Annotated in this window: 188 protein-coding genes, 1 tRNA gene, 2 rRNA genes, 3 pseudogenes and 1 riboswitch (1 of these 195 cut by a window edge); of the genes and pseudogenes, 127 read left to right on the top strand and 67 right to left on the bottom strand. The window is 71.6% G+C overall.

The window, feature by feature from the left end; genetic code table 11:
- The 4 genes from ACIHAA_RS00005 to ACIHAA_RS00020 all read left to right on the top strand — a co-directional run.
- A 23S ribosomal RNA gene (locus tag ACIHAA_RS00005) occupies window positions 1-73 on the top strand; the annotation flags it as partial.
- Between the two features lie 86 nt (window positions 74-159).
- Window positions 160-276: ribosomal RNA gene (gene rrf / locus ACIHAA_RS00010) — 5S ribosomal RNA — on the top strand.
- 112 nt (window positions 277-388) lie between these two features.
- Window positions 389-1,051, top strand: a complete 663-nt coding sequence (locus ACIHAA_RS00015) for a DegT/DnrJ/EryC1/StrS family aminotransferase (protein ID WP_399813656.1) — start codon at window positions 389-391, stop codon at window positions 1,049-1,051.
- A gap of 86 nt (window positions 1,052-1,137) precedes the next feature.
- Window positions 1,138-1,210, top strand: a tRNA-Thr gene (locus tag ACIHAA_RS00020).
- A gap of 103 nt (window positions 1,211-1,313) precedes the next feature.
- On the opposite strand, the gene ACIHAA_RS00025 is transcribed toward ACIHAA_RS00020, so the two are convergent.
- Complete coding sequence (locus tag ACIHAA_RS00025; protein ID WP_399810820.1) at window positions 1,314-4,061, bottom strand: SpoIIE family protein phosphatase; 2,748 nt, start codon at window positions 4,059-4,061, stop codon at window positions 1,314-1,316.
- A gap of 376 nt (window positions 4,062-4,437) precedes the next feature.
- Here ACIHAA_RS00025 and ACIHAA_RS00030 point away from each other — a divergent pair, with 376 nt between their 5' ends.
- The 9 genes from ACIHAA_RS00030 to ACIHAA_RS00070 all read left to right on the top strand — a co-directional run bounded on the left by ACIHAA_RS00030 (window position 4,438) and on the right by ACIHAA_RS00070 (window position 19,195).
- Window positions 4,438-9,906 (top strand): HAMP domain-containing protein, encoded by a 5,469-nt coding sequence (locus tag ACIHAA_RS00030; RefSeq protein ID WP_399810823.1) that lies wholly within the window; start codon window positions 4,438-4,440, stop codon window positions 9,904-9,906.
- Window positions 9,907-10,215: 309 nt separating this feature from the next.
- Window positions 10,216-10,899 carry a two-component system response regulator gene (locus ACIHAA_RS00035; protein WP_399810826.1) on the top strand — a complete coding sequence of 228 codons (684 nt, stop codon included), beginning with the start codon at window positions 10,216-10,218 and terminating at the stop codon, window positions 10,897-10,899.
- 203 nt (window positions 10,900-11,102) lie between these two features.
- Window positions 11,103-13,841, top strand: coding sequence for a DNA translocase FtsK (locus ACIHAA_RS00040; RefSeq protein WP_399810829.1), 2,739 nt, complete (start codon window positions 11,103-11,105; stop codon window positions 13,839-13,841).
- A gap of 288 nt (window positions 13,842-14,129) precedes the next feature.
- Window positions 14,130-14,999 (top strand): helix-turn-helix domain-containing protein, encoded by an 870-nt coding sequence (locus ACIHAA_RS00045; RefSeq protein WP_399810833.1) that lies wholly within the window; start codon window positions 14,130-14,132, stop codon window positions 14,997-14,999.
- A gap of 137 nt (window positions 15,000-15,136) precedes the next feature.
- Window positions 15,137-16,609: a 30S ribosomal protein S12 methylthiotransferase RimO gene (rimO, locus tag ACIHAA_RS00050; protein ID WP_399810836.1), complete on the top strand. Its 1,473-nt coding sequence runs from the start codon at window positions 15,137-15,139 to the stop codon at window positions 16,607-16,609.
- Window positions 16,606-17,430 carry a CDP-diacylglycerol--glycerol-3-phosphate 3-phosphatidyltransferase gene (pgsA, locus tag ACIHAA_RS00055; protein WP_399810838.1) on the top strand — a complete coding sequence of 275 codons (825 nt, stop codon included), beginning with the start codon at window positions 16,606-16,608 and terminating at the stop codon, window positions 17,428-17,430. Before rimO ends, pgsA begins: the two co-directional genes overlap by 4 nt.
- A complete protein-coding gene (locus tag ACIHAA_RS00060; protein WP_399810842.1) occupies window positions 17,427-17,972 on the top strand; it encodes a CinA family protein in 546 nt (181 codons plus the stop codon). Before pgsA ends, ACIHAA_RS00060 begins: the two co-directional genes overlap by 4 nt.
- A gap of 109 nt (window positions 17,973-18,081) precedes the next feature.
- Window positions 18,082-18,459: a helix-turn-helix transcriptional regulator gene (locus ACIHAA_RS00065; protein WP_311691687.1), complete on the top strand. Its 378-nt coding sequence runs from the start codon at window positions 18,082-18,084 to the stop codon at window positions 18,457-18,459.
- Between the two features lie 265 nt (window positions 18,460-18,724).
- Window positions 18,725-19,195, top strand: a complete 471-nt coding sequence (locus ACIHAA_RS00070; protein ID WP_399810845.1) for a Dps family protein — start codon at window positions 18,725-18,727, stop codon at window positions 19,193-19,195.
- Window positions 19,196-19,818: 623 nt separating this feature from the next.
- Here ACIHAA_RS00070 and ACIHAA_RS00075 read toward each other — a convergent pair.
- Complete coding sequence (locus ACIHAA_RS00075; RefSeq protein ID WP_399810848.1) at window positions 19,819-20,655, bottom strand: Fpg/Nei family DNA glycosylase; 837 nt, start codon at window positions 20,653-20,655, stop codon at window positions 19,819-19,821.
- Window positions 20,656-20,716: 61 nt separating this feature from the next.
- Window positions 20,717-25,783 (bottom strand): ATP-dependent helicase, encoded by a 5,067-nt coding sequence (locus tag ACIHAA_RS00080; protein ID WP_399810851.1) that lies wholly within the window; start codon window positions 25,781-25,783, stop codon window positions 20,717-20,719.
- 101 nt (window positions 25,784-25,884) lie between these two features.
- Here ACIHAA_RS00080 and ACIHAA_RS00085 point away from each other — a divergent pair, with 101 nt between their 5' ends.
- From ACIHAA_RS00085 to ACIHAA_RS00095, 3 genes are read left to right on the top strand one after another with little or no spacing between them, the layout of a single operon-like run.
- Complete coding sequence (locus tag ACIHAA_RS00085; RefSeq protein ID WP_399810853.1) at window positions 25,885-26,811, top strand: AraC family transcriptional regulator; 927 nt, start codon at window positions 25,885-25,887, stop codon at window positions 26,809-26,811.
- A 20-nt stretch (window positions 26,812-26,831) separates the two neighbouring features.
- Window positions 26,832-27,689, top strand: a complete 858-nt coding sequence (locus tag ACIHAA_RS00090; protein WP_399810856.1) for an AzlC family ABC transporter permease — start codon at window positions 26,832-26,834, stop codon at window positions 27,687-27,689.
- Window positions 27,686-27,994: an AzlD domain-containing protein gene (locus ACIHAA_RS00095; protein WP_399810859.1), complete on the top strand. Its 309-nt coding sequence runs from the start codon at window positions 27,686-27,688 to the stop codon at window positions 27,992-27,994. Before ACIHAA_RS00090 ends, ACIHAA_RS00095 begins: the two co-directional genes overlap by 4 nt.
- A 26-nt stretch (window positions 27,995-28,020) precedes the next feature.
- Here the strand turns inward: ACIHAA_RS00095 and ACIHAA_RS00100 are convergent, their stop codons facing one another.
- A complete protein-coding gene (locus ACIHAA_RS00100) occupies window positions 28,021-28,965 on the bottom strand; it encodes a hypothetical protein (protein WP_399810862.1) in 945 nt (314 codons plus the stop codon).
- 202 nt (window positions 28,966-29,167) lie between these two features.
- Here ACIHAA_RS00100 and ACIHAA_RS00105 point away from each other — a divergent pair, with 202 nt between their 5' ends.
- Entirely contained in the window at window positions 29,168-30,034 is an 867-nt protein-coding gene (locus tag ACIHAA_RS00105; RefSeq protein WP_399810864.1) for a hypothetical protein, read from the top strand.
- 36 nt (window positions 30,035-30,070) lie between these two features.
- On the opposite strand, the gene ACIHAA_RS00110 is transcribed toward ACIHAA_RS00105, so the two are convergent.
- The 4 genes from ACIHAA_RS00110 to ACIHAA_RS00125 all read right to left on the bottom strand — a co-directional run bounded on the left by ACIHAA_RS00110 (window position 30,071) and on the right by ACIHAA_RS00125 (window position 33,233).
- Window positions 30,071-31,285, bottom strand: a complete 1,215-nt coding sequence (locus ACIHAA_RS00110) for an AI-2E family transporter (RefSeq protein WP_399810867.1) — start codon at window positions 31,283-31,285, stop codon at window positions 30,071-30,073.
- A 70-nt stretch (window positions 31,286-31,355) separates the two neighbouring features.
- Window positions 31,356-31,550 carry a DUF3046 domain-containing protein gene (locus tag ACIHAA_RS00115; protein WP_399810870.1) on the bottom strand — a complete coding sequence of 65 codons (195 nt, stop codon included), beginning with the start codon at window positions 31,548-31,550 and terminating at the stop codon, window positions 31,356-31,358.
- A gap of 113 nt (window positions 31,551-31,663) precedes the next feature.
- The gene (locus ACIHAA_RS00120; RefSeq protein ID WP_399810873.1) at window positions 31,664-32,242 is read right to left on the bottom strand and encodes a TetR/AcrR family transcriptional regulator; all 579 of its coding nucleotides are present in this window, start codon (window positions 32,240-32,242) and stop codon (window positions 31,664-31,666) included.
- Between the two features lie 94 nt (window positions 32,243-32,336).
- The gene (locus ACIHAA_RS00125) at window positions 32,337-33,233 is read right to left on the bottom strand and encodes an SDR family NAD(P)-dependent oxidoreductase (protein ID WP_399810876.1); all 897 of its coding nucleotides are present in this window, start codon (window positions 33,231-33,233) and stop codon (window positions 32,337-32,339) included.
- Window positions 33,234-33,489: 256 nt separating this feature from the next.
- Between ACIHAA_RS00125 and ACIHAA_RS00130 the strand changes: the two genes are divergently transcribed.
- A complete protein-coding gene (locus ACIHAA_RS00130; RefSeq protein ID WP_399810879.1) occupies window positions 33,490-33,834 on the top strand; it encodes an SCO0607 family lipoprotein in 345 nt (114 codons plus the stop codon).
- Window positions 33,835-33,849: 15 nt separating this feature from the next.
- On the opposite strand, the gene map is transcribed toward ACIHAA_RS00130, so the two are convergent.
- Window positions 33,850-34,617: a type I methionyl aminopeptidase gene (gene map / locus ACIHAA_RS00135; RefSeq protein WP_399810883.1), complete on the bottom strand. Its 768-nt coding sequence runs from the start codon at window positions 34,615-34,617 to the stop codon at window positions 33,850-33,852.
- Between the two features lie 57 nt (window positions 34,618-34,674).
- Between map and ACIHAA_RS00140 the strand changes: the two genes are divergently transcribed.
- The 3 genes from ACIHAA_RS00140 (at window position 34,675) to recX (ending at window position 37,121) form a co-directional block, all read left to right on the top strand.
- Window positions 34,675-34,965: a helix-turn-helix domain-containing protein gene (locus tag ACIHAA_RS00140; protein ID WP_399810886.1), complete on the top strand. Its 291-nt coding sequence runs from the start codon at window positions 34,675-34,677 to the stop codon at window positions 34,963-34,965.
- Between the two features lie 245 nt (window positions 34,966-35,210).
- Complete coding sequence (gene recA, locus ACIHAA_RS00145; protein ID WP_399810889.1) at window positions 35,211-36,338, top strand: recombinase RecA; 1,128 nt, start codon at window positions 35,211-35,213, stop codon at window positions 36,336-36,338.
- A gap of 3 nt (window positions 36,339-36,341) precedes the next feature.
- On the top strand, window positions 36,342-37,121 hold the full coding sequence (gene recX / locus ACIHAA_RS00150) for a recombination regulator RecX (protein WP_399810892.1): 780 nt from the start codon (window positions 36,342-36,344) through the stop codon (window positions 37,119-37,121).
- A 60-nt stretch (window positions 37,122-37,181) separates the two neighbouring features.
- On the opposite strand, the gene ACIHAA_RS00155 is transcribed toward recX, so the two are convergent.
- From ACIHAA_RS00155 to ACIHAA_RS00190, 8 genes are all read right to left on the bottom strand, one after another.
- Window positions 37,182-37,559, bottom strand: a complete 378-nt coding sequence (locus ACIHAA_RS00155) for a rhodanese-like domain-containing protein (RefSeq protein WP_399813658.1) — start codon at window positions 37,557-37,559, stop codon at window positions 37,182-37,184.
- Window positions 37,560-37,669: 110 nt separating this feature from the next.
- On the bottom strand, window positions 37,670-38,239 hold the full coding sequence (locus ACIHAA_RS00160) for a cysteine dioxygenase (protein WP_399810893.1): 570 nt from the start codon (window positions 38,237-38,239) through the stop codon (window positions 37,670-37,672).
- Between the two features lie 72 nt (window positions 38,240-38,311).
- Window positions 38,312-38,398 carry a putative leader peptide gene (locus ACIHAA_RS00165; RefSeq protein WP_313960178.1) on the bottom strand — a complete coding sequence of 29 codons (87 nt, stop codon included), beginning with the start codon at window positions 38,396-38,398 and terminating at the stop codon, window positions 38,312-38,314.
- Between the two features lie 126 nt (window positions 38,399-38,524).
- A complete protein-coding gene (locus ACIHAA_RS00170; RefSeq protein WP_399810895.1) occupies window positions 38,525-40,186 on the bottom strand; it encodes an FAD-dependent monooxygenase in 1,662 nt (553 codons plus the stop codon).
- Between the two features lie 482 nt (window positions 40,187-40,668).
- On the bottom strand, window positions 40,669-41,553 hold the full coding sequence (locus tag ACIHAA_RS00175) for an amino acid ABC transporter permease (protein WP_399810897.1): 885 nt from the start codon (window positions 41,551-41,553) through the stop codon (window positions 40,669-40,671).
- Window positions 41,550-42,215, bottom strand: a complete 666-nt coding sequence (locus tag ACIHAA_RS00180; protein ID WP_399810900.1) for an amino acid ABC transporter permease — start codon at window positions 42,213-42,215, stop codon at window positions 41,550-41,552. Before ACIHAA_RS00180 ends, ACIHAA_RS00175 begins: the two co-directional genes overlap by 4 nt.
- Window positions 42,216-42,293: 78 nt before the next feature.
- Window positions 42,294-43,121, bottom strand: a complete 828-nt coding sequence (locus ACIHAA_RS00185; protein ID WP_399810903.1) for a glutamate ABC transporter substrate-binding protein — start codon at window positions 43,119-43,121, stop codon at window positions 42,294-42,296.
- Window positions 43,122-43,310: 189 nt separating this feature from the next.
- On the bottom strand, window positions 43,311-44,087 hold the full coding sequence (locus ACIHAA_RS00190; protein WP_399810906.1) for an amino acid ABC transporter ATP-binding protein: 777 nt from the start codon (window positions 44,085-44,087) through the stop codon (window positions 43,311-43,313).
- Between the two features lie 364 nt (window positions 44,088-44,451).
- On the opposite strand from ACIHAA_RS00190, the gene ACIHAA_RS00195 reads away from it, so the two are divergent.
- Together ACIHAA_RS00195 and ACIHAA_RS00200 are read left to right on the top strand one after the other, a co-directional pair.
- Window positions 44,452-45,138, top strand: coding sequence for a response regulator transcription factor (locus ACIHAA_RS00195; protein WP_399810909.1), 687 nt, complete (start codon window positions 44,452-44,454; stop codon window positions 45,136-45,138).
- Between the two features lie 9 nt (window positions 45,139-45,147).
- Window positions 45,148-46,572, top strand: coding sequence for a sensor histidine kinase (locus tag ACIHAA_RS00200; RefSeq protein WP_399810911.1), 1,425 nt, complete (start codon window positions 45,148-45,150; stop codon window positions 46,570-46,572).
- A 51-nt stretch (window positions 46,573-46,623) separates the two neighbouring features.
- Here the strand turns inward: ACIHAA_RS00200 and ACIHAA_RS00205 are convergent, their stop codons facing one another.
- On the bottom strand, window positions 46,624-47,622 hold the full coding sequence (locus ACIHAA_RS00205) for a TAXI family TRAP transporter solute-binding subunit (protein ID WP_399810914.1): 999 nt from the start codon (window positions 47,620-47,622) through the stop codon (window positions 46,624-46,626).
- 188 nt (window positions 47,623-47,810) lie between these two features.
- On the opposite strand from ACIHAA_RS00205, the gene ACIHAA_RS00210 reads away from it, so the two are divergent.
- Window positions 47,811-48,215: a MazG nucleotide pyrophosphohydrolase domain-containing protein gene (locus tag ACIHAA_RS00210; RefSeq protein ID WP_399810917.1), complete on the top strand. Its 405-nt coding sequence runs from the start codon at window positions 47,811-47,813 to the stop codon at window positions 48,213-48,215.
- Here the strand turns inward: ACIHAA_RS00210 and ACIHAA_RS00215 are convergent.
- Window positions 48,204-48,770, bottom strand: coding sequence for a TetR family transcriptional regulator (locus ACIHAA_RS00215; RefSeq protein WP_399810919.1), 567 nt, complete (start codon window positions 48,768-48,770; stop codon window positions 48,204-48,206). The genes ACIHAA_RS00210 and ACIHAA_RS00215 overlap by 12 nt on opposite strands.
- 131 nt (window positions 48,771-48,901) lie before the next feature.
- Between ACIHAA_RS00215 and ACIHAA_RS00220 the strand changes: the two genes are divergently transcribed.
- The 4 genes from ACIHAA_RS00220 (at window position 48,902) to tatA (ending at window position 53,537) form a co-directional block, all read left to right on the top strand.
- The gene (locus ACIHAA_RS00220; RefSeq protein WP_399810922.1) at window positions 48,902-49,891 is read left to right on the top strand and encodes an alpha/beta hydrolase; all 990 of its coding nucleotides are present in this window, start codon (window positions 48,902-48,904) and stop codon (window positions 49,889-49,891) included.
- 233 nt (window positions 49,892-50,124) lie between these two features.
- The gene (locus tag ACIHAA_RS00225; protein WP_399810925.1) at window positions 50,125-50,484 is read left to right on the top strand and encodes an ArsR/SmtB family transcription factor; all 360 of its coding nucleotides are present in this window, start codon (window positions 50,125-50,127) and stop codon (window positions 50,482-50,484) included.
- A complete protein-coding gene (gene mgtA / locus ACIHAA_RS00230; protein WP_399810927.1) occupies window positions 50,474-53,050 on the top strand; it encodes a magnesium-translocating P-type ATPase in 2,577 nt (858 codons plus the stop codon). The genes ACIHAA_RS00225 and mgtA overlap by 11 nt, the downstream gene beginning before the upstream one ends.
- A 133-nt stretch (window positions 53,051-53,183) precedes the next feature.
- Window positions 53,184-53,537 (top strand): Sec-independent protein translocase subunit TatA, encoded by a 354-nt coding sequence (gene tatA, locus ACIHAA_RS00235; RefSeq protein WP_399810930.1) that lies wholly within the window; start codon window positions 53,184-53,186, stop codon window positions 53,535-53,537.
- 36 nt (window positions 53,538-53,573) lie between these two features.
- Here tatA and ACIHAA_RS00240 read toward each other — a convergent pair whose 3' ends face one another.
- The 3 genes from ACIHAA_RS00240 to ACIHAA_RS00250 form a co-directional block, all read right to left on the bottom strand.
- The gene (locus ACIHAA_RS00240) at window positions 53,574-53,804 is read right to left on the bottom strand and encodes a hypothetical protein (protein WP_399810933.1); all 231 of its coding nucleotides are present in this window, start codon (window positions 53,802-53,804) and stop codon (window positions 53,574-53,576) included.
- 89 nt (window positions 53,805-53,893) lie between these two features.
- Entirely contained in the window at window positions 53,894-55,297 is a 1,404-nt protein-coding gene (locus ACIHAA_RS00245; protein ID WP_399810936.1) for an ATP-binding protein, read from the bottom strand.
- Window positions 55,294-56,010 (bottom strand): response regulator transcription factor, encoded by a 717-nt coding sequence (locus ACIHAA_RS00250; protein ID WP_399810939.1) that lies wholly within the window; start codon window positions 56,008-56,010, stop codon window positions 55,294-55,296. The genes ACIHAA_RS00245 and ACIHAA_RS00250 overlap by 4 nt, the downstream gene beginning before the upstream one ends.
- A 63-nt stretch (window positions 56,011-56,073) precedes the next feature.
- Here ACIHAA_RS00250 and ACIHAA_RS00255 point away from each other — a divergent pair, with 63 nt between their 5' ends.
- The 3 genes and pseudogenes from ACIHAA_RS00255 to ACIHAA_RS00265 form a co-directional block, all read left to right on the top strand.
- Window positions 56,074-57,249 carry a UDP-N-acetylglucosamine--N-acetylmuramyl-(pentapeptide) pyrophosphoryl-undecaprenol N-acetylglucosamine transferase gene (locus tag ACIHAA_RS00255; RefSeq protein WP_399810942.1) on the top strand — a complete coding sequence of 392 codons (1,176 nt, stop codon included), beginning with the start codon at window positions 56,074-56,076 and terminating at the stop codon, window positions 57,247-57,249.
- 14 nt (window positions 57,250-57,263) lie between these two features.
- Window positions 57,264-58,262, top strand: coding sequence for an SDR family NAD(P)-dependent oxidoreductase (locus ACIHAA_RS00260; protein WP_399810945.1), 999 nt, complete (start codon window positions 57,264-57,266; stop codon window positions 58,260-58,262).
- A 23-nt stretch (window positions 58,263-58,285) separates the two neighbouring features.
- Window positions 58,286-59,407 (top strand): annotated as a pseudogene (locus ACIHAA_RS00265) (LCP family protein); the annotation flags it as partial.
- 41 nt (window positions 59,408-59,448) lie between these two features.
- Here the strand turns inward: ACIHAA_RS00265 and ACIHAA_RS00270 are convergent.
- Window positions 59,449-60,408: a hypothetical protein gene (locus tag ACIHAA_RS00270; protein WP_399810947.1), complete on the bottom strand. Its 960-nt coding sequence runs from the start codon at window positions 60,406-60,408 to the stop codon at window positions 59,449-59,451.
- A 204-nt stretch (window positions 60,409-60,612) separates the two neighbouring features.
- Between ACIHAA_RS00270 and ACIHAA_RS00275 the strand changes: the two genes are divergently transcribed.
- The 3 genes from ACIHAA_RS00275 (at window position 60,613) to ACIHAA_RS00285 (ending at window position 63,943) form a co-directional block, all read left to right on the top strand.
- Window positions 60,613-61,530, top strand: coding sequence for a helix-turn-helix domain-containing protein (locus ACIHAA_RS00275; protein ID WP_399810950.1), 918 nt, complete (start codon window positions 60,613-60,615; stop codon window positions 61,528-61,530).
- Window positions 61,531-61,621: 91 nt separating this feature from the next.
- Entirely contained in the window at window positions 61,622-63,151 is a 1,530-nt protein-coding gene (gene miaB, locus ACIHAA_RS00280) for a tRNA (N6-isopentenyl adenosine(37)-C2)-methylthiotransferase MiaB (RefSeq protein ID WP_399810952.1), read from the top strand.
- A 72-nt stretch (window positions 63,152-63,223) separates the two neighbouring features.
- The gene (locus ACIHAA_RS00285) at window positions 63,224-63,943 is read left to right on the top strand and encodes a class III extradiol dioxygenase subunit B-like domain-containing protein (RefSeq protein ID WP_399810955.1); all 720 of its coding nucleotides are present in this window, start codon (window positions 63,224-63,226) and stop codon (window positions 63,941-63,943) included.
- Between the two features lie 181 nt (window positions 63,944-64,124).
- Here ACIHAA_RS00285 and ACIHAA_RS00290 read toward each other — a convergent pair whose 3' ends face one another.
- Window positions 64,125-64,352 carry an antitoxin gene (locus ACIHAA_RS00290; protein WP_399810958.1) on the bottom strand — a complete coding sequence of 76 codons (228 nt, stop codon included), beginning with the start codon at window positions 64,350-64,352 and terminating at the stop codon, window positions 64,125-64,127.
- A gap of 25 nt (window positions 64,353-64,377) precedes the next feature.
- Window positions 64,378-64,638: a hypothetical protein gene (locus tag ACIHAA_RS00295; protein WP_399810960.1), complete on the bottom strand. Its 261-nt coding sequence runs from the start codon at window positions 64,636-64,638 to the stop codon at window positions 64,378-64,380.
- Between the two features lie 180 nt (window positions 64,639-64,818).
- On the opposite strand from ACIHAA_RS00295, the gene miaA reads away from it, so the two are divergent.
- The 6 genes from miaA to hflX all read left to right on the top strand — a co-directional run bounded on the left by miaA (window position 64,819) and on the right by hflX (window position 73,292).
- Window positions 64,819-65,757 carry a tRNA (adenosine(37)-N6)-dimethylallyltransferase MiaA gene (miaA, locus tag ACIHAA_RS00300; RefSeq protein ID WP_399810963.1) on the top strand — a complete coding sequence of 313 codons (939 nt, stop codon included), beginning with the start codon at window positions 64,819-64,821 and terminating at the stop codon, window positions 65,755-65,757.
- A 108-nt stretch (window positions 65,758-65,865) separates the two neighbouring features.
- Entirely contained in the window at window positions 65,866-66,357 is a 492-nt protein-coding gene (locus ACIHAA_RS00305; RefSeq protein WP_399813659.1) for a hypothetical protein, read from the top strand.
- A gap of 135 nt (window positions 66,358-66,492) precedes the next feature.
- A complete protein-coding gene (gene dapF / locus ACIHAA_RS00310; protein WP_399810966.1) occupies window positions 66,493-67,362 on the top strand; it encodes a diaminopimelate epimerase in 870 nt (289 codons plus the stop codon).
- Between the two features lie 446 nt (window positions 67,363-67,808).
- Complete coding sequence (locus ACIHAA_RS00315) at window positions 67,809-70,028, top strand: RelA/SpoT family protein (protein WP_399810970.1); 2,220 nt, start codon at window positions 67,809-67,811, stop codon at window positions 70,026-70,028.
- A 101-nt stretch (window positions 70,029-70,129) separates the two neighbouring features.
- On the top strand, window positions 70,130-71,620 hold the full coding sequence (locus tag ACIHAA_RS00320) for a M1 family metallopeptidase (RefSeq protein ID WP_399810973.1): 1,491 nt from the start codon (window positions 70,130-70,132) through the stop codon (window positions 71,618-71,620).
- A gap of 178 nt (window positions 71,621-71,798) precedes the next feature.
- Window positions 71,799-73,292, top strand: a complete 1,494-nt coding sequence (gene hflX / locus ACIHAA_RS00325; RefSeq protein ID WP_399810976.1) for a GTPase HflX — start codon at window positions 71,799-71,801, stop codon at window positions 73,290-73,292.
- Window positions 73,293-73,445: 153 nt separating this feature from the next.
- On the opposite strand, the gene ACIHAA_RS00330 is transcribed toward hflX, so the two are convergent.
- Complete coding sequence (locus tag ACIHAA_RS00330; RefSeq protein ID WP_399810978.1) at window positions 73,446-74,669, bottom strand: trypsin-like serine peptidase; 1,224 nt, start codon at window positions 74,667-74,669, stop codon at window positions 73,446-73,448.
- A 92-nt stretch (window positions 74,670-74,761) separates the two neighbouring features.
- Window positions 74,762-75,247 (bottom strand): FUSC family protein, encoded by a 486-nt coding sequence (locus ACIHAA_RS00335; RefSeq protein WP_399813661.1) that lies wholly within the window; start codon window positions 75,245-75,247, stop codon window positions 74,762-74,764.
- Between ACIHAA_RS00335 and ACIHAA_RS00340 the strand changes: the two genes are divergently transcribed.
- The gene (locus tag ACIHAA_RS00340) at window positions 75,161-75,481 is read left to right on the top strand and encodes a hypothetical protein (RefSeq protein ID WP_399813747.1); all 321 of its coding nucleotides are present in this window, start codon (window positions 75,161-75,163) and stop codon (window positions 75,479-75,481) included. The genes ACIHAA_RS00335 and ACIHAA_RS00340 overlap by 87 nt on opposite strands.
- A gap of 115 nt (window positions 75,482-75,596) precedes the next feature.
- Here the strand turns inward: ACIHAA_RS00340 and ACIHAA_RS00345 are convergent, their stop codons facing one another.
- Together ACIHAA_RS00345 and ACIHAA_RS00350 are read right to left on the bottom strand one after the other, a co-directional pair.
- Window positions 75,597-76,169, bottom strand: a complete 573-nt coding sequence (locus ACIHAA_RS00345) for a hypothetical protein (protein WP_399810980.1) — start codon at window positions 76,167-76,169, stop codon at window positions 75,597-75,599.
- Window positions 76,151-76,303: a hypothetical protein gene (locus tag ACIHAA_RS00350; protein ID WP_399813748.1), complete on the bottom strand. Its 153-nt coding sequence runs from the start codon at window positions 76,301-76,303 to the stop codon at window positions 76,151-76,153. The genes ACIHAA_RS00345 and ACIHAA_RS00350 overlap by 19 nt, the downstream gene beginning before the upstream one ends.
- 44 nt (window positions 76,304-76,347) lie before the next feature.
- On the opposite strand from ACIHAA_RS00350, the pseudogene ACIHAA_RS00355 reads away from it, so the two are divergent.
- Window positions 76,348-77,124 (top strand): annotated as a pseudogene (locus ACIHAA_RS00355) (molybdopterin dinucleotide binding domain-containing protein); the annotation flags it as partial.
- A gap of 43 nt (window positions 77,125-77,167) precedes the next feature.
- Here the strand turns inward: ACIHAA_RS00355 and ACIHAA_RS00360 are convergent.
- A complete protein-coding gene (locus ACIHAA_RS00360) occupies window positions 77,168-77,836 on the bottom strand; it encodes a hypothetical protein (RefSeq protein WP_399810982.1) in 669 nt (222 codons plus the stop codon).
- Between the two features lie 454 nt (window positions 77,837-78,290).
- Between ACIHAA_RS00360 and ACIHAA_RS00365 the strand changes: the two genes are divergently transcribed.
- The 4 genes from ACIHAA_RS00365 (at window position 78,291) to ACIHAA_RS00380 (ending at window position 84,938) form a co-directional block, all read left to right on the top strand.
- Window positions 78,291-79,736: a diaminobutyrate--2-oxoglutarate transaminase family protein gene (locus ACIHAA_RS00365; protein ID WP_399813663.1), complete on the top strand. Its 1,446-nt coding sequence runs from the start codon at window positions 78,291-78,293 to the stop codon at window positions 79,734-79,736.
- Window positions 79,733-81,844: an IucA/IucC family protein gene (locus tag ACIHAA_RS00370; protein ID WP_399810984.1), complete on the top strand. Its 2,112-nt coding sequence runs from the start codon at window positions 79,733-79,735 to the stop codon at window positions 81,842-81,844. Before ACIHAA_RS00365 ends, ACIHAA_RS00370 begins: the two co-directional genes overlap by 4 nt.
- A gap of 39 nt (window positions 81,845-81,883) precedes the next feature.
- Window positions 81,884-82,744 (top strand): GNAT family N-acetyltransferase, encoded by an 861-nt coding sequence (locus ACIHAA_RS00375; protein WP_399810987.1) that lies wholly within the window; start codon window positions 81,884-81,886, stop codon window positions 82,742-82,744.
- Between the two features lie 220 nt (window positions 82,745-82,964).
- Window positions 82,965-84,938 (top strand): ATP-dependent DNA helicase, encoded by a 1,974-nt coding sequence (locus tag ACIHAA_RS00380; protein WP_399810990.1) that lies wholly within the window; start codon window positions 82,965-82,967, stop codon window positions 84,936-84,938.
- Window positions 84,939-85,114: 176 nt separating this feature from the next.
- Here ACIHAA_RS00380 and lexA read toward each other — a convergent pair whose 3' ends face one another.
- Complete coding sequence (lexA, locus tag ACIHAA_RS00385) at window positions 85,115-85,894, bottom strand: transcriptional repressor LexA (RefSeq protein WP_399810991.1); 780 nt, start codon at window positions 85,892-85,894, stop codon at window positions 85,115-85,117.
- Between the two features lie 610 nt (window positions 85,895-86,504).
- Between lexA and nrdR the strand changes: the two genes are divergently transcribed.
- Both nrdR and ACIHAA_RS00395 read left to right on the top strand, forming a co-directional pair.
- Window positions 86,505-87,065 (top strand): transcriptional regulator NrdR, encoded by a 561-nt coding sequence (gene nrdR, locus ACIHAA_RS00390; protein WP_399810993.1) that lies wholly within the window; start codon window positions 86,505-86,507, stop codon window positions 87,063-87,065.
- Between the two features lie 177 nt (window positions 87,066-87,242).
- Window positions 87,243-90,131, top strand: a complete 2,889-nt coding sequence (locus tag ACIHAA_RS00395; RefSeq protein ID WP_399810995.1) for a vitamin B12-dependent ribonucleotide reductase — start codon at window positions 87,243-87,245, stop codon at window positions 90,129-90,131.
- Between the two features lie 82 nt (window positions 90,132-90,213).
- Here the strand turns inward: ACIHAA_RS00395 and ACIHAA_RS00400 are convergent, their stop codons facing one another.
- On the bottom strand, window positions 90,214-90,747 hold the full coding sequence (locus ACIHAA_RS00400; protein ID WP_399810997.1) for a TerD family protein: 534 nt from the start codon (window positions 90,745-90,747) through the stop codon (window positions 90,214-90,216).
- A 149-nt stretch (window positions 90,748-90,896) separates the two neighbouring features.
- On the opposite strand from ACIHAA_RS00400, the gene ACIHAA_RS00405 reads away from it, so the two are divergent.
- From ACIHAA_RS00405 to ACIHAA_RS00415, 3 genes are all read left to right on the top strand, one after another.
- A complete protein-coding gene (locus tag ACIHAA_RS00405) occupies window positions 90,897-91,502 on the top strand; it encodes a YdbC family protein (RefSeq protein WP_399810999.1) in 606 nt (201 codons plus the stop codon).
- 199 nt (window positions 91,503-91,701) lie between these two features.
- On the top strand, window positions 91,702-92,361 hold the full coding sequence (locus ACIHAA_RS00410; protein WP_399811001.1) for a histidine phosphatase family protein: 660 nt from the start codon (window positions 91,702-91,704) through the stop codon (window positions 92,359-92,361).
- A 12-nt stretch (window positions 92,362-92,373) separates the two neighbouring features.
- Window positions 92,374-93,276 carry an ADP-ribosylglycohydrolase family protein gene (locus ACIHAA_RS00415; protein WP_399811003.1) on the top strand — a complete coding sequence of 301 codons (903 nt, stop codon included), beginning with the start codon at window positions 92,374-92,376 and terminating at the stop codon, window positions 93,274-93,276.
- A 49-nt stretch (window positions 93,277-93,325) separates the two neighbouring features.
- On the opposite strand, the gene ACIHAA_RS00420 is transcribed toward ACIHAA_RS00415, so the two are convergent.
- Window positions 93,326-94,615, bottom strand: a complete 1,290-nt coding sequence (locus ACIHAA_RS00420; protein ID WP_399811006.1) for an acetyl-CoA carboxylase biotin carboxylase subunit family protein — start codon at window positions 94,613-94,615, stop codon at window positions 93,326-93,328.
- A gap of 483 nt (window positions 94,616-95,098) precedes the next feature.
- On the opposite strand from ACIHAA_RS00420, the gene ACIHAA_RS00425 reads away from it, so the two are divergent.
- Window positions 95,099-95,800 (top strand): ribonuclease HII, encoded by a 702-nt coding sequence (locus tag ACIHAA_RS00425; protein ID WP_399811008.1) that lies wholly within the window; start codon window positions 95,099-95,101, stop codon window positions 95,798-95,800.
- Between the two features lie 69 nt (window positions 95,801-95,869).
- Window positions 95,870-96,481 (top strand): hypothetical protein, encoded by a 612-nt coding sequence (locus ACIHAA_RS00430; protein ID WP_399811010.1) that lies wholly within the window; start codon window positions 95,870-95,872, stop codon window positions 96,479-96,481.
- Window positions 96,482-97,056: 575 nt separating this feature from the next.
- Here ACIHAA_RS00430 and ACIHAA_RS00435 read toward each other — a convergent pair.
- Together ACIHAA_RS00435 and ACIHAA_RS00440 are read right to left on the bottom strand one after the other, a co-directional pair.
- Window positions 97,057-97,692: a hypothetical protein gene (locus tag ACIHAA_RS00435; RefSeq protein ID WP_399811012.1), complete on the bottom strand. Its 636-nt coding sequence runs from the start codon at window positions 97,690-97,692 to the stop codon at window positions 97,057-97,059.
- A 234-nt stretch (window positions 97,693-97,926) separates the two neighbouring features.
- A complete protein-coding gene (locus ACIHAA_RS00440) occupies window positions 97,927-100,182 on the bottom strand; it encodes a RecQ family ATP-dependent DNA helicase (RefSeq protein ID WP_399811014.1) in 2,256 nt (751 codons plus the stop codon).
- 134 nt (window positions 100,183-100,316) lie between these two features.
- Here ACIHAA_RS00440 and ACIHAA_RS00445 point away from each other — a divergent pair, with 134 nt between their 5' ends.
- The 6 genes from ACIHAA_RS00445 (at window position 100,317) to ACIHAA_RS00470 (ending at window position 108,932) form a co-directional block, all read left to right on the top strand.
- Window positions 100,317-102,011, top strand: a complete 1,695-nt coding sequence (locus ACIHAA_RS00445; RefSeq protein ID WP_399811016.1) for a DUF4192 family protein — start codon at window positions 100,317-100,319, stop codon at window positions 102,009-102,011.
- A 189-nt stretch (window positions 102,012-102,200) separates the two neighbouring features.
- On the top strand, window positions 102,201-102,959 hold the full coding sequence (locus ACIHAA_RS00450) for an NUDIX domain-containing protein (RefSeq protein ID WP_399811018.1): 759 nt from the start codon (window positions 102,201-102,203) through the stop codon (window positions 102,957-102,959).
- A gap of 106 nt (window positions 102,960-103,065) precedes the next feature.
- The gene (locus tag ACIHAA_RS00455) at window positions 103,066-104,808 is read left to right on the top strand and encodes an ATP-binding cassette domain-containing protein (protein ID WP_399811021.1); all 1,743 of its coding nucleotides are present in this window, start codon (window positions 103,066-103,068) and stop codon (window positions 104,806-104,808) included.
- A gap of 164 nt (window positions 104,809-104,972) precedes the next feature.
- A complete protein-coding gene (locus tag ACIHAA_RS00460) occupies window positions 104,973-105,860 on the top strand; it encodes a FadR/GntR family transcriptional regulator (RefSeq protein ID WP_399811024.1) in 888 nt (295 codons plus the stop codon).
- 610 nt (window positions 105,861-106,470) lie between these two features.
- Window positions 106,471-107,994, top strand: a complete 1,524-nt coding sequence (locus ACIHAA_RS00465; protein WP_399811026.1) for an RNA polymerase sigma factor — start codon at window positions 106,471-106,473, stop codon at window positions 107,992-107,994.
- A gap of 119 nt (window positions 107,995-108,113) precedes the next feature.
- Window positions 108,114-108,932 (top strand): serine protease, encoded by an 819-nt coding sequence (locus ACIHAA_RS00470; protein ID WP_399811028.1) that lies wholly within the window; start codon window positions 108,114-108,116, stop codon window positions 108,930-108,932.
- Between the two features lie 108 nt (window positions 108,933-109,040).
- Here the strand turns inward: ACIHAA_RS00470 and ACIHAA_RS00475 are convergent, their stop codons facing one another.
- Window positions 109,041-109,271 (bottom strand): hypothetical protein, encoded by a 231-nt coding sequence (locus tag ACIHAA_RS00475; protein WP_057611313.1) that lies wholly within the window; start codon window positions 109,269-109,271, stop codon window positions 109,041-109,043.
- A gap of 444 nt (window positions 109,272-109,715) precedes the next feature.
- On the opposite strand from ACIHAA_RS00475, the gene ACIHAA_RS00480 reads away from it, so the two are divergent.
- From ACIHAA_RS00480 to ACIHAA_RS00505, 6 genes are all read left to right on the top strand, one after another.
- Window positions 109,716-111,839, top strand: a complete 2,124-nt coding sequence (locus tag ACIHAA_RS00480) for a type IIA DNA topoisomerase subunit B (protein WP_399811031.1) — start codon at window positions 109,716-109,718, stop codon at window positions 111,837-111,839.
- Between the two features lie 263 nt (window positions 111,840-112,102).
- Entirely contained in the window at window positions 112,103-112,627 is a 525-nt protein-coding gene (locus ACIHAA_RS00485; protein WP_399811034.1) for a DUF1453 domain-containing protein, read from the top strand.
- The gene (locus tag ACIHAA_RS00490; RefSeq protein WP_399811035.1) at window positions 112,624-113,775 is read left to right on the top strand and encodes a sensor histidine kinase; all 1,152 of its coding nucleotides are present in this window, start codon (window positions 112,624-112,626) and stop codon (window positions 113,773-113,775) included. The genes ACIHAA_RS00485 and ACIHAA_RS00490 overlap by 4 nt, the downstream gene beginning before the upstream one ends.
- On the top strand, window positions 113,772-114,455 hold the full coding sequence (locus tag ACIHAA_RS00495) for a response regulator (RefSeq protein WP_399811038.1): 684 nt from the start codon (window positions 113,772-113,774) through the stop codon (window positions 114,453-114,455). The genes ACIHAA_RS00490 and ACIHAA_RS00495 overlap by 4 nt, the downstream gene beginning before the upstream one ends.
- A gap of 69 nt (window positions 114,456-114,524) precedes the next feature.
- On the top strand, window positions 114,525-115,088 hold the full coding sequence (locus ACIHAA_RS00500) for a DUF485 domain-containing protein (RefSeq protein ID WP_399811040.1): 564 nt from the start codon (window positions 114,525-114,527) through the stop codon (window positions 115,086-115,088).
- Window positions 115,085-116,677, top strand: coding sequence for a cation acetate symporter (locus ACIHAA_RS00505; protein ID WP_399811042.1), 1,593 nt, complete (start codon window positions 115,085-115,087; stop codon window positions 116,675-116,677). The genes ACIHAA_RS00500 and ACIHAA_RS00505 overlap by 4 nt, the downstream gene beginning before the upstream one ends.
- A gap of 113 nt (window positions 116,678-116,790) precedes the next feature.
- Here the strand turns inward: ACIHAA_RS00505 and ACIHAA_RS00510 are convergent, their stop codons facing one another.
- Window positions 116,791-117,483 (bottom strand): response regulator, encoded by a 693-nt coding sequence (locus ACIHAA_RS00510; protein ID WP_399811045.1) that lies wholly within the window; start codon window positions 117,481-117,483, stop codon window positions 116,791-116,793.
- Between the two features lie 162 nt (window positions 117,484-117,645).
- Between ACIHAA_RS00510 and ACIHAA_RS00515 the strand changes: the two genes are divergently transcribed.
- The 3 genes from ACIHAA_RS00515 to ACIHAA_RS00525 all read left to right on the top strand — a co-directional run bounded on the left by ACIHAA_RS00515 (window position 117,646) and on the right by ACIHAA_RS00525 (window position 120,489).
- A complete protein-coding gene (locus tag ACIHAA_RS00515) occupies window positions 117,646-118,461 on the top strand; it encodes an ABC transporter ATP-binding protein (protein ID WP_399811048.1) in 816 nt (271 codons plus the stop codon).
- Window positions 118,451-119,314 (top strand): ABC transporter permease, encoded by an 864-nt coding sequence (locus ACIHAA_RS00520; protein ID WP_399811050.1) that lies wholly within the window; start codon window positions 118,451-118,453, stop codon window positions 119,312-119,314. The genes ACIHAA_RS00515 and ACIHAA_RS00520 overlap by 11 nt, the downstream gene beginning before the upstream one ends.
- A gap of 116 nt (window positions 119,315-119,430) precedes the next feature.
- Window positions 119,431-120,489, top strand: a complete 1,059-nt coding sequence (locus ACIHAA_RS00525) for an ABC transporter substrate-binding protein (RefSeq protein WP_399811053.1) — start codon at window positions 119,431-119,433, stop codon at window positions 120,487-120,489.
- Between the two features lie 16 nt (window positions 120,490-120,505).
- On the opposite strand, the gene ACIHAA_RS00530 is transcribed toward ACIHAA_RS00525, so the two are convergent.
- Window positions 120,506-122,203 carry an ATP-binding protein gene (locus ACIHAA_RS00530; RefSeq protein ID WP_399811055.1) on the bottom strand — a complete coding sequence of 566 codons (1,698 nt, stop codon included), beginning with the start codon at window positions 122,201-122,203 and terminating at the stop codon, window positions 120,506-120,508.
- Between the two features lie 293 nt (window positions 122,204-122,496).
- On the bottom strand, window positions 122,497-123,447 hold the full coding sequence (locus ACIHAA_RS00535) for a sucrase ferredoxin (protein ID WP_399811057.1): 951 nt from the start codon (window positions 123,445-123,447) through the stop codon (window positions 122,497-122,499).
- A gap of 519 nt (window positions 123,448-123,966) precedes the next feature.
- Here ACIHAA_RS00535 and ACIHAA_RS00540 point away from each other — a divergent pair.
- Window positions 123,967-125,103, top strand: coding sequence for a CobW family GTP-binding protein (locus ACIHAA_RS00540; protein ID WP_399811059.1), 1,137 nt, complete (start codon window positions 123,967-123,969; stop codon window positions 125,101-125,103).
- Window positions 125,104-125,109: 6 nt separating this feature from the next.
- Here ACIHAA_RS00540 and ACIHAA_RS00545 read toward each other — a convergent pair whose 3' ends face one another.
- Window positions 125,110-127,566, bottom strand: coding sequence for a DNA topoisomerase (ATP-hydrolyzing) subunit A (locus ACIHAA_RS00545; protein WP_399811061.1), 2,457 nt, complete (start codon window positions 127,564-127,566; stop codon window positions 125,110-125,112).
- 286 nt (window positions 127,567-127,852) lie between these two features.
- Here ACIHAA_RS00545 and ACIHAA_RS00550 point away from each other — a divergent pair, with 286 nt between their 5' ends.
- The 4 genes from ACIHAA_RS00550 to ACIHAA_RS00565 all read left to right on the top strand — a co-directional run bounded on the left by ACIHAA_RS00550 (window position 127,853) and on the right by ACIHAA_RS00565 (window position 132,632).
- Window positions 127,853-129,229: a M16 family metallopeptidase gene (locus tag ACIHAA_RS00550; RefSeq protein ID WP_399811063.1), complete on the top strand. Its 1,377-nt coding sequence runs from the start codon at window positions 127,853-127,855 to the stop codon at window positions 129,227-129,229.
- On the top strand, window positions 129,226-130,614 hold the full coding sequence (locus tag ACIHAA_RS00555) for a M16 family metallopeptidase (RefSeq protein WP_399811065.1): 1,389 nt from the start codon (window positions 129,226-129,228) through the stop codon (window positions 130,612-130,614). The genes ACIHAA_RS00550 and ACIHAA_RS00555 overlap by 4 nt, the downstream gene beginning before the upstream one ends.
- Before the next feature lie 224 nt (window positions 130,615-130,838).
- Window positions 130,839-130,989: riboswitch (cyclic di-AMP (ydaO/yuaA leader) on the top strand.
- 12 nt (window positions 130,990-131,001) lie between these two features.
- Window positions 131,002-131,742 (top strand): M23 family metallopeptidase, encoded by a 741-nt coding sequence (locus tag ACIHAA_RS00560; RefSeq protein WP_399811068.1) that lies wholly within the window; start codon window positions 131,002-131,004, stop codon window positions 131,740-131,742.
- A gap of 200 nt (window positions 131,743-131,942) precedes the next feature.
- Complete coding sequence (locus ACIHAA_RS00565) at window positions 131,943-132,632, top strand: GntR family transcriptional regulator (RefSeq protein WP_399811071.1); 690 nt, start codon at window positions 131,943-131,945, stop codon at window positions 132,630-132,632.
- Window positions 132,633-132,834: 202 nt separating this feature from the next.
- On the opposite strand, the gene ACIHAA_RS00570 is transcribed toward ACIHAA_RS00565, so the two are convergent.
- Entirely contained in the window at window positions 132,835-133,116 is a 282-nt protein-coding gene (locus ACIHAA_RS00570; RefSeq protein WP_399811073.1) for an HPr family phosphocarrier protein, read from the bottom strand.
- Between the two features lie 174 nt (window positions 133,117-133,290).
- On the opposite strand from ACIHAA_RS00570, the gene ACIHAA_RS00575 reads away from it, so the two are divergent.
- The 27 genes from ACIHAA_RS00575 to ACIHAA_RS00705 all read left to right on the top strand — a co-directional run bounded on the left by ACIHAA_RS00575 (window position 133,291) and on the right by ACIHAA_RS00705 (window position 177,048).
- Window positions 133,291-136,203: a GNAT family N-acetyltransferase gene (locus ACIHAA_RS00575; protein WP_399811076.1), complete on the top strand. Its 2,913-nt coding sequence runs from the start codon at window positions 133,291-133,293 to the stop codon at window positions 136,201-136,203.
- 51 nt (window positions 136,204-136,254) lie between these two features.
- Window positions 136,255-136,842 carry a DUF5998 family protein gene (locus tag ACIHAA_RS00580; protein ID WP_399811079.1) on the top strand — a complete coding sequence of 196 codons (588 nt, stop codon included), beginning with the start codon at window positions 136,255-136,257 and terminating at the stop codon, window positions 136,840-136,842.
- Window positions 136,842-138,032 (top strand): alkaline phosphatase family protein, encoded by a 1,191-nt coding sequence (locus ACIHAA_RS00585; protein WP_399811082.1) that lies wholly within the window; start codon window positions 136,842-136,844, stop codon window positions 138,030-138,032. Before ACIHAA_RS00580 ends, ACIHAA_RS00585 begins: the two co-directional genes overlap by 1 nt.
- A 71-nt stretch (window positions 138,033-138,103) precedes the next feature.
- Window positions 138,104-138,754: a thymidine kinase gene (locus ACIHAA_RS00590; RefSeq protein WP_399811085.1), complete on the top strand. Its 651-nt coding sequence runs from the start codon at window positions 138,104-138,106 to the stop codon at window positions 138,752-138,754.
- 404 nt (window positions 138,755-139,158) lie between these two features.
- A complete protein-coding gene (locus tag ACIHAA_RS00595; protein WP_399811088.1) occupies window positions 139,159-142,452 on the top strand; it encodes an amino acid adenylation domain-containing protein in 3,294 nt (1,097 codons plus the stop codon).
- Window positions 142,453-142,460: 8 nt separating this feature from the next.
- Window positions 142,461-143,996, top strand: coding sequence for an argininosuccinate lyase (locus ACIHAA_RS00600; RefSeq protein ID WP_399811091.1), 1,536 nt, complete (start codon window positions 142,461-142,463; stop codon window positions 143,994-143,996).
- Window positions 143,996-144,928: a kinase gene (locus ACIHAA_RS00605; protein ID WP_399811094.1), complete on the top strand. Its 933-nt coding sequence runs from the start codon at window positions 143,996-143,998 to the stop codon at window positions 144,926-144,928. The genes ACIHAA_RS00600 and ACIHAA_RS00605 overlap by 1 nt, the downstream gene beginning before the upstream one ends.
- 47 nt (window positions 144,929-144,975) lie before the next feature.
- The gene (locus tag ACIHAA_RS00610) at window positions 144,976-147,231 is read left to right on the top strand and encodes a pyridoxal-phosphate dependent enzyme (protein ID WP_399811097.1); all 2,256 of its coding nucleotides are present in this window, start codon (window positions 144,976-144,978) and stop codon (window positions 147,229-147,231) included.
- Window positions 147,232-147,600: 369 nt separating this feature from the next.
- On the top strand, window positions 147,601-149,826 hold the full coding sequence (locus tag ACIHAA_RS00615) for an MMPL family transporter (RefSeq protein ID WP_399811099.1): 2,226 nt from the start codon (window positions 147,601-147,603) through the stop codon (window positions 149,824-149,826).
- Between the two features lie 309 nt (window positions 149,827-150,135).
- Window positions 150,136-150,852: a BTAD domain-containing putative transcriptional regulator gene (locus ACIHAA_RS00620; RefSeq protein ID WP_399811102.1), complete on the top strand. Its 717-nt coding sequence runs from the start codon at window positions 150,136-150,138 to the stop codon at window positions 150,850-150,852.
- 152 nt (window positions 150,853-151,004) lie between these two features.
- Window positions 151,005-151,994: a LysR family transcriptional regulator gene (locus ACIHAA_RS00625; RefSeq protein WP_399811105.1), complete on the top strand. Its 990-nt coding sequence runs from the start codon at window positions 151,005-151,007 to the stop codon at window positions 151,992-151,994.
- 79 nt (window positions 151,995-152,073) lie between these two features.
- The gene (locus tag ACIHAA_RS00630) at window positions 152,074-152,334 is read left to right on the top strand and encodes an acyl carrier protein (protein ID WP_399811108.1); all 261 of its coding nucleotides are present in this window, start codon (window positions 152,074-152,076) and stop codon (window positions 152,332-152,334) included.
- 55 nt (window positions 152,335-152,389) lie between these two features.
- Entirely contained in the window at window positions 152,390-153,622 is a 1,233-nt protein-coding gene (locus tag ACIHAA_RS00635; protein WP_399811111.1) for a beta-ketoacyl-[acyl-carrier-protein] synthase family protein, read from the top strand.
- Window positions 153,622-154,722 carry a beta-ketoacyl synthase N-terminal-like domain-containing protein gene (locus tag ACIHAA_RS00640; RefSeq protein WP_399811114.1) on the top strand — a complete coding sequence of 367 codons (1,101 nt, stop codon included), beginning with the start codon at window positions 153,622-153,624 and terminating at the stop codon, window positions 154,720-154,722. Before ACIHAA_RS00635 ends, ACIHAA_RS00640 begins: the two co-directional genes overlap by 1 nt.
- Window positions 154,723-155,469, top strand: coding sequence for a 3-oxoacyl-ACP reductase FabG (fabG, locus tag ACIHAA_RS00645; protein ID WP_399811117.1), 747 nt, complete (start codon window positions 154,723-154,725; stop codon window positions 155,467-155,469). It begins immediately after the preceding gene.
- 17 nt (window positions 155,470-155,486) lie between these two features.
- Complete coding sequence (locus tag ACIHAA_RS00650; RefSeq protein ID WP_399811120.1) at window positions 155,487-156,194, top strand: 2-hydroxychromene-2-carboxylate isomerase; 708 nt, start codon at window positions 155,487-155,489, stop codon at window positions 156,192-156,194.
- A gap of 201 nt (window positions 156,195-156,395) precedes the next feature.
- On the top strand, window positions 156,396-168,188 hold the full coding sequence (locus ACIHAA_RS00655; RefSeq protein WP_399811122.1) for an amino acid adenylation domain-containing protein: 11,793 nt from the start codon (window positions 156,396-156,398) through the stop codon (window positions 168,186-168,188).
- Window positions 168,185-168,997: an ABC transporter permease gene (locus ACIHAA_RS00660; protein WP_399811124.1), complete on the top strand. Its 813-nt coding sequence runs from the start codon at window positions 168,185-168,187 to the stop codon at window positions 168,995-168,997. Before ACIHAA_RS00655 ends, ACIHAA_RS00660 begins: the two co-directional genes overlap by 4 nt.
- An 18-nt stretch (window positions 168,998-169,015) precedes the next feature.
- A complete protein-coding gene (locus ACIHAA_RS00665) occupies window positions 169,016-170,266 on the top strand; it encodes a cytochrome P450 (RefSeq protein WP_399811126.1) in 1,251 nt (416 codons plus the stop codon).
- The gene (locus ACIHAA_RS00670; RefSeq protein WP_399811128.1) at window positions 170,263-171,237 is read left to right on the top strand and encodes a 3-oxoacyl-[acyl-carrier-protein] synthase III C-terminal domain-containing protein; all 975 of its coding nucleotides are present in this window, start codon (window positions 170,263-170,265) and stop codon (window positions 171,235-171,237) included. Before ACIHAA_RS00665 ends, ACIHAA_RS00670 begins: the two co-directional genes overlap by 4 nt.
- 46 nt (window positions 171,238-171,283) lie before the next feature.
- Window positions 171,284-172,444, top strand: coding sequence for an acyl-CoA dehydrogenase family protein (locus tag ACIHAA_RS00675; RefSeq protein ID WP_399811130.1), 1,161 nt, complete (start codon window positions 171,284-171,286; stop codon window positions 172,442-172,444).
- Window positions 172,445-172,459: 15 nt separating this feature from the next.
- Window positions 172,460-173,677 (top strand): hypothetical protein, encoded by a 1,218-nt coding sequence (locus tag ACIHAA_RS00680; protein ID WP_399811132.1) that lies wholly within the window; start codon window positions 172,460-172,462, stop codon window positions 173,675-173,677.
- Window positions 173,674-174,570, top strand: coding sequence for a 3-hydroxyacyl-CoA dehydrogenase family protein (locus ACIHAA_RS00685; RefSeq protein WP_399811134.1), 897 nt, complete (start codon window positions 173,674-173,676; stop codon window positions 174,568-174,570). Before ACIHAA_RS00680 ends, ACIHAA_RS00685 begins: the two co-directional genes overlap by 4 nt.
- Window positions 174,570-174,818 (top strand): acyl carrier protein, encoded by a 249-nt coding sequence (locus ACIHAA_RS00690; RefSeq protein ID WP_399811137.1) that lies wholly within the window; start codon window positions 174,570-174,572, stop codon window positions 174,816-174,818. Before ACIHAA_RS00685 ends, ACIHAA_RS00690 begins: the two co-directional genes overlap by 1 nt.
- 110 nt (window positions 174,819-174,928) lie before the next feature.
- Entirely contained in the window at window positions 174,929-175,147 is a 219-nt protein-coding gene (locus ACIHAA_RS00695) for an MbtH family protein (RefSeq protein ID WP_399811140.1), read from the top strand.
- 22 nt (window positions 175,148-175,169) lie between these two features.
- Window positions 175,170-176,108 carry an ATP-binding cassette domain-containing protein gene (locus ACIHAA_RS00700; RefSeq protein ID WP_399811143.1) on the top strand — a complete coding sequence of 313 codons (939 nt, stop codon included), beginning with the start codon at window positions 175,170-175,172 and terminating at the stop codon, window positions 176,106-176,108.
- Window positions 176,109-176,445: 337 nt separating this feature from the next.
- Window positions 176,446-177,048 carry an ArsR/SmtB family transcription factor gene (locus tag ACIHAA_RS00705; protein WP_399811146.1) on the top strand — a complete coding sequence of 201 codons (603 nt, stop codon included), beginning with the start codon at window positions 176,446-176,448 and terminating at the stop codon, window positions 177,046-177,048.
- Window positions 177,049-177,186: 138 nt separating this feature from the next.
- On the opposite strand, the gene ACIHAA_RS00710 is transcribed toward ACIHAA_RS00705, so the two are convergent.
- The 11 genes from ACIHAA_RS00710 to ACIHAA_RS00760 form a co-directional block, all read right to left on the bottom strand.
- Entirely contained in the window at window positions 177,187-177,756 is a 570-nt protein-coding gene (locus ACIHAA_RS00710; RefSeq protein ID WP_399811149.1) for a flavin reductase family protein, read from the bottom strand.
- Window positions 177,757-177,827: 71 nt separating this feature from the next.
- Window positions 177,828-179,381 carry a tryptophan halogenase family protein gene (locus ACIHAA_RS00715; RefSeq protein WP_399811152.1) on the bottom strand — a complete coding sequence of 518 codons (1,554 nt, stop codon included), beginning with the start codon at window positions 179,379-179,381 and terminating at the stop codon, window positions 177,828-177,830.
- Between the two features lie 149 nt (window positions 179,382-179,530).
- Complete coding sequence (locus ACIHAA_RS00720; protein ID WP_399811155.1) at window positions 179,531-182,074, bottom strand: FtsX-like permease family protein; 2,544 nt, start codon at window positions 182,072-182,074, stop codon at window positions 179,531-179,533.
- A complete protein-coding gene (locus ACIHAA_RS00725) occupies window positions 182,071-182,868 on the bottom strand; it encodes an ABC transporter ATP-binding protein (RefSeq protein WP_399811157.1) in 798 nt (265 codons plus the stop codon). The genes ACIHAA_RS00720 and ACIHAA_RS00725 overlap by 4 nt, the downstream gene beginning before the upstream one ends.
- Window positions 182,840-183,625 (bottom strand): sensor domain-containing protein, encoded by a 786-nt coding sequence (locus ACIHAA_RS00730; RefSeq protein WP_399811160.1) that lies wholly within the window; start codon window positions 183,623-183,625, stop codon window positions 182,840-182,842. The genes ACIHAA_RS00725 and ACIHAA_RS00730 overlap by 29 nt, the downstream gene beginning before the upstream one ends.
- Complete coding sequence (locus tag ACIHAA_RS00735) at window positions 183,622-183,855, bottom strand: hypothetical protein (protein ID WP_399811163.1); 234 nt, start codon at window positions 183,853-183,855, stop codon at window positions 183,622-183,624. Before ACIHAA_RS00735 ends, ACIHAA_RS00730 begins: the two co-directional genes overlap by 4 nt.
- Window positions 183,856-183,878: 23 nt before the next feature.
- Window positions 183,879-184,214, bottom strand: coding sequence for an ArsR/SmtB family transcription factor (locus ACIHAA_RS00740; protein WP_399811166.1), 336 nt, complete (start codon window positions 184,212-184,214; stop codon window positions 183,879-183,881).
- A gap of 65 nt (window positions 184,215-184,279) precedes the next feature.
- Window positions 184,280-184,939 carry a 4'-phosphopantetheinyl transferase gene (locus tag ACIHAA_RS00745; RefSeq protein WP_399811169.1) on the bottom strand — a complete coding sequence of 220 codons (660 nt, stop codon included), beginning with the start codon at window positions 184,937-184,939 and terminating at the stop codon, window positions 184,280-184,282.
- Window positions 184,940-184,962: 23 nt separating this feature from the next.
- Complete coding sequence (locus ACIHAA_RS00750) at window positions 184,963-186,381, bottom strand: cation:proton antiporter (RefSeq protein WP_399811173.1); 1,419 nt, start codon at window positions 186,379-186,381, stop codon at window positions 184,963-184,965.
- A gap of 109 nt (window positions 186,382-186,490) precedes the next feature.
- Window positions 186,491-187,231: a thioesterase II family protein gene (locus ACIHAA_RS00755; RefSeq protein WP_399811176.1), complete on the bottom strand. Its 741-nt coding sequence runs from the start codon at window positions 187,229-187,231 to the stop codon at window positions 186,491-186,493.
- Between the two features lie 362 nt (window positions 187,232-187,593).
- A complete protein-coding gene (locus ACIHAA_RS00760) occupies window positions 187,594-188,409 on the bottom strand; it encodes a VOC family protein (RefSeq protein ID WP_399811179.1) in 816 nt (271 codons plus the stop codon).
- A 320-nt stretch (window positions 188,410-188,729) separates the two neighbouring features.
- Between ACIHAA_RS00760 and ACIHAA_RS00765 the strand changes: the two genes are divergently transcribed.
- A complete protein-coding gene (locus ACIHAA_RS00765; protein ID WP_399811181.1) occupies window positions 188,730-189,569 on the top strand; it encodes a sulfurtransferase in 840 nt (279 codons plus the stop codon).
- Window positions 189,570-189,767: 198 nt separating this feature from the next.
- Here the strand turns inward: ACIHAA_RS00765 and sepH are convergent, their stop codons facing one another.
- The 3 genes from sepH to ACIHAA_RS00780 all read right to left on the bottom strand — a co-directional run bounded on the left by sepH (window position 189,768) and on the right by ACIHAA_RS00780 (window position 193,833).
- Window positions 189,768-190,808 (bottom strand): septation protein SepH, encoded by a 1,041-nt coding sequence (gene sepH / locus ACIHAA_RS00770; protein WP_399811183.1) that lies wholly within the window; start codon window positions 190,806-190,808, stop codon window positions 189,768-189,770.
- Window positions 190,809-191,315: 507 nt separating this feature from the next.
- Window positions 191,316-192,635 (bottom strand): D-arabinono-1,4-lactone oxidase, encoded by a 1,320-nt coding sequence (locus tag ACIHAA_RS00775; protein WP_399811186.1) that lies wholly within the window; start codon window positions 192,633-192,635, stop codon window positions 191,316-191,318.
- Window positions 192,595-193,833: an MFS transporter gene (locus tag ACIHAA_RS00780; RefSeq protein WP_399811189.1), complete on the bottom strand. Its 1,239-nt coding sequence runs from the start codon at window positions 193,831-193,833 to the stop codon at window positions 192,595-192,597. Before ACIHAA_RS00780 ends, ACIHAA_RS00775 begins: the two co-directional genes overlap by 41 nt.
- A gap of 217 nt (window positions 193,834-194,050) precedes the next feature.
- Here ACIHAA_RS00780 and ACIHAA_RS00785 point away from each other — a divergent pair, with 217 nt between their 5' ends.
- Together ACIHAA_RS00785 and ACIHAA_RS00790 are read left to right on the top strand one after the other, a co-directional pair.
- Complete coding sequence (locus ACIHAA_RS00785) at window positions 194,051-195,178, top strand: ferrochelatase (protein WP_399811192.1); 1,128 nt, start codon at window positions 194,051-194,053, stop codon at window positions 195,176-195,178.
- 8 nt (window positions 195,179-195,186) lie between these two features.
- A complete protein-coding gene (locus ACIHAA_RS00790) occupies window positions 195,187-196,005 on the top strand; it encodes an inositol monophosphatase family protein (RefSeq protein WP_399811194.1) in 819 nt (272 codons plus the stop codon).
- A gap of 108 nt (window positions 196,006-196,113) precedes the next feature.
- Here ACIHAA_RS00790 and ACIHAA_RS00795 read toward each other — a convergent pair whose 3' ends face one another.
- Window positions 196,114-196,287 carry a hypothetical protein gene (locus ACIHAA_RS00795; RefSeq protein WP_399811196.1) on the bottom strand — a complete coding sequence of 58 codons (174 nt, stop codon included), beginning with the start codon at window positions 196,285-196,287 and terminating at the stop codon, window positions 196,114-196,116.
- 419 nt (window positions 196,288-196,706) lie between these two features.
- On the opposite strand from ACIHAA_RS00795, the gene ACIHAA_RS00800 reads away from it, so the two are divergent.
- The 4 genes from ACIHAA_RS00800 to ACIHAA_RS00815 all read left to right on the top strand — a co-directional run bounded on the left by ACIHAA_RS00800 (window position 196,707) and on the right by ACIHAA_RS00815 (window position 200,230).
- On the top strand, window positions 196,707-197,360 hold the full coding sequence (locus ACIHAA_RS00800) for a response regulator transcription factor (RefSeq protein WP_399811199.1): 654 nt from the start codon (window positions 196,707-196,709) through the stop codon (window positions 197,358-197,360).
- Between the two features lie 5 nt (window positions 197,361-197,365).
- Window positions 197,366-198,598 (top strand): sensor histidine kinase, encoded by a 1,233-nt coding sequence (locus ACIHAA_RS00805; RefSeq protein WP_399811202.1) that lies wholly within the window; start codon window positions 197,366-197,368, stop codon window positions 198,596-198,598.
- Between the two features lie 395 nt (window positions 198,599-198,993).
- Window positions 198,994-199,290, top strand: coding sequence for a DUF4193 domain-containing protein (locus ACIHAA_RS00810; protein ID WP_003993510.1), 297 nt, complete (start codon window positions 198,994-198,996; stop codon window positions 199,288-199,290).
- Window positions 199,291-199,303: 13 nt separating this feature from the next.
- A complete protein-coding gene (locus ACIHAA_RS00815; RefSeq protein ID WP_399811206.1) occupies window positions 199,304-200,230 on the top strand; it encodes a hypothetical protein in 927 nt (308 codons plus the stop codon).
- A gap of 43 nt (window positions 200,231-200,273) precedes the next feature.
- Here ACIHAA_RS00815 and ACIHAA_RS00820 read toward each other — a convergent pair whose 3' ends face one another.
- Entirely contained in the window at window positions 200,274-200,735 is a 462-nt protein-coding gene (locus ACIHAA_RS00820; RefSeq protein WP_399811208.1) for a DUF3093 domain-containing protein, read from the bottom strand.
- Between the two features lie 58 nt (window positions 200,736-200,793).
- On the opposite strand from ACIHAA_RS00820, the gene ACIHAA_RS00825 reads away from it, so the two are divergent.
- The 7 genes from ACIHAA_RS00825 (at window position 200,794) to ACIHAA_RS00855 (ending at window position 207,320) form a co-directional block, all read left to right on the top strand.
- On the top strand, window positions 200,794-201,378 hold the full coding sequence (locus ACIHAA_RS00825; protein ID WP_399811211.1) for a PaaI family thioesterase: 585 nt from the start codon (window positions 200,794-200,796) through the stop codon (window positions 201,376-201,378).
- A gap of 17 nt (window positions 201,379-201,395) precedes the next feature.
- Window positions 201,396-201,890, top strand: coding sequence for a dUTP diphosphatase (gene dut / locus ACIHAA_RS00830; protein ID WP_399813664.1), 495 nt, complete (start codon window positions 201,396-201,398; stop codon window positions 201,888-201,890).
- A 1-nt stretch (window position 201,891) separates the two neighbouring features.
- Window positions 201,892-202,653, top strand: a complete 762-nt coding sequence (locus ACIHAA_RS00835; protein ID WP_399811213.1) for a DUF3710 domain-containing protein — start codon at window positions 201,892-201,894, stop codon at window positions 202,651-202,653.
- Window positions 202,654-202,857: 204 nt separating this feature from the next.
- Window positions 202,858-205,401 carry an ATP-binding protein gene (locus ACIHAA_RS00840; protein ID WP_399811216.1) on the top strand — a complete coding sequence of 848 codons (2,544 nt, stop codon included), beginning with the start codon at window positions 202,858-202,860 and terminating at the stop codon, window positions 205,399-205,401.
- Window positions 205,398-206,081 carry a response regulator gene (locus ACIHAA_RS00845; RefSeq protein ID WP_399811219.1) on the top strand — a complete coding sequence of 228 codons (684 nt, stop codon included), beginning with the start codon at window positions 205,398-205,400 and terminating at the stop codon, window positions 206,079-206,081. Before ACIHAA_RS00840 ends, ACIHAA_RS00845 begins: the two co-directional genes overlap by 4 nt.
- 63 nt (window positions 206,082-206,144) lie before the next feature.
- Window positions 206,145-206,543 carry an OB-fold nucleic acid binding domain-containing protein gene (locus tag ACIHAA_RS00850; RefSeq protein ID WP_399811222.1) on the top strand — a complete coding sequence of 133 codons (399 nt, stop codon included), beginning with the start codon at window positions 206,145-206,147 and terminating at the stop codon, window positions 206,541-206,543.
- A gap of 3 nt (window positions 206,544-206,546) precedes the next feature.
- Complete coding sequence (locus ACIHAA_RS00855) at window positions 206,547-207,320, top strand: DUF3159 domain-containing protein (RefSeq protein WP_399811224.1); 774 nt, start codon at window positions 206,547-206,549, stop codon at window positions 207,318-207,320.
- A 139-nt stretch (window positions 207,321-207,459) separates the two neighbouring features.
- Here the strand turns inward: ACIHAA_RS00855 and ACIHAA_RS00860 are convergent, their stop codons facing one another.
- Both ACIHAA_RS00860 and ACIHAA_RS00865 read right to left on the bottom strand, forming a co-directional pair.
- Window positions 207,460-208,137 carry a potassium channel family protein gene (locus tag ACIHAA_RS00860; RefSeq protein WP_399811226.1) on the bottom strand — a complete coding sequence of 226 codons (678 nt, stop codon included), beginning with the start codon at window positions 208,135-208,137 and terminating at the stop codon, window positions 207,460-207,462.
- Entirely contained in the window at window positions 208,137-208,808 is a 672-nt protein-coding gene (locus ACIHAA_RS00865) for a potassium channel family protein (RefSeq protein WP_399811229.1), read from the bottom strand. Before ACIHAA_RS00865 ends, ACIHAA_RS00860 begins: the two co-directional genes overlap by 1 nt.
- 407 nt (window positions 208,809-209,215) lie before the next feature.
- On the opposite strand from ACIHAA_RS00865, the gene ACIHAA_RS00870 reads away from it, so the two are divergent.
- Both ACIHAA_RS00870 and ACIHAA_RS00875 read left to right on the top strand, forming a co-directional pair.
- Complete coding sequence (locus ACIHAA_RS00870; protein ID WP_399811232.1) at window positions 209,216-211,267, top strand: APC family permease; 2,052 nt, start codon at window positions 209,216-209,218, stop codon at window positions 211,265-211,267.
- 114 nt (window positions 211,268-211,381) lie between these two features.
- The gene (locus ACIHAA_RS00875; RefSeq protein ID WP_399811234.1) at window positions 211,382-212,710 is read left to right on the top strand and encodes a class I SAM-dependent RNA methyltransferase; all 1,329 of its coding nucleotides are present in this window, start codon (window positions 211,382-211,384) and stop codon (window positions 212,708-212,710) included.
- Between the two features lie 73 nt (window positions 212,711-212,783).
- On the opposite strand, the gene ACIHAA_RS00880 is transcribed toward ACIHAA_RS00875, so the two are convergent.
- The 4 genes and pseudogenes from ACIHAA_RS00880 to ACIHAA_RS00895 all read right to left on the bottom strand — a co-directional run bounded on the left by ACIHAA_RS00880 (window position 212,784) and on the right by ACIHAA_RS00895 (window position 215,972).
- Window positions 212,784-213,263, bottom strand: a complete 480-nt coding sequence (locus ACIHAA_RS00880) for a zinc-binding dehydrogenase (protein ID WP_399811236.1) — start codon at window positions 213,261-213,263, stop codon at window positions 212,784-212,786.
- 112 nt (window positions 213,264-213,375) lie between these two features.
- A pseudogene (locus ACIHAA_RS00885) lies at window positions 213,376-213,639 on the bottom strand (hypothetical protein); the annotation flags it as partial.
- Complete coding sequence (locus tag ACIHAA_RS00890) at window positions 213,636-214,502, bottom strand: helix-turn-helix transcriptional regulator (RefSeq protein ID WP_399811238.1); 867 nt, start codon at window positions 214,500-214,502, stop codon at window positions 213,636-213,638. The gene ACIHAA_RS00890 and the pseudogene ACIHAA_RS00885, both read right to left, overlap by 4 nt.
- 240 nt (window positions 214,503-214,742) lie before the next feature.
- A complete protein-coding gene (locus ACIHAA_RS00895; RefSeq protein ID WP_399811240.1) occupies window positions 214,743-215,972 on the bottom strand; it encodes an alpha/beta fold hydrolase in 1,230 nt (409 codons plus the stop codon).
- 141 nt (window positions 215,973-216,113) lie between these two features.
- On the opposite strand from ACIHAA_RS00895, the gene ACIHAA_RS00900 reads away from it, so the two are divergent.
- The 9 genes from ACIHAA_RS00900 to ACIHAA_RS00940 all read left to right on the top strand — a co-directional run bounded on the left by ACIHAA_RS00900 (window position 216,114) and on the right by ACIHAA_RS00940 (window position 225,009).
- On the top strand, window positions 216,114-216,707 hold the full coding sequence (locus ACIHAA_RS00900) for a TetR/AcrR family transcriptional regulator (protein ID WP_399811242.1): 594 nt from the start codon (window positions 216,114-216,116) through the stop codon (window positions 216,705-216,707).
- A 366-nt stretch (window positions 216,708-217,073) separates the two neighbouring features.
- Window positions 217,074-217,556 carry a VanZ family protein gene (locus ACIHAA_RS00905; RefSeq protein WP_399811244.1) on the top strand — a complete coding sequence of 161 codons (483 nt, stop codon included), beginning with the start codon at window positions 217,074-217,076 and terminating at the stop codon, window positions 217,554-217,556.
- 265 nt (window positions 217,557-217,821) lie between these two features.
- Complete coding sequence (locus tag ACIHAA_RS00910) at window positions 217,822-218,565, top strand: SGNH hydrolase domain-containing protein (protein WP_399811247.1); 744 nt, start codon at window positions 217,822-217,824, stop codon at window positions 218,563-218,565.
- Window positions 218,566-218,581: 16 nt separating this feature from the next.
- Entirely contained in the window at window positions 218,582-219,757 is a 1,176-nt protein-coding gene (locus tag ACIHAA_RS00915) for an acyltransferase family protein (protein ID WP_399811249.1), read from the top strand.
- Window positions 219,758-219,851: 94 nt separating this feature from the next.
- The gene (locus ACIHAA_RS00920; protein ID WP_399811252.1) at window positions 219,852-220,550 is read left to right on the top strand and encodes a response regulator; all 699 of its coding nucleotides are present in this window, start codon (window positions 219,852-219,854) and stop codon (window positions 220,548-220,550) included.
- A complete protein-coding gene (locus ACIHAA_RS00925; RefSeq protein ID WP_399811255.1) occupies window positions 220,547-221,998 on the top strand; it encodes a sensor histidine kinase in 1,452 nt (483 codons plus the stop codon). The genes ACIHAA_RS00920 and ACIHAA_RS00925 overlap by 4 nt, the downstream gene beginning before the upstream one ends.
- On the top strand, window positions 221,995-222,525 hold the full coding sequence (locus ACIHAA_RS00930) for a hypothetical protein (protein WP_399811258.1): 531 nt from the start codon (window positions 221,995-221,997) through the stop codon (window positions 222,523-222,525). Before ACIHAA_RS00925 ends, ACIHAA_RS00930 begins: the two co-directional genes overlap by 4 nt.
- 282 nt (window positions 222,526-222,807) lie before the next feature.
- Window positions 222,808-223,650 carry a hypothetical protein gene (locus ACIHAA_RS00935; RefSeq protein WP_399811261.1) on the top strand — a complete coding sequence of 281 codons (843 nt, stop codon included), beginning with the start codon at window positions 222,808-222,810 and terminating at the stop codon, window positions 223,648-223,650.
- A gap of 210 nt (window positions 223,651-223,860) precedes the next feature.
- Window positions 223,861-225,009: a PP2C family protein-serine/threonine phosphatase gene (locus tag ACIHAA_RS00940; protein ID WP_399811264.1), complete on the top strand. Its 1,149-nt coding sequence runs from the start codon at window positions 223,861-223,863 to the stop codon at window positions 225,007-225,009.
- Between the two features lie 78 nt (window positions 225,010-225,087).
- Here ACIHAA_RS00940 and ACIHAA_RS00945 read toward each other — a convergent pair whose 3' ends face one another.
- Together ACIHAA_RS00945 and ACIHAA_RS00950 are read right to left on the bottom strand one after the other, a co-directional pair.
- Window positions 225,088-225,912, bottom strand: a complete 825-nt coding sequence (locus tag ACIHAA_RS00945) for an alpha/beta fold hydrolase (protein ID WP_399811266.1) — start codon at window positions 225,910-225,912, stop codon at window positions 225,088-225,090.
- Between the two features lie 19 nt (window positions 225,913-225,931).
- Entirely contained in the window at window positions 225,932-226,441 is a 510-nt protein-coding gene (locus tag ACIHAA_RS00950; RefSeq protein WP_399811269.1) for a cupin domain-containing protein, read from the bottom strand.
- A gap of 136 nt (window positions 226,442-226,577) precedes the next feature.
- On the opposite strand from ACIHAA_RS00950, the gene ACIHAA_RS00955 reads away from it, so the two are divergent.
- A complete protein-coding gene (locus ACIHAA_RS00955; protein WP_399811272.1) occupies window positions 226,578-227,192 on the top strand; it encodes a TetR/AcrR family transcriptional regulator in 615 nt (204 codons plus the stop codon).
- A gap of 101 nt (window positions 227,193-227,293) precedes the next feature.
- Window positions 227,294-228,304 (top strand): hypothetical protein, encoded by a 1,011-nt coding sequence (locus ACIHAA_RS00960; protein WP_399811275.1) that lies wholly within the window; start codon window positions 227,294-227,296, stop codon window positions 228,302-228,304.
- Window positions 228,305-228,387: 83 nt separating this feature from the next.
- On the opposite strand, the gene ACIHAA_RS00965 is transcribed toward ACIHAA_RS00960, so the two are convergent.
- A complete protein-coding gene (locus ACIHAA_RS00965; protein WP_399811278.1) occupies window positions 228,388-229,134 on the bottom strand; it encodes a GAF and ANTAR domain-containing protein in 747 nt (248 codons plus the stop codon).
- 229 nt (window positions 229,135-229,363) lie between these two features.
- A protein-coding gene (locus ACIHAA_RS00970) for an ATP-binding cassette domain-containing protein (RefSeq protein ID WP_399813666.1) crosses the window boundary here: on the bottom strand, window positions 229,364-230,686 show its 3' portion. The gene runs 606 nt beyond the window's last position; the window shows 1,323 of its 1,929 coding nt (coding positions 607-1,929); its start codon lies off the right edge, out of view; it ends in the stop codon at window positions 229,364-229,366.

The raw sequence follows: 230,686 nt of genomic DNA on the forward strand, positions 1-230,686 counted from the left end.
GTTGATAGGCCGGATCTGGAAGCACGGTAACGTGTGGAGGTGACCGGTACTAATAGGCCGAGGGCTTGTCCTCAGTTGCTCGCGTCCACTGTGTTGGTTCTGAAACCACGAACAACCCCGCCCCTCTGAGGGTGGTGCTGGTTGTCTGTTTCATAGTGTTTCGGTGGTCATAGCGTGAGGGAAACGCCCGGTTACATTCCGAACCCGGAAGCTAAGCCTTACAGCGCCGATGGTACTGCAGGGGGGACCCTGTGGGAGAGTAGGACGCCGCCGAACAATTCTTCAGAGCTGGTCCCCGAACTTCGGTTCGGGGACCAGCTCTTTTGTGTTGCCCGTCACTTTGCGTTCACTTTGCCGCACGAGCATCCGGGGCATGGGTACTGCTGGAATGCTCAGGGCCGCGGGCGTGGGCCACGGTGACGAGGTCATCGTGCCGGCCTTCGGGAACATCGAGGTTGCCGAGGCCGTGACCCTGGCGGGCGCGACCCCGGTGTTCGCCGACATAGACCCGGCCACCTACTGCCTGGACCCGCTCGCCGCGGAAGCCGCGGTGACCCCGGACACCGCCGCGATCGTCGTCGTGCACCGCTTCGGCCGGACCGCCGACCTGGGGCGACTGCACGAACTCGGCCAGCGGCACGGGCTCCTGGTGCTGGAGCAGGGAGAGTCCGAGACGCCGTACGCCGAGGTGGCGCAGCGGCGTGAGCGGGCCGCCTATCTGGACCGGCGGCTGCGCGGGGTGCGGACCCCGGACGGCAGCGGCGGCCACACCTATCAGCAGTACGTCGTGCGGGTGCCCGGCAACGGGCGGCCGGACCGCGACGCCTTCGCCCAGGCCGTACGGGCCAGGGGAGTTGAGTGTCGCGTCCCCGTGAAGACCCCCGTCCACCGCATGCCGGGGTTCCACCGGGACGTGCAGCTGCCCGAGACCGAGCGCGCCGCCGACGAGACCCTCGCGCTGCCCGTGGACGCCTCACTGACAAAGCGTGAGATGAACAGGATCGTCTCCGCCTGCAACGCCCTGGGCGGACTTCTCCAGCCCGCGTTCTGAGCCGACGTCCTTCGGTTTGGGACCACACCCCAGTTCGGGGTAGGATCTATTCCGTTGCCGCGGGGGAAACCTCGAAAAGGCAACAGGCCCCCATAGCTCAGTCGGCAGAGCGTCTCCATGGTAAGGAGAAGGTCAACGGTTCGATTCCGTTTGGGGGCTCAGAGAAAAGGCCTCGCCCAACTGGGCGGGGCCTTTTGTGTGTTCTGGTGCCGGTGCCCCGGTCGTGCCGACCGGGGCACCGGGCCCGGGAGTTGCCCGGGCCTCAGTCCTTCAGCAGTCCGGGCACCCGCATCGCCAGGATCGCCATGTCGTCCGACGGTGCGTCCGACGCGAAGCGTTCGACCGCGCGCATGATGCGGGCCGCCACCGCGCCCGCGGTCAGCCCCGTACAGGTGGTGAGGACCTCGGCGAGGCCGTCGTCGCCGAGCATGCGGGTGCCCTCCCGGCGCTCGGTCACCCCGTCCGTCACACAGAGCAGGACATCCCCGGCGTCGAGCGTCACCGTCTGCTCGTACAGCTCCAGGTCCTCCATCACACCCAGGAGCGGCTGCGGTTCGGCGGCCGGCTCCACCGTGCCGTCCTGGCGCAGACGCAGCGGGAGCGGGTGACCGGCGCACACCACCTTCAGCACGGCGCTGCCGTCCTCCTGGGGCCACAGCTCGCCGTAGAGCAGTGTGAGGAAGCGGCTGCGGGCGCCCTCGTCGAGGATCGCGGAGTTCAGGCGCTCCAGCACCGCCGGGCCGCCGAAGCCCTCCCGGGCGAGCAGCCGCAGGGCATGCCGGGCGAGCCCGGTGACCGCGGCCGCCTCCGGACCCGTACCGCAGACATCGCCGATGGCGAAGCCGTAGGCACCGTCGCGGATCGGGAACAGGTCGTAGAAGTCGCCGCCGACCTCATTGCCCTCGCCCGCCGCGCGGTAGATGACCTCGACCTCCACCCCGTCGACGGCCGGCAGCTCCGGTGGGAGCAGGCTGCGCTGGAGGGACTGGCTGATGGCCGTGCGCTCCGAGTACAGCCGGGCGTTGTCCAGGGCGAGGGCGGCCCGGCGGCTGAGGTCCTCGGCCAGTTCCAGGATCTCCTGGCGGAAGTGCTCGTCGGTCGGCTTGCCGAGGGTCAGCATGCCGATGACGCGGTTGCGGGCCACCAGGGGCAGGACGACCGTCTCGCCGCCGACCGCCGAGGCCGTTCCCAGGGTGGTGCCGATGCCCGAGCTGACCGTGGGCGGTTCGCCCAGGCCCAGGCTCCGCATGGAGGTGCGCAGCGCCGCCCGGTGGGCCGCCTCCGCGGGGGCCGTCCAGACCCGGGCGCCGGGTGTGGGGATGGGTTCCGGCGGGGCGATCTTCGACAGGAGGGCCTTGAGGCCGTCGATGTGCTCCTCGTCCTCGTGCAGCACATAGGACAGATAGGGGTCCGAGGCCTGGTCGGCGATCGTGTACACCGCGCACCAGGTGGCCAGGGTGGGGATCGTCATCTGGGCCATCAGCGCCAGCGTCTGGTCCCGGTCCAGGGTGCCCGCGAGGAGGTCGGAGGCCTCGACCAGGAAGCTCAGGGAGCCGCGGCGCAGCCGCTCCAGCTCGCCGAGGCGGGCCGACTCGACGGCCAGGGCGATCCGGTCGGCGGCGAACTGGAGGCGCAGGGCCTCCTCGTTGGAGTAGCGGGACGGCGACTCGGCCGCGACGCCGAGGGAGCCGGTCAGCCGGCCCTCCACCTTCAGCGGGACCGTCACCACGGAGCGCATGCCCGTGCCGTTCAGCAGGGGCACCGCGCCCGGTACGGCGGCCAGGTCGTCGTGGACGGCGGGCATCCGGGCGGAGCCGTAGCGTCCGGGGCCCGCCTCGACCGGGACGCGGGCGAAGCGCTGGCGGGCGGAGGGCAGGCCGGTCGAGGCGCGCACCTCCAGTTCCGTCTCGTCGTCGGTGGCCAGCAGCAGGAAGGCGGCGTCGCCGTCGAGCATGTCGCGGGCGCGCTCCACCGTGCGCTGGAGTAGGCCGTCGAGGTCATCGGGGGCGGGGGAGCCGATGAAGACCTCGAAGGGGTCCGGGGCCTGGCCGTCCTGGGCGGTCGCCGTGTCGGAGGAGGCCCCGCGCAGGGGTGTCTGGAGGACGGCGCGCTCATGGTCCCGCACCAGCAGGCAGACCGTGGAGGGCTCGCCCGCGGTGTCGCGTACGCGCAGATGGGAGGCGTAGACGGGGATCACCCGGCCGTCGGCGCCGCGGATGCCGTAGCTGCCCTCCCAGCGGGAGAGGCGGAGGGCCTCGGCGATTCCGGTGCCGGTGCCGGGGGTGTGCGGCCAGGCGGCGAGGTCGGTGAGGGGTTTGCCGACGACCTGGTCCGCCGGGTAGCCGAAGATGTCCTCCGCGTCCTCGTTCCAGGCGGTGATGGTGCCCGCGCGGTCGATCTGGACGACCGCCACGCGGACCCGGCCGTCGGCCAGCGGCAGCAGCTCCGCGGGGAGTGAGGGGCCCGCGGTGCGGGTGCCCACCGGGCGTTCGGGGAGGTCGAGTTGGAACCAGACCTGTTTGTGGGTGGGCGTGTACTCGACACCCCAGCGCTGGGCGAGCGCGGCGCAGAGCTGGAGGCCGCGGCCGCCCTCCCGGTCGGGGCTGCCCATGGTCACGGCGCCGGACTGGAGCGGGATCTCGCGTTCCGGGTAGCGGTCGGCGACCTCGATGCGTACGCCGTCGTCGCTGCGCAGGCACAGGACGTCCGCGGCGGTGCCCGCGTGCACCACGGCGTTGGTGACCAGCTCGCTGGTCAGCACCACGGCATCGTCGACGATGTCCCCGAAGCCCCAGCCCTGGAGGGTGTCGCGGACGAAGGAACGGGCGGTCGCCACCGATCGTCCCACGGGCTCGAAGCTGGCGGCCGCGCGCGCGGTGATCACAGATCTCCCTGTCCCGTTCTCGACGTGCGGGGCGTCCGGGGCGGCCCCTTCCTGCCGCAGCGGTGGGTGGTTCCCCCTCTGCCGGGGATCCTGGGGGTGTCCCCCGGGACGCAGTCCGGTGGTCATGGTGCGGTGCCCCTCCGATGCCTGCCCGCTCGTGCTCGTGCCACACCGCCCAGGCCGGTCGGACCGGTGTGGCTGGACAGCCGCATGCAAGGTTACTTACCTTCGCGGTCCATGCGGATGCCGGTCGCCGGTGTTTACGTCCAGAGGGTGTGCGGAGCGTGTGCGAAGCTGCCGAACTGTTATGGCCTGGTTCGGGCATGGTGAAACACTGGGCAAGCTTCCTCATGGAGGTCCGGGCAGGCCGAGTGTCTTTTGCCGAGGTGGGCAGGAGCACCCGATGTGTCCGGCGACGGGCACGCCTGCGTACGGGCAGCCGGTACGTCGAGCAGTACCCCTGAGCACAGCAGTGATGGTCGACCCCTGCGGGAGGGACACAGTGGAGTCTGGCGCAGCGACGCGGGGCACTAAGGCGCGCGCGAAAGGCGGACAGTCCCTGACTAAGCGCTCGGCGCGCAATGGCACCACCGCGGTGGACACGGCAGCCCTGAACCGCCTGCTGGCGGCCCTGGCGTCGATGAGGGACGGCAACTTCCGCAAGCGGCTGACGGTCTCCGGCGACGGGGTGATGGCCGAGATCGCCGCCGTCTTCAACGAGGTGGCCGACCGGAATCTGCATCTGACCGGTGAGCTGGCGCGGGTGCGGCGGGTCGTCGGGCGCGAGGGGAAGCTCACCGAGCGGCTGGAGACGGGGGCCTGCGAGGGCTCCTGGGCGGCCGCGATCGACGGCTCCAACGCGCTCGTCGACGACCTCGTACGGCCGGTGTCCGAGGTGAGCCGGGTGCTGTCGGCGGTCGCCGAGGGCGATCTGTCGCCGCGCATGGAGCTGCGGACGGCGGGCGCGGAGGGCACCGGGCATCCGCTGCGCGGTGAGTTCCTGAAGGTGGGCCGCACGGTCAACAACCTGGTCGACCAGCTGTCCACGTTCACCGACGAGGTCACCCGGGTGGCCATCGAGGTGGGCACCGAGGGCAAGCTCGGCGGTCAGGCCCGGGTGCGGGGCATGTCCGGTTCGTGGAAGGACCTCACGGACTCCGTCAACACGATGGCGTACCGGCTGACGGCGCAGGTGCGGGACATCGCGCTGGTGACGACGGCGGTCGCGAAGGGCGACCTCTCGCGGAAGGTCACCGTGCATGTGGCCGGCGAGATGCTGGAGCTGAAGGAAACCGTCAACACGATGGTGGACCAGCTCGCGTCCTTCTCCTCGGAGGTCACCCGGGTCGCCCGGGAGGTCGGTACCGAGGGCGAGCTGGGCGGTCAGGCCCAGGTGCCGGGTGTGTCGGGCGTGTGGAAGGACCTCACCGATTCGGTGAACCTGATGGCGGGGAACCTGACCGCCCAGGTGCGGGGGATCGCGCAGGTGACGACGGCGGTCGCCAACGGTGATCTGTCGCAGAAGGTGACCGTGTCGGCGCGCGGCGAGATCGCCCAGCTCGCGGAGACCATCAACCAGATGACCGAGACGCTGCGCACCTTCGCGGACGAGGTCACCCGGGTGGCCAACGAGGTGGGTGCCGAGGGGCGGCTCGGCGGTCAGGCGAACGTGCCGGGTGCGGCGGGCACCTGGAAGGACCTCACCGACTCGGTGAACACGGTCTTCCGGAATCTGACCACCCAGGTGCGGGACATCGCCGCGGTGACCACGGCGGTGGCGAGCGGGGACCTGTCGCAGAAGGTCACCGTGGACGTCGCGGGCGAGATGCTGGAGCTGAAGAACACCGTCAACGGCATGGTGGACCAGCTCTCCGCCTTCGGTGCCGAGGTCACCCGGGTGGCGCGGGAGATCGGCGTCGAGGGCGAGCTGGGCGGCCAGGCGCAGGTGACGGGGGCGGCCGGGGCGTGGAAGGACCTCACGGACTCCGTGAACACGGCGTTCCGTAACCTGACCGGGCAGGTCCGCAACATCGCGCAGGTGACGACGGCGGTCGCCAACGGTGATCTGTCGCAGAAGGTCACGGTGGACGTCTCCGGTGAGATGCTCCAGCTGAAGAACACCGTGAACACGATGGTGGACCAGCTGTCCGCGTTCGCCGACCAGGTCACCCGGATGGCCCGGGACGTGGGTACGGAGGGGCGCCTCGGCGGCCAGGCGGTGGTGCCGGGGGTGTCCGGCACCTGGAAAGAACTCACCGACTCCGTCAACTTCATGGCCGGCAACCTCACCTCGCAGGTGCGGCAGATCGCCCAGGTGACGACGGCGGTGGCGCGGGGTGATCTGTCGCAGAAGATCGACGTGGACGCGCGCGGCGAGATCCTGGAGCTGAAGAACACCATCAACAACCTGGTGGACCAGCTGTCCGCGTTTGCCGAGCAGGTGACCCGGGTGGCCCGCGAGGTGGGCACCGAGGGGCGGCTCGGCGGGCAGGCGCAGGTGCCGGGCGTGGCCGGGGTGTGGCGGGACCTGACCGACTCCGTGAACGGCATGGCCGGCAATCTCACCACCCAGGTGCGCAATATCGCGCAGGTCGCGACGGCGGTGGCGCGGGGTGATCTGTCGCAGAAGATCGACGTGGACGCGCGCGGCGAGATCCTGGAGCTGAAGAACACCATCAACACGATGGTCGACCAGCTCTCCAACTTCGCCGAGCAGGTGACGCGGGTGGCCCGCGAGGTGGGCACCGAGGGCATCCTCGGCGGGCAGGCGGAGGTCCAGGGTGTCTCCGGCACCTGGAAGGACCTCACGCAGTCCGTGAACTTCATGGCGAACAACCTGACCATCCAGGTCCGCAACATCGCCGAGGTCACCACGGCGGTCGCCAAGGGCGACCTGTCCAAGAAGATCACCGTCGACGCCAAGGGCGAGATCCTCGAACTGGTCACCACCGTCAACACGATGGTCGACCAGCTGTCGTCCTTCGCGGAGCAGGTGACGCGGGTGGCGCGCGAGGTGGGCACCGAGGGCATCCTCGGCGGCCAGGCGCATGTCCCGGGTGTCACGGGCATCTGGAAGGACCTCAGCGACAACGTCAACCTGATGGCCAACAACCTGACCATGCAGGTGCGCAACATCTCCCAGGTCGCGGCGGCGGTCGCCAACGGCGATCTGACGCGGACGGTGACGATCGAGGCGCGCGGCGAGGTCGCGCAGCTCGCCGACACCTTCAACACCATGGTGAAGACGCTGAGTTCGTTCGCCGACCAGGTCACCAAGGTGGCGCGCGAGGTGGGCACCGACGGGATCCTGGGCGGTCAGGCGCATGTGCCGGGTGTGGCCGGCACCTGGAAGGACCTCACCGAGTCCGTGAACCAGATGGCGTCCAACCTGACCGGTCAGGTGCGCAACATCGCCATGGTGACCACGGCCATCGCCAAGGGCGACCTGACCAAGAAGATCGACATCGATGCCCGGGGCGAGATCCTGGAGCTGAAGACGACCATCAACACGATGGTGGACCAGCTGTCCTCCTTCGCCGAGGAGGTGACCCGGGTGGCCCGTGAGGTGGGCACGGAGGGCCAGCTCGGCGGCCAGGCACGGGTCCGGGACGTCGACGGCACCTGGCGCGACCTGACCGAGTCGGTGAACGAGATGGCCGGGAACCTGACCCGGCAGGTGCGCGCGATCGCGCGGGTGGCGACCGCGGTGACCCGCGGCGACCTCAATCTGAAGATCGATGTGGATGCCTCGGGCGAGATCCAGGAGCTCCAGGACTACATCAACAAGATGATCGCCAATCTGCGCGACACCACGATCGCCAACAAGGAGCAGGACTGGCTCAAGGGCAACCTGGCCCGTATCTCCGCGCTGATGCAGGGCCGCCGCGACCTGGCGGACGTGGCTTCGCTGATCATGAGCGAGCTGACGCCGGTGGTCTCCGCGCAGCACGGGGCGTTCTTCCTGGCGATGCAGCTGGTGGACGGGCAGGACCTGGGCACCGATGTGGACGACCAGTACGAGCTGCGGATGCTGGGGTCGTACGGCTACTCCATGGGCTCCATGCCGACGTCGTTCCGGCCGGGTGAGGCGCTCATCGGCACGGCCGCCAAGGAGAAGCGCACGATCCTGGTGGAGAACGCGCCCAGCGGCTATCTGAAGATCTCCTCCGGGCTCGGGGACGCGCCGCCAGCACAGGTCATCGTGCTTCCGGTGCTCTTCGAGGGGAAGGTGCTCGGCGTCATCGAGCTGGCGTCCTTCACCCCCTTCACACAGATCCAGCGGGACTTCCTCAACCAGATCGCCGAGATGATCGCGACGAGCGTCAACACCATCTCGGTCAACACCAAGACCGAGGTGCTGCTGCGGCAGTCGCAGGAGCTGACCGAGCAGCTCAGGCTGCGGTCGGAGGAGTTGGAGCAGCGGCAGAAGGCCCTCCAGGCGTCCAACGCCGAACTGGAGGAGAAGGCCGAACTGCTGGCCCAGCAGAACCGGGACATCGAGGTCAAGAACACCGAGATCGAGGAGGCGCGCCAGGTCCTGGAGGAACGCGCCGAGCAACTGGCCGTCTCCATGCGGTACAAGAGCGAGTTCCTGGCGAACATGTCGCACGAGCTGCGGACCCCGCTGAACTCCCTGCTGATCCTGGCCAAGCTGCTCGCGGACAACGCCGAGGGCAATCTGTCGCCGAAGCAGGTGGAGTTCGCGGAGACCATCCACGGTGCCGGGTCCGACCTGTTGCAGCTCATCAACGACATCCTGGACCTGTCGAAGGTCGAGGCGGGCAAGATGGACGTCTCGCCGACGCGGATCGCGCTGGTGCAGCTCGTCGACTATGTGGAGGCCACCTTCCGGCCGTTGACCGCGGAGAAGGGGCTCGACTTCTCGGTGCGGGTCTCGCCGGAGCTGCCCGCCACGCTGCACACCGACGAACAGCGCCTGTTGCAGGTGCTGCGCAATCTGCTGTCCAACGCGGTGAAGTTCACCGACACGGGCGCCGTGGAGCTGGTCATCCGCCCGGCGGGCGGCGATGTGCCGGTCGCCATCCGGGAGCAGCTGCTGGAGGCCGGGTCGCTGCGGGACCCGGACGCGGAGGTGATCGCGTTCTCGGTGGCCGACACCGGTATCGGTATCGCCGCGAGCAAGATGCGGGTGATCTTCGAGGCGTTCAAGCAGGCCGACGGCACGACGAGCCGGAAGTACGGCGGTACGGGCCTCGGGCTGTCCATCTCGCGGGAGATCGCGCGGCTGCTCGGCGGTGAGATCCACGCCCAGAGCGAGCCCGGCCGGGGCTCGACCTTCACCCTGTATCTGCCGCTGCACCCGAGTGAACTGCCGCCGCAGGGCTACGCGCAGCTGGCGCCGCCGCTGGAGGCGGAGGAACTGCTGGCGTCCGAGGCGGAACTCGGGGCGCCGGACATCGAGACCCCGGCCGAGGTGAAGTCGTACCAGGAGACCCAGAACGGGCCCGCGGCGCTCTTCCGCCGCCGCCGCAGGGCCGTCACCGGGGGCCCCTCCCCGCGTGCCGCCGGAGGGGAACTGGAGCAGTGGCAGGGGGAGCAGCAGGAGGCGCCCCCGTCGCGGCAGGATGTGCGCTTCGACAGCGAGAAGGTGCTGATCGTCGACGACGACATCCGCAATGTCTTCGCGCTCACCAGCGTGCTGGAGCAGCACGGTCTGTCGGTGCTGTACGCGGAGAACGGCCGGGAGGGCATCGAGGTGCTGGAGCAGCACGACGATGTCGCGGTCGTCCTGATGGACATCATGATGCCCGAGATGGATGGATACGCCACGACCACGGCGATCCGGCGGATGCCGCAGTTCGCGGGGCTTCCGATCATCGCGTTGACGGCGAAGGCCATGAAGGGCGACCGTGAGAAGGCCATTGAGTCGGGTGCCTCGGACTATGTGACCAAGCCCGTGGACCCGGACCATCTGCTGTCCGTGATGGAGCAGTGGATGCGGGCGCGGTGAGGTGCGCGGCGCGGTGCGTGCACCAGCAAAGGAGGGGACGGCGGATGTTCACGCGGAGTTGTCGGTCTGCTGCGGCCGGGGCGGTGTGGAAGAGTGGCGCGCGGGGAACGTTCTGGTCCACTGCCACGTTTCCGTTCCGTGCACAGTGACATCGCAGTGACAGGGTGTGGCGACGGGCGGGGTACGGCTACGATGACCGGCACAAGGACGGACGGCGCAAGGGAGTCGTCCCCTGGGGCGGCGCCGGACGGCGTCACCCCGAGTCCTGAGGACAGGGGAGGCCCCACGCCGGGGCGAGGAGGGCGGGCCATGGTGCAGAAGGCCAAGATCCTCCTGGTCGATGACCGGCCGGAGAATCTGCTGGCGCTGGAGGCCATCCTCTCCGCGCTCGATCAGACGCTGGTCAGGGCATCGTCCGGGGAGGAAGCACTCAAGGCACTGCTGACGGACGACTTCGCGGTCATTCTGCTGGACGTTCAGATGCCGGGCATGGACGGATTCGAGACCGCCGCGCACATCAAGCGGCGGGAACGGACGCGTGACATCCCGATCATCTTCCTGACCGCCATCAACCACGGCCCCCACCACACCTTCCGGGGGTACGCGGCGGGTGCGGTGGACTACATCTCCAAGCCGTTCGACCCGTGGGTGCTGCGCGCCAAGGTGTCGGTCTTCGTCGAGCTGTACATGAAGAACTGTCAGCTGCGCGAGCAGGCGGCGCTGCTGAGGCTGCAACTGGAGGGCGGCGGCAAGTCCGCGTCCGGGGACAGCAAGGAGCCGGCCGGGCTGCTGGCCGAACTGTCGGCGCGGCTCGCGGCGGTGGAGGAGCAGGCCGAGGCGCTGTCCAAGCAGCTCGACGACGAGTCGGCGGATGCGGCGGCGGTGGCGACCGCGGCCCATCTCGAACGCAAACTGACGGGGCTGCGGCGCGCCCTGGACGCTTTGGAGCCGGGCACGGGCAGCGGCACACCGCCGGTGCCGTCCCAGAGCTGACGCCGGGCCCCGGCCGGGGTGGCGGAGGGCGGGAGTCCGCCCCTGCTCGCCGGTCGGGGACGAGGCGTTGGGGGGCCGGTCGCGTGGCCCGCCCTCTCCGCAGGAGCGCGTCAGCCCGCTTGAGTCCGCGTCAGCCCGCTTGAGTCCGCGTCAGTTTCGCGCCTCACCGCATGCGACACGAAAGAGTGAAGCTGTGGCCACGCGTGTCCCCTGTCGTCTCCACCGGTAACCTCACACACATGGCCTCACGTCCCGCAGCCAAGAAGGCGCCCGCGAAGAAGGCGGCCGCTCCGAGGCAGACTCCGGCGAAGAAGGCCCCCGCGAAGAAAGCCGCCGCCAAGAAGGCTCCCGCCAGAAAGGCCCCGGCGAGGCGGCCCGTTCCCGCACCGGCGCCCAGCCCCACCGGGGGCGTGTACCGACTCGTACGCGCCCTGTGGCTCGGTCTCGCGCACGCCGTGGGTGCGATGTTCCGCAGCTTCGGGCGCGGCGCGAAGGGGCTCGACCCGGCACACCGCAAGGACGGCCTCGCACTGCTGCTGCTCGGTCTGTCGCTGATCGTCGCCGGGGGCACCTGGGCCAATCTGCGGGGCCCGGTGGGCGACCTCGTCGAGATGCTGGTCACCGGTGCCTTCGGCCGGCTGGACCTGCTGGTGCCGATACTGCTCGGCGCGATCGCCGTGCGGCTGATCCTGCACCCGGAGCGGCCGGAGGCCAACGGCCGTATCGCCATCGGTCTTTCCGCCCTCGTCGCCGGGGTGCTCGGCCAGGTGCACATCGCCTGCGGCGATCCCGCGCGCAGCGACGGCATGCAGGCGATAAGGGACGCCGGGGGCCTGATCGGCTGGGCCGCGGCGACCCCGCTGACCTACACGGTGGGCGACGCCCTCGCGGTGGCGCTGCTCGTCCTGCTCACCTTCTTCGGACTGCTCGTCGTCACCGCCACGCCCGTCACCGCCATTCCGCAGCGGCTGCGGCTGGCCGGGGTGAAGCTGGGCCTGGTGCACGCCCCCGAGGGCGGCTTCCGGGGCGAGGACGACGAGCGGTACGAGGACCAGTGGCGCGAGGCGCTGCCCCGCTCCCGCCGCCGGGGAGCCCCCGAGGAGCCCTACGACCCGGAGGGCGACGAGCAGGAGGCGATCGCCCGGCGGCGCGGCCGCGGCCGCCGCCCCGCCGTGCAGCAGCCCGCCCTGGGCCGGGAGATGGACGCCGTGGATGTCGCGGCGGCCGCCGCCGCGGCCCTGGACGGGGCCGTGCTGCACGGTATGCCGCCGTCCCCGGTCGTCGCCGACCTCACCCACGGGGTCAGCGCCGGGGACCGCGAGCCGACGACGCCGACCCCCCTGCCGACCGCCCGGCCCCAGCAGGACAGGTCCCGGGCGGACGGGGTGGTGCCCGACCTCACCAAGGCCTCCCCGCAGCAGCCCCGCGACCTCCCGCCGCGCGCCGAGCAGCTCCAGCTCTCCGGCGACATCACCTACTCCCTGCCCTCCCTCGACCTGCTGGAGCGCGGCGGTCCCGGCAAGGCGCGCAGCGCCGCCAACGACGCGGTGGTCGCCTCGCTCACCACCGTCTTCACCGAGTTCAAGGTCGACGCGGCCGTCACGGGCTTCACCCGCGGCCCGACGGTCACCCGCTACGAGGTGGAGCTGGGCCCCGCGGTGAAGGTCGAGCGGATCACCGCGCTCACCAAGAACATCGCCTACGCGGTGGCCAGTCCCGACGTCCGGATCATCAGCCCGATCCCCGGCAAGTCCGCGGTCGGCATCGAGATCCCCAACACCGACCGGGAGATGGTCAACCTCGGGGACGTGCTGCGCCTCGCGGCGGCCGCGGAGGACGACCACCCCATGCTGGTCGCGCTCGGCAAGGACGTCGAGGGCGGCTATGTGATGGCGAACATGGCCAAGATGCCGCACATCCTGGTCGCCGGTGCCACCGGCTCCGGCAAGTCGTCCTGCATCAACTGCCTGATCACCTCGATCATGATGCGCGCGACCCCGGAGGACGTGCGCATGGTCCTGGTCGACCCCAAGCGCGTGGAGCTGACCGCGTACGAGGGCATCCCGCACCTGATCACGCCGATCATCACCAACCCCAAGCGGGCCGCCGAGGCGCTCCAGTGGGTCGTACGGGAGATGGACCTGCGCTACGACGACCTCGCGGCGTACGGCTTCCGGCACATCGACGACTTCAACGAGGCGATCCGCAACGGCAAGGTCAAGCCGCCGGAGGGCAGCGAGCGGGAGCTTCAGCCGTACCCGTATCTGCTGGTGATCGTCGACGAGCTGGCCGACCTGATGATGGTCGCGCCCCGCGACGTCGAGGACGCGATCGTGCGGATCACCCAGCTCGCCCGGGCGGCGGGCATCCATCTGGTGCTGGCCACCCAGCGGCCGTCGGTGGACGTGGTCACCGGTCTGATCAAGGCGAACGTGCCCTCCCGGCTCGCCTTCGCCACGTCCTCCCTGGCCGACTCGCGGGTCATCCTCGACCAGCCGGGCGCCGAGAAGCTGATCGGCAAGGGCGACGGGCTCTTCCTGCCGATGGGCGCGAACAAGCCGACCCGTATGCAGGGCGCCTTTGTGACCGAGGACGAGGTCGCGGCGGTCGTCCGGCACTGCAAGGACCAGATGGCGCCCGTCTTCCGGGAGGACGTCACGGTCGGCGGGAAGCAGAAGAAGGAGATCGACGAGGACATCGGCGACGATCTCGACCTGCTGTGCCAGGCGGCCGAACTGGTCGTCTCCACCCAGTTCGGATCGACCTCGATGCTCCAGCGGAAGCTGCGCGTCGGCTTCGCCAAGGCCGGCCGTCTGATGGACCTGATGGAGTCGCGGAACATCGTCGGCCCCAGCGAGGGGTCCAAGGCCCGCGACGTCATGGTGAAACCGGACGAACTGGACGGAGTGCTCGCCCTGATTCGCGGGGAGTCTCAACCGTAGGGATCCGGACGCCCCCGGATCACCGGACGGGCGGGCCGCCCGGGCGTCACCGGCGCCCCGGGCGACACGCCCGGCCCCGACCGTGACCCACTCGTAAGTGTTTCGTGAGCAACCCTTCCCCGGCCCCGCACGTCAAGGTGAGCAGGACGACAGAAATATGTCCCACCATCAGGATGACCGGCCATTCTGATGGCCTACAAAGTCATACCGCCCGGTTGCCCCACCCTTTCGTACCCCCCCTAGACTGAACTTCCAGCACAGGTGGCTACACGCTCGAAAGGCGCCCCCGTGTCCATCGGCAACTCCCCAGACGGAATCTCCCCTGAGGACGCACACCCCTTCGACGACGCCCGCAAGGACGCTCCCGCGCCGGACCGCCCCTCGATCGGCCGGGTTCTCCAGCAGGCACGCATCGCGGCCGGTCTGACCGTCGACGACGTCAGCAATGCCACCCGGGTCCGCATCACGATCGTGCACGCGATCGAGCAGGACAATTTCGCGCCGTGCGGCGGCGACGTCTACGCCCGTGGCCACATTCGTACGCTGGCGCGGGCCGTGCAGCTGGACCCCGGCCCCCTGCTCGACCAGTACGCCGACGAGCACGGCGGACGGCCGGCCCCGACCCCGGCGGCCCCGCTCTTCGAGGCGGAACGTATCCGCCCCGAGCGCCGCGGGCCCAACTGGACCGCCGCCATGGTCGCCGCCATCGTCGTGGTGATCGGCTTCGTCGGCTTCACCCTGGTCAAGGGCGGAGACGGCGGCAGCACCAGCAAGACGCCGGTCGCCAAGGGCCCCGAGGCGAGCACCGGCAAGCACGCCTCCGCCGCACCCAAGGGCGGCAAGCCCGCCGAGCCGAAGTCCGCGCCCTCCGAGAGCGCCATCGCCGCAGCGCCCCGGGACGCGGTCACCGTCCAGGTCAGCGCCGCCGACGGCCGCAGCTGGATCTCGGCCAAGGACCACAACGGGCGCACCCTCTTCGACGGGCTGCTCAAGCAGGGCGACTCCCAGACCTTCCAGGACAAGGAGAAGATCGACCTGGTCCTCGGTGACGCGGGCGCCATCCAGCTCTACGTCAACGGCAAGAAGATCCAGGACGACTTCCAGTCCGGCCAGGTGGAGCGCCTCACTTACACCAAGGGCGACCCCGTCACCGGATGACCGGGGACGGCCGCGGCGGCGTGCGGTGACCGAGCGGTACACAAGCGGTACACAGGGGATGCGGACACACGGGGTTGGCCAGGACCGGCCAACCCCGTCGACGTGGGCCGTCAGCGGGACGAAGTAGTCTTGAGCCCATGTCTGAACGCCGTACCGTCGCACTCGTCACTCTTGGCTGCGCCCGCAACGAGGTGGACTCGGAGGAGCTCGCAGGCCGCTTGGAGGCGGACGGCTGGCAGCTCGTGGAGGACGCCGAGCACGCGGATGTCGCCGTCGTGAACACGTGCGGCTTCGTGGAGGCCGCGAAGAAGGACTCCGTGGACGCCCTCCTGGAGGCCAACGACCTCAAGGGTCATGGCAGAACCCAGGCCGTGGTGGCGGTGGGCTGCATGGCCGAGCGGTACGGCAAGGACCTGGCCGAGGCGCTGCCCGAGGCCGACGGCGTCCTCGGCTTCGACGACTACGCGAACATCTCGGACCGCCTCCAGACCATTCTGAACGGCGGCATCCACGCCTCCCACACCCCGCGCGACCGGCGCAAACTGCTGCCGATCACCCCGGCCCAGCGGCAGGAGTCCGCCGCCGAGGTCGCGCTCCCGGGCCACGGCCCCGCCGACCTCCCCGACGGACTCGCCCCGGCCTCCGGCCCGCGCGCCCCGCTGCGCCGACGCCTGGACGGCTCCCCGGTCGCCTCCGTGAAGCTGGCCTCCGGCTGCGACCGCCGCTGCTCGTTCTGCGCCATCCCCTCCTTCCGCGGCGCCTTCATCTCCCGCCGCCCCAGCGATGTGCTGAACGAGACACGCTGGCTGGCCGAGCAGGGCGTGAAGGAGATCATGCTGGTCTCCGAGAACAACACCTCCTACGGCAAGGACCTCGGCGACATCCGCCTTCTGGAGTCCCTGCTGCCGGAGCTGGCCGAGGTCGACGGCATCGAGCGGATCCGGGTCAGCTACCTCCAGCCGGCCGAGATGCGCCCCGGCCTGATCGACGTCCTCACCTCGACCCCCAAGATCGCGCCCTACTTCGATCTGTCCTTCCAGCACTCCGCGCCGTCCGTGCTGCGCTCGATGCGCCGCTTCGGCGACACCGACCGCTTCCTGGAACTGCTGGACACCCTCAGAAGCAAGGCCCCGACCGCCGGTGTCCGGTCCAACTTCATCGTGGGCTTCCCCGGCGAGAGCGAGTCCGACCTCGCCGAACTGGAGCGCTTCCTGAACGGCGCCCGGCTGGACGCCATCGGTGTCTTCGGCTACTCCGACGAGGAGGGCACGGAGGCCGCGACCTACGGCAACAAGCTCGACGAGGACCTCGTCGCCGAACGGCTGGCCCGGGTGTCCCGGCTCGCCGAGGAGCTGGTGTCCCAGCGCGCGGAGGAGCGCGTCGGCGAGACCCTGCACGTCCTCGTGGAGTCGGTGGACGACGAGGAGGGCGCCGTGGGCCGCGCCGCGCACCAGGCTCCCGAGACCGACGGACAGGTCCTGTTCACGGGGGGCGAAGGCCTGAGCGTGGGCCGTATGGTCGAGGCGAAGGTGGTCGGCACCGAGGGCGTCGACCTGGTGGCCGAGCCGCTCACGGGCTCGCTCGGCTGTCCTGAGGAGGCGGGCAGATGACGGGAATCCCCGCAGCCGCGGCGGGCGGCTCCTCCCGCGCGCGGGCGGCGGCCTCCGCGCCGGGCGCCCCCGGCACCGCCGCCATGTCCGGCCCCCGGCCCGACAGGACAGGAGCCACCGGCACTCCCGCCGCCCGGATCCCCGACGATGCACCGGACTCCCCGGACAACCCGGACTCCCCGGACGACGGCCGTCCGCCCCGGGGCGGCAAGCTGACCGCCGCCGCGGTCAACCAGGCCAGCCTGTGGAACGTCGCCAATCAGCTGACGATGCTGCGCCTGGTCCTCGTGCCGGGCTTCGTGGCCCTGATGCTGGCGGGCGGCGGCTACGACCCGGCCTGGCGCTCCCTGGCCTGGGCGGCCTTCGCCGTCGCCATGATCACCGACCTGTTCGACGGCCACCTCGCGCGGACCTACAACCTGGTCACCGACTTCGGGAAGATCGCCGACCCCATCGCCGACAAGGCGATCATGGGAGCGGCGCTGATCTGCCTGTCCTGGCTGGGCGACCTGCCCTGGTGGGTGACGGGTGTCATCCTCGGCCGCGAGCTGGGCGTCACCCTGCTGCGCTTCCTGGTCATCCGGTACGGCGTGATACCGGCCAGCCGGGGCGGCAAGCTGAAGACCCTCACCCAGGGCGTCGCCGTCGGGATGTATGTCCTGGCGCTCACCGGCTGGCTGGCCACCCTGCGGTTCTGGGTGATGGCCGCGGCCCTCGTGCTGACCGTCGTCACGGGCCTGGACTATGTGCGGCAGGCCGTGCTGCTGCGCCGCCGCGGTATCGCCGAGCGCCGTGCGGCCGCCGTGGAGGCGGAGCGTTGACCCCACTGGCCGCCGAGGTGCTGCGACTACTGAACGTGAGGGGTGAGACGCTCGCCGTCGCCGAGTCGCTCACCGGCGGTCTGGTGGCCGCGGAGATCACCGCGGTGCCCGGGGCCTCCCGGGCCTTCCGTGGTTCGGTGACCGCGTACGCCACCGATCTCAAGCGGGACCTCCTGGGCGTGGACGGCACCCTGCTGGCCGAGCGCGGGGCGGTGGATCCGCAGGTCGCGGCGCAGATGGCGGCGGGGGTGCGGGGGGCGCTCGGCGCGGACTGGGGGCTGGCGACGACCGGAGTGGCCGGGCCCGACCCACAGGACGGGCAGCCCGTCGGCACGGTCTTCGTGGCCGTGCACGGGCCCCTCGAAAGCGCTTGCGACGAACTCGGTGGCGGGAAAGTGGCCGCGCTGCGGTTGAACGGCGGCCGTGCGGAAATCCGTATGGAGAGTGTACGCAGCGTACTCGCACTGCTTCGCGGGCAGCTCGCGGGCGAACAGACCGGGAATGAGCGGGCACAGGATACGGAACAGAACGGGGGGACTTGATGTTTGCAGCCCTGAGTGAACACAACAGCGCTCCCCGCACGGCCGCGGCGCAAGGCGGTACGGTGGGGCGTGAAGGATGCGGCTACGCGGTCCGAGGAGGGAGCCACCGATGATTCTGCTCCGTCGCCTGCTGGGTGACGTGCTGCGTCGGCAGCGCCAGCGCCAGGGCCGTACTCTGCGCGAAGTCTCCTCGTCCGCCCGAGTCTCGCTCGGCTATCTCTCCGAGGTGGAGCGGGGGCAGAAGGAGGCGTCCTCCGAGCTGCTCTCCGCGATCTGCGACGCGCTGGACGTACGGATGTCCGAGCTCATGCGGGAAGTGAGCGATGAGCTCGCACTCGCCGAGCTGGCACAGTCGGCCGCGGCCACCGAGCCGGTGCCCGCGCCGGTGCGTCGCCCGATGCTCAATTCCGTGTCCGTCACCGGCGTTCCGCCGGAACGGGTCACGATCAAGGCGCCCAGCGAAGCAGTGGACGTGGTCGCCGCCTGACACCCTTCGCGGGGTCGGACAGGCGCCGATGTGCACACACAGGCCCCGGCCGGGGCCCTCCGGGAGACCGGAGCGGCACGGCCGGGGCCTTCCGCATGCCTGTCTGGGGCCTTTCGCATGCCCCCTGGGGGCACTGCCGGGAGCGGTGGGCGGCCGCCGGATGCGGGGCCCAGGGCGCTGGGTCCCGTTTGCCGGGTCCGTGGGGTGCGGTCATCGTGGAAGCGCGGGGGCTCGGGACCGGCCGAACGCTTGCGGAGGATGACCGATGTACGTCGTGAAGAGCCCGCTGTCCGACGCGGACCTCAAAACCGTCTCCGAAGCCCTCCAGGGGGCCCTGGTCGACCTGGTGGACCTCGCCCTGGTGGCGAAACAGGTCCACTGGAACGTGATCGGGCCACGCTTCCGCTCCATCCATCTCCAGCTCGACGAGGTCGTCACCAGTGCGCGCACGCACTCCGACACGGTCGCGGAACGGGCCTCGGCCCTCGGTGTCCCGCCGGACGGACGCGCGGCCACCGTCGCCGGAGGCAGCGGCATCGGGGCGGTGCCGCAGGGCTGGATCAAGGACACCGACGCCGTCGGAACCCTGGTCGCCGCGCTCGGTGCCGTGATCACCCGGATGCGGGAGCGGGTGCGGACGACCGAGCAGCCGGACCCGGTGAGCCAGGACATCTTCATCACGATCACCGCCGACCTCGAGAAGCACCACTGGATGTTCCAGGCGGAGAACGGGTGAGACCGACGGCCGGACCGAGACCGACGGCCGGACCGAACCGGTCAGGCGGGCGCCGGGCACCCCCCGCACCCCGGGGTGCGGGGGGTGGTGTGCGCGGTGTGCGCCGGGCGCGACAGGTGCCGGGGGCATGCGCGGGGTGCGGTGCGCCCGTGTGCCGCTGATGCGCCCTCCCCGCTGCTGGGGCGGCGGTCTAGGGTCTGGTTCCTCGGGTTGGAGGTGACGGCCATGGCGGGGCGCGCGGCGCGCTGGGGGGCGACGCTGGCGCTGGGTGCGCTGTGGTGGTGGGGGGTGCTCCGACTCGTGCTGGCGCCCGATGCGGGGGTGCTGGAAGGTGCGGTCGTGACCGGAGGGTGGGGACTGAGCCTGCTGCCGGTGCACTGTGTGCCGAAGACCCGTGCCGTGGGGGCGGACGGGTCGGACCAGCGGTCGGGGTCCTGGCGCCGGTGGTGGACCGCAAGGGGGCGCGGGAGGGGCGCGCAACCCGGGTAGAGGGCGGGTCGGCCGGAGCCGTTCTCCGGGGGCGTTCAGGGGGCTCCTGGATACGGTGTGCGGCCGGCCCGGCCGCCGGGCCAGCGGGCCGTCTCGTGCTGCGGTCCGACCCCTGTGCGTAAGGCGACGGGCCGTCAACTGGCCCTGCGGGGAAGGCCGCTGCCGAGGGTTTCCGGGCTCGGGGCCGGGCCCCACTGGCAGCCCGGGCACCAGTAGGTGGGGCGCTCGCGGGAACCGTCCCCCTGGTCGGCCGCCCGGACCGGCGTGCCGCAGTGCAGGCAGGGCCGGGGTGCGCGGCCGTAGACGAAGAGGTTCTGCTCGCGCCGTCCCGTGGTGTTGCGGGTCGCGCGGTCGCGGTTGGCTTCCAGGAGCCGCCGGGCGAGGACGGGAAGCTGCCCGAGGTGCTCGGCAGGAAGTTCCCCGATGGGTAGCCAGGGGGTCACCCGCAGCAGAAAGCACAGCTCGCTCTTGTAGACATTGCCGATGCCGGCCAGATTGCGCTGGTCCAGGAGCGCTTCGCCGAGCGGGCGGGCGGGATCGCCGAGCAGGTTCTCCCGCGCCAGGCCGGGATCCCAGTCCGGGCCCAGGAGGTCGGGGCCGAGGTGGCCCACGGCCCGGTGCTCGTCGGCGGTGCGGAGCAGTTCCAGGACGGGCAGGCGGTAGCCGACGGCCGTGCGGTCGGCGACGCCGAGGATCACCCGGATCTGGTGGGCGGGACCGCCGTTCCAGCGCTGGCCCGCCGCGAACACCTTCCAGGCGCCGTCCATCCTGAGATGGGAGTGCAGGGTGAGCCCGCCCTCGACCCGGGTCAGCAGATGCTTGCCGCGGGCGGTGACGTCGAGGACGGTGCGTCCGGTGAGGTCGGCCGTGGCGTACCGGGGCACCCGGAGGTCGGAGCGGGTCAGCACCTTTCCCGCGAGCGCGCCGTGCAGACGCTTCGCGGCCCGGTACACGGTGTCGCCTTCGGGCATGGGTCAAGGGTGTCACGCCGGGGGCCCGGAGCGGTGGGCCGCCGCCGGGGGAGCGGACGGCTCACGCGCGGATGCGGAGTCCCCGCGGGGTCGCGAGGAAACCCGCTCCTTCCAGGAGGACGCCGAAGGGGGAGGACAGGGCGGAGGCGCCGTTGACCCGCTCCACCGTGACCGTGGTGCCCAGGGAGCCCGCACGCGCCGCCGTCCCGAGTGCCTCGGCGGCCGACCGCAGGCGGGCGTCCTCCGTCGGCCCGGCCTCCGGGTCGCCGGGCCAGGCCAGCAGGGTCTTGCCGCCCCGCTCCAGATAGAGCGCCAGCTCTCCGTCGACCAGGACCACCAGCGAGCCCGCCTTGCGGCCCGGCTTGTGCCCCGCGCCCGTCGGCGGCTCGGGCCAGGGCAGCGCGGCACCGTAGGCATTGGCCGGATCGGCCGCCGCGAGGACCACCGCCCGGGTGGCGGCGGGGGAGGCCGTGCGGTGGGGCAGGAGCCGGGGCCCGCGGCGGCCCTGCGGTGAGGACTCGTACGGGGCCGGGCTGTCGTAGGGGGAAGGGGGTCCGTACGGGGAAGAGGGGCCGTAGGGGGAAGAGGATCCAGGGGACCCGTAGGGCGAGGGGGACCCGGGCTCTCCGGGGGAGCCGGACCCTGAGCGCGGGCCTCCGAAGCCGGGGGAGGAGAGCGGGTCGGGGAGTGATGGGCCCGGGCCGAAGGGGTCGTCGAAGCCCTGGGCGGCCGGGCCGTGGGGGCCGGGGGTGGCCGGGTCGTCGAAGGGGTCGGCTCCGGGAGCCGTTACGGGGTGCGCCGGGCCTGTGGCAGAGGGCTGTGCGGGCCCGTCCGGGGAGCCGTCGGGGTATACGGGGCCGGGGCCGGGGCTCGGCAGGGGGGTGCCGCGGTCGCGGGCGTTTGCGACTGCCCGCAGCCGGTCCACGGCGCCGTCCATCGCGAACTGTGCCGCGCCCAGCCCCTCGACCACATAGCCGCGCCGGGCCTGCCCGCTCTCCTCGAAGGCGGACAGCACGCGGTAGACCGCGGAGAAGCCGCCCTCCACGCCCTCGGCCGCCACCGCTCCCCGGGTCACCACACCGTGCCGGTCCAGCAGCGTCCGGGCGAGGGCATGGGCGCGCACGGTGGGGTCCGGCTCGCGGGTGGGGAGCAGCGACCAGCGGCCCGCGACGGTCGGCGGTCCCGTACGGGACTGGGGGCGGGCGGCGGCCGTGAGGGAGCCGTAGCGTCCGCGCGGGACGGCCCGTCTGGCGCGGTGGGCGGTGGAGCCCGCGGTGCGGCCGGAGCCGAGCAGCGACCGCAGCGGCGCCAGTGTGTCGTTGGTGAGCCGGCCCGACCAGGCCAGGTCCCAGAGGGCGTCGGCCAGTTGGGGGTCGGTGACCTCCGGGTGGGTCGTGGCGCGCACCTGGTCCCCGATCTGCCGGAAGAACAGGCCGTAGCCTCCCGAGAGGGCGTCCAGGACGGACTGGTGGAGCGGGGTCGGCTCCAGGGGGTGCGGGTCGGGCAGCAGCAGGGGGGCCGCGTCCGCGAGGTAGAGGGAGATCCAGCCGTCCTTGCCGGGCAGTGCGCCCGCGCCCGCCCACACCACCTCGCCCGAGGCGGTCAGCTCGTCCAGCATCGCGGGCGTGTAGGAGGCGACACGGGACGGCAGGACGAGCTTCTCCAGGGCGGACGCGGGAACGGACGCACCCTGGAGCTGTTCGACCGCGCGCACCAGACCGTCCACGCCCCGCAGGCCGTGACCGCTGCCGATGTGCTGCCACTGCGGCAGGAACTGCGCCAGCGCGGCCGGGGGCACCGGCTCCAGCTCGTGCCGCAGCGCGGCGAGGGAGCGCCGCCGCAGTCTGCGCAGCACGGTCGCATCGCACCACTCCTGGCCGATCCCCGCCGGATGGAACTCCCCCTGGACGATCCGGCCCGATGCCGCGAGGCGCTGGAGCGCACCGTCGGTGACGGCGGCTCCGAGACCGAACCGGGCTGCCGCGGTGGCCGAGGTGAAGGGGCCGTGGGTGCGCGCATACCGGGCGAGCAGGTCGCCGAGGGGATCCCGGACCGGCTCGGTGAAGGCCTCCGGGACGCCCACCGGCAGCGCTGTGCCCAGGGCGTCCCGCAGCCGTCCGGCGTCCTCGATCGCCGCCCAGTGGTCGGTGCCCGCGACACGGACCCGGATCGCGCGCCGTGCCGCGGCCAGTTCGGGTGCCCAGTGCGGCTCGGCTCCCCGCCGGGCCAGCTCGTCGTCGGTGAGCGGGCCCAGCAGCCGCAGTACGTCCGCGACGCCCTCGGTGTCCTTGATCCGCCGGTCCTCGGTGAGCCACTGGAGCTCCTGCTCCAGCTCGGCCAGCACCTCGGCGTCGAGCAGCTCCCGCAGCTCCGCCTGGCCCAGCAGCTCGGCCAGCAGCCGGGAGTCCAGCGACAGCGCCGCGGCCCGCCGCTCGGCGAGCGGTGAGTCCCCCTCGTAGAGGAACTGGGCCACGTAACCGAAGAGCAGGGAACGGGCGAAGGGGGAGGGCTCCGGGGTGGTGACCTCGACGAGCCGCACCCGCCGCGACGCGATGTCCCCCATCAGCTCGGTGAGCCCCGGCACGTCGAAGACGTCCTGGAGGCATTCGCGGACCGCTTCGAGGACGATGGGGAACGAGCCGAACTCGCTGGCCACCTGGAGCAGTTGGGCGGCCCGCTGGCGCTGCTGCCACAGCGGGGTGCGGCGGCCGGGGCTGCGCCGCGGCAGCAGCAGGGCGCGGGCCGCGCACTCCCGGAACCGGGACGCGAACAGCGCCGAGCCGCCGACCTGGTCGGTGACGATCCGGTCGACCTCGCCCTTGTCGAAGGCGACATCCGCGGCGCCGACCGGCGCCTGCTCCGCGTCGTACTCCGCGCCCGGCTTCACCGGATCCTGGTCCAGCAGGTCAAGGCCCATCAGATCGGCGTCGGGCAGGCGCAGCACGATGCCGTCGTCGGCGTGCATCACCTGGGCGTCCATGCCGTACCGCTCGGCCAGCCGGGCGCCCAGCGCCAGCGCCCATGGGGCGTGGACCTGGGCGCCGAACGGGGAGTGCACCACGACCCGCCAGTCGCCCAGCTCGTCACGGAAGCGCTCCACGACGATGGTGCGGTCGTCCGGGATGTGGCCGCAGGCCTCCCGCTGCTCCGCGAGATACGACAGCACATTGTCCGCGGCCCAGGCGTCGAGGCCCGCCGCCAGCAGTCTCAGCCGGGCGTCCTCCTCGCGCAGCGAGCCCACCTCGCGCAGGAACGCGCCCACCGCGCGGCCCAGTTCGAGCGGGCGGCCCAGCTGGTCGCCCTTCCAGAACGGCAGCCTTCCGGGCACACCGGGTGCGGGGGAGACCAGCACCCGGTCGCGGGTGATGTCCTCGATCCGCCAGGAGCTGGTGCCCAGGGTGAAGACGTCCCCGACCCGGGACTCGTACACCATCTCCTCGTCCAGCTCGCCGACCCGGCCGCCGCCCTTCTTCGGGTCGGCCCCGGCCAGAAAGACCCCGAAGAGCCCGCGGTCCGGGATCGTGCCCCCGGAGGTGACGGCGAGCCGCTGGGCGCCCGGACGGCCCGTGACGGTGCCCGCCACCCGGTCCCACACCACACGTGGCCGCAACTCCGCGAAGGCGTCGGAGGGATAGCGGCCCGCCAGCATGTCCAGCACCGCGGTGAACGCCGACTCGGGCAGCGAGGCGAAGGGGGCGGCCCGGCGGACCGTAGCGAGGAGGTCGTCGAACTGCCAGGTGTCCAGCGCCGTCATGGCGACCAGCTGCTGGGCGAGCACGTCCAGCGGGTTGGCCGGGACCCTCAGCGACTCGATGGAGCCGGAACGCATCCGCTCGGTGACCACCGCCGCCTGGACCAGGTCGCCCCGGTACTTGGGGAAGACCACACCGGTGGAGACCGCCCCGACCTGGTGTCCCGCACGGCCCACGCGCTGGAGCCCGGAGGCCACGGACGGCGGCGACTCGACCTGGACCACCAGGTCCACGGCGCCCATGTCGATGCCCAGCTCAAGACTGGAGGTGGCGACCACCGCGGGCAGCCGTCCCGCCTTCAGGTCCTCCTCGACCAGGGCGCGCTGCTCCTTGGAGACCGAGCCGTGATGGGCGCGCGCGAGGACCGGGGGCGCCCCCTGTGCGGCGCCCGAGCCGCCCATCAGCTCGGCGGGGGAGTGGTGTTCGTCCAGCGGCTCGCCGGTGGCCCGCTCGTGGGCGATCTCGTTGAGCCTGTTGCACAGGCGCTCGGCGAGGCGACGCGAGTTGGCGAACACGATGGTGGAGCGGTGCGCCTGGACCAGATCGGCGATCCGCTCCTCGACATGCGGCCAGATCGAGGGGCGCTCCCCGGCCTCGGAGCCCTCGGCGACCGGGGAGCCGCCCAGCTCGCCGAGGTCCTCGACGGGGACCACGACCGACAGGTCGAACTCCTTGCCGGACTCCGGCTGGACGATCTCCACCCTGCGGCGCGGGGACAGGAAACGCGCGACCTCGTCCACCGGGCGGACCGTGGCCGACAGGCCGATGCGGCGCGCGGGCTTCGGGAGCAGCTCGTCGAGCCGCTCCAGGGTCAGTGCGAGATGCGCGCCCCGCTTGGTGCCCGCCACCGCGTGCACCTCGTCCAGGATCACCGTCTCCACGCCAGTCAGCGCGTCGCGCGTGGCGGACGTCAGCATCAGGAACAGCGACTCCGGTGTGGTGATCAGGATGTCCGGCGGGCGCGTGGCCAGGGCGCGGCGCTCGGCGGCCGGGGTGTCGCCCGAGCGGATGCCGACCCTGACCTCCGGCTCGGGCAGGCCGAGCCGGACCGACTCCTGGCGGATGCCCGTCAGCGGACTGCGCAGATTCCGCTCGACGTCCACCGCGAGGGCCTTCAGCGGGGACACGTACAGCACCCGGCAGCGTTTCTTGGGGTCGGCGGGCGGCGGGGCGGAAGCCAGCTGGTCGAGGGCGGCGAGGAACGCGGCCAGGGTCTTCCCGGAACCGGTCGGGGCGACCACGAGCACGTCCGAGCCCTCGGCGATGGCACGCCAGGCCCCGGCCTGGGCCGCGGTGGGCGCGGAGAACGCCCCCGTGAACCAGCCGCGGGTCGCGGGCGAGAAGCCGTCGAGGGCTCGGTGTGCTGGATTGGACATGCGTCCATCCTGCACCCGCCCACTGACAATCGAGCTGACCTGCGCGAACACCCGGGGAGGGCGCTCAGGTCGCGGCCGGGGCCGTGGCGCAGAATGGTGGCATGGCAGGTTCCGGGGAGCGGGCGCGGCACTGGCGGTACGAGGAACTGCCGGATGTCGACCTGCTGCGGGCCCGCTACATCCGCAAGACCTTTGTGCGCCACACCCATGAGCACTTCGTGATCGCGGCCGTCGTCGACGGTGTCGAGATCTTCCACCACGGCGGTGCCGACCGGTACGCGGGCCCCGGAGCCCTGGCCCTCGTCAATCCGGACACCCCGCACACGGGCCGGGCGGGAGTGCCGGAGGGCTGGCAGTACGGAGCCGTCTACCCGTCGCCCGAACTGGTGGCCGAGATCGCCGCCGAGACCACGGCCCTGGACGGCACCCCCAGCTTCACCACCCCGGTGCTGGACGACCCCTACGCCGTCCGCCTGGTCCACCAGGTGCTCCGGGCCGCGGACGAGGGCAACGCGCTCGCCGCCGACACCCTGCTGAGAGTCGCCGTGACCCGGCTGCTGCGGCGGTGCGGCGGGCCGATGCCGCAACGGTCCGTGCACACCGCGGGCGCCCGCGCCGCCGCCCGCGCCCGGGCCGTACTGGAGGAACGGATGGCGCGCCCGCCGAGCCTGGAACGGCTCGCGGCCGACCTCGGCACCAGCCCGTTCTCGCTGCTGCGCGCCTTCCGCACCGCCTACGGGATGCCGCCGCACACCTGGCTGACCGACGCCCGGGTCCGCCGCGCCCGGCGCCTGCTCGACGCCGGAACCGCACCCGCCCAGGTGGCGGTCGCGGTCGGCTTCACCGACCAGCCCCACCTCAACCGCCACTTCACCCGGATCGTGGGGGTGCCCCCGGGCGCGTACCAGCGCGAGCGCCGGGGCGACGGCTCCTCCGCGGGTGCGAACTGCTCCCCCGCGGGCGCGGACGGCCCGCGGCCCGGCGTGCGTCCCGGTGTGCGCAAGAACGTACAAGACTCGGACGGCTGAGCGACCGTACCTTCCGGGGCGTGACAGAACAGCGCGCTCTTGCCGACCCGGCCAGGGAAGACAGGGACCCGGCCGGGGAGGACAGGGAGAAACCGGATGGTGCCGTCGTCCGGGACGCCCTCGGAGTCGGGGTCGCCGTCGGCCTCTCCGGCTTCGCCTTCGGGGTGACCTCGGCCGGCAGCGGCCTCTCCCTGCTCCAGACCTGTGCGCTCAGCCTCCTGGTGTTCACCGGCGCCTCGCAGTTCGCGCTGGTGGGCGCCCTCGCGGCGGGCGGCAACCCGTTCACCGCGGCCGCGGGCGCCTTCTTCCTGGGCATCCGGAACGCCTTCTACGGGCTGCGGCTGTCGCAACTGCTGGCCCTGCCGCGGGCGGTACGGCCGTTCGCCGCGCAGTGGGTCATCGACGAGACCACCGCCGTGGCACTGGCCCAGCCGACCCGGCGCAGCGTCCGTATCGGCTTCACCGTGACCGGCCTGTGCCTGTACGTGCTGTGGAACCTGACCACGCTGCTGGGGGCCATGGGCGCGCAGGCCCTCGGTGACACCAGGGCGTGGGGGCTGGACGCCGCCGGGCCCGCGGTCTTCCTGGCGCTGCTCGCCCCCATGCTGCGCACGGCCACCGAGCGAGCCGTGGCCGGAGCGGCCATGGTGCTGGGGCTCGGGCTGCTGCCCGTCCTGCCCGCGGGCGTACCGGTCCTCGCGGCCGCGCTCGCGGCCCCGGCCGTCCTCTTCCTGGAGGGCCGCCGGACCCGCCGGACCCGCCGGACCCGCCGGACCCGCCGGACCGGCCGGGGCGGATCGGACGCAAGGACCGGCCAGGGTGTGCAGGACGTGCGGACTGGCCCGGGCTCCGGGAACACCCGAGGGGGAGAGCGTTGAACGTCTGGATCGCCATCGGTGTCACCGCTGTCGGCTGCTACGCCGCCAAGCTCCTGGGCCTGCTGGTACCGGCCGGTTTCCTGGAACGGCCGCTCGTCCGGCGGCTCGCGGCCCTGCTGCCCGTGGCGCTGCTCGCCGCGCTCACCGCCCAGCAGACCTTCGCCGACGGGCGCGTCCCCGTGCTGGACGCCCGCGCGGCAGGGCTCGCCGCGGCCGCCGTAGCCCTGCTGCTGCGCGCCCCCTTCCTGGTCGTGGTCGGCGCCGCGGTCGTGGTGACGGCGGGACTGCGCGCGCTGACGGGCTGACCGGCCGGTCCGGTCGCCCGGGGGCGTCAACCGATGTCCCGGCCGTACGCGCGCAGGGTGAGCAGCGCCTCGATGGTCACCATGGGGCGGGCCTCCAGGGCCGTGCCCGGCGCCCACTGCCGCCACCGGACCGGCCAGCCGCCGTCCTCCTGCTGCTCGTCCGCGAGATGGTCCAGGGCGCGGGCCATCTCCTCCCCGGTGAACCAGGAGCGCGCGAGGGAGTCCGGAACCGGTGCGAAGTCGTACGGGAAGTGGTGCTCGCCCGGCGCGTACCCCGGCGCGACCGGATACTCCTCGGGGCGGCCGGGATCCAGACACACCAGCCGTTCTTCCCGCACCAGACGGCCCAGACGGTCGGCCAGGGCCTCCGCGCGCGGCCGGTCGGGCGCCGCGTCCAGGAATGCGACCGCCGCCCGGACCTCGTAGGGATGCGTGTTCCGCAGGGACTCCACCGCCTGCCAGCAGAAGTCGGTGGCCCGGAACAGCCAGGCATGCCACACCTCGTTGCGGTGCAGCAGACCCACCACCGGACCGGTGGCCAGAAGATCGCTCGGCGGGTCGTCGACGACCGGCACGAACGGCGCCGCAGGGTAGCCGCGTTGGCTGGGAAGGACCGCCGGAAGAGCGCCGTCCGGTGCCGACACCGCGGTCAGATAGCGGCAGACGCGCTCCGCCCGCTGCCCCCCGCACCGCCCGATCGAATCCAGCACGCGCAGTGCGTGCGCGGTGTGCAGGGGCTGGCTGACCGGACCCCGCAGATCGGGTTCGAGGGCATGACCGTACCCCCCGTCCTCGGTGCGATAGGCGGTCAGCGCGTTGTCCACCGGGTCGGCGCCGCCGCCCAGGAAGTGGTAAGCGAAGCGGTGCTGCTCCAGCACCCGCGCGGTGAGCCAGACGAACTGCCCGGCGCGGGAGAGCGGGGTGTGCGCCGGGGGCGCGGCAGGGAGTGAGGGTGCTCCGGATTCGGCCATGGCTCAGACCGTAGGGCGGAAAGCGCTCCTGGCAAGGGGTCCCGGGCAGGGCCCACTCTCAGGGGCTGGATCCGGTGTCATGCGGTTGACGCGGCTTGCCCCGGCACTTGCCGGCCAGGGCCCGCATCACCTCCCCACGGAGTAGGAGAGAAGACTTCCGCCGTACGACGCCCGGCGCCCCTGCTGCCCCGACGCTGTCCCCATGAACCCGCACGGCAATCCCGTCACCGTTCCCGTCCCCGTCCCCACCCAGGCTCGGCCGACCGGGGCCCCCGGCCCTCGCCCCGGTTCCGACCCCGATCTCCTCGGCCGGGCGCACGCCGTGTGGCGCGTCGCCCGTCCCGGCGAGCGCGTCTGCCTCGTGACCGGTGGCGTCCTCATACTGTCGGGGCTCGCACATCTGCTGGTGTTCGCCGTGGCGGGTGGCCCCTGGGACGGCCCCGTCTCCTGGCGCAAGCCCGTCACCTTCGGACTCTCGTTCGGGCTGACGCTGATCGCGGTCGCCTGGGTGACCTCGTATCTGCGCATCGGGGCGAGGCGGCGCACCGCGCTGCTCACCGTCCTCGCCGTGGACAGTGTCGTGGAGGTCGCCGGGATCACGCTCCAGGCATGGCGTCATGTGCCCTCGCACCTCAACACCGGCACCCCCTTCGACACCGGGGTGGCGATGACGCTCGCGGTGGGCGGCGGCGTCCTGGTCGTGGTGCTCCAGGTGTTCGCGGCGGCCGCCTTCCGGCACCGGCCCGGGGGCCCCGCGGGCATGCCGCTGGCGCTCCGCTCCGGCTTCGCGTTCCTCATCGTGGGGCTGCTGTCGGGAGCGGTCATGATCGCGCGCGGGGTCGCGCTGTCGCGTACCGGGCACCAACAGGCGGCGTACGCGTCGACGGCACCCCTCAAGCCCCTGCACGGCGTCGGTCTGAACGCGGTGCTGGTACTGCCCGCGCTGGCCTGGCTGCTGTCCCGGACGGCCTGGAGCGCCGCCCTGCGGCGGCGCGTCCTGCGGGCGGCGGTGGCCGGCTACACCGCCGTCGTGCTCGGCGCGGCCGTCTGGGCGGCACTCACCTGGTGAGCCCGGGCCCGCTTCTCGTCGTCGATGCCGTGGTGCTCAGCGGGCGAGGAGCCGCCGCAGGCGCACGGCGAGGCTCGCGGTGTCCCGCGTGCGGTGCCCGTGGACCCGGGGGTCGTCCGTGACGGCGTACCGCTTCACATACGCCCCGAGGAACGCCTGAAGTGTCGCGACCGCGGGGATGGCGATCAGCGCGCCGACCGCGCCGAGCAGGGCGGTGCCCGCGATGACCGAGCCGAAGGCGACCGCGGGGTGGATGTCCACGGACCGCGCGGTCAGCTTGGGCTGGAGCATGTAGTTCTCGAACTGCTGGTAGATCACGACGAAGACGAGCACCCACACCGCGTACCAGGGGTTCACGGTGAAGGCGATCAGCATCGGCAGGGCGCCCGCGAGATAGGTGCCGATGGTGGGTATGAACTGCGAGACCAGGCCGACCCAGACGGCGAGCACGGGCGCGTACGGAATGCCGAGCGCCTCCAGCAGGATGTAGTGCGCTATGCCCGAGATCAGCGCCATCAGGCCGCGCGAGTAGAGGTAGCCGCCTGTCTTGTCGACCGCGATCTCCCAGGCGCGCAGCACCTCGGCCTGCCGGGCCGGGGGCAGCACCGAGCACAGCGCCCGGCGCAGCCGGGGTCCGTCGGCGGCGAAGTAGAAGGAGAACAGGCCGACCGTCAGCAGTCTGAAGAGGCCGCCCAGCACCTGCGCGGAGACGTCCAGCACACCGGTGGCGCTGTTCTGCACGTACTTCCGCAGCCAGTCGGAGTGGACCAGGCTGTCCTGCACGTCCACGCGTCTGAGCTTGGTGTGGAACGTGGAGTTGGTCCAGTTGATCAGGGAGTCGAGGTAGTCCGGGAAACCCTCGACCATCTTGATGATCTGGCCCGCGAGCATGGAGCCGAGCAGTGTGATGAACCCGGCCACGGCAATGGCCAGGCCGAGGAAGACCAGGAAGGTCGCCAGTCCCCGGCGCATCCCGCGCGAGGCCATCCAGCTCACGGCGGGCTCGATGGCGAGCGCCAGGAAGAACGCGATGAGGACGTTGATCAGCAGGCCGATGAGCTGGTGGAACGCCCAGCTGCCGAGCTGGAACACGGCGATGAGGGCGAGCGCCAGGACCATGGCGCGCGGCAGCCAGCGCGGCATGCGGGCGCTCGGCACGGCGCCGTCGTCGGCCGGGGGCCGGGCGGGCGGGGGCGTGCCGAACGTCGGTTCCTGCTGGGCGACCTGTGCGGTCTCGTCTGTCGGGGCCACGGGGCAAGTCTCCACGACACCACCGACAATCGGGGAATGCCGGGGGTACTCCGGGGTTCTCCGGGTGCTTTCAGTGCTTCTCGCGCGGAATGTTCATGGTGGCGCACACCACACGCCACACCTCCTTGGCCTCCCAGCCGGAGTCCAGCGCCTGGTGCACCGTACGACCGCCCAGCTCCGACATCACATGGTCGCGCGCGAAGGTTTCGGCGTACGCCTCACCGAAGTGATCCGCCATCCGCTGCCAGAAGACCGTCAACCGCATGAATCCCGCTCCACACCCGCTATGACCTGCACTTTTAACACCCTTCACGCCCCCGCGTGACCGTCAGGGGGTTTCCAGGGGGTTCACCTCCCCCACGAACCAAGCATCCATGATCAGCCCTGGTCCCCGCGGATGCGGACTCCTTCCAGTAGCGCGGTCAGATAGCGGTGGGCGGTCTCGACGCGGGCGGCCGGGGCGCTGTGGACGCTCGCGGCGTAGGCGACCCCGCACATGAGCGGGACCAGGTCCTCGGAGGTCAGATCGGGGCGTACGACCCCGGCGGCACGGGCCCGCACCAGCAGTTCTCCGCCGACCGAGCGCAGAGTCCGCTTCAGTTCGGTGGTGCGCGGCAGGGCGTCCGTGGGCGCGGCCGTGACCGGGGACAGTGAGGCGTCGGTGACCTGGGCCTCGATGGTGCGGGTCAGAAATCCGGCGAGGGCGCGCCCCGGCTCGTCGTCGGCCAGCGCCTGTTCGCCATGGGCGGCGAGCCGCTCCAGGCAGGGGGTGGCGACGGTCTCAAGGAGCGCTTCGGCGGTGGGGAAGTGGCGGTAGACCGTGCCGACACCCAGCCCGGCGCGGCGGGCCACATCGTTGAGCTGGAGCGGTGTGCCCTCGTCCACGAGGGCGCGGGCCACGGCGACGATCCGCTCCCAGTTGCGGGCGGCGTCCTTGCGCAGGGGGGCGGTCGTCATGGGAGGAACCTATCTGGATAGTTCATCCGTATAACTGTAGCGGCCGCCTCCGTCGGGACAGTTCACGTCGGCCGGTGCCGACAGGTCCGATTCGTCAACGGGGCGTGAGGGGCGCGTGGCGCTCGCTGAGGCGGCGGACCGCCTCGGCCGTACGGGGATCCGCGGCCGAACGGATGGGGGCGACCGGCTGGGCCCGGGGCCCGATGACAATGCCGGTCCTGCCGGTCAGCGAGTCGTCGGTCGCGGCGAAGACCGACGGCCTGGCCGCCACGGACGCCGGGCCCGAGGTCGACCGTTCGAACTTCCGTCGGACCAGCGGCCACAGCAGCCGAAGCCCCGGCGAGACGATCTTCGGGTCGCGCATCGTGCCGTTGGTCATATCGGTCGCGGCGCCCCCGGGGTCCGCCGCGAAGACCGAGACGCCCGTGCCGTCGAGCCGCCCGGCCAGGTCCAGGGTGTACGCGAGGTTGGCGAGCTTGGCGCGACCGTACCAGTGGAAGCCGTAGTAGCCGCCGGGCGGCTCGACGGAGTCGAAGACGCGCTTGGCGACGCCGACCGCGCCCGAGGTGACGTTCACGATCCGGCTCGGCGCACCGGCTCTCAGGGCGGGCAGCAGCAGTTCGGTCAGCAGATACGGCGAGAGGTGGTTGACCGCGAAGGAGGCCTCGATCCCGTCGACCGAGTCCTGCCGGTCGGGGAACATCGCCCCGACATTGTTGACCAGAACGCTCGGCGGCCCCTCGGTGAGGATCCGCTCGGCGAGGGCGCGGACCGCGTCGAGCGAGGAGAGATCGGCGGCCAGGAACCGGCTGGAGCGCAGTGGCGCCCGGGAGTTGATCCGCTCCACCGCCCGTTCGCCGCGTCCGGTGTCGCGCCCGACCACGGTGACCGCGAAGCCCGCCTCGGCCAGCCCCAGGGCGGTCTCCAGTCCGATTCCCGCCGTTCCCGCTGTGACCACGGCTGTCTGCGCCGCCGGTGCTGTCTGCTTCATCGCACGACCCGTTTCGTATGTGGATAGATTATCCGGTTGGTTTCACCGTAGCAGATGTGGATGGCCTATCCGTTTAGGGTTCGGTGGAGTGAGGGGGGTGACCGCATGGCGGCGTCGTGGGATCGCATATCGGGCTACGGCCTTGCGGGCGGGGTGTGTTGAGCATGCGCGCGTGCGTTCTTTGAGTACGCGTGCTCAGGGCGCGGCGGCTGTCACTGGCGACAGTGGAGGCACGGACCAACGACTGGAGGCAATCGTGTCCAACTCCCGCAGGATCAGCCGACCCGCCGTCGCCTTCCGTCCCCGCGGGGTCCGGGGTGCCACCGCCGCGCTCCTCGGCGCGGCCGCCCTCGCGGTGCTCCCCGGGTGCTCCTCCCTGGAGTACCGGGAGGGCATCTGCCGAGGCAGCGAATACCCCGTACTCACGGTCAACGGCACCGGTTCGGCGTGCGTCACGAACGGTGAGAAGCCCCCCGCGGGATATGTGCGCTACCCGGAGGGCAAGGTGCCGCAGCATGTCGACGACAAGTGGGACGTCTACTGGCGCACCCACACCGTCGACGAGCACGGCACCATCGTCAACGCGCCCGACGCGGGCTGAGGGGTCGTCGCGTCGTCAGGGCAGGGTCAGGACGCGGGGGCCCTGGTCGGTGATGGCGACCGTGTGCTCGATATGGGCGGCCCGGCTGCCGTCGGTGGTGCGCAGGGTCCAGCCGTCGGCATCGGTGCGATAGGTGTTCTGGCCGCCGGCCATGAGCATGGGCTCGATGGCCAGGACCAGGCCGTGACGGAGAGGGAAGCCGCGCCCGGGACGGCCCCGGTTGGGGACATGCGGGTCTTCGTGCATCTGGCGGCCGATGCCGTGTCCGCCGAAGTCGGCGGGCATGCCGCAGCCCGCCTTGCGGGCGACGGTGTCGATGGCGTGGGAAATGTCGCCGATGCGGCCTCCCGTCCGGGCGGCGGCGATTCCGGCGTCCAGGGCCTGCTGGGTGGCGTCGATCAGATCGAGGTCGCCGGGGCGTGGCGTGCCGACGGTGAAGGTGGTGGCCGCGTCGCCCGTCCAGCCGTCGAGCCGGGCGCCGCAGTCGACGCTCACCAGATCCCCGTCGCGCAGCCGGTAGCCGGTGGGGATGCCGTGTGACACCGCGTCGTTGACGGAGGTGCAGATCACGGCCGGGAACGGCACCGGGGCGAAGGACGGCCGGTATCCGAGGAACGGGGATTCGGCCCCTGCCTCGGTCAGAACCGCCCGGGCCGCCTCGTCGAGTTCCCGCAGGGTCACCCCCACACCGGCCGCTTCGCGTGCCGCGGCCAGGGCGTGGGCCACCACGCGTCCGGCTTCCCGCATCGCGTCCAATGCGGCATCGGTCTTGATCTCCACCATGTGCGACTCCCCGCGGCGCGTCGACCCAATACTTATACCGGTATTAGTATCACGGTCATGGTGAGAACTCCTCTGACGCCGTGGGAACGGGAACGCGGCGAGCGGTTCGGCGCGCTGCTGCGCCGGGCGCGCGGCAGTCGCAGCATGGCGGAGGTGGCGGCCGCGGCGGGGGTCTCCGCGGAGACGCTGCGCAAGATCGAGACCGGCCGGGCCCCGACCCCCGCCTTCTTCACCGTCGCGGCCTTGGCCGCCGCGCTGCACGTATCCCTGGACGAGTTGGCGGCCGCGTGTGCGCAGGACCCGGAATGGCAGGAGTCGGGCTGGCGGGAGTCGGCGCTCTCGGCCTGACCGCGCGGGTACGTGTGCCGTTGGAGGCCCGGCCCGGTGGTGCCGGGTGGTGTGCTTGACAGGAAAATCGAACATCCATTCTTATGGAGTCTCCGGCCCGGCTCTCCATGGGCACTTTCCGTAGGTTTACGAGGGGAAGTGCCCGAGTTATCCACAGGCCGGACGAGCGTCGAGGCGCATTGTCAGTGGCAGGCGCTAGCGTCTTTGACGTGAAGCGATCGACTCAAGCAAACCGGGTGGAACCCATGGCAGCTAGCGACCGCGAGAAGGCGCTCGACGCCGCGCTCGCGCAGATTGAACGGCAATTCGGCAAGGGCGCTGTCATGCGCATGGGCGAGCGGTCCAGGGAGCCCATCGAGGTCATCCCGACCGGGTCGACCGCGCTCGACGTCGCCCTCGGCGTCGGCGGCCTCCCCCGCGGCCGAGTCGTGGAGATCTACGGACCGGAGTCCTCCGGCAAGACGACCCTGACCCTGCACGCCGTCGCCAACGCCCAGAAGGCGGGCGGCCAGGTCGCCTTCGTGGACGCCGAACACGCCCTCGACCCCGAATACGCGCGCAAGCTCGGCGTCGACATCGACAACCTGATCCTCTCCCAGCCCGACAACGGCGAACAGGCCCTGGAGATCGTGGACATGCTGGTCCGTTCCGGCGCCCTCGACCTCATCGTCATCGACTCCGTCGCCGCGCTCGTCCCGCGCGCCGAGATCGAGGGCGAGATGGGCGACAGCCACGTCGGTCTCCAGGCCCGGCTGATGAGCCAGGCCCTGCGGAAGATCACCAGCGCGCTGAACCAGTCCAAGACCACCGCGATCTTCATCAACCAGCTCCGCGAGAAGATCGGCGTGATGTTCGGCTCCCCGGAGACCACGACCGGTGGCCGGGCGCTGAAGTTCTACGCCTCGGTGCGCATCGACATCCGCCGCATCGAGACCCTGAAGGACGGCACCGAAGCGGTCGGCAACCGCACCCGCTGCAAGGTCGTCAAGAACAAGGTCGCCCCGCCCTTCAAGCAGGCCGAGTTCGACATCCTCTACGGGCAGGGCATCAGCCGCGAGGGCGGACTGATCGACATGGGTGTCGAGCACGGCTTCGTCCGCAAGGCCGGCGCCTGGTACACCTACGAGGGCGACCAACTCGGCCAGGGCAAGGAGAACGCGCGCAACTTCCTCAAGGACAACCCCGACCTGGCCAACGAGATCGAGAAGAAGATCAAGGAGAAGCTGGGCGTCGGCGTGCGTCCCGAGGAGCCCGCCACCGAGCCGGGCGCGGACGCGGCGAGCGGCACACCCGCGGCCGAGGACCCCGCCAAGACCGTGCCCGCCGCCACGGCCAAGTCGGCAAAGGCCAAGACCCCGGCGGCCAAGAGCTAGCCCATGACACGGCGAACCGACTGGGCCGAGTACTCCATGCCGGTGTCCCCGCAGGAGCGCGGGAGTCGGGGCGACGGGAGACCGGTCGGAGGCGGCGACGGGCCGTACGACGGCATACGGGGCGACACGGAAGCCCCGGGCGCGGTCACCTCGCGGGATGGTGACGACCGTGCCCGTGGGGGACGCGGACGCGGGCGGCGGCGCGGTTTCGGGGAACCGGCCGACGGCCCCCAGGACGGAGGATCCGCCTTCTCGTCGAGGGCCGAGGAGGGGGACCCCCCGGCGGACCCGGTGGAGCGGGCGCGGGCGATCTGTCTGCGCCTGCTCACCGGGAGCCCCCGCACACGGAAGCAACTCGCGGACGCCCTGCGCAAGCGGGAGATCCCCGACGAGGCGGCGGAGGAGGTGCTGACGAGGTTCGAGGAGGCCGGACTCATCGACGACGGCGCCTTCGCGGACGCCTGGGTGGAGTCCCGGCACCACGGCCGGGGCCTGGCCCGCCGCGCTCTCGCCCGGGAGCTGCGCACCAAGGGCGTGGACTCCGCGGTGATCGACGAAGCAGTGGGACAGCTCGACAGCGAGCAGGAGGAGGCGACCGCACGCGACCTGGTCGACCGCAAACTGCGCGCGACCCGGGGCCTCGACCGAGACAAACGCCTGCGCCGCCTTGCAGGCATGCTCGCCCGCAAGGGCTACCCCGAGGGAATGGCCCTCCGGGTGGTCCGGCAGGCCCTGGAGGACGAGGGGGAGGACACGGAGGGGCTGGGGGACGGGGAGTTCTGAGGTGGGGGGGAGGGTGGGGGAGGGGGCCCCACCCCCACCCGGGCAGCGCGTCGCGAGAGCCTACGGAACCACCGGCAGCCCCGCCGCCCGCCAAGCCTGGAACCCCCCGACCAGGTCCGTGGCGCGGCGCAGGCCCAGTTGGTGCAGGGAGGCCGCGGCGAGGCTCGACGCGTAGCCCTCGTTGCAGATGATCACCACGCGCAGGTCGTGGCTCGTTGCCTCGGGGACGCGGTGGCTGCCCCGGGGGTCCAGGCGCCATTCGAGTTCATTGCGTTCGATGACCAGGGCGCCCGGGATGAGCCCGTCGCGGTCGCGCAGGGCCGCGTACCGGATGTCCACGAGCAGGACGCCCCCGGTGCGGGCGGCCTCGTGGGCCTCCGTCGCCTCCACCCGGTCGAGGCCCTCGCGGACCCGCTCCAGCCACTCGTCGATGCCTATGGGGTCTTCGGATCCTGTGACTTCTTCGGGTCCCGTGGGTTCTTCGGGGCCTGTGGGTTCTTCGAGGTCTGCGAGTTCGGCGGGTGCTGTGGGTTCTTCGGGCTGGGATGTCACTGCCAGTCCTCCGGGCGCTCGACCTGCTCCAGATGGAGTACCTGCCCCGTGCGACTGTAGCGGCGGATCCGTGGCAGGGGCGGGTAGTAGGCGTGGACGGAGACCGCGTGCCGGTCGGGGGACTCGTTGAGCACCTCGTGCACATGGTGTTGGCCGAAGGACCGGCCCGTGCCGGAGGGCAGCCGCCGTTCGCGGTCCACTCCCTCGGTGAGTTCCAGGGACTTCCAGCCGTCGGAGGGCAGCCGGGCCGCGAGGGAGTTCTCCCTGAGTTCGCCCGAGGCGGTGACGAAGGCGCCCACCGAGTCGGCGTGGTCGTGCCAGCCGGTGCCCGTGCCGGGCGGCCAGCCGATCAGCCAGGCCTCGCTGCCGCCGGGGCCCTCCAGCCGTACCCAGGTACGGCCCTCGGGGTCGAGTGGGAGCGTGGACACAAGTTCGGTGTCCGCGGCGGCCCGGTGTACGAAGTCGAGCAACTCGGCCTGGGTGGGCGCCGGAAGGGGACCGGGGGCCGACGACGCGGGAGGAGGGGGGACAGGGGGGACCGATGAGACAGAAGGGTGCGCAGACAACGGGACCGTCCTGGGGTTCGCGTGAGGCGCGCGGCGGTACGGGACGGCGCGCGCGGGTGTGGGGAAGCGAGATCAGCAGGACGGACGACACACGCAGCCCGCATAGCGGACGAGGTCCATATGGACCCTCCGCCACAGGCGCACACAGGTGTCGGTCACGATCCGGAGTAGACCATGGCGGTGCAGACCGGTCAACTCACTGTCACTATGTGGACGTCGTGGTGCCTCGACCCTCCGCCCCGGCCCCCGTCCTGTCCCACTACGCCCTCCGCCACACCCGGCCTCTCAGCCCGCGTTCGCTGCGGCCTGTTCCTTTGCCGGGACGCCCAGTGCCGTTTCCGCTGCCTGGTAGAGGTCCGCCGGGCGCACTCCGCTCTGTGCCGTCACCAGGTGGCCGTCCGGGCGGATGAGCAGCACGGTGTGTGCGGCCGCGCCCGGGTAGTTCTCGGCGACCAGCAGTTCCGCGGTGTGCGGCAGGGCCGTCACCGCCGCGGCCAGCCGGGGCATGACCCCGGCCGACAGCCAGTGCCTGCGCTCCCACACCCCGGTGCCCGGCGCCACCAGCACCACCAGCAGCGATCCGCGCCCCAGCCGGTCTCGCAGCCGTACGGAGGAACCGTCCTCGGCCGTCACCCGCACATCCGCGACCGCCGCCCCCGGCCCGGTGGCCACCGGCGTCTCGGACTCGCCCGGGGCGGGCTGGAGCGGCGAATCCGCGTAGCTGCCCGGCGCGCCCATCGCGCCGTGCCCCAGATGGCCGTCCGCGAGCAGTGCCTCCCGGCCGCGCGCGGCCCCGGGGACGACCGACCGCAGCCCTCCGCCGCCGCGCAGCAGCGGCAGTGCCTGGTCGGCGGCGCGCAGCCGGGCCGCGACCACGGCGCGGCGCTCGGTCTGATAGCTGTCGAGCAGTGCCTCGTGCGGGCCGTGGTGCCAGGACAGGGCCAGTTTCCAGGCGAGGTTGTCCACATCGCGGAGTCCCTCGTCCAGGCCGTGGGTGCCGAGTGCGCCGAGGAGATGGGCGGCGTCCCCGGCGAGGAAGACGCGGTCGGCGCGCCAACGGCGGGCGAGCCGGTGGTGGACGGTGTGGACTCCGGTGTCCAGCAGGTCGTAGGCGGGGGTGGTGCCGCCGTTCCAGCCCGCCAGTGTCTCCCGGACGAGGGTCACCAGGAGGTCGGGGGTGGCCAGGTCCTTGCCCGGTGGCAGCAGCCAGTCCAGGCGCCATACGCCGTCGGGCAGCGGGCGTGCGCTGATCTCGCCGCCCGAGGGGGCCGAGGTGCGCCAGGGCGGTGACCGGTGCAGCAGGGCCTCGCCGGGCCGGGGCAGTTCGGCCCGCAGTGCCGCGACGGCGTGACGTTCCACCGCGGTCCGGCCGGGGAAGCGGATGTCCAGCAGTTTGCGCACGGTCGAGCGGGGTCCGTCGCAGCCGACGAGATGACTGCCGCGCCACCAGGTGGACCGGGGGCCGCGGGTGTGGGCCGTGACTCCGGAGGGTTCCTGGTCGACGGAGTCGAGACGGCTCTCGGTGGCCACCTCGATGAGTTTTTCGCGGGCGGCGGCCGCGCGCAGGGCACCGGTGAGGACATGCTGGGCGATGTGCAGCGGGGCCGGGGTGTCGGCGGTGCCGGGCTCGTCGGGGGTGCCGTAGGCGTCCGTCCGGTCTCCGTTGCTCACGGGCCCGGGCGGTGCGAACGTGACGTCCCGGGTGACCTGTCGGCGCCGCATCGAACGCCAGCCGGTCCAGTGCAGTCCGGCGCCGGTGAGCTGTGGTCCGGCCAATCGTTCCAGCAGCGCGGCGGTGTCCTCGCGCAGGACGACGGTGCGCGCCGCCCGCTGCTCGTCCGTGCCGGGGCCTTCGTCGAGGACGACGGAGGGCACCTCCTGGCGCGCCAGCGCGAGTGCGAGCGCGAGCCCCACGGGCCCGGCTCCCGCGATGATCACCGGGTCCACGGCGCGATGCCCCCTGCGCTGAGTGGTGTCCTGAGGGACCTGAGGGAACAGGCAGTTGGGGCAGGGTGCACGATCACAGAACGTATGCAACCCACTGCCGCTGCGCCCGTCAAGCGAGCAGGGCTGTGGCGTGACGTCACTGCCCTGGGCAGCCGGGGGGTTCGCGGAGTTCACGGCTCCGGCTGAAGCACCGGCCGGGGCGTCGGCGCATACCCCGGCTCACGACCCGGCGCACGCCCGGCTTACGACCCGGCGCCCGCCTGCCTCATGCCCGGCTTACGACCCGCCTCACGGCCGGTGGAGAACGCCGGTGGAGGGCGGGCCAGGACGTGTGCGGGCCGGGCGTTGAGCGCCCGGGGCGGGCGCTCAACGGCCGCGGGTACGTGGTGCGCGCGGGCGGCGATCGCGGCGCCCGTACGGCCAGCCGCCCGTACGGCCAGCCGCCCGTACGGCCAGCCGCCCGTACGGCCGGGCGGTCCCCGTCAGCTGTTGATGCCCGTCGCCTCCGCGCCGCCGACGGCCGCCGGGGCGAGGACCGCTCCGGTCGACTTCTTGGCCCGTCGCAGCCGCCGCTCCAGCCAGCCCGCGAAGGTGGACAGCGCGAAGTTGACGATGAGGAAGAGCAGGGCCACGATCGTGAAGCAGGCGATGGTGTTGGCGCCGTAGAAGGAGCTCATCGGGGAGACCGCGGCCAGCAGGTCGGGGAAGGTGAGGACCGCGCCGCCCAGGGCGGTGTCCTTCACGGTCACCACCAGCTGGCTGACGATGGCCGGCAGCATCGTGGTGACCGCCTGCGGCAGCAGGATCAGCCGCATGACCTGGTTCTTGCGCAGGCCGATCGCGAGCGCGGCCTCGGACTGGCCCTTGGGCAGGGCCAGGATGCCCGCGCGGACGATCTCCGCGAGCACCGAGGCGTTGTAGAGGACGAGTCCGGTGACCACGGCGTAGAGCGGGCGGTCGTCCGAGGCGACATTGGTGTACTGGGCGAACAGGGCGTTGCCGAAGATCATCAGGACGAGGACCGGGATGGCCCGGAAGAACTCGACCACTATGGAGACGGGCACCCTGATCCAGGCGTGGTCGGAGAGCCGGGCGATGCCCAGGACCGCGCCCAGCGGCAGCGCGATGAGCATGGCCAGGGCGGCCGCCTCAAGCGTCTGCCGCAGGCCCGGCAGCAGATACGTGGTCCAGGCGTCCGGCCCGTCGAAGAACGGCTTCCACTTCTCCCAGTCGAGCTGGCCCTTGTCGTCGAGGCTGCTGTACACCCACCACGCCACGGCGGCCAGGGCGGCGAGGAACACCACGGTCCAGACGGCGTTGCGCCGTTTGGCGCGGGGCCCCGGGACGTCGTAGAGGACGGAACTCATCGCTTCACCGCCACCTTCTTGCCCACCCAGCCGAGGATCAGACCGGCCGGCAGTACGAGACACACGAACCCGAAGCCGATCACCGCTGAGATCAGCAGCAGTTGGGCCTCGTTCTCGATCATCTTCTTCATCAGCAGGGCGGCTTCGGCGACACCGATCGCGGCCGCCACCGTGGTGTTCTTGGTCAGTGCGATCAGTACGTTCGTCAGCGGACCCATCACCGAGCGGAACGCCTGGGGCAGCACCACCAGGGTGAGGACCTGGGTGAAGTTCAGCCCCAGCGCGCGGGCCGCCTCGGCCTGGCCGACGGGCACGGTGTTGATGCCGGAGCGGAGCGCCTCGCACACGAACGCCGCGGTGTAGGCGGTGAGTCCGAGGACCGCCAGCCGGAAGTTGATGGTGTCGAAGTCGCTGGCGCCGAGGCTGACGCCCAGGGTCTGGTTGAGGCCCAGGGAGGTGAACAGGATGATCACGGTCAGCGGGATGTTCCGCACGATGTTCACATAGGCGGTCCCGAAGCCGCGCATCACCGGCACCGGCCCGACTCGCATCGCGGCCAGTACGGTGCCCCAGATCAGGGAGCCGATCGCGGACAGGACGGCGAGCTGCACCGTCGTCCAGAACGCGCCCAGCACGTCGTAGTGATCAAGAAAGTCGAACATGAGGTCCCGCGCTTCCGCGTGTCGGGCAGGCCGGGTGCGCCGCCCCCCGGGGGGCGGCGCACGGTCGTCGGGCGCTGCTTACTTGACGATGTTGCCGATCTTCGGCGCGGGCTCGTTCTTGTAGCCGGCGGGGCCGAAGTTCTTGTCCACGGCGCTCTTCCAGGAACCGTCGGAGACCATCTTCTCCAGGGCGGCGTTGATCTTCGCCTTGAGGTCGCTGCCCTTCTTGACGCCGATGCCGTAGTTCTCGTTGGTCATCTTGAAGCCGCCGAGCTTGAACTTGCCCTTGAAGGCGGCCTGCGAGGCGTAGCCGGCGAGGATGGAGTCGTCGGTGGTCAGCGCGTCGATGGCGCCGTTCTCCAGGCCCGTCAGGCAGGCCGAGTAGGTCGGGTACTGCTGGAGCTTGGCCTTCGGGGCGAGCTTGTCGTGGACGTTCTGCGCCGAGGTCGAGCCGGTGACCGAGCACAGCTTCTTCGAGTTGAGGTCCGACGGGGACTTGATGTCCTTGTCGTCGGCGCGGAGCAGCACGTCCTGGTGGGCGAGCAGATAGGGGCCCGCGAAGTCGACCTTGTCCTGGCGCGCCGGGGTGATCGAGTAGGAGGCGGCGATGAAGTCGACGTCACCGCGCTGGAGCATGGTCTCGCGGTCGGCGCTCTTCGACTCCTTCCACTCGATCTGGTCGGCGGTGTAGCCGAGCTGCTTGGCGATGTACGTGGCGACGTCCACGTCGAAGCCGGAGTAGCCCTGCGGCGTCTTCTGGCCGATGCCGGGCTGGTCGAACTTGATGCCGATCTTGATGTTCTTGCCGGAGCCGCTGTCCTTCTTGTCGCCGGAGCCGCAGGCGGTGGCGGCGGTGGCGAGGGCGAGCACGGCGGCCGTGGCGGCGGTGGCCTTGCGGAGCTTCATGGTGAACATCCTTTGGGTGGTGAAGAAAAGACACGTCGTGGCGGGCCGGTGTCGGGGACCGCAGGTGTCACGGGGTCCGTCGGTACCACGGGGGCCGTGCGGGAACCGTCGTCGGTGGTGCGGGGCCGCGCGGAGACCGGCGTAGGCGGTGCGCGGCCCGCGCGGGGAGGTCAGTGGTCGCGGGGGAGGTCAGTGGTGCAGGATCTTGGAGAGGAAGTCCTTGGCGCGGTCGCTGCGCGGATTGCTGAAGAACTGGTCCGGCGCCGCCTCTTCCACGATGCGGCCGTCCGCCATGAACACCACCCGGTTGGCGGCCGAACGGGCGAAGCCCATCTCATGGGTGACCACGACCATGGTCATGCCGTCCCGGGCGAGCTGCTGCATGACCTCCAGGACCTCGTTGATCATCTCGGGGTCCAGGGCCGAGGTCGGCTCGTCGAAGAGGATGACCTTGGGGTCCATGGCCAGGGCGCGGGCGATCGCGACACGCTGCTGCTGGCCGCCGGAGAGCTGCGCGGGGTACTTGTCGGCCTGGGTGGCGACGCCGACCCGGTCGAGCAGGGCGCGCGCCCGCTCCTGGGCCTTGGCCTTGTCCGTCCTGCGGACCTTGATCTGGCCCAGCATCACGTTCTCGAGGACGGTCTTGTGGGCGAAGAGGTTGAACGACTGGAAGACCATGCCGACATCGGCGCGCAGCCGGGCCAGCTCCCTGCCCTCCTGCGGCAGCGGCCTGCCGTCGATCCGGATCTCGCCCTCGTCGATGGTCTCCAGGCGGTTGATGGTGCGGCACAGCGTGGACTTTCCGGAACCCGAGGGTCCGATGACCACGACGACCTCGCCACGGGTGATGGTCAGGTCGATGTCCCGGAGCACGTGCAACGCGCCGAAGTGCTTGTTCACGCCCCTCAGAACGACCAGTTCGTCGGTTGTGGCCGCCGAGTCGTCGGCCACCGATGCTGCGGTCATGACTGGTTTGGCTCCGTCCTCACTCGGTTTCGGAGGACAGTAATGACGGCGCCCGACCAGCGTCATTACATCTGAGGGAGATCTGAGCATCACGATCGGGTAGCGGTCGTGCACATGTGGTAGCCGCGGCCGGATTTCCGCGTACCGGCTGAATAACGGTAGGCGTACGCAACCGGAAGCCTCTTGACGCCGTCCTTGTTCATCGGCGTGACTGCCTTGGTGCACGCGTCCGCGTGCCCACGTTCGCGTGGACGACGTTTCCGCCCTCGGGCGGGTGACTCCTTCCGACCAGGGGGCGTGCCCGTTTCGGCGGGCCGGCATCGGCACGGGACCGTCACGACCACTGCATCCGGAGGGGGCCGGTATGAGACTGCTTCTCGTCGAGGACGACAACCATGTCGCGGCCGCCCTGTCCGCGGTGCTGGCCCGGCACGGCTTCGACGTCACACACGCCCGCAACGGTGAGGAGGCCCTGCGGGCGCTGGTCCCGGAGGGCGCCGGTTTCGGTGTGGTGCTGCTCGACCTGGGCCTGCCCGACCAGGACGGCTACGAGGTGTGCGGCAAGATCCGCAAGCGCACCAGCATCCCGGTGATCATGGTGACCGCGCGGTCCGATGTGCGCTCCCGGATCCACGGCCTGAACCTGGGCGCCGACGACTACGTGGTCAAGCCCTACGACACCGGGGAACTGCTCGCGCGGATCCATGCCGTCGCCCGGCGCACCCCGCATCTGGACGACACGGGGGCCACCGAGACGGTGCTGCGGCTGGGGCCGGTCCATGTCGAACTGCCCACCCGGCGGGTGAGTGTGGCGGGTGCGGTGGTCCAGCTGACCCGCAAGGAGTTCGACCTGCTGGCGCTGCTGGCCCAGCGGCCCGGCGTGGTGTTCCGCCGGGAGCAGATCATCAGCGAGGTGTGGCAGACCAGTTGGGAGGGGACCGGACGCACCCTGGAGGTGCATGTCGCCTCGCTCAGGTCCAAGCTGCGGATGCCCGCGCTGATCGAGACCGTACGCGGCGTCGGGTACCGGCTCGTCGCCCCGGCCGTCTAGCGGGGCCGGGTGCGCGCACGTCTGCTTCCGCTGCTCATCGTGCTGCTGGCGGCCGTACTGCTGGCGCTCGGGGTGCCGCTCGCGGTGAGCCTCGCGGCCGCCCAGCAGCAGCGGGTGGTCGTCGACCGGATCGACGACACGGCACGCTTCGCGGCCCTCGCGCAGTTCGTCACCGACCGCCCCTCCACCGGCTCCCCGGCGGTGGGCGAGGACGAGCGCGGGGAGACCCTGCGCAAGGAACTCGCGATGTACTACGGCGTCTACGGCATCCGCGCCGGGGTCTTCTACCGCGACGACGTACCCATGGCACATGCGCCGGAGGACTGGTACCTGCCGCAGGAGGGCGAGGGCCGGGACGCCTTCAACGAGGCGCTCCTCGGGCGCCGCAGCCATGATCCGGAGCAGGTGTGGCCCTGGCAGCGGAACCGGCTGGTGGTCGCCTCCCCGGTGATCCGCGACGGCGATGTCGTCGCCGTGGTCGTCACCGACTCGCCGACCGGGCAGATGCGGTCCGAGATCCTGCACGGCTGGCTGCTCATCGGCGCCGGGGAGATCGCCGCGATGCTGCTGGCGGTGGGTGCGGCGCTGCGACTGACGGGCTGGGTGCTCAGGCCCGTACGGGTGCTGGACGCGACGACCCACGACATCGCGACCGGGCGCCTGAAGTCGCGGGTCGCGGCCGCCGGGGGACCGCCGGAACTGCGGCGCCTGGCACGCTCGTTCAACGAGATGGCGGACCATGTGGAGGAGGTCCTGGAGCAGCAGCGCGCCTTTGTCGCCGACGCCTCCCACCAGTTGCGCAATCCGCTCTCCGCGCTGCTGCTGCGGATCGAGCTGCTCGCTCTCGAACTGCCCGAGGGCAATGCGGAGATCGCCTCGGTGCGCACCGAGGGCAAGCGGCTGGCGCGGGTCCTCGACGATCTGCTGGACCTGGCACTCGCCGAGCACGCCGAGGCCGATCTGCTGGTCACCGACGTCGGAGCGCTGGCCGCCGAGCGGGTGGCCGCCTGGAGCCCGGCCGCCGAGGCCAAGGGCGTACGGCTGAGCGGGAGTTGTCCGGCCACCACGGCCTGGGCCGACCCGGTCACCCTCTCCAGCGCGCTGGACGCGGTGATCGACAACGCGGTGAAGTTCACCCCGGAGGGGGAGCGGGTGGAGGTCGCGGTGGCGGTGGACGGGGCATGGGCCACGGTGGTGGTCACCGACGGCGGTCCCGGCCTCGGCGACGAGGAACTGGCCCGGGTCGGGGACCGTTTCTGGCGCAGCGCGGCCCATCAGAACATCAAGGGCTCGGGACTCGGACTGTCGATCACCCGGACACTGCTGGCCGCGGGCGGCGGTTCCATCGCCTACGCCCGCCATGAGCCGCGCGGGCTGAGAGTGACGGTCACGGTGCCGCGCTCGGTTCCGGGGGGCGGGGCGCGGGAAGCGTGAGCCGTACCCGGGGCCCTCGAGGGGGCCCCGGGTGCGCCGAGCGCGAGGGGGCTACGGCTTGACCGAGCGGTAGTAGCGGCGTGCTCCCTCGTGCAGTTCCAGGGGGTCCGTGTAGATCGCCGACCGCAGGTCCACCAGCTGGGCCGCGTGCACCTGGGCGCCGATCCGGTCCCGGCTGTCGATGACCGTGCGGGTGAGCTTCTCGGTCAGGTCCGCGTCCGTGTCCTCCCGGGTGACCAGGAGATTGGCGACGGCCACGGTCGGCACGGAGGCGCCCTGCTGGGACTCCGGATAGGCGTCGGCGGGCATCACCGCGGCCCGGTAGTAGCCCGAGGCGCCGCCCTGGGCGTGCAGCTTCGCCACCAGGTCGCTGCCGATGGGCACCAGGCGGATCGGGAAATTGTTCGACAGCTGGGTGATCGCGCTGGTGGGCAGGCCGCCCGACCAGAAGAACGCGTCGATCCGGTTCTGCTTCAGCAGCCCGGGCATGGTCCCTATGCCGTCGGACAGGGTGGTGATGTCCTTCTCGGGGTCCAGCCCGGCCGCGGCGAGCACATGGTCCGCCACCAGCCGCACCCCCGAGCCGCCCGGCCCGACGGCCACGGTCCGCCCCTTCAGGTCGGCCACCGACCGGACGGGGGAGGAACGCGGCACCACCAGATGCACATAGTCGTCGTAGAGCCGTGCGCAGCCGCGCAGCCGGTCGGCGCCGGGTCCGTTCGCCAGCCGGTAGGCCTCCACCGCGTCGGCGGCGGCGATGGTGAAGTCCGCCTGGCCGGTGGCCACCCGCCGTACGTTCTCCTGCGAGCCGTCGCTGTTCAGCAGCCGGACGTCCAGCCCGGGCAGGTCCTTGGCGATCGCGTGCCGCAGCAGCGTGCCGTACTTCTGGTAGACGCCGGTCGGGGTGCCGGTGCTGAAGGTGACCGTGCCGCTCGGGGACTCCTTGCCGAGCGGCAGCAGCCACCACAGCAGCAGCCCGAGGACCGCGAAGGCGGCCGTCGAGCCCAGCAGCGCGCGGCGCCGGCTCATCCGGGGGAGTGCCTGGAGCATGCGGGCGATCCTGCCAGGCCGCACACCCTCCTGACCAGGGCGGGGCGCGCCGGAGAGCCGGGTGGGACGCGGTGGGCGGCTGGTGGGGAGTGCCGCGCAGGGCCGGGTGGGGAGCGCGGCGCAGGGCCGGGTGCGGGGGCGGCGCGAGGCCGGGCGGGGTGCGGGGGGCGGGCCGGTAGGGTCGCCGGATGCATCCTTCACCCGCCTCCCTCGTCCGAGAGTTCCATCTCGCCTTCGGCCTCGACGCCCGTACCGTGCCGACCGAGGTCTCCCCGGAGCTGGCCGCGCACCGCGGTGAGCTGCTCGCCGAAGAGGCCGCGGAGGTCGCGGAGGTGGCCGTCACGGGTCCGCTGGACAAGCTGGCCCATGAGCTGGCCGACCTGGTCTACGTGGCCTACGGCACCGCTCTGGTGCACGGGATCGACCTGGATGCCGTGATCGCCGAGATCCACCGCGCCAATATGACCAAGATCGGCCCGGACGGCACGGTCGCCCGGCGCCAGGACGGCAAGGTCCTCAAGGGCGACCACTACCGGGCCCCGGACGTCTCGGCCGTGCTGCGCGGCCAGGGCTGGGCGCCCTCACCGGTGTAGAAACCGCTCCACGGCCGCGAACCCCTCGTGGACCAGGTCGAACAGCGACTCGTCCACGGGGGGTTCGGCGGTCCAGCGCTCGAAGGCGACGCGGAAGACCGTCGTCGCGGTCTCGGCGGCGTACTGCGCCTCGGCCGCCCCGAGGCCCCGCTCCCGCAGGGTCCCCGCCAGCGCGGCCGCCCAGGACGCCAGCTTCACCAGCTCGCGTTCGCGCAGGTCCGGGGAGTGCCGGATGATCCGGGTCCGCAGCACCAGCCGTTCCCGGCGCGGTTGCAGAGTGCCGGTGAGCGCCTTCAGCCCGGCGAGGGTCGCCTCCAGGGGGGAGGCGCCGTCCGGTACGGCGGCCGCCGCCGCGGTGAAGACGTCCCGCAGCGCCTCCTCGTCGCCGAACAGGATCTCCTTCTTGTCGGGGAAGTGCCGGAAGAACGTCCGTTCGGTGAGCCCGGCCCGCTCGGCCACGGCCGCCGCCGTCACCTCGGCGAACCCCCGCTCCGCGTACAACTCCAGCGCGGCGTCCTGTAGTCGGCGCCGTCCGTCCGGCTTCCATCGGCTCATGGGGGCATCGTACCCGTGGTGATGTCAGGGCCTGACATCACGACGATTCGGCGCTACGATCACCATCGATGGCAGTCACTGACATCGCTGCCGTCCGTCATGTCTCCCCTCACCCTTGGGACCGCCACGCCATGACCACGATGCGATCCGACGTACGCGCACTCCTCGACCAGCTGGCCGCCGCGGGCGGACCGGGGATCGAGGAGCAGACTCCGCAGGCCGCCCGCGACGGTATGCGCGCGATGCTGCCCGTCGTCGACCTCCCGATGCCCGAACTCGCCACCGTGCGGGAGCTGTCCGTGCCCGCGGAGCACGGAACGGTCCCGGCCCTGCTGCTCGACCCCCGCGCACACCGCGACCCGGGCCCGCTCGTCGTCTGGTACCACGGCGGGGGCTTCGTCACCGGGGGCCTCGACAGCCATCGCAGCTTCGCCGCCGACCTCGCCCGCCGACTCGACCTGCCGGTGCTGCTGGTCGCCTACCGGCTCGCGCCGGAGGCGCCCTACCCCGCGGCGCCCGACGACGCGGAGACCGTCGCGCGCTGGGCGGCCGCGAACCCGGCCGAGCTGGGCCGCGCCGTGGACGCGCTGGTCCTCGGCGGTGACAGCGCGGGCGCCACACTCGCCATCGCCACGGCCATGGCGCTGCGCGACACGCCCGCACCGCTCCCGGTCCTGGCCCATCTCGTGCTCTACCCGGCGACGGACCACACCCGGCCCTACCCCTCCCACCGGGAGTTCGCCGAGGGGCATCTGCTCACCGAGGCGAGCCGCCGCTGGTACTACGCCCACTACCGGCCCACCGTCACCGACGTCCGCGCCTCGCCGCTCCTCGGCGAGGCAGCCGGGCTGCCGCCCGCCGTGGTGGTCACCGCCGGACTCGACCCGCTCCGCGACGAGGGCCGCGCCTACGCCGCGGCGCTCGTCACGGCGGGCGTCCCGACCACCTTCCTGGAGGCGGAGGGCACCATCCACGCCTTCGCCGTGCTGCGCCGCGCCCTCCCCTCCTCGCAGCGCGACATCGCCGCGGCGACGGCGGCGCTGCGCGCGATGCTGGAGGGGGCGGGGAGGCCGGTGAGCCACCCGGTCGGCGTCGACCGGGCGGCCACGGCCGCTTCCTGACGGCCGCCGTCGAACCGGCGGACCCCTCCGCTTTCCCGCGGTGACAGCCGACCCGACGCCGGCCGCTGCCGACCGGACGGCCACCATCAACCCTGACGGCCACCCCCCGGCGGCCCACCGCCCATCCGGTGGCCCACCGCCGACCCGGCGGCGGCCGCCGCCCGCCCCGTCGGTCGCCCCCTAGACTGGGGCCGCTCTCGGGGTACGGCCGGGGCGGGAAGGGGACGACGGCGGTGGCGGCAGGTGGCGGTGGTTTCGCGGAGGATCCGTCCGCCGAGGTGTGGGCGGAGGCGGCCGCCGCGTTCGGGCTGCTGGCCTCGCCCGCGCGACTGCACATCGTGTGGGCGCTCGCCCAGGGCGAGAGCGATGTGACCGGACTCGCCGCACGCGTCGGCGGGGCACTGCCCGCCGTCAGCCAGCACCTGACCAAGCTGAAACTCGCCGGACTGGTGCGCTCCCGCAGGGAGGGCCGCCGACAGGTGTACTTCGTCGACGACCCCGACATCGTGACCGTGGTGCGCCTGGTGGTGGACCAGCTCGGCGCCCGCGACACCCTGACCCGCGTCCCGGCGGCCCGGCTCCGTGGCCTCTGAGACCGCAGCACCGTCGCCGTCCCCGGCCACGGGCGCCGGTCCGGCCCCCGCCGAGCCGACCGCGCTCCAGGAGCTGCGCCGCCTGCGCACCGGCCCCCGGGGGCTCACCGACCCGGAGGCGGAGGCCCGGCTCGCGGAACTCGGCGAGAACACGCTCCCCGACACCCGTACCCCCTCCTGGTCCCGCCGTTTCGTCCGCGGTCTGCGCGATCCCTTCACCACGGTCCTGCTCTGCCTCGGCCTGGTCTCCGCCACTGTCAGCGCCTGGGGCACCGCCTGTGTGATCCTCTCCCTCGTCGGCGTCAGCTGCCTGCTGCGCGCCACCGGCGAGCACCGGGCCGACCGCTCGACGGCCGCGCTGCGCGAACTGGTCCCCACCACCGCGACCGTGCTGCGCCGACCGGACCGGGACCGGCCGCCCGAGGAACGCGAGACACCCGCGGCCGAACTGGTGCCCGGCGACATCGTCCGCCTCGCCCCCGGCGACCTGGTCCCGGCCGATGTGCGGCTGCTGCGCGCCCACGGGCTGACCGTGCACCAGGCGGCGCTGACCGGCGAGTCGGCACCGGTGGCCAAGGACGCCGCCGAGGCTCCCGCGACCCCCGCGGGCGGCGGCCCCTTCGACCACCCCCGGTTGTGCTTCCAGGGCAGCAGCGTCGTCACCGGCAGTGCCACCGCGCTGGTCCTGGAGACCGGCCCCCGGACCCGGTTCGCCCGGGCCCATCGTGCCCCCGCCCGGCGCGAGGCGAGCGCCTTCGAACGGTCCGTTCACGGCATCTCCTGGGTGCTGATCCGGTTCATGCTGCTCACCCCGCCGCTGGTGCTGATGACCAACGCCACCCTGCGCGACCGGGGTCTGGAGACGCTGCCCTTCGCGGTCGCGGTCGCCGTCGGCCTCACGCCCGAGATGCTCCCGGTCATCGTCACCAGCTGCCTGGCCCGCGGCGCCCGGCAGCTCGCCCGTACCCACGGCGTGATCGTCAAACGGTTGCCCGCCCTGCACGACCTGGGCGCGGTCGACGTCCTGTGCGTCGACAAGACCGGCACCCTCACCGAGGACCGGCCCGTCGTCCGGCGCGCCCTGGACGGCACCGGCCGGGACGCCCCCGAGGTGCTGAACCGGGCCGCCGCGGCCGCCTGGTGGACCCTTCAGCTCGCCGACCTGCCCGCCCCGGACGTCCTCGACGAAGCGCTCCTGGACGCGGCCGACGGAAGCTGGGAGGCGTACGAGGGCGTCGCCGCCGTGCCCTTCGACCCGGTCCGACGACTGGCCACCGCCGTGGTCCGCGGCGGCCTCGGCTCCCACACCCTCCTCGTCAAGGGCGCCCCCGAAGCCGTACTGGAGCGCTGCGCGCTGGAGCCCGCCGAGCGGGAGCGGCTGCTCGCGCTCGCCGCCCGCGAGGCCGCGGACGGACTGCGGGTGATCGCCCTGGCCACCGCCGACCGTCCCGCCCGGACCCGCCCCTACACGCCCGCCGACGAACGGGGCCTGGACTTCAGCGGGTTCGTCACCTTCCGGGACGCCCTCGCCCCGACCGCCGCCCGCGCCCTGCGGGACCTCGCCGCCCGCGGTGTCACGGTACGGATCCTCACCGGCGACCACCCCGGCACCGCTGCCCGCGCCTGCCGCGACCTCGGGCTCGACCCCGGCGAGGTACGGACCGCGGGCGCCCCGGACGACCACACCGCGCGCGTCGTCGCCCGGTGCACCCCCGAGGACAAGGCGCGGATCGTCACCGAGCTGCGCCGGTCCGGGCACACCGTCGGCTTCTTCGGCGACGGCGTCAACGACGTGCCCGCGCTGGGCGCCGCCGACGTCGGGATCGCCCCGCGCGACGCCGTCGAGGTGGCCCGCCGCAGCGCGGACACCGTCCTCGCCTTCAAGGACCTCGGCGCGATCGACCACGCCGTCGCCGCAGGCCGCCACAGCAGCGGCAACATCGCCGCGTATCTGCGCGTCACCCTCTCCTCCAACCTCGGCAACGTCGTCGCGATGCTCGCCGCGGGCCTCCTCCTGCCCTTTCTGCCGATGCTCCCCGCCCAGGTCCTCGCGCAGAACCTGTGCTTCGACGCGGCCCAGCTCGCCTTCGCCCGCGACCGCCCCGCCGCCGATGCGCTCGCCCGCCCCACCGTGCTGCGCCCGCGCGACTTCCTCCGCTTCATCACCGGCTTCGGCCTGCTCAACGCCGTCGCCGACCTCGCCACCTTCGCCGTCCTCGCACTCTCGCTCGACGGGCCCGACGCGCTGGACGACCGGGCGGTCTTCCACTCGGCCTGGTTCACCGAGAACCTGCTCACCCAGGCCCTGGTGATGGTGCTGCTGCGCTCCGGCCGACGTGCCGCCGAGGGGCGCGGTCCTGGCCCGGTCGGCCGGGCCGCGATCGTGCTCGCCGCGGTCGCCCTCCTGCTGCCCTTCACCCCGCTCGGCGCCGCACTCGGCCTGACCGCGCTGCCGGTGGGCCACTACCTGCTGCTCGCCGCCGTCCTGGCGCTGTACGCGGCGGCCCTGTGGGCGGTCCGGGCGTTCTACGAACGGCGCTCCGCGGCGCTTGGCGGCCATCCGTAGGTCACGTTTCGGCCCTGGTGCGCTCTCTCCCCTTCCGGTCCACCCCATCACTTGTACAGTTGCGCAAAGTGGCAACCATGGCGGGCGGGCGGCAGAAGGCTCTCGCCCGCGGCGCGGAAGGGCGGTGCGGTCAATGCTCCGCAACGGACTGGAACCCTGGCACCTGCTGATCGTGGCCCTGGTCGTGATCGTGGTGTTCGGCTCGAAGAGGCTGCCGGACACCGCCCGTGCGCTCGGCAAGTCGATGCGCATCCTCAAGAGCGAGGCCAGGGCGATGCGGGACGAGGGCGCACCGTCGGCCGCCACCCCCGAATCCGCCCCCGCCCCTGCCCCCGGGCTCGCCCCGGTCGCGCCCGCACCGGCCCGGACCTCCGCCGAAGCCACGACCGCTCCCGCACCGGCCTTTCCCGCCGCGGCCGGACCTGCTACGGCCGTTCCCGCCGCGGCCGAACACCCCACGGCTGAACCCCCGGCCACCGCCTCCTGATCCGAAGCCTTCGCGCCTGATCAGGCCGGTTCCGGCTCAGGGGCTGGCGCTGTCGTAGCCGTAGGCCAGCGGCTCGGAGCGGGAGCCCGGCCTGCGCCGGTACACGTACAGCGCCGCCACCTGGACCCCGTCCGCCGGGTCCTCGACCCGGCAGGGATACGTCACCTGGAGCACCGAGGGCCGGTCCGCGACCCGCATGCGCAGGCCGTTGGCCGGTCCGCCCGAGAGGACCGCTGTTTCCCACTTCGTCGTGACATGAACGTCCATGTCTGAACTGTAGAGTTGCGCACTCGTCCCAGGGTTGTGACCTGCGCCACCCGGTGGCCGCCCCCGGACACCTCTCGGGTCACTCCCACTCAGCCGGTCGGCCGCGGGTCCACCGGCAGGTCCAGCCGGAACAGCGCCCCGCCGCCCGGCGCCTGATGAGCCGTCAGTTCCGCGTGGTGGGTCCCGGCGATCTGGCGGGCCATGGCCAGGCCCAGACCGGAGCCGGGCAGGGCGCGGGCGGTGCGGGACCGGTAGAAGCGGTCGAAGACATGCGGCAGGTCGGCCGCGTCGATGCCGGGGCCGTGGTCCCGCACAGTGATCTCCAGCGCCGTGCCGTCCGGAGCGAGCCGCGCGGCCACCTCCACCCGGCCGCCGGGCGGGGAGAACTTCGCCGCGTTGTCCAGGAGGTTGGAGAAGAGCCGGGCCAGACGGCTCGGCACGGCTGCCGTGAGCGCCGCCGCGGCCGCGGGACCGGCGTCGAAGGAGAAGACGACATGCGGCCAGTGGTCGTGGGCCGCGGCCACGGTGTGCTCCAGGACCGACACCGGCCGCACCGGCTCCAGCGCCTGGTGCGGCTCCTCGTCGCGGGCCAGGTCGATCAGGTCGTTGACGAGGGTGGTCACCTCCCGCAGCTGACGTGTCAGGGCACCCGTGGCGCGGTCCCGCTGCCGCGGGGTCAACTCATCCACCCGCAGCAGGATTTCCGCGTTGGACCGCAGCGCCGTCAGCGGGGTGCGCAGTTCGTGGGAGGCGTCGGCGACCAGCCGCCGCTGCGCGCTGACGGACTCCTCCAGGGCGTCGAGCATGGTGTTGATGGTGACCGCGAGCCGGGTGATCTCGTCCTCGCGGCCCCGCGGCCCGGTCGGCAGCTCGATCCGCAGCCCGGCGTCCCGGGTCGCCGTGATCCGCTCCGCGGTCGAGGTCAGCCGGGTCACCGGCGCCAGTCCGGAACGGGACACCCAGTAGCCCAGCAGCGCCGCCACCGGCACGCCCGCCCCGCCGATCACCGCCAGCAGACCGGCCGCCTGGCGCTCGGCCCGCTGCACCCCGTCCGAGCGCAGCGCCACCTGCATCGCCATCCCCTTGCGGGCCTGTGTGGTCAGCACCCGCACGGCCAGGCCGTCCACCGTGGCGGTGCTGAAGTAGGGCGCCCGCCGCCCGGCCGCGACCTCGCGCGCCGCCGGTCCCACGGGCAGCAGATACGGCTTGTGCGGATCGTCGGCCGCCTGCTCGGGGACCAGCTGGGCGCAGGCGGGCGCGGCCAGGAAGCGGCACTCGCCCGCCTGGACACCGGGCCCCTCCGCCTTGTACTGCTGCACGGCGAGCGTGGCGGACTGGGTGAGCTGAAGGTCGAACTGGCGGTGCAGGGTGTAGGAGGTGACCGCGTAGGCGCCCGCGCACACGGCCAGCGCCACGCCCGCCACCGCCGCGGAGGCGGTCAGGGCCAGCCGGCGGCGCAGCGGGGGCCGCCGGTGGCGGCTCGGCCGGGTCACCGCTCGTCCAGCCGGTAGCCGACGCCGTGCACCGTGTGCACCAGCCGCGGGGCGCCGTCGGCCTCCAGCTTGCGGCGCAGATAACCGACGTAGACGGCCAGTGAGTTGGAGTCCGGACCGAGGTCCCGGCCCCACACCCAGCGCATGATCGTCTCGCGTTCCAGGACCTGCCCCGGGTGGCGCAGCAGCAGTTCCAGCAGCGCCCACTCGGTGCGGGTGAACTCCAGCCGCCGCCCGGACCGCAGCGCGGTGCGGGTCTCCGGATCGGCGATCAGGTCCGAGAAGCGCAGCTGGGTCGCCGACGGCGGCTCACCGGGCCCGGTGCGGCGCAGCAGGGCCCGCAGCCGCGCGGACAGCTCGTCCAGCGCGAACGGCTTGACCAGATAGTCGTCCGCCCCCGCGTCCAGGCCGTCCACCCGGTCGCTGACCGCGTCGAGCGCGGTGAGCACCAGGATCGGCGTGCGGTCGCCCAGGGCCCGCAGATGGCGGCACACCGCGAGCCCGTCCACCACCGGCATCATCACGTCCAGCACCAGGGCGTCCGGCTCCCAGTCCGCCACGGCCGCCAGCGCGGCGAGCCCGTCCGCCGCCCCCCGCACCACAAAGCCCTCCAGGGCGAGGCCGTCCTCCAGGGCGGCCCGCACCTCGGGGTCGTCATCCACGACGAGCACCTGCGCGGCGGCACGGGGAACGTCCTGAGCTGCGTCATTCATGGCACCAGCCTGCCAAAGGGTGCTCTTAGAAGCCTCTTAGGGCGGACCGGGAGCGTGCCGGGCATGGATACTCCGCTCTCCGTCGTGATCGGTGCCGGGGGCACCGGTGGCCATATCTATCCCGGGCTGGCCCTCGCGGACGCGCTGCGCCGCCGGGTGCCCGACGCGGTGATCTCGTTCGTGGGCACCGAGCGCGGTCTGGAAGGCCGCCTCATACCCGGCGCGGGCCACCGCCTCCACACGGTCGACATGATCCCGTACGACCGCTCCCTGGGCGCCAAGCGCTTCACGCTGCCCGCCGCGCTGCTCAGGTCGGCCGGGCAGTGCCGCACCATCCTGCGCGAGCAGCGCGCGCAGGTCGCCGTGGGGATGGGCGGCTATCCGAGCGCGCCCGTCATCCTCGGCGCCCGGATGTCCGGCCTGCCCAGCCTCATCCACGAGTCGAACGCGGTGCCCGGCCGGGCCAACGCCTTCGCGGCCCGGCTCACCCCGCATGTCGCACTCGCCTTCGCGGCCGGCGGCGCCCGGCTGCCCGCCTCCAGCAGGCCCGAGGTCGTCGGCATGCCACTGTCCGGCCCGCTGGCCGCCCTGGACCGGGCGGCCGAACGGGACGGCGCCCGCCGGGAGCTGGGCATCTCCCCGGACGAGCAACTGGTGCTCGTCAACGGGGGCAGCCTGGGCGCGGCCCGCCTCACCGAGGCGGCCATCGGCCTGGCCACGCGCCGCCGGGACCGCCCCGGCCTGCGGCTGCTGATCAAGACCGGACCGGCCGCCCTGGACGAGACCCGCGCCCGGCTGCGCGCCACGGGGGCGGACCGGGTCGCCGAGGCGGTGGCCTATCTGGACCGCATCGACCGCACCTACGCCGCCGCCGACCTGGTGGTGTGCCGCGCGGGCTCGGCGACCGTCGCCGAACTGGCCACCATCGGGCTGCCCGCGGTCTTCGTGCCGTACCCGCATGCCCCGGGCGACCACCAGACGCACAACGCCCGCACCCTCACCGACATCGGCGCGGGCGTCCTGCTGCCGGACGCGGACACCACCGCCGACTCCCTCGACTCCCTCGTCGGCTCCCTGCTCGACGACCCCGGCCAGCTGCACGCCATGGCCGGGGCCGCCGCCCGGGCCGGTGTCGGCACCCAGCACCGCGACGCCGCGGACCGGCTGGCGCAGCGGGTCCTGCGGCTCGCCGGACACCCCCTGACCCCGTCCATCACCTCCGTCTCCACCGCACAGTGAGGAAACGCACCGCCATGCACGCACCCGACTTCTTCCAGGGCCGCACGGTCCTCGTCACCGGCGCCGAGGGTTTCATCGGCTCCACCCTCGTCGACCTCCTCCTCGGCCAGGGCGCGAAGGTCCGCGCCCTGGTCCACTACAAGCCGTACGCGGAGCACGGCAACCTCGCCCACCTCCAGGACGATCCGCGGATCGAGCTGATCGCGGGCGATGTGCGCGACCCGGGCCGGGTGATGGACGCCGTCGCGGGCTGCGACACCGTCTTCCACCTCGCCGCCCTGATCGGCATCCCCTACAGCTACGACTCCCCGGGCGCCTATGTCGCCGTCAACGTCACCGGCACCGAGAACATCGCCGAGGCCTGCCGCCGCCACCAGGTGCGCCGCCTGGTGCACACCTCCACCAGCGAGGTCTACGGCACCGCCCTGACCGTTCCGATCGGCGAGGACCACCCGCTCCAGCCCCAGTCGCCCTACTCCGCCTCGAAGATCGGCGCCGACATGATGGCGCTCTCCCACCACCACGCCTTCGAGCTGCCGGTGACGGTGGTGCGCCCCTTCAACACCTACGGCCCCCGCCAGTCCGCGCGTGCCGTGATCCCCACGATCCTCGCCCAACTGCACTCCGGCGCCCGCGAGATACGCCTCGGCTCGCTCACCCCCACCCGCGACTTCACCTATGTCACCGACACCGCCCGCGGTTTCCTCGCGGTGGCCCAGTGCGACCGGGCGCTCGGCGAGGTCGTCAACCTCGGCACCGGCGAGGAGATCGCCATCGGCGACCTGGCGCGCAAGCTGATCGCCGCCTCCGGACGGGACGCCGACATCGTCGTCGACGACGCCCGGCTGCGGCCCACCGGCAGTGAGGTCCACCGGCTGCTGTCGGACAACTCCCGCGCCCGCACCTGGGCCTCCTGGAAGCCCGAGGTCTCCCTCGACGAGGGCCTGCGCCGCACCTCCGACTGGGTCCGGGACAACGTCCACCTCTTCGCCCCCGGCCGGTACGCGGTCTGACGTCCCCGGAGGAGGGAGCGGTCATGAGCCGTCATTCCAAACGGTCCCGGCGCGGGCGCCCGCGCGGCCGCCGGGTCCGCCGGGCGGTGCTGGTCCTCACCGGGCTGGTGCTGCTCGGCGTGGCAGGGCTGGGCTGGGCGGTGCTGCGGCTGGACCGCAGCATCTCCGCCTTCGACGGGGCGGGCCTCGCCAAGGACCGCCCCTCGGCGGGTTCGTCCCGCGGCGAGAACGTCCTGGTCATCGGGTCCGATGCGCGCACGGGCGGCAACAGCGCCCTCGGCGGCGGCGACAGCGACGACGTGGGCCGGTCGGACACCACCTTCCTGCTGCATGTCTTCGCCGACCGGCGGCATGCGACCGCCGTGTCGATCCCGCGCGACACCCTGGTGACCCTTCCGCCCTGCCGCCTGCCGGACGGCAGGTGGACCAGGTCCCGGCCGAACACCCCGTTCAACGAGGCGTATTCCACGGGCGAGAGCGCCGCCGGGAACCCCGCCTGCACCCAGAACACGGTGGAGCGGCTGACCGGGCTCCGGGTGGACCACACGGTCGTGGTCGACTTCAAGGGCTTCGCCGCCCTGACCGAAGCGGTCGGCGGCGTCACGGTGTGCATGCCGCGGGACATCTACGAGAAGGATCTCGACCCCAACCGGGCCACCCGCGGCTCCCTGCTGTTCAGGAGGGGACAGCAGAGGGTCGCCGGCCAGCGGGCGCTGGACTACGTCCGCATCCGGCACGGCATCGGCGACGGCTCGGACATCGGCCGGATCCGCCGCCAGCAGGCCTTCCTGGGCGCCCTGATCAAGAAGATCAAGACGGACGGGCTCACCCCCACCAGGCTGCTCCCGCTCGCGGACGCCGCGACCAAGTCCCTCACCGTCGATCCGGGCCTGGCCTCGGCGGGCAAGCTGGTCTCCTTCGCCCTCTCGCTGAAGAACGTCGACCTCCGCGACACCGCCTTCGTGACCGTCCCCTGGCGCTACGACGGCAACCGCGTCGCCCTCGTCGAACCGGACGCCTCCCGGCTGTGGGCCGCCCTCAAGGCGGACCGCCCCGCCCCGGCCCACGGCGGCGGCCCCACCGGTTCGGCCAAGGCGCCCTCGCCCGGCAACACCCGCACGGCCGACGAGGACCCCTGCTCCGGGCTGACCTACGGCACCGGGGGCTGACCTGGGCGTGTGTGCCGCTACCGGCGATGCAGCAGCCGCGCCGAGAGCAGCTTGGGGTCGGTGCCCGAGACATAGGCCGCGTCGGTGACGTAGACCGTGTTGCCGCGGCGGGCGACGGAGGTGGGGTTGCGCAGTCCGTCGGCGGCGGTCAGGACCACGGTGTGCGAGCCGTCGGCACGGACCAACTCCACGTCCGCGCCCTGGTTGTCGGCGGCCAGCACGCTGTCGCCCTCGCCGGTGAAGGCGAAGTCGTCCACCGACCCCAGACCGTCGGCGACGGTGTGCACGGCCCCGGCCTCGCCATGGCGGCCGATCGGGATGCGCACCAGCGTGCCCCGGTCCATGTTGGTCACCCAGAGCGCATGGTGACGGACCTTCAGCCCGTTGGCGCCGAAGCCGTCCGCGGTACGTGCCTCCAGCTCGGGCCCCGCCTTCCAGACCGCGGCCGCCCCGCCGCCCCGCGGAATGCGCCAGACGGCGCCCCGCGCGGAGTCGGTGGCGTAGAAGGAATCCCCGTACAGGACAAGCCCGTTGGGCACGCTGCCGCCCGGCAGGGCGGCGATCCGGCTCGGGGCGGAGCCCGGCCGCAGCCGCCACAGCCCGGTCAGCGCGTCGGTGCCCGCCGAGTAGAGCACATACAGGGTGCCGTCCGGGGCCCGGACGATCCCGCCCGCGAAGGCCCGGCCCGTCAGGGGTGCGCGGGTCCCGTCCGGCGGGGCCGGCAGGGTGCCGAGGACATGCAGTGCCCCGTCCGGGGTGAGCCGGTCGACCTGGTGGGAGAAGGCCATGGTCAGCACGGTGGAACCGTCCGCCTCCACCGTCAGGTTCTCCGGCTGCTGGCCCGCCGCCGGATCCAGATGCCGTACGACATGGGCGGGCCCGAGCGGAGGGGCCGCCGCGGACGCCCCCGCGGCGAAGACGGCGAGGGAGGCGGCCGCGGCCGTCGCGGCGCAGGCTGTCCTGGTGAGCCACTGCATGACTGAACTCCTGGTTGCTGGTGCTGTTGATTCCCCGGACAGAGACGATGTCTGACGGATCGTCAGGAGTGCTGTGTCCGGCGGTGCTTCCGGGAGTGACGCTAGAAGGGCCGCGGCAGGCGAAGAAGGGTGTGCCGCACCCCCCTCCGGACAGGGTGTGACACACCCCGGCTCGCCGTGCGGCGGGCCGCTACGGTGGGGCGCATGACGAGGGGAAACGAGCTGGGTGACTTCCTGCGCGCGCGCCGCGACCTGCTGTCGCCCGCGGACGCGGGCCTGGTGTCGCACACCGCGCGCCGGGTGAAGGGGCTGCGCCGGGAGGAGGTCGCCCTGCTCGCCGGGGTGAGCACCGACTACTACACCCGGCTCGAACAGGGTCGCGAACGGCATCCCTCCACGCAGGTCCTCGACGCGGTGGCCCGTGCCCTGCGCCTGGACCGGGACGCCGCCGGGTATCTGTTCCGGCTGGCCGAGCCCGCGCCCGGGACCGTGGCCGCGGCGGCCTCACCTGCCGTCGCCCCCGAACTGCGGCGGCTGATGGACCACTTCATCGGTGTACCGGCCTGTGTCGTCGGACCCGCCCTCGACGTCCTCGCCGCCAACGCCGTGGCACGGCAGCTCTACGGCGGTTTCGCCCGCTTCGACAATCTGCTGCGGATGCTGTTCCTCGACCCCTTCGCCCGCCGCTTCTACCTGGACTGGGACCGGGCGGCCCGCGGAGCCGTCAGCTCCCTGCGGGCCCTCGCCGCACCCTTCCCCGACGACCCGCGCGTCACGGAGACCGTGGGCAGCCTCGCCCTGCACAGCCCGGCCTTCGCGGCACTGTGGGCCCGCCACGAGGTGCGGCCGCGGACCAGCGACTCCAAGGACCTCTGGCATCCGCAGCTCGGCGAGATGCATCTGCACTACCAGGCGTTCACGGTCACCGGCGCACCCGGCCAGCATCTGTTCGTCTACTCCGCGGAACCCGGCAGCCCGAGCGCCGACGCCCTGGCCCTGCTGCGGGCCCTCGCCGCGGACGGCGAGGCCGGGCTCCCGCAGGGCCCGGCGCCCGGGGACCCCGCCCCGGCCACCGGCGCCGGGCCGTGCGAACCGGACGGCCACGGCCGCCGGGGCGCCTGACCGCGCCCGCGCCGACCTGCGCGGACGGCGGCGGTCCGGGGCCGCGACAGCGCCGGGGCGGCGTTCTCCGGGGAGCGCCTACCCTTGACCCATGACCAGCAGCAGCGACCGGAGCCGTGCAGTGGACGTTCAGAGCACCATGACGTATGAGATCCGAACGTACGGATGTCAGATGAACGTCCACGATTCCGAGCGGCTGTCCGGGCTGCTCGAGGAGGCCGGATACGTCCGCGCCCCCGAGGGCTCGGACGGCGACGCGGACGTGGTCGTCTTCAACACCTGCGCCGTGCGGGAGAACGCCGACAACCGCCTCTACGGCAACCTCGGCCGCCTCGCGCCCCGCAAGGCCGAACGCCCCGGTATGCAGATCGCCGTCGGCGGCTGCCTCGCGCAGAAGGACCGCGACACCATCGTGAAGAAGGCGCCCTGGGTGGACGTCGTCTTCGGCACGCACAACATCGGCAAGCTGCCCGTCCTGCTGGAGCGCGCCCGGGTGCAGGAAGAGGCCCAGGTCGAGATCGCCGAGTCGCTGGAGGCGTTCCCCTCCACCCTGCCCACCAGGCGCGAGAGCGCCTACGCGGCCTGGGTGTCGATCTCCGTGGGCTGCAACAACACCTGCACCTTCTGTATCGTCCCGGCGCTCCGCGGCAAGGAGAAGGACCGCCGTCCCGGCGACATCCTCGCCGAGGTGGAGGCCCTGGTCGCCGAGGGCGTCTCCGAGATCACCCTGCTGGGACAGAACGTCAACGCCTACGGCTCCGACATCGGCGACCGCGAGGCGTTCAGCAAGCTGCTGCGCGCCTGCGGGAACGTCGAGGGCCTGGAGCGGGTCCGCTTCACCTCCCCGCACCCGCGCGACTTCACCGACGATGTGATCGCCGCCATGGCCGAGACGCCGAACGTGATGCCGCAGCTGCACATGCCGATGCAGTCCGGCTCGGACACCGTCCTGAAGGCGATGCGCCGCTCCTACCGCCAGGAGCGGTACCTGGGCATCATCGAGAAGGTCCGTGAGGCCATCCCGGACGCCGCGATCACCACCGACATCATCGTGGGCTTCCCCGGCGAGACCGAGGAGGACTTCGAGCAGACGATGCACGCCGTGCGCCAGGCCCGCTTCTCCGCCGCCTTCACCTTCCAGTACTCCAAGCGCCCCGGCACCCCCGCCGCGACCATGGAGGACCAGATCCCGAAGGAGGTCGTGCAGGCCCGCTACGAGCGTCTCGTCGCCCTCCAGGAGGAGATCTCCTGGGAGGAGAACAAGAAGCAGGTCGGCCGCACCCTGGAGCTGATGGTGGCCGAGGGCGAGGGCCGCAAGGACGGCGCCACCCACCGGTTGTCCGGACGCGCCCCCGACAACCGCCTTGTCCACTTCACCAAGCCGGACGAGGAGGTCCGCCCGGGCGATGTGGTGACCGTCGAGATCACTTACGCCGCCCCGCACCACCTTCTCGCGGAGGGCCCCGTCCTGGCCGTCCGCCGCACCTCCGCGGGCGACGCCTGGGCGAAGCGCAACGCCGCGGAGTCCGCCAAGCCCGTCGGCGTCATGCTGGGCCTCCCCAAGATCGGCATCCCGGAGCCCCTCCCCGCCGCCGCACCGACCGCCTGCGGCTGCGACTGACGGGAACGGCGCCCGCGGGGGCGAGCGCACGGAGGGGCGCGGGAGCAGTCGCCCGGGGTTACGCTGCGGATCATGCTTGTCGCCGCCGCCGTCTGCCCCTGTCCGCCCCTGCTCGTGCCCCAGGTCGCCGAGGGTGCCGCGCAGGAGCTGGACGGCGCCCGCGCCGCATGCGCGGACGCCCTCGGGGTGCTCGCCGCGGCGCGCCCCGACCGGCTGGTGGCCGTCGGCTCCGCCCCGCAGGGTGGAGGCGGGGCGTATCCGGCGGGGGCCCGGGGGTCGTTCCGCGGGTTCGGGGTGGATGTCGGCGTACGGCTGGGCGGCGCGGGGACCGGCCCGGCCACGTCCGAGCGGGAACTCCCGCTGTCCCTCGCCGTCGCCGCCTGGCTGCTGGAGCGCGTGGGCTGGGAGGACGCGCCGGTCGAAGGTCTCGCGGTGCCCGAGGACCTGGCTCCCCGGCGGTGCGCCGAGACCGGGGCGGCTCTCGCCGGACGGGACGCTCGGGTGGCACTGCTGGTCATGGGTGATGCGAGCGCCTGCCGCTCGGTCAAGGCGCCGGGCTACCTGGACGAGCGGGCGGCCGGTTTCGACACCGCCGCGGCCCGGGCGCTCTCCACGGCCGACCTGGCGGCGCTGCGGGCGCTGGACCCCGGCCTGGCCCGGGAGCTGAAGGCCGCGGGGCGGGCCCCCTGGCAGGTCCTCGCGGGCGCGGCCGAGGGCACGGACCTCACCGGCGCACTGCTCTACGAGGACGCCCCCTACGGGGTCGGCTACCTGGTGGCGGCCTGGTCGTAGCGCATCCGGCCACCCGCCTACCTACGGCGCAGGGCCACTCGCGCTCATACGACCGGCACGTGGCACGGTGGGCCACCCGCGTTCCTACGACGGCACGGAGGCCGCGGAGGGCATCGGGGACGGCCGGGAGGTCTTGCCTCGCGGCCGTCCGCCGATGTGCCGTGCTGTGCGCCGTGCCGTGTCAGGATGCCGGGGGCGGTGGGCCGCCCGCCGGGCCGGTGTCCCGGTGCGCGATGCGTTCCATCGCGTGCTTCGCCTTGCCCGTGCCTGTGTCGATCTTTCCGCTGTACTTGCCCTTGGTCTTCTCGTCGATCATCTTCGCGGCTTTGTCGAGGCCACGATCGACCTTCTCTTCGTGCTGGTGCGCGAAGTTCGAGACCTTGGCCATCAGGTTGTCCACGAGACCCATGGTCCACCTTCCCTGCGAAGCGCGGTTATGTGCGGGCGCCCTCCTCGGCCGCGACCTCGGCAGCCTCCGCGGGGGACTGCTGCCTGGGGATCCCGACACCCTCCTCGACGGCCGGAGCGGTTTCCTCCGCCACCGTCTCCGGCGCGGAGTCGGACCCGGTCTTCCCCTCGGCGGTCTCCCTCGCCTCCGCCGTGTCGTCGGCCGTCGTCTGCGCGGCCTCCGCCGCGGCGGACTGCGCCTCCTCCGTCCTCGCGGGCCGCCGGAAAAGCCGTGCAAAAACGCCCATACCTACTCCATACGTTACTCGTGCGGGCGAAATACCGCGTCGTGCGGTGAGCCCGTTTGCCATGGCCGGCCTTCTGTTCCCGAACCGGTGGCCGTGGCCTCGCATCAGGCAACGACCCCGCATACGGCCCGTAACGTCGCTCGTTCGAGGTGGGGTCCGGAGGTTTGCGAGACTGTTGCGGTGAGTAGCGCAGCTCCCGCACCGCGGGTCATCGCCGTCGTCGGACCGACCGCGGCCGGAAAGTCCGATCTGGGCGTATTTCTCGCCCAGCAGCTCGGCGGCGAGGTCGTCAACGCCGACTCGATGCAGCTCTACCGGGGGATGGACATCGGCACCGCCAAGCTGACGCCCGAGGAGCGCGGCGGCATCCCGCACCATCTGCTGGACATCTGGGACGTGACGGTCGCGGCGTCCGTCGCCGAGTACCAGCGGCTCGCCCGCGCCCGAATCGACGCGCTGCTGGCCGAGGGGCGCTGGCCGGTCCTGGTGGGCGGCTCCGGCCTGTATGTGCGCGGCGCGGTCGACCACCTCGAATTCCCCGGCACCGACCCCGAGGTCCGGGCCCGGCTGGAGGAGGAGCTGACCCTGCGCGGCCCGGGAGCGCTGCACGCGCGCCTGGCCGCCGCCGACCCGGACGCGGCACGGGCGATCCTGCCCGGCAACGGCCGCCGTATCGTCCGGGCGCTGGAGGTCATCGAGATCACCGGCAAGCCCTTCACCGCCAACCTCCCCGGCCATGACTCGGTCTACGACACCGTCCAGATCGGGGTCGACGTGGCGCGCCCCGAACTGGACGACCGCATCGCACGCCGGGTCGACCGGATGTGGGAGGCCGGACTGGTGGACGAGGTGCGCGACCTGGAGGCGCAGGGCCTGCGGGAGGGGCGCACATCGTCGCGCGCGCTCGGGTATCAGCAGGTGCTCACGGCGCTCGCGGGGGAGTGCACGCTGGAAGAGGCGCGCGCGGAGACCGTACGCGCTACCAAGCGCTTCGCGCGCCGTCAGGACTCCTGGTTCCGCCGCGATCCGCGGGTGCACTGGCTCAGCGGCGCGGCGGCGGACCTGCGGGAACTCCCGCAGCAGGCGCTGTCGTTGGTCCAGCGACCGGTTACAGCCTGATCACGTGATGGCATCGGGACGCCCCGCCCGTCATCCGGGCCTCCGGCGGCATGCCATCATCAAGCTTCGATCGACCAAGTGGAGTCCGAGTTGGGAGGGCGCGTGGCGATGGAGGCCGGCCCTCGCGACACCGCAGAGAGCGCGGAGCACGACACGGCGGAGGCCGGAGGCCGACGGCTCAGTTCCGACGGCCCCGAGGAACAGGTCCCGGGCGGTGTGACGGACGACGGTCCGACCGCGGAGGAACAACTGTCCACCGGACCCGAGGTCGAGGTGGAACTGCGCCCCCAGCGCCGACTGCGGATCTGGCAGCTCGCCCCCATCGTGGCGCTGGCGGCGCTGGGCTCCCTGATGTTCGCGTTCCCGCTCGCGTTCGAGTTCGGGGACGGCGGCGCCGTGGTCGCCATGCTCGGCCTGCTGATCTTCTCCTGCGCCGCGGGCTGGGGCATGATGGCCGCCCGCCGGGTCGGCCACACCTGGCCCGGACTGCCGCAGCGCGGCTCCGGCCGCCGCCCCGACTGGCGTGTCGTCCTCACCTACGTCGTCGTGGTCGCTCTCGTGGTCGTCCTGGCCGTATGGCGCGTCGCCCGCCTGCGCTGACCCCGGGAGCCCTTGGCCTCTCCGCCCCGCGTGTGCTGGAGGCCCCCCGCCCCATGCGCCACCCCCGGTCCCGGCCCGGCTCCCACCCCTCGGACCGCTCGCCCGGGACGCGTCGCAACCCCGTACGATCGAGGAATGAGCACGCGGATTGCCTTCCTCAAGGGGCACGGCACCGAGAACGACTTCGTGATCGTCCCGGACCTCGAGAACGCCGTCGACCTTTCCCCGGCCGCCGTCGCCGCCCTGTGCGACCGCCGCGCCGGCATCGGCGGTGACGGTCTGCTGCACGTGGTGCGGTCCGCCGCGCACCCCGAGGCGGAGGCGATGGCCGCCGAGGCGGAGTGGTTCATGGACTACCGCAACGCGGACGGCTCCATCGCCGAGATGTGCGGCAACGGCGTGCGGGTGTTCGCGCGCTACCTCCAGCATGCGGGCCACACGGCCGAGGGCGACCTCGCGATCGCCACCCGCGCGGGCGTGAAGTCCGTGCACATCGCCAAGAACGGCGATGTCACCGTCGGCATGGGCCGGGCGCTCCTGCCCGAGGGCCAGGTCACCGTCACCGTCGGCGAGCACAGCTGGCCCGCCCGCAACGTCAACATGGGCAACCCGCACGCGGTCGCCTTCGTCGACGACCTCGCCGACGCGGGCACCCTGTACACCGCGCCCCCCTTCGCCCCGGCGGCCGTCTATCCGGACGGCGTGAACGTCGAGTTCGTGGTCGACCGCGCTCCCCGCCATGTCGCGATGCGCGTCCATGAGCGCGGCTCCGGCGAGACCCGTTCGTGCGGCACGGGCGCCTGCGCGGTCGCCGTCGCCGCCGCCCGCCGCGACGGCGCCGATCCGGCCGTCACGGGCACCCCGGTGACGTACACCGTGGACCTTCCCGGCGGCACTCTGGTGATCACCGAACACCCGGACGGCCAGGTCGAGATGACCGGCCCGGCGGTGATCGTCGCCGAGGGCGGGATCGACGCCGACTGGCTGCGCACCGCGACCCGCTGAACCGACGCTCCGTCAACCGGGGCCGACCCCAACCGGCCTGAACCGACCAGGGCCTCTCGGGGGCGAACAGGCGGCGCGCCGAAGCACGGGGGAGCACACCGGGCGTGACACTCGGCACAGTGGATGGCCGGAAATCGCCCTCGGGCGGTCTCTTGGTACGGCTCCGGATCACAGACCGCCCGGCTCGCGCCATTCCGATCCGCAGCCCGGAGCCGCCGGGGGTGTTCGAATCCATGGGTGGCGTTCCAGCCGCTGGCCGAAAGTCATAAACACCGGGATTGTCGCTCGAATGGGTGATCCGTTTCACGCTCGGCGAGAGCCGGTCAGGCGGGCGTGATGGGCTCGATAGCATCAAGCACCGGCCCGGACGGGGGACCGACGCCATCCCCTGCGCCGCGTATGCCCAGGGGCACTCCGTCCGCCGGTCGACGAGCCGGAGGTGCCCCATGAGTGCGGAGGCCACAAACCCTGCCACCCCTGCCCCCGCCACGCCGGGGACGCACCGCAGAAAGAGCCGCCCCCGGATCGACCTGCGCCGCCTGGGGCGTGCCGCCCTGCTCGGCCCCGCCGTCCGCGACCGGCTGCCCGACGCCATCGGCCATGTGGCCGAGGCGCACCGCGCCCACCACCCCGACGCCGACCTCGAACCCCTGCGCAGGGCCTATCTGTTGGCCGAGTCCTCGCACCGCGGGCAGATGCGCAAGAGCGGTGAGCCCTACATCACGCACCCCCTCGCCGTGACCCTGATCCTCGCCGAACTCGGCGCCGAGACCACCACCTTGACCGCCTCGCTGCTCCACGACACCGTCGAGGACACGGAGGTGACCCTCGACCAGGTGCGCGAGCAGTTCGGCGAGGAGGTGCGCTATCTCGTCGACGGCGTCACCAAGCTGGAGAAGGTCGACTACGGCGCGGCCGCCGAACCCGAGACCTTCCGCAAGATGCTCGTCGCCACCGGCAGCGACGTCCGCGTGATGTCGATCAAACTCGCCGACCGCCTGCACAACATGCGCACCCTCGGCGTGATGCGCCCGGAGAAGCAGGAACGGATCGCCGGGGTCACCCGGGACGTGCTCATCCCGCTCGCCGAACGCCTCGGCGTCCAGGCGCTCAAGACCGAGCTGGAGGACCTCGTCTTCGCGATCCTCCACCCCGAGGAGTACGAGCACACCCGCGAACTCATCACCGAGAACGCGGCGCACGGCGACGACCCGCTCGCCGCCATGGCCGAGCAGGTGCGCACGGTCCTGCGCGAGGCCGACATCCCGGCCGAAGTCCTCATCAGACCACGGCACTTCGTCTCGGTGCACCGCATCTCCCGAAAACGCGGGCGGCTGCGCGGCGCCGACTTCGGACGGCTGCTGGTCCTGGTCAACGAGGACGCCGACTGCTACGGGGTCCTCGGCGAACTCCACACCTGCATGACCCCGGTGGTCTCGGAGTTCAAGGACTTCATCGCCGTCCCCAAGTTCAACCTGTACCAGTCGCTGCACACGGCGGTCGCCCGCGAGGACGGCGAGATCGCCGAAGTCCTCATCCGCACCCACCAGATGCACAAGGTCGCCGAGGCGGGCGTGGTCGCGCTCGGCAACCCGTACGCTCCCGCGGCCGACGGGCCCCCGTCCGACGCCCCGGCCGCCGACGGCGAGCGCGTCGACCCCACCCGCCCCGGCTGGCTCTCCCGGCTCCTCGCCTGGCAGGAGGCCGCCCCGGACACCGACACCTTCTGGTCGACCCTGCGCCAGGACCTCGCCCAGGACCGGGAGATCACCGTCTTCCGCCCCGACGGGGGCACCCTGGGGCTCCCCGAGGGCGCGAGCTGTGTGGACGCGGCTTACGCGCAGTACGGGGAGGACGCGCACGCGTGCATGGGCGCCCGGGTCAACGGGCGCCTCGCCACGCTGGGCACGGTCCTCAGGGACGGCGACACCGTGCAGCTCCTCATGGGCCAGGACCCCGCCTCCGAGCCCTCCAGGGAATGGCTGGACCATGCGCGCACCCCCGCCGCGCGGATCGCCATCCAGCGCAGACTGGCGGCACCCCCCGCGCCGGGGGAGCCCTCCGCCGCCGCACCGGCGCCCGGCGCGTTCCGGCACGGCACCGGAGCCGGGGCGGACCCCACCGGCGTACACCCCGGCGCGCCCGCCGCCGGGCGCCCGCCCGCGCCGCCCGTACGGCCCGTGCACCCCGCGGACACTCCCGGCGCACGCGCCGCCAGCGCGGTCGTCGACCTGCCCGGCGCCTCCGTACGCCTGGCGGGCTGCTGTACACCGGTACCGCCCGACGAGGTCACCGCCTTCGCCGTCCGCGGGGGCACGGTGACCGTGCACCGTGTCGAATGCGCCGGAGTGACGCGCATGAAGGGCTCCGGGCGCGCCGAGATCGGCGTGCGCTGGGGCGACACCGCGGACTGCCGGGTCACCCTCGTCGCCGAGTCCTTCGGCCGCCCGCATCTGCTCGCCGACCTCACCGAGGCCATCGCCCTGGAAGGGGTGGCCATCGTCTCCGCCACCGTCGAGCCGCCCAGCCAGCAGCGCGTGCGCCACACCTACACGCTGCAACTCCCGGACGCGGCCCATCTGCCGTCCCTGATGCGCGCGATGCGGAACGTGCCCGGGGTGTTCGACGTCAGCCGGGCCCAGCACGCCGCGGCCGCCGCCCGCTGACCGCCGCAAGGGCCGATCCGCCGGGGTCCGGCTGAATCCGTTCGGGTGGGCCCGGCGCGCGCCGTCACCGCGCGATGGGCGTCCGCTGGTAGCCGTGGTCCATGCCGCACACCCCCCGATCCGCGATCCCCCGTGCCCGGCGCGCCCGGGCGGCCCTGCTCGCGTGCGCCGTCACCGGCTGTCTGATCGCCGCGAGCGCGCCCCGGCCCGCCGAACCCCTGGGCATCGGCGACCCGCTCTACCCGACGCTCGGCAACCCCGGCTACGACGTGCTGTCGTACGACCTCTCCTTCACCTACCCCGGCGCCAACAGCACGCCGCTCACCGCCGTCACCCGGATCCGGGCCCGCGCCACCGAGCGCCTGGAGAGCCTCAATCTGGACTTCACCCACGGCACGGTCTCGTCCGTCGACGTCAATGGAGCGCCCGCGGACTTCACGACCGCGGGGGAGGACCTGGTGATCACCCCGGCCGCCCCGCTGCCCAGGGGCGGCGCGCTGACCGTCACCGTGCGGCACACCAGCGACCCCACCCCGGAGAGCGGCCGGGAGGGCGGCTGGGTGCAGACCGACGACGGACTGGTGATGGCCGACCAGGCCGACGCCGCCCATGTGGTCTTCCCCTGCAACGACCATCCCTCCGACAAGGCGCTGTTCACCTTCCATGTGACCGTGCCCGACGGCTACACGGCGGTGGCCAACGGCCTCCCGCTGGGCACCCGGCGCACCGGCACCGCCACCACCTGGAGCTACCGCACCCGCCACCCGATGGCCACGGAACTCGCCCAGGTGTCCATCGGCCGCAGCGCCGTGCTGCATCGCAGCGGCCCGCACGGGCTGCCCCTGCGCGACGTCGTCCCCGCGAGCGACGCGGCGGCGCTGGAACCCTGGCTGGCGAAGACACCCGCCCAGATCGCCTGGATGGAGAAGAAGGTCGGCCCGTACCCCTTCGAGACCTACGGACTGCTGATCGCCGGGGCGCGCACCGGCTTCGAACTCGAGACCCAGACGCTCTCCCTCTTCGAGAAGGACGTGTTCACCAACAAGGCGTACCCCCCGTGGTACGTCGATTCGATCATGGTGCACGAGCTGTCCCACCAGTGGTTCGGCGACAGCGTCAGCCCGCGCACCTGGTCCGACCTGTGGCTCAACGAGGGGCATGCCACCTGGTACGAGTCCCTCTACGCGGAGGAGACCGCGCACCGGCCGATGGAGGCGCGGATGAAGGCCGCGTACGGCCTCTCCGACCGCTGGCGCGCCACCGGCGGGCCGCCCGCGGCCCCCGAGGCGCCCCGGCCCGGCCAGAAGATCGCGCTCTTCCGGCCGAGCGTCTACGACGGTGCCGCGCTGGTGCTCTACGCGCTCCGCCAGGAGATCGGGCAGCCCGCCTTCGAGCGTTTGGAGCGGTCCTGGACCGCGCTGCACCGCGACTCCACCGCGACCACGGCCGACTTCGAGCGGCTCGCCGCCCAGGAGGCGGGACGGGACCTGAGCGGCTTCTTCCGGGACTGGCTGTACGGCCGGAGGACTCCGCCCATGCCCGGCCACCCGGACTGGAAGAGCGACCCCGTCCAGAGCCCCGCGACGGGGTGACAAATCGGATGACGGGACCGGCCGTGCCGTGCGACCATCGACAGGTCGGCGACGCGGCCCCCGGCCCGGGCGCCGGGAATCTCCCGGCCGGCCCGAGCGTTGTGACCTGTGCCCGGGGTGTGCGCCACGACGGCCCGCACCACCGCCGCAATCGGAATCCCAACGACGTAAGGACCCAATGACCTCCTCTTCTTCCCCTTCCCAGGACACCAAGCGCCCCGAGCGCACCCACCCCGAGGGTCTTCGGGCCGATGCCCTGATGGAAGAGGACGTCGCCTGGAGCCACGAGATCGACGGAGAGCGGGACGGCGACCAGTTCGACCGCTCCGAGCGCGCGGCCCTGCGCCGCGTCGCGGGCCTGTCCACCGAGCTCGAGGACGTCACCGAGGTCGAGTACCGGCAGCTCCGCCTGGAGCGCGTGGTGCTCGTCGGGGTATGGACCTCCGGGACCGCGCAGGACGCGGAGAACTCGCTGGCCGAGCTGGCCGCCCTCGCGGAGACCGCGGGTGCGCTCGTGCTCGACGGCGTCATCCAGCGCCGCGACAAGCCCGACGCGGCCACCTACATCGGCTCCGGCAAGGCCGCGGAGCTGCGGGACGTCGTGGTGGACACGGGCGCGGACACCGTCATCTGCGACGGTGAGCTGAGCCCCGGCCAGCTGATCCACCTCGAGGACGTCGTCAAGGTCAAGGTCATCGACCGCACGGCGCTGATCCTGGACATCTTCGCCCAGCACGCCAAGTCCCGGGAGGGCAAGGCGCAGGTCGCGCTGGCCCAGATGCAGTACATGCTGCCCAGGCTGCGCGGCTGGGGCCAGTCGATGTCCCGGCAGATGGGCGGCGGCAGCGGCGGCGGCCTGGCGACCCGAGGCCCCGGTGAGACCAAGATCGAGACGGACCGCCGTCGGATCCGCGAGAAGATGGCGCGGATGCGCCGGGAGATCGCGGAGATGAAGACCGGCCGCGAGATCAAGCGCAAGGAGCGCCGGCGCAACAAGGTGCCCTCGGTCGCGATCGCGGGCTACACCAACGCCGGAAAGTCCTCCCTGCTCAACCGCCTCACGGGCGCGGGCGTCCTGGTGGAGAACGCGCTGTTCGCCACCCTCGACCCGACCGTGCGCCGCGCGGAGACCCCGAGCGGGCGGCTGTACACCCTGGCCGACACGGTCGGCTTCGTCCGGCATCTGCCGCACGACCTGGTCGAGGCGTTCCGCTCGACCATGGAGGAGGTCGGCGACTCGGATCTGATCCTGCACGTGGTGGACGGCTCCCATCCGAATCCGGAGGAGCAGCTGGCCACCGTGCGCGAGGTGATCCGCGAGGTCGGCGCCACGGACGTGCCCGAGATCGTCGTGATCAACAAGGCGGACGCGGCCGACCCGCTGGTGCTCCAGCGGCTGCTGCGGATCGAGAAGCGCGCCCTCGCGGTCTCGGCCCGCACCGGCCGGGGCATGGGGGAGCTGCGCGCCCTGATCGACAACGAGCTGCCCAGGCCGTCCGTCGAGGTCGAGGCGCTCGTGCCCTACACCGAGGGCCGTCTGGTCGCGCGTGCCCACTCCGAGGGCGAGGTGATCTCCGAGGAGCACACCCCGGAGGGCACGCTGGTCAAGGTCCGGGTGCACGAGGAACTGGCGGCGGAGCTGGCACCGTACGTCCCGGCCCCGGCGCTCTGACCCGCCCGCGGAAGGCCCGCCCCCGGCCCGGGAGCGCCCGGCCCTGAAGGCCCGCCCCCGGTCCGGCGCCTTCCAGCGACCGCCGAAAGGCCCGCCCCCTGGACTCACCGTCCGGGGAGCGGGCCTTTGGTCACTGACCGTGGTGGCGGGCGGTCACCGGTTCGCGAACTTGCCGCTGACCGACTCGTAGACGCCCTTGGCCTCCTTGCCCAGCCGGGGCCCGGCCAGCCAGCCTGCCTTCACCGGACCGATGGAGGTGTTGGAGACCAGGGACGGCACCCCGTGCGCGTCCCGCTCCACCCAGCCGCCGCCGGACGCCCCGCCGGTCATGGTGCAGCCGATGCGGTACATCGTCGGGTCCGTCCGCAGCAGGGAGAGCCGCCCCGGCCTGTCCTGGCACTGGTACAGCTTCTGCCCGTCGAACGGCGCCGCAGCCGGGTAGCCGCTCGCCGTGATGCGGGGGGCCTTCGGCACGGCCGGAGCGTCGAAGTCCACCGGGAGCGCCGAACCGACCGTCTCCTCCAGCGACTTACCCCCGGGCCCGCTCTCCGGGGTCACATGGATCACCGCGAAGTCGTACGGCGCCCCCTGCCCGCCGGTCTCGTCGCCCTGTGCGATCCACTGGGGCGAGGTCTGCGCCCAGTCGCCCCACCAGACGCCGTACGGGGCGACCTCCTGACGCGGGGCGTCCTTCAACCGGTCCGTGGTGAGGCCCGAGTTGTTGTACGCCGGTACGAACACGATGTTGCGGTACCAGCCGCCGTCCTTGCCCGCGTGCACACAATGGCCCGCCGTCCACACCAGGTTGGACTTGCCGGGGTGCGCCGGGTCCTTCACCACGGTCGCCGAGCAGACCATCGTGCCCTTGGGGGAGTCGAAGAACACCTTGCCCGCGGTGGGCGCGTGGTCGTGGTACGCGGGCGCAACGGCCCGTGCCGTCACCGGGGTGGGGACCGGGTCGGTGACCCCCTGGTCGCCCGCGAGGTCGCCCGCGCCCACCACCTTGTCGGGGTCGTTCGCCCCGCGCATCCGGGACGGGTTCCACAAGCCCTTGATGACGGGGTTGATGAAGTCGTCGGCCTCACGCAGCCAGTCGGCCCTGGTCCACTTCTTCCAGGCGCCGTTCTGCCACTTTCCGACGTCGATCCCGTGCTCCCGGAGCCTGCGCCTGATGTCGTCCGGGATCCTGTTCTTCCCGTCGGCGGCGGACGCCGACGAGCCCGCCCCGCCGGCCGCCCGTGAACCGTCCCCGGAGTCGCACGCGGTCGCGGTCAGCGCCAGCGCCGCGGCGAGGCCGACCGCCGTCAGCACGGGCCGGGTCCGGCCGCGCGGGGTCCCTCTCCCGGAGACGGCGAAGAGCGGGCGTATGCGTCGCATGGTGTGAACTCCCCCTGGCACGGACCTGTTTGAACGGCCCCCACCCTAGGCGCCCGCGGTGAGCGCCCTTCCCCCGGACGGCAACGGTTCCGCTACAAGCCGCCCGCCGCGTCGTCGGCCTCCCGCAGTTCCACGACTGCCGTCACCAGATGCACCTGAACGAAGGCGGGCGGCACCCCGGTGAGCCGGTCCAGTGCCCGTCCGGCCCGCTCCGCGGCCTCCTCGCAGGAGGCCAGCGCCCGTTCCACCCGGATCGCGGCCCGGTCGTGGACCACCAGCAGCGCGCACAGCAGCGCCACGGCGATGCCCAGGATGCTGCCCAGGACCCGGTCGGGGATCGGCTGCCCGGCCGGGGCGGGCGCGGCCAGATCGCTCAGCAGCAGCGCCATCGGCGTGAGGAAGGCGACGCCCAGGCCGTAGTTGAAGGCCACCCCGTACTCCAGCAGGAATTCCAGGAGCACGACCAGCGCCGTGAGCGCCACGGGCCCGGGATGCGCGGCCAGGGCCCCGATCGCCAGCAGCAGCCCGCCGACCGTGCCCAGGGTCCGCTGGACGGCGCGCTGGGCCGTGGTGCGCAGGTTGACGCCAGTCCGGCCGGGACGGCGTTTTTGCTGCGGCGGCAGGCCCGGCTGCTGACCGGGCGGCGGCGCCGGGCTCCCGTCGTGCTGGACGAGCTGTCCGCCCTGACCGGGGTGGCGCCCACGGCCTCCGGCAGCCGTACGGTCTGCGGCAGCCGTACGGCGGGGCGGGCTCCCGGGCCGCTGCGCGGACCCCCGGCGGTCCCGCCGCCCGGCGCGCCGGCGAACTTCTGACCGGGCGGCGCCGGGGCACCGGCCGTCTCGCCGTCCTGACCGTCCCCGCCGTACGGATGGCCCTGGGCACCGGAGCGGCGGGCGGGGCCGCCGCCCTGCTGGGCCTGGAGCGCGGCTACTGGGCGGCGATCTCGGCCGCCGCCGTGCTGCACTCGGGCCGCGGGCCAAGCGGTCGGCTCGGCGGCCGGGGCGGGGTGGTCGGCTCCGCCGAACCGGCAGCCGGGCGCGGAGCGGTCGACTCAGCCGGGTCGGCGGCCGAGTGGGGGCCCGAATGCCCGGCGGAGCCGGCCAGCAGAGCCCAGCACAGATCGGTCAGCCGGACGAAGACGGTGTCCCGGCCGGACCCCGGCCGCCCGGCGTCCGCCGACGGCGCCACGCCGAGGCACCGATCGGCATGCAGGACCGCCACAGTCGTACGGTGCCGCGTCCCCCGCGGGTCCTCCCCGGCCCCGGACGCCTCCAGCAGTTCGGCAAGACCCCGCAGTGCCGTGGCCACCGCCAGCCGCTGCGGCCGGTCCGGATGGAACAGCGCACCCGACATCCCCAGCAGCCACGCGACCGCCGCTCCCGCCGCGGCAAGGGCGCTGTACGGGAGCACATCACCCCACCCGGCCAAGCCATTGGCGGCCACCGCGAACGAGAACAGCAGCAGCATCGCGCCCAGTCCGCTCAGCCCGGTGCGTCGCATACGAACTTCGTCGCCCCCGCGACCAGCGCCGTCGCCACGACCACCGCGGCGACCCCGGCCCCGCCGCTCCCCGGCCGCGCCCAGGCGGCGAGGACCGCACCGCAGCCCACCAGCGCCGTCATCGCGGCGGCCACCAGGGCCAGTACCCGGGCGCGGCGCGGATAGGGCAGATTGCGGCCATCTGGTGCACGGCCGGAGGGCGCTCATCCTGCCCTGCCTGGGCCGCACCGAGAAGGACCACCAGCGCCACGGCATCCAGCGGACCTCGGTCGAGGACTCCATGAGCATGGTCCACCTCTCCCTCGGCATGAAGCGGCCCGCCTCGGAACACCTGCTGTCCGAGCCCGCCATCATCGCCCGCCTGGCCCGGGCGGCCCTGCCGGACAGCCCCACCCCCTGGGAGTGGTACATCGAGGACTACGACCGCATCCGCGACACCATGGCCCAAGTCCTGGACGGCTTCGAGGACTTCAACCGCAGGGTGCGCCTGCCGCTCGGCTTCCGCATCAAGCAGCCCGCCCGCGAACTGGTCTTCCTCACCCCCTCGGGCCGCGCCGAGTTCTCCACCGCGCCGCTGCCCGACGTGGTCCCCGCCCCCGGCCGCCTGGCCCTGGGCACCATGCGTTCCCACGACCAGTGGAACACCACCATCTACTCCGACAACGACCGCTATCGCGGGGTCAGAAACCTGCGCACCCTCGTCTTCATGAACCAGGACGACATGCGCGACCGCGGTATCGGCGAGTTCGACCCCGTCGACATCACCAGCACCGCCAAGGACGGCAGCCGACGCCATCTCGACGGCTATCTCGCCATCCCCTACGACATCCCCCGCGGCTGCGCGGCCGGTCACATGCCGGAGATGAACGTACTGCTCGCGCACTGCGACTACAGCATCCAGAGCGAACAGCCGCTCATGAAGCACGTCAACGTCACCATCGACCGGGCCGCGTGAGGGACGGTGACGCCTGAAGGGACGAGGGCCCGCTGAACGGCCCTTATGCCGGGTGGAGTTCGGCGGCGGCGTCCTGGAGATCCTGGTGGCTGTGGTCCATCAGCTCGCCCAGGTCGTGCAGCCCGGGATCGATCTCCTGGGCACGCGGTGCGGCCCGCCGGAGCCAGTCCGCCATGGCGAGGGCCAGGTCGACCGCCTTGTCCGTCTCCCCGTCACTGAGGTGCTCCTCGATCCTGAAGGAGATCCCGGCGACCGTCTCGTCGTCGGTCTCCGGGACCAGATAGCCCCGGAGACCCGGAGGGTAGGGCGTCCGCTCCCGGTCCTCGCGCAGCGCGGTGACCACGGCGGAGTTCTCGCTGAGCCGGTCCAGGAGCCCCATGAACACATACAACCGGGCTGCCAGCCGGGGAAAGCCGGGAAACCGGTCGAGCCAGACCGCCAGCTCGCGCTGACCGCCGAGAGAGTCGGTGACCTGGGACATCGCCTCGGCGGAGGAATTTGACTGCGCCCAGTGGTAGGGCAGCAGGCGCGCCACCTGCCCGGCGAGTTCCCTCTCCTGCTGCGGGGTGAGCGTGCCGTCGGTCAAGCCGCTGACCAGGGCGCCGTCGATACCGAAGCCGACCGGCCCCGAACGGTCCCGCGCACTGCGCTCCACATCGTGGCGCAGCCGCAGCAACTCGTCCTCGATCCTGCTCAGCAGCTTCTCCCGCATGAAACCTCCCGGCCGAAGGGACCCGCACCCCTCACCATGCCGCCCGGGACGGGGGACCGCGCGCCGAGCAGCCCATGCGGGCTATGGGGTCTACCCGCGCCATACGGGCTGCGCGGGCTGTGCGGGCTATACGCGCCGTACGGGCTGCGCGGGACGTGCGGGCTGCGCGGGCCGGACCGGCTGTCTGGTCCGCCCGGGCAGCGGACTGCGGACTGCGGGCAGCGGGCAGGGGACGGCGGGCGGCGGGCAGGGGACATCGGACGTCGAATGTCGGATGTCGGACGGCAAGGATCTTGGTGCCACCCGCTTCCAGCGCCCGTTCACGTCGTTGATACGTACGGGGTGACCTGCCGTACGCGCCGGAGCCCCCCGCCCCCGTCCCCTCTGAACAGTGGGAGGAACTGACGTCGTGACCGTGTCGGAGACTGCGGTGGTGCCGGAGGAGGGCGACTCGGTGGGGCACACCGATACGGAGGGGCGCCGCCCCGGGCCGGAAGAGCCCCCGGCAAGCAGCGGAGCGCGCTCGGCCTACGAGTCCATTCTGCGCCGCCAGTCGATGCGCGAGTCCGCCGCGCGCACCTACGCCCGGGCCCTGCCCATCGTGCCCGTGCGGGCACGCGGACTCACCATCGAGGGCGCCGACGGCCGCCGCTACCTCGACTGCCTCTCCGGCGCGGGCACACTCGCCCTCGGGCACAACCACCCCGTGGTCCTGGAAGCCATCCGCAAGGTCCTCGACTCCGGGGCGCCGCTGCACGTGCTGGACCTGGCCACCCCCGTCAAGGACGCCTTCACCACCGAGCTGTTCCGCACCCTGCCGCCCGCCTTCGCCGACCGCGCGCGGGTGCAGTTCTGCGGACCCGCCGGGACGGACGCCGTGGAGGCCGCGCTCAAGCTGGTGCGCATCGCCACCGGACGGGACGGGATCCTCGCCTTCACCGGCGCCTACCACGGGATGACCGCGGGCGCCCTCGAAGCCTCCGGGGGCGCCACCGATGTACGCGTGACCCGGCTGCCGTATCCGCAGGACTACCGCTGCCCGTTCGGGGTCGGCGGCGAACCCGGCGCCGAACTCGCCGCCCGCTGGACCGAGTCCCTCCTCGACGACACCAAGTCGGGCGTACCGCTGCCCGCCGGGATGATCCTGGAACCCGTCCAGGGCGAAGGCGGGGTGAACCCCGCTCCGGACACCTGGATGCGCCGTATGCGGACGATCACCGCGACCCGCTCCATCCCGCTGATCGCCGACGAGGTGCAGACGGGCGTGGGACGCACCGGCCGGTTCTGGGCGGTCGAGCACAGCGGGGTGGTCCCGGACGTGATGGTCCTCTCCAAGGCGATCGGCGGCAGCCTGCCGCTCGCCGTCGTCGTCTACCGCGACGACCTCGATGTGTGGGAGCCCGGCGCGCACGCCGGCACCTTCCGCGGCAACCAGCTCGCCATGGCCGCGGGGGCCGCCACCCTCTCCCACGTCCGGGAGAACGGCCTCGCCGAACGCGCCGCCGTCCTCGGCACCCGTATGCTCTCCCAACTCCGCTCCCTGGCCGCAGCGTTCCCCTGCGTCGGAGACGTGCGGGGCCGGGGACTGATGATCGGTGTCGAACTGGTCGACCCCGACCCCGATGCCGCCCCCGAACCGGGACCGCCCGGCACCCCGGGCCCCCACCCCGCCTCTCCCACCCTGGCCGCCGCCGTCCAGCGGGAATGCCTGCGGCGCGGCCTGATCGTCGAACTGGGCGGACGCCACGCCGGAGTGGTCCGCCTGCTCCCGCCCCTGACGATCAGCGACGAGCAGACGGACGCGGTGCTGGACCGGTTCGCCGACGCCGTGACCACGGTCGCCCGCAACGCCGCCCGGGCCGCCCGCCCGCTCGCATCAACCCCCCAGGAACTCCCTTGAACACCACCCCCACATCCCCCGTCAGCCCCCCACCCGCCCCTCCGGAACCCACCCTCACCGAAACCTCCAACCTCCCCCCGGCCCCCACCCCCTTCCCCCACCAGCCCCCACCCCCCGAACGCCCCCCATCCCCGCCGGAACCCCCCACCCCCAGCGCGCACCCGAACGCCCCGGCGCACGCCGACCGCCCCGACCGCCCCGCCCACTCGGGCCCCCCGGCGCACCTCCCCACTCCCGAGCCCAGCGCCCCCCGGGAGTCCTCCGACCCCCTGGAGCACTCCGACCCGTACACGGCAGCCCAGGCCGCCACCGTGGAGAACCTGCTGCGGTGCTGGGTGCGGGAGACCGGCCTCGCCGTTCCCGCCGGTGCCGTCCTGCGGATCCCGCTCGCCGCCAGCGGGGCCGCGCTCGACGTCCCGGTCCACTACCGTTCCGCCACCGGCTGGCACCGCTTCGGCCCGCCCCGGCTGGCGGGCACCCCCGCATGGGCCCCGCCCGTGGACGCCGTGACCCTGGCAGCACTGCTGGCACGCGAGACGACCGCGAGCGCGCCCCCCGCCACCCCCGCGCACAGCGGAGACACCGTGGCCCCGCAGGCCCCGCAGGCCCCGCAGGCCGAGGGCAGCGGACAGGCGCAGGCGTTCGGTTCCAGCCATGCCGGCGACCTGGCGCGCCAGGTCGCCGACTCCGCCCGCCGGACGGCGCTCTTTATCGCGGACCGCCGCGCCCGGCCCGCGGACACCGCCGACGGCTTCCTCTCCGCGGAGCAGGCCCTGCTGCTCGGCCACCCCACGCACCCCACGGCCAAGAGCCGTGAGGGCCTCACCGACGCCGAGGCCCGGCTCTACTCACCCGAGCTGCGCGGCGCCTTCCCGCTGCACTGGTTCGCGGTCGCACCCTCCGTCCTCGCCACCGACTCGGCCTGGACCGAACGCGGACGGCCCGTGTCCGCCCTCCGGCTGGCCGAACGCCTCGGGGGCCCGTCCCTCTCCCTGCCCGACGGCTTCGCCGCGCTCCCGCTGCACCCCTGGCAGGCCCGCGACGTCCTGCACCGCCCCGCTGTCGGCGCCCTGCTGGACACCGGACTGCTCCGGGACCTCGGTCCCCTCGGGGAGCCCTGGCACCCCACCTCCTCCGTCCGTACCGTGTACCGCCCGGGCACCTCCGCGATGCTCAAGCTGTCGCTCGGCCTGCCCATCACCAACTCCCGCCGCGAGAACCTCCGCAAGGAACTCCACCGCGGTGTCGAGGTGCACCGGCTGCTGCGCGGCGGCCTGAGCGAGGAGTGGCGGGCGGCCCACCCCGGCTTCGACATCGTCCGCGACCCCGCCTGGCTCGCCGTCGACCAGGCGGACGGCACCCCCGTGCCCGGTCTGGACGTGATGATCCGCCACAACCCCTTCACCCCGGCGGGCCACGCGTACTGCGTCGCCGGACTCGTCGCACCCCGATGCCGCACCCGCACCGCCGGACAGCAGCACCCCGACCACCCCTCCCGGCTGGCGGAGATCATCGCGCGCCTCACCGGACGTACCGCACGTCCCCGCGACGCCGTCTCCACCGAGTGGTTCCTGCGCTACCTCGCCCAGGTCGTACGGCCCGTCCTCTGGCTGGACGGCGAGGCGGGCATCGCACTCGAAGCGCACCAGCAGAACACCGTCGTCCTGCTGGACCCCGAGGGCTGGCCCGCGGGCGGCCGCTACCGGGACAACCAGGGCTACTACTTCCGTGCGTCCCGCCGCGCGGAACTCGACGCCCGGCTGACCGGCATCGGCGAGCACAGCGACACATTCGTCTCCGACGAGGTCACCGACGAACGCTTCGCCTACTACCTCGGCATCAACAACGTGCTCGGCCTCATCGGCGCCTTCGGCTCCCAACGACTCGTGGACGAAAGGCTGTTGCTCGCCGCGTTCCGCCGCTTCCTCGCCGACGCGGCCACCGGTCCCGAACGGCTGCGCACCTCCCTCCCGGCCCGGCTGCTCGACTCACCCGTGCTGCGCTGCAAGGCCAATCTGCTGACCCGGCTGCACGGCCTCGACGAACTCGTCGGCCCGGTGGACACCCAGTCGGTCTACATCACCCTCACCAACCCCCTTCACTCCTGAGGACCATGCCCCGTCCCGTCTTCTGAGAGGAGCGTCGCCGTGTCTGCCACCGATGCCAGCACCGACGCCGACACCGCCTCCGCGTCGAGGCCCCTCACCGGCATGGGCCCCGTCCGCCGCCCGGAAGCCGTGCCGGCCCGCGGCCCGGGCCCGGTCGGCGGCCCGGAGGGCGAGGACACCCTCGACCTCCGGCTGCCCGAGGGGTTCACGGCGCTGTACACGGAGGAGGAGACGAGCCCCATGGTGCCCACCCCGGCCGCCGACCCGGACGACGTTCCCGCCGCACCCACCGCCCCTGTCCACGCCCCCGTGTCCGTGCCGCAGGACACCGGCCTCGTCGGCCAGGTCGCCGACTGGGGTCCGACCAGCACCCCGGTCGGTGCCTTCCACCTCCTTCCGGTCCGCCTCGAACGCGATCTCCGCCTCCTCGCCCGGTGGATGAACGACCCCACCGTCGCCGTCTTCTGGCAGCTGGCGGGCGATGAGTCGGTGACCGGGCGGCATGTGCGCGCCCAGCTCGCCGGTGACGGACGCAGCGTCCCCTGCCTCGGCGTACTCGACGGAACCCCCATGAGCTACTGGGAGGTCTACCGCGCCGACCTGGACCCCCTGGCCCGTCACTACCCCGCCCGCCCCCACGACATCGGCATCCACCTCCTCATCGGAGAAGTCTCCGCCCGGGGACGGGGCCTCGGCTCGGCCCTGCTGCGAGCCGTGGCCGATCTCGCCCTCGACCGCCGCCCCGCCTGTGCCCGTGTCGTCGCCGAACCCGACCTACGCAACACACCCTCCATCGCCGCCTTTCTCGGCGCGGGCTTCCGGCTCTCCGCCGAGGTCGACCTGCCCGGGAAACGGGCCGCCCTCATGATCAGAGATCGGATCCTGCGCCATCTGCTGTAAGACCGTCATCACTCTGCGTAACGACCCGTGTTCCCCGCGGGTTCCCGGTCCGAGGAGTTCTGTGCAGAATCTGTCCGCCCGCCGGGCCCGGGCCGCCTCCGGAGCCCGCCCCGCACGGGCCGCCGACCCGTCCTGGTCCCCCCGCACCACCCGTCCGGGCAGGGTGCGCCCCCGCCTTCGTGCCCGGCTTGTCAGTGCGGGGCCGTAGGGTGGTCGCGCTATGACGAAGCCCTCACTCCCCGAACTCCTGCATGCAGCCGTCGCGGCCGTCGGCGGCACGGAGCGCCCCGGCCAGGTGACCATGGCCCACGCCGTCGAGGAGGCCATCGACGACGGCACCCACCTGCTGGTCCAGGCCGGCACCGGCACCGGAAAGTCGCTCGGCTATCTGGTGCCCGCGCTCGCACACGGGGAGCCCGTCGTGGTGGCGACCGCCACCCTGGCGCTCCAGCGCCAGCTGGTGGAGCGGGACCTGCCGCGCACGGTGGAGGCGCTGCATCCGCTGCTGCGCCGCCGTCCGGAGTTCGCGATGCTCAAAGGCCGGTCGAACTATCTGTGCCTGCACCGGCTGCACGAGGGCATGCCTCAGGACGAGGAGGACGGCCTCTTCGACCAGTTCGAGGCCGCGGCACCCAGTAGCAAGCTGGGACAGGACCTGCTGCGGCTGCGCGACTGGTCCCAGGAGACGGAGAGCGGCGACCGCGACGACCTCACCCCCGGTGTCTCCGATCGCGCCTGGGCTCAGGTGTCGGTGTCGTCCCGGGAGTGCCTCGGCGCCTCCAAGTGCGCCTACGGCGCCGAGTGCTTCGCCGAGATGGCCCGTGAGCGGGCCAAGCTGGCGGAGGTGATCGTCACCAATCACGCGCTGCTCGCCATCGACGCCATCGAGGGCGCGCCGGTCCTCCCGCAGCACGAGGTGCTGATCGTCGACGAGGCCCATGAGCTGGTCTCCCGGGTGACCGGGGTCGCCACCGGTGAACTCACCCCCGGCCAGGTCAACCGGGCGGTGCGCCGTGCCGCCAGGCTCGTCGACGAGAAGGCCGCGGACCAGCTCCAGACAGCCGCCGAGGGCTTCGAACGACTGATGGAACTGGCCCTTCCGGGGCGGCTGGAGGAGCTCCCGGAGGACCTCGGCCATGCCCTGATGGCCCTGCGGGACGCCGCCCGGGCCGTCATCTCTGCCCTGGGCAACACCCGGGACAGATCGGTCCAGGACGAGGACGCCGTGCGCAAGCAGGCGCTGGCCTCGGTGGAGAGCGTGCACGACGTGGCGGAGCGGATCACCACCGGCTCCGAATGGGACGTCGTCTGGTACGAGCGCCACGACCGGTTCGGTGCCTCGCTGCGCGTCGCCCCGCTGAAGGTGTCCGGGCTGCTCCGGGAGAAGCTGTTCACGGACCGCTCGGTGGTCCTGGCCTCCGCCACGCTGAAGCTGGGCGGAGACTTCAACGGAGTGGCCGGATCCCTCGGTCTCGCCCCCGAGGGCACGGAGGGCGAGGACCTGCCGCAGTGGAAGGGCGTCGACGTCGGCTCCCCCTTCGACTATCCGAAGCAGGGCATCCTCTACGTCGCGAAGCATCTGGCTCGCCCCGCACGGGACGGCGACCGCGCGGACATGCTGGACGAGCTGACGGAGCTGGTCCAGGCGGCCGGCGGACGGACCCTGGGGCTGTTCTCGTCGATGCGGGCGGCCCAGCTCGCCGCCGAGGAGCTGCGCACCCGGATCCCCGAGTTCCCGATCCTCCTCCAGGGGGAGGAGACGCTCGGCGAGCTGATCAAGAACTTCGCGGCCGATCCGAAGACCTCCCTCTTCGGGACGCTCTCGCTCTGGCAGGGAGTCGACGTCCCCGGACCCAGCTGCCAGCTGGTCGTCATGGACAAGATCCCCTTCCCCCGCCCCGACGACCCGCTGATGAGCGCCCGCCAGAAGGCCGTGGAGGACGACGGGGGCAACGGCTTCATGGCGGTGGCCGCCACACACGCCGCACTGCTGATGGCCCAGGGCGCCGGCCGTCTCGTACGGGCCTCCGGAGACCGTGGTGTGGTCGCCGTACTGGACCAGCGGCTCGCCACGGCCCGCTACGGCAGCTATCTGAAGGCCTCGCTCCCCGACTTCTGGTACACCACGGACCGTAACCAGGTGCGCAAGTCGCTGGCGGCCATCGACGCGGCGGCCACGGCCCAGGGCGTGTGACCTGCGAGGGCAGGTGGCCACCGCTGGGGGCAGGGCTCATGAAGCCCTGCCCCCAGCGGCTACCGATGCGGCGCGGGTCGCACCCGGCGCCGGACAGCACAGGGCCCCGGAACCGGCGCAGGGGTCCCGGGGCCCGGATCAAGGGGGCGTCCGAAGGGCCGCCCGCCGCGACCGTGTCACACGCGTCGCAGCACCGCCACCACCTTGCCGAGGATCGTCGCCTCGTCACCGGGGATCGGCTGATAGGCCGAGTTGTGGGGAAGCAGCCAGACATGGCCGTCCTCCCGCTTGAAGCGCTTGACGGTGGCCTCGCCGTCGAGCATGGCGGCGACGATGTCACCGTTCTCGGCGACGGGCTGGCGGCGGACCGTGACCCAGTCGCCGTCGCAGATCGCGGCCTCGATCATCGAGTCGCCGACGACCTTCAGCACGAACAGCTCGCCGTCGCCCACCAGCTGTCGCGGCAGCGGGAACACGTCCTCGACCGACTCCTCGGCGAGGATGGGCCCGCCGGCGGCGATCCGGCCGACGAGCGGGACGTAGGACGCGGCCGGCTTCCCGGCGGTGTCGGTGGGCTGCACCGAGGACGCCTGGTCCGAGCCGCGCACCTCGTAGGCGCGCGGGCGGTGCGGGTCGCGGCGCAGGAAGCCCTTGCGCTCCAGGGCCATCAGCTGATGCGCCACCGAAGAGGTGCTGGAAAGGCCCACTGCCTGGCCGATTTCGCGCATTGACGGCGGGTAGCCGCGGCGCTGCACGGAGTCCCGGATGACCTCGATCACCCGGCGTTGCCGGTCGGTCAGCCCTGAGCTGTCCGCCCGGATGCCTGGAGGTCGTCCGGGCAGGGACCTCTTGGGCCCCTCAGGGTTCGTGGCTTCGTTCATGGTGTGCACCGGCTCGAGTCGGCCCTGGGAGCGGTCCTGGCCAGTGATGGTGGCACTGTCTGCGGTGGTGGTCACGTCGGCCCCTCTCGATGGTCTCCCGTGCAGGACAACGGTAGTTGCTTTCGAAAGGTTGCGCCAAACACACGTTCGAGTGAAAAACGCCGAATTAACTGACGTAAGGGGGTCTCGGGGTGTATGGCGCGAGCTGTCCCGGCATCCCCCGACGGCCCTCGCGCGGAGGCGGAGCGAGCAGGAGCGGAAGAGGGGGCGCGGTAGAGAGTGTGGACGTGCTCGCTGCGGTACTGTCCGGCGCCGCGGCGAAGGCCTTGTGGGCCGCCGCGGCGGAGCCGTTCTCAGTCTGCCACCCGGCTTCGCGCAGGGCGCGTAGCCGTCGCTCCTTCTTCCTTTTCTTCCATGCGCCGTCCACCGGATCCCCGCACGGGTCCCGCTCCGCAGCGCCCCCTGGCCCCCCGTCTCCCGGTCCGCGATGGTCCGCGATGGGCGTGTCGCGACCGCATGGTGCCAGCCGATCGCTACATCTAGTGGTTGGATTGAAACTCTGGCCCACAAGTTGTGGTCCCCGCGGTCTTCCCCACTCGGGCGATCGCCTATGCTTGAGGCTGCTTCGAGGGATCCCTGAGGTCCGCGGGGTCCATGAGTCGTGCTGAAAAGGAGGGTTGGAGCCATGCACTGCCCCTTCTGCAGGCACCCCGACAGCCGTGTGGTCGACAGTCGTACGACCGACGACGGAACGTCCATCCGCAGGCGCCGCCAGTGCCCCGACTGCTCCCGTCGTTTCACGACCGTGGAGACGTGCTCGCTCATGGTGGTGAAGCGGTCCGGAGTCACCGAACCCTTCAGCCGTACCAAGGTCATCAACGGTGTGCGCAAGGCATGCCAGGGACGGCCTGTCACCGAGGACGCCCTCGCCCAGCTCGGCCAGCGGGTCGAAGAGGCGGTCCGGGCCACCGGGAGCGCCGAGCTGACCACCCACGACGTGGGTCTGGCCATACTCGGCCCCTTGCAGGAACTCGACCTCGTTGCCTTTCTGCGCTTTGCGTCCGTCTACCGGGCGTTCAACTCGCTGGAGGACTTCGAGGCCGCCATCGCGGAACTCAGGGAACAGCAGCGGGACTGCCCCGCCGCGGACGACGGCCGCGAGAGTGCCGTCGCGGAGCGTCGGGGAACCGACCGCGGTGCCGGGGGGACGGCAGGCGCCTCCGTGCCCGCCACCACCGCCGACTGACGACAGCGGGCGGACACGCCGGTGAACCACCGGCAGGCATCGCCAGTCGGCGGTGCACACAGACCTGTCATGGGCGACCCCGTACGCGCGGGCGCGCATGACCATGCAGACATTCACATCGTGCCAGGGGAAGAAAAGGGCACTTCAGGGCGTTTTCGCCCGGTAGAGGGAGGCGGCATGACAGAGACCGCGAGCGGTCCGGCGCGAGGTTCCCGAGCCAAGGGCGCCAAGGCCACCAAGGGGCTGCGGATCGAGCGCATCCACACCACCCCCGGCGTGCACCCGTACGACGAGGTCGAGTGGGCGCTCCGTGACGTCGTCATGACCAACTGGCGCGACGGCTCGGTCAACTTCGAGCAGCGCGGCGTCGAGTTCCCCGAGTTCTGGTCGGTGAACGCGGTCAACATCGTCACCAGCAAGTACTTCCGCGGTGCCGTCGGCACCCCGCAGCGCGAGACCGGCCTCAAGCAGCTGATCGACCGCATCGTGACGACGTACCGCAAGGCCGGCGAGGACCACGGCTACTTCGCCTCGCCCGCCGACGCGGAGATCTTCGAGCACGAACTCGCGTACGCCCTCCTGCACCAGATCTTCAGCTTCAACAGCCCCGTCTGGTTCAACGTCGGCACCACACAGCCCCAGCAGGTCTCGGCCTGCTTCATCCTGTCCGTCGACGACTCCATGGAGTCGATCCTCGACTGGTACAAGGAAGAGGGCATGATCTTCAAGGGCGGCTCCGGCGCCGGCCTGAACCTCTCCCGCATCCGTTCCTCCAAGGAACTGCTCTCCTCCGGCGGCACCGCCTCCGGCCCGGTCTCCTTCATGCGCGGCGCGGACGCCTCCGCGGGCACGATCAAGTCCGGCGGTGCCACCCGCCGCGCCGCCAAGATGGTCATCCTGGACGTCGATCACCCGGACGTCGAGGACTTCATCGAGACCAAAGTCAAGGAGGAGGAGAAGATCCGCGCCCTGCGCGACGCGGGCTTCGACATGGACCTCGGCGGAGACGACATCACCTCCGTCCAGTACCAGAACGCCAACAACTCGGTCCGCGTCAACGACACCTTCATGACGGCCGTCGAGGCCGGGGGCAGGTTCGGCCTGCGTGCCCGCAAGACCGGCGAGGTCATCGAGGAGGTCGATGCCAAGGCGCTCTTCCGCAAGATGGCCGAGGCCGCGTGGGCCTGCGCCGACCCGGGCATCCAGTACGACGACACGATCAACCACTGGCACACCTGTCCGGAGTCCGGCCGTATCAACGGCTCCAACCCGTGCAGCGAGTACATGCACCTGGACAACACGTCCTGCAACCTCGCCTCGCTGAACCTGATGAAGTTCCTCAAGGACGACGGCAACGGCCGCCAGTCCTTCGAGACCGAGCGCTTCGCCAAGGTCGTCGAGCTGGTCATCACCGCGATGGACATCTCCATCTGCTTCGCGGACTTCCCGACCGAGAAGATCGGCGAGAACACCCGCGCCTTCCGCCAGCTCGGCATCGGTTACGCCAACCTCGGCGCCCTCCTCATGGCGACCGGCCACGCCTACGACTCCGACGGCGGCCGCGCCCTCGCCGGTGCCATCACCTCCCTGATGACCGGCACCGCCTACCGCCGCTCCGCCGAGCTGGCCGCGGTCGTCGGCCCGTACGACGGCTACGCCCGCAACGAGCAGCCGCATCTGCGGGTCATGCGGCAGCACGCCGACGCCAACGCAGAGGCGGTCCGCAAGGACGACCTCGACACCCCGGTGTGGGCCGCCGCCACCGAGGCCTGGCAGGACGTGCTCCGCCTCGGCCAGAAGAACGGCTTCCGCAACTCCCAGGCCTCCGTCCTCGCCCCGACCGGCACCATCGGTCTCGCGATGTCCTGCGACACCACCGGTGTCGAACCGGACCTCGCGCTGGTCAAGTTCAAGAAGCTGGTCGGCGGCGGCTCGATGCAGATCGTCAACGGCACCGTGCCGCAGGCGCTGCGCCGCCTCGGGTACCAGGAGGAGCAGATCGAGGCGGTCGTCGCCCACATCGCCGAGCACGGCCATGTGATCGACGCGCCGGGCCTCAAGCAGGAGCACTACGAGGTCTTCGACTGCGCCATGGGCGAGCGCACCATCTCCCCGATGGGCCATGTCCGCATGATGGCCGCGATCCAGCCGTGGATCTCCGGCGCCATCTCCAAGACGGTCAACATGCCGGAGACGGCGACCGTCGAGGAGGTCGAGGAGATCTACTTCGAGGCCTGGAAGCTCGGCATCAAGGCGCTCGCGATCTACCGCGACAACTGCAAGGTCGGCCAGCCGCTCTCGGCCAAGAAGAAGGAGCCCGAACAGGGGAAGGCCGAGGCGCCCGCCGCCGTCGAGCCCACGGTGGAGCGGGTCGTCGAGTACCGCCCGGTCCGCAAGCGCCTCCCGAAGGGCCGCCCCGGCATCACCACCTCCTTCACGGTGGGCGGCGCCGAGGGCTATATGACCGCCAACTCCTACCCGGACGACGGTCTGGGCGAGGTCTTCCTGAAGATGTCCAAGCAGGGCTCGACCCTCGCGGGCATGATGGACGCCTTCTCCATCGCGGTCTCGGTGGGCCTCCAGTACGGGGTGCCGCTGGAGACGTACGTCTCGAAGTTCACCAACATGCGCTTCGAGCCGTCCGGTATGACCGACGACCCGGACGTACGTCTGGCGCAGTCGATCGTCGACTACATCTTCCGCCGCCTGGCGCTGGACTTCCTGCCCTTCGAGACGCGCTCCGCGCTCGGCATCCACTCCGCCGAGGAGCGCGAGCGCCACCTGGAGACCGGCTCCTACGAGTCCGCCGAGGACGAGGTCGACGTCGAGGGCCTGGCCCAGTCGGCCCCGCGCGCCCAGGAGCTGAAGGCCGTCGCCACCCCGCGGGCGGAGGCCCCGACGGCCCGGCCTGCCCCCCAGCAGGCGCACACCAGCGCCGAACTGGTCGAAATGCAGCTGGGCATCCAGGCCGACGCCCCGCTGTGCTTCTCTTGCGGCACCAAGATGCAGCGGGCGGGCTCCTGCTACATCTGCGAGGGCTGCGGCTCCACGAGCGGTTGCAGCTGATCCGACCCCGCCCAGGGCGGCACGGCCACCGGCCGTGCCGCCCTTCGGCGTCCTGGCCGTCCCGCGGGGGAGCGGTGCGGCGTCAGGAGCCGTGGGCCTCGCCCATGACGTGGGCGAAGCTCTCCGGGTCCGTGTCGTAGCCGTGGAGTCCCGGGCGGAGGGTCCACTCGCCCGAGCCGTCGCGGACGAACTCGGCCACCGCGGCCGCCGTGGCCCCGAGGACACCGCCGAAGTCGTCCTCGGCGAGCACGGTGTACCCCTCGCGCAGCCGCACTGCCGGATTCAGGACGTCGACGAACGTCCGGCGGCCGGTCCGCTGCTGGATCACGACACCGGCCACCACGCGTGCGTAGCGGCTGTCGAGCCGGTTGAGTTCGAGGATCATGACCTCGTCCCAGCCGAAGCCCTTGCCGTCCAGGCTGTCGCGGTTGAGGTAGATCGTGCCGTCGGGGGAGCGGCTGTCGAAGTGGACCACATAGGCGGGCGCCCCATGGGGATCGTCCGCCAGATAGGTCGCGGCCACCAGGTCGAGGTCGGTGGCCGCCCCGCCGTTCGGACTGGGATCCCACTTCAGTGCCAGCTCGACCTTGCCGAGTCCCTTGTTGAAACCGCTCATCCCGCTTCCCTCCCCGACTCCATGGCTACGCGCGAACTCTGGTGCGCCGCAGCCCAGTTGTCCATTGTGCCTCGCGCGCCGGTGCACTCGTCGGAGTGCACCGGGCCGGAGAGTGACCGGCGCCACGCGATGGGCCGTACGATGGCGCGGTGCTGGTCAAGTGGACTCGCTGCACCGTGGTGGACCGCCGCGGTTTCGAACGGGGGCAGCGGAAGTGGGCGGGGCTGCCGGGGGAGCCGGGCTTCCGCGGGCAGGGCGGGGGCTTCAGCAGGGTGAGGCCCGGTGTCGCGCATGTCTTCGCGTTCTGGGAGAGCCGCGCCTTCTACGACTCCTTCATGGCGCGCTCCCACGACCGGCTGGCCGCGTCGCAGTCCGGCACCTTCAAGGATCAGCAGGTACGCCTGTTCGACCACCGCTTCGATGTGAAGACCGGCTTCGAGCCCCGGTTCTCGGACGCCGATCTGGTGCGTGTCGCCCACTGCCGGGTCCACGAGGAGCGGGCCGAGCACTTCGCCCTGATGCAGGAGAAGGTCTGGAACCCGGCCATGGCGGGCTCGCCCGGCATGATCCGCGGACTGTTCGGCGAGGGCCCGGGGTCCGAGTTCCTCATTCTGTCCATGTGGCAGTCGTCGGCGGAGCACGGCAAGTACCGCGAGGAGCGGGTGGAGCGCCTGGCGCTGAGGGCCCGGACGGAGGCGGACGTCGCCGCGCTGACCGGCGACATCGTGGAACTGGAACCCTCCTGGACGGTGTGAGGGCCGAAGCGGTGTGACGGTCGGGGCGGCCCCGGGTTCCGGGCGGCGCGAGGAGCCCGGTCGGCCGCGTCTCCGACCCTCTCACGGCCCGATGAGTTTGGAATCCGGACCGAGTGCGTGGGGAAACACACGGTGTGACCTGCGCCGGGGGAGGCCCCTCGAGTGCCCGTTCGGCCGTCACTCGATCTAGGGTTTTGGCATGGCACGACCACGGCGCATCGTCCTTGTCCGGCACGGCGAGTCGGTGGGCAATGCCGATGACTCCGTGTACGAACGCGAACCCGACCATGCGCTGCGGCTGACCGAGAAGGGCTGGCGGCAGTCGGAGGAGACGGGCAAGCGGCTGCGGGAGGTCTTCGGCCGGGAGCAGGTCAGCGTGTACGTCTCCCCCTACCGCCGCACCCATGAGACGCTCCGCGCCTTCCACCTGGACCCCGATCTCGTCCGTGTGCGCGAGGAGCCCCGGCTGCGCGAGCAGGACTGGGGCAACTGGCAGGACCGCGAGGACGTACGCCTCCAGAAGACCTACCGGGACGCGTACGGGCACTTTTTCTACCGCTTCGCCCAGGGGGAGTCCGGCGCCGACGTCTACGACCGGGTCGGCGGCTTCCTGGAGAGCCTCTTCCGCAGCTTCGAGGCCCCCGACCACCCGCCGAACGTCCTGCTGGTGACCCATGGACTGGCGATGCGGCTCTTCTGCATGCGCTGGTTCCACTGGACGGTCGCCGAATTCGAGTCGCTCTCCAACCCCGGGAACGGCGAGACGCGCATGCTCCTCCTCAAGGAGGACGGCAGATACACCCTCGACCGGCCGTTCGAGCGCTGGCGCGATCCGGACCCCTACTGGATCACGGGATAGAGTGGCGGAGAGATGATCGCTGACTCTCCCGAAGGACGTGCGGTACGCGCCCTGGCGGCCCTGCGAGGGCTGGCACTGGGGGACGCGCTCGGCGCGCAGTTCTTCCTCCCCGCGAACTATCCGCTGCTCCAGCGCCGTGAGCTGCCGTCCGGACCCTGGCCCTGGACGGACGACACGGAGATGGCCTGCTCCGTGCTCGCCGTACTGGCCGCGCACCGCAGGGTCGACCAGGACGCGCTGGCCCGGTCCCTGGCCGAGCACCACGGCGCCGCCCGGCGCCACGAACCGGCGATCGACCTGCTGCTGGAACGCATCGCGGCCGGGGGCGACTGGCGTGAACTGGCCGCCGCGCTGTTCCGGGGCCATGGCTCCTGGGGCAGTGGCGCGGCGGTACGGGCCGCCCCCATCGGCGCCTGGTACGCGGACGACCCCGAGCAGGCAACCCACCAGGCGGAGATCTCCGCCTACCCGACCCACCAGCACCGCGAGGCCGTTGCGGGAGCGATGGCGGTCGCCGCGGCCGCCGCCCTGGCCGCGGATCCCGCGGGACCGCCGAGCGCCGCGGCCCTCCTCGACGGGGTGATCGCACTGGTGCCCAAGAGCGCCGTCGGCATGGGACTGCGCCGCGCCCGGGACATGCTCGACTACGGCGACGCGGGGACCGTCGCGGCCGTACTGGGCTGCGGGCGGCGCACCACGGCGCACGACACGGTGCCCTTCGCGCTGTGGTCCGCGGCGCGCGCCCTCGGCGACTATCGGCAGGGTTTCTGGGCCACCGCCCAGGTCGGCGGGGACATGGACACGACCTGCGCCATCGTCGGCTCGGTGATCGCCTCCGGGAAGCCGGGGACGCCGCCCGCGGAGTGGCTCCAGCAGGTGGAGCCACTGCCGCACTGGGCTCCGGAAGCCGCCTAGGCGAGGCCGACCGGGCCGGGGCGTCCCGCCTTTCGGGGGTGAGGGCCGCTCAGGGCGCCACCTCGTGCGGGGTGGCTCCGCCGAGGGGCCCGGCGCACGGTTCCGCCGAGACATGGAAGCGGGCCGACGCTGCACGGACGGCCCGCTCCACCGAGGCGCTCGTCGGGCCGGTGAAACGGAAGCGGCCGCCGACGTGCTCGTAGTAGGCGTCCGCCGCGGGCAGGATGTCGCCCGGCTGGAGCAGGGCCGCCGCGTAGAGCCCGGGAACGCTTCCCGCCAGGGGTGTGACCTCGGTGATCCGGCAGGGCCGCTCGGCCGGTGCGGGGACCAGCAGCCACCCTCCGACGCCGGGGGAGGGCGCCTCGGCCTTCTTGGGCTGCTCGCCGACCTGTAGGGCGAACGCTGCCTCCATCAGGTCGTATCCGTGCACGTCGCGCCAGATGAAGGGGATCTCCGCCCCGCCGACCCGCGCGCCGGTCTCCAGGAAGGAGCAGGTGCGGGTGGAGTCTTCGGCGACGCCGACGAAGACCTCCAGGTGGAAGACGGTGGAGGTGTCGGTGAGCGCGCCGAGGAACCGCCGCGACCAGGTGCCGACGGCCGCCAGGACGTCCGGGTCGTCCTCCTCGACCGAACCCAGGTGGGCGCCGTCCCGGAAGCCGAGGCAGTCGTTCACATAGCGCGAGGCCCGCCAGATCTCGGGGCGGCCGTCGCGGTACAGCCCGTCCACGTGGTAGATCGGGTCGGCCACATGGGCCTGGGCCATCAGGGCCGTGTCCGCGGGCCAGGACATCTCGGCCAGGCCCTCGGGGCCGCGGACCACGCGGACGCCCGCGCTGGAACTGCCTCGCGTCGGCTTGAGCACCACCGGCCAGCCGTGCCGCTCGGCGAAGGCGGCCACCTGCTCCCGCCCGCTGACGGCCTCGAAGGCGGGCACCGGCAGATCCGCGTCCGCGATGCGCCGGCACATCTCCAGCTTGTCCCGGAAGGGCAGCAGATCCGCCGGGGTGGCGCCCGGAAGGCCCCACTCCGCGCGCAGCTGAGCCGCGATCAGCAGATCGTCCTCCTTGAGGGCCACGATCGCCTTCGGGGCACCGAAACGGGCGGCCAGCTCCGCGACCGCCTCGCGCACCACGGCCAGGTCGTCCGTGGCGGGGACCTCGATGACCTCGGCCGCCGACCGGGGAACGCCCCGCGCGCCCACCTCGGTGGTCACATAGGTGACCGCGTGGCCGGTGTGGTCGAGGTACTCCTCGTAGTGCGCGTACCGGTCCCGCCAGCGGTGGATCACGAGGACATGGGGACGCGGCCCGCCGCCGTCCGGAATTCCTGGCGTCGGCATGCGCTGAAACCCCCTGGGACACCTCGCGCGACGGCTTCGGCCTCCGCGCTTCCGATCACCCCCGCCACTCTCGCCGACGTCCGAAAAGCCTTGTGGTCCTGGGGAATTAACATCCGGGGACCGCAAGCGGTACGTTCCGCGACGCGGAGGGGCAGCAGTGCATTCCGGTGGTGAGGAGGTCAATGCCGCCATGGTGAGGACGTCAATGCCGCCATGGTGAGGACGTCAATGCCGCCATGGTGGGGACCGTCGTTGCCGCAATGCCGCTGGTACCCAACTTGCCTGATTCCGAGGGTACTTCCCGACGCATGAGCGCTGATCGGTGCCTGAGTCGTGCCCGAGCGCGGCGCCGGGATCCTTCGGAAGGTGCTCAAGCCCCCGGGCCTGGCCCGGGCGGGTCGCGGCGGGCGGTTCGGCGCTTCCGCCGCCGCCCGGGGACCTGGGTGTCGCCGCGGGGCCGGGGCGGCGTAGGCTTGGGGCGCCATGCCGTACGAACCGCCTACCCACACCGTCGAGCGCTCCCTTCGCGCAACGACCGGAGCGAAGGTCATCGCCGGTGTCGACGAGGTGGGGCGCGGTGCCTGGGCCGGTCCCGTCACCGTCTGCGCCGCGATCACCGGACTGCGCCGACCGCCGCTGGGACTCACCGACTCCAAGCTGCTCACCGTCAAGCGACGGACCGAGCTGGCCCAGGAGTTGGAGCAGTGGGTGACGGCCTACGCCCTCGGCCACTCGTCCCCCGAGGAGATCGACCAACTCGGGATGACGGCCGCGCTGCGGCTCGCCGCGGTACGCGCCCTGGAGACCCTGCCCGTCCGGCCCGACGCGGTCATCCTCGACGGGAAGCACGACTATCTGGGGACGCCCTGGAGGGTGCGTACGGTGATCAAGGGCGACCGGTCCTGCGTGGCGGTCGCCGCGGCATCCGTGATCGCCAAGGTTCGCCGCGACAAAATGATGGCCGAACTGGGTATCGACCATGCAGACTTCGGTTTTGCGGCCAACGCCGGGTATCCCTCGCCGGTGCACAAGGCCGCGCTGGAGGAGCGGGGTCCCACCCCGTACCACCGCTTGACGTGGGCGTATCTTGATGCGCTGCCCCAGTGGCGGCACCTCAAGAAGGCCCGCGCCTGGGCGGACGGACACGCGCCGGAGATCGAAGGCCAGCTCGGTTTCGACTTCTGACCCGTTCCGATCGCACTCATGTGCCACCCGCCGACGCGACTAGCACCGGCGTTTGATAAAAATCAGCCCATGCCTCTCATTCCCGAGGAGCCTCAGATTCACGAGAGCGCCCAGGGTCCCCGCGCCACGCCGTCCGCCGGCCGCACCGCGCCGACCCCCCGTCCCGTTCCCGGCCCGCGTCCCGCGGCCCCCGCGCGCCCCGGCCGTCCGGGGCCCGTTCGGCCGATGCCGGCGCAGCGCACCCCGCGCGAGCCGCTCGCGGCCAAGCCCGGGCCGTCCGTTCCCGCGGTCACCCCGCAGGTCCAGTTGATCCCGGCCTCGGCCGAGGGCGCGCTGGACGCTGCCGAGGAGGCCGTCGACCTGCTGCTGGAATCCGGGCGCGTCCCCGGCGACGTACTGGTGATCACCACCGGTGAGTCGCACCCGTGGGCCGCGCACGAAATGTCGTTCGGCGAAGCCTCGTACTGGGCGCAGCACGACGCCCGCGACGACGTCTTCTACGCCGACGCCTCCGCCCTGTCCCGGGCCGCCGCCCGCCCGGTGGTCGTGGCCGCCGTCAACGGCGGCTCGGACGACGCCGTCAATGCCGCGCTTCCGTTGGCGCTCGGCCGGGCCGACACCCTGCTGATCGTCTGCGGCGACCCGGCGCAGATCAACTCGGCGCTGGGCGCGGGCGTCTGAGCGGTCCGGAACCGGACCGCTCGGCACGCACACTTCCCGTCCGACGTCGACGCTGACGCCGACGGCCCGGAGCCGGGCTGTTCACGCGGCAGGGGTGACCCGGTCGGCCGGGGAGTGCGTGGCGGCATTCGCACAGAGGCCGCTTCCGCACACCCATTCGGAGCCGCCGGGCATGTCCGGAGCCGGGGCGCGGCGGTCCGCGGCGTCCGCCCGGACGACGCGCCTTCCGGACTTCCGGGCCACCGCTCCGGGAGCGTACGCCGGGGAGCCGCGCCCCGGGGCACACCTGCCGCTTGGCACGGCGCGACGCGGCTGCGTGCGTCCGTGCCCGTGCCCGTGCCCGTGCCCGGGAGGCTCGTCGGCAGTGACGCCCGGTGCCCGGGAAGCCCGACGGCCGCGTAGCTCGCAGGGGCTCCCGTGTGGCGGCGCTGCCCGCGCCCAGGCGGATTGCCGACGGGGGGTACGGCGTAGCTCCCGCGGGCTCGTCGGGCAGCGGCGCGCCGTAGCTCGGGAGCTCGGGCATGTCACCGGCCGTGCCGGGGATGCCGCTGGCCTGCCGCCTCGTGGGCGGGGCCTCAGCGGGCGGCGGCCCGGCGCAGCACCTCGGAGGCGACACCTCCGGTGCGCGGCCGCGGGGGTGTCCCTCCCGACAACCCGAAAGCCTCCGCCGAGGACTCCGCGCTGGGGCGGCGCCCGCCGCGCCCTTCGCCGAGGACCTGCCACCCCTCACGCGTCAGCGTGATGTACGCACCGCAGCGCAGCCCGTGCAAGGTGCATGCGTCGCGCAGCCCCCACATCCAGGCCCCGTCCTCCTCCGTCCAACGCCCGTCGCCCTCACGGCAGTAGAGCAGTACTGCCGTCCGTACGGGCGTGCGGCGCCGCAGATCGTGCGGGATGATCCGGCGCAACTGGGCGAGAAGCGCATTGCGGAACATCCAGCCGTCCGCCGGTGCCGGACGCCGTGTGAACGAGGCGCTCGCGCACAGCCGTTCGTCCGGGTCCAGAACGGCCACCACGGCCGTCGACAGCCCCGGCCGGTGGAGTTCGTGCAATTCGCCGACGACTTCCCGGGGATTGCGCAGAAGGGGTATCCCGGCGGCGGCCCATTCGGCGGGCTCGAGCATCCGGGCCGACGGATTGGCGGAAGCGGCGGACGATTCGGCGGAGGACGATATGGAGGCCGCCGAGGACGGAGCGAATCCGAAGGTCACGATCCTCCCTTCGGCTACGCGCCCACACTGCGGGCGGGGTGGGACTCGGGGGGCGCACACCGCAGCAGGGCCCTGTCGGATCAGACACGAGCCGTGCGGGGGGGCGGACCCCCAATTCTTCCCGTCGAACTGGAAAGCGGCAACGAGCAATTGGCAGCACCGGCCTGTTTGTGCTGATGTGTGGCCTATATCCCCGCTAAAGGTTTGTTCCACGTGTTCCCCGGAGAGGACGGCTCACGCCTGCACGGCAAGAACCATGGGCAACACCCCCTCCGCTCCGGCTCGCCGCAGCATGCGCGCGGCGACCGCCAATGTCCAGCCCGTCTCCGTCATGTCGTCCACGAGCAGCACGGGACCACCGGCCGCCTTCAGGGCTTCGGCGAGCGCGGGCGGCACGGTCAGCGCCCCGTCGAGTGCCTTCAGCCGCTGTGCGCTGTTGCTGCGCGGCAGCCGCGGGATGTCGCCCGTGTACGCGACGGAGCCCAGCAGGGGCAGCCGTCCCGTCTCCGCGATCCGCGCTCCGAGGGAGTGGATCAACTGCGGACGGGTCCGCGATGCCATGGTGACCACGCCGACGGGCCGTGGCTGCGCGTCGGGACCGCCCGAGGCCCAGCCGCCGGGTCCCTTCGCCCAGTCGGCCAGCACCCCGACGACGGCTCGGGCCACGTCGTCCGGCACGGGGCCGTCCGGGGCCTGGGGCGCCAGGACCGGCCGCAGCCGGTTGCCCCAGCCGATGTCCGACAACCGCCCGAGGGCCCGCCCGATCGCGGCCTGCTCACCGGCCGGGATGCGCCCCTTCAGCTCGACACCGACGGCCGGGAGCCCGGTCGGCCACATCTTGCGCGGCTCGACCTCGACACCCGCACGGCCGAGTTCACCGCGGGCCGCGTCCAGGGCGGCGGGGGAGACGGAGTCGGCGAAGGCCGGTCCGGCGCAGTTGTCGCAGCGCCCGCAGGGTCCGGCGCCCTCGTCGTCCAGCTGCCGCCGCAGGAACTCCATCCGGCACCCCGCCGTCGTCACATAGTCGCGCATCGCCTGCTGCTCGGTCTCCCGCTGCTTGGCGACCCAGGCGTAGCGCTCGGTGTCGTACGTCCACGGAACACCCGTCGAGACCCAGCCGCCCTGGACCCGGCGCACCGCACCGTCCACGTCGAGCACCTTGAGCATGGTCTCCAGCCGGGACCGGCGCAGATCGACCAGAGGCTCCAGGGCGGGCAGCGAGAGGGGGCGCCCGGCCCCGGCGAGGACGTCCAGCGTGCGCCGCACCTGCTCCTCCGGGGGGAAGGCGACCGAGGCGAAGTACTCCCAGATCGCCTGGTCCTCCCTGCCCGGCAGCAGCAGCACCTCGGCATGCTCCACTCCGCGTCCGGCGCGCCCGACCTGCTGGTAGTACGCGATCGGCGAGGAGGGCGAACCGAGGTGCACCACGAATCCGAGGTCCGGCTTGTCGAAGCCCATCCCGAGGGCGGAGGTGGCAACGAGTGCCTTGACCTTGTTGGCCAGGAGGTCCTCCTCGGCCTGCTGCCGGTCGGCGTTCTCCGTCTTCCCGGTGTACGACGCGACGGGGTACCCGCACTGCCGCAGGAACACCGTGACCTCCTCGGCCGCCGCCACCGTCAGGGTGTAGACGATCCCGGATCCCGGCAGCTCCCCCAGATGATCGGCCAGCCAGGCCATGCGGTGGGCGGCGTCCGGCAGCCGGAGGACGCCCAGACTGAGGCTTTCCCGGTCCAGGGGCCCCCGCAGGACCAGGGCGTCCGTACCGGCCCCGGTGCCCAGTTGCTCGGCCACGTCGGCCGTCACCCGGGCATTGGCCGTCGCCGTCGTCGCCAGGACCGGAACACCGGGGGGCAGGTCCGCGAGCATGGTGCGCAGCCTGCGGTAGTCGGGGCGGAAGTCGTGGCCCCAGTCGGAGATGCAGTGGGCCTCGTCGACCACCAGCAGACCGGTCGCGGCCGCCAGCCGGGGCAGTACCCGGTCGCGGAAGTCGGGGTTGTTCAAGCGCTCCGGACTCACGAGCAGGACGTCCACGTCTCCGGCGGCCACCTCCGCCTGGATGGTGTCCCACTCCTCGGTGTTGGACGAGTTGATGGTCCGTGCGTGGATGCCTGCGCGGGCGGCCGCGTCCACCTGGTTGCGCATGAGGGCGAGGAGCGGCGAGACGATCACTGTCGGCCCTGCCCCGCGCTCACGCAGCAGCGCGGTCGCGACGAAGTACACCGCGGACTTGCCCCAGCCAGTGCGCTGCACGACAAGGGCTCTGCGGCCGTGTGCCACCAGGGCCTCGATGGCCCGCCACTGGTCCTCGCGCAGGCGGGCCCCGCCCGTCGGGTCGCCGACGAGCCGGGCGAGCACGGCGTCCGCGGCGGCGCGCAGGCCGCCGTCCGCCGCAGCCGTGGCCGGACCGCCCGGGGTGTCGGCTGCGCGCGGGGTGTCCGCCACCGCCGGGGTGGCTTCGGGTGTCGTGGGGCGCGGGTGTTCGTCGGTCATGACGTCCATGCAACCCGATCGCCGGGGCATCGTGCGAACGGGCCCCGCAATCTGTGGACAACCTCTGATGTGCTCATGATGGGAGTTGTCCACAGGCCAAAGCGGAACGTCGGGATTCGCGGGAAGGTCACGGCATGACGAACCACGACGAAGCGTCCGGCCGCCCCGGCATCGGCGACATGGGCGGACCCTCACACCACGGCGGCGAACCCGGCGGATACGGGGAGCAGGGGCCCGCGGCGCCGCCCGACGAGCCCCAGATCACCCTGCGTACCCCGGCCGAGCTGGCCGACGCCCTGCCCTATCTGCTCGGCTATCGCCCCGAGGACAGCATCGTGCTGGTGGCGCTGCACGACCGGGAGGGGCGGGGAAGGTTCGGCGGCCGTGCACGGCTCGGCATCCCCGCGCACCCCGACGACTGGCAGCCCGCGGCCCGGCAGGTGGCCCACGGGCTGGTGACCGGCAGCGAGCGCCGAGGCGCCCGGCCCGAGAGCATGGTCGTCTACCTGGTCCGGGAACCCTCGCGCGGCGAGACAGGACGCGATGTGATGGAACGCCTCCGGCCGCTCGCCCAGTCACTCCGCACGACCTGCGGCGCCCTCGACATCCCGGTGGTGGAGGCCCTGTGCATCTCCGACGGCCGCTTCTGGTCGTACTGCTGCCCGGGCCCGGACTGCTGCCCTCCCGAAGGACGGCCGATGGGCCTGCCCGGCACCTCGGTCCTGGCCGCAGCCGCTGCCTACGCCGGTGTCCAAGTGCGCGGCAGCATCAAGGAGTTCCGGGCGAGACTGAGCCCTTGGGAGACCGCGGCCGCTCTTGGGCAGGAGATCGCGCTGGACGCGGCGAGCCGCGAGCTGGTGCCACGGATCCTCGACGGCGACACCCGCGAGGACGTGGCAGCGCACACGCTCGCCCTGGCACAGCGGGTGATGGCCCGCTTCGCCGGAGCACCGCCCGTGCCGGGTACGACCGCGGACCTGCGCGACGACACGCTCCTGGCCGATGACGAGGCCGCGGCCCTGATCCTGGGTCTTCAGGACCGCACGACACGCGACCGGGCCGCGGAGTGGATGGAGGGCACCGAAGCCGTCGTGGCACTGAGGCTGTGGCGCGCCCTGGCCCGCCGCTGTGTCGGCCCCTACGGCGAGCACGCCGCCGCCCCGCTGACGCTCGCCGGATGGGTCGCCTGGTCCACCGGCGACGGTGTAGAGGCCCGCGAGGCCTTTGCCATGGCCCTGGGAGCGGACCCGGACTATCTCTTCGCGCGTCTTCTGCACCAGGCGTGCAACGAGGGCCTGGACCCGGAGACCGTCCGCCGCTGCCTGCGAACGGAGCGCGCGGGGAGGACCGGCCCGGACGCGGACCCCACGGCGACCGCGACGGCGCCGGGCGTGGACACCACGGTGACCGCTGCGGCGCCGGGCGCGGACACCACGGTGACCGCTGCGGCGCCGGGCGAGGAACCCACGATGACCGTGGCAACACCCGGTGAGGATGCCGCAGTGACCAGGACGACGGCGGACGGCGACACCGGCTCGGTCCCCGACCTGCCCGGATCCTCTCCTGACGCTTCCCGCGAGCACACGGGGAGCGGGGACCACTGCGCCCTCGGCCATGTCCCCGTGGGGAAGCGCCGAAAGGTCCGGGCGCCGAGCGGCATCAGCCGCCGTTCCCCACGGCTCCCGGAGGCCCGCCGACGGTCCCACGGCGGCCCTTCCACCGGGGACCGGACCCATCGCGATGGGCAGCCTCGGACGCCCGGAGGCAGGGACGGCCGGTTCGGATCCCGCCGCGCCTCGGGTTCCGCGAACGGAGAGGGAGCCACATGAGTGAGTCCCCTGCCGTCCGCGGCACCACCGTTCGACGGGCCGCTGCTCCGGGGGTGTGACCTCGGAGGACATGCTGCTGGACGGAGCGGGGCGGCCGCTGGTGGAGCGGTATCGGACAGATGTGGATCTGCTGTCCCGGCGGTCGGCGAAGGGAGTGTTTATCGTCAGGCAGACGACTATGATCGCGGCATGCCCTACGACCCGTCAGCCTTCCCGCCCTTCGCCGTCACCGTGGACCTGGTCGTGCTGACCGTGCGCCGCCATGCCCTGTGCGCGCTGGCGGTCCGGCGGGGAGAGCCGCCCTTCCAGGGCCGATGGGCGCTTCCGGGCGGCTTCGTCAGGGCGGACGAGGACCTCGCGCAGGCCGCGGCACGGGAACTGGCCGAGGAGACCGGGCTGTGCGCGCACGACCCTGACGTACCGGCCCAGGACAACGGTGCGCATCTGGAGCAGCTGGCCACCTACGGCGATCCCAAGCGCGACCCGCGGATGAGAGTGGTGAGCGTCGCCCATCTCGCTCTCGCCCCCGACCTGCCCGCCCCCCGGGCCGGAGGGGACGCCAACAGCGCTCGTTGGGCACCCGTGGAGGAACTGCTGCAACAGGGCGGCTACGCCAGGGAAGGCGAGCAGGCGGCGCCGCTCGCCTTCGATCATGCGCAGATCCTCTCGGACGGTGTCGAGCGTGCCCGCTCGAAGATCGAGTACTCCTCGCTGGCCACCGCTTTCTGCCCGCCGGAATTCACCGTGGGCGAGCTGCGGCGGGTCTACGAGGCCGTCTGGGGCGTGGCGCTGGATCCGCGCAACTTCCACCGCAAGGTGACGGGGACCCCGGGATTCCTCGTCCCCACGGGCGGTACGACGACCCGGCAGGGCGGCCGCCCCGCGCAGTTGTTCCGGGCGGGCGGCGCCACCCTGCTCAACCCGCCCATGCTGCGGCCCGAGGTCTGATCACCGAGCCCACCCGGCCCTCCGGCGGGAGCCGCACGGGAAAGCCTCCGACGCACGACCGTCAGGGTGACCAAAAAAACAGACATATAGCGCTATCTTGCTTTAAGTGATCAAGGCGATCGGACTGACCGGCGACGCCCGCAGGGGCCTGTCGCCCGTCGTCGACGATGTGTCCTTCGAGGCGCGCGCAGGTCGGGTGACGGCGCTCCTCGGGTCCTGCGCTGCGGACAGGACGGCCGTCCTGAGGATGATGCTGGAACTCCAACCGGGCCGCGGCATCACTTACTTCCGGGGCAGCCCGCTGCACTCCCTCGCCCAGCCGGCCCGGGAGGTCGGGATCCTCCTCGGGGACGTTCCCGGTCACCCCGCACGCACGGTCCGCGGACATCTGCGCATGCTGAGCGCCGCCGTGGGCGTACCCGCACTCCGCGCCGACGAGGTCCTCGAAGCCGTCGGACTGGCCGCCGTACGGGACGAGCGCCTGGACACCCTCTCGCGCGGCATGGACCGCCACCTCGGCCTCGCCTGTGCCCTGCTCGCCGATCCGCACAGCCTCGTACTCGACGACCCGGCCGCCGGGCTGTCCGCCCGGGAAGGCGCCTGGCTGCACGGCATGCTGCGCGCCCACGCCGCACGGGGCGGCACCGTCCTGTTCGCCACGGGCGACCCCAGGGAGGCGGCGCGCACCGCCGACCGCGTCGTCACGCTCGACGAGGGCCGGATCGTCGCCGACCAGGAGGCCGCCGACTTCGCCCGTACCCGGCTGCGCCCGCGCGTGGCCGTCCGCAGCCCGCATGCCGACCGGCTCGGCGCCCTGCTCGTCAGGGAGTCCCGAGAGGCCCGGCGTGTGATGGAGATCGTCCACGAGGAGGGCAACCGGCTTTCGGTGTACGGCAGTACCTGTGCCGACATCGGTGAGATCGCGTACCGGAACGGGATCCTCGTCCATCAACTGACCGACGAGACGGCCGACATGGGGCCCGGTGCTGCCGCCCGGACGGCGCCGACCGCCGCGGTGCACGCGGCGGAGGCGGGGGATCCGCCCTCGCTGCCGCCGCCCATCGACCCCCGGCGCGCCCCCGGCCCCCGGCGGCCGCTGCGCTACGAACTGCGCCGCGCCGCGGGGACCGGCACGAGCTCCCTCGTCGCCGCGTGCGTACTCGTCGTCTCCGCCCTCGTCTCCCTGCTCCTCGCCGCCGACGCGGGGCATGTCCCACGCCCCCGGCTGCTGGCCGCCTGGCCGACGCAGCTCCCCCTGCCTCCCGCGGCCCTCGGCGCCGGACTGCTCGGCGCCCTGGCCTTCGGGGACGAGTTCCGCCACCCTGCCCTGGCGGCCGACCGCGACGGCGTACCCAGGCGCCTGGGGCTGCTCGTCGCCAAGCTCCTCGTCACCGGCGTCACGGCGGCGGCGCTGGCCTTCCTCACCGTCGGCTTCGACTTCGAGGTGCTCTTCCTCGTCCATGGACGGGCGGCGGCGGCGCTTCCCGGCGACTGGCTCTCGGCCGGGGCGAGTTGGACCGGGCTGGTCGTGGGGTGCGCCTGGGCCGGAGTGCTGGCGGGCGGTGTCTTCCGGTCCACGACCGCCGGGCTCGCCGCGGTGCTCGCGGTGCCCGTGGCCGTCGTACCCCTGGTGCGGGGCGTCGTGGAGTCAGGATCCGTAGGAACCGCGGCGGGGTTCGCCGCCCGTATGCGGGAGGCGGCGCTGCTGCGGTGGCCGTTCGGCGGCGACCGGTATCTGGCCGCGCTGGTGCGGATGGTCGCCCAACCCGTTGGCGCCGCACTGGCCTTGTCCCTGGCCGCGCTGCTCGGTGCCTATCTGCTCACCACGGCGCGCGGCAGGATCCGATGAACGCCGTCCGTGTCGATCTGTTATCTCCCCTGTGCGCAAGTTCCTCGGAGAACGCCCATTTCTTTCCGATAAGGCGTCAATTGCGACAGGGTGAGCGATCACCCTTTCGTGTGCTTTTCACCAAAGACCTCAAGGGAGTTGGAGAGGGCGCCGACAAAGGATCCGTGAGTACCCTTGCGCACACCATGATGACCGCCGCCCGTTCAGCAGACTCCGGCCTCGCCGGACCGGGCGAACTCGACCGCTACCCCTATGCCGACGCGCCCTCCACTGACCGCGTCAGCACGCCCTCCTGGGAGGGTGCCGACCCGGAACTGGGTCGTGTCGGCCGCCGCGCCGCAGGCAGCCGCGGACGCGGCCTGCACGGCCAACTCGTCCAGCAGCTCGGCCAGATGATCGTCTCCGGTGACCTGGGCGCGGACCGCCCGCTGGTGCCGGAGGAGATCGGCCAGCGCTTCGAAGTCTCCCGCACCGTCGTCCGCGAATCACTGCGCGTCCTGGAGGCCAAGGGCCTCGTCAGCGCCAGGCCGAACGTCGGCACCCGGGTCCGTCCCGTCAGCGACTGGAACCTCCTCGACCCGGACATCATCGAGTGGCGGGCCTTCGGGCCCCAGCGCGACGACCAGCGCCGCGAGCTCAGCGAGCTGCGCTGGACCATCGAGCCGCTCGCCGCCCGCCTCGCCGCCGGTCATGGGCGCGAGGAGGTGCAGCAGCGACTCGGCGACATGGTCGAGATCATGGGCCACGCCATGGGTCAGGGAGACGCCCTGACCTTCTCGCGTGCCGACGCCGAGTTCCACTCGCTGCTCATCCAGGTCGCGGGCAACCGCATGCTGGAGCACCTCTCGGGCATCGTCTCGGCCGCGCTCCAGGTCTCCGGAGGCCCTGTCACCGGCTGCGACCGCCCGAACGAAGCGGCCCTCACCCAGCATGGCCGGATCGTGGACGCGCTGGCCTCGGGGGACGGCGCGGCTGCCGAGGCGGCGATGCGCCAACTGCTCACCGTCCACCCCGAGGTGGAGCGCGTGGTGCCCGCACCCCGCGAGCACTGACCGGCTCCGCCTTCGGTGCGAACGGGACCGGGCCTCCCGTCGCAGTGCCCGACCGCCGCGGACGGGCACCGATCACCCGCCGTCTGACTCCGTCGGATCCTTCCGGGACCCGGCGGAGCCCGACGGAGACCGGTGGTGTCCGGCGGAGACCTGTGGCCTCTGGAGGTCACCCGCACCGGTGACACCTGTCGGCACCCGGTGCCGGTGCCGGTCGCGGCCCCCGGCTGGGACGGCGCGCCGCCGTGCCCGGACTCCCGCCGTCGGGCATGGACTTCAGGACCCCGTCAGGGGAATCCGCGACGCCCGGGGGAGGGCGCGCGGAGAGGCAGCCTTCGATCGCGGCGCTTATGGATCACCTCTGCCCGTTTCTGGGTGTTTTTGAGCGGTTACGGGGTGTGACTCGGGCCACGCAGATTGGGCGTAACGCTCCACGGAACTGCGCGATGACCTAAGAGGTGATAGCCGAGGAAGGAATACGGACGCCGTTCATGGCGCTGTGCATCTCCCCGGCCCCCGCCCGCACCGTCGGCCCATCCCCAAGCCGGCGGTCGGCTCCTGTCCGTCGTGGACGGGGCCGGAAGCCGTTTTCCAACGTTCCGAGAGGTTGTTCGTGTCGGCCAGCACATCCCGTACGCTCCCGCCGGAGATCGCCGAGTCCGTCTCTGTCATGGCTCTTATTGAGCGGGGAAAGGCTGAGGGGCAGATCGCCGGCGACGATGTGCGTCGGGCCTTCGAAGCTGACCAGATTCCGGCCACTCAGTGGAAGAACGTACTGCGCAGCCTCAACCAGATCCTCGAGGAAGAGGGTGTGACGCTGATGGTCAGTGCCGCAGAGCCCAAGCGCACCCGAAAGAGCGTCGCAGCGAAGAGTCCGGCCAAGCGCACCGCCACCAAGACCGTCGCGACGAAGGCGGTGACGACCAAGAAGGCCGCCGCCCCCGCCGCTGCGGCAGCCCCGGTCGCCGATGACCCGGACGAGTCCGCGCCCGGAAAGGCCGCAGCCAAGAAGGCGGCCGCCAAGAAGACCGTGGCGAAGAAGACCGTCGCCAAGAAGACGGCGGCCAAGAAGACGACCGGCAAGAAGGACGACGTAGAGCTCCTCGAGGAGGAGGTGCTCGAGGAGGCCAAGGGCGGCGAGGAGCCCGAGGGCACCGAGAGCGCCGGGTTCGTGCTCTCCGACGAGGACGAGGACGACGCGCCCGCGCAGCAGGTCGCCGCGGCCGGTGCCACCGCCGACCCGGTCAAGGACTACCTCAAGCAGATCGGCAAGGTCCCCCTGCTCAACGCCGAGCAGGAGGTGGAGCTCGCCAAGCGCATCGAGGCCGGTCTGTTCGCCGAGGACAAGCTCGCCAACGCCGACAAGCTCGCCCCCAAGCTGAAGCGCGAGCTGGAGATCATCGCCGAGGACGGCCGCCGCGCCAAGAACCACCTGCTGGAGGCCAACCTCCGTCTGGTGGTCTCCCTGGCCAAGCGCTACACCGGCCGCGGCATGCTCTTCCTGGACCTCATCCAGGAGGGCAACCTCGGTCTGATCCGCGCGGTCGAGAAGTTCGACTACACCAAGGGCTACAAGTTCTCCACGTACGCCACCTGGTGGATCCGTCAGGCGATCACCCGCGCGATGGCCGACCAGGCCCGCACCATCCGTATCCCGGTGCACATGGTCGAGGTCATCAACAAGCTGGCCCGCGTCCAGCGCCAGATGCTCCAGGACCTGGGCCGCGAGCCCACCCCGGAGGAGCTGGCCAAGGAACTCGACATGACCCCGGAGAAGGTCATCGAGGTCCAGAAGTACGGCCGCGAGCCGATCTCCCTGCACACCCCGCTGGGCGAGGACGGCGACAGCGAGTTCGGTGACCTCATCGAGGACTCCGAGGCGGTCGTTCCGGCCGACGCGGTCAGCTTCACGCTCCTTCAGGAGCAGCTGCACTCCGTGCTCGACACGCTGTCGGAGCGTGAGGCGGGCGTCGTCTCGATGCGCTTCGGTCTCACCGACGGTCAGCCGAAGACCCTCGACGAGATCGGCAAGGTGTACGGCGTCACGCGCGAGCGCATCCGCCAGATCGAGTCCAAGACGATGTCGAAGCTGCGTCACCCGTCGCGCTCCCAGGTGCTGCGCGACTACCTCGACTAGGCCTCGGCCGTGCGACAAGGGGCTGGTTCCCACCGGGAACCGGCCCCTTTGCGTATGCGCGATCCGGCGAGCTGGATCACTGTGGGTGTTCCATCGATACGTCACAGTGAGGAGTGCACATGCGCCGCCACTTCGCCGGAGCGCTGGTCCTGTCCGCCGCGGCTGCCTTGATACAGCTGGGATCCCCCGCGCCCGCCGTGGCGGGCGGCGTCGTCATCGGGGGCTTCCCGGTGGACATTTCCCAGAGCCCGTGGACGGTCGCCATCTCCAGCCGTGACCGGTTCGGGGGTACGCGGGCCGGGCAGTTCTGCGGCGGTGTGGCGGTCGGCCCGACCACGGTCCTCACCGCGGCCCACTGCATGAGCACGGCCGTGCTGGGCGCGCCACCGGGACGCGTACGGGATCTCAGAGTGATCGCGGGGCGCACGGACCTCCTGTCCGCCCAGGGCGCGGAGATCCCGGTCCGTACCACCTGGGTCAATCCCCGGTACAACGGGGACACCAACGCCGGTGACTTCGCCGTGCTCACCCTGGCCTCCCCGCTCCCGGCGGGTTCGGCGATCGGGACGGCCGCCGCCGGGGATCCCGGCTACCGGCCGGGTACGACCGCCACGGTCTACGGCTGGGGCGATGTGTCGGGGGACGCCGACTACGCGCACAGCCTGCGCGCCGCCAATCTCCAGGTGCTCCCGGACGCGGACTGCGCGCGGGCCTACCCCGGCGGTGCGGACGGCAAGTACGATCCCGCTTCCATGCTGTGTGCCGGGGAGCCCGCGGGCGGCCGCGACGCCTGCCAGGGGGACAGCGGAGGCCCGCTGGTCGCCCAGGGCCGTCTGATCGGCCTGGTGTCCTGGGGCAACGGCTGCGGGCGGCCGGGGAGCCCAGGGGTCTATACGCGCGTCTCCGAGGTCGTCGGGACCCTGGGTGGCGCCCACTGAGCGGGCGCCGGGTGCACAGACGCGTGAAGGCGGCCATCCCGCATGATCGGGATGGCCGCCCGTTGACCGGCTACGGCGCCGGCGTCGGCTCGTCAGCGACGCGAGGCGTCAGCGCTCCTCTTCGGAGACGCTCGCCGGAACGGAGGTGAGCCGCTCCGTCTCGTCCTGTATCTCAGCGGCGATCTTCTTGAGTTCCGGCTCGAACTTGCGACCGTGGTGGGCGCAGAAGAGCAGTTCTCCACCGCTCAGGAGGACGACGCGCACGTACGCCTGTGCGCCGCATCGGTCGCAGCGGTCAGCGGCCGTCAGCGGGCTCGCGGGGGTCAGAACAGTAGTCACGTCGCCTCTTCTCTAGCTCGACGAGCTGTCGTACCAGGGTCAACATCCAACCAGGCCGAAAACGTTCCCGCTCGCGGCTTGTCCCCGGAAATTTCTTTCCGGGCCGGCTGTCTGCTGCCGGTTGGCGGCGAATGTGCCGTATTGCATGCCTTGTGTAGTACGGATTCGCGCTGTCTGTCGATTGTCCTGTCCTCCCGGCGGGGTTGCCGGTTGTTCATGAGGACGTGCCCGGAGCCTAAATGGTTCATGCCTCGAAGGGAACGTGATGTGTGCTTCACCCCCCTCTGAGGTTCGAACGCTCGTGCGACTCTGGACTAGTGTGGGTTTCGGACGAGGGTGGCGTTACAACGGCTCTACCAGGCCTCGGTACCCTCGGACCGGTGACCGAAGCCGGCCCCTTACCCCAATGGGCCACATCCAAAAATTCAGCGAGGAGCGAACCGCGTGACCGCCGAGACGTCCGTGCCGTCCACAGCGCTGCTCACCGGAGCAGACCGGGACGGCTCCAACTACACCGCGCGGCACCTGCTCGTCCTCGAAGGCCTCGAGGCCGTGCGCAAGCGCCCCGGCATGTACATCGGCTCGACCGACAGCCGCGGTCTGATGCACTGCCTCTGGGAGATCATCGACAACTCCGTCGACGAGGCCCTCGGCGGGTACTGCGACCACATCGAGGTGGTCCTGCACGACGACGCCTCGGTGGAGGTGCGGGACAACGGGCGGGGCATCCCGGTCGACGTGGAGCCCAAGACCCGTCTGTCCGGTGTCGAGGTCGTGATGACCAAGCTCCACGCGGGCGGCAAGTTCGGCGGTGGCTCCTACGCCGCCTCCGGTGGTCTGCACGGTGTCGGTGCCTCCGTGGTCAACGCGCTCTCCGCGCGTCTCGACATCGAGGTCGACCGTGACGGCCACACCCACGCGATCAGTTTCCGGCGGGGAGTGCCCGGGGCCTTCGCCGCTGCGGGGCCTAGTGCGAAGTTCGAGGCCAAGGGCGGTCTGCGCAAGGGGAAGAAGATCCCCAAGACCCGTACCGGCACGCGGACGCGCTACTGGGCCGACCGCCAGATCTTCCTCAAGGACGCCAAGCTCTCCCTGGAAAACCTGCACCAGCGTGCCCGCCAGACCGCGTTCCTGGTGCCCGGCCTGACCATCGTGGTCCGTGACGAGTTCGGGCTCGGCGAGGGCGGCAGCAAGGGTGAGGAATCCTTCCGCTTCGACGGCGGAATCAGTGAGTTCTGCGAGTACCTGGCCAGGGACAAGCCGGTGTGCGACGTCCTCCGCTTCTCCGGGCAGGGCACCTTCAAGGAGACCGTCCCGGTCCTGGACGACCACGGGCAGATGACGCCCACCGAGGTCACCCGGGAGCTGGGGGTCGATGTCGCGCTGCGCTGGGGGACCGGGTACGACACCACGCTCAGGTCGTTCGTCAACATCATCGCCACCCCCAAGGGCGGCACCCATGTCGCCGGCTTCGAGCAGGCCGTCGCCAGGACGATGAACGAGGTGCTGCGCACCAAGAAGCTGCTGCGCGTCGCCGAGGACGACATCGTCAAGGACGACGCCCTGGAGGGCCTCACCGCGGTCGTCACCGTACGTCTTGCCGAACCTCAGTTCGAAGGGCAGACGAAGGAGGTCCTCGGCACCTCCGCGGCCCGCCGCATCGTCACCAATGTGGTCTCCAAGGAGCTGAAGGCCTTCCTGACGTCCACCAAGCGGGACGCCGCCCAGCAGGCCCGCACGGTGCTGGAGAAGGCCGTCGCCGCCGCCCGCACGCGCATCGCCGCACGTCAGCACAAGGACGCCCAGCGCCGCAAGACGGCCCTGGAGTCCTCCTCGCTGCCCGCCAAGCTCGCCGACTGCCGCAGCGACGACGTCGACCGCAGCGAGCTGTTCATCGTCGAGGGCGACTCCGCGCTCGGTACGGCCAAGCTCGCCCGGAACTCCGAGTTCCAGGCCCTGCTGCCGATCCGCGGCAAGATCCTCAACGTCCAGAAGTCGTCCGTGACCGACATGCTGAAGAACGCCGAGTGCGGTGCCATCATCCAGGTGATAGGAGCCGGGTCCGGACGGACCTTCGACCTGGACGCGGCCCGCTACGGCAAGATCATCATGATGACGGACGCCGATGTGGACGGCTCCCACATCCGGACCCTGCTCCTGACGCTGTTCCACCGCTATATGCGGCCCATGGTCGAGGCGGGCCGGGTCTTCGCCGCGGTGCCGCCGCTGCACCGCATCGAGATCGTCCAGCCGAAGAAGGGCCAGGACAAGTACGTCTACACGTACTCGGACCGCGAGCTGCGCGACAAGCTCCTCGAGTTGCAGAGCAAGAACATCCGGTACAAGGACTCCATCCAGCGCTACAAGGGTCTCGGTGAGATGGACGCCGACCAGCTGGCCGAGACGACCATGGACCCGCGCCACCGCACCCTGCGCCGGATCAACCTCTCCGACCTGGAGTCCGCCGAGCAGGTCTTCGACCTGCTGATGGGCAACGACGTGGCACCGCGCAAGGAGTTCATCTCCAGCTCGGCGGCCACACTGGACCGCTCGCGCATCGACGCCTAGCCGCGGCCGTCGCCCCCACTGCTGCGCCCGGTGCCGAGGGGGGCGGCGCGACTGCTCCGCAGGATGCCGGGGGGGCCACCGCTTCCGGGCCGTTCCGGACCGAAGGTCCTGGGTCCTCCACCCGCGGGTGGAGGACCCAGGACCTTCGGCTTCCACCCACGATCCACCCCGGCTCCGATCTGCCGGCCCCCGGACTTCCGTAGCGTCGAAGACGTCGGCAGCACTCGCCGTCGACCGCTCCCTTTCCGCTCACGGAGGCTCTGATGTCCGGGCTTGTCAACGCGTTGGTGATCGTGGCGGTGGCCGTCCTGGTGATCGCCCGGCAGTTCCGCGCCCGCCGGGTCGACACCGACCGGCGCTGGTGGCTGCTGCCCGTGATCCTGACGGTCGTGGCCCTGCGCGGCTCGGGCCTTCTCGACAGCCACCACCCCACGGAGTCCGCCTTCCTGCTGGGCGCCGAGCTGCTCATCGGACTGGCCATGGGAGCGGGCTGGGCCTGGACCACCCGTATATGGGCGGAGGAGGACGGCTCGGTGTGGAGCAGGAGCAGCAAGGCGAGCGGGGCCGTCTGGGCCGTCGGCATCGTCCTGCGTGTCGGCCTCTTCGCGCTCGGTGCCTCGCTCGGGATCCACCAGGACAGCTCCGCCGTGCTCCTCGCCCTCGCGGGCACGCTCCTGGTCCGCTCCGGAATCCTGGTCTGGCGCGCGCAGACCGTCACCGGCCCGGCGCGTCCGGCCGCGGCGTACGGTGACGGTATGCCCCTGCCCCTGCGGAAGGAGCGCGCATGACGGAGAGCGTGTGGACGCGCTGGCCGTCCCGTGAGGCGCTCGCCCGCGAGGCGGTCTCCAGGCCCCGGCGGCTGCTCGGTGCGGGCGTGCGGCTGCTGGTGCTCGCCGTGCTGCTGTGGGGCGTTGTCCGCAACGGCCATCTGCACGCCTGGGGCACGATCGGGGCGGGGGCGGGCGTCCTCGTGGCCGGACTGCTCTCCTGGGCCTTCTTCCGGACCACACTGGCCCACCGACTCCTGCCGTCGCTGGTGCTCGTCACTCTGCTCCTCGGGCTGGCGGTCGCCGCCCAGACGACCGGGTTCCGGGTGGCCGCCCTGGTGCTCTGGTGCGGTTGCGCCATCACCGCCCTGGAGCGGCTGCCGCTCCTGGCCGCCGTGCCCGTGGCCTCGGTGGCGCTCGCCTCGTACGTCGTGTTCAACACCGATGTGTGGCTGACCACGCTGATGACGGTGGTGGGTCTGGCGCTCGCCGGATATGTGCTCCGGCTCGACGCCGAGGCCCGGGGCAGTGCCCAGCGGCTCCTCGTCCAGGAGCGGGCGGCGCGGGCGGCGGAGACCGAGTCCGCCGCGCTGGCCGAGCGGGCCCGGATCGCCAGGGAGATCCATGACGTCCTGGCGCACAGCCTCTCGGCGCAGCTGGTGCATCTGGAGGCGGCCCGGCTGCTGATCGAGGGCGGAGCCGACCGGGACACGATCCTCGAACGGGTGGTGGCGGCACGGGGCATGGCCCGGGAGGGGCTGGCCGAGACCCGTCAGGCGCTCTCCGCCCTCCGCGGGGAGATGTCCCCCGTCGAGGAGTTCCTCAGTGAACTCGTCGCCGCCACGGACGGTGCGGACGTCACCGTCTCGGGTGATCGCAGACCGCTGCCCGCGGAGGCCTCGCAGGCCGTCCGCAGGGTCGCCCAGGAGGCCCTGACGAACGTCCGCAAGCATGCCCCGGGCGCCACGGTGCACATCCGGCTGGAGTACGCCGAGCACCAAGTGACGCTGGACGTCCGGGACTCGGGCGGTACGCCGGGTGAGCTGACCGCCTCCGGAGCCGGATACGGTCTCCTCGGGATGCGCGAGCGGGCCGAGCTGCTGGGCGGTTCGCTGGACGCCGGGCCGGCCGAGGAGGGGTTCGTGGTGACGCTGAGGGTGCCCGCATGACGGGGGAGGAGGCCGGAAGGGCCGCCCGGGTGGTGGTGGCGGACGACCAGACGGTGGTGCGCGAGGGCATCGTGATGCTGCTCGGGCTGCTGCCCGGGATCGAGGTCGTCGGCGCCGCCGGTGACGGCGAGGAGGCCGTGCGACTCGTCGCCGAACTGGCCCCGGACGTCGTGCTGATGGATCTGCGCATGCCGCGCTGCGACGGCGTCGAGGCGACACGGCGCATTCGGGGGCAGTACCCGGGTACCCAGGTCGTGGTGCTCACCACCTACGCGGACGACGAGTCGCTGTTCCCCGCGCTGCGGGCGGGCGCACGGGGGTATCTCACCAAGGACGCGGGCGGGGACGAGATCGTACGGGCCGTACGGAGCGTGCTGTCCGGTGAGGCGGGTCTGTCCCCGAGCATCCAACGGCGCCTGCTGGAGCGGCTGTCGGAGCCGCACCAGGAGCCGGTCGTACCCGGGGACGCGCCGGACGGGCTCACGGCACGGGAGACGGAGGTGCTGGTGCTGATCGCCGAGGGGCTGACCAACCAGGAGATCGCCCGCAGACTGCATGTCTCCACGGCCACGGTGAAGACCCACATCAACAATCTCTTCGCCAAGGCGGGGCTCAAGGACCGTGCCCAGGCGGTCCGTTACGCCTTTGCGCAGGGGCTGGTGCGGCCCCCGGCGAGATGAGTCACCTGATGGGGTGAAGAGCGTGGGGAAGAAGAGTCGGGGATCTTCCCGTTCTGTCCATCCTTGGGCATGGAGTCAAGCAATGGCCATTCCCGCGGCCGTGGGGAAGGCCCCGAGAGTTCGGTCGACAAGTACGAAGGCCGCGCCGCGGCCCCGGCGGGCGTCGGCAGGGACGGCCAGGAGTGTTACGACGACCCCTGGTACGACGCCCTCGCCTCCGGCTGGGGCGAACGGGAGGGGGCGGGCACTCCCGCCTCCGGCCCGCCGTACCCGCAGCCGGAGCAGGACGGCAGCGGGCGGGTGGCGGACGTCTATCTGGAGGTCCAGCGCAGCGCGGCGTTCCAGGAGGTGCGCCGCAGGTACCGACGGTTTGTGCTGCCCGGGCTCGCCGTCTTCCTCACCTGGTACGTGGGCTATGTGGTGGCGGCGCAGACGGCACCCGGGCTGATGGGCCGACCGGTGGCGGGGTCCCTGAACGTGGCGATGCTCGCGGGGCTCGGGCAGTTCCTGACGACATTCCTGCTCACCTGGGCCTATGCGCGTCACGCCCGGCTGTGCAGGGACCGGGCCGCGCTCGAACTGCGCTGGGACACCCAGGAGCTGACCCGCGGACTCAGGGGCGGCGAGCGGTGAGCGGACACCATCAGGCCCTGGCGCTGCTGCTGTTCAGTGCCTTCGTCGCGATCACCCTGGCGATCACGACCTGGGTGAGCCGCAACCGGCATGGTTCGGCCGAGGAGTTCTATGCGGGCGGACGGCTCTTCTCGCCCATGGAGAATGGTTTTGCCATCGCGGGCGACTATGTGTCGGCCGCCTCCTTCCTGGGCGTCCCCGGGCTGATCGCCCTCTTCGGGTACGACGGCATGCTCTATGTGGTGGGCTTCCTCGTGGCCTGGCTCGTAGTGCTCTTCTTCGTCGCCGAACTGGTCCGCAACTGCGGACGGTTCACCCTCGCGGACGTGGTCGCGGCGCGGATGCGCGAGCGGCCGGTGCGGATCGCCGCGGGGGTGTCCTCAGTGACGGTGTCGGTGCTGTACCTGGTCGCGCAGATGGTGGGAGCGGGCAGTCTGGTCGCGCTGCTGTTCGGGGGGACCAGCACGGCCGCGCGTGCGTGGACGGTGATCGTCGTGGGCGCGCTCATGGTGGTCTATGTGTCGCTCGGCGGGATGCGGGCCACCACCTGGATCCAGATCGTCAAGGCGGTGCTGGTGCTCGGCGGCACCCTCGCGCTCACCGTGCTCGTCCTGGTGCGTTTCCACGGGAACCTCGACACTCTGCTGCACACGGCGGCGGAACGCAGCGGGCACGGTGCGGCGTTTCTCGCGCCCGGCCTGAAGTACGGCGGGGACTGGACCGCGCGGATCGACTTCATCAGCCTGGGCCTCGCGCTGGTGCTGGGCACCGCGGGTCTGCCGCACATCCTGTCCCGCTTCTACACGGTGCCCACCGCGCGGGCCGCCCGCCGCTCGGTCGTCTGGTCGGTCGGGCTCATCGGCGGCTTCTATCTGATGACGATCGTGCTCGGGTTCGGCGCGGCCGCTCTGGTCGGACCGGACGCCGTACGGGACTCCAACGCGGCCGGGAACACGGCGGTGGCGCTGCTGGCGCAGAAGCTGGGCGGCGGGGCGGACTCCACCGAGGGAACGATCCTGTTCGCGATGGTCGCCGCCATCGCCTGCGCCACCATCCTCGCGGTGGTCGCCGGGATCACCCTCGCGTCCTCGGCCGCCGTGGCCCACGACCTGTACGCCTCGCTGCGGCCCCGGCGGCCCGGGCCGGGCGGCGAGGTGGCGGTGGCGCGTGCCGCCGCGGTCGGCACCGGCGCCCTCGCGATCGCGCTGGGGCTGCTCGCCCGCGACCTCAACGCGGCCTTCCTGGTGGGGCTCGCCTTCGCGGTCTCCGCCTCCGCGAACCTGCCCGTCCTGGCGTACGCGCTCTTCTGGCGCAACTTCACGACCAGGGGTGCGGTGTGGGCGGTCTACGGCGGCCTGGTGCCCGCGCTGGTCCTGGTGGTGCTGTCCCCGGTGGTCTCCGGAAGCCCCGACTCCCTGTTCCCGACCGTGGACTTCCAGTACTTCCCGTTGCAGAACCCGGGCATCGTCTCCATCCCCCTGGGCTTCCTCGCGGGCTGGCTCGGCACGGTCACCTCGGCCGAACCGGCCGACGAGGCCAAACACGCGGAGACCGAGGTACGGTCCCTCACCGGCGCGGGGGCGGTCTGAGATCCGGCTCCGCACCGAACGGCTCCCGGCCAACCGGACCCTGACCCATCAGCCTTTGACCGTTCACTTCCCGCCGTTCGGCTCCGGATCGTCCGACTCAGGTCGGTCCGGCGTTATGGTGCCACCCAGGTGTATCTGTGCTCGGGGCGTCCCGTGTCGCCGTACTTCAGGGTCAGCCGCAGTCGTCCGGCCTGTTCCAGGTGGCGCAGATAGCGCTGGGCGGTGGAGCGGCTGAGCCCGGTCCGGGAGGCCACCTCATGGGCCGAGAGCGGCTGGTCCGCATGGTGCAGCACATCGCAGATGAGGTCCGTCGTGGGCTCCGAATGACCGCTGGGCAGCCGGGGCGAGGAGGCGACGGGAGCGGTCCGCAGAGCGCCGTAGATGCGGTCGACCTGCTCCTGCCCCGCGACGCCCCGCCCGCCGACCCGGTCGACGGTGCGGCGCAGGGCGGCGTAGGAGTCGAGGCGGGTTCGCAGGGCCGCGAATGTGAACGGTTTCACCAGATAGTGCAGGGCGCCCAGGCGCATCGCGGTCTGCACGGTCGTCACATCGCCCGATGCCGTGATCATGATGACGTCGGTGCCGTGTCCGCGTTCCCGCATACGGTGGACCAGGTCCAGGCCCGTCTCATCGGGCAGGTAATGGTCGAGCAGTACCAGGTCGATCGGGGCGCGTTCCACCGCGGCCAGCGCCTGGGCGGCGCTGTGCGCCCGGGCGGCGACCCGGAATCCGGGAACCTTCCCCACGTACTTCGCGTTGATCTCGGCGACGCGGAAGTCGTCGTCCACGACCAGGACGTCAATCATCGGGCCTCTCTCCCTCAAGCCCAGGCGAGCCGTTCAGCCCGTGTTTCGGCTTCGCTGTTGTAGCGCGAGCAAAACGAGCACAACAGACTCTTGCAAGCAGAAGACGGGGTTGCGACCACAAGACTGCTGCTGTGGCAGGCGCCACACCTACGGTCGCGGGCCATGAGCACAGAGATCAGCCCCGCCATCGAGCTGCGGGGTGCGAGCAAAACCTTCCGGACCCCGTCCGGGGGACTGCACACGGCTGTCCGGGGCCTGGACCTGCGGGTGGAGCGGGGTGAGTTCGTCGCCGTGGTGGGGCCCACCGGATGCGGAAAGTCGACGACCCTGACCCTGGTCAGCGGCCTGGAGGAGCCCAGTGAGGGCGAAGTCCTGGTGGCGGGCGAGCCGGTCGCGGGCGTGGGCGGCAAGGTCGGTTTCGTCTTCCAGCAGGACGCCACCTTCCCCTGGCGCACGGTGCTGTCCAATGTCATGGCGGGCCCCCGCTTCCGCGGAGTGCCCAAGGCCGCGGCCCGGCAGAAGGCCCGCGAGTGGCTGGGCCGGGTGGGGCTCGCCGCGTTCGAGGACCGCTATCCGCACCAGCTGTCCGGCGGCCAGCGCAAGCGGGTCGCCCTCGCCGCCACCTTTGTCAACGACCCCGAGATCCTGCTCATGGACGAGCCGTTCTCCGCGCTCGACGTCCAGACCAGGGCGCTGATGTCGGACGAACTGCTGGAGCTGTGGGAGGGCACGGGCGCCTCCGTCGTGTTCGTCACCCATGACCTGGAGGAGTCGATCGCGCTGGCCGACAAGGTCGTCGTGATGACCGCAGGGCCCGCGACCGTGAAGCAGATCTTCGAGATCGACCTGCCGCGGCCGCGCAAGGTGGAGTCGGTGCGTCTGGAGCCGCGCTTCATCGAGATCTACCGCGAGATCTGGGAGTCGCTCGGTGAAGAGGTCCGCATCACCCGCGAGAGGGGTGCCGCCCATGTCGCCTGACGTCGTCTCCGCACCGGCCGCCCTCGGCACGCGCAAGCCCGGCCGCGCCCCCTCGCGCGCACAAGCCGCCCGCAGGCGCAGGGCCGGAGTCCTGCTGGCCCGGGTGCTGCTGCTGGTCGGCGCGCTGGGCCTGTGGGAGGCACTCTCCCGGGCCGGGGTCATCGATCCGTTCAACTTCTCGATGCCGTCGAAGATCTGGGACCAGATCTGGACCTGGACCACCCATGGCACCGCGCTCGGCTCCCTCGGCGAGCAGATCTGGGTCACCCTCCAGGAGGCGCTGATCGGCTGGGTCATCGGGGTGATCGCCGGGGTGCTCCTCGGGATCGCGCTGGGCCGGATCGCCCTGCTCGCCGATGTCCTCGGCCCCTACATCAAGGTGCTCAACTCCATCCCCAGGATCGTCCTCGCGCCGATCTTCGTGATCTGGTTCGGACTCGGGCCGTCCTCGAAGGTGGCATCGGCCGTGGTGCTGGTCTTCTTCCCGGTGTTCTTCAACGCCTTCCAGGGCGCCCGCGAGGTCGACCGCAACCTGGTCGCCAACGCCCGCATCCTGGGCGCGAGCGACCGGCGCGTGACCCTCCAGGTCGTCATCCCGTCGGCCACCTCCTGGATCTTCACCAGTCTCCATGTCAGCTTCGGTTTCGCCCTCATCGGCGCCATCGTCGGCGAGTACATCGGCGCCACCAAGGGCGTCGGCCTGCTCGTCGCCCAGTCGCAGGGCACCTTCAACGCCGCCGGTGTGTATGCCGCGATGGTGATCCTCGCGGTGGTCGCGCTGCTCGCCGAGGGACTGCTCACCTTCGCGGAGCGCCGCATCTTCCGCTGGAAGCCCTCCGACTCCGGGCGCTGACCGGCCCGTATCCGCTCCACCACCCCCGACCGTTGCGGCCGGGCCGCCCCGACCGGACTCCGGACGCGCCGCCCCGCCGCCTCCCGCACCGCCATCTCACAAGGACGTGAACCGCCATGCGCAAGCCCGTCAGATTCGCCGCCCTCGCCGCGAGCGGCCTGCTCGCCGTCACCTCGCTCACCGCCTGTGCCAACGACGCGGCCACCACCGCGTCCGCCGGTTCCGGCAAGGGAGGCGGCAAGGGCGAGAAGGTCAAGATCATGGTGGGCGGTCTGGACAAGGTCATCTATCTGCCCGCCATGCTCACCCAGCGGCTCGGCTACTTCGACGCCGAGGGCCTCGATGTGGAACTGCTGAGCGAACCGGCCGGGGTGCAGGCCGAGACGGCGCTGGTCTCCGGACAGGTCCAGGGAGCCGTCGGCTTCTACGACCACACCCTCGACCTCCAGACCAAGGGCAAGCACGTCGAGTCCGTGGTGCAGTTCTCGCAGGCGCCCGGCGAGGTCGAGATCGTCTCCAACAAGGCGTCCCAGGAGGTCACATCGCCCAAGCAGTTCAAGGGCAGGAAGCTGGGCATCACGGGCCTCGGTTCCTCGACCGACTTCCTCACCAAGTATCTGGCGGTCAAGAACGGTGTGGACGTCAGCGAGTTCAGCCCGGTCGCCGTCGGGGCCGGACCGACGTTCGTGTCCGCGCTCCAGAAGGGTTCCATCGACGCCGGTATGACCACGGACCCGACCGTCGCCACCATCGTCCAGAAGAACCTGGGCGAGGTCCTCGTCGACATGCGGACCCCCCAGGGCTCGCAGGACGCGCTCGGCGGCCCCTACCCCTCCTCCAGCCTCTACATGGCGACCGACTGGGTCGAGAGCCACAAGGGAACCGTCCAGAAGCTGGCCAACGCCCTGGTGAAGACCCTGAAGTGGATGTCCACGCACTCTGCGAACGAGATCGCCGCGAAGATGCCCGCCGACTACTCCCAGAACAACAGCACCCTCTACGCGAGCGCCATCAAGAGCACCCTGCCGATGTTCACCACGGACGGAGTGATGCCCGCGAACGGTCCCGAGACGGTCGAGAAGGTGCTCAAGGCGTTCAACCCCAATATCAAGAACGCCGACATCGATCTCGACAAGACCTACACCACGGAGTTCGCCAAGAAGGCCGCCGGCTGAGCGGCGGGCGCGCACGTCACGGGCCGGGTGCCTCCTGCGCGGAGCAGGTGCCCCGGCCCTCCCCGGGGGCCCCGGCCCCGTGAGCCGCCGGACGCGCCCCGGACGCCTCGAAGGCCTCAGGAAGGATCACGGTGAACTCCGCACCCCCGCCCTCCGCCTCGGCCACGCGGGCGCCGCCGCCCTGCCGTTCGGCGAGACGGCGCACCAGGGACAGACCGATCCCGCGTTTGCCGTGGGCCGGGGGGCGCTTGGTCGACCAGCCGTCCGTGAACACCAGCTCCCGCCACTCCGCCGGGACCCCGGGCCCCGTGTCGCGCACCCGCAGGACCACCGCCCGGCCCTCCGCCCGCAGTTCCACCTCCACCCGCGCATGCGGTGTGCCCGCCACGGCGTCCAGGGCGTTGTCGACCAGATTGCCCACGATCGTGACCAGCCCCCTGGGGTCGATCAGCCGGTCCGGCAGCAGGGTGCGGTCACCGATCCACAGGGCGACGCCGCGCTCCGCGGCGACCGTGGCCTTGCCGACCAGCAGGGCGGCGAGCAGCGGGTCGTGGATCCGCTCGGTGACCTGTTCCGCGGTGGCCCGGCGGTCGCCCACCACCTCGCCGACGAACTCCACGGCGTCCTCGTACATCTCCAGTTCGAGCAGGCCGAGAAGGGTGTGCATCCGATTGGCGTGCTCGTGGTCCTGTGCGCGCAGGGCGTCGATCAGACCGCGCGTGGAGTCCAGTTCCCGGCCCAGCTGCTCCAGTTCCGTGCGGTCGCGCAGGGTGGCGACGGCACCGCCGTCGTCGGTGGGCATCCGGTTGGCTATCAGAACCCGGTGGCCGCGCACGGTGAGCAGGTCCGTGCCGGTGACCCGCCCGGCGAGCACATCGGTCGTACGGCCCTCGCCGAGCGCTTCGTCGAGCGGCCGGCCGACGGCCTCCTCACCGATGCCCAGCAGACGCTGCGCCTCGTCGTTCAGGAGCCGCACCCGGCCCGCCCGGTCCAGGGCGACCACGCCCTCCCGGATGCCGTGCAGCATCGCCTCCCGCTCGGCGAGCAGCGCCGAGATGTCGGAGAAGGCGAGGTCGCGGGTCTGCCGCTGCACCCGGCGCGCGAGCAGATACGCGGCCACGGCACCGATGGCCAGGGCCGCCCCCGCGTAGGCGAACAGCCCGGGTACGACATGCATCAGCCGGGACCGCACGTTGTTGTACTCGATGCCCACGGAGACCGCCCCGATGATCCGGCCCCGCGCGTCCCGCAGCGGCACCTTGCCGCGGGCCGAGCGGCCCAGGGTGCCGCTGTCGATCTGCATGACCTCCCGTCCGGCCAGGGCCTCGCTCGGATCGGTCGAGACCGTCCGGCCGATCTGCGCGTGGTCCGGGTGCGACCAGCGCACATGCCGGGTGTTCATCACCACGACGTACTCGGCGCCGCTGGCCCTGCGGATGCGTTCCGCCTCGGCCTGCACGGGCCCGTCGACCGACGGCCGGGTCGACTGGAGATCCTCGGCGATCTGCGGCTGGGCCGCCGTGGTCTGCGCGATCGCCAGGGCCTGGCGCATCGCCTGGTCGTCCAGCAGATGACCGAGCGGCGCAAGGAACAGCCCCGTCGCGAGTACGGCGACCCCCGCCGCGACCGCCACCTGCATCAGCAGGAGCTGCGAGAACATCCGCCGCGGAAGACCGAGGCGCAGCCGTCGTCGTACTGCGGGGGAGGGGCTCATGCGGATGACGGTACGGGGAGGGACGCCCTGTGCCGTAGAGGTGTGCGCGGATCCGCCCGGGGCGCCCACGGGGCCGGGGCGACTGGGCGCGGCGGCCTGCGGGGGGTACGGACCCGCACGGTACGACACGGCATGACAGGGCACGGCGCGGCATGGCGTGGAGGCTGTGGCGTACGCCGCTCAGTGCTCCCTGCGCGCTCTACGGCATCCGCGAAGCGCCGCTCAGCAGCCGCGGCACATCCAGAGCCTGCCGCGCAGCAGCACAGGGCACGCGGCGTTTCAGAGTCTGCCCCTCAGCAGCACGCGGCGTCCGCAGCGGCCGCCGGTTGCAGCTCCCGTACCGCGACCACGTCCATCCGGGCCGGGGACCCCAGGGCCCCGCCGCAGCTCTCCGGGCGCGGCGGCAGTGAGGCGCCCTGTGCCACCAGAACGCGCCACCGCCTGCCGTCGGTGTGGGCGACGGTGACCTCCCAGCGGGGCGCGGCACCCTCCGTACGGAGGATGCTCAGGGCGTCCGCCGCGTACTCCCGGGCCGAGGTGCGCACCGCCAGCTCCGCCGCCTGTGCGGGCCGTTCCCAGGCGGAGCCGCCCCGGCAGCCCTCGACCACGATCCGCCCCTCACGCACGCCCTGGAGGATCTCCTTGACGTGCGGCGCCTGGGCCCGCCCGTAGGCGTACCCGAACGGAAGGACGAGGAGGGTGGGGGAGAAGCGGTGGCCGCCGAGGTGGGTGACCTCCCAGACACCGCCGACCCCGGAGGCGGCCAGCTCGGCGGCGAGCGGTCGGCCGAGCAGGGCGCAGCAGCGGTCCCGTCGGCCGTTGGTGCAGACGAGGGCGAGGGGATCGCCCCGGTGGGGCCCGCCCCCGAGCGACCGGTCGAAGGTGTGCGGCTCACCCCGGCCGAGCGCCGCGAAGTCCAGGTCGAGCAGCCGCTCCGGCGTGGCCGTCAGGGCGCTGTGCAGCCACACCTTTCCCGGCACGGTGTGGGCCGCGTACACCCGCCGTAGCGAGGGCTCCCCGCAGTCCGCGTGCCGGCCGGGGCGGCGGATGAGGGCGATGCGCACGCCGGTGCCCTCCGCGGCCGCCTCCAGGGCGCGCCCCAGGGCCGGATCCAGGTGGGTGGAGGTGAGCGCCTTGGGACCCCAGGGGCCCGGCTGCTCCACGAGCAGCCATGTCCTCGCGGTGGCCGCGGTCCCCGCGAGGGGCTCGTCGAGGTCCCGGGACGCGGTCGTGCACATACTCACAGAGGTGAGCCTAACCTGACTTCCACCATGGCGACTTCCGGTCCCCCGCCCCCCGGTGGTGGGGGTGCGCACTAGGGGCGCCGACGAGCGCCCCGCGCCGGGCGACTGCCTACCCACGGGTCGCGCCCGCACACCGGGCACGCACACCGCGCCCGCACACCGCGCCCGCACACCGCGCCCGCACACCGGGCACGCGCTGAGAGCACGCGGGGCGCGCGTGGGGTGGGCATGGGGCGCGCGCCGGTCGGAACAGACGGGCGGGACCACGGACCGCACAGGCCCGGGACGGCCGAGTCGGGACCGGGAGGCTTCAAGAAGCCCGTGAGGCAGAGCAATTGCAGGTCAATTGCAGATGCAGATCAATTGACGCCCCGTCGGAGAAGTGATCGCCCCCCCGCAGGCCTCCCCCGCCCCACGCTCCCCCCGCCTCACCGTTCCCCTCGTATCCTGGGAGGTCGCTGGAACGTAGGCAACCACACGCAGATGCCGCTGGAACGCGGGCAGAGAAGGGGCAGCAAGGTGAGTCAGTCGTCGGGGCCGCAGCAGATTCCGGTCGTCGTGCTCGCCGGGTTCCTGGGGTCGGGCAAGACCACGCTGCTCAACCATCTCCTCCACCACAGCGGAGGCAGCCGTATCGGCGCCGTCGTCAACGACTTCGGGGCCATCGAGATCGACGCGATGGCGGTGGCGGGAGCGCTCGGTGACTCCACCGTCTCCCTCGGCAACGGGTGCCTGTGCTGCGCCGTCGACGTCGGTGAACTCGACGGCTATCTGGACCGGCTCGCGCAGCCGTCCGCCGGTATCGACGTCATCGTCATCGAGGCCAGTGGGCTCGCCGAACCGCAGGAGCTGGTGCGCATGGTGCTCGCCAGCGAACAGCCGCGGGTCGTCTACGGAGGGCTCGTGGAGGTCGTGGACGCGGTGGAGTTCGACGCGACCCGCGAGCGGCATCCCGCACTCGACCGGCATCTCGCCCTCGCCGATGTCGTCGTCGTCAACAAGACCGACCGGGCCGAGGACGGGGAGCGGGTCCTGCGCCTGGTGCGCGGCCTCGCCGACGGCGCCGCGGTCGTACCGGCGGCCTACGGGCGGATCGATCCCGGGCTGTTCTTCGACTGCCGTCCGGCCACGGAGCGGATCGGCCAGCTGTCCTTCGACGACCTGCCCCGCCACCACGGCCCCGAGTGCGCCCACGACGGGCCGTGCGACGCGTACGACGACGACCCGCACCACGCCCGGCCCCACCCGGCGCACCACGCCCATCTGCACGCGGCGTACGACAGCCTCTCCTTCCGCTCCGATGTGCCGATGAACCCCAGGCGGCTGCTGGACTTCCTGGACACCCGGCCGGAGGGGCTCTACCGGATCAAGGGACATGTCGACTTCGGTGGCGCCGATCCGCGCAACCGGTACACCGTCCACGCGGTCGGACGGTTTCTGCGCTTCTATCCGCAGCCGTGGACCGCGGGCGAGGAACGGCTCACCCAACTCGTGCTCATCGGGTCGGGCATCGACACCGAGGCCCTGCACAAGGAACTCCGGGCGTGCGCGGACGACGCCCCGCACCACGACGAGCACAGCATGTGGGGCGTCCTCCGCTACGTCCAGGACCAGGAGCCCGGGGCCGCCGCGTATCCCGGCGACCCCGACACCTGAACCGGCCTACAGCGGCCCCGCCACCGCTCCGACCGTCTTGGCCAGCGACACGCCCGAGCCGTCCCGCCGCGGGTCGATCTCGGGCAGCTCGGCCGGTGTGCCGTTCTTCTGCGCGGCCCGGGCGGGCACCGGACCCGCCCACGCCAGTGACAGGCAGTCCTCGCCCTTGAGGAACCGCTGGCAGCGGACACCGCCCGTGGCCCGGCCCTTGCGCGGGAACTGGTCGAAGGGGGTCAGCTTGGCGGTCGTCTGCACCGAGTCGTCGAGCGTGCCGCGGGAGCCCGCGACGGTGAACACCACCGCGTCGACCGCCGGATCCACCGCCGTGAAGGAGATCACCTTCGCGCCCTCCGTCAGCTTGACCCCGGCCATGCCGCCCGCCGGGCGGCCCTGCGGACGCACCTGGGACGCGGGATAGCGCAGCAACTGGGCGTCGTCCGTGATGAAGACGAGGTCCTCCTCGCCGGTGCGCAGCTCGACCGCGCCGACGATCCGGTCGCCGTCCTTGAGGGTGATGACCTCCAGCTCCTCCCGGTTCGCCGGATAGTCGGGCACGACCCGCTTGACGACGCCCTGGGCCGTCCCCAGGGCGAGGCCGGGCGAGGACTCGTCCAGGGTGGCCAGGCAGACCACCCTCTCGTCCGCCTCCAGGGAGACGAACTCCGACACCGGCGCGCCCCCGGACAGGCTCGGCCGCGCCGCGGTCTCCGGCAGCTGCGGCAGATCGATCACATTCAGCCGCAGCAGCCGCCCGGCGGACGTCACCGCGCCCACCTCGCCGCGCGCCGTCGCCGTGATCGCGGAGACGATCACATCGTGCTTGGCGCGCCTGCCCTCGGTGTCCTCCTCGAACGGGTCGCCGTTCGCCGTCCGCGCCAGCAGGCCCGTCGACGACAGCAGCACCCGGCACGGGGCGTCCTCGACCTGGAGCGGGGCCGCGAGGGCCGGGGCACCGGTGGCCTCCAGCAGCACCGTGCGTCGCTCGGTGCCGAACTTCTTCGCCACCATGGCCAGTTCGGCCGAGACCAGCTTGCGCAGCTCCGCGTCCGACTCCAGGATCCGGGTCAGCTCCGCGATCTCGGCGTTGAGCCGCTCCTTCTCCGCCTCCAGTTCGATCCGGTCGAACTTGGTCAGACGGCGCAGCGGGGTGTCGAGGATGTACTGCGTCTGGATCTCGCTCAGCGAGAACCGCTCCATCAGGCGCTCCTTGGCCTGCGCGGAGTTCTCGCTGGAGCGGATGAGACGGATGACCTCGTCGATGTCCACCAGGGCTGTGAGCAGGCCCTCCACCAGGTGGAGGCGGTCGCGCCGCTTTCCGCGGCGGAACTCCGAGCGGCGGCGCACCACGGTGAAGCGGTGGTCGAGATAGACCTCAAGGAGCTCCTTGAGGCCCAGGGTGAGGGGCTGTCCGTCGACCAGCGCCACATTGTTGATGCCGAAGGACTCCTCCATCGGCGTCAGCTTGTAGAGCTGCTCCAGGACCGCTTCCGGGACGAAGCCGTTCTTGATCTCGATGACCAGGCGCAGGCCGTGCGCGCGGTCGGTGAGGTCCTTGACGTCGGCGATGCCCTGGAGCTTCTTCGAGCCCACCAGGTCCTTGATCTTGGCGATCACCTTCTCCGGGCCGACCGTGAAGGGCAGCTCCGTGACGACGAGGCCCTTGCGGCGCGCCGTCACGTCCTCCACCGCCACCGTGGCCCGGATCCGGAAGGTGCCGCGGCCCGTCTCGTAGGCGTCCCGGATGCCCGAGAGACCCACGATCCGTCCGCCGGTCGGCAGGTCCGGCCCCGGCACGTACTTCATCAGGGCGTCCAGGTCCGCGCCGGGATGGCGGATCAGATGCCGGGCGGCCGCGACGACCTCGCCGAGGTTGTGCGGCGGCATGTTGGTGGCCATGCCGACGGCGATGCCGGAGGCGCCGTTCACCAGGAGGTTCGGGAAGGCGGCGGGCAGCGCCACCGGCTCCTGCTCCTGGCCGTCGTAGTTGGGCGTGAAGTCGACCGTGTCCTCGTCGATGGACTCGGTCATCAGGCTGGTCGCCTCGGCCATCCGGCATTCGGTGTACCGCATGGCGGCCGGCGGGTCGTCGTTGCCCAGGGAACCGAAGTTGCCGTGGCCGTCGACCAGGGGGACGCGCATGGAGAAGGGCTGGGCCATGCGCACCAGGGCGTCGTAGATCGACGCGTCGCCGTGCGGGTGCAGCTTGCCCATCACCTCGCCGACGACTCGGGCGCACTTCACATAGCCGCGTTCGGGGCGCAGGCCCATCTCGTTCATCTGGTAGACGATCCGCCGGTGCACCGGCTTGAGGCCGTCGCGGGCGTCCGGCAGGGCCCGGGAGTAGATGACCGAGTACGCGTACTCGAGGAAGGAGCCCTGCATCTCGTCGACGACGTCGATGTCGAGGATCTTCTCCTCGTACGAATCGTCGGGCGGCGGGGTCTTCGTGCTGCGGCGGGCCATTGCTGCCGGCTCCTTCACAGTCTGTGCTGGGCATGAACGGAATCTGACGCCGACCATTGTGGACCGCCGCACCGACAACGCGGACCAGGACCCGTCCCCCTGGCGTCCCGCCACCGCTTCCGGGCCGTCAACACCGTGGTGTGTCCTCCACCCCCCGTAATCGCGGTCTCGCTCTCGGCGTACGCAGCCCGGGAACTTCGCCACCGGTCCGCACGCTTGCATACAGTGACAGGACCGGTTGGAAACCGCGGGTTTCCGCGACAGCTCCGCGATCGAAGGGACGTACATGCCCATGGGTCACACGGCCACAGCCGAGGCAGGCTCCGGGGGCCTGACAGCGACCGAGCACCGCCTCGCCAACGGCTTGCGCGTGGTGCTCTCCGAGGACCACCTGACCCCGGTCGCGGCGGTGTGCCTCTGGTACGACGTCGGCTCCCGGCACGAGGTCCGGGGCCGCACCGGCCTCGCCCACCTCTTCGAACATCTGATGTTCCAGGGCTCGGGACAGGTGACGGGCAACGGCCACTTCGAACTGGTGCAGGGTGCGGGCGGCTCGCTCAACGGCACCACCAGCTTCGAACGCACCAACTACTTCGAGACCATGCCCGCCCATCAGCTGGAGCTCGCCCTCTGGCTGGAGGCCGACCGCATGGGCTCCCTGCTCACCGCCCTCGACGACGAGTCGATGGAGAACCAGCGGGACGTCGTGAAGAACGAGCGCCGCCAGCGCTACGACAATGTGCCCTACGGCACGGCCTTCGAGCGGCTGACCGCGCTCAGCTACCCGGAGGGCCACCCCTACCACCACACGCCCATCGGCTCCATGGCCGACCTGGACGCGGCCACCCTGGAGGACGCCCGCGCGTTCTTCCGCACCTACTACGCGCCCAACAACGCCGTGCTGTCCGTCGTCGGTGACATCGACCCGCAGCAGACCCTCGCCTGGGTCGAGAAGTACTTCGGCTCCATCCCGGCCCACGACGGCAAGCCCGCGCCGCGCGACGGATCGCTGCCCGACATCATCGGCGAGCAGCTGCGCGAGGTCGTCGAGGAAGAGGTCCCGGCGCGCGCCCTGATGGCCGCCTACCGGCTGCCGCACGACGGCACCCGCGCCTGCGACGCCGCCGACCTGGCCCTCACCATCCTCGGCGGCGGCGAGTCCTCCCGGCTCTACAACCGGCTCGTGCGGCGCGACCGCACCGCCGTGGCCGCCGGGTTCGGCCTTCTGAGGCTCGCCGGAGCGCCCTCCCTGGGCTGGCTGGACGTGAAGACCTCCGGGGACGTCGAGGTGCCCGTCATCGAGTCCGCCATCGACGAGGAGCTGGCCCGCTTCGCCGAGGAGGGTCCCACCGCCGGGGAGATGGAGCGCGCCCAGGCCCAGTTGGAGCGCGAATGGCTGGACCGGCTGGGCACGGTCTCCGGCCGCGCCGACGAACTGTGCCGGTACGCCGTGCTGTTCGGCGACCCCCAGCTCGCCCTGACCGCCGTGGGCCGGGTGCTGGAGGTCACCCCGGAGGAGGTGCGGGAGATCGCCAAGGCCCGTCTGCGCCCCGACAACCGCGCGGTGCTCGTCTACGAGCCGGTCGCGGCCGACGCGGGCACCCCGGAAGCCGGGACCGCCACCGCCGAAGACACCAGCGACGACGAGGAGTCGGCGAAGTGACCGAGCTCGCGACCATGGACTTCCACCCGCAGCCCCAGCCCGGCGAGGCCCGCCCCTGGGCCTTCCCCGCCCCCGAGCGCGGCGCCCTGGACAACGGGCTGACCCTGCTCCGCTGCCACCGCCCCGGCCAGCAGGTCGTCGCCGTCGAGGTGCTCCTCGACGCCCCCCTGGACGCCGAGCCGGCCGGCCTCGACGGTGTCGCCACGATCATGGCGAGGGCCTTCACCGAGGGCACCGACCGGCACTCCGCCGAGGAGTTCGCGGCCGAGCTGGAGCGCTGCGGCGCGACCCTCGACGCGCACGCCGACCACTCCGGTGTGCGGATCTCCCTCGAAGTGCCCGTCTCCCGCCTCACCAAGGCGCTCGGGCTGCTTGCGGACGCCCTGAGGGCACCGGCGTTCGACGAGAGCGAGATCGAGCGCCTGGTGCGCAACCGCCTCGACGAGATCCCGCACGAGATGGCCAACCCGGGCCGCCGCGCCGCCAAGGAGCTGTCCAGGGAGCTGTTCCCGTCGTCCGCGCGGATGTCCCGCCCGCGCCAGGGCACCGAGGAGACGGTCGCGGCCATCGACGCCGCGGCCGTCCGTGCCTTCTACGACCGGCATGTGCGGCCCTCGACGGCCACCGCCGTCGTGGTGGGCGACCTCACCGGAGTCGACCTCGACGCGCTCCTCGGCGACACGCTCGGCGCCTGGACGGGGGAGGCCGCCAAGCCGCGGCCCGTGCCCCCGGTGACCGCCGACGACACCGGCCGCGTGATCATCGTGGACCGGCCGGGAGCCGTGCAGACGCAGCTGCTGATCGGCCGGGTCGGCGCGGACCGCCACGACCGGGTCTGGCCCGCCCAGGTGCTCGGCACCTACTGCCTGGGCGGCACCCTCACCTCCCGCCTGGACCGGGTGCTGCGCGAGGAGAAGGGATACACCTACGGCGTACGGGCGTTCGGCCAGGTGCTGCTGTCCGCGCCCGACGGCACCGGCGCCGCGATGCTGGCCATCAGCGGCTCCGTCGACACGCCGAACACCGGCCCGGCGCTCGACGACCTCTGGAAGGTGCTGCGCACCCTCGCCGCGGAGGGGCTGACGGACGCCGAGCGCGATGTCGCCGTGCAGAACCTGGTGGGTGTGGCGCCGCTCAAGTTCGAGACCGCGGCGGCCGTCGCGAGCAGCCTCGCCGACCAGGTCGACCAGCATCTGCCGGACGACTACCAGGCGACGCTGTATCAGAGGCTCGCCGACACGGGCACGGTGGAGGCCACGGCCGCCGTGGTGAACGCCTTCCCGGTGGACCGCCTGGTGACCGTCCTGGTGGGCGACGCCGCGCAGATCGAGGAGCCGGTCTCGGCCCTCGGCATCGGTGAAGTGCGCGTGGTCCGGGCCGAGTAGCGGCCCCTCGGACGCGCCCGCGGTGGCACGGCTGAGAACGGCCCCGGTGACCTCCCCGGTCACCGGGGCCCTCCCGCCCGGTGTTTTGTCCGGATTGCCATAGAGGCCGCCTCTCTGGCCTGTGGGATGCGCTACAAACCTCCTGATCGTTTTGGTGGCGGAAAGGGAGTCCTTCTAGCGTCTTGTGGGCTGTCCGTCCGGCAGTGCGCCGCGCCCGCGGCACCGGACAGTCATCGCCGAGTCCCCGTACGGCGCGAGCCAGGGGAGCCGGGGACCCGCCCAAGCAGTCCCTGGGGTGAATCGGGCAGCAGCCCGTAGGAGACCTTCCTGCTCCGAACCCGTCAGCTAACCCGGTAGGCGAGAGGGAAGGAAAGGACCAGCCACTTCATGGCGTTCATCTGCGCCACCGGGAAGCACCGTCGTCCGGGCCGCATGCGGCGCACCACCGCCAACGCCGTGGGGGCCGCGGCGCTCACCACCACCGGCGCCCTCGGCGTCCTGGCCGCCCCCGCCCACGCCGCCGGGCCCGCCGCCGAGGAGACCGGACTCGTCCAGGCCGTCACCCTCGGCGACTCGGTCGCGGCGAAGATCGACGCCCAGGCCGCCGCCCAGAAGCAGGCCGCCGAGCAGAAGGAGGCCGCGCGCCGGGCTGCCGAGAAGGCCCGCGCGGAGCGCGCGGCCAAGGAGCGCGCCGCCCGCGAGGCCGAGCGCAAGCGCCTGAACGCGTTCGTGGTGCCGGTCGCCCACTCCTATGTCTCCACCGGCTACAAGACCGGCGGTTCCCTGTGGTCCTCCGGCGCCCACACCGGCATCGACTTCCACGCCGCGAGCGGCACGTCCGTCCACGCGGTCGGCGCGGGCACCGTCGTCGAGACCGGCTGGGGCGGTGCATACGGCAACCAGATCGTCATCCGGATGCACGACGGCACCTACACCCAGTACGCCCATCTGTCGTCCATCGGCGTCAGCGTCGGTGAGACCGTCACCCCTGGCCGGCAGATCGGCCTCTCCGGGGCCACCGGCAACACCACCGGCCCGCACCTCCACTTCGAGGCGCGCACCGGCCAGGAGTACGGCTCCGACATCGACCCGGTCGCCTACCTCAGGTCGCACGGCGTGAACGTCTGACCGACCGGCCGCCGCGCGGCGCACCCGGCCCCCGACGGCCCCGGCCCCTGTGCCGGGGCCGTCGTCGTTTCGAACTGCTGTCTGTCCAAAAAATATCCATGGATTCCGGCCCGGCGTCGGAAATTCCGGCCCGCTGCAATAGGGTCGACGGGGCACATGTCGTCGACGGCGTTTCACGGGTATTAAGGCGGTGGTCGGTCATGCGTATTCCGGCGCACTCGGTGTGCACGGCGATCCGTGACGACATCGTCGCGGGCGTCCACGAGCGCGGCAGCCGGCTCACCGAGGAACTGCTCGCCCGCCGCTACGGCGTCTCCCGCGTCCCCGTCCGCGAGGCCCTGCGCACCCTGGAGGCCCAGGGCTTCGTCGTCACCCGCAGGCATGCGGGCGCCTGTGTCGCGGAGCCCACCGAGCAGGAGGCCGCCGACCTGCTGGAGATGCGGCTGCTGCTGGAGCCGCTGGGGGCCGCGCGGGCCGCCCAGCGCCGCACCGACGCCCACCTCAAGGTGCTGCGCGGCCTGGTCAGACTGGGCCAGGAGCGCGCCCGCCAGGGCCCCAGCGAGGATCTGCGCTCACTCGGCGGCTGGTTCCACGAGACCCTCGCCCAGTCCTGCGGCAGCCCCTCGCTGTCCTCGACGCTCGCCCAGCTGCGGCACAAGATCGCCTGGATGTACGCGGTGGAGGTGCCCGCCAGCCCCGTGGAGTCCTGGGCCGAGCACGGCGGCATCGTGGACGCCGTGGCACGCGGCGACAGCGCACGGGCGCGCGCCGTCACGGCCCTGCACGCCGAGCGCGCCGCGGCCGCCCACCGGCTGCGCTTCGCGGGCGGCCGCGCGGGGCGCGTGCGGACTTCGCAACATGCCGTAAACATGTCGGGGTCCCGGAATTAACACGGGCACCGTATACAGAGACAGATATGTGCGGGAGCTTATTCGGGGCGCACTTGTCCTTGTGTGCCCCGCAAAGTCGGCACACGTGATTTACGCCCGCCGCGCTTAATTCCGGCGAAGTGCCCGGCGGCCCTTCCCGGAAGACGGGGAAAGCCGCGCCGCCCCGGGGGCGGCGCGGCTCTCCGGCCGTGGTCCCGGCGGATCAGACGGTCTCGGGGAGTTCCTCGAGACCCTCGCCGACCAGCTTGGCCAGGCGGTCCAGCGCGGCGTCCGCGCCCTCCGCGTCGGAGGCCAGGACGACCTCCTCGCCGCCCTGGGCGCCCAGGCCGAGCACGGCCAGCATGGACGCGGCGTTGACGGGGTTCCCGTCGGCCTTGGCGATGGTGACGGGGACCCCGGAAGCCGTGGCTGCCCGGACGAAGATGGAGGCGGGGCGGGCGTGGAGACCCTCGGCCCAGCCGACGTTGACGCGGCGCTCAGCCATGTGTTGCTGCCCTTCAGGTGTTCAGGGTTGTCTAGACCAGTTTTCCATATGATGAAGCGTCCCCGGACCGGACGGAACCCCCTCCCGGGGCCGGTCCGCATCCTGGACACTCCCCGCTGGGTTCCCCCAGCCTGCCTCGCACCGGGGCCCGACGCGAGCCGTACTCTGGGCCCCATGCACACCGCGTCGGACCGGCACGAGTACCCCGCCCACTGGGAGGCCGACGTGGTGCTGCGCGACGGCGGCACCGCGCGCATCCGGCCCATCACCGTCCACGACGCCGACCGCCTCGTCAGCTTCTACGAGCAGGTCTCCGACGAGTCGAAGTACTACCGCTTCTTCGCGCCCTACCCCCGGCTGTCCGCCCGGGACGTCCACCGTTTCACCCACCACGACTTCGTGGACCGGGTGGGCCTCGCGGCCACGGTCGGCGGCGAGTTCATCGCCACCGTGCGCTACGACCGCATCGGCGCCGACGGCATGCCCGCCTCCGCCCCCGCCGACGAGGCCGAGGTCGCCTTCCTGGTGCAGGACGCCCACCAGGGGCGCGGGGTCGCCTCCGCTCTGCTCGAACATGTCGCGGCGGTCGCCAGGGAGCGCGGCATCCGCCGGTTCGCCGCCGAGGTGCTGCCCGCCAACAGCAAGATGATCAAGGTCTTCACGGACGCCGGGTACCAGCAGAAGCGCAGCTTCGAGGACGGCGTCGTACGCCTGGAACTGGACCTGGAGCCCACCGACCGCTCCCTGGCCGTGCAGCAGGCGCGGGAGCAGCGGGCCGAGGCGCGCTCGGTGCAGCGGCTGCTCGCCCCCGGCTCGGTCGCCGTGATCGGCGCGGGCCGCACCCCCGGCGGAGTGGGCCGCAGCATCCTCGCCAACCTCAGGGACGGCGGCTACACCGGCCGCCTCTACGCGGTGAACAGCGCCTTCGAGAAGGACCGCGAGGAACTCGACGGAGTGCCCGCCCACCGCTCCGTCCGTGAGATCCCCGAGCCGGTGGACCTCGCGGTCGTCGCCGTCCCCGCGGAACACGTCCCCGAGGCCGTCGACGAGTGCGGCGAGCACGGGGTCCAGGGGCTCGTGGTGATCTCCGCCGGATACGCCGAGAGCGGACCGGGCGGCCGGGAGCGGCAGCGGGAGCTGGTCCGGCAGGCCCGGTCGTACGGGATGCGGATCATCGGGCCCAACGCCTTCGGGATCATCAACACCTCACCGGACGTCCGCCTGAACGCCTCCCTCGCGCCCGAGATGCCGCGCGCCGGCCGGATAGGACTGTTCTCCCAGTCCGGCGCCGTCGGCATCGCCCTGCTCTCCCGGCTGCACCGGCGCGGCGGGGGCGTCACCGGCGTCACCGGCGTGTCGACCTTCGTCTCCTCCGGCAACCGGGCGGACGTCTCGGGCAACGACGTCCTCCAGTACTGGTACGAGGACCCGGACACCGACGTCGCCCTGATGTACCTGGAGACCATCGGCAGCCCCCGCAAGTTCAACCGGCTCGCCCGGCGCACCGCGGCCGCCAAGCCCCTGGTCGTGGTGCAGGGCGCCCGGCACGGCGGCGCCCCCCAGGGCCACGCCGTGCGGGCCACACGGCTGCCGCACGGCACGGTCTCCGCGCTGCTGCGCCAGGCCGGGGTGATCCGGGTGGACACCATCACGGAACTGGTGGACGCCGGGCTGCTGCTGGCCCGCCAGCCGCTGCCCGCCGGTCCCCGGGTGGCGATCCTCGGCAACTCCGAGTCGCTCGGCCTGCTGACCTACGACGCCTGTCTGACCGAGGGGCTGCGGCCGCTGCCGCCCCTCGACCTGACCACGGCGGCCTCGGCCGAGGACTTCCACCGGGCGCTGACCGCGGCCCTGGCCGACGACGCCTGCGACACCGTCGTGGTGACGGCCATCCCGACGCTGGGGGAGACCTCGGCCGGGGACGCCGCCCTCGCGGGAGCCCTCCGCTCGGCCGCCGCTGCCGCCCCCTCCAAGCCGGTGCTGGTGGTCCATGTCGAGCTGGGCGGCCTCGCCGAGGCGCTGTCCGCCGCGGCCAGCACCGCGCCCGCGGCCGTCCCCCCGCCCGTGCCCGGCACCGCGCCCGCGGCCGTCCCCCCGCCCGTGCCCGGCACCGCGCCCGCGGCCGTCCCCCCGCCCGTGCCCGGCACGCCGCCCGTGGCCCAGCGCACCGGCACCCCGCGCCCGGCGGACACCCCGCCCGCCGCGGTACGGCCCCCGGCGGACGCCCGGCTGATCCCCGCCTACCCCGCCGCCGAACGCGCCGTCCGGGCCCTCGCCGAAGCGGTCAGGTACGCGCAGTGGCGGCGGGAGGCCGCCGAGCCCGGCAAGGTGCCCGAGTACGACGACATCGACGAGAAGGGCGCCGCCGCGCTGATCGGGCGGCTGCTCGCGCGCGGCCAGGGCCTCACCCTCGGCACCGCGGAGACCTGCGACCTGCTCGCCTGCTACGGCGTCCAGGTCCGCCGTGCGCTGCCCGCGCCGACCGCCGGGGCCGCCGTCATGGCCGCCCGGGCGATCGGCTACCCGGTCGCCCTCAAGGCCACCGCACCGCATCTGCGGCACCGCGCCGACCTGGGCGGAGTACGCCTCGACCTGGCCGACGAGGAGCAACTGCGCCGCGCCTACGCCGAATTGACCGAGCTGTTCGGACCGCCGGAGGAGCTGCGGCCGGTCGTGCAGGGCATGGCACCACGCGGCGTGGACACCCTCGTACGGGCCGTGATCGACCCGGCGGCGGGCCCCGTGCTGTCGTTCGGGCTCGCCGGGGCCGCCTCCCAGCTGCTGGACGACATGGCGCACCGCCTGATTCCGGTCACCGACCGCGATGCCGCCTCCCTGGTCCGGTCGATCCGGACTGCCCCGCTCCTGTTCGGCTGGCGCGGCTCCGCCCCCGTCGACACCCCCGCCCTGGAGGAGCTGATGCTGCGGGTGTCCCGGCTGGTCCACGACCACCCGGAGGTCGTCGCGGTCACCTTGGAGCCCGTCGTCGTGGCCCGCCGCGGTCTGAGCGTGCTCGGCGCCTCCGTCCGCCTGGCGACGCCCCCGGCCCGCGGCGACCTCGGCCCGCGGACCCTGCCCTCGTACTGAGCGGTGACGAGCGGTGCCTCGCAGTCAGTGCGCCCCCGTAGGATGGACGTCATGGCCAAGACCAGTACGACGACCCAGGGGCTGCGCGCGGCGATCGAGCGCAGCGGTTACTACCCGGCTCTCGTGGCCGAAGCGGTGGAAGCCGCGGTGGGCGGCGAGCCCATCCGGTCGTACCTGGTCCACCAGGAGACCACGTTCGACGCCAACGAGGTGCGCCGCCATGTGACCGTGCTGGTCCTCACCGGCACCCGCTTCATCGTCAGCCACACCGACGAGCAGGCCGCGGACGACACCTCCCCGACGCCGTACGCCACGACGTCCACGGAATCGGTGAAGCTCGGCCGGATCTCGTCGGTCGTCGTCAGCCGGGTCGTCGCCAACCCGGAGTCCTACACCCCGGGCACCCTGCCCCGCGAGGTCGTGCTGACCATCGGCTGGGGCGCCGTCTCCCGCATCGACCTGGAGCCCGCCGCCTGCGGCGACCCCAACTGCGAGGCGGACCACGGCTACACGGGCAACTCGACGGCGGACGACCTCAGCCTGCGCGTCAGCGAGGCCGGCGACGGACCGGAGACGGTGCGCCAGGCGCTCGCCTTCGCGCAGTCCCTCTCCGAGGCGACCGCGGATCCGAACCACTGATGGCGCTGCCCACCTGGGAGGAGCACCCGGAGCCGCTCGCCGCCGGGTCCGCGCCCCTGCCCGAGTACGGATCCGGGTCCCTCGCCGACCTGCTGCCCACCCTGGCCGCGGGCATGGGCGTGCCGGGCCAGACGCCCGCGGTGGCGGAGCTGGCCCCCGCCGACCGCAACTGCGTCTTCCTGGTCGACGGTCTCGGCTGGGAGCAGCTGAGGGCGCATCCGGACGAGGCGCCCTTCCTCACCTCGCTGCTCGCCTCCTCCCGCGGCGGCACCGGCCGCCCCCTCACCGCGGGCTACCCGGCGACCACCGCCACCTCGCTCGCCTCGGTCGGCACCGGTCTGCCGCCGGGCGCGCACGGCCTGCCCGGCTACACGGTCCGCGACCCGGACACCGGCCGGCTGATGAACCAGCTCCGCTGGCAGCCCTGGACCGATCCGCACGCCTGGCAGCCGTATCCGACGGTCTTCCAGCTCGCGGACGCGGCCGGGGTGCACACCGCCCAGGTGTCCTCCCCGACCTTCGAACACACCCCGCTCACCAAGGTCGCGCTCAGCGGCGGCACCTTCCACGGCCGTCTGACCGGTGAGGACCGCGTCGACCTGGCGGCCCGGGAACTGGCCGCGGGCGACCGCTCCCTGGTGTACACGTACTACGCCGAGCTGGACGGGGCCGGCCATCGCTACGGCGTCGACTCGGACACCTGGCGCGGCCAGCTGATGTACGTCGACCGGCTCGTCCAGCGCCTGGCGGAGCAGTTGCCGCAGCGCACCGCGCTGTATGTCACCGCCGACCACGGCATGATCGACATCCCGTTCGACGAAGAGCACCGCATCGACTTCGACGAGGACTGGGAGCTGCGCGCCGGAGTCGCCCTGCTGGGCGGCGAGGGCCGCGCCCGCCATGTCTACGCCGTGCCCGGCGCCGCGAACGATGTGCTGACCTGCTGGCGCGAGGTGCTTGGCGAGCAGTTCTGGATCGCCTCCCGGGACGAGGCGATCGAGGCCGGATGGTTCGGACCCCGGGTCGACGAGCGGGTGTACGCGCGTATCGGTGACGTGGTCGCCGCCGCCCACGACGACGTCCTGATCACCGCCTCCGAGCGCGAGCCGAACGAATCGTCGATGGTCGGCAACCATGGCTCGATGACGCCGGTGGAACAACTCGTCCCCCTGCTCGAAGTGCGCACCTGACCACGGCGCGCACGCCCCTCCCCACAACCCCGCCCCGCCCTCCGTACCGCCCCGAAAGGCCTCAACCCCCCATGCCCGAGCTGGTGTTCTTCTCCGGAACGATGGACTGCGGGAAGTCGACACTGGCTCTCCAGATCGAGCACAACCGCTCCGCGCGCGGCCTCCAGGGCATGATCTTCTCGCGCAACGACCGCGCGGGCCAGGGCAAGCTGTCCTCCCGGCTGGGACTGGTCACGGACGCGGTGGAGGTGGCCGACGGACAGGACCTCTACGCCTACCTCGTCGACCATCTCTCCCAGGGCGGCCGCGCCGACTATGTGATCGCGGACGAGGCCCAGTTCCTGGTGCCGGACCAGATCGACCAGCTGGCCCGCGTGGTCGACGACCTCGGCCTCGACGTCTACGCCTTCGGTATCACCACCGACTTCCGGACCAAGCTCTTCCCCGGCTCGCAGCGCCTGGTGGAACTGGCCGACCGGGTGGAGGTCCTCCAGGTGGAGGCCCTGTGCTGGTGCGGCGCCCGCGCCACCCACAACGCCCGTACGGTCGGCGGCGCGATGGTGGTCGAGGGCGCCCAGGTGGTCGTGGGCGACGTCAACCAGTCCGCGGACGAGATCGGCTACGAGGTGCTGTGCCGCCGCCACCACCGGCGCCGTATGACGGCGGCCACGGCCCGCGCGGCCGCCCTCTCCCCGGACGTGCTGCCGGTGCCGTCCACCTGACCTCCGGCCTTCACACATCGCGTGGACCTGGAGGGCCACGGCGAAGTCCTTGCGCGGCGGGGGAACGTCACCCCGGGCAGTCACCGCCCCCGGCATGCGCTCCTGGCGTGACACCAGATCCCTGCGTACGCCCCGGCGGCATCGTCGTGAGCCTCGGCCGCTGTGTGCTCCCTCTGACCGTCGGGCTGTGACCGGACGACGAGCTCGAAGCGGGCAGGAAGACCGTTCCTGAGGAACGGCGAAAACCTCTGTGTGCGCATCGCGACGGAGAGGTTCTGCGGCCGACTGCCAGGGTGCCGGTGACGCTACGTCAGTGGCATGTCAGTGAAGGCCGACAGCATGGGCACGAAGGCGATGCAGAACCACACATCCTTCCGTCCACTCCTCGCTAGGTTGGCGATCACGTGTCGAAGACTTTGGGCCGCCCGGTCGCGGCCGGGGCGACGGACGAGCGCGCTTCGGGGGACGCCGGGGCGATGGCCGTGCACATTCCACGGTGGACCGCGGACGAGGAGGGCGCGCGGACCGAGGTGACCGCCGAACTCGTCCTGCCCCCACAACTGGCGTCCCGGCTGCGCGCGGTGGCCGCCGACGGGTCGGCCCCGCTGGACGCCGTACTGCTGGCCGCACACCTCAGAGTGGTCGCTGCGCTGACGTCCGACCAGAATCCGGTCACCGGGTACGTGCCCGTCGGCGGCGATCCGGGCGCGCCGCGCTCGCTGAGCGTCACGGGTGTGATGCGCCACAGATGGCACGAACTCGTCGCGCAGGCCGTGGAAGGGACCGGGCGCCCACCCGCGCGGGGCACGGTCTCCGAGCCGCGCCACGAAGCCGTACTGGACCTGTCCGGAAGGGATCCGGCCCCGGAGGACACGCCCCCGCTCTGGGTGTGCATCACCGCGCACGAGGACTGTGTCACGGTGCGCGCCCGGTCCCGTTCGGACGTCATGACCGAGGAACATCTGATCCGGATCGTCGGCTACCACGGACGGGCCCTGGAGCTGCTGGCCGCCCATCCCGACGCACCGGCGGGGGAGCGGAGCCTGCTCGCCGAGGGCGAAAGGCACGCTCAGATCTACGGGCTGGCGGGCCCGGCAGAGCCCTGCGACGGAAGGCTCTTCGTCGAGCGGTTCGAGGACCAGGTCCGGTCGACACCCGACGCGGTCGCGGTGTCGCACGGAAACCGGTCCTGGACGTACGGCCACCTCGACGCGCAGGCCAACCGGATCGCCCACGCACTGCTGGCGGACGGGCTGTGCGACGAGGATGTGACGGCCGTCGTCATGGAACGCGGCCTGGAGTGGGCGGCGGCCACCATCGGCGTGCTCAAAGCGGGCGGCTGCTATCTGCCGGTGCAGCCGGACCTCCCGGCCGACCGGATCGCCGCCCAGCTCGACGAAGCGGGATGCCGGTTCGTCCTCGGGGCGGCTGAGGGGACACAGACCATGGCGGGTGACGGGGAAGCGCGCCGGACCGTGGACACCACCGCCGTGTGCGCCGCAACCGGAAGCCACGGCCCCGGGGCACCGGTCACCGGCAGCCCCGGCCGACCGCTCCAGCCCCGCCGCCTCGCCTACATCTACTTCACCTCCGGCTCCACCGGCACGCCGAAGGGTGTGATGTGCGAGCACGCGGGGCTGCTGAACCACCTGTTGATGAAAGTGGCGGACCTCGGACTCGGCCCCGGCGACGTGGTGGCGCAGACTGCGGCGCAGTCGCTGGACATCTCGCTGTGGCAGCTGATCGCCCCCCTGCTGACCGGCGGCAGCGCACGCATCGTGGACACCGACGTGCTGCTCGACATCGACCGCTTTGTCGCGGAGCTGACCGCGTCGCAGGTCTCCGTCGCCCAGTTCGTCCCGTCCTACTTCGACGCGCTGATCACGGCCCTGGAGCGGCACCCCCGAGGTCTCGGCGTACTGCGCGTCGTCTCGGTGACGGGGGAAGAGCTCAAACCGGCGCTGCTGGAGCGGTGGTTCGCCTGCCAGCCGGGTATCGGGGTGGTCAACGCGTACGGCGCGACCGAGGTCTCCGACGACACCATGCACGAGTTCCTCGACCGGGCGCCGGAGCACGGGCCGGTAACCCTCGGACGGATGCGCCGCAACGTGCACGGCTATGTGCTGGACGAGCAGGGGGGCCTGGTGCCGCTCGGCTCCACCGGGGAGATCTTCTTCTCGGGTGTCGCGGTCGGCCGTGGCTATGTCAACGACCCCGAGCGTACCCGCGCCACGTTCGGGCCCGATCCCTTCCGCCCGGGACAACGGATGTACCGGACAGGTGACTTCGGGCGCTGGCTGCCCGGTGGTCGGCTCCAGTTCCTCGGCCGCCGCGACCAGCAGGTCAGGATCCGCGGCTTCCGCGTCGAGACCGGCGAGATCGAGAACCGGCTCATGGCCCTGGACGAGGTGAAGGACGCGGTGGTCGTCGCCTCCGGTGAGGCCGGTCGGCACCGGGTTCTGGTGGCCTTCCTGGTCGGTGCCGTCCGCCGCGGCGCCGACAGCGTCCGAAGCGCCCTGGCCCACCACCTGCCCGACTACATGATCCCCACGTACTGCCACTGGCTCGACGCACTGCCGGTCAATGCCGTCGGCAAGGTGGACCGGAAGGCGCTCACCGAACTGGCCGGGACCCTCGGGCATGCCGACATGCCCAGCACGGCGCCCACCACACCCACCGAGCGGCGCCTTGCGATGGCCTGGGCGGAGGCGCTCGGCGTCCCACTGGAGAGCATCGGGCGAGCCGACAACTTCTTCGCGCTGGGTGGTACGTCGCTCGCCGCGACCTGGCTCGTGACGAAGCTGGACCGGCTCGTCTCGCTGTCCCAGATCATCGCCCTCCCCGTGCTGTCCGACCTCGCCGCCGCCGTCGACGAGGGCAGGGACGCGGAAGCGGCAGGCTCCGGCCTGCTCCTCCCGTTGACCGGTGCGCTCCCGGGCTGGACCGTGCCCGAAGGTCGCCTGGTCTGCTTCCCCGGTGCGGGCGGGAACGCCGTCAACTTCCTTGCCGTGGCGCGGGAACTCGCTCCTTGCGGCATCGAGGTGTACGGCGTCGAGCTGCCCGGACACGACTTCGCTCCCGGCGCACAGGATCTGGCGGAGGTCGCGGAGGTGGCGCGCCGGGTCGCGCAGGAACTGGCACGGCTGACTGCCGTACCGCTCGTGCTGTGGGGCCAGCGAGAGGGCGCGGCGCCCGCGCTCGCCCTGGCCCGGCTGCTGGAGGACGGCCCTTCGGCGCCTTCCCGGGTCCTCGTCGGCGGCATCGCCCCGGACTGGCCGGCGGGGGTGCGGGCGGGAATGGACCGGGCCCGTGCCCTGAGCGACCAGGAGGTCGCCGCCACGCTCCTGCGCGAGGGCGCGTACGTGGAGTTCGACGGGCTCAAGCCCGAGCGGGCCTGGCTGCTCGGGCCCGCCTACCGGCACGATGTACTCTCCGCCGGGTCCTTCCTGCTGGCCGCCCGGCAGCGCCCGGCGGACCACCGTGTCAAGGCGGGCATCGAACTCGTCATTGCCGACGACGGCCCGGACGGGACGGCTGGAGAGCCGGGCCACCTTCACTGGGACTGGCAGCTCTTCTCCGACGAGGTGACACAGCGCCGACTGCCGGGCCGGGGAGCGCACCTGCCGCGCAGACGGGCGGCCGACGTGAAAGACGCGGTGCTGGCCGCGCTGAACCGAACCGCCCCTTCGGCCCCGTGAGGACACATATGCCCAACGAACATGAGATGACGGCTGGTTCCAGCGGCACGGGCGGCCTGACCGGGCGGATCGCCGCCGGCCCCGACGCGCTGCTGCGCGCCGAGGTGCTCGAGCCGCAACTCCGCTTCGAGATCGACGCCCTGCTGCCCTGGTACGTCCAACTGGAGAAGGTACTGCTGCTGGAGTACCGCCGGCTCGGCCTGCTGGACGGAGCCCAGGTCGGTGCCATCGCCGACGTGCTCGACCGGGTCACCCCCGAGGCGATCGCCCGGGAGGCCGAGGAGAGCATGAGTGACATCGCCTTCACCCTGGAGCGCCATGTCACCCGTCGGCTGACCTCGGTGCCGCCCGCCTGGCATGTCGACCGCAGCCGCAACGACCTTCAGGCCACCGCCCAGCTGATGCAGGGCCGGGCGCGACTGCTGGACTGCGCCGAGGAGCTGATCACCTTCGGCCGCGCCGCGCACCGGCTGGCCGGCCGCAGCGCCGGACTGGTCATGCCCGGCTACACCCATATGCAGCCGGCCCAGGTGATCAGCCCCGGGTTCTACTTCGCGGCACTGAGCGAGCAGGTGCTGCACACCCTGGAGCGGCTGGAGTCCGTGTACCGGACCGCCGCCGCCTCGCCGATGGGGGCGGGGGCGATGGCGGGACAGGAACTGCCCTGGGACCGGGCCCGGATGGCTTCGCTCCTGGGCTTTGCCGACGTCCGCACGCACGCGCTGCGGGCGGTGGCCCAGCGTGATTGGGCGCTGGAGGCCTGCGCGGAGTTCTCCCTGCTGGGCGTCGCGCTGAGCCGCTTCGTCACCGACCTGATGACCTGGGGCAGCGCGGGATACGGCTTCATCGACCTGCCGGACCACTGGTCGGGCATCTCCTCCGCGATGCCCCAGAAGAAGAACTACCCGGTGCTGGAGCGGATCCGGGGCCGTACGGCGCATCTCGGCGCGGCCTGCACGGCCATCGCCATGGGACAGCGCTCCACCCCGTACAGCAACTCCGTCGAGATCTCCAAGGAGGCGGGGGCCGGGGTGCCCGCGGCCTTCGATGCCCTCGGGTCCGTGCTGCGGCTGTTCGGTGCGGTGCTGGAGAACCTGCAGTTCCGCGAGGACCGGATGCGGGAGGCCTGTGAGAGCGAGTACCTGGGAGGGTTCACGCTCGCCAATCTCCTGACCCTGCGAGCCGGGGTTCCCTGGCGTACCGCCCAGATCGTCGCCGGGCGTTACATCGTGCTGGCCGTCGAACGCGGGCTGCCCCCCGCGGAGCCCGACGGCGCACTGCTGGACACGGTGTTGGCCGCGGAGGGCCACATGACCGAGAACGCCGCGGACCTGCTCACCGAGGCGATGAGCGTGCCGGGCGGTCTCATGGCGAAGCGCTCGGACGGCTCGGCCCATCCGGACGCCGTACGGGCTCTGCTGGCCGATCAGGACACGGAGTTCGACGCACTGGAGGAGCGCTGGTGCGGTCGGCGGGCGGACATCGGTGCGGCGGCGGCCGAGGTCGAGAGGCTGCTCGCCGGACCGGAAGGACGGCAGGAGTGATGAGGGCCCCCGACGCCGTCCTGCGGCAGGATGCCTCGGGGCACCACCCGGCGCCGTTCGCGGCGGTGACGGGTATGAGCACCGCGTCCGGCACGTTCGGCGAGCTGCTCCAGGGAGTGCTGCCCGAGGAGGACGGCGACTTCCTGGTCACCCTGCCCATTGCCCGCTGGGCCCGGGTGACCTTCCACGGAGTGCCCGGCACCGACGTGCTGGAGGTCCGTCCCGCGCACAAGCACAAGGCGCTCCGGCTCGCCGGGATGATCATGAAGTCCTCGGCGACGCCGATGGGCGGCGTGCTGACCATCGAGAGCATGCTCACCGAGGGCAAGGGGCTGGCCAGCTCGTCCGCCGACCTGGTGGCGACGGCACGCGCGGTCGCCAACGCTTTGGGCGAGCCGATGCCGCCCCGTCGGATCGAGAAGCTGCTGGCGCAGATCGAACCCACCGACGGCGTGCTGTACCCCGGCATCGTGGCGTTCTACCACCGCCGGGTGGCCCTCCACACAGAATTGGGCTTCCTGCCGTCAATGACCGTGGTGGGCGCCGACGAGGGCGGCGAGATCGACACGATCGCCTTCAACCGCGTACCGAAGCCCTTTTCCGCCGCGGACCGGGCGGAGTACGCGCGGCTGTTGGAGCGGATGGGCGCTGCGGTGGCTGGTGCCGACCTCGCCGAGGTGGGTGCGGTGGCCACGCGCAGCGCCCTGATGAACCAGGTGCTGCGCCCCAAGAAGAAGCTCGACGCCATGATCGACATCAGTCGCCGGGTGGGCGGGCTCGGCGTGGTGGTCGGCCACAGCGGGACATGTCTGGGGGTGCTCCTCGACACAGCCGAGCCCTCGTATCCGCAGCGGCTGGTGGACGCAGCGAGCGCGTGCTCCGAACTCGTCGGCAACGTCACGGTGTACCGGACCTTGAGCTTCGACCGATGAACTCCGGCATGTCGCCGGTCCGGCGCAGGGATGGAAAGGGAGACCACATGCTGAGCCAGAACGTGATCGAGGCCATCGGCCACACACCGCTGGTACGTCTGAGACTGGGGGCCGACCGGGACGTCCGGGTGTACGCGAAACTCGAGATGAACAACCTGTTCGCGATGAAGGACAGGGTGGCCAAGCAGATCATCACCGAGGCGCGCAGCACCGGTGAGCTGGCCGAGGGCGCCCCGATCGTGGAGAGCTCCTCGGGCACGATGGCCCTCGGGGTCGCGCTGGTGGGCACCGCTCTCGGCCACCCGGTGCATATCGTCACCGACCCGCGGATCGACCGCACGACGCTGGCCAAGCTGGAGGCACTGGGCTGCGAGGTGCACGTGGTGCCCGCGATGGACGCCCACGGCTGGCAGGGCGCCCGGCTGACCCGGCTCCGGGAGATCATGGACCGCAACCCGGGGGCCTTCTGGCCCCGGCAGTACGAGAACCCGCAGAACCCCGCCGCCTACCGGCACGTGGCCGAGGAGCTGCTCTCCGACCTCGACACGGTGGACGTCCTGGTCGGCGCCGTGGGCAGCGGAGGCTCGCTGTGCGGCACTTCGCGCGTGCTGCGCACGTCCCTGCCCGAGCTGTACGTGGTCGGGGTGGACTGCGTCGGCAGTGTGCTCTTCGGGCAGCCCGACCGGCCCAGGAGGCTACAGAGCGGGCTGGGCAACAGTCTGCACCCGAAGAACCTGGACCATGCCCTGATCGACGAGGTGCACTGGCTCAACGACCACGAGGCCTTCGGCGCCACCCGCGAACTGGCTCGCGCGGAAAAGCTGTTCGCGGGCAATACCTCCGGCTCGGTGTACCGGGTGCTGGGCGCCATGGCCGAACGGGCCACGCCGGGCACGACCATCGTCGGGATCTTCCCGGACCGTGGTGACCGGTACGCCGACACCGTGCACAGCGACGCGCACTGGGCCGAGCAGGATCTCCGGCGCCTGCCGGTCGCCGCGGTGCCGCGTCAGGTCCTCGACGGCACGGAGGTCCGCAGCTGGTCGTTCCGCCGCAATCGCGCGGACGCGCCGCGGCCGGCGTTCGTCTTCGTGGAGTCCAACACCACCGGGACCGGCATGCTGGCGCTGCGGATCGCGGCGGAGGCCGGCTACGAGCCGGTGCTCGTGACCGGCGACTCCACCCGGTACGGAGGGCTCGCCGAGACCGGCGCCACGGTCGTGGACTGCGACACCAACGACACCGAGGCCCTGGTCCGGGCGGTGACCAAGGCGTTCGAGCCGGGCTGTATCGCCGCAGTCTCCACGACCAGCGAGTTCTATCTGATGGCGGCGGCGGCGCTGGCCACCGCGGTGGGGCTGCCCGCGGAGCGCGCCGAGGCGATAGCCGGCTGCCGGGACAAGGGACGGCTGCGCGAGACCCTGCAACGGGCCGGGATCGGGCAACCGCTCTTCGAGGTGGTCGAGGACGGGCCGTCCGCCGCCGCGGCCGCCGACCGGATCGGAAGCCCGTGTGTGGTCAAACCGGTCGACGACTCGGGCTCGACGCAGGTGCGCCGCTGCGACTCGGCACAGCAAGCCGCCGAGCTGGCTGGGGAGATCACCGCCCGCACCGCCAATGGACGCGGACAGGCCATGGCCGGGCGGGCCCTGGTCGAGGAGTATCTGGACGCGCCCGAGTACAGCGTGGAGATGTTCGGGGTCGACGGTGTGCACCGGCTGATCGGCATCACCGAGAAGACCGTGACCGGTGCACCCCACTTCGTGGAGTCCCGGCACCTCGTACCCGCCGACCTGCCCGCCGAGGCGGCGCGGGAGACGGCCCGTACGGTGTCGGCCGCGCTGGCCGCGACGGGCCTCGGCCGTGGCCCGAGCCACACCGAGGTGAAGCGCACGCCGACCGGCACCGCCGTCGTCGAGATCAACCCGAGGCTCGCGGGCGGCCTCATCCCCGAGCTGTACCGCCTGGCCACCGGCGTCGACCTGCTCGAGGCCCAGATGACCTACGCCCGCGGAGGCGAACCGCAGCTGCCCGACGGCTTCGCACGCCATGCCGGCATCCAGTTCATCCTGCCCGTCGAGCAGGGGGTACTGGAGCGGGTGGCCGGGGTGCGGGCGGCCCGGGCGGTCCCGGGCGTGGAGCGGGTGACGGTCACCGCAGCGCCGGGCACGCAGGTCGCCCCGCCGACGGACGCATACGGGCGGATCGGTCACATCATCGCCGTCGGCGAGAGCCGGGCGGCGGTCGCAGAGGCTCTCGACCGGGCCACGGCACTGGTCGGCGTCGAACTGAGGGAAAAGTAGGCAGAAGAGCGACAGCAGGTCGATGAAGCACTCTGCCTTCAGCCGCAGCCTTGGCACCGGTGATGGAAGATCGGCGGTGCGCTGCCCCGAAGGCGCCCTGCGGACGGCGGCATTTACGGTCCCCCGCCGTCCAGCAGCCATTTCTCCGCCAAGCTCTCCGCACTCGCCTGAGCTGGCGTTTTCTGATGCGGATGCGGACTGGGCCCGCCGAAACCGGGAGCTGGGTCCGTGCCGAATGGCTGGATGTGGCCCAACCGCCGTCCGACAGCCCCCAGGCGACACGAAGAGCAATTGACGTTTGCTCTTACGCCTGTAATCTCAGACTTACATGTAGAAGAAAGTAGCGACGCGAGTAAGGGGCTGGAGACAGTGGAGAAACGCTCGGTCACCGTCAGGGTGGCGAGTTGGAGCGCGGCTCACCCCTGGCGCGCCGTCGTCGGCTGGTTCGTCTTTGTCGCACTGTGCCTCGGACTGTCGGCCGCCGTCGGTACCCACAGCGCCACCACCGAGGACTACCGGGTCGGCAAGGCCGGTAAGGCGGAGGCGATCGCGACGGAGGGCGGCCTGCAGCGCCGGCCGGTCGAGCAGATCGTCATCGACTCCCGGTCCGGCCCGCTCGACGTGTCCGCGGCCCGGGCCGCTGCCGCGGACGTCACCGCGCGGATGGGCAGGCTCCAGGAGGTCGACCGGGTCCAGAAGCCCGTCCTCTCCCGCAACGGCAAGGTCCTCATGGTCCAGGTCGTCATGACGGGTGAGGAGCTCGCCGCGCGCAAGAAGGTCGGCCCGCTGGTCGAGCAGACCGCGGCCGTGCAGAAGGCACACCCCGAGGTGAGGGTTCAGGAGACCGGCGGCCCCTCGATGAGCAAGGGCCTCGACCAGCAGCGCGGTGACGATCTCGCGTTCTCCGAGATGCTCACCCTGCCGGTCACGATCATCACGCTGATGATCGCCTTCGGCTCGGTGATCGCGGCGGGTCTTCCGGTCCTTCTGGCGCTCTCCTCCATTGCCGCCGCCATGGGCCTGTCCGCCCTGGCCTCGCATGTGCTGCCGGACGCCGGTGTCGGCAACAACGTCATCCTGCTGATCGGCCTGGCCGTCGGCGTCGACTACTCGCTCTTCTATCTGAAGCGGGACCGCGAAGAGCGGGCCAGGGCCGACGGCCACCTCGGCTCGCAAGCCGTCGTGGAACTCGCGGCGGCCACCGCCGGCCGGGCCATCGTGGTCTCCGGTTTCGCGGTGATCGTCTCGACCGCGACGCTGTACCTGGCAACCGACGTCATCTTCTCTTCGCTCGCCACCGGTGCTGTCATCGTCGTCGCGGTCGCCGTGGCCAGCTCACTGACGGTGCTGCCCGCTCTGCTGGCCAAGCTCGGTGCCCGCGCCGAACGCCGTGCGGCCCGCCGTTCGGCCGAGGGCAAGCGGACCCGCGGCCACGGCGGGACGAGCAGAACGTGGAGCGCCCTGCTCGGGCCCGCCACCCGGCGTCCCGGGATCACCCTGCTCGTCTCGGTGCTCATCATGCTGGGTCTGGCAGCGCCCGCCCTCGACCTGAAACTGAGTGTGCTGGGGAAGGACACCTTCTCCCGCAAGATCCCCTCTGTGCAGACCTACGACCGAATGACTGCCGCGTTCCCGGAGATGCTCGTCCAGCACCAGGTGGTGGTGCGCGACGACGCGGACCGCTCACCGCAGGTGGTGCGGGCGATGGAGGACCTGCGCAGGCGGGCCCAGGCGGACCCGCTGTTCGCCAAGGGCGCCGGGTTCGAGCTGAGCTCCTCCGGCGACCGGCGGATCACCAGCCTGATGCTCTCCGTGCCGTTCAAACCCAGTTCGTCCCAGGCGCTCCAGTCCCTCGACCACATCCGTGACGACTATCTGCCCGCGACCGTCGGCAAGGTGCCCGGCGCCGAGGCCTATGTCACCGGTGACATCGCCCGTGACTCCGACTACCTGGACCACCAGAACTCCAAGCTCCCGCTGGTCATCGGCTGCCTGCTGCTGGTGACGTTCGCCGTGACGGTGCTGGCCTTCCGGTCGGTGGTCATCGGCGTGATCGGCAGCCTGCTCAACCTGCTCTCCGCGGCATCCGCTTTCGGCCTGCTGGTTCTGGTCTTCCAGGGCCACTGGGCGGAGGGCCTTCTCGACTTCCACTCCACCGGATCGATCGGCGCTCGGGTGCCGCTGTTCCTGTTCGTCATCCTCTTCGGGCTGTCGATGGACTACCAGGTCTTCGTGGTCAGCCGGATCAGGGAGGCGGCCCAGCGCGGCCTGGACACCCGCAGTGCCGTACTGGAGGGAATCGGCAGCTCCGCGGGCGTGGTGACGAGTGCGGCGGTGGTCATGGTCACCGTGTTCGCCAGCTTCGCCTTCCTCACCCTGGTCGAGATGAAGCAGATGGGCTTCGTCCTCGCCGCCGCGGTCCTGCTCGACGCGTTCATCGTGCGGATCATGATCCTGCCGTCGATTCTCACCCTGTTGGGCAAGGTGATCTGGTGGCCGTCCCGAGGGATGCGCGCGACCCCATCACGGCAGACCGGATTGACTGATTCCGACGGGATTACCCCGTACCGGGCACGGGAGTCCGGGCGCATCTGAACCACGGCTGCCTTATCGGCAGCCGCGCGAAACGGCCTTTCAAACCCCCGGGAAGGCCAGGCGCTGGGCCGCTCACACGCTGAGCGGCCCAGCGTCATTTTGGCTCAGAAACCAGTCCGGAATGGCTGATTCCTTAGCCATATCTGTCAGGTATGACAGGATTGAAGTTTTTGATATTTCTCAGCCGCGATGGGGCAGGCAAAGATGTGGATCAAACGAAGACGGGGGTGTCGAATCGTGGAGATCCGCATACTTGGCTCACTTCTGCTCACTCAAGGAACACGGAGCTGGGACGTCACGTCGAAGCGGGTGAGCTCGGTGCTTGCCCTGCTGGCCCTGACCCCGGGTCGGCCTGTTCCGTTCGACCAGCTCGTGGACGAGCTGTGGGGCGACGAACCCATCGCCAACGCGAAGAATGCGCTTCAGGCCAACGTGACCCGACTGCGCAAGCTCCTGGTGACCGTGGCCGGCGGTGAGGGCAGGCAACTCGTGCGTACCGTGGGCACCGGGTATCTGCTGGACCTCAGACCCGAGGCGATCGACGCTCACCGCTTCGCGGCCCTCGCTGACGAGGGCGCGGCCCTGCTCGGCCGGGACCCCGCGGCTGCGGCCGTCCTGCTGGAACAGGCGCTCGATATGTGGCGGGGCGTGGCTCTGCTGGACGTCAGTGAGGGGTTCCGCTGCCGGACGGCGTCCGAGCGCCTCGAGGAGCGACGGCTCATCGCCTATGAGGACTGGGTCGCTGCGAAGCTGGCGGTCGGTTCGGAACGTACGCCGGTGCCGGAGCTGCGTCAGCTCGCCGCCGAGTACCCCGGCCACGAACGCCTCAGCGAGCTGCTGATGCAGGTTCTGTACCGTGACGGCCGGCAGACCGAGGCGCTCGATGTGTTCCACCAGGCCCGTAGGCGCCTGGCCGAGGACCTCGGCGTGGAGCCGGGGCGTTCTCTGCACGCGGTGTACCAGGCGATCCTCCACCAGGACGACGTCCTCGGGCCTCCCCGCGGCTCCCTGGTGCTCACCGGCTGAGCGGGCCGGCCGCCTCCCGGGGCAGTGATCCGCGCCAAAATCCCGTGCCGGCGTGCCTCAATTACCGTAGTGTTACGGTGATTGAGGCATGTGGCCCTTGCAACGTGGTGGACCGTTGCAGGTGTCTGGGGGAACTGGGGGCTGGGTCTGTCATGCGCGTCGAGTTACGGCACGCCCGACTCGTAGCCGCCATCGCAAGCGCCGGGAGCATATCCTCGGCCGCAGCCAAACTCAACCTTCCTCAGCCTGCAATCTCTTCCCAACTGCGCCGCTTGGAGCGCGAGTTCGGAGGAGAGCTCTTCGTGCGGTCGCACAGCGGTGTGGTGCCCACCCCGCTGGGCGAACGGCTGATCCCGATGCTCGTCGATCTGGCACGGCGCGGTGACGCCCTCATCGCCGAGGTGGCCGCACAGAGCACCGACACGCTGCGGGTCGGGAACGTGGAGTGGACGCCGCCCACCCTCAAGGACGCGATCGCCGCGTCTCTGTCCTCCGCCGAGGTGCAGACCGAGACGGTGGATCCGGCCGACGCCATGAGCGCGGTTGCCGAGGGGCTGCTCACCCTGGCACTGGTGCCCAGTCCTCCGGACCGCCAGACGGCCGATGTCAGAAAGCTGCCTCTCAGCACGGCAGTCGTGATCCGTGAGCCGGTGTGGCTGGCTGTGCCGCCCGGCCACCCGCTGTCCGAACACGGGCTCGTTGGTGCGGCCGACGTGCGGTCCCTCCGCTGGGTGCGCTACGCGCGCGGCCACTGGTTCCACGACCACGAGGACGCGGCCTTCGCCGACCTCGTCGAGGGCCAACCCGCACCGGCACACCGGGTACGCGGGCATCACGAGGCGATGAGCTGGGTCCGCGAGGCCGGTGTGGCTGCGCTGACCGTGCCGACCGGCGCCACCAAGGACGTCAGCCTGGTCCCGGTCGTCGACGCCCACATCTGCGAGTTGCTGCTGGTGTGGCGCACGGGGTCGCTCGCCCGGCCCACGGTGGCGAGCTTGGTGGAGAACGTACGCCGCTACTACTGCGACTACGCCCGTACCATTCCGCGCTTCTGGTCGTGGATGGTGGCTCGCCCCGAGGACTTCCGCGAGGTCGAGCGTTTCCTCACGGACCCTCCGCAGGACCTGCCCGGTTCGGGCTGAGCCGCCTCTCCACTCTCCTTGGGAGCCACGTCAGTTCGCGGTCAGTGGGCTGTCAGCCGGTTGCTCCAGCATCGTCTGCATGACTACTGCAGCCACCAGCGCCGAACGTCGTGCCGAGATCAAGGACATCATCTGCGACATCCTCGAGATCGAGCCGTCCGACATGACCGGCACCAGCCGGTTCAAGGAGGACCACGAGGCCGACTCGATGGGCGCGATCGAGATCCTCTCCACCCTTGAGCGGACGTACGGGATCGACCTCGACCAGAACGTGCTGCCCCGCATGGTCAACCTTGACGCCGTGGTCGCAGTCGTCGACCAGGCCGTGGCCGCCAAGTAGTCGGCGCTGCCCGGCCGGGGCCGCCCCGGCTGGGCGTGAGGGACTGGAGTACAGGGTGTACGACAACGATCAGCGGCCGCGCCAGGTGGTGATCACCGGACTCGGCCTGGTCACCAGCATCGGCCTCGGGGTCGAGGAGTTCCTGGCCGGCCTGCGGGCCGGCCGCAGCGGGGCCAAGCCCATCACAGCCTTCGACACGGCTGGTTTCGCGCACTCCAACGGGTGTGAGGTCGCCGGCTTCGACCCGGCGGAATGGATCCGAACCTTCACACCGGAGGAACTGGGCCGGGCGGCCCAGTTCTCGGTGGCGGCGGCCACCATGGCCGTCGACGACGCGGGGCTCAGCCCGGAGGAGCTCCGCGGCCGCCGGACCATGGTGTCCGTCGGCACCACGGACGCGGAGTCACGCGACCTGGATCTGCTCGTCGGCGAACAACTCGACAAGGGCCCGGAGCACCTCACCCCGGGCGTCGTGCGGCGGGCTCATGCCGGTCGGCTGTCCTCGAGTATCGTCCGTGAGCTCGGACTGACCGACGTCGAGGCCCTGACCATTCCCACCGCCTGCGCGGCCGGCAACTACGCGATCGGCAGCGGCTACGACGCGATCCGAGCCGGTGACGTCGACGTGGCGCTGTGCGGCGGAGCCGACGCCGTGTGTCGCAAGACCTTCGCCGGCTTCTACCGGCTGGGCACCATCGCCCCCGAGATGTGCCAGCCCTTCGACCGGGACCGCAAGGGCATCCTCACCGGTGAGGGCGCGGGCATCCTCATGATGGAGAGTCTGGAGTCCGCCCGCGCCCGCGGCGCGCGTATCTATGCCGAGGTCCTGGGGTACGGGCTCACCTGCGACGCCCATCATCCTGTCGCGCCCGACCGGGACAGCCTCGCCCGTTGCATGGCACTGGCCCATCGCAACGCCGGGATCAGTGCGGGGGACGTCGGCTTCATCTCGGCCCACGGCACCGGTACCAAGGCCAACGACGTGACCGAGGCGGGCGCCATCCGGCAAGTTTTCGACACTCCGCCGCCCACCGTCTCCATCAAGTCGATGGTCGGTCACAGCATGGGCGCGGCAAGTGCCCTGGGCTCTGCCGCCTGTGCGCTGGCGATTGCCGAGGGATTCATCCCGCCCACCATCAACCACAGAGAGACCGACCCGGACTGCGGGCTGGACTGCGTGCCCAACGAGGCGCGGGCCGCCGAGCTGTCCGTGGTGCAGAACAACGCGCTCGCCTTCGCGGGCAACAACGCCGTGCTCATCCTGGGCCGGTACCGGGAGGCCGCCTGATGCCCGCACTGGTCTTCTCCGCCTGGTCGGCGGTGTCCCCCTACGGAGTCGGCACCGAGCAGTTTCGCGCGGGCATCCGGGCCGGCCGCAGCGCGATCGGCGCACTCGACGCGGCGACCTGGCCAGGACCGTTCACCGAGGGTGCGCCGGTGCCGGGCTTCGACGTCGCTGAGCACATCGGCCGCAAAGGCACCCGCACCATGGACCGGGTCACCGCCATCGCGGTGACCACCGTCGGACTGGTGCTGGCCGACGGCGGGCCGGAGCTGGCCTCCCGGCCCGAGGAGACCGGGCTGGTGCTGGGCACCGGCTCGGGAAGCGTGCAGAGCATCATGGACTTCACCCGCGACTCACTCGTGGGAGAACGCCCCTACCACGTCGACCCGGCCCGCTTCCCGAACACGGTGATGAACCGAGCCGCCGGACAGAGCGCCATCTGGCACGGCATCAAAGGGCCGAACACCACCATCGCCGCCGGCCGTCTGACCGGACTGACAGCACTGAGCTACGCCATGCGGCTGCATCGCGGCGGCCATTGTGCGCGAGTGCTGTGCGGGGCGGCCGAGGAGTACTCCGAGCAGCGGGCCTGGCTGGAATGGCACGGCCGGGACGGCGACGACCGGACGTCCCCACTGGGCGAGGGCGGCGCGGTGTTCCTGCTGGAGACCGCGCAGGGCGCCCGGGCTGCCGGCCGACGTGTGCGGGCCCACCTGCTGACCACTCGGTTCCGCGCCTTCGCCGCACCGTCCGACGCCCGCGCCGCCCTGGCGGAATGTGTGCGCGGGGCCCTGAAGCAGGCCGGTGTGCATGCCGAGGACGTGTGCGTGGTGGCCCCCGCACAAACAGGCGGGAGCCTGGCGGGCGTCGAAGAGGCCGCGATCGGGGACGTCCTCGGGCCGACGGTGCCCCGTCTGCTCGCTTGTCGCCCGCTTCTGGGTGACACCTCGGCGGCGACCGTGAGCCTGCAACTCGCGGCGGTGCTGTCGGTGTTCGACGACGAGGAGATCCCGCCCGGCGCACTCGCCCTTGTGACGGCGGTCGACCGGGACGGCACGGCCGGCTGCGCGCTGCTCGCCGCAGCGACGAACGAGGAGAACTGAATGGAGACGAACGCCCGCAGGGTGGCGCTGGTGACCGGGGGTTCCCGGGGCATCGGACGGCACGTGGTCACCGGTCTCGCGCAGGACGGGTACGACGTCGCGTTCTGCTACCGGTCCGACGAGGAGGCGGCGCTGTCGGTCGCCCAGGAGGCCGAGAAGGAGGGCGCGGGCGTGTTCACCGCCCGCGTCGACGTCGCGGACGCCCGCGCCGTACGGGACTTCGTGCGGGCCGCGGAGGACGCGCTCGGCCCCCTGCACGCGGCAGTCTCGTGCGCGGGCATCGTCCGCGACAACCCACTGGTGATGATGCCCGAGGACGAATGGGACGCCGTACTGAGCACCAACCTGGACGGCACCTTCCACCTGTGCAAAGCCGCCGTCTTCGCCATGATGAAGCGCCGGGCGGGCACCGTCGTCACGATGTCCTCCGTGGCGGGTGTGTACGGCAACGCGACGCAGACGAACTACTCGGCGTCCAAGGCCGGGATCATCGGCTTCACCAAGGCGCTGTCCAAGGAGTCCGGACGCTACGGCGTGCGCGTCAACGCCGTGGCGCCGGGCTTCATCGACACCGACATGCTCTCCGGGCTGGCGCCGGAGCACACACGGAAGATGACCGGGCGTATCCCGCTCGGCCGTCTGGGCCACCCCCGGGAGGTGGCGGACCTGGTGTCGTTCCTGGTCTCCGACCGAGCCGCCTACATCACCGGTCAGGTCTTCGGCATCGACGGCGGCCTCGTCGTCTGATTCGGTTGAGGAGCAGCATGCCCCAGAACAAGACTCCCCGCTTCTACTTCTCACTGCGCAGCCCGTACTCCTGGCTCGCCTACATGGAGCTGACGGAACATCACAAGGACCTGATGGAAAGGCTGGAGTGGCTGCCTTTCTTCGAACCGGACGAGACCAGCGCGCGGATGCTGCAAGAACGCGGCGGCCGGTTTCCGTACTCGGAGATGTCCCGGGAGAAGAACCGTTACGTCCTCCAGGACGTCGGCCGGATCACGAAGGCACGCGGCATCGCGGTGAACTGGCCCGTGGACGTCGAACCGGTCTGGGAGGTGCCGCACCTGGGCTACCTGGTGGCGGCCCGGGAGGGCCGCGGGCACGACTACGTGGCCGCGGCCTACCACGCCCGTTTCAGCGAGGGGCGCAACATCTGCGACCCGGCGACCATCGCGGACATCGGCCGCGACCTGGGGATCGGATCCGAAGTGATTTCCCGCGCCGCGGAGGATCCCGACCTGCGCGAGAGGGGTGCGGACATCCTGATGGAGGTCTGCAAGGACGGCGTCTTCGGAGTGCCCTTCTTCGTGCAGGGCTTCACCCGCTACTGGGGGCTCGACCGACTCGACGCCTTCGTGGAGCACCTGCGCACCAAGGCGCCCTCCGTGACATACCTGGCCCCCGCCACCGCGGGCGCGGTGGGCGTCGGCCGCTCGGCCGACGACGGCCACGCGGGCGGCTGCGGCTGACCGTCCCCGGCGAACCGTCAGTTCTCGGTCAGTGCGCTGTCAGCGCGCTCGACCACCATCGATCACGAAGCTGCCTCGACCGCTGCGGACAGCCGGCACGAAGCAGCACCACATGCATGGCCCCAAGCCCTTGAGCGCTGATCGCGCCGCGTCGGCCGGGACGGCTGCATGGATCCGGTGAACCTTTCCGAGGGGATTGCAATGACTCGTGTGCCGACGGCCGGCTTGCCGCTCACCGCTGGCCAGAAGGACATCTGGTTCGACGAGAAGCTCACCGGCGGCGGAGCCACGTACAACACCGCGATCTACTGGGACATCAAGGGTCCGCTGGACCGCGAGCAGTTCACGGCGGCGCTGGCCCGGCTCGCCGAGGAGTCGGAGTGCCTGCGCGCCCGCTTCTTCGAGGTCGACGGCGAACCCCGCCAGGTCGTCGAGGACCTCGGTGAACTGCCGCTGACGATCACCGACGTCAGCGGCACCGCCGACCCCGTGGCCGCCGCCAACGAAGCCATCCGTGCCGACTTGCGAGTGCCCTTCGTGGTGGGCGGCGACACGCCCCTGTTCCGGTTCAGTCTGTTCACGCTCGCCGCGGACCGCACGATCTTCTGCCTGCTCAACCACCACCTGGCGTCCGACGGATTCAGCTACGTCATCTACTGGCAGCGGCTGTCCGCCATCTACGGGGCGATGAGCGCGGGCACCTCGCTCGACGAGGGGCGGTTCGCCCCGCTGAGCACGCTGATCGAGGCCGAGGCCGCCTACCAGGACTCCCCTCGCCAGGAGCGCGACCGTGCCTACTGGGAGGACCACTTCGCCGAAGCCCCCGAGCCGGTGACCCTGGCCCGCCGGGACGCCGAGCCGGCCCAGTCGTTCCTGCGCGAGAGCACCGTCCTCGCCGACGATCTCGCCGAGCGACTGCGGACCGTGGCCTGGGACGCCCGGGTGACCTGGCAGACCGTGCTGGTCGCCGCGCTGGGTGCCTACACCCAGAGGATGACCGGGAACAACGACGTCATGCTGTCGCTGCCGGTCACCGCCCGGGTCGGCGGCACCCTGCAGAACATTCCCGGCATGGTCGTCAACTATCTGCCGCTGCGCCTGCGGACCGGGCCGCGCACGACCCGGGGCGAGCTGCTCGCCGCCGCGCACAAGGAGGTCGGCGGAGCCCTCAAGCACCAGCGCTACCGCGTCAGCAAGGTACGGCGCGGAATGGGTCTGGCCAGCGACGACCGGCGTCCGTTCGGTCCGTTCCTGAACATGATGCCGCAGATCGAGAAGCTGACGATCGGGTCCTGCGAGGCCGTTCTGCAGAGCCCGTCCACCGGTCTGGTGGACGACCTGGAGTTCACCGTCGCCGACAAGGGCACGGCAGGTGTCGGTGTCGACCTCAGCGCCAACGAGAACCGCTACGACCGCGACGAGGTCCGTGCGCACCTCAAGCGGTTCATCACCTGGCTCGACCGCTTCGTGACCGCCGACGCCAACGACCGGCTCGGCGCGCTGGAGCTGTTGACGCCCGACGAGCAGGAGCGGCTCACCCGCGCCCTCACCGGCCCCGAGCGGCCCGAACCGTATGTCGGTGTCGTCGAGCGAGTGCGCGCCCGGGCCGCCGAGCGCCCGGACGCCGTGGCCGTGACCGACGACGCGGGCAGCCTGACCTACGCGGGGCTGACCGGCCGGGCCGGCGCGCTCTCCCGACGGCTCACCGGCTCTGGACCGGTGGCCCTGCTGGTCGAGCCCGGAAGGGACTTCGTGGTCGCCGAGCTGGGCGTGCTCGGCTCCGGCCGGGCCTTTCTTCCGCTCGACGTACGCTCGCCGCACGCCCGGCTGACCGCGCTGCTCGCCGACAGCTCGGCGACCTGCCTGGTGGTCGACGAGGCCAACCGGGACCTGGCGCGGCAGCTGGCGTCGGAGGCAGGACGGCAGCTCGACCTGATCGTCCTGGACGGCGCCGAACTGGCGCCGGAGGACTTGCCGCCAGTCGCCGGGGGGCCCGGCGACCTGGCGTACGTCATCTTCACCTCCGGGTCCACGGGCAAGCCCAAGGGCGCGATGGTGCAGCGCGGCGGCATGATCAACCATCTGCTGGCCAAGATCGAGGAACTCACCCTGACCCGGGGGGACAGCCTGGTGCACAACGCACCGGTGACCTTTGACATCACGGTGTGGCAGACACTGACCACCCTGCTGGTCGGAGGGCGCGTCCGCGTGGTGAGCCGGGAGGCCGCGGCCGACCCGGACACGCTGTTCGGCATTGTCGGCGACGAGGGCCTGACCGTGCTGGAGGTGGTCCCCTCCCTGCTGCGCGCCACACTCGACGCCTGGGACACCACCGGCAGTACCCCGCTCCTGCCCGGCCTGCGCTGGATGATCTCCAACGGGGAGGCGCTCGCCCCCGGGCTGTGCGACCGCTGGTTCGCCCGCTATCCGGCCATCCCGCTGGTCAACATGTACGGACCGACCGAGTGCTCGGACGACGTGACGCACGCCTACGTCCGTCAGGGCGACCTCCTGGACGGGGCGTACGTCCCGATCGGCCGGCCACTGCGCAACACCCGGCTGTACGTACTGGGCGACGAACTGCGCCCGGTGCCGCCGGGGGTTCCGGGCGAACTCTTCATCGGTGGCGCCGGTGTGGGCCGCGGTTACCTGGCAGACCCGTGCCGTACGGCCGCCACCTTCGTGCCCGACCCGTTCGCCGGCCAGGGCGCGCGCATGTACCGGACCGGCGACCGGGTGGTACTGCGTACCGACGGACAGCTGGACTTCATCGAGCGCCGCGACCACCAGGTCAAGATCCGCGGCCACCGGATCGAGCTGGGCGAGGTCGAAGCGGCGTTGCGTGCGCTGCCCGGCGTCTCGGACGCGGTGGTGACCACGACTGCCGATCAGGTCGGCCAGAAGCGGCTGATCGGCTACTTCGTGCCCGAGCCGACCGCGGAGCACGCCCCGGGCACCGACGCGGTCCGTGACGGTCTCGGCCACATCCTGCCCGGTTACATGGTGCCCGCGGCCCTCGTCGCCCTTGACCGGCTGCCTTTGACGGCACACGGCAAGGTGGACCGCAGGGCCCTGCCCGCCCCCGACGTCGCCGCGCCGGCCGCCGCCGCACCCGAGGCCCCGCGCAGCCGTACGCAGCAGATCATCGGCGAGGTACTGGCCGACGTGCTCGGCCTGCCCTCGGTCGGCCCCGATGACAGCTTCTTCGCCCTCGGGGGCGACAGCATCAGCTCGATCCAGGTGGTCAGCAGGGCACGCAGGGCCGGGCTGGTCATCACCTCCCGCGATGTCTTCCTGCACCGCACACCGGCGGCCATCGCGGCGGCCGCACAGCCCGTGGACGACCGAGCCCCGGCGGCTGCCCAGGACGGCGTCGGCGAGATCGAGCCCACCCCGATCGTGGACCAGCTCCGCGAGGAACTCGCAGGACGTCCCGTCGCCGCACGGGAGTTCAGCCAGTACGTCACGGTCGCGGTGCCGGCCGGGATCGGCACCGACGGGATTACAGCCGCGGTACAGGCGTTGCTGGACACCCACGACACCCTGCGCACAAGGCTGTCCGTCCCGGCCCCCGGGCTCTGGTCCCTCGAGACCCTGCCCGTCGGAGCGGTGTCCGCCGAGGACACCGTCACCCGGGTCGACGTCCGCGACACCGCCGAGGACCCACTGCCCGCTCAACTCGACGCCGCCCGTGCGAGGCTGCGGCCCGAGGACGGGCTGATGGTGCAGGCCGTACTCCTCGACGGGGGCCCGGACCGGCCGGGCCGCCTGCTGATCGTGATCCACCACCTGGCCGTGGACGGCGTCTCCTGGCGCATCCTGCTGCCCGACCTGGAGGCTGCGTGGAACCAGGTGACCGCGGGTCGGCCGGTGCGGCTCGCCCCGGTCGCCACCTCCTACCGCGGCTGGGCCCAGGCCCTCTCGCGGGAGGCCCGCACCGCTCGGCGGGCCGGTGAACTGTCCTGGTGGACCGCGCAGTCGGACGCCGACGAGCCACTGCTCGGCACCCGGGCCCTCGACCCCGACCAGGACACCCACGCCACCGCAGGCCGGGTCACGGTCGAACTGTCCGCCGAGCAGACCGCCGAACTCCTCACCACCGTCCCGGCGGCCTTCCACGCGGAAGTCGACGAGGTTCTGCTGACCGGCCTGGCGCTGGCGGTGGCCGACCGGCTCCGGCGGCATGGCACCCCCGCCGCCCCGACGCTGGTCGAGCTGGAGGGACACGGCCGCGAGCCGATCCCCGGCGAGCCGGACCTCTCCCGCACCGTCGGCTGGTTCACCAGTGTGTACCCGGTCGCCCTGGACCTCGGCGATCTCGACTGGAGCGAGGTCGCGGACGCGGGCGCGAGCTGCGGCAGGGCGCTCAAGCGCGTCAAGGAACAGCTGCGCGCGGTGCCGGGCCACGGCCTCGGCCACGGCCTGCTGCGGCACATCAACCCGCAGACCGCCCGCGTGCTCTCCCGGCAGCCGGTACCCCAGATCGGCTTCAACTACCTCGGCCGGTTCACCGCCGGCACGGGCCGGCCCTGGCACATGGAGTCCGGCGCCTCCGGCCAGAGCGCCCACCCGGACACCCCTCTGCGTCACCCCGTCGAGGTCGTCTCGGTCACCGAGGACCGACCTGGGGGGCCGGTGTTCTCGGCGACCTGGACGTACGCCGGCGGGCTGCTTGCCGAGGGCGACGTCCGGGAGCTCGCGGAAGGGTGGTTCCGCGCCCTGCGCCTGCTGGCCGAACACGCCCGGCACCCTGGGGCCGGTGGCAGCACCCCCTCCGAGTTCCCGCTGGTCGCCGTGGACCAGGACGAGATCGAGGCCTACGAGCGCGAGGTCGAGGAACTGACGGACATCCTGCCGCTGTCCCCCTTGCAGCGCGGGCTGCTGTTCCAGGCCGAGTTCGACCGGCATGGGACGGATGCCTACACCGTGCAGGTCCTCATGGACATCCAGGGCCCGCTGGACAAGGCCGCGCTGCGCCGGGCGGTGGCGGCTCTGCTGAAGCGCAACGACGCCCTGCGGGCCTGCTTCCGTGACCGGAACACCGGTGACCCCGTGCAGTTGATCCCCGGATCCGTCGAGGTGCCCTGGTACGAGGTCGATCTGACCGGCGTCGCCGAGGGCAGCCGCGCGGACGAGACGGTCCGACTGACCGACGAGGAGTGGCTGCGCCGGTTCGACGTGGCTGAGGCCCCGCTGACCCGGTTCACCGTCTACACCCTCGGACCGCAGCGCCACCGCGTGGTGTGGACCGCCCATCACATCCTGGTCGACGGCTGGTCCCTGTCGGCCGTCCTCGCCCATGAGCTGGTCACGCTGTGGTCCAACGGCGCGGACATCTCGGCGCTGCCGCCGGTCGTCCCGGTGCGCGGCTACCTGGAGTGGGCCGGGGCGCAGGACAAGGAGGCCGCGCGGGCGGCCTGGCGTCAGGAGCTGGCCGGAGTGGACGAGCCCACCCGGCTCGGTCCCGCCGACCGCGGCCGGGTCGAGACGCTGCCCCGGACCTGCACCGTGGAGCTGCCCGAGGACCTGACACAGGCACTGACCTCGTGGGCCCATGCGCGCGGCCTGACGATGAACACCGTCGCGCAGGGCGCCTGGGCGGTGGCCCTCGGCCGGATGACCGGCCGCCGGGATGTCACCTTCGGCGCGGTCGTCTCCGGACGTCCCGCCGAACTGCCGGGCGTGGAACAGATGGTGGGCTCGTTCATGCACACGCTTCCGGTGCGGGTGACCCTGACCCCGCAGACGACGCTGGAGGAGATGCTGGTCGACCTGCAGTCCCGCCGACTCGCCCTCGAACCGCATCAGCATCTGGGCCTGGCCGAGGTGCAGCAACTCGCCGGGGTGGGCGAGCTCTTCGACACCGTGGTGAGCTTCCACAACTACCCGACCGGAGTGCTGGACCGCATCGGCGAGCACATCCCCGGACTCTCGATGCTCGGCTGGCAGGCCCGGGTGATCGCCGAATACCCGCTGGCGCTCGGTGTGTTCCCCGGCGACGGCCTGCGGCTGGAGGCGCAGTACCGCTCCGACATCTTCGACGCCCGTGACGTGGAGGGGATCCTGAGCCGCTTCGTGCACGTCCTCGAGGCCCTGGTCGCCGCGCCCGGCGCCCGGCTGAGCACCGTGGACGCCCTGGGCGACGACGAGCGCCGACTCGTGCTCGGCGCCTGGGCAGGCCACGCGGCCCCGGCGGCGTCGCGCCCGGCGACCGAGGTCTTCGAGGAGCACGCCGCCCGGACACCGCACGCCGTCGCGGTCGTCGACGGCGACGAGGAACTCACCTACGCGGAACTCAACGCCCGTGCCAACCGGCTGGCCCGCCTGCTGGTAGACCGCGGCATCGGCCCCGAGGAGCTGGTCGCGGTGGCGCTGCCGCGCTCGGCCACGATGGTCGTCGCCGCGCTCGCGGTCCTCAAGGCGGGCGCGGGCTACCTCCCCGTCGACTCCGCCTACCCCGCGGACCGCATCTCCCACATGCTGGAGGACGCCCGCCCGGCCGCCGTGCTGACCACGCGCGAGATCCAGGCCGTGCTCCCGGGCACGCAGGCACCCGTTGTCACGGTCCCTGCCGACGGCTCACCCGACGACGAACTCGCGCGGTACGACCACGACGTCGCCGACGCCGAGCGCCGTGCCCCGCTGGACACCCGCCATCTTGCCTATGTCATCTACACGTCCGGTTCCACCGGGCGGCCCAAGGGCGTCGCCGTGGCGCACCAGGGTCTGCTGGCGATGGTCTCAAGCCTGGTCGAGCGCTTCGGGCTGGACAGCGACACCCGGGTACTGCAGTTCGCCTCGTTCAGCTTCGACGCGTCGGTCTGGGAGATCATGCTGGCGCTGCTCACCGGCGGCACCCTGGTGATCGCCGACGAGGAGTGCCGCACGCCCGGCAGGCCGCTGGTCGACCTCATCAACAAGGCCCGTGTCAACCTGGCCGGTCTGCCCCCGGTCGTGGTGGGCGGACTGCCCGAAGGCAGCACCCTGCCGGCCGACCTGCGTCTCGCGGTCGCCGGTGAGGCCGTGCCCGCCGAGGTCGTCGAACGCTGGGCGTCGGGCGTGCGGCTGTACAACGGATACGGGCCGACCGAGGCCGTGGTCAGCTCGACGGTCGCCGGTCCGCTGTCCGGGACCGGTCGGCCGCCCATCGGCCGCCCCACCGCCGCGCACCGTGTCCACGTCCTGGACGCCGACCTGGCGCCCACCGCGGTCGGCGTGACCGGCGAACTGTATGTGTCCGGCGGCCTCGCCCGCGGCTATCTGGGCCGTCCGGGCCTCACCGCGCAGCGGTTCGTGGCCACCCCCTACGGCGCTCCTGGCGACCGCATGTACCGCACCGGCGACCTGGTGCGTTGGCTGGACAACGGCGAACTCGACTACGTCGGCCGGGTCGACGACCAGGTTCAGCTGCGCGGCTTCCGTATCGAACTCGGCGAGATCTCCTCCGCGCTGCTCGCCCAGGAGGGCGTGGCCCAGGCCGTGGTCACCGTGCGCGAGGACGAGAGTGGCGACCGGCGGCTGGTGGCGTACGTCGTCCTCACCGACCGGGACGCAGGCACCGAGGGGCTGCGCGAGCGGCTGGCAGGCGAACTGCCCGACTACATGGTCCCCTCCGCGGTGGTGGCGCTGCCCGAGCTGCCGCTCACTCCTCAGGGCAAGCTCGACCGCAAGGCACTTCCCGCGCCGAGCGCGCATACGGCGACGCAGGGACGTGAGCCCCGCAATCCCGTGGAGGACATCCTCTGTAGCCTGTTCGCCGATGTGCTCGGCCTGGACCGGGTCACCATCGACGACGACTTCTTCGCCGTCGGCGGCCACTCGCTGCTGGCGACCCGCCTGGTCAGCAGGGCCCGTACGGCGCTGGGGGTGGAACTGCCCATCCGGGCGCTGTTCGAGGCGCGCACGGTGGCCGTCCTTGCGGGGCAGCTGGGCACCGCCGACGCAGCCCGCCCGGCCCTGGCACCGGCCCCCGCGGACGCCGGCCGGCCACTGTCCTTCGCCCAGCAGCGGCTGTGGTTCCTCAACCGTCGCGAGGGCCGCTCCGCCGGCACCTACAACTCGCCGATGACCTTCCGGCTCACCGGCCGGCTGAACGCCGATGCCCTGCGGGCCGCACTCGGTGACCTCGCGGCCCGCCACGAGGTACTGCGCACCGTGATCCCGGAGACCGACGGCAGGCCGTCGCTGCGTGTGCTGGACGCCGCCGACGGTGCTCCGGAGCTGAAGGTGCGGGCTCTGGCCGAGGACGCCCTGGAGGCAGCCCTCGCCGCCGAGTACGACCTCGGCTTCGACCTGACCCGCGAAACCCCCCTGAGAGTAAGGCTGTTCAGCCTCGGCAAGGGTGAGCACATACTGCTGCTGGTCTTCCACCACATCGCCTTCGACGGCTGGTCGATGGCGCCGCTGCTGGGCGACCTGTCCGCCGCCTACCGGGCGCGGTGCGCGGGACGGGCCCCCGACTGGGCGCCGCTCCCGGTGCAGTACGCGGACTACGCGGTCTGGGAGCGCAAGCTGCTCGGCTCCGCGGACGACCCCGACAGCCGCCTCTCACGGCTGCTGACGTACTGGAAGCAGACGCTGACAGGGCTGCCCGACGAACTGGCCCTGCCCGCCGACTTCCCCCGGCCGACCGCGAGCGGCAACTCCGGCGGCGAGGTCATGTTCGAACTCGACGCCGAGCTCTACGCCGCCCTGGTGGCCATCGCCCGGCAGGCAGGTGCCACGGAGTTCATGGTGCTGCAGGCCGCGTTCGCCGCCCTGCTCACCCGGCTCGGCGCCGGTACCGACATCCCGGTGGGTACCTCGGTGGCGGGCCGCACCGACGACGCACTGGGCGGCCTGGTCGGCTTCTTCGTCAACTCCCTGGTGCTGCGCACCGACACCGCGGGCGACCCCGAATTCACCGAACTGCTGGGCCGGGTCCGGGAGACCGACCTGGCCGCCTATTCCCATCAGGACGTGCCCTTCGAGCAGATCGTGGACGCGCTCAACCCGCCGCGCTCGCTGGCCCGGCACCCGCTGTTCCAGGTCATGCTGACACTGCAGAACAACGAGGAAGCTGCGCTGGTGCTGCCCGGTATGACGGTGCGCCCCACCTTCCTCGAGTCCAGCCGCATCAAGGTCGACCTCGCCCTACAGCTGCTCGAGTGGCCCGAGGACGGCTCCATGCGGGGGCTGCTCGGCTACAGCACCGATCTGTTCACCCGGGCCACCGCCGAACGCATCGTGCAGGGATTCGTCCGTCTGCTGCGCGCGGTGGCTGCCGACCCGCACGTCCGGCTCAGCCGACTCGACGTGCTGGGCGAGGACGAACGCGCCCAAGTGCTCACCGTGTGCAACGACACCGTCCGGGAGGTGCCCGACACCACCCTGCCCGAGTTGTTCGCCGCACAGGCGGCGCGCACGCCGGACGCCACCGCGGTCCGGGCCGAGTCCGGCTCCCTCACCTACGCGGAGCTGGACTCCCGTTCCAACCAGCTGGCCCGGCACCTGGTCGAGGCCGGCGCAGGACCGGAGAGGACCGTGGCGCTCGCCCTGCCCCGGTCACCGGAGGCGGTCGTCGCGGTGCTCGGCGTCCTGAAGTCGGGCGCCGCCTACCTGCCCGTCGAGGTCGACGAACCCGTCGAGCGGATCAAGCGGATGTTCGCGGAGGCCACACCGCTCAGGGTGGTCACCACCGGCGGCCTCGCCCGGCGGATGCTGGCCACCGGGACGACCCCGGTGGTGCTGGACGGCCCGGCGGTGAAGGCCGCGTCGGCGGCGCCGCTCACCGACGCCGACCGGCAGGGCCCGCTGCGTCCCGCGCATCCGGCCTATGTCATTCACACGGCCGGCGCGGGCGGCCGCCCCAGGGGCGTCGTCGTCGAGCACCGTGCGGTGGTCAACTATCTGACCTGGGCGCGGGACACCTACCGAGGCCCCGGCCACGACACCCTGCTGGCCACCCCGCTGTCCTTCGACATCTCGGTCTCGGGACTGTTCCTGCCATTGGTCACGGGTGGCACGGTGTGCCTGGCCGAACTCGCCGAGGAGGACGCCGTCGCCCGTGGTGGAGCCGCCTTCCTCAAGGCGACCCCGAGCCATCTTGCGCTGCTGGACGCGCTGCCCGACGGCTGTTCGCCGACCCGCGAACTGGTCCTCGCCGACGAGCCCGTGCGGGCCGAGCGGCTGGACGAGTGGCGCAGGTCCCACCCGGCGGTCCGGGTCGTGACCGAGTTCGGCCCGACGGAGGCCACCGTCGCCGCTCTCTCCCGGACCGTCGAGCCCGGTCAGGAGACGGGCACCGGCCTCCTGCCGCTGGGCCGGCCGATCGGCAACGTGCGGGCCTATGTACTGGACCCCTGGCTGGGACCGGTCGGCCCCGGGGTGCCCGGCGAGCTGTACCTGGCCGGCGACGGCCTGGCCCGCGGCTACACCGGCAGCCCGGCGGCGACCGCCGAGCGCTTCGTGGCGTGCCCCTACGGTCCGCCCGGCTCCCGGATGTTCCGTACCGGCGACCTGGTCAGGCGGGACGAGGACGGAACCCTGCGGCATGTGGGTCGCTCGGACGACCAGGTGCGAGTGCGCGGCTTCCGGGTCGGCCTGCGCGAGGTCGAGTGGGTACTGGCGGCGGAAGCCGTGGTGGGCCGGGTCGCGGTGGCAGCCCGTGAGGACCGTCCGGGCGACGTCCGGCTGGTGGCGTACGTCGTCCCCGCCGAGGGGGCCGTGGTGGACACCACCGCGCTCGCCAGGGCCGCACGGTCGGCGCTCGCCGCGTACATGGTGCCCTCCGCGTTCGTGGTGCTCGACGCCCTTCCGGTCACCGCGGACGGCCGTGTGGACCAGGCCGCGCTCCCCGCCCCGGAGGCGACGCGGGAGACGGCCGGGACCGCCCCGCGCGACGAGACGGAGTCCGTGCTGCACGACATCGTCGGCGAGGTGCTGGGGCTGCCCCGGATCGGGGTCGAGCAGAGCGTCTTCGACCTCGGCATGGACAGCATGAAGTCGCTGCTGCTGGTCAGCGGAGCACGGAAGGCCGGTCTGGACATCACCGTCGCCGACGTCTTCGTCCACCAGAGCGTGGCGGAACTCGCCGAGATCTGCCGGGGCGGCCCGGTGGCGGCCACCGGGCCGGAGCACCGCAGCGGCGCGGAGGTGATGTCGGAGGTGCTCGCCGCCCCGACGGAGCCCGACATGGCCGATCCGTTCAGCGCGATGCTGTGCATCAGGCCGACCGGCAGCCTTCCGCCCGTTTTCTGCGTGCACAGCGGCGTCGGCTTCAGCCTGCCGTATCTGCCGCTCGCCCGGCACATCGGCGCCGAACACCCCATCTACGGCATCCAGGCCCCCTGTGTGGTGGACTTCGCGCCGCTGCCCGGGTCGGTCGAGGAGATCGCCACCGACTACATCCGGATGATCAAGGCGGTCCGGCCCAAGGGTCCGTACCACCTCCTCGGCTGGTCCTTCGGCGGCACCATCGTCTACGAGATGGCCGTTCAGCTGCGGGCCGCCGGTGAGGAGGTCGGCGTCCTCTCCGTCCTCGACGCCTACCCGCGCACCGGGGTGCCGGACGACCGCGAGGAACAGTCGCTCTATGCCTGGCTGCTGGAGGGCATCGGACACCACCGCTCCGAGTTCGGCGACCGGGACCTCACCGTCCAGGACATCTTCGAGACCCTGCGCCGCGACGACAGCCCGCTGGCGCGCATGGGGGAGCGGCGGATGGCGGCGATGGTCGACCTGATGAGCCATCATCAGCTGCTCAAGTCCCGCTACGCGCCCGGACGTTACGACGGCAGAATGCAGCTCTTCGTCTCCGGGTCCCCGCTCTCCGACGGCGAGCACGCGGACAAGGCCGGGCTGTGGAAGCCCGTCTTCGACGGGCCGATGGACCTCCACCGTCTCGCCTGCACACACGACGAGATGATGAGCGCCGGACCGCTCCGGGAGATCGGCCCTGCCGTCACCGCCGAACTGGCCCGCTGGCACGCCGAGAACGACGGCGGCCGGTCATGACGGCCGCCCCCGGACCGGCCTTCGCACCGGCGCTCCTCATCGAGGTCACCGCCGTGACCGGCCGCCGCCTGCGGCACCTGCGCCGGGCGCCCGCCCGGGTGCTGGGCGTGGCGCTCAGCCCGCTGGTGAGCATGGTGATGCTCGGCTATCTGTTCCGGGACTCCATCAAGCTGCCGGCCGGAGGCACCTACGGCGAGTACGTCTTCGCCGGCGGTGCCGTCCAGGTGGCCCTCGCCTGTCTGGGTCCCACGGCGGTCTCCGTGGCACTCGATCTGCGCGGGGGCATGACCGACCGGTTCCGCTCACTGCCGATCAGCCCCTCTGCGGTGCTCTTCGGGCACACTCTTGCGGACCTCCTGGTGGGAATGCTGGGGCTGGCGATCGTCACCGGTGCGGGGCTGCTGCTCGGCTGGCGGCCGCACACCGGGCCGGCGTCCGTGCTCGCCGGCTTCGCCCTGATCGCCGTGTTCGTGTACGCGATGCTGTGGCTGGGTGTGCTGTTCGCTCTGACCCTGCGCAACGTGGAGACGATCAGTGTGATCACGCCGTTCGTGGTGATCGTGCTGCCCTTCCTGTCCAACGCGTTCCTGGCCCCCCAGAACATCCCGTCCCTGATCCGGCCGGTCGCGGAGTGGAACCCGGTCAGTGCCGTGATCGCCTGCTGCCGCCTGCTGTGGGGCAATCCGGCGAGCACGGGCGGCACCTACCCCGCGGACCACCCCTGGTTGGTTGCCGCGGTGTCCCTGGGCCTGCTTCTCACCCTCTGCTCGCTGGTGAGCCTCCGCCGCTACCGCACCGCGGGCGCCTGACCCCTGGAGAGACAGCACATGACCAACCCGGCACGGCAGACCGTGGCCGACCTGGCCACGGTGGACCTCACCGATCCGCAGACCTTCCTCGATGTGGACCTTCCGGACATGTGGCGCCGGTTCCGCACGGAGCAGCCCGTCTTCTGGCACCGGGCCACCGAACGTGGCCCCGGATTCTGGGTGATCTCCGCCTACGACGACGTCGTCACCCTCTACCGCGACAACAAGCGGTTCACCTCCGAGCGGGGCAATGTCCTGGCGACCCTGCTCCAGGGGGAGGACTCCGCCTCGCGCAAGATGCTCGCCGTCACCGACGGCACACGGCACCGCGAGATCCGCAACCTGATGCTCAAGTCCTTCTCGCCCCGGGTACTGGAGCCCGTGGTGGCGGGTGTGCACAAACGCACCCGCGCCTTGGTCGCCGAGGCCCTGGCCCGTGGGGAGCTGGACTTTGTCACCGACGTGGCCGACCAGATCCCGATCAACACCATCGGTGACCTCATGGACGTCCCGCACGAGGACCGTGAGCAGCTCGTCGCCTGGAACACCAGGACGCTCTCCCGGCACAGTGCCGACGACAGCGAGACGGAGGAGTGGCTCGCACGCAACGAGATCCTGTTGTACTTCTCCGACCTGGCCGCCCGTCGCCGACGCCACCCCGGCGACGACGTGATCAGCGCTCTCGCCACGGCCACCGTCGACGGTGAACCACTGAGCGAGGACGAGATCGTCTTCAACTGCTACAGCCTGATCCTGGGCGGCGACGAGTCCAGCCGGATGTCCTCGGTCGGCGGTCTGATCGCGCTGGCCGAACACCCGGGGCAGTGGCGGGCCCTGAAGTCCGGGGCGGTGAGCGTGGACAGCGCCACCGAGGAGGTGCTGCGCTGGACCACCCCCGCCATGCACTTCGGCCGTCGCGCCCTGGTGGACGTACCGCTGCGCGAGAAGACCATCAGGGCCGGCGACGTGGTCAGCCTGTGGAACAGCTCGGCGAACCTCGACGAGACCGTCTTCACCGACCCGGACGTCTTCGACCTGGCCCGCACCCCCAACAAGCACGTCGCCTTCGGCCATGGCCCGCACTTCTGCCTCGGCGCCTTCCTCGGCCGCGTCCATGTGAACGCGATGCTTGACGCGCTGCGCACCCAGGTGGCCGGCATCCGCCTCCAGGGGCCGCCCCAGAGGCTCTTCTCCAACTTCGTCAGCGGCTACAGCGGCCTGCCGGTCGCTCTGACCGCCGAGCGGGCCGCGGAAGGGAGTGCCGCGTGAACAGCAGCACGGAGATCGGTATCGGTGCCATCCACTGCCTGCTGCCCGACACCAGGGTGGCGGTCGAGGACCTCCCCGAGTTCGCGATGCTGGACGCCGCCGCCGCGGACTTCGCCCGGGGCAGCGGTGTGCGGACCGTCGGAGTCTTCGACGAGAGTGAGCAGGCGCCGCTCGCCGCGCGGGCCTGCCGGGAGCTCTTCGAGGCGCATCCGGGGGAGCCGGACGCCCTGCTGTTGGTGGCGCCGCGGGCACCGGACGTGCTGCTGGGCTCGGACGTCTGCCGGGTGCAGACGGAGGCGAAGCTGAACACGGCGTTCCCCTTCACCGTCGAGGGCCTGGGCTGCACCGGATCCAGCACCGCCTGGGCCCTCGCCAGGGATCTGCTGGCCGCGGACCCCGGCCGGGAGCAGGTCGTCATCGCCCACGCAAGCCGCCCCACCGGAGTCGACCGCATCCGTTTCCCGGTCACGGTCGTCGGCGACGGCGCGTACGCCATGACCATGGTCCGTGGCGGCCGGCCGGTCCTGCGGGCCCATCGCGAGCAGGCCGACGGCAGTTTCCACGACCTGTTCCGCGTCGAGTACAAGGAGACCCCCTGGTACGAGTGGCGCGAGGTGTGCCAGGACCCGTCGCGATACCGCTTCCAGCTCGCCACCCTCAGCTCACGCAGACTCGGTGCGATGGTGGACCAGGTGCTCGCGGACGCCGGGGTGGGCCGGGACCGGATCAGGACGTCGCTGATGCAGAACGTCACCGCCGCCGCCTACGGCTTCTACACCTCCCTGCTCGGCCTGCCCATCCATCCCGTCTGCGGTCGGCACCTCGCCGAGTACGGCCACCTGGGCGCCGCCGACGTGGTGCTGAACCTCAACGCCCTGCTGGAGAGCGGCGAGGTGGAGCGGGGCGACCTGGTGCTCGTGCTCAACAACAGCCCGGTGGCCGCATGGGCGGTGACCTTGTGGGAGGTGTGAGCCCCCCGCCGCTTCGGACCCCGCTCCCACACGACGGAGAAGACTGATGGATTTCGCACCCACGCCCCAGCAACAGGCGCTGCGCGAGAAGGTGGTCCGGTTCGCCCGTGACAACCTCGGCGCCCGGGCGGCCGAGCACGACCGCAACGCCACCTTCGACGAGAACGGCTGGAAGACCTGCGCCGACTTCGGCGTCCTGGGCTGGCCGGTCAAGAAGGAGTACGGCGGCGGGGGACTGGACCCGTTGACCGCGATCATGGCCTACGAGGCGCTCGGCGAAGGCTGTGTCGACAACGGGCTGGTCTTCGCGATCAACAACCACCTCTTCGCCTGCGCCGTCTACATCGCCGACCACGGTACCGAGGAGCAGCGTCGCCGCTGGCTTCCCGCGCTCTGCGACGGCTCGCTGGTCGGCGCGCACGCCCTGTCGGAACCGGAGAGCGGGTCCGACATGCTCTCCCTCGCCACCACCGCTGTACGCGACGGCGACGGCTATGTGCTCAACGGGACGAAGAAGTTCATCAGCAACGGCCCGCGCGCGGACCTGTTCATCGTGTTCGCCCGTACCGGCGGAGCCGACGCCGCCCCGCAGCGCGCCCTGTCCGCCTTCGTCGTACCGGCCGCCACCGCGGGACTGACCGCCCGCGACATCCCCAAGGCGGGGCTGCGCGGCACACCGATGGGCGAGATCACCTTCGACGGCTGCGTGGTCGGGGAGGACCAGCGGCTGGGCGCCGAGGGAGCCGGGTACCAGCTGTTCACCTCCACCATGGAGTGGGAGCGCGGCTTCATGTTCGCCAGCCAGGTCGGCGTGCTGAGCCGGCTCACGGACCGCTGTGCCGCCTACGCCGCCGACCGCCGCCAGTTCGGCCGCCCCATCGGCTCGTTCCAGTCCGTCTCGCACAAGATCGCCGACATGCGGGTCCGGCTGGAGCTGGCCCGGCTGATGCTCTACAAGGTGGGCTGGCTCCGCACCCAGGGCCGCCTCGCGATGCAGGAGGCGTCCATGCTGAAGCTCTACGTCAGTGAGGGCCTGAAGGCCACCGCACTCGACGCCATGCAGATCCACGGCGCCCGCGGCTACACCGAGGAGTTCGGTATCGAGCGGGAGGTCCGGGACGTGCTCGCGGGCACGATCTACGGCGGCACCTCGGACATCCAGCGGTCCATCATCGCCGGCCTCATGGGCCTGCCGACGGCGGCGTAGGGACGAGGAGCCGTGATGCACACGTACCGACTCGCCCTCGACGAACCGGTCTCGGGGGCCCATCTCGACGAACTGAACCGGCGCGTCTACTACATCTCCGAGTCCATCACCGGCTTCCGGCTCCTGCCCGGCGACGGCGGCAGGGTTGACGCCGTGGAAGTGACCACCGGGCATCCGGTCGATGCGGAGGCCCTGGGCAAGAAGCTGCGGCACGTCGTCGACACCGAGGTACGCCCTCAACTCCCCACCCCGCCCAAGGTGCTGTGGCGTTCGACCACGGATCGCACACCGCACACCGACACCTTCGACGGGCTGCTGGCGGACGGCGTGGTGTACGAGATCGGGCCCGGACAGGTGGCGCTCGGCGCTCCGGCCCTGGCCCTGCTCGACGCGCTCGACGGACTGCTGCGGGACATCGTCCGCGAGGAGTTCGAGGCCCGCGAGTACCGCTACCCGACCCTGCTGCCGGTCACCGCGCTGCACCGCAGCGGATACCTCTCCTCGTTCCCGCAGCACATGATGTTCGCCGCCCGGCTCGACGGCGACGTCGACGTCTACCGGGCCTTCGCCGAGGAGGTCGGGGCGCGGGAGGCCATCGGGGACCGGGTGCTGCACCGCTGCGCACCGGTGGACCGGTGCCTGCCGCCCACGATGTGCTACCACACCTTCGACCAGTTCGCCGGTACCGTTCTCACCGACGAGAACACCGTGGTCACCGCCAAGGGCGGCTCCTTCCGGCACGAGTCCCGCTACCACCGGACCCTGGAGCGGCTGTCCGACTTCACCATCCGCGAGACCGTCTTCCTGGGCACGGCCGAGTTCGTGCGCGAGGCCCGCGACCGGTTCCGCCGACGTGCCGTCGAACTCGTCCAGCAGCTCGACCTGGCCGGCCGGTGCGAGGTGGCGAGCGACCCGTTCTTCGCGGGAGCCGCGACCGCGGCCCAGGTCTCCTCGCAGCGTCTGCTGGAACTCAAACACGAACTCCACCTGGACATCGCCGCCGGGGACAGCATCTCCGTCGGCTCGTTCAACCTGCACGAAAAACACTTCGGCGACGCCTTCGGCATCAAGGGACCGGACGGCACCTCGGTGTACTCCGCCTGCGTCGGATTCGGCCTGGAGCGATTCACCTACGCCGTGCTCTGCCAGTACGGGTGGGACGTAGCCGACTGGCCGGCCCCGCTTGCCGAGCGGTGCCGCACCACACCACAACCGGGCAAGGGAAAGCGATGACTGATACCAGCCAGATCCGGCGCGTGGCCGTCCTGGGCGCCGGCACGATGGGCATCGGCGGTGCCCACGCCTTCGCCGCGGCAGGACTGTCGGTGGTACTCGTGGACACCACCGACGCCGCCCTGTCCCGGGCCCGCGACCTGATCGGGGAGAACGCCCGGTTGTACGGGATGCTCGACCGCGAGCTGAGCAGGAGCACTCCCGAAGAGGTGCTCTCCCGGATCGAGTTCCGCACCGGTCTCGACGGTCTCGCCGACGCCGACTACGTCGTGGAGAACGTGACGGAGAACTGGGACGTGAAGGAGAAGCTCTACCGCGAGATGGACGCGGTGGCACCGGAGCACTGCGTGTTCGGCGTGAACACCTCGGCCATCCCGATCACCAGGATGGCCTCGGTCACCGGCCGTCCGGACCGGGTGATCGGCACCCACCTGATGAACCCCGTACCGCTGAAGAAGCTCGTCGAAGTGATCCGGGGCTTCCACACCTCGCCCGGGACGATCGAGATCACACGCGACCTGTTCCGCACCGTCGGGCAGGACATCGTGGTCGTCGAGGACTCCTCGGGCTTCGTCACCAACCGCGTCGCGATGCTCAGCGTCAATGAGGCGATCCTCCTGTTGCAGGACAACGTGGCGCAGGCCGGTGACATCGACCGGCTCTTCCGGCAGTGCCTCGGCCACCAGATGGGCCCGCTGGAGACCGCGGACCTGATCGGCCTGGACACCGTCATGTACTCGCTGGAGGTCCTCCTGGAGAACTTCAACGACCCCAAGTTCGCTCCCGCGCCGCTGCTGCGCAAGCTGGTCGCCGCGGGCTGCCTCGGCCGCAAGAGCGGTCGGGGTTTCTATTCACACGAGCCGGTCAACACCGGGAAGAAGGCAGGGGCCTGATGACGGAAGACATCGTCAAGACTGTGCGCACCTTCATCGGAGAACACGTCCGGGACACAGAACTCCGGGACGACCGCGACATCTTCGCCACGGGCAGCGTCAGCTCTCTGTTCGCCGTCCAGCTCGTGATGTGGGTCGAACGCACCTTCGGCATCACCGTGCACCCCACGGACCTCGACATCGACAACTTCCGTACGGTGAATGACGTCGTGCGCTTCGTGGAGTCCCGCCAGGCCGCTCCCGCCTGAGCGCGCATGCAGGGTGCAGTCAGTGCCGTGTCAGCGGGCCTCGCCACGATGTTCGTATCGGGGCCTGCCGCGGTCCTCTTCCCCGGATTCTCAGATTTGGAGAGCACGACGTGACGAACCCCTTCGACGACCAGGACGGCACGTTCCTCGTACTCGTCAACGACGAGGGCCAGCACAGCATCTGGCCCGCCTTCGCCGCGGTGCCCGAGGGATGGACGGTGTCGCTGGGCGAGAGCACCCGGGAGGCCGCCCTGGCCCATGTGGAGGAGCACTGGACCGATATGCGGCCCGGAAGCATCCGCGAGCCGGCCGCGGGCCTCGGCGCCTGATTCGGCTCCGCGGAGACCGCAGGTGGAGACCGCGATCCGGGCCGAGGGCCTGTGCAAGCGATTCAAGGACCACCAGGCCCTCAGCGGCGTCGACCTCGGCGTCGTGGAGGGCACCGTCCTCGGGCTGCTCGGCCCGAACGGAGCCGGCAAGACAACCACCGTACGCGTGCTCAGCACGCTGCTCGAACCGGACGGCGGCCACGCCGAAGTGGCGGGCTACGACGTGGTCCGCCACCCCGCCGAGGTGCGCCGCCGGATCGGTCTGGCAGGCCAGTACGCGGCAGTGGACGGGCTGCTCACCGGCCGGGAGAACCTCACCCTCATCGGTGTGCTGCTGCATCTCGGCCGGCGCGGCGCGCGTCGGCGTGCCGGCGAGCTCCTGGACCAGTTCGGCCTGACCGGCGCCGCCGACCGGCCCGCCCAGACCTACTCCGGCGGCATGCGCCGCCGACTCGACCTCGCGGCCTGCCTCGTCGCGTCACCCTCGGTGCTGTTCCTCGACGAACCGACCACCGGACTCGATCCGGTGAGCCGGATGTCGCTGTGGAACGCCGTACGGGGTCTGGTGGCGGACGGTGTGACCGTCCTGCTGACCACCCAGTATCTGGAAGAAGCGGACTTCCTCGCCGACCGCGTCGCCGTCGTCGACAACGGGCGGGTCGTTGCCGAGGGGACCCCGGACGAGCTGAAGCGGTCTGTCGGACCGGACCGGCTGGAGATCCGAGTGGCGGGTCGGGGCGTGGTCGACGAAGCCGCCGACGCCCTGCGGACCAGCACGCCCGACGAGCTGACCGTGGACCGGGAGGAAGGCGTCATCTCACTTCCGCTCGGTGCCGGTATGGGAAGTATCGCCGCTGCCGCGACCGTATTGGAAAAGGCAGGGGTGGCCGTCGTGGATTTCGCCGTGCGTCGGCCCACACTCGACGACGCCTTCGCCCGGCTCACCGGACACTCGAGCTGATTCGGCCCCGCCAGGCCGCACGAAAGCCGTCTCCCCGTCGGCCGGCCGACGGGGGCGGACGCATGACTGAAGGTCGTGCACAACACGGGGGTAATTCATGCAGAGAATTCATTTCACAACGACAGACCTTGCGCGCACACGGCTTCAGTCGTCCGCAGGGCCGGAAACAGAGGCCGGACTGGCCCGAGAACTGTTCACTCGTGGAGTCGGCCCTTTGTACGCGAGATGGCAGCGCCAGGTCTATACGAGACTGCGTGCAAAATCCGGACCCCAGTCGGCGTCCGTACCGGCCCCGGCCGATTTCTGGCGGGCCGCAGTGGCCCCGTACTGGAGCCGGGTGCTGGCTCACGGCGAGGCCGAGTGCGACGCCCGCGGCCGGATGGTGATGGCAGGTGGTGTCGAGCAGCTGCTCGCCGGGCTGGGACGAGGGGCCAACTGGAACGGCCACGTGCTGGAGTTGCACGACGGTCCCGACGGAGACGTACATCTCGACGGAGACGGCCTGGTGCTCAGTCCGTCCGTGTTCCTCGCCCACAGCCCCGCCCGCCTCTTCCGCGCCGACGAACAGCGGGGCCAGGCCATTCTGGTCTTCTCCGCGCCGCCGAAGCCGGAGCAGTCCGCTGCCCTGTGGGACGACACCACCCTCCCGTCTCAGGGTCTGGCCGCCCTGGTCGGCCAGACCAGGGCGGCGGCCTTGCGTGAGCTGCGGGCGTCGCGCACCACCAGCCAGCTCGCCGACCGGCTCGGTGTCTCGGCACCCTGCGCCAGTCAGCACGCCACCGTGCTGCGCGAGTCCGGGCTGATCACCACCCGGCGGGTGCGCAACACCGTGTTGCACTCGGTGACCCCGCTGGGGATGGCCCTCCTCGACGGCAGGACGGCACGGGTCTCGGGGCCCCTCCTCGGCCCGAAGACCATGCCGTCCTCGGCCGGGGCCTGATCCGTCGACCACCGGGCTGCTCAGCACCGCATCGATACCGGTCGGTCCTCGACGCCGAAGGGGGCCCGAGCGCACACGCTCGGGCCCCCTTCGGCATCGTTGCCGACCCAGTCGGCCGGGACACCTTCCGCTGCGACCTCACCGGCCCTGGCAGCGGTCCGGACCCAGCGGCCACACCCGATACTCCCGCTTGCCGTACACCAGAGGCTGCCGGCCCGGGAACGGGGTGACCCGCAGGACGCTGCCGAAGACCACGAGGTGGTCCCCGCTGCGGTGCTGTTCACGGACACGGCAGTCCGCAATGGCGTGCGCGTCGTGGAAGAGATGGGGCCCACTCGCGCACGGGTCGCTCGTGTCGTGCTCCCAGCACACGCGGTCGAAGCGATCGGGCGCACCCGACGCGAACAGTTCGGCCACCGGTTGGGCGGCCCCGTGCAGCAGATTCACCGCGAACCGGCCGGTGTCCAGGACAGTGCGCAGGGTCGGGCTGCCGATCCGCAGGCAGACCAGCAGGACGGGCGGGTCCAGGGTGACGCTGCACACGGAGGAGATGGTCATCCCGCGGGGTGTGCCGTCCTGGTCGGCGGTGGTGAGAACGGCCACCCCGGTGGGGAAGCCGCTCATCATGGCGCGCTGGCCCTCGGCGACGGAGGCCGGGTGCGGGGCGGCCGGCCGCGAGGGTTCGTCGAGTCGGGTCAGTTCGGTCACGGTGGTCGCTCCCTGGGGCGGCGGACACGGCGCACGCGGCGGCCTGAGCGGCCGCCGCGACGCCTGCTGGCTCAGCGGCGCATGTGGGTGAAGTACTCGTACTGCGTCGGGAGCCTGCCGACGAGGCCCGAAGCCCGGTCGTGCACCGACTGGAACTCCTTGCACGCCGCACTGTCGTCGGCGAGGGCCAGCGCCGGGGACGGCTTGAGCTCGATGCCGCCCATCCCGAGCAGAATGCACTGGTAGGAGTACGGCGGCAGCCCGTGGTAGTAGGGAAAGACCGACTCGGTGTCCGGCAGCTGGTACTTCCAGTGCTCGATGCGCTCGGCCAGTCCGTCGGGCAGTTCTCGGGTCTTGGTGTCCTTCCAGTACTGCGTGTCGTTGCGCGCGGCAGCGGCGTAGTGCAGGGCCAGGAACTCGCGTACGCCGTCCAGCACATGGGCGACGGCGCTGTTGTAGCTGTCGCGCTGCACCGGGTTCCAGTCCGGCCCGGGGAAGTTCTTGACCAGCTGCTCGGCCGCGTGATGGATGAAGAAGATACCGGTCGACTCAAGCGGCTCGACGAATCCGCTGGTCAGGCCGATCCCCACGCAGTTGTTGACCCATGAGCGGCTGCTGCGGCCTATACGCATCTTGATGTGGTTGGCCTCGGCGTCGGCCGCGCTCGGGCCCACGAACTCGCGCAGGGTGCGCTCGGCCTCGTCGGCGGACAGATAGTCCCCGGCGTAGACGTACCCGGTTCCGATGCGGCCGTAGAGCGGGATGGTCCAGATCCAGCCCGCGTCCTGCGCGGTGGCGGTGGTGCAGGGCCGAATGCCCCGCGCCTCCATGTCCTGCGGCACCTGCAGGGCGACCGCGCTGTCGTTGGGCAGGGTGTTCTGGAAGGAGATGAAGGGTTCCTCGAGGGCCTTGTTGAGCAGCAGCCCGCGGAAGCCGGTGCAGTCGATGAACAGGTCGCCCGTCAGCTCGCCGTGCTCCGCGGTCACCACGCTGCTGATCCAGCCGCGCTCGTCGAGCTTGACGTCCTTGACGTCGTCGACGATGTGCTTCGCGCCGCGCCCCACCGTGTAGTCGGTGAGGAACTTCGCCAGCAGCGCGGCCTCGAAGTGGTAGGCGTACGGGAACTGGGTCTTGCCCTGGTGCTCCGACATCGTCAGGCCCAGGGGCTCTTCGGCGTTTTCGTCGTACGGCTGCGAGAGCATGGCGCCGCCCAGGTGACGAGGGCTGCGTTCGGCGTCGCAGAGGTTGGCCATCACGAAGCAGTCCACGTCGAACCGGTCGGTGCGGCCGCCCTTGAGCCACCAGTCCGTCAGCGGGAAGCCGTCGACCGACGGCATCTGCTCGAACGGGTGGTAGAAGTGATGGCCAGGCTTCCGCCAGTTCTCGAAACGGACCGCGAGCTTGTAGGTGGCGTTGCACGCCGGCATCCAGTCCGATTCCTTGAGCCCGAGAAACTCGAAGAAGTGCCGGATGTCGCTGAATGTGGCTTCGCCGACGCCGATCGTGCCGACCTTTCCGGATTCGACGAGGGTGAGGTCGATCCGGTCCCCGAAAGCCGCCTTCAGGTACGACGCGGTCATCCAGCCGGCCGTACCACCCCCCACGATCACGACTCTATTCAGCATCGAAAAACTCCAATTCTGCGACGAGATGGTTTCCGATGGGCTTCAACGCCATAAGAGCGAGCGTAGGTTTGACAAGACTTCGCCCACCACGTTGTTAAGTGGTGGGCGAAATACGCAGGTCGACACGGGAGGTGCGGACGGTGTTCAGCTCACTCCCGGCTGCCGATGGCGGCGGAGGGCCGGGTACGCAGCGCCACGCGGGCGGTCAGCAGCGTCGTACCGACCGTCAGGACGAGTGTGGCCACGACAACGACGACCAGGATCGACGGCGGGCCGGCGGGCAGCGCCCGGGCGAGCACGGCCCGGCTCAGCGGAACCAGCGTCGCGACCGCCACCAGCATGCCGAGCCCCAGCCCGGCCAGCGCGGTCAGCAGTGCCTCCACCGTCATCATCCGCATCACCTGGCCCCGTGTGGCGCCGACGAGACGCTGAAGGGTGAACTCCCGGCGCCGTTCGCCGGTCGCCATCACCAGCGAGTTCACCAGGGCGATGACCGAGTATCCGACGACCATGGCGACCAGCAGGTACGCCACCCATGTCTGGGTGTCGTTCTGCTCGGCCGAGGCGGTCACCAGGGCCGACCGGTCGACCGCGCGCAGCCCGGGCAGGGGTGCGGCGGAGCCGGTGAGCCGAGCGGAGAGCTGCTTGGCGTCGGTACCGGAAGCCGCGGTGACCAGGATCTGCGGCACCAGGCCGTCGGTGGTGTGCGCGGCCACGACGGAGGCGGGCATCAGCGCCGCACCGTACCCGCGCTGGTCCCCGACCGTCGCCACCAGGCGGGGGTCGACCTCGGTGCCGTCGCCCATGCGCATGGGGATCCGCTCACCGATGCGGTGCCCCCCGGCGGCCGACTCGGGCAGCGCCACGGTGTCCGTGCCCAGATCGGCCAGGCTGCCGCTCGCCACACGGATCGCCGTGGTGCGCTCGATGCCGGCCGGGGACACCCCGGTGATCTGCACGGGGGAGCCCTTCGGCTTGCGGCCCTTGCCGTTGTACGCAGCCAGCGCGGCCTTCGACGGTTCCAGGAAGCCGGAGCTCGGCACATAGGCCGAGGCGGCCGCCACACCGGGCTCCTTGCCGATGTCGTCCACCAGGGACGTGGGCACCCCGCCGGACGCGTCGGTGAGGACCAGGGTGGCGCGGAGGTTGTCCTCGAACGCCTGCTGGGCGCCCTGGTTCTGGGTTGTCTGCAGATAGATCAGGGCGGTCGCCATTCCGGTGGCGAGCATGACCGGCATGACCGCTCCGGCGAGCCGGGCCGCCCGGGCCTTGGCGTTGAGGAGGGCGAGCTGTCCGGAGAAGCCGGTCACGGCGCGCAACGGCCAGCGCAGCAGGGCCGTCATCAGTCTGGTCAGGGTGGGGCCCAGCAGGCCGAAGTCGGCAGCCCACAGCATCGCGGCCGGCGTGGCGGTGCTGCCTGCCGTGGCGCCGTCGACGTTCATCGTGACCAACGAGAGAGTGGTGCCACCGGCAAGACAGAGCACGGCGACGACCACGCGGATCCAGTTGAGCCGACGGCGCTCCAGGGATGCCTCGGCCAGCGCCTCGGTCGGGCGGGTCCGGGCGGCGGCGCGAGCCGCGATCCAGGCGGCTCCCAGTGCGGTCAGCAGCGCTGTCCCGGCACCCGCCACCATCGGGATCCAGCCGCTGCGGTAGATCAGCACGCCGGGCACCACGTCCGCGTCCGCGAACCGGCTCAGCAGCCAGTGCCCGAGGTGCGGTCCGGGCACGCAGGCCAGCGCTGTGGCGAAGACGGCGACGGTGAACGTCTCGGCCAGCACCATCCGCCGGACCTGGCCGGGCGTCGAGCCGATCGCGCGCAGCAGAGCCATCTGCCGCTGCCGCTGCTGCAAGGACAGTCCGAGTGTGCTGGCCACCACGAACACCGTGACCATCGCGGCCAGCCCGCCGAACACAGCTGACATGGACACCAGGTTCTTGCCGTGGATCACGACGTCGGGAAACTCGGCACGACCCCGTTCGTCGCCGGTCAGCACGGAGACAGGGGCTCCCGCGAACGCGTCGGCGAGCGCGGCCCGCACTCGGCTCTCGTCCGCGCCGGGGCGGGTCAGGATGCCGATGGAGTCGACCTTGTCGTGCTGCGGGGCGAGACGCGCCACGTCGGTGTTCGCGAGGAACAGCGTCCCGGCGGCGCCGGGACCGCTCACCAGTCCGGTCACCCGGTAGGCGCTCATGGTGCCGTGCAGGCCGAGGGTGACCCGGTCGCCCGTCTTCGCACCGGCCCGGGCGGCGAGCCGCGAGTCGAGCGCGACCTGGCCCGCGACGCTCGGCGCGCTGCCCTCGACCAGGCGATACGGTCCGAGCCGGGCGGAGTCCCAGCCGTGACCGGTGGCGGTGGCACCACCCCTGCCGCCGGCCGGGACGACTACCGCGGGGATGGAGATGTCCGGCACGGCCGCCTGGACACCCGCTACCGCCTCGGCCTTGGACACAGCGGAGGCGTCGAGCCGGACCCGCTCCCGGAAGACCTTGTTGGAGCCGGGGTACCCCTGGTCCCCGGTGAGCACGATCGGAGCGGCCCGGAGCCGTTGTGGCGCGGCCAGTTCGCGTACTCCGGTCTCCAGCAGCCCGCCGCAGGCGATCACCAGGGCGGCGCCGAAGAACAGCGCGATGAAGGAGGCGACGAAGCCCCCCTTGTGGAACTTCAGGGAGCGCAGTGCGAGGCCGATCACTGGGTTGCTCCGTACTGCTTGTCGTACGCCGTCTGTTCCTCGGCCCAGGCGCCGAGATGGGTCATGCGCTCGGCGACCATGTCTGCGGTCGGGCGCTCCAGCGCGTCGACGATCCTGCCGTCGGCGAGAAAGAGGGTGCGGTCCGCATGCGCGGCGGCCATGGGATCGTGGGTGACCATCACGATGGTCTGCCCGGCCCACTGGACGGCCTCGCGCAACAGTCCGAGGACCTCGCGTGCGGTCCGGGTGTCCAGGGCTCCGGTCGGCTCGTCGCCGAAGACCACGGCGGGCCGGGTGACGAGCGCACGGGCGATGGCCACCCGTTGCTGCTGGCCGCCGGAGAGTTCGCCGGGGCGGTGCTTCTGACGTGAGGCGAGGCCGACCCGTTCGATTACCTCGTCGACCTCGGCGGCCTTGGGGCGGCGTCCCGCCAGGCGTAAGGGGAGGGTGACGTTGTCCCGCACGCTCAGTGCGGGCATCAGGTTGAACGCCTGGAAGACGAAACCGACGCGCTCGCGTCGCAGCTTGGTCAATTCCCTCTCCTTGAGCCGGGACAAGTCCACGCCGTCGAGCCGGACCGAACCGGACGTCGGCCGGTCCAGCCCCGCGGCACAGTGGAGGAAGGTGCTCTTGCCGGATCCGGAGGGGCCCATCACCGCGGTGAAGGTTCCCTTCCGCAGGCTGAGGGTGACTCCGTCGAGAGCGGTCACCTTGTTCTTGCCGCCGCCGTAGACCTTGTGCACGGAGTCCAAGTGGATGACCGCGTCAGTCGGCCCGGCCGGTGTTCGGTTCATGGGATTCCCTGTTCTCTGTCGGTTCTGTGGGTGTGCAGGTGCGCAGGCCGGTCGGCGCGGCGGAGAGCGGACCAGGGCGGAGAAGCACGCCCTTGACGTCGGCGAGTGGGTCGCGGGGCGGCCGGAGCACCGCCTCGGCCACGGTCAGATGAAGCCGGGCAGTGGCCAGGAGAAGCCGGGCGGCGAAGGGAAGCAGGACGAGCGCGGCGAGCGCGAGGGACAGCGCTCCGGGCAGGGTGGAGACCGGGGCGAGCATGTCCCCCTCGCCTGTGGGGCTGCCGGAGACGTCTATCGCCCAGTACCACAGGGGCAGCGTGAGGCAGCCGAGGGACACCAGCCAGACGACCAGCGCGAAGAGGTCCAGCACCAGCAGAGGGGGGAAAAGGAGGATGAGGCAGGCGCAGTCGCGGGCGAACGCGGGATCGGTGCAGCGGGTTCTGATGTGGGCGGGCAGGCCGGGCTCGGTGACCTCGCTGTAGTGGTACGGGATCGGCCGGTCGACGAGTGCTGCGCGGCCCCGCTCGACTTGCGCACAGCCCCGGATCACCCACACAAAGCCGACGATCAGCGGTACGGTCACCGTCAACTGGCTGAACACCACGCCGCCCAGGAGGGCGGCCGTCGCCACGACGAACAGGGCGCCTCCGACCAGGGGGTAGCTGGCGAGGTAGACGGCGGCGAGCCAGGGGGCGGCGGATAACGGAAGTCTGACCAGGGAAGCCGGTGGGCGCAGACGCCCGGCTTCCGGCCTGCTCACTCGATCCTCCGCAGCATGTCGTCGATCGAGCTCACCCGTGCCCTCAGCTCGGCCAGGTCGGACTGCAGTGCCTCCTGCCGGGCGACTGCCTCTTCGGCGAGCTTGCGGTACGAGGCCATGGCCACGGCGTCGGCGCGGTGGCGCTGCAATCTGAAGTGTGAGACCACTGCCGCCGTGATACCTCCGACGACGATCAAGACGATGGCGATGGCGACAACGGCGCCGGTCATGTCAGGGTCCCCCTCATAACGTTCTAACCTTCCTCATCGGTAGGCCCATCCGGTGCAGGTGTCTGCTGCTCGTCCGCGCTCAGGGCGTCCAGAATCGTCTGCACATTGAGGTGCAGATCGAACGGCACCAGCTCGAAGTACTTGAGGGCCTTGCCGTCCTCGGAGAGTTCCAGATGGCCGGTGACCAGACCGGCCTTCTCCAGGCGCTCCAGATGCATGTACAGCAGGGGGCGGGACATGCCCAGTTGCCGGGCCAGCTCACTGACGAACATACGGCCGTCGGCAAGACGTGCGATGGCCCGGAGCCTCTGGGTGTGGCCGACGGCGGAGAGGAAGGCCAGAAGTTCCTCGCTGGTCAACGCTCCCACCTCCCGGTTGCCGGACTGCATGTGTCAGTCGAATCTTACACATGCCAGAAACCCAGTCAAACAAAGGCGGGTAATGCCACGCATGCCAGTACAAGACTGTCCCGCACCAGCCATTGCCCTTCGAACTCCTTTGGTGCGCAGGTCTGTTGCGGGGGAGGAGCGGCCAGGACGCGGACGTGGAGCGTACCGTCGGCCGCCGGTGAGATCACCGCTTCGTCGAAGCCCAGCCAGCTGTGCGTGGCGGGGAACCAGGCCTTGTAGACGGCTTCCTTGGCGCAGAACAGCAGCCGGTCCCAGTGCACCTGAGGGTTGCGGAGGGCGAGTTCCGCGAGATGCGCCGACTCCTCCGGCAACGTGATGAAGTCCAGTACCCCTTCCGGCAGGGGCGCATGAGGCTCCGCGTCGATGCCGAGGGCGTGCACATCGGACCGGTGTGCGACGGCTGCGGCCCGGTACCCCGCACAGTGGGTCATGCTGCCGACGACGCCGTCGGGCCACCGCGGAGCGCCGCGTAGGCCCGGCAGCAGTGGCGCCGGTGCATGTCCCAGGCCGCCCAGAGCCCGCCGTGCACAGTGGCGCACCGTCGTGTGTTCCCGTCGGCGTGCCTCGCCGACCTCTCCCAGTGCTGCCCGCTCCTCCGGAAACAGCCATGCGTCCGGCTCGTCCCCGAAGGACTCGGCGCCCATGGCAGCCGCGGGAAGTATCGCGTCGATCATTCGAGCCGCCTGCCGCAGAGGTGCTACCGGGACAGCGAGGGGTGCTCGGGTGCACCCTGCAGAGACAGGCCGTCATCCCCGGGCCCGCACGGGGAGAGCGCGGGCTCGGCGGCCCCCGGCCCGAGCAGCCGAAGCATCGGCCTCGTCATGATGGTGGTGACCAGCGCGACGATGGTGAGGATGCTGAGCAGCCGCTGGTCGATGACGCCTGCCTGATAGCCGATCTGCAGGATGACGAGTTCCGTCAGTCCGCGGGCGTTGAGCAGCACGCCGAGCATGAGGGCCGGCCTCCGGCGCATGCCGGAGAGCACGGCGCTCAGTGCGGGCCCGCACACCTTGGTGGCGAAAGCGAGGAAAAGCAGGGTGGTGAGGGCCAGCACGGAGGAACGGTCGAAGTGCACCGACCCGAGATCGATGGTGAGCCCGAATCCGAAGAAGAAGAACGGCAGCAGCACGGCCTTGGACGTGGCCGACAGCCGGTCCGCCACCCGTGCCATGCGGGCGTTGCCCGTCGGCCAGGCCAGCCCGGCCAGCAGGGCCCCGATCAGTTGGTGCACGCCGACGACAGTGGTGAGAGTGGCCGTCGCGGCGACACCGCCCGCAAGCAGGACCATGACCGTCGCATCGCCCCCGACGCCTGCCTCGGACCGCGTCCGGGACCGGGCCCAGACGGTCAGTCCCCTGCGCAGCGGACCGAGGAAGACAACCGCGAGTGCGGCGGCGAACAGGCCGTTCCACAGCACACCCGCAGGACTGCTCCCGTGCACGACCGCCAGGATCCCGGTGAGCACGAGCCACACCGCGCCGTCTCCGAGCGCGGCGGCGAACAGGCTCAACTGTCCCTGACGCGTATGGGTGAGGCGCAGGTCGGTGAGGATACGGGCCAGAACGGGCAGTGCGGTGACGCTCAGTGCGCAGCCCACGAACAGGACGAAGGCCGTCGGGTTGCCTGCCGCTCCCGTGAAGTCGTGGACGAGGGGCACGGCCGCCGCGGCGCCGGCCGCGAAGGGAACCAGCAGTGACGCCTGGCTCACCAGCAGCACCTGCGATCCGGCACTCCGCAGCGGCATGCCGGTCAGTTCCCGCCCCACCCCGAACATGAAGAACACCAGCCCGATCTGGGCCAGCCCGTCCAGCATCGGCAGCGTGTCCGCCGTGAACAGCCACTCCTTCGCCTCCGGTGCCAACCGTCCCAGCACGGTCGGTCCCATGGCGAGTCCCGCGCAGATCTCGCCGACCACCCGCGGCTGCCCCAGCCGGTCGGCCAGCCATCCGCTCAGAAAGGCGGCGAGCAGGATGGCCGTCACCGCGAGGAAGAAATGACCGCTCCTGTCGAAACGCGCTGCTTCGTGCACCGCCGCGCCGCCCGGCGACTTCACCGTGGCGACCGCCACCGCGGCCCACGCGATCACCGCCAGCGGCAGCACGACCGTCGCGACCACGGCAGCCCTGTGCCCACCTCTCACCCGCACGTGCGTCCCCCAGTGATCGAAAGTCTTCGAAACAGGTCGGCCAAAGCACCGGCACCCGTCGTCGGCCTGCCGTCCGCGCCTACCGGCTCCTCGTCCCGCCCCGCTCGGCGCACGCCTCCCGAACCAGCTCGTACGGCGGTGAGTCAGCCAGGTAGAAGTGCCCGCCGGGCACCATCCGCTGCCGGAACGGCCCCTTGGTCACGTGCGCCCAGTCCGCCGCCTGCTCCGCCGTCACCCGGGGGTCGCCCGCCCCCGCGACCGCCGTGACGGGACAGCCGAGGAGCGCACCCGCGCGGTGTTCGTAGCCGCCCAGCATCCGGAAGTCGGCCTGGACGTAGGGCAGGATCAGCTCACGGAACATCGGATGGTCGAGCAGCTCGGTATCGGTGCCGCCCAGCTCCATGAGCGCCGCCATGACGCTCTCCTCGTTCATCCCGGCCGCCCGGGCATCCCGCCGCACCAGATGGCCCGCACGGGCACCCGACACGAACAGTTGCGACAGCTGGGCCCCCTCGGCCTCCAGTGCCCTGGCCGTCTCGTACGCCACCACCGCGCCCATGCTGTGTCCGAACAACGCGGTGGGCCGATCCGTCAGCGGCCTGACGGCCTTGGCGATCTCACCCGCCATCGCCACCAGGTCGGTGGCCGTCGGCTCCCCGAACCGGTCTGCCCGGCCCGGGTAACAGACCGCGTGCACCTCGAACTCGGGCAGCCCTTTGCGCCAGTGCCGGAAGAAGTGCGACGACCCGCCGGCATGCGGGAAGCAGACCAGCCGTATCGCGGCGGACGGCCGCGGTTCTCTGCATTCCGTCCAGGACATCAACAGCCTCCCGCTCGCCGCCCGCCGATCACGTCGGACTCCTCCACGGACCAGGCCCCATTGCACCAGGCAGCCGCTGACAACCGGCTGACAGCAGGTTCGGCGAGCAGTCGTCGGTGTTCCCTCGGCCCCGGCAGGCCGATGTCGCAGACCCGGGCGTCCATATCAGAGCCGAGGCGGCGAGCGGTGCGGTCGGCCCGGGGCGGCCGAAGCCACAGCGAGGCGCGGTCACTGGCGATGCGGTGCAGCAGCAGGTGCAGCGTCTGCCTGCACGAGGCCCCGGTGGTGAGCAGAACCGCACGCGGGGAAAGTCTGCCGTCCAGACGGTCCTGCCGGTGTCGTCCACCTGACGGCCCGCCGGTTCACCCGGAGGCGTGCACGGCCGGGCCGACCACCGAGAAGGCGGCGCCCTCCGGGTCCATGACGACGGCCACCCGGCCGAGGTCCGTGGCCCCCGCGGCCCGCACCACCCGGCCGCCCAGACCGAGGACCCGCTCGGCCGCGGTGTCCGCGTCCGCGACCCGGAAGTACGTCATCCAGTGCGGGCCCCGGTCGCGGGGCAGCGCCCGCCCGACCCCGCGGATACCGAGCACGGGACGTCCCCCGAGGTGCACGGTCACATGGTCGGGACCGCCGCGCACGGCCGACTCCCGGCCGGACGCGAAGACGGTCCGGTAGAACTTGGCGACACCGATGGCGTCGTAGGTCAGCAGCTCGTGCCAGACCGGGGTGCCGGGGGCGTCCGCCGGGCCCGCTCCGAGATGCCCGGCCGACTGCCAGACGCCGAACACCGCGCCCATCGGGTCCGAGGCGATGAGGAGCCGTCCGGCGTCCGCCGCGTCCAGCGGGCCGACCGCGACCGTGCCACCGCAGCTGCGCACCGTCTCGGCGGTCGCGTCCGCGTCGTCCGAGGCGAAGTAGGGCGTCCAGGCGACCGGCAGATCGCGGTCCGGCGGGAGTCCGCCGATTCCGGCCACGTCGCGGCCGTCCAGCACCGCCCGCGCATACGGGCCCAGCGGCCGGGGGCCCGGCCGGAAGTCCCAGCCGAACAGCGCCTCGTAGAACTCCTGGGCGGCGGCCGTCCCATGCACCATCAGACTGGCCCAGCAGGGGGTGCCGGGCGGGTGACCCGCGTGTGTTCTGCCGTTCGGATCGGCCGTTTCCCGCGCTTCGGTCATGGTCTCTCTCTTCTCGGCCGCTCGTGGTGGCCGCTCGGCTTCCACCGCGTGCGCATGTGCCGCGTACGCGCGGGCGCACGCCCCGTGCCGATGCTCGCACCACGGCGCGGGGCACATGCCGGGCCGCGCCGGGTGAGGCGCACGCCGGTCCGCGGCGGCCGGGAGCGGGTGCGTCCGGGCCGCCGTGTGCGAGGGCCGGGTGCGACCCCCGGGGCGTACGGAAAGTGCCCGATTCCCTACGAGGGGTGATCGGTACCGTCCGGCGCAGGAGACTAGCCGGACCCGGGCGACGCGGCCACCCCGTGCGCGAGGATGGAGCCATGAAGGCCATCATCTCCGCAGCCGAACTCGCCGGTGAGCTGGCGGGTCCGAACCCGCCGACGCTCCTGGACCTCCGCTGGCAGCTCTCCACCGCGGGCGGCGCCCCCTTCGACGGGCGCGCCGCCCACGCGGCCGGGCACATCCCGGGCGCCGTCTTCGTGGACCTGGACGCCGACCTGGCGGACCCGCCGGGCCCCGGCGGCCGCCACCCGCTGCCCGACCTCGACCGCTTCGGCGCGGCCATGCGGGCTGCGGGCGTCCGGGCCGGCCGGCCGGTCGTCGTCTACGACGGCGGCCCGGGCTGGGCCGCCGCGCGCGCCTGGTGGCTGCTGGGCTGGACGGGTCACCCGGAGGTGCGGGTGCTCGACGGGGGACTCGCCGCCTGGGAGGGGCCGTTGGCCTCGGGGACCGAGGAGCCCCCGCCCGGCGACTTCCGGCCCGCGCCGGGTGCTCTGCGGCTGCTGGACGCCGACGGCGCCGCGGCGCTCGCCCGTACGGGGCTGCTGCTGGACGCGCGGGCGGGGGAGCGGTACCGGGGCGAGGTCGAGCCGATCGACCCGGTGGCCGGTCATGTCCCGGGCGCGGTCTCCGCACCGACGACGGAGAACCTGACGGAGGCCGGGCACTTCCGGCCCGCCGCCGAACTCGCCGAACGCTTCAAGGGGCTGGGCGCGGTGGAGGGCACCGAGGTGGGCGTGTACTGCGGCTCGGGCGTCTCCGCCGCCCAGGAGGTCCTGGCGCTCACCCTGGCGGGGATCCCCGCCGCGCTCTACGCGGGCTCGTGGTCGGAGTGGTCCGCGGCGGGCCGCCCGGTCGCGGTGGGCGCCGACCCGCAGTAGGCGGACGGCTGCCCGAGGGGTCCAACGCTTCGGGGCTCACACGCTCGTGTGAGCCCCGAACTGCTGACACCGGTGACGGGCGCCGTTGCCGACGGCGCGTCCGCCCGCTCGCGCGCCAGTGGCGTACGGCAGGCGGCACCGGGAGGTCAAGGCCCCCTCGCACACGTTCGCGAGAGGGGTCCGCTCCCTCGCGCCGCCCTACTCCTGCTTCTTGCGCCGCGTACCGAAGACGATCTCGTCCCAGCTGGGGACCGCTGCCCGGCGCCCCGGACGGACCCCGTCCGCCTCGGCCTGACGGTCCGTCGCGCCGACGAGGCGGTCCCGGTGGCTGGCGACCGTACGCGGCATCAGGACGTCCGCATAGGCCGAACCGGCCGAGGCCGCGGGCGCCGGAGGCTCCTCCGCCTCGGGCTCCTCGACGGGCTCCTCCTGCGGCTCCGCGGGCCGTTCGGGTACGACCATGTCGCCACGGAAGCTCGGCACCGCCTCCAGAAGGCTGGTGAGCGAGTCCCGCTCGGCCGCAGCGGCGGTCTCCTCCTCGGGCTCGGACGCCTGCGCGGGCAGCGCGGGCCGGTCCGACGGGCGCTCCAGGGCACGGTCGAGCCGGCCCTCGCGCGGCAGCCGCGCGATCCGCGGGACGAAGGGGTAACTCGGCTCGGGCGCCAGGTCGTCGGACTCGCCGATCAGGGAGCGCGCCTCGTCGTCGACGGCCTGGACCAGCCGCCTGGGCGGGTCGTAGGTCCAGCTCGCCGAGTGCACCTCGCCCGCGACCCGGTAGACGAGCAGCACCTCCCAGGTGCCGTCGTCGCGGCGCCAGGAGTCCCACTGGACGGTGTCCTGCTCGACACCGCGCAGCAGCAGCCGCTCCTTGACAGCCTCACCGAGCTGGGGGCCGGTGTTCTCACCAGGCCTGCGCACGGGTGTCTTCCGGGCCCGCTCGGCCATGAAGGCACGCTCGGCCAGCACCGGACCTTCGAAGCGGCGGACGCGGTCGACGGGGATCCCGGCGAGCTGGGCGACCTCCTCCGCGGAGGCACCGGCCCGTATCCGCGCCTGGATGTCCCGAGGGCGGAGATGGCTCTCCACCTCGATCTCGATCTGGCCGAGGCGGGGACGGTCGCCGCGCACGGCGGCGCGCAGCCGTTCGTCGATCGGAAGCGTGTACTCCGTGCTGTCAGCAGCCTTCAGCACCAGCCGTGTGCCGTCATTGGAGACGGCCACGACACGCAGTTCCGGCATGGGGACCTCCCGGGTGGTGCCTGCCGACGTCACGTGCGTCGCTGCTTCCGCTAGTCGAGTGTGGCCTGCCCGGGTGCAGCCTGCCACAACCTTGCCGAGTTGCCCGGCGTGTCGGGCGGGGGCCCTGGCTCGCCGTTATGGCACGGTTACCTATTCGCAACGCTAAGTGACAAACCGCGTCACCCTGTGCAAGTGGCCCCCTCCCGGCGGTCCAGCAAGGCCCCGGACACCCTGGCGGGAGGCCGGACCCAGGGCTCGCAACAGTACTCCATTCGGGCCACCTCCGTGGATCGGCACGCCGCCCAACTTCCGGCAACCCGCCCGGGCAGGCCGCCCGATGGGCCGTTTTTTCCTGCCCGCACAAGGTGGCGTACCTCACCCAACCGCCGCAAGGGCAACCAAGGGTGAGGGATCCGCATCTTCCCCCGCGCAGGCGCCGGACGGCCTGGATGCGGGGCGTTCCGGGACGGGGCGGACCTGCGGGAGATGTCCGGATCCCGGCGCCCGTCAGGAACCCAGCACCCGGCGGAGGTAGTCGTTCCCGAAGCGCCGGTCCGGGTCCAGCCGGTCCCGCAGCGCCGTGAATTCACCGAAGCGTGGATACACCCCGGCGAGGTACTCCGCGTCCCGCGTGTGGACCTTGCCCCAGTGCGGCCGTCCGCCATGCGCGGTGAGGATCCGCTCGGCGGCGGTGAAGTACGCCTGATACGGCGTACCGCGGAACATGTGTACGGCGACGTAGGCGCTGTCCCGCCCCTCTGCCGTGGACAGGGTGATGTCGTCGGCCGGGGCGGTGCGGACCTCGACCGGGAAGCTGATCCGCAGGTTCGAACAGTCCACCATGGCCTTCAGTTCGCGCACCGCCTCCACCAGGGCGGCGCGCGGGACGGCGTACTCCATCTCGACGAAGCGCACCCGCCGGGGCGAGGTGAACACCCGGTGGGGGATGTCGGTGTAGGTGCGCGCCGACAGGGCGCGGCTGGAGATCCGGGCGATTCCCGGGATGGCGGCGGGCGCGGCCCGGCCGACCCAGTTGACCGCCTGGAACACGCCGTTGGAGAGGAACTCGTCCTCGAACCAGCCGCTCAGCCGCCCGAGCGGCTGCGCGGGCCCGGCGCTGCGGTTGTTGCGCTTGGTGGTGGTGTTCCCGGTGTGCGGAAACCAGTAGAACTCGAAGTGCTCGTTCTCGGACCAGAGTTGATCGAACTCGGCGAGGACCCGGTCGAGGGGCATCGGTTCCTCGCGGGCGGAGAGCAGGAACAGCGGCTCCACCGCGAAGGTGATCGCGGTGACGATCCCGAGGGCGCCGAGGCCGATCCGGGCGGCGGCGAAGACCTCCGGGTTCTCCGCAGCGGAGCAGGTGAGCACCGAGCCGTCCGCGGTGACCAGTTCGAGTCCCCTGATCTGGGCGGCGATCGAGGCCGAGTCGCGGCCGGTGCCATGGGTGCCGGTGCTGGTGGCGCCGGAGACGGTCTGCTCCATGATGTCGCCCATGTTCGTGAGCGAGAGTCCCTCGCGCGCGAGGGCCGCGTTGAGCCTCCGGAGCGGGGTGCCCGCCTCCACGGTGACCGTCCCGGCCGCGCGGTCGATCCCGCGTATGCCGGTCAGCAGGTGAGGACGTATCAGGACGCCGTCGGTGGCCGCGGCGGCCGTGAAGGAGTGCCCGGTGCCGACGGCCTTCACCCGCAGGCCCTCCTCGGCGGCCCGCCGCACGGCGCCGCGGAGTTCCTCGACCGAGGCGGGGACGACCTCCCGTACCGGCCGGGCGGTGACGTTCCCCGCCCAGTTACGCCAGGTGCCGCTCTTCCCGCTCGCTGTGGTGCTCATCGGACCCTCCCCGCTGCGGAACCGGCCTGCCGAGCCGGCGATACCCGAGGAAACCGACCGCCACCGCGACGGCCCCGGACACGGCCGGAACCCCGTACCCGGCCCTCGCCCCGGCCGCGTCGATCACCCAGCCGGCCACGGAGGACCCGATCGCGACCCCGACCGCGAGCCCGGTGGACACCCAGGTCATTCCCTCGGTCAGATGCGCGCGTGGTACGTGCCGTTCGATGAGGGCCATCGTGGTGATCATGGTCGGAGCGATGGACAGACCCGCAACGAACAACGCCACGGCCAGAAACGGCAGGTTCCCGACCAGTAGGAGGGGGATCATACTCACGGCCATGGCACATATGCCCAGCAGCCACCTGCGGTCCGCGGAGCCGGTGAAGCGCATCAGCCCGAACACCAGTCCGGCGACACAGGATCCCGCGGCGTAGAGCGCCAGCACCAGGCTGGCGACCGCCTTGTGGCCCCGCTCGTCGGCGAAGGCGACGGTCACCACGTCGACCGCGCCGAAGATCGCCCCCGTGGCCACGAAGGTGGCGACCAGGACCTGGAGCCCCGGTGCCCGCAGCGCGCTGCCGCTGCCGCGCCGGTCGCCCGGGTGCGGCTCGGGCTCGGTGGCGCGCTGGGTGGTCAGCCAGAGGACGCCGACGGCGAGAAAGCACCCGGCGAGCAGCGGGCCCGCCTCCGGGAACCAGGCCGTGGACAGGCCGACGGAGACGATCGGGCCCACGATGAAGCACACCTCGTCCACCACCGACTCGAAGGAGTAGGCGGTGTGCAGCTGCGGTGTGCCCCCGTACAGCGCGGCCCAGCGGGCCCGGGTCATCGCGCCGAGGCTGGGCACCGCGCCGATGCCCGCGGCGCAGACGAACAGCACCCAGTCCGGGCCGCCGAGGTGGACGGCCACGAGCAGCCCCGCGGCCGCGGTCAGTGCGAAGAGGGTCGCCGGGCGCAGCACCCGGCGCTGTCCGAGGCGGTCCACCAGCCGCGAGATCTGGGGTCCGGCCACGGCCGCGGACAGGGCGATGGTGGCCGTGAGGGCGCCCGCGAGCCCATAGCGCCCGGTGAGCTGGGAGACCATCGTGACCACGCCGATGCCCATCATCGACAGCGGCATCCGGCCGAGGAACCCGGCGGCGGAGAAGCCCTTGGAGCCGGGGGCTGCGAACAGGGCGCGGTAGGGGCTGGGCACGGGGTCTCCGATGCGTCCGGTAAGGCGTGAAAAGTGAGCATGTGCCTTACGAGTTAGGCAACCCTAACGTATTCCGGGAGGCCCTGTCCGCACCGGCGTTCGGACAGCGACGGTCCCCGGCCGCGCGCAGGGGGACGGCACCGGCCGGAGCGGGTGGCGGCACCGGCCGGGCCGGGTGACGCGGGCGCTGTCGGCGCCGGGTGGCAGGATCGTAGACATGCCCGACGCACTCGATGCCAGACCGTACGACGCCCTGCTGCTCCTCTCGTTCGGCGGCCCGGAGGGCCCGGACGAGGTGGTCCCGTTCCTGGAGAACGTGACCCGGGGCCGGGGCATCCCCAAGGAGCGCCTGAAGGAAGTGGGGCAGCACTACTTCCTCTTCGGCGGGGTCAGCCCCATCAACGCCCAGAACCGCGCCCTCCTGGACGCCCTCCGCAAGGACTTCGCGGGCCATGGTCTCGACCTTCCCGTCTACTGGGGCAACCGCAACTGGGCGCCGTATGTGACCGACACCCTGCGGGAGATGACCGCGGACGGCCACCGCCGCATCCTGGTCCTGGCGACCAGCGCCTACGCCTCCTACTCGGGCTGCCGCCAGTACCGCGAGGACCTCGCCGGGGCCCTGGCCGTCCTGGACGCCGAGGGCCTGGACCTGCCGCAGACGGACAAGCTGCGGCACTACTTCAACCACCCGGGCTTTGTGGAGCCGATGGCCGAGGGCGTCCTGAGGTCCCTGGCCGACCTCCCCGAGGACGTCCGGGCCGGTGCCCACATCGCCTTCACCACCCACTCCATCCCGACGTCGGCGGCCGACACCTCGGGACCGGTGGAGGGGCACGGGGACGGCGGCGCCTATGTGCGGCAGCACCTGGACGTGGCGCGGCTGATCGCCGACGCCGTGCGTGAGCAGACCGGCGAGGACCACCCCTGGCGCCTCGTCTACCAGTCGCGCTCGGGCGCCCCGCACATCCCCTGGCTGGAGCCGGACATCTGCGACCACCTGGAGGAGCTGCACGGCGCCGGGGTGCCCGCGGTCGTGATGGCGCCGATCGGCTTCGTCTCGGACCACATGGAGGTCCTCTACGACCTGGACACGGAGGCCACGGCGAAGGCGGCGGAGCTGGGGCTGCCGGTGCGGCGCTCGGCCACCGTGGGCGCCGACCCGCGGTTCGCCTCCGCAGTCCGCGACCTGGTCCTGGAGCGCGCCGCGAAGGAGCGGGGGGAGCGGACGGCCCCGTGCGCCCTCGGCACCCTCGGCCCGAGCCACGACCTCTGCCCGGTGGGCTGCTGCCCCGCCCGCACCCCCAAGCCCGCCGCCGCGGGCGCCGACAGCCCGTACGTGTGAGGAGCACCGTGACCGAGCAGGCAGAGCCGGCCGACCGGCTGACCGACGAACTCCTGGAGCTGGCCCTGGAGGCGGCGACCCGCGCGGGGACCTTCCTGCGCGAGGGGCGCCCCGACGACCTCGGCGTGGCCGCCACCAAGACCAGCGCCATCGACATCGTCACCGAGATGGACATCGCCGCCGAGAAGCTGATCACCGGGCTGCTCGGGGACCGCAGGCCCGAGGACGGCCTCCTCGGCGAGGAGGGCGCCAGCGTCGAGAGCCGCAGCGGCATCGAATGGGTGATCGACCCCATCGACGGCACGGTGAACTATCTCTACGGGCTGCCGAGCTGGGCGATCTCCATCGCCGCCCGCAAGGACGGGGAGACCGTGGTCGGAGTGGTCCACGCCCCCGTACGCGGGGAGACCTTCCGGGCGGTCCGCGGCGAGGGCGCCTTCCTCAACGACCGCCCGCTGCGGGTGCGCACCGCACCCGGGCCGGAGCTCGCCCTGGTGGGCACCGGATTCGGCTATCTCACCGAGCGCAAGGTCCAGCAGGCCGAGGTGGCCCGGCGGCTGATCCCCGAGGTGCGGGACATCCGCCGCGGCGGCTCCGCCGCGATCGATCTCTGCGACGTGGCGGCGGGACGTCTGGACGCCTACTACGAGCGGGGACTGAACCCCTGGGACTACGCGGCGGGCGACCTGATCGCCCGGGAAGCGGGCGCCCTGACCGGCGGCCGCCCCGGGGAGCCGCTCTCCCCGGCCCTGACCGTCGCGGCCCCGCCTGGCCTGTTCGAGCGGCTCCAGGCCAGACTGGACGAGCTGGGAGCCTGGCACGACTGACCGGCCGCCGCACCCCGGGCACGGGCCCGACCGCGCCCCCGCTGTACCCCCGCGCGCGAAACGGGGCCCCGGCCTGGATCTGCCGGGGCCCCGCTCCGGGCGAGCCGATCAGACGCGCGCCGCGCCGACTTCCACACCGTGCTCGGCGGCAAGGCGGTGCAGGTCGTCGAGCTCCGACTGTTCGACGTCCGCGAGGAAGTCGTCGCCGGTTTCACGAGCATGCGTCAGGTCGGACTCGGTCGCCCGTATGCGCTGCAGAAGTCCTGTGGTGAATGCGTCCATGCTGCGCCCCCTCGTCCTGGGTCGTGGGTCGGTGGCACGGGGGTGTGCCGGTGCGGGAAAGGGGCGATCACGTCTCCTGGGTGCCCAGCGCTGCCCTGGCTGGGCGGCGACGGTGCCGGACATCCACGCCCGCTCAGGGGAAACGGTGAGCAGTCGACCACACGTGGTGTGGCACACGCAGAGCGTGATCGCGGGGTGTAAAGCCGTCCTCCCCCAGCGCCCTTCCGCGGAAACCTCAACCGCCCCGGAAAATTTTTCATTCCGTCCGCTGCGGCCCCGTCGCCGGACCCCCGCCCACCCCGCCTTACAGCCGGTTTACGGCCGAAAAGGGCAGGATGGAGGTCACACCCACGACGGACCCGCCCGTGGGCTGCCCGCACCCCCGGGCGGCCCGGGCGGACACAGGAAGGACTAACGACGTGCGCGTACTCGTCGTCGAGGACGAGCAGCTGCTCGCCGATGCGGTGGCCACCGGTCTGCGCCGGGAGGCCATGGCCGTCGACGTCGTGTACGACGGCGCGGCCGCCCTGGAGCGCATCGGCGTCAACGACTACGACGTGGTCGTCCTGGACCGCGACCTGCCGCTGATCCACGGCGACGACGTCTGCCGCCGGATCGTCGAGTACGGGATGCCCACCCGGGTTCTGATGCTCACCGCGTCGGGCGACGTCAGCGACCGCGTGGAGGGCCTGGAGATCGGCGCCGACGACTACCTCCCCAAGCCCTTCGCGTTCAGTGAGCTGATCGCCCGGGTGCGCGCCCTCGGACGGCGTACGAGCGTGCCGCTGCCGCCCGTGCTGGAGCGTGCCGGGATCAAGCTCGACCCCAACCGCCGCGAGGTGTTCCGCGACGGCCGGGAGGTCCAGCTCGCGCCCAAGGAGTTCGCCGTCCTGGAGGTCCTCATGCGCAGCGAGGGCACCGTCGTCTCGGCCGAGCAGCTCCTGGAGAAGGCCTGGGACGAGAACACGGATCCCTTCACCAATGTCGTGCGCGTGACCGTCATGACCCTGCGCCGCAAGCTCGGCGAGCCCCCGGTCATCGTCACCGTGCCCGGCTCCGGCTACCGGATCTGATCACCGTGGCGACGACCCCGGCACCCCCCACCGCCCCGCCCAAGCCCACCTGGGACCCGCGCCGGCCGGAACCCCCGTTCCCCTGGCTGCGCCCGACCATCCGCATACGGCTCACGCTGCTGTACGGCGGCATGTTCCTGATCGCCGGGATCCTGCTGCTGTCGATCATCTATCTGTTCGCGGCGCATGCGCTCAATGTGGGCAGCGACCTTCCGTTCAAGATCCTCTCGGGGCAGGTCGCCAGCGACACCTGCAACTTCCCGGCCCGCCCCTCGGCGAGCGAGCTGAACGACGCCATGAACGCCTGTGTGAACGAGCAGCGCCAGCACGCCCTGGACAATCTGCTCAGCCGCTCGCTGCTGGCGCTGCTCGGCCTCGCCGTGATCGCCTTCGCCTTCGGCTACGCGATGGCGGGCCGGGTGCTGTCCCCGCTCGGCCGGATCACCCGCACGGCCCGCGCGGTCGCCGGTTCGGACCTGTCCCGCCGGATCGAGCTGGACGGCCCGGACGACGAGCTGAAGGAGCTGGCGGACACCTTCGACGACATGCTGGAGCGCCTCCAGCGGGCCTTCACGGCCCAGCAGCGGTTCGTCGGCAACGCCTCGCACGAGCTGCGCACGCCGCTGGCGATCAACCGCACCCTCCTGGAGGTCCATCTCGCCGACCCGGGGGCGCCCGTGGAGCTCCAGCAGCTCGGCAGGACACTGCTGGCCACCAACGAGCGCAGCGAGCAGCTCGTGGAGGGGCTGCTGCTGCTCGCCCGCAGCGACAACCAGATCGTCGAGCGGGGGCCCGTCGACCTGGCGGAGGTGGCCTCCCAGGCCGTCGACCAGGTGCATGCCGAGGCGGAGGCCAAGGGCGTCCGGCTCGGGGGCGAGCGCGCTCCCGCCGTCGTCCAGGGCAATGGCGTCCTGCTGGAGCGCATCGCCCTGAACCTGGTCCAGAACGCCGTGCGCTACAACGTCGCGGAGGGCGGCTGGGTGGAGGTGACCACCCAGGTCCAGCACGGGCAGGCGGTCCTGGTGGTGACCAACACCGGACCGGTCGTCCCCGCGTACGAGATCGACAATCTGTTCGAGCCGTTCACCCGGCTGCGGAACGAGCGCACGGGCAGCGACAAGGGCGTGGGCCTCGGCCTGTCCATCGCGCGGTCCGTGGCACGCGCCCACGGCGGCCACATCACCGCACAGCCCCGTGAAGGGGGTGGCCTCGTGATGCGTGTCACCCTGCCCATTTGAGATCATGCCCTCCGGTGGCCGCCCGTTGTTCGCTTCGGGCGGAATTTCCGGGCTGCCCGCCCGGGATTCCGATGTGTGATCGATCACAAGGGCGCCATTCCGGCCGTCTACTCTGCGTCACTCCATGACACGGGAAGGGCCGGGAAAATCCGGGTTTTCCGGGGGCTTGATCACGGGAAGTACACGGTGAGGTGGCTTTGAAGTGCAGCCCCGGGACCGTGTACGGTCCGCTTCGCCATCCAACCCGATCACTCATGAGGAGTCCGGTTGGGTGTCGATTGAGTAACAGACCTTGATGTGAGGCAAAATCTCCGCCTCGAGGCGGGCACAAGTCCGGCCTCTCACGCGTTACGTGCGCTGGAGACACCCGCAGACACCCAGAGGGGGAGAGCGAAATGGCAACCGATTACGACACCCCACGCAAGACCGACGACGATGTCGATTCCGACAGCCTTGAAGAACTGAAGGCCCGGAGGAACGACAAGTCGGCGTCGGCTGTCGACGTCGACGAGTTCGAGGCCGCAGAGGGCCTCGAACTGCCGGGCGCCGACCTCTCGAACGAGGAGTTGGCCGTCCGTGTGCTCCCGAAGCAGCAGGATGAGTTCACCTGCATGAGCTGCTTCCTGGTGCACCACCGCAGCCAGCTGGCCCGCGAGAAGAACGGCCAGCCGATCTGTCGCGACTGCGACTGAGGCGGGGTCGGCCGTGAACGGCTCGACCCCTCCCTGGAAGCGCCGCTTCCCGCGCCGGGAAGCGGACCGGGGGCCGCTGGACGGCCCTGATGGCGTGCGTGACGACGAGCGGGGCCCTTCCGTCGAGGAATCCAAGGCAATCGAGGACTCCGAGGGAACGGCCTCGCTCGGACCGGCAGCCGCCCCCCGGGCCCCCGAGGGGCCCGACAAGCCTGCCGACTCCCCGGTACCCGGCGGACGCCGTCGGGCGGCCGCCGTGCGAGCCGGAATCCGGGAAGGCGTCCGCAAGGGCGGCAGCCGGGCGAAGGCGGCCCTGGCGTATCTCACCGACCGGATCATCGACCTGGCCCCCCGGGTCCCCGTGCGGGACCTGGAGACCCTGCGCCGACAGTTCCCCGGGCTCGGACCCGAGGAGATCGCCGACAAACTCGTGGTCGGCGCGTCGAGCGCCACGGCCACCGTCGGCGCCGGGGTCGGAGCGGCCGCGATGATGCCCGTACCGCCCGCCATGCCGACCGAACTGGCCGCGGAGATCACCGGCGTCGCCGCGATCGAGCTGAAGCTGATCGCCGAACTGTACGAGCTGTACGGACTGCGGCCGGAGGGGACCCTCGGCCAGCGCAGCACCACCTATCTGCGGTCCTGGTCCGGCGAGCGCGGGATCGTGGTGACCAAGCCGTCCACCATCGACGCGGCCCTGGGCGGCCGGATGAAGCGCGAGGTGCGGCAGCAGATCATGAAGCGCGTGGTGCGCGACCTGCCCAATCTGATGCCGTTCATGGTCGGGGCCGCGGTCGGGGCGGTCATGAACCGGCGCGACACCCGGCGGCTGGCCGAACGGATCCGCACGGACCTCCGGGAGCGGCAGGTGCCGTGGGACGCGCTGCCGGAACTCCCGCCCCTGGAAGAGCCCGAGAACCCCCTGGAGCTGGATCCCTGATCCCTCGGAGGCCCGCCGGGGCCCCCGAGGGTGTCCGGGGTGCCTACGCCTGCGTACGGGCCGCCTGGAGCGCCGCCGCCAGCCGCTCGGGCTCCCGCGTCGACAGATACAGATAGGGCGTCGGGTCGGCCGGGTCCGTGACCTCGACCTTCAGGGCCGTGGGAATGTAGGCGCGCAGCAGCATGAAGGCCCGGGTGTCCGCCTTGTAGGTGCGCCAGGCGCGCGCCTCCTCCCGGTCCAGGGTCTCCGCCCCGCCGAGCGCCGACAGCGGGATCCGGGCCTCGCCCGCGAGCAGCGAGTCACCCACCACCCGGATGCGCACGGAGCCGTAGGAGCTGACCACCACGGCCGACACGGCGGTGCCGCCGACCAGCGCGCCGAGCAGCGGCAGCGTGCCGAACGGAAGCAGGACGAGGGCCAGGGCGACACCGACCAGGAGGCACATCAGCCACCAGGACCGGGGTGCGGTGAGGCGTTCTTCGTACGGCGACGCGGAGAGCTGCATGGGCCCAAGCTTGGCACGGTGTCCGGATCGCGTTCACGCGCGGGTAAGGTCTGCGGCTGTGAGTGGTACTTCCGGGTCTCTGACGCCCCCCGCCGACGCCGCGGCACCCGTACGGCACCCCGACGCGCCCGCTCCGGGAGAGCTGCTCGGGGCGCACTACGCGCAGTGCTTCGGATGCGGCGAGGATCAGCCCCACGGGCTGCACCTCCAGGCGCGGGCGGGCGAGGGCGTGTCCCTCACCGCGGAGTTCACCGTCCGGCCCGCCCACCAGGGGGCACCCGGCCTCGCGCACGGCGGAGTGCTCGCCACCGCCCTCGACGAGACCCTCGGCTCGCTGAACTGGCTGCTGCGCACCGTCGCGGTGACCGGACGGCTGGAGACCGACTTCGTACGGCCGGTCCCCGTGGGTACTGTGCTGTATCTGGAGGCCGAGGTGACGGCCGTGGCCGGACGCAAGATCTACTCCCGGGCCACCGGCCGCATCGGCGGACCCGAGGGTCCCGTGGCCGTCCGCGCCGAGGCCCTCTTCGTCGAGGTCAAGGTCGACCACTTCATCGACAACGGCCGCCCCCGGGAGATCCAGGCGGTCATGAACGACCCGGACCAGCTCCGGCGTACCCGAGCCTTCGAGGTGAACCCGTGACCAGCGATTCCCTGACCGTGCTGATCCGGCGCGTCGACCCCGACGTCCCCCTTCCGGCGTACGCGCACCCCGGTGACGCGGGCGCCGATCTGCGGACCACCGAGGCGTGCGAACTCGCTCCCGGTGAGCGGGCCGTTCTGCCCACGGGCGTGTCCATCGCCCTCCCCGAGGGGTACGCGGCCTTCGTGCACCCGCGGTCCGGCCTCGCCGCGCGGTGCGGTGTCGCCCTGGTGAATGCCCCGGGGACGGTTGATGCCGGGTACCGTGGGGAGATCAAGGTGATCGTGGTGAACCTCGACCCGCGCGAGGCCGTGCGGTTCGAGCGCTTCGACCGGATTGCCCAACTGGTCGTGCAGCAGGTCGAGAGGGTCCGCTTCCAGGAGGTCGCGGAGCTTCCCGACTCGGCAAGGGCCGCGGGGGGCTTCGGGTCCACCGGCGGTCACTCCGCCGTGGGCGGGGCAACGGGTGGGAATCGATACGCATCGGTCGTATCCGACCGGGAAGGACAGTGACGTGTTCGGACGTCGCAAGAAGACGGGTGCCGCCGAGGACGCGGCCGGCGAGGCCGAGCAGGTCGTCGACGGTGTCGACACTGAGGCGGAGGAAGAGGGCGAGCGCGAGCGCGTGAGGCTCGAACCGGAGCCGCGCCCCGATGGCCCCTGGGACGACTCCGAGGTCCGCGAGCCCGGCGAGGGCCGGGTGGACCTGGGCGGTCTGTTCATTCCCGGGGTCGAGGGCATGGAGCTGCGGGTCGAGGTCGCGGGCGACGCGATCGTCGCGGCGACCGTGGTGCTGCGGGACAGCGCCATCCAGCTCCAGGCCTTCGCCGCGCCCAAGCGCGAGGGCATCTGGGGCGAGGTCCGCGAGGAGATCGGCAGCGGGATCACCCAGCAGGGCGGGATCGTCGACGAGGTCGAGGGGCCCCTCGGCTGGGAGCTGCGGGCCCAGGTGCCGGTGCAGCTGCCGGACGGCACGAGCGGTTTCCAGGTCGTGCGGTTCGTCGGCGTGGACGGCCCGCGCTGGTTCCTGCGGGGTGTGATCTCCGGTCAGGGAGCGGTGCAGCCGCAGGCCGCCGGTCTACTGGAGCAGATCTTCCGGGACACCGTCGTGGTGCGGGGCGAGGGCCCGATGGCCCCGCGCGACCCGATCGTCCTGGAACTGCCGAACGATGCCCAGATGGTGCCCGAGGGCGTGCAGCAGGAGGACGCCGGGTCCCGCTTCTCCGGTGGCATGGGCCAGCTCCAGCGCGGCCCCGAGATCACCGAGGTGCGCTGACCGCTCGGCGGACAGAGACGAATGCGAGGCCGTGCCCCCGGGGGGTGCGGCCTCTCTCGTCCGTGCGCCCCCGGGCGGGGGAGTCCGGGCCATCAGGGTTTCGTCAAAGACGTACGTCCAGGTGCACCCTGTCTCTTTTGCCGTAATTGTTGGCCGTAAGGTCGACGCAGCGTACGCAGGTGTGTGTGGGAAGACAATGAGGCCATGGGACGCGGCAAGCTACGGATCTACCTCGGTGCGGCACCGGGGGTCGGCAAGACCTACGCCATGCTCTCCGAGGCCCACCGCCGCATCGAACGCGGGACGGACTGCGTGGTGGCCTTCGTGGAGCACCACGGCCGCCCCCGCACCGAGGTGATGCTGCACGGTCTGGAGCAGGTCCCGCGCCGGGAACTCGCCCACCGGGGCGCGGTCTTCACCGAGATGGACGTGGACGCGGTGCTGCACCGGGCGCCCGCCGTCGCCCTGGTGGACGAACTGGCCCACACCAACATCCCCGGCTCCCGCAACGCCAAGCGCTGGCAGGACGTCGAGGAGCTGCTCGCCGCCGGGATCGACGTGGTCTCCACGGTGAACATCCAGCATCTGGAGTCCCTCGGCGACGTCGTGGAGTCCATAACGGGCGTACGGCAGCGGGAGACGGTCCCGGACGAGGTGGTGCGCCGCGCGGACCAGATCGAACTGGTCGACATGTCCCCGCAGGCGCTGCGGCGGCGCATGGCGCACGGGAACATCTACCAGCCCGACAAGGTCGACGCGGCCCTGTCGAACTACTTCCGGCCCGGAAACCTGACCGCCCTGCGGGAACTGGCCCTGCTGTGGGTGGCCGACCGGGTCGACGAATACCTGAACGAATACCGCAGGCGGCACCGGGTCTCCACGATCTGGGGCTCCCGCGAGCGGATCGTGGTGGGCCTGACCGGCGGCCCCGAGGGCCGCACCCTGATCCGCCGGGCCGCCCGGCTGGCGGAGAAGGGCGCGGGCGGCGAGGTGCTGGCCGTCTACATCTCCCGCAGCGACGGTCTCACCTCCGCCTCGCCCAAGGAGCTGGCGGTCCAGCGGACGCTGGTGGAGGACCTCGGCGGCACCTTCCACCATGTCGTCGGCGACGACATCCCCGCGGCGCTGCTGGACTTCGCCCGCGGGGTGAACGCCACCCAGATCGTCCTCGGCTCCTCGCGCCGCAAGGCGTGGCAGTACGTCTTCGGGCCGGGCGTCGGCGCCACGGTCGCCCGCGAGTCGGGCCCCGACCTCGATGTGCACATCGTGACCCATGAGGAGGCCGCCAAGGGGCGCGGCCTGCCCGTGGCCCGGGGCGCACGGCTCGGCCGCACCCGCATCATCGCGGGCTGGCTGGCCGGGATCGTGGGCCCGGTCGTCCTGGCGCTGCTGCTCAATACCGTCGACCTCGGTCTCGCCAACGACATGCTGCTGTTCCTGGCGCTGACCGTGGCGGCGGCCCTGCTCGGCGGCCTCTTCCCGGCCCTCGCCTCGGCGGCCTTCGGCTCCCTGCTGCTGAACTACTACTACACGCCCCCGCTGCACCGCTGGACGATCGCCGACCCCAAGAACATCGTCGCCATCGCGATCTTCGTGGGGGTCGGGGTCTCGGTCGCCTCCGTGGTCGACCTGGCCGCCCGGCGCACCCACCAGGCGGCCCGGCTGCGCGCCGAGTCGGAGATCCTCTCCTTCCTGGCGGGCAGCGTGCTGCGCGGCGAGACCGGACTCGAGGAGCTGCTCGAACGGGTGCGCGAGACCTTCGCCATGGAGTCCGCCGCCCTGCTGGAGCGCGCCGGTGACGTGGACCCCTGGACCTGCGCGGGGAGCGTGGGCCCCGGCGCGGCGGTCGAACGGCCCGAGGACGCCGATGTGGACGTCCCCGTGGGCGACCACATGGCCCTGGCGCTGTCCGGGCGGGTGCTGCCCGCCTCCGACCGCCGGGTGCTGGCCGCGTTCGCCGCGCAGGCCGCCGTGGTGCTGGACCGCCAGCGGCTGAAGCAGGAGGCCGAACAGGCCCGTGAGCTGGCCGAGGGCAACCGGATCCGCACCGCCCTGCTGGCCGCCGTCAGCCATGATCTGCGCACCCCGCTGGCCGGGATCAAGGCCTCGGTCACCTCGCTCCGGTCGGACGACGTGGAGTGGTCGGAGGAGGACCGGGCCGAGCTCCTTGCCGCGATCGAGGAGGGCGCCGACCGGCTCGACCACCTGGTGGGCAATCTGCTGGACATGTCCCGCCTCCAGACCGGCACCGTCGCCCCGCTCATCCGGGTCATCGACCTGGACGAGGTGGTGCCGATGGCGCTCGGCGGAGTCCCCGAGGACAGCGTCGAACTGGACGTCCCGGAGAGCCTGCCCATGGTCGCCGTGGACGCCGGACTGCTGGAGCGCACCGTCGCCAACCTGGTCGAGAACGCCGTCAAGTACAGCCCCGGGGAAACGCCTGTGCTGGTCTCCGCGAGCGCCCTCGCCGACCGGGTCGAGGTCCGCGTGGTCGACCGGGGGCCGGGCGTCCCCGACGAGGCGAAGGAACGGATCTTCGAACCCTTCCAGCGCTACGGCGACGCCCCCCGCGGCGCCGGGGTCGGACTCGGCCTCGCGGTCGCCCGCGGCTTCGCCGAGGCCATGGACGGCACCCTGAACGCCGAGGACACCCCCGGCGGCGGCCTCACGATGGTCCTCTCCCTGCGAGCCGCGGAGAGCCCCCGGCGCTCCGCACCCGTCGCTGAACCAGAAAGGCAAACCACATGACCCGGGTGCTCGTGGTCGACGACGAGCCGCAGATCGTGCGCGCCCTCGTGATCAACCTCAAGGCGCGCAAGTACGACGTGGACGCGGCCCCCGACGGCGCCACCGCGCTCCAGCTCGCCGCCGCCCGCCACCCCGATGTGGTCGTGCTCGACCTCGGACTGCCCGACATGGACGGCGTCGAGGTGATCAAGGGGCTGCGCGGCTGGACCCGCGTGCCGATCCTCGTCCTGTCCGCCCGCCACTCCTCCGACGAGAAGGTCGAGGCACTGGACGCGGGCGCGGACGACTACGTCACCAAGCCCTTCGGCATGGACGAACTGCTGGCCCGCCTCCGCGCCGCCGTCCGCCGGGCCGAGCCGACCGGGGGAGGCGAGGACGACGTCCTGGTGGAGACCGCCGGGTTCACCGTCGACCTGGCCGCCAAGAAGGTCAACCGGGCCGGAAGAGACGTACGCCTCACCCCCACCGAGTGGCATCTGCTGGAGGTGCTGGTGCGCAACACCGGCCGCCTGGTCAGCCAGAAGCAGCTGCTCCAGGAGGTGTGGGGCCCCTCCTACGGCACGGAGACCAACTACCTCCGGGTGTACATGGCCCAGCTGCGGCGCAAACTGGAGGCGGACCCCTCGCACCCGAAGCACTTCATCACCGAGCCCGGAATGGGATACCGGTTCGAGAAGTGAGGCGATCGTGCGGGACGACGCCGGGTGGCCGGTGCCGTCGCAGCGCCCCGGTACGCTTTCGGTATGAGCGCTGTTCCTCGTTCCGAAAAGCCGGCGGGCCGTTTCCGGCGGATGCTCGACCGGCTTTCCTCGTCACAGGAGGACCTGGAGTCCGAGGAGCTGCGTGAGGATGCCGAGACGACGGGCTGCACCCGGATCGGCGACTGCCACGACCGTCAGATCGTGACGGTTACTGGTACCTTGCGCACGGTCACGCTGCGCCCGCGGGCCGGCGTCCCGGCGCTGGAGGCCGAGCTGTTCGACGGCTCGGCCGCGCTGGACCTGGTCTGGCTCGGCCGTCGTTCCATCGTCGGCATAGAACCGGGACGCAAGCTCATCGCTTCGGGCCGGATCTCCCTGAGCCGGGGCCGCAGGGTGCTGTTCAATCCCAAGTACGAACTCAGACCGCTCGGACGGGAGTAGCCGGTGACGTCACTCGAGAAGCCGACCGAAGACGCCCAGCAGGATTCACGGGCGGTGACCGAGGCCGCGCTGTTCGAGGCGTTCGGCGGAGTGCGGGGCATGGTCGAGACCGTGGTGCCCGGTCTCTTCTTCGTCACCGTCTTCACGATCAACAAGGACCTGCACTGGTCGGCGATCACCGCGCTCGCGGTGTCGCTGGTGCTCGTGGCGGTCCGCCTCGTCATGCGGGACACCGTGAAGCACGCCTTCAGCGGTGTGTTCGGAGTGGCCTTCGGCGTGGTCTTCGCGATGATGACCGGCAATGCCAAGGACTTCTATCTGCCGGGCATGCTCTACACGCTGGGGCTGGCCCTCGCGTACATCGTGACCACGCTCGCCGGGGTGCCCCTGATCGGTCTGATGCTCGGCCCGGTCTTCAAGGAGAACCTCTCCTGGCGCACCCGCAATCCGGGCCGCAAGAAGGCGTACACCAAGGCCAGTTGGGCCTGGGGACTGATCCTGCTCGCCAAGTGCGCGATCCTGTTCCCGCTCTACTGGTGGGCGAACACCGCTCAGCTCGGCTGGGTCCTGATCGCGCTGAAAATCCCGCCGTTCCTGCTCGCGGTGTGGCTGACCTGGGTCTTCCTGGCGAAGGCGCCCGCGCCGATCGACGTCTTCGCGGAGATGGAGGCGGAGGAGAAGGCCGAGGAGGAGCGCAAGACCGCCGCGACCGCCGCCGAGGGGCACTCCGCGCAGGGAGTGCCGGGAGCACCGGGCCGGCACCGCAGGGACGCTTAAGGGCCGAGGGTGACCCGGGCGACCACCTGGTCGGCCGGTCGACCGTTCGCCGGCGGCGGCTGATCGTTTCAGCCGCCGCCAGCCGCATCCCCGGCGAGGGCCCGTCGGACACGGGGCCGACGGGCCAGCCCTCGGAGTTCTAGCCCTCGGAGTTCTCCCGGCGGACGGAGAGCAGGTCCTCCAGCTGTTCCTCGCGCGCCTGAGCCGCCACGAACAGCAGTTCGTCGCCCGCCTCCAGGGAGTCCTCCTGGGACGGGGTGAGCACCCGGGTGCCGCGGATGATGGTCACCAGCGAGGTGTCCTGCGGCCACTCCACGTCACCGACCTGGGTACCGGCCAGAGCGGACTCCGGCGGCAGGGTCAGCTCCACCAGGTTCGCGTCGCCGTGGCTGAAACGGAGCAGACGGACCAGGTCGCCGACGCTCACCGCCTCCTCCACCAGCGCGGACATCAGACGCGGGGTGGAGACGGCCACGTCCACGCCCCAGGACTCGTTGAAGAGCCATTCGTTCTTCGGGTTGTTGACCCGGGCGACGACCCGCGGGACGCCGTACTCCGTCTTCGCCAGCAGGGAGACGACCAGGTTCACCTTGTCGTCGCCCGTCGCGGCGATCACCACGCTGCAACGCTGAAGCGCCGCCTCGTCCAGGGACGTGATCTCACAGGCGTCGGCCAGCAGCCACTCCGCCTGCGGGACGCGCTCGACCGAGATGGCGGTCGGCGCCTTGTCGATCAGCAGGACCTCGTGTCCGTTCTCCAGCAGTTCGCCCGCGATCGAGCGGCCCACGGCACCGGCACCGGCAATGGCGACCCTCATCAGTGCGCGCCCTCTCCTTCAGGACCCTTGGCGAACGCCGCCTCGACCTTCTCCACCTCGTGCGTCCGCATCATCACGTGCACCAGATCGCCCTCCTGCAACACCGTCTGCGAGGTGGGCAGCATCGTCTCGCCCAGCCGGGTGAGGAACGCCACGCGGACACCGGTCTCCTCCTGGAGCCTGCTGACCTTGTGACCGATCCAGGCCGGGGAGGTGTGCACCTCGGCGAGCTGGACGCCCCCGGTGGGGTCCCGCCACAGCGGCTCGGCGCCCGAGGGCAGCAGTCGGCGCAGCATCTGGTCGGCCGTCCACCGCACGGTCGCCACGGTGGGAATGCCCAGGCGCTGGTAGACCTCCGCGCGGCGGGGGTCGTAGATACGGGCCGCGACGTTCTCGATGCCGAACATCTCGCGGGCCACCCGCGCAGCGATGATGTTCGAGTTGTCCCCGCTGGAGACCGCGGCGAAGGCGCCGGCCTCCTCGATTCCCGCCTCGCGCAGGGTGTCCTGGTCGAAGCCGACTCCCGTGACGCGGCGGCCGCCGAACCCGGAGCCCAGCCGTCGGAAGGCAGTGGGGTCCTGGTCGATCACGGCGACCGTGTGCCCCTGTTGCTCCAGGGTCTGGGCAAGAGCGGAGCCCACTCTTCCGCAGCCCATGATGACGATGTGCACGACCGTCCTTCCGATGTCGATGGTCACTGGCTCGGCCGAAACGCCAAGAACGCCTAGAACGTCAAGAACAGGGTCTCAGACCGCCGCCCAAGCTACACACGTGCGGTCACCAAGGGGACCCCCCGCGCAGGCGTGCCGGACAGCTCCACGTCACCGGCGCCCGTCGGGCCGGGCCGCCGGGAATATGAGGATTCCGGGGCCGCGGAGCCGCGCGCGGGCCCGGCCGCCCCCGCCCGCGCGCGCCCCCGACCCTCTCCGGGCGGCAGCGGAAGGGGTTTTGCCGCGGCGCCACGCGAAACTCCCCACCTGCGGAATCCGCAGCAAAGGCGCTCGGCGAATTCACCCGTGAGGCAGATCTCCATCCGCGGCTGGGACACTCCGGGACCGACCCCTTACGATCCTCTCTTGTGTCCAAACTGACCGACGTGCCCAAACGGATCCTCATCGGGCGCGCACTGCGCAGTGACCGGCTGGGGGAGACCCTCCTGCCGAAGCGCATCGCACTCCCCGTCTTCGCCTCCGACCCGCTCTCCTCCGTGGCCTACGCCCCCGGGGAGGTGCTGCTGGTCCTGTCCATCGCGGGCGTGTCGGCCTACCACTTCAGCCCCTGGATCGCGGCCGCCGTCGTCGTACTCATGTTCACGGTGGTCGCGTCCTACCGGCAGAACGTGCACGCGTACCCGAGCGGCGGCGGCGACTACGAGGTGGCCACCACCAACCTCGGGCCCAAGGCCGGCCTCACCGTCGCCAGCGCCCTGCTCGTCGACTACGTCCTCACCGTCGCGGTGTCCATCTCCTCGGGCATCGAGAACCTCGGCTCCGCCGTCCCCTTCGTCGTCCAGCACAAGGTGCTCTGCGCGGTCGCCGTGGTCGTGCTCCTCACCCTGATGAACCTGCGCGGGGTCAAGGAGTCCGGCACCCTCTTCGCGATCCCGACCTATGTCTTCGTCGCGGGCGTGTTCATCATGATCGCGTGGGGTGCCTTCCGCGGCCTGGTCCTCGGCGACACCATGCGCGCGCCCACCGCCTCGTACGAGATCCGGGCCGAGCACCAGGGCCTGGCGGGCTTCGCGCTCGTCTTCCTGCTGCTGCGCGCCTTCTCCTCCGGCTGTGCCGCCCTCACCGGTGTCGAGGCCATCTCCAACGGCGTCCCGGCCTTCCGCAAGCCCAAGTCGAAGAACGCGGCCACCACGCTCGCGATGATGGGTCTGCTCGCCGTCACCATGTTCTGCGGCATCATCGTGCTCGCCATGACGACCAAGGTCCGGATGGCCGAGAACCCGGCCACCGACCTGCTCCGCAACGGGGCCGGGGTGGGCTCCGGCTATGTCCAGAACCCGGTGATCTCCCAGGTCGCCGAGGCCGTCTTCGGCAAGGGCAGCCTGCTGTTCATCGTCCTCGCCGCGGCCACCGCGCTGGTGCTTTTCCTCGCCGCCAACACCGCCTACAACGGCTTCCCGCTGCTCGGCTCGATCCTCGCCCAGGACCGCTACCTGCCGCGCCAGCTCCACACCCGCGGCGACCGCCTCGCCTTCTCCAACGGCATCGTGCTGCTCGCGGGCGCGGCCACCATGCTGATCTGCATCTACGGCGCCGACTCCACCCGGCTGATCCAGCTGTACATCGTCGGTGTCTTCGTGTCGTTCACGCTGAGTCAGACCGGCATGGTCCGCCACTGGAACCGGCACCTGGCCACCGAGCAGGACCCCGCCAAGCGCCGCCACATGGTCCGCTCGCGCGCCATCAACGCCTTCGGCGCCTTCTTCACCGGCCTGGTCCTGGTCGTCGTCCTGGTCACGAAGTTCACCCACGGCGCCTGGGTCGCCCTGCTCGGCATGTGCATCTTCTACGCCACGATGACGGCGATCCGCCGCCACTACGACCGGGTGTCGGAGGAACTCGCCGCCCCCGAGGCCCCCAGCGACGACAGTGTGCGCCCCTCCCGCGTCCACTCGGTGGTCCTGATCTCCAAGATCCACCGCCCGACGCTGCGCGCCCTCGCCTACGCCAGGCTGCTGCGCACCGACACCCTGGAGGCGCTCAGCGTCAACGTCGACCCGGCGGAGACCAAGGCCCTCAAGGACGAGTGGGAGCGGCGCGGCATCGACGTACCGCTGAAGATCCTCGACTCCCCGTACCGCGAGATCACCCGGCCGGTGATCGAGTACGTGAAGAGCCTGCGCCGCGAGTCCCCGCGCGACGCCGTGTCCGTGATCATCCCTGAGTACGTCGTCGGCCGCTGGTACGAGCATCTGCTGCACAACCAGAGCGCACTGCGGCTCAAGGGCCGGCTGCTGTTCACGCCCGGTGTCATGGTGACCTCGGTGCCGTACCAGCTGGAGTCGTCCGAACTGGCGAAGCAGCGGGCCCGCAGGCGGCAGGACTGGAACGCCCCCGGTGCGGTGCGCCGCGGCCCCGCCGAACAGCGCGCCAAGGAGTCGTCGGCCTCGGAGTCCTGAACCGGGCCCCGCCTCTCCTGGTGAACGGCCGGACGACAGCCACGTAGACTGGTGGGCTGTCGTCCGGCCGCGCCGTTCGTCCCCCTTCCCCCTCTCGTCTGGAGTCGTCCCACCATGCAGGCAGTACCGAAGAAGTCGCTGGTGGGCGAGGAGTACGAGGTCGAGATCGGCCCCGTCGCCCATGGCGGCCACTGCATCGCCCGTACCGAGACCGGCCAGGTCCTCTTCGTCCGGCACACCCTGCCCGGGGAGCGGGTGGTGGCCCGGGTGACGGAGGGCGAGGAGGGAGCCCGCTTTCTGCGCGCGGACGCGGTGCGGGTGCTCCAGGCGTCCAAGGACCGCATCGACACGCCCTGCCCCTACGCGGGCCCCGGCCGCTGCGGCGGCTGCGACTGGCAGCACGCCAAGCCGGGCGCCCAGCGGAGGCTGAAGGGCGAGGTGATCGCCGAGCAGCTGCTGCGGCTCGCGGGCCTCACCCCCGAGGAGGCGGGCTGGGACGGCACGGTCCTCCCGGCCGAGGGCGACAAGCTACCGGCCGGCGAGGTGCCGCAGTGGCGCACCCGGGTCCAGTACGCGGTGGACCCGGCCGGCCGCGCGGGCCTGCGCCGCCACCGCTCGCACGAGGTCGAACCGGTCGAGCACTGCATGATCGCCGCCGAGGGCGTCAGCGAGCTGGGCATCGAGAAGCGGGACTGGACGGGCATGGACTCCGTCGAGGCGATCGCGGCCACGGGCTCCGGTGACCGCCAGGTCGTCCTGACCCCGAAGCCGGGTGCGCGGCTGCCGCTGGTCGAACTGGACAAGCCGGTCTCGGTCCTGCGCGTCGACGAGAAGACCGGTGGTGTGCACCGCGTCCACGGCCGCCCCTTCGTCCGCGAACGCGCCGACGGCCGCACCCACCGCGTCGGCAACAGCGGCTTCTGGCAGGTCCACCCGAAGGCCGCGGACACCCTGGTCACCGCGGTGATGCAGGGCCTGCTGCCCCGCAAGGGCGAGATGGCGCTCGACCTGTACTGCGGCGTCGGCCTCTTCGCGGGAGCCCTCGCGGACCGCCTGGGCGAGAAGGGCGCGGTCCTCGGCATCGAATCCGGCAAGCGCGCCGTCGAGGACGCCCGGCACAACCTCGCCGACTTCCCCCGGGTACGCATCGAACAGGGCAAGGTCGAATCCGTCCTGCCCCGCACCGGCATCACCGAGGTCGACCTCATCGTCCTCGACCCCCCACGCGCGGGCGCAGGCCGCACCACGGTCCACCAGCTCACCTCCCTCACCCCCCGCCGCATCGCCTACGTAGCCTGCGACCCGGCAGCCCTGGCCCGCGACCTGGGGTACTTCCGGGACGGGGGGTACCGGGTGCGGACACTGCGGGCGTTCGATCTGTTTCCGATGACGCACCACGTGGAGTGCGTGGCGATTCTTGAGCCTGCCGAAAAGGGACGCTGACCTGCGGTTTCAGGGGGTGTGCTGGGTGCGCGCCATGTGCGTTACGGGCGGGGAAGGGCCGATGTCTACGGGCCTACGGGTGGGTGGCTCCGTGTGAGAACGTCGCGACGGTGAGGACCAGCTTGCCGGTGGTCTGCCCGGATTCGATGCGGCGGTGTGCTTCTGCGGCCTGTTCAAGCGGCAGGGCCTCGGCCTGTACCCGCAGGGTTCCCTGTGCCGCGGCGTGTACGGCGCGGCACAGGGCCTGCCCGGCCTCCTCGGGGAAGGCTGCGGAGAAGGCGGCGAGGTTGAAGCCGGAGACGGTCTTGTTGGTGAACCACAGGTGGTTGGCCAGGATGCCGACGTCGTCAGCGCCCGAGGCGTTGCCCATCACCACCAGCCGTCCCATGGGGGCCAGCCGGTCCAGGCTGGCGGTGCGGGAGGGGCCGCCGACCATGTCGACGACGATGTCGAACTCGCCTGCCTCGGCGATCCGGTCGCGCAGGATCACCTCGTCGTAGCCGAAGCGCATGGCGGTCTCGATCTTCGCTTGGCTGCCGACCGTCCCTACCACGCGGCCGGCGCCCAGACACCTCGGCGTATCCGCCGCTGTCGACGATCGTCAGTGCGGCCACCGGCTGGCCGACCCTCAGGTCCGTGACGCCTTCGCCGACGGCCCGAATGAGGCCGGAGACCTCGATGCCGGGCACGAAGGGCAGCGGCACGTCCACCACGCCGCGCCGGTAGAGGACCTCGGCGAAGTTGGCGCCCGCATAAGCCACGTCGATGGCCACCTGGCCGGGGCCTGGCTCGGGGATCGGCATCCACTCGACGCGGAGCACCTCGCACTCGCCGAACTCAGGGATGGTCACTGCCTTCATGTGCGTGTGGTTGCTCTTCATGGCAGTGATCCTCCTCGGACGCCACCATGTCCGGCAGTGCCGGCTCATCCTGGGTGTGACACCACCAGGCTGCGCGCATCCAAGAGCTGCTCCAGCCGTTCCTGGGTGTCGGTGCCCGGACGGGGGTTGTGCAGGATCAGGTGGTGGCCGGGAAGCTCGGGCAGCGGCAGCAGGGTGGCGTCGAAGACCAGCGTTCCGGCTTCCGGGTGGTCGACCGCCTTGACCGCGCTGGTGTGCTCCGCCACGTCGTGGCGCTCCCACAGCTCGGCGAACTCCGTGCTGCTCTGAGTCAGCTTCTCGGCGATGCGGTCGAACTCCGGGTCCTCGGGGTAGCGCGCGGCATCGGCACGGAAACCGGCGACCACGTACGGGGCGGTCTCGGCCCAGTGCCGGTGCAGAACCCGGTAGCGGACGTTGCTGAAGTACGACACCAGACAGTTGTGGTCGCTCTCGCCGTAGCCGAACACGATGCGGGCGGCGTCGTTGATGTCGGTGAAGTTCCAGTGGCGGTCGCGGATGTACCCGGGCCGCGGCGACCAGGCGTCGAGCAGCCGCCGCACCTGCGGCGGGGCAGGCGCCGATGGCGCCGAGGCGACCTGCGGTGGGTTGAGGCCGGCCAGCCGGTACAGATGCGCGTGCTCGGTGGAATCCAGCAGCAGCACACGCGCGATCGCGTCGAGCACCTCCTCCGAGACCTTGATGTCGCGCCCCTGCTCCAACCACGTGTACCAGGACACCCCGACCCCGGCGAGCACCGCGACCTCCTCGCGCCGCAGCCCCGGTGTGCGCCGCCGCCCGCCCTCCGGCATTCCGACATCCGCAGGCGAGATCCGAGCCCGGCGACTGCGCAGGAACTCGCGAAGCTCGACGCGACGGCGGTCACGAGAGACGGCAGAGCGATCACTGGTCATGGCATCCACCCCAAGCAGCCCCTCCGGGCGGTCCGGCTGCGCAGACCCCACAGTACGTGGCCCTGTACCAGGCACTGCACGCAACTGCCGGCGCCTTGCGCTGACTTCTTCGTGCTGTGGCAGGTGTGCCGGACGGCGCGCCAGGTGCCGTCGTAGAACTCCTCGTGGACCGTGGCTTCGTGGCCGATGACGGGCTTGATGCCGTTGCGGGCCACGGGAGTTCTTCCCTCCGGGAGGGGTTCAGCGGGTGGCGTTGACGTCGAGGGTGTCGTCGAGCCAGTCGTAGATGCGGGCCTGGGCCAGGCGCATGGCGCCGGGGTGGCAGTGGGCTCCCGCGCCTTCCTCGGTGGTGAAGGCCATGAGGGTCTTGGGGCAGGTCAGGTGGTCGTAGAGCTGTTCGGGCTGGCCCTTGAAGAACATGTCCTCCACGGCGTCGCAGATGAGGGTGGGGCACTGGATCTGCTCGGCGATGCCGTCGGCGAGGGTGTAGTCGAGGTAGGAGGCGTTGAAGGCGCGGGGGGTGTCGACGCCCATGACGTACATGCCGTGGTTCATGGCCCAGCGGGAGATCGGGTCCTTGGCCATGAGCTGTTCGAGGGCGGCGTCGAGTTCCGGGGCGGCCTCCGCCCGCAGAAGCCGTTCGGCTTCCTGGCGGGTGCCGGGGATGTTGCGGACGGAGACCTGGCCGAGGTCGTAGAGGCCGTCGACGGTGATCAGCGCGGCCAGACGGTGTTCGAAGGCGGCGGCCCTGGGGGCGAGGACGCCGCCCATGCTGAGGCCCAGGAGCGCTATGCGGTGGTTGTCGGTCCCGGGGATGCTTTCGGCGAAGTTGACGACGGGCGTGATCACGTTCTCCCAGTCGGGGCGGAAGACCAGGTTCTGGTGGTGTCGTGGTCCGGGCATGCCGGGGCCGTCGAAGAGGAGCACGTTGTAGCCGCGCTCGACGCCTGCCATCGCTCCGAAGAAGTGCATTTCCTCCGCGGTGCCGTCGAAGCCGTTGTGCATGATCAGGGTCGGGCGAAGTGTCCCGGAGTCGTCGACGCGGTAGAGGTAGCCCGGCAGGGTGGTGTTCTCGTAGGGGATCTCGACGGGCTCGATGCGCGGAGTGGTGTAGAGGGCGGCCGCCGCCTTGAAGCACTCCACGGAACGGTCGTAGGTCTGGTCGTGGCGCGGGTCGCAGGGGCGGCCGTGCAGGAAGAACTCCGCCGACCGGTAGTAGTTCGACGCCCGTAGGAATCCGTCCCGGGCACTCACCCTGTGGCCGGCCTCCAGTGCCTTCTGGGCCTCGACGGAGACGCGGTCGGCGGTGGCGGCCCACTCGGTGTACCAGCTGTCGTAGTCGCCCTCGGTGATCCGTTCGGCGGTGGAGACGACCTCGCCGAAGTCCGCGCCGCCGTAGGCGATGTGGCTCATCGAGCGCAGGGTCTCGTACCAGAACTGGATGTTGTTCGGGAACAGAAGCTGCTGCATCGCACTCTCCTCAGAACATCGGCCATATGCCATCTGGCAGTGGCCATCGGACCCTCCATAAGCACAGATATGTGCTTGCGATGGCTGGAACTGTAGACCCGTCGGACCAGGGAAGCAAATATCTGTGCTTACGATGGGTGTATGAGCCCGAAGCAACCAGCGCCACGTATCCGCAAGAGCCCCGAGCAGGTCCGCTCGGCCGTCCATCAGGCGGTCGTCGACCTGCTCTCCGACCCGGAGGGAACCGACCTCTCCATCCCCGCCATCGCTCAGCGTGCGGGGGTCAACCACACCAGCATCTACCGGCGTTGGGGCAGTCGTGACGCGTTGCTCGCCGACGTGGTCACCACCCGTCTCGAACGGGACTCGCCCTTGACCGACACCGGGAGCCTGCGCGGGGATCTCATCGCCTGGGCGGCAGGCGGGGTGGCGAGCATCCGCACGCCGGAGGGCCGGATCCTCATCCGCGCCGTCGCCCTGTCCATGCCCCGCGGCGCCACCGCACAGGGGGAACGTGCACAGCAGTTCCAGCGCCGGATCGCCTCCATCGAGAGCATCCGGGAACGGGCAACGGCCCGCGGCGAGATCCCTCCGACCCTGGAGGAGATCCTGGATCATCTCATCGCGCCGCTCTACATTCGGGCGATCTTCGGCATCGACCCTCCGGCCACCGGCTACCCGGAACTGCTCGTGGACAGACTGCTCGGTAACACCCGCGCGCCCGGCATCGCGTGAACGCGGCACGCCCCCACGATCCGTGGCGCGGGGCGTCCTCGGAATTCCGGTCGTCGGGGAGGCAGGCCAGGGTATGGCCGGACCGGCAGGGCCAGTGCATTGCAGTGGTGACGGAGTGCCCGCAACGCACCGGTGTCACGGAACGTCTTTCCTGGTGAAACCGCGCCAATGGTGCCCAGTGGGCCGCAGGTGCAGAGTTCGATGTTTCGTACGGGAAGGACATAGAAATGATCGTCGCCTCGGCTGTTGTCGGCGTGGCCCCGTGGGGCAGCGGCAGTAAAAAGGACCCGGATCTGGCTTTCCGGGGTTGCCGGTCGGGCCGTCGGCTCGTCGTTGATATCGCACGCTTCGGGTGATCGGCCGCTCATGGGGTTCCAGTCCTTTCTGCTCATCGGTCTTCTCGGGGGCGCGGCGGTTTTCGCCGTCGCCACCGCGTACGGGCGTCCGCAGCGGCCGGGGCGCCGGGTCGCTCTCGCGCTCCTGTGTTTCTGGGTGGTCGGCGTCGTCTACTTCACCTTCGGCACGCCCTCGGGCGGTGGCCGGGCCCTCAATCTGAAGCCGCTGGACGTCACCCATACCGACGACCTCGTCGACGCCGCGCTGAACGTGCTGATGTTCGTTCCCGGCGGCCTCCTGCTCTCGGCGTTCTCGGTGCGCCGGTACCAGGCCGCGCTCTGGGGATTTACCGGTTCCTTCGCCATCGAAGCCACCCAGTACCTGACCGAGTCCGGGCGCAGCGCCGATGTCAATGACCTCTGTGCCAACACCGTTGGGGCGCTGATCGGTTGTGCCGGTGTCGCTCTGGTCGTTGACCGTATGGGGCCGGCACGTTCCCGCACGGGTACTTGAGCAGGCCGACGCGACGCGAACGCGTTGCACGTTCTCGGTCGTCTCCGGTGCCCGCGTGCGGCGGGTGCGGCGGGTCGGGGTCTTCATGAGTGTTTGTTGCCTGCTTTATGAGCAAATGATGACGGCGGCCGGACAGCGGCATTCGGTCTGTTCTGCTGGGCGCATGAACAGCAATCGCAGGTCTCGTTTCCCGTGTCGGCGTACGTTCCGGGGGGCCTCCCGTCATTCCCGTCCCTCCCGTCATTCTCGTTATTCCCTCGTCGCGGTGGCTTCGGCTGCCGCGCTCGGTGTCGCCTTGACCGGGTGTGGCAGTCAGGAAGCCGCTCCTCGGGCGGAGCGGAAGAGCACCGGTGCGAAGGTGCTGTGGGTGGGGGATTCCATCGCGGGGGCCGAAGGTCCCGCCATCGGGGCGGCTCTCAAAGCCAATGGCGTGGAATTCAAGGACATGTCGTCCGACGGTGGGGGAACGGTCGTCGCCGGCAGCGAGAAGATCACCAAGATGATCGCTGCTGACACTTGGAAGCAACTGGCCAAGAACGTCGCGTCGTTCAAGCCCACGGTGATCGCCTACCAGATCACCACATACGACTGGGGAAGCCGGAACCAGCAGCGCGCCGCCTACGAGAAGCTCGTCAAGACGGCCGAGGCAGCCGGGGCCAAGGCGGTGTTCGTCCCGGCTCCGCCCGTCAAGATCGACGATTTCTACAAGAAGTACGCGTCGCAGATGCGCAGCGCTCCCCAGGTGGCGCAGGAGGTGGCCAAGGGCAGCGGCGCCGCCGCGGTGTTCCTCGACTCCTCGCGGCTGTGGGGAACCGACGCCTCGGCGGAGCAGGCTCAGCGCGCGTCCGACGGTATCCACAACTGCCAGCAGGGGGCTGCCGCGTTCGCTTCCTGGTTTGCCGTACAACTCGGCAGGCAGGAGGGCTTCACGCCGGTAGCCGTGGACACCTGGGCCAAGGGGTCGTGGACCGGTGACGGCCGGTACGCCAATCTCAAGTGCGACAGCTGAGGGGACAGACCGTCCCATGAGTGACCGTCGTACGCACATCGCCGCCCTCGACGGGCTGCGCGGGTTCGCTGTCGCGGCCGTGCTGCTCTTCCACGCCGGACTTCTGCGCGGGGGTTTCCTGGGTGTCGATCTGTTCTTCGTGCTGTCGGGATTCCTGATCACCGGGCTGCTGCTCGGTGAGGCGGGGCGCGGCCGGGTGGCCCTGGCAGCGTTCTGGGGCCGCCGTGCCCGCCGTCTGCTGCCCGCCCTGGTCTGCGTGGCGGTCGTGTCCGTGTCGGCGACCTGGGCCTGGGGCACCTCGACCCAGCTACGGCTCGCTCTCGACGACCTGCCGTGGGTCGGGGCGCAGGCGGTCAACTGGCACTACATCACCGAGCAGATCGGTTACTGGAACGCCTCCGACACGCGGATCTTCGCCCACCTGTGGAGCATCGGCGTCGAGTGGCAGTTCTATCTGGTCTGGCCCCTGGTGGTGGCGGTCGTGGCGCGGGGCCGGTACGGCGAGCAGGTGGTGGCCCTGCTGGCGGGGACGGGTGCCCTGCTCTCCCTGGTTCAGGCCGTCTCGCTCGGTGCCGCGGTGGACACCACCCGAGCCTACGAGGGCACCGACACCCGCGCGTCGGCACTGCTGCTCGGGGCGCTCATGGCCACCGCACCGGTGCGCTCCATGGTGCGCCGGGTGCCACGCCGCGCGGCCGACCCGGTGTGCCTCGTCCTGGCGTGCGCACTCGCGGTGTCCTGGGCGGTGACCGAGGGCGAGAAGGCACCTCTGCTCTTCCGGGGCGGGCTGTTCCTGCACTCCCTGGCCGCAGCAGTGCTGATCGTCCTCATCGTTGGGGTCCCGGGAACCCGCGCGTCGCGGGTGGCGGGCGCTCGCCTGCCGACCCGCCTGGGCGAGATCTCGTACAGCCTGTATCTGTGGCACTGGCCGGTGTATCTGCTGGTGCTGCCACGGCTTTCCGGGCTCGGGGACTTGGGCGCCGCCGCCGTCGCCATCGGTGTGTCACTGGTGGCGGCCGAAGCGACGAAGCGGCTGGTCGAGGATCCGGTGCGATTCCGCTCGGGGTGGGCCCGCGGCCGGCGCGGCCCGGCGGCGGTGGCGGCTGCGGCCCTGATCGGGGTGGCGCTGTGGGCGGTGGTTCCGGTACCGGTGCCGGGCGCGGGCACCGTCGACATCAGCCGGTTGAAGTGAGCCACGCAACGAGCAGCGGCTTGACCGTACTGCGGGCAATTGCCTGGTATGCCTTGATGCCGGATGACGCACTCCGTCGGAAGGAGCCTTGTCCATGACGCGTGTCCTGCTGATCGAGGACGATCCGGCCGTACGCCGCGGGATCGTCCTGGGCCTCGCCCGCCACGGGCATGAGACCGAGGCGGTCGGCACCGGGGAGGACGGTCTGGAGGCGCTGACCGCCTTCCGGCCCGACCTCGTCGTCCTCGATCTGATGCTGCCCGGCATGAGCGGTCTGGAGGTGTGCCGCCGTATCCGCGAGACCAGTCTCCTGCCGATCGTGATCCTGTCCGCGCGCGGCGACGACATCGACGTCGTCATCGGCCTGGAGGCGGGAGCCGACGACTATGTCGTCAAGCCCGCCAGCGCCGCGCTCATCGAAGCCCGGATGCGCGCGGTGCTACGCCGCGTCGCCCCCACCGCGCCCGACGCCGCACCACACACCGGGCCCACCACCGTGGGGGATCTCGAGATCGACCGCGACGCGCTCATCGTCCGCAAGCACGGCGAGGAGATCCCGCTCGCCCCGTCGGAGATGAAACTGCTGCTCTTTCTCAGCGCCGCACCGGAGCGGACCTTCAGCCGCCAGCAGCTGCTCGAAGACATCTGGGAGCACAGCTACTACGGGGACGCCCGCCTGGTCGACGCCTGCGTGATGCGGCTGCGCGCCAAGATCGAGGAGAGCCCGCGCCACCCGGTGTACGTGCAGACCGTCCGCGGCTTCGGCTACCGCTTCGGCCCCGTGCCCGCATGAGACTCGCGTTCCCCCGCGGCCTGCGTCCGCGCCTGGTCGTCGCCTTCCTCGTCACCGCCGCGCTCAGCTCTCTCATCACGGCCGCGCTCACCTTCCGCCAGGCCCGCAGCGCGATCCTGAACCGCACCCAGCAGGCCGCCGTCCACGACCTGCGCCTCCAGGTCGACTCACTCATCCCCAACCTGCCGCCCGACCCGACCTCCACGGACCTCCGCACCTTCGCCCGCCAACTGGACCTCGCCTCCGGCTCACGCGACTGGCGCACGGCCGTCGCCCGGGGCGGCGACCCGCTCATCGGCACCGCCGACGGGATCAGCGGCACCCTGCGCACCGCGGCCCGGGGCGGCAGCACCACCTTCTACGAGCGGGTGGCCGGAACCGACGGCCCCCGGCTCCTCATCGGCATGCCGGTGCGTTACACGGACCAGGGACAGGGAACGGGCAGGCCGTCAGGGCTCGTTGTCTACGCGACTCTCTCCCTGCGTGGTGAACAGGCCGACATCTCCGCACTGATCGCGGCGGCCTGGGCCGGAGCGGTACCCGCGCTCGCCCTCGCGGTCGGCGCCGCCCTCTTCGCGGCCCGACGGGTGCTGCGCCCGGTACGAGACCTGCGCACGGCGGCCGAGAACATCACGTCGGGAGCCCTGAACACACGCCTGGACGTCGTCGGCAACGACGAACTCGCCTCGCTCACCGGCACCTTCAACACCATGGCGGCCGCATTGGAGCGCGACGACGGCGAACTGCGGCGCATGGAGTCCAACGCCCGCCGGTTCGCCTCCGACGTCTCGCACGAGTTGCGCACCCCGCTCGCGGCGATGGCCGCCGTCACCGATGCCCTCGACGAGGACGCCCCCTCCGGCACACTGCCCCCGGAGACCGCCGACGCGGTCCTCCTCGTCAGCGAGGAGACCCGCAAACTGGCTGTCCTGGTGGAGGACCTGATGGAGATCTCCCGCTTCGACGCGGGCGCGGCAGTCCTCCACCTCGACCATGTCGGCCTCCGCACCGTCATCCGCAAGACGCTCCAGCTGCGCGGCTGGTGGGGGCGGGACGAGGTGATCACCGAGCTTCCCGAGGACGATCCGCGCATCGCAGTCGACGCACGCCGCATCGACGTCGCCCTCGCGAATCTGATCGGCAACGCGCTGCGGCACGGTGCCGCGCCCGTCACCGTCCGGGCAGCCGTGACCGGGGACAGCGCGGTGATCGAGGTCGCCGACCGTGGACCCGGGATCCCGGATGAGGTCCTGCCGCATGTCTTCGACCGTTTCTACAAGTCGGACGCCGCCCGGACCCGTTCCGAGGGCAGCGGCCTCGGGCTGGCCATCGCGAGGGAGAACGTACGTCTGCACCACGGCACCCTCACCGCCGCCAACCTCCCGGGCGGAGGCGCGGTGTTCACGATCACGCTCCCGTACCGGCCCATGCAGGAGGACCCGCCGTGAAGCGTCAAATCGCCGGGGCTGCCGCCCTGTTGACGGTCCTGCTCGCGGGCTGCGGCATCGGCCCCACCGGCCCGGTCCCGGCCGGTGCACCGGCTTCCGGCTTGAGGCCGGGATCCGTGTCCCATCACGTCCGTCTGTACTTCGTCGGCCCGTACGGCCTTCAGGCCGCAGTCCGCGAGGTGAACGCCCCCGCCACCCCGCAACTGGCCCTCGACCTCCTCCTCAAGGGCCCCGACACGGCCGAACGGGCCCGTGGTCTGATCACCGAGGTGCCCTCGCTCCCGGGCCACCTGACCGCGCGGGCCTCAGATGGAACCGTGGACCTGAACCTCCCCGTACCAGTGGCGAAGATGACGGGTGGAGGACTCGGCCTCAGCCAGATCATCTGTACGGCGGCCAACGCCGAGGTACCCGGCGGCAAGCAGCCCCCCGACGTGGACGTACGGGTCCATGAGGCGGGCTACGCGACGGCATGGACCGTGCGGTGCAACGCGGCGGGCAATGTGGTCCCCGTGCCGAACCGCTGATCTGCCCGGCCAGGCGCGCGCCGCGCCGCGCGCCTGGCCGGGCGGAAGACATCGGCCATTGTCGCACAATTCAATGACAAGGCGTCACTTTGCAAAATATTTAGCTCCACTATGGCGATTGATTACTTTATGGGGCAGTGTCGGACGTGATCGCGGACGCCAGAGCGAGGGCAACTGCCCCTGTTTTCAGCTTGAGCGGCGCTGGCGTCGCGTATTTCTGTCGAGAACCGCACAAGCCGAGAGGGAAGCATGACCATGTCATCGCGAAAGGGCGGATGCTCCATGCGTCGCCGCACCATGCGCCGGGCAGTACTCGTGGGAGCCTCGGGCACGCTGGCGGCAGCATCGCTCCTGATGAGCGCGAATCCGGCCTCCGCAAAGATCGGCGACCTCTATGAAGACCATGAAGTGTCCACCATCCTGGCTTCTTCGATACATCTGCCCCCGGCGGTGAACGAAGACAAGTTGCCCATGATCGAGTCGATGAACTTCACCAAGCTCACGAAGGAGGAACTGGACGCCGTCTACCCGTTCGCGAGGGTCGAGCAGGAGATCAAGGCGAAGGATCCCAATGCCGTAGTCAGCGATCTGACGGATCTGTACCTCCAGTTCTCGCCGGAGCAGCGGCGCGCCCTCCTGGCGGAGAACCCCAACGTCAACAACTTCACGGGATTCTCGGGCGTGCTGTCCAAGGAGCAAAGCCCTGCCATCAGCACGGACGGCTATACGGGAGCAGCCGACCGGAAGTTCACCACAAGTCACTCCGTGACCAACACCAACAGTGAGTCGGACACCCACACCGCCGGAGGGAAGGTCACCGCCAACGTCGGTTTCCTGGGCAGCGGAACAAGTGTGGAGGCGAGCTATTCGTACAGCACGATGTCGACGGACTCCACCGCCATGGAGATGTCGTCTTCGGACGAGAAGAGCCAGAAGATCCCGGAGAAGGCGCTCGGCTGGATCGAGGGTTACAAGAATGGCGCCGACTATGTCGGGTGGGTCACCTACAAGGAGCCCTCCACATCGGCGTACCAGGTCATTCCGGCGAAGGCCTTCTTCAAGTCCGACAAGGCGGCCTACCCCATTACGTGGATTCAGCGCGGCAAGGCGCTTCCCATCTTCTGATTCCTGACCCCGCGGAGTTCCTGCTCCACAGCGGCCACCAGGCCCTGGGCCTCCCGCATCCGGGAGGCCCAGGGCCGCAAAGGCATGTCGGCCCCCTTTCCGCTGCGACGCCGGTGCCGCCAACTGATCACGGTGAGTGACTGCCATTGGCTCCTTCGGGCGGGTCGTGCGAGGCTGGAGGGGCCGATCACCGACTGGTGAGGGAGTCGCATGATCCGCGGACCGGGTGACGCCGTGCGAGGCGGCTGCGCGTATCCGCGGCGCCCGTCCGAGAGGCGCGGCTGGGGACTGACCGCGGGTCTGGTGACCGCGATCGCCGCGATCCTGCTGGTGGACCTCGCGACCGGACCGGCCTTCCGGATCATCCAGATCTCGGTGATAGCGGCCGTCATCGCCGCGATGTACCGCACGGTGCGTCAAACCGTGATCGTGACCGCGGCCTTCTTCGCCGCGACGGTCACGATGTACGTCTACGGCTGGCGGCAGGCCGGACTCCCTACCTCCTACGCGGTCCTCGCGGGCGACCTGGCCATAGGCGCCGCGCTCGTGCGGTTGTGCGCGCTGCGCGGGCAGCGCGATCGCCTCCTCTCGGAGGCCCTGTCCGCCTCCGAGACGGTGCAGCGGTTCGTGATCCGCCCCTTTCCGCTGCACACCGAGGACGCGAGGGTCGACGGGTTCTACAGCTCCTCCACCCAGGCGGCGCTGGTGGGCGGGGACATCTACGAGGTGCTGTCCACCCCGCACGGCACCCGCGTCCTCATCGGCGACGTACGCGGCAAGGGACTGTCGGCGCTCCAGGCGGGGATGGCCGTCCTGGCCTCCTTCCGTGAGTGCGCCCACAGCGAACCCACCCTGCTGGGTGTGGCCGACCGGCTGGAGGGCGCCCTGTTGCGGCACAACCGGCAGACGGCGCAGGACGCGGAAGAGGGCGGGGAGGGCGAGAGTGACGCGCGCCGTTTTGTCACCGCGCTGCTGCTCCAGCTCGATTCCGGCGGGGACGCGCTGATCGTGCACTGCGGACACGTCCCGCCCTTCCTGCTCACCATGGGCGACGCCACCGAAGTACGGCTCACCGCGCCGGGGCTGCCGCTCGGACTGGACGAGCTGGCCCCGGACTCCCGCAGCGAACAGAAGATTTCCTTCGCCCCGGGGGACCGGCTGGCCCTGTGCACGGACGGGGTGACCGAGACCCGGGACGAGGGCGGCGCCGACTATCCGCTCGCCGCGCGGCTCCGCTCCTGGGCCGCCCTGCCCTCTCCCGAACTCCTCGAACGGTTGCAGCAGGACCTGGTGGACTTCGCCCGCCACGAACCCCGCGACGACATGGCCTTCCTCCTGGTCCGGGCACGGCACGGGTAGACGGAGACGCCGCCCCTGCCCGAGGACGGGCGCAGGGGCCCCTCCGTTCAGTCGCCGGACCGGTGCGCGATGTCGGCGTCAGTCGCCGGACCGGTGCGCGGAGTGGACGTCGGCGAAGTCCCAGACCGTGGTGAGGAGCTGCTCGGGGGTCTCGATCTGGGGCATGTGGCCGGTGCCGGGGAGTAGTTCGAACCGGGCACCGGGGATGGCGGCCGCATACGCCTGTCCGTACGCGGTGTCGCAGACCTGGTCGCTCTCCCCCCATGCGACGAGGACCGGGTGCGTGACCTTGGCCAGCCGCTCGCGCAGGGTGGGGTCGGCCATGGCATACGGGCCCGAATAGACCTGTAGCGCGGCCCGGTTGGCGGCCGCCGCCGCGCGCTGCTCGTCGGAGAAGGTGCTGGGGTCGATGCGGAACTTCTCGACGTCGTGGAAGGAGAGGACGGACAGTTCGGCGGGCGTCAGGGTGAAGGGGTCGGCGACCGGGTGGCCGGGGACGTCGACACCGACGGCGTTGACGAGGACCACACCGCTGATCCGGTCACTGCCGAGCAGGGCCATCTCGGCGGCGATCCAGCCGCCTATGGAGTTGCCGACGACAGTCACGCCGCTCAGGCCGAGTTCGTCCAGCAGGCGCACATAGATCCGGGCGAGGGCGGGGACACCGGTCAGCCAGTCGGGCCGGGTGGTGCCGCCGAAGCCGGGGTGTACGGGGGTGATGACGCGAGCCGCCCGCTGGTCGGCGAGGAGTCCGGCGAACCCGGCAACGGTCGCCGGACCGCCGCCGCCGTGCAGAAGCAGGAAGGGGCGGCCGTCGCCCCGTTCATCGACGCCGTAGGTCAGATCGACGTCGCCGGAGTCGAGGGTGAGAGTGAGGGTGTGGGTGTGGGCGGTGCTGGTCATGGAGGTCTCCCGGATTCGGTTACTGGCGTGCGGGATTGGTGGGATCGGCGGGATCGGTGGCGTGGGCCGTCTGTGCGTAGTCGGTCGCCGGGACCGTGGCGTACCGGCTCATCACCTCGACCGTCGTCTGCGGGGTCAGCTCCCGGCCGCCGGCGATCATGTCCCGCAGGTCGCGGAAGTACTGCACATACAGGTCGGGCGTAAAGGTGTTGAGCATGACCGCGGGCACGTCGCCGGGGTTGGCGAAGGTGTGCGGGGCGCCGGGCGGGATCATCGCGAGCGTGCCCGCGGGTGCGACGTGGGTGGTCTCACCGATGGTGAAGTGCACGGTGCCGGAGACGACGTAGAAACCCTCGTCGTGCCGGGCGTGGCGGTGCTGCGGCGGCCCTTCGGTGCCTGGCGCGAGGGTGATCTCACCGATCCCGAGACGGTGTCCGGTGGTGCTGCCGTCCTCAAGGATGCGGATCTGCGCCGGTCCCAGGCGGATCGTCTCCCCGTCGCCCGGCCCGACCACGGAAGCCTTGTTCATGGCCATCTCCTTCGTGAGAGTCGACTCTCGTGAAGGAGACTAGAGAGCCATTTCTCTTTATGCAAGTGAACTCTCATGATGAGAGTGATCGGTGATAAGGTCAGGTGGACACACCCATACGAAAGGGGATGGGCCGATGGTGGCGACGCAGACCGGTACCGGCCGCAGCAACCAGAAGAGGCGTACGCGTACGGCTCTCGTCGATGCCGCACGTGAACTCATCGCCTCGGGCGGCGAGATGACCATGCCCGCGGTCGCGCGCGCCGCGCTGGTCTCCGAGGCCACCGCCTACCGCTACTTCCCCGACCTGCCCTCGCTGATCGGCGAGGCCCTGGCCGGAGTATGGCCGCCCCCCGCCGAGGCGCTCGCACCGGTCGCGGACTCCACCGACCCCGCCGAACGGGTCGCCTTCGCCTGTGAGTTCCTGCTGCGCGGCGTGCTCCTCCGCCAGGGTGCGGTGCGCGCCATGATCGCGGCGACCATCACCCGGCCCGAGGAGGCGACCGCGAGACCGGGGATCCGTTTCGGGCTGATCGACTACGCGCTCGCCCCCCTGGAAGGAACTCTGGGGACGAGCGATCCCGAAGCCTTCGCCCAGCTCAAGCGGGACCTGGCCGTGACCGTCGGCGCGGAGGCCCTGTTCACCCTCACCGACCTGTGCGGCCTCGACCCCGACGACGCGGTCGCCAGCGCGGTGCGCACGGCGGCGACCCTGACCGAGGCGGCAGTGCGGGCCGCGGCACGGGGGTGAGCCGTACGTGGCCCAACACGGCCACACGATCCGGACGGCTTCGCGCCGGTGGGCCGGGGTTCTTAGATCCTTCTTAGGAATGCTCTACAGCATCGCCCTCCATGATGATCAAACGAGTTTCGACGGTGTTCGGCTTGATCCTCGCCACGACCTTCGTCGGGGCGGCCGGTGCCTCCGCGGCTCCCGCGGCCCGGGATGCCGCGACGCCTGCGGCCAAGGCTCCGGTCAACTACCTCTACGCCTCCATCGGTGACTTCGACACCGACGTCAAGCCCCTCCTCGACCGCCCGGACATCGCCGGTGTGCAGGTGGTGGTGCCGTGGAAGGCGCTCGAACATCAGAAGGGCCAGTACGACTTCTCCGCGATCAGCGACGCCCTGAACTACACCCACTCGCACGGCAAGAAGCTGTTCGTCCAGGTGCAGGACCGCTTCTTCACGCTGCCTGCCAGGCTCCCGGACTATCTGCTCAAGGACCCGGAGTACCACGGCGGTGCGGCGGCGACCACGAACGAGAGCGGGCTCGGTCCCGGAGAACCCGGTGCCGTCGCGGCTCAGTGGGACCCCGAAGTGCGCGACCGCTTCCAGCACTTGCTGAAGGCGATGGCCCAGAAGTTCGACGGCCGCCTCGCCGGGGTCAACCTCCCGGAGACCGCGACCGCCGTGGACGTGAGCAAGGACCACACCGGCTACAGCGACGACGCGTACTTCAAGGCCGAGCTGGACAACATGGCGTACGGGGCCAAGGTCTTCAAGAAGACCCCCTTCGTGCAGTACATGAACTTCTGGCCCGGCGAGTGGAACAACGACCACAACTACATGGGCCGGGCCTTCGCGTTCGCCAAGGCGCATGGTGTCGGACTGGGCGGCCCCGACATTCTGCCCAACCGCCCGGCGCAGATGCAGAACTCGTACCCCTTCTTCCACAAGTACCGGGGACAGCTCCCGCTCGTGGCCATGGCCGTACAGGAGCCCGACTTCGAATACACCAACCCCGACACCGGAAAGCCCTACACCAGGAAGGAGTTCACCGACTTCGGCAAGGACTACCTCGGCGCGGACTGCATCTTCTGGGCCACCAGCTCTCCCTGGCTGCATCAGTCCGGGAAGTGACGGCACATCCGCGGGAGGGGGCCGGGGAGCACGGCCGGGGCCCCGGCCGGTCACCCTCCCGTGAGGGGCATGGCTGCGGTGTGTCAGGGGCGGGGGCGTAGGGGCGGCCGGTGCTCGGGTGGGCGGCCGCTCAGGCTGGTGAGCAGGCGGGTGCAGACCTCGCGCAGTTTGAGGTTGGTGCGCTGGGAGAGGTCGCGCAGGATGGCGAACGCCTCGTCCGCGTCGCACTGGCGCTGCTGCATCACGGCGCCGATGGCCTGGTCGATCACGGCCCGGGATCTCATCGCGGTCTGGAGGTCCTGGCTGAAGTCCTCTGCGTCGGCCAGGCGTTGGGCAAGTGCGATGCCGCCGCCCGCCTGCGCCGCGAACCGTACGAGCAGCTCCTCGTCCCGGTGGGTGAAGACGCCCGGCCCGGTGCCGTAGAGGCTCAGGGCCCCGGCGGTGTCCCCGCCGATGCCGACCGGCAGGGACAGGACGGAGCGGATGCCCAGGGAGGACGCGTAGGCGGGGTACGAGCCCCACCGGTGTTCCTCCCGGAGGTCCGGTGCGTGCACGATCCGCCCGGTGCGCAGGACCTGGAGGCTGGGGCTGTCGTCCTGCCCGTGCTGGTCCTCGTCCTGCCTGTCCGCGATGCCTCCGGTGCCTCCGGTGCCGACCACGGTCAGGGGTCGGTGACGGCGCTGCACGGTGACATCGCAGCCGTGCGCGCCCGGGACGGTCTCGACCGCCTCGTGAGCCAGGCGCTGGAGGAACTCACACAGCGAGGTGGTCTCCAGCAGCCAGTCCACCACCGGTATCACGCGGTGGCCCTGGTCATCCCGCGGGCGCATGCCGTCTCACCTTCCTCACCTCGGACGAAGCCTCTGACGGGTGCTCGGACGAGGAGATCGTCCGTGCTGCCCCGTACTTGTCTCTCCGTATGCCCGAACCGATCGCAACCGCACACGGTTCGGGTGAGGGGGTGGTCACAGGGGGTCGCCCGGGGCCCGGAGGCGCCCGGGCCCGGAGGAGTCCGGGGATCAGCGACCCCCGGACTGGACCAGCGACCCCCGGACTGGATCAGCGGTCCTTGGACAGGGTCAGCAGTTCCTGGAAGGGGCCGCCCGCGGTGGCCAGTTCGTCGTAGTGACCCTGTTCGGCGATGCGGCCGTGGCGCATGACCACGATCTCGTCGGCGACCCGCGTGTTCTCCAACTGGTGGGTGACGACGACCGTGATGCGGTCGTGCGCGATGGCCTTGATGCCTTCGAGGATGGCGTGCTCCCCGCGCGGGTCCATCTGGGAGGTGGGCTCGTCCAGGATGAGCAGTCCCGGGCGGCGGTAGAACGCGCGGGAGCAGGCCAGCCGCTGCCACTGGCCGCCCGACAGTTCCGTACCGCCGAAGACCTCACGGGCCAGCAGCGTGTCCGGACCGTGGGGGAGTTCCCCCACCGCTTCGCGCATCCCGACCGCGTCGAGCGCCTCCCACACCGGGCCGTCGTCGTCCCCGTGCGGCTGGCCGAGGGTCACGTTCTCGCGGACCCGCAGCGGCCATTGGGCGAAATTCTGCGGCACGAGACCGGTGTGCGCCCACACGCTGTCCGGGGCGACCGTGGCGAGATCCACGTCGTCCCAGGTCACCGTGCCCGCGGCGGCCGGGTGGATCCGGGCGATGAGGCGGACCAGGGTCGACTTGCCCGAGCCGTTCTCACCCACGACCGCCACGATCCGGCCCCGGCGCAGGGTCAGCGAGAGGCCGTCCACGGCCGGGGCGGACTTGCCGGGGTAGCGGTGGACGACCTTGTCCAGACGGATCTCCCGGACCGGCCGGTCGGGCAGCCGCCGTGTCTGCCGGGGCGCGTGTGCGGCGGCGAGGTCGAGGAAGGAGCGCATGTCGGCCAGATACAGCGAGGTGTGGAACAAGGCCGCCCCGTGGACCACCAACTGGCTCAGCGCCGCGAGCGTGGCCTGCACGGCGACCACTGCCGTCGCCGCGACCGGCAGCGCGATCCGGCCGGTCAGGGTCAGCCGGGCCAGCGCCGCCCAGGTCGCCACCAGGAAGGCACCGCCGATCGCCGCGCTCACCAGCTGGATGCGCAGCGTCCGCGGTGCCGACCCCAGGGTGCGCGCGTCGATCCGTTCGGAGACGGTCCGGTACCAGTGGAGGAGGTAGTCGCGCATACCGTTGGCACGGACCTCGTCGCCGTACTTCGACGTGGTCGACCACCAGCGCATCATCTGCCGGACCGTACGGTCGCCGACACCCGCGTAGTGGGTCTCGTAGGTGACCCGCGCCGACAGCACCGCGCCCGCGCCCGCGGGGACCACCGCGAGCAGCAGCAGGGGCAGCAGCAGCGGGTGCAGCCCGGTCAGGACGCCGCCCGCGGTCACCATCCGCACCAC

This window comes from Streptomyces sp. NPDC052040 (genome assembly GCF_044548405.1).
Lineage (GTDB): Bacteria > Actinomycetota > Actinomycetes > Streptomycetales > Streptomycetaceae > Streptomyces.

Coding starts and splice junctions, on each gene's coding strand:
- ACIHAA_RS00015 (WP_399813656.1), top strand. CDS start 389: ATGCTCAGGGCCGCGGGCGTGGGCCACGGTGACGAGGTCATCGTGCCG.
- ACIHAA_RS00025 (WP_399810820.1), bottom strand. CDS start 4,061: ATGACCACCGGACTGCGTCCCGGGGGACACCCCCAGGATCCCCGGCAG.
- ACIHAA_RS00035 (WP_399810826.1), top strand. CDS start 10,216: ATGGTGCAGAAGGCCAAGATCCTCCTGGTCGATGACCGGCCGGAGAAT.
- rimO (WP_399810836.1), top strand. CDS start 15,137: ATGTCTGAACGCCGTACCGTCGCACTCGTCACTCTTGGCTGCGCCCGC.
- pgsA (WP_399810838.1), top strand. CDS start 16,606: ATGACGGGAATCCCCGCAGCCGCGGCGGGCGGCTCCTCCCGCGCGCGG.
- ACIHAA_RS00065 (WP_311691687.1), top strand. CDS start 18,082: ATGATTCTGCTCCGTCGCCTGCTGGGTGACGTGCTGCGTCGGCAGCGC.
- ACIHAA_RS00070 (WP_399810845.1), top strand. CDS start 18,725: ATGTACGTCGTGAAGAGCCCGCTGTCCGACGCGGACCTCAAAACCGTC.
- ACIHAA_RS00075 (WP_399810848.1), bottom strand. CDS start 20,655: ATGCCCGAAGGCGACACCGTGTACCGGGCCGCGAAGCGTCTGCACGGC.
- ACIHAA_RS00080 (WP_399810851.1), bottom strand. CDS start 25,783: ATGTCCAATCCAGCACACCGAGCCCTCGACGGCTTCTCGCCCGCGACC.
- ACIHAA_RS00085 (WP_399810853.1), top strand. CDS start 25,885: ATGGCAGGTTCCGGGGAGCGGGCGCGGCACTGGCGGTACGAGGAACTG.
- ACIHAA_RS00100 (WP_399810862.1), bottom strand. CDS start 28,965: ATGGCCGAATCCGGAGCACCCTCACTCCCTGCCGCGCCCCCGGCGCAC.
- ACIHAA_RS00105 (WP_399810864.1), top strand. CDS start 29,168: ATGAACCCGCACGGCAATCCCGTCACCGTTCCCGTCCCCGTCCCCACC.
- ACIHAA_RS00115 (WP_399810870.1), bottom strand. CDS start 31,550: ATGCGGTTGACGGTCTTCTGGCAGCGGATGGCGGATCACTTCGGTGAG.
- ACIHAA_RS00120 (WP_399810873.1), bottom strand. CDS start 32,242: ATGACGACCGCCCCCCTGCGCAAGGACGCCGCCCGCAACTGGGAGCGG.
- ACIHAA_RS00125 (WP_399810876.1), bottom strand. CDS start 33,233: ATGAAGCAGACAGCACCGGCGGCGCAGACAGCCGTGGTCACAGCGGGA.
- map (WP_399810883.1), bottom strand. CDS start 34,617: ATGGTGGAGATCAAGACCGATGCCGCATTGGACGCGATGCGGGAAGCC.
- ACIHAA_RS00140 (WP_399810886.1), top strand. CDS start 34,675: ATGGTGAGAACTCCTCTGACGCCGTGGGAACGGGAACGCGGCGAGCGG.
- recA (WP_399810889.1), top strand. CDS start 35,211: ATGGCAGCTAGCGACCGCGAGAAGGCGCTCGACGCCGCGCTCGCGCAG.
- recX (WP_399810892.1), top strand. CDS start 36,342: ATGACACGGCGAACCGACTGGGCCGAGTACTCCATGCCGGTGTCCCCG.
- ACIHAA_RS00175 (WP_399810897.1), bottom strand. CDS start 41,553: ATGAGTTCCGTCCTCTACGACGTCCCGGGGCCCCGCGCCAAACGGCGC.
- ACIHAA_RS00180 (WP_399810900.1), bottom strand. CDS start 42,215: ATGTTCGACTTTCTTGATCACTACGACGTGCTGGGCGCGTTCTGGACG.
- ACIHAA_RS00185 (WP_399810903.1), bottom strand. CDS start 43,121: ATGAAGCTCCGCAAGGCCACCGCCGCCACGGCCGCCGTGCTCGCCCTC.
- ACIHAA_RS00190 (WP_399810906.1), bottom strand. CDS start 44,087: ATGACCGCAGCATCGGTGGCCGACGACTCGGCGGCCACAACCGACGAA.
- ACIHAA_RS00195 (WP_399810909.1), top strand. CDS start 44,452: ATGAGACTGCTTCTCGTCGAGGACGACAACCATGTCGCGGCCGCCCTG.
- ACIHAA_RS00205 (WP_399810914.1), bottom strand. CDS start 47,622: ATGCTCCAGGCACTCCCCCGGATGAGCCGGCGCCGCGCGCTGCTGGGC.
- ACIHAA_RS00210 (WP_399810917.1), top strand. CDS start 47,811: ATGCATCCTTCACCCGCCTCCCTCGTCCGAGAGTTCCATCTCGCCTTC.
- ACIHAA_RS00215 (WP_399810919.1), bottom strand. CDS start 48,770: ATGAGCCGATGGAAGCCGGACGGACGGCGCCGACTACAGGACGCCGCG.
- ACIHAA_RS00220 (WP_399810922.1), top strand. CDS start 48,902: ATGACCACGATGCGATCCGACGTACGCGCACTCCTCGACCAGCTGGCC.
- tatA (WP_399810930.1), top strand. CDS start 53,184: ATGCTCCGCAACGGACTGGAACCCTGGCACCTGCTGATCGTGGCCCTG.
- ACIHAA_RS00240 (WP_399810933.1), bottom strand. CDS start 53,804: ATGGACGTTCATGTCACGACGAAGTGGGAAACAGCGGTCCTCTCGGGC.
- ACIHAA_RS00250 (WP_399810939.1), bottom strand. CDS start 56,010: ATGAATGACGCAGCTCAGGACGTTCCCCGTGCCGCCGCGCAGGTGCTC.
- ACIHAA_RS00255 (WP_399810942.1), top strand. CDS start 56,074: ATGGATACTCCGCTCTCCGTCGTGATCGGTGCCGGGGGCACCGGTGGC.
- ACIHAA_RS00260 (WP_399810945.1), top strand. CDS start 57,264: ATGCACGCACCCGACTTCTTCCAGGGCCGCACGGTCCTCGTCACCGGC.
- ACIHAA_RS00270 (WP_399810947.1), bottom strand. CDS start 60,408: ATGCAGTGGCTCACCAGGACAGCCTGCGCCGCGACGGCCGCGGCCGCC.
- ACIHAA_RS00275 (WP_399810950.1), top strand. CDS start 60,613: ATGACGAGGGGAAACGAGCTGGGTGACTTCCTGCGCGCGCGCCGCGAC.
- miaB (WP_399810952.1), top strand. CDS start 61,622: ATGACCAGCAGCAGCGACCGGAGCCGTGCAGTGGACGTTCAGAGCACC.
- ACIHAA_RS00285 (WP_399810955.1), top strand. CDS start 63,224: ATGCTTGTCGCCGCCGCCGTCTGCCCCTGTCCGCCCCTGCTCGTGCCC.
- ACIHAA_RS00290 (WP_399810958.1), bottom strand. CDS start 64,352: ATGGGTCTCGTGGACAACCTGATGGCCAAGGTCTCGAACTTCGCGCAC.
- ACIHAA_RS00295 (WP_399810960.1), bottom strand. CDS start 64,638: ATGGGCGTTTTTGCACGGCTTTTCCGGCGGCCCGCGAGGACGGAGGAG.
- ACIHAA_RS00305 (WP_399813659.1), top strand. CDS start 65,866: ATGGAGGCCGGCCCTCGCGACACCGCAGAGAGCGCGGAGCACGACACG.
- dapF (WP_399810966.1), top strand. CDS start 66,493: ATGAGCACGCGGATTGCCTTCCTCAAGGGGCACGGCACCGAGAACGAC.
- ACIHAA_RS00315 (WP_399810970.1), top strand. CDS start 67,809: ATGAGTGCGGAGGCCACAAACCCTGCCACCCCTGCCCCCGCCACGCCG.
- ACIHAA_RS00320 (WP_399810973.1), top strand. CDS start 70,130: ATGCCGCACACCCCCCGATCCGCGATCCCCCGTGCCCGGCGCGCCCGG.
- hflX (WP_399810976.1), top strand. CDS start 71,799: ATGACCTCCTCTTCTTCCCCTTCCCAGGACACCAAGCGCCCCGAGCGC.
- ACIHAA_RS00330 (WP_399810978.1), bottom strand. CDS start 74,669: ATGCGACGCATACGCCCGCTCTTCGCCGTCTCCGGGAGAGGGACCCCG.
- ACIHAA_RS00340 (WP_399813747.1), top strand. CDS start 75,161: ATGCGCGGCCAGGGCCCCGATCGCCAGCAGCAGCCCGCCGACCGTGCC.
- ACIHAA_RS00345 (WP_399810980.1), bottom strand. CDS start 76,169: ATGCGACGCACCGGGCTGAGCGGACTGGGCGCGATGCTGCTGCTGTTC.
- ACIHAA_RS00360 (WP_399810982.1), bottom strand. CDS start 77,836: ATGCGGGAGAAGCTGCTGAGCAGGATCGAGGACGAGTTGCTGCGGCTG.
- ACIHAA_RS00380 (WP_399810990.1), top strand. CDS start 82,965: ATGACGAAGCCCTCACTCCCCGAACTCCTGCATGCAGCCGTCGCGGCC.
- nrdR (WP_399810993.1), top strand. CDS start 86,505: ATGCACTGCCCCTTCTGCAGGCACCCCGACAGCCGTGTGGTCGACAGT.
- ACIHAA_RS00395 (WP_399810995.1), top strand. CDS start 87,243: ATGACAGAGACCGCGAGCGGTCCGGCGCGAGGTTCCCGAGCCAAGGGC.
- ACIHAA_RS00400 (WP_399810997.1), bottom strand. CDS start 90,747: ATGAGCGGTTTCAACAAGGGACTCGGCAAGGTCGAGCTGGCACTGAAG.
- ACIHAA_RS00410 (WP_399811001.1), top strand. CDS start 91,702: ATGGCACGACCACGGCGCATCGTCCTTGTCCGGCACGGCGAGTCGGTG.
- ACIHAA_RS00415 (WP_399811003.1), top strand. CDS start 92,374: ATGATCGCTGACTCTCCCGAAGGACGTGCGGTACGCGCCCTGGCGGCC.
- ACIHAA_RS00420 (WP_399811006.1), bottom strand. CDS start 94,615: ATGCCGACGCCAGGAATTCCGGACGGCGGCGGGCCGCGTCCCCATGTC.
- ACIHAA_RS00425 (WP_399811008.1), top strand. CDS start 95,099: ATGCCGTACGAACCGCCTACCCACACCGTCGAGCGCTCCCTTCGCGCA.
- ACIHAA_RS00430 (WP_399811010.1), top strand. CDS start 95,870: ATGCCTCTCATTCCCGAGGAGCCTCAGATTCACGAGAGCGCCCAGGGT.
- ACIHAA_RS00440 (WP_399811014.1), bottom strand. CDS start 100,182: ATGACCGACGAACACCCGCGCCCCACGACACCCGAAGCCACCCCGGCG.
- ACIHAA_RS00445 (WP_399811016.1), top strand. CDS start 100,317: ATGACGAACCACGACGAAGCGTCCGGCCGCCCCGGCATCGGCGACATG.
- ACIHAA_RS00450 (WP_399811018.1), top strand. CDS start 102,201: ATGCCCTACGACCCGTCAGCCTTCCCGCCCTTCGCCGTCACCGTGGAC.
- ACIHAA_RS00470 (WP_399811028.1), top strand. CDS start 108,114: ATGCGCCGCCACTTCGCCGGAGCGCTGGTCCTGTCCGCCGCGGCTGCC.
- ACIHAA_RS00485 (WP_399811034.1), top strand. CDS start 112,103: ATGTCCGGGCTTGTCAACGCGTTGGTGATCGTGGCGGTGGCCGTCCTG.
- ACIHAA_RS00490 (WP_399811035.1), top strand. CDS start 112,624: ATGACGGAGAGCGTGTGGACGCGCTGGCCGTCCCGTGAGGCGCTCGCC.
- ACIHAA_RS00495 (WP_399811038.1), top strand. CDS start 113,772: ATGACGGGGGAGGAGGCCGGAAGGGCCGCCCGGGTGGTGGTGGCGGAC.
- ACIHAA_RS00500 (WP_399811040.1), top strand. CDS start 114,525: ATGGAGTCAAGCAATGGCCATTCCCGCGGCCGTGGGGAAGGCCCCGAG.
- ACIHAA_RS00510 (WP_399811045.1), bottom strand. CDS start 117,483: ATGATTGACGTCCTGGTCGTGGACGACGACTTCCGCGTCGCCGAGATC.
- ACIHAA_RS00515 (WP_399811048.1), top strand. CDS start 117,646: ATGAGCACAGAGATCAGCCCCGCCATCGAGCTGCGGGGTGCGAGCAAA.
- ACIHAA_RS00520 (WP_399811050.1), top strand. CDS start 118,451: ATGTCGCCTGACGTCGTCTCCGCACCGGCCGCCCTCGGCACGCGCAAG.
- ACIHAA_RS00525 (WP_399811053.1), top strand. CDS start 119,431: ATGCGCAAGCCCGTCAGATTCGCCGCCCTCGCCGCGAGCGGCCTGCTC.
- ACIHAA_RS00530 (WP_399811055.1), bottom strand. CDS start 122,203: ATGAGCCCCTCCCCCGCAGTACGACGACGGCTGCGCCTCGGTCTTCCG.
- ACIHAA_RS00545 (WP_399811061.1), bottom strand. CDS start 127,566: ATGGCCCGCCGCAGCACGAAGACCCCGCCGCCCGACGATTCGTACGAG.
- ACIHAA_RS00550 (WP_399811063.1), top strand. CDS start 127,853: ATGCCCATGGGTCACACGGCCACAGCCGAGGCAGGCTCCGGGGGCCTG.
- ACIHAA_RS00560 (WP_399811068.1), top strand. CDS start 131,002: ATGGCGTTCATCTGCGCCACCGGGAAGCACCGTCGTCCGGGCCGCATG.
- ACIHAA_RS00565 (WP_399811071.1), top strand. CDS start 131,943: ATGCGTATTCCGGCGCACTCGGTGTGCACGGCGATCCGTGACGACATC.
- ACIHAA_RS00570 (WP_399811073.1), bottom strand. CDS start 133,116: ATGGCTGAGCGCCGCGTCAACGTCGGCTGGGCCGAGGGTCTCCACGCC.
- ACIHAA_RS00575 (WP_399811076.1), top strand. CDS start 133,291: ATGCACACCGCGTCGGACCGGCACGAGTACCCCGCCCACTGGGAGGCC.
- ACIHAA_RS00580 (WP_399811079.1), top strand. CDS start 136,255: ATGGCCAAGACCAGTACGACGACCCAGGGGCTGCGCGCGGCGATCGAG.
- ACIHAA_RS00585 (WP_399811082.1), top strand. CDS start 136,842: ATGGCGCTGCCCACCTGGGAGGAGCACCCGGAGCCGCTCGCCGCCGGG.
- ACIHAA_RS00590 (WP_399811085.1), top strand. CDS start 138,104: ATGCCCGAGCTGGTGTTCTTCTCCGGAACGATGGACTGCGGGAAGTCG.
- ACIHAA_RS00600 (WP_399811091.1), top strand. CDS start 142,461: ATGCCCAACGAACATGAGATGACGGCTGGTTCCAGCGGCACGGGCGGC.
- ACIHAA_RS00605 (WP_399811094.1), top strand. CDS start 143,996: ATGAGGGCCCCCGACGCCGTCCTGCGGCAGGATGCCTCGGGGCACCAC.
- ACIHAA_RS00610 (WP_399811097.1), top strand. CDS start 144,976: ATGCTGAGCCAGAACGTGATCGAGGCCATCGGCCACACACCGCTGGTA.
- ACIHAA_RS00625 (WP_399811105.1), top strand. CDS start 151,005: ATGCGCGTCGAGTTACGGCACGCCCGACTCGTAGCCGCCATCGCAAGC.
- ACIHAA_RS00630 (WP_399811108.1), top strand. CDS start 152,074: ATGACTACTGCAGCCACCAGCGCCGAACGTCGTGCCGAGATCAAGGAC.
- ACIHAA_RS00640 (WP_399811114.1), top strand. CDS start 153,622: ATGCCCGCACTGGTCTTCTCCGCCTGGTCGGCGGTGTCCCCCTACGGA.
- fabG (WP_399811117.1), top strand. CDS start 154,723: ATGGAGACGAACGCCCGCAGGGTGGCGCTGGTGACCGGGGGTTCCCGG.
- ACIHAA_RS00650 (WP_399811120.1), top strand. CDS start 155,487: ATGCCCCAGAACAAGACTCCCCGCTTCTACTTCTCACTGCGCAGCCCG.
- ACIHAA_RS00655 (WP_399811122.1), top strand. CDS start 156,396: ATGACTCGTGTGCCGACGGCCGGCTTGCCGCTCACCGCTGGCCAGAAG.
- ACIHAA_RS00660 (WP_399811124.1), top strand. CDS start 168,185: ATGACGGCCGCCCCCGGACCGGCCTTCGCACCGGCGCTCCTCATCGAG.
- ACIHAA_RS00665 (WP_399811126.1), top strand. CDS start 169,016: ATGACCAACCCGGCACGGCAGACCGTGGCCGACCTGGCCACGGTGGAC.
- ACIHAA_RS00675 (WP_399811130.1), top strand. CDS start 171,284: ATGGATTTCGCACCCACGCCCCAGCAACAGGCGCTGCGCGAGAAGGTG.
- ACIHAA_RS00680 (WP_399811132.1), top strand. CDS start 172,460: ATGCACACGTACCGACTCGCCCTCGACGAACCGGTCTCGGGGGCCCAT.
- ACIHAA_RS00685 (WP_399811134.1), top strand. CDS start 173,674: ATGACTGATACCAGCCAGATCCGGCGCGTGGCCGTCCTGGGCGCCGGC.
- ACIHAA_RS00690 (WP_399811137.1), top strand. CDS start 174,570: ATGACGGAAGACATCGTCAAGACTGTGCGCACCTTCATCGGAGAACAC.
- ACIHAA_RS00715 (WP_399811152.1), bottom strand. CDS start 179,381: ATGCTGAATAGAGTCGTGATCGTGGGGGGTGGTACGGCCGGCTGGATG.
- ACIHAA_RS00725 (WP_399811157.1), bottom strand. CDS start 182,868: ATGAACCGAACACCGGCCGGGCCGACTGACGCGGTCATCCACTTGGAC.
- ACIHAA_RS00735 (WP_399811163.1), bottom strand. CDS start 183,855: ATGACCGGCGCCGTTGTCGCCATCGCCATCGTCTTGATCGTCGTCGGA.
- ACIHAA_RS00745 (WP_399811169.1), bottom strand. CDS start 184,939: ATGATCGACGCGATACTTCCCGCGGCTGCCATGGGCGCCGAGTCCTTC.
- ACIHAA_RS00755 (WP_399811176.1), bottom strand. CDS start 187,231: ATGTCCTGGACGGAATGCAGAGAACCGCGGCCGTCCGCCGCGATACGG.
- ACIHAA_RS00760 (WP_399811179.1), bottom strand. CDS start 188,409: ATGACCGAAGCGCGGGAAACGGCCGATCCGAACGGCAGAACACACGCG.
- ACIHAA_RS00765 (WP_399811181.1), top strand. CDS start 188,730: ATGAAGGCCATCATCTCCGCAGCCGAACTCGCCGGTGAGCTGGCGGGT.
- sepH (WP_399811183.1), bottom strand. CDS start 190,808: ATGCCGGAACTGCGTGTCGTGGCCGTCTCCAATGACGGCACACGGCTG.
- ACIHAA_RS00775 (WP_399811186.1), bottom strand. CDS start 192,635: ATGAGCACCACAGCGAGCGGGAAGAGCGGCACCTGGCGTAACTGGGCG.
- ACIHAA_RS00785 (WP_399811192.1), top strand. CDS start 194,051: ATGCCCGACGCACTCGATGCCAGACCGTACGACGCCCTGCTGCTCCTC.
- ACIHAA_RS00795 (WP_399811196.1), bottom strand. CDS start 196,287: ATGGACGCATTCACCACAGGACTTCTGCAGCGCATACGGGCGACCGAG.
- ACIHAA_RS00810 (WP_003993510.1), top strand. CDS start 198,994: ATGGCAACCGATTACGACACCCCACGCAAGACCGACGACGATGTCGAT.
- ACIHAA_RS00820 (WP_399811208.1), bottom strand. CDS start 200,735: ATGCAGCTCTCCGCGTCGCCGTACGAAGAACGCCTCACCGCACCCCGG.
- ACIHAA_RS00840 (WP_399811216.1), top strand. CDS start 202,858: ATGGGACGCGGCAAGCTACGGATCTACCTCGGTGCGGCACCGGGGGTC.
- ACIHAA_RS00845 (WP_399811219.1), top strand. CDS start 205,398: ATGACCCGGGTGCTCGTGGTCGACGACGAGCCGCAGATCGTGCGCGCC.
- ACIHAA_RS00850 (WP_399811222.1), top strand. CDS start 206,145: ATGAGCGCTGTTCCTCGTTCCGAAAAGCCGGCGGGCCGTTTCCGGCGG.
- ACIHAA_RS00860 (WP_399811226.1), bottom strand. CDS start 208,137: ATGAGGGTCGCCATTGCCGGTGCCGGTGCCGTGGGCCGCTCGATCGCG.
- ACIHAA_RS00875 (WP_399811234.1), top strand. CDS start 211,382: ATGCAGGCAGTACCGAAGAAGTCGCTGGTGGGCGAGGAGTACGAGGTC.
- ACIHAA_RS00890 (WP_399811238.1), bottom strand. CDS start 214,502: ATGACCAGTGATCGCTCTGCCGTCTCTCGTGACCGCCGTCGCGTCGAG.
- ACIHAA_RS00895 (WP_399811240.1), bottom strand. CDS start 215,972: ATGCAGCAGCTTCTGTTCCCGAACAACATCCAGTTCTGGTACGAGACC.
- ACIHAA_RS00900 (WP_399811242.1), top strand. CDS start 216,114: ATGAGCCCGAAGCAACCAGCGCCACGTATCCGCAAGAGCCCCGAGCAG.
- ACIHAA_RS00905 (WP_399811244.1), top strand. CDS start 217,074: ATGGGGTTCCAGTCCTTTCTGCTCATCGGTCTTCTCGGGGGCGCGGCG.
- ACIHAA_RS00915 (WP_399811249.1), top strand. CDS start 218,582: ATGAGTGACCGTCGTACGCACATCGCCGCCCTCGACGGGCTGCGCGGG.
- ACIHAA_RS00920 (WP_399811252.1), top strand. CDS start 219,852: ATGACGCGTGTCCTGCTGATCGAGGACGATCCGGCCGTACGCCGCGGG.
- ACIHAA_RS00925 (WP_399811255.1), top strand. CDS start 220,547: ATGAGACTCGCGTTCCCCCGCGGCCTGCGTCCGCGCCTGGTCGTCGCC.
- ACIHAA_RS00935 (WP_399811261.1), top strand. CDS start 222,808: ATGCGTCGCCGCACCATGCGCCGGGCAGTACTCGTGGGAGCCTCGGGC.
- ACIHAA_RS00940 (WP_399811264.1), top strand. CDS start 223,861: ATGATCCGCGGACCGGGTGACGCCGTGCGAGGCGGCTGCGCGTATCCG.
- ACIHAA_RS00945 (WP_399811266.1), bottom strand. CDS start 225,912: ATGACCAGCACCGCCCACACCCACACCCTCACTCTCACCCTCGACTCC.
- ACIHAA_RS00950 (WP_399811269.1), bottom strand. CDS start 226,441: ATGAACAAGGCTTCCGTGGTCGGGCCGGGCGACGGGGAGACGATCCGC.
- ACIHAA_RS00955 (WP_399811272.1), top strand. CDS start 226,578: ATGGTGGCGACGCAGACCGGTACCGGCCGCAGCAACCAGAAGAGGCGT.
- ACIHAA_RS00960 (WP_399811275.1), top strand. CDS start 227,294: ATGATGATCAAACGAGTTTCGACGGTGTTCGGCTTGATCCTCGCCACG.
- ACIHAA_RS00965 (WP_399811278.1), bottom strand. CDS start 229,134: ATGCGCCCGCGGGATGACCAGGGCCACCGCGTGATACCGGTGGTGGAC.